This window comes from Hymenobacter baengnokdamensis, assembly GCF_008728635.1.
Classification (GTDB): Bacteria; Bacteroidota; Bacteroidia; order Cytophagales; family Hymenobacteraceae; genus Hymenobacter; species Hymenobacter baengnokdamensis.
The window spans coordinates 1,029,727-1,259,488 of sequence record NZ_CP044285.1 but is presented as its reverse complement, the minus strand read 5'-3'; the positions used below and the strand labels follow the sequence as shown (position 1 = coordinate 1,259,488).

Sequence of the window (229,762 nt, the reverse complement as noted above, 5' to 3'; positions counted from 1 at the left end):
CCCCATTTTAGGGCTGATAACGCTGCTCACGGCGCTACTATGGCTGGGGGCATCGGGGGCAGTACCGGCGCTGGGCGTGGTTACGGGCCCCTTAGGCCAGTTTTACGGCTTCGTGATTGGTAGCGTGTTTTCGGGTATCGTGGGAGTCGGTTTTTACCCCTTAATGGGCTCACGGGTGTGGTGCCGCTTCGGCTGCCCGATGGCCGCCTATCTCGGCCTGCTGCAAAAGCACTTCTCGCGCTTCCGCATCAGCACCAATGGCGGCCAGTGCATCTCGTGCGGCAATTGCTCAAATGCCTGCGAGATGGGCATTGATGTGAAGCAGTACGCCCAGCGCGGCGAACCCATTGTGCGGGCGGCCTGCGTGGGCTGCGGCCTCTGTGCCACCGCCTGCCCACGCGGCGTACTCAACCTGGAGAATGGCCCCCGCGCAGGTCGCCTGGCGGGCTCTACGTTCATCCACGCCGACTCGCTCCGCATTTTGTAGTGTACTCGGCGTGCTCCTTTCGCTTTAGTCTATCCTTTCATGCTTATTCTGGAAACCGGGCTGGTCGTCGTTTACGGCTTGTGTCTGGTGTTTATGCTGGGATTTAGCCTGACGCAGTGGCGACTCACCCGGCTAGCGCGCCGGGCACTGCTCCTCCCCCCGCCGCCTCCCCCTGCCGAGTGGCCCCTGGTGACGGTGCAGCTACCCCTCTACAATGAGCTACACGTAGTGGAACGCTTACTCGATGCAGCTGCCGCCCTAGATTACCCCGCTGGCCGGCTGCACATCCAAGTGCTCGACGACTCAACCGATGAGAGCGTGGCTCAAGCTGCCGCCCGCGTAGCGCATTACCAAGCGCGGGGCCACCGCATCACGCACGTGTGTCGTCCCAGCCGGCAAGGCTATAAGGCCGGCGCGCTAGCCCACGGCCTGACTGAAACCGACGGTGAGTTTATCGCCATCTTCGATGCTGACTTTCTGCCCGCGCCAGATTTTTTGCGGCGCGTTATTCCCTACTTCACGAGCCCCGCTATCGGGATGGTGCAAACCCGTTGGGGCCACCTCAACGAAGACACTTCCCTGCTCACCCGCCTCCAGGCGTTCGGGCTGGATGCGCATTTCCTGGTAGAGCAGGTGGGCCGGCAGGCGGGTGGGCACTTCCTTAACTTTAACGGCACTGGGGGCGTGTGGCGGCGCTCCTGCATTATGGATGCGGGCAACTGGCACGCCGACACGCTCACCGAAGACCTCGACCTGAGCTACCGCGCCCAGCTGCGCGGCTGGCACTTTCGCTACCTGCCGCAGGTGGTAGTCCCCGCCGAGTTGCCGGCTCACCTCGCCGCCCTGCGGTCGCAGCAGCACCGCTGGAACAAGGGAGCCGCCGAAACCGCCCGCAAGCACCTCAACCAAGTGTGGCGCACGCCCGCCCTCTCGCTGGCTACCAAAGTGCACGCTACCTTCCATTTGCTCAATAGCTCCGTGTTTGCCGTTATCCTGCTTATGGCTCTGCTGAGTGTGCCCCTTGTAGCCGTGCGCGCTCACCAGCCCGGCTTCAAGCTGGTGTTTCAGCTCGCCTCTGTTTTTGTCTTTACCCTGCTGCCGCTGACTACCTACTACTACACCGCTTGGCGGCGGGCGGGGCCGCGCACCGGCCAGTGGTTTGCGCCCACGTTCCTGCTCTTCCTGGCCATGTCGATGGGCCTGGCGCTGCATAACGCCCGCGCCGTGGTGCAGGGCTGGCTGCGCCGGGCCTCGCCCTTCGTGCGCACGCCTAAGCTGGGGACTGGCGGCACCGCTGGCCAAGTGGTTCACCCTACCGAAACACCTCCCTTGCCCTTGGCAGAGGGCGCGCTAACGCTCTATTTTTTGGCGGGCCTAGCGGCAGACTGTTACTACGACAGCTACGGCTTGCTGCCCTTTCACGTGCTGCTGATAGCGGGATTTGGTACGCTCACCAGCTACGCCTTGCGCCATCGGCTGACCTGGGGCAGCGGAAGCTAGCCAGCTAAGGATAGCTAACCGCTCGGCCTCCCGGCTACGTAGCTACTCGGCCAGGCCAGCCTAAGGCAGTCAGTATCCTCATTTCATCGGCAGTTTTATGACGCGCTTTTTTTCCTGGCTCGGGGTGCTGGCATTGCTGGGGTTTGTGTCTTGCCAGCACCGCCGGCCCGACACTCCCAGGACCACCAACCTCCTTTACTCGGCCATGCTCCACGGCCTACTCAAAGAGTCGGTGCCCTTCGTAAGCGTCGCCCAGCTACGGCAGCAGCCCGTGCCCATCTTACTCGATACCCGTGAGGCTCCGGAGTTTGCCGTCAGCCATTTGCGCGGGGCGCGGCTAGTGGGCTTCGATAAGTTTTCATTGGCGACCGTGGCGGACTTGCCCAAAAATGCGCCCCTAGTGGTGTACTGCTCAGTTGGGGCACGCAGCGAGAAAATCGGCGACCAGCTTCGGCGCGCTGGCTTCACCAACGTGCGCAACCTCTACGGCGGCATCTTCGAGTGGGTAAACGAGGGGCAGCCCGTCGTCACGGCAGCAAATCAGCCCACCAACCGGGTGCACGCCTATTCGCCCACCTGGGGCATCTGGCTTCGGCGCGGCCAGAAGGTATATTAACTCGTTATGAGTGGCCCGCTAAGCGTTCAAGCTACTCCGGCAGCAGACGGATGATGAAGTTCTTGAGTGGGTTCTTTTTGATAATCTTCACCAGTTGGCCATTGGCGTACTGGTACTCATCCTCGCGGCCGTCGCGCACGGCCTGCCAGCTACCCGCCTTGCCCCGGCTCAGCGCGAAATAATCACCAAAATATTCAGCAAACGCCCGCGCCTGACCCGCTGGTGGCTCGCCAAAAAATAGGTTGGTCACCGCGTAGCGGATGGGCTGCGTTTCAGTAGCCTTGTAATGGTGTTTATACTGGTCGGCTACGATGTCGTAGTGGTCACCCTTCCACTCGGCCCGCGAAGCAAAATCGCCTTGGTTGGTGTGGGCTTCCACCGTCGAGAGCAGCAACTGGCCGTTATGAAAACGGTTAATTACCTGGTAGTAAATCTTGAGGTGGTAAAGCAAAAAGTTAACCTTCACATCGCTTACCAGCGAGTAGGTTACGTCAGGTCCCACGGCGGCTTGCCGCGTGGCCGTCATGCTTCCGACCCGAATACCCGCCACCTCAATGCTATAATGGCGTACCTCGGCCGCAGCGAGCGGCGAAGCATCCCCAACCGAGGTACTCAACGGCAGGAAAGTTAGTAAAAGCAGATTGAGAGTAAGCATACTGGCCTGACCACCGAAATAGTAAAAAGGAACGTCATGCTGGACAAGGCGCAGCATGACGTTCCGAGAGGTATTCCAAGGACTACTTAGCAGCAGCCACCCCCATCGTAGTGGTAGGTTGAGGGCGAGATGAAGATGTCGTCGCGGCCTAAGCTAGCCAGTGCGCCGGCAGTTTTGTCGCATACAGCCAGGGGCTGGTTTTGCAGCAGCACGTGGCCTTTGTGGTCGTCAAAATACTCTTCGGCCCCGTAATAGATGGCGGTGCGGCCGGTGAAAATGCAAGGCCCATCGGCTGGCATGGGGTCCTTAATGGCGCACACCTCCACGCTCTCGATGAAAATCAGCTCATCGGTGGCGTAGTGCTGCGGCGAGAGCACCCGGTAGGCTCGCTTGGCGCGCACTTCCACCGTGCCGAAACCCACCTCAGTTATCATATTGAGGTACTCCTGCAAGGGCAGTGAGCCAGTAAGGCAAAGGGCACGCAGGCGCTCATCGGCCCGCAGTTCGTCACTCATAGGCTGCTCGCAGGTCGGGTCCGACATCACGAGGCGGCCGTGGGGCTTGAGCACCCGGTAGGTTTCCTGAAGGGCGCGGCGTAGGTCGTCGAGCTTGAAGATGTTGAATAAACAGTTTTGGGCCGCCACGTCTACGCTCTCGTCGGCTACCGGGAGGTGCAGGGCATCGCCAGCGCGCAGGTCCACAAATTCCGGCTGGAACCACTCGTTTTGTTCGGCGGCAGTTTGCATGTTTTCGCGCGAGGCGTCGAGCATTTCGTTCACCACGTCTACGCCAATCACAGCTCCCGGCCGACGGCTGAAGTAAGCAAATTGCAGCAACTCCATGCCGCCCCCTACGCCCACGTAGAGCACTGTGGGCGAGTTAGTCAAGTCGCGCGGGTTCACGGTGCTGCCGCAGCCGTAGTTCATACTCAGCATACGTTGCGGAATACTCAGACCGGGCAGCTGCCACACGGGGTTGGTAGTGCAGCAGAGGCCCACCTGGGGCTCCTGGGCCGCTTGGCGGTACACGTCGGCGGTGGTTTCGAGATAACTCATGAATAGGGAGAGAAGTAGCGTGGTGGACGAAGCTACGGCTGGGTTACTGCTTGTTCAGGTTCCAGTTATAGTCCAGGTAAGTAATCTTGGTGTTGTCGTCAATCTTGGTGGTCGAGTAGCGGTTGACCCACTTTACCACCGACTGGCCATTCTTCTGCCAATCGCCCTTGTACCAGTCAAAATATTTCGAGAGCTGCGCCTCCGACTTGCTGATTTTGTTCTTGGCCGGGTTGTTCAGAAAGTCGTGGCCCTGGTCATCGAGCTGCTTCTCCAGTTGCGCGGCCGTGTAAGCCTCGTTACGAAGACGCGGGCAGGAGATGGACGCGCATACCAACGTAAAGTGGATGCGCGGGTCGTCGTACTTCTTGCGCAAAATCCCGTGCTCGATGTTGTCGAGGCTCATCTGCTGGCCCCCAATGCTGAAGAACTTGGCCGCCCAGGGCGTGGTCACGAACGGAATCTTGATTTTCGAGCCAATATCCTTGATGCTCTGCACCGGGTAGTGATTGAGGATGAGGCGGATAGTGTAGGCGTTGTAGGCATTTATCCAATACGCCATCTGGTCGGCCTTACTCCAGTTGGCCGCTGGCGGGTTTTTGCTCAGCAGGGCCAGGTACTGATTAAAAGTCACCTCATCAGCCTTAAATCCTTGATAGTCAACTAGACCCTGAGCAGTTACGTGCTTTTTGAGCAGCTTGTCGTAGGCGCTGTGGTCAACCAACGCCCCGGTGGCGGCCACAGTGTAGGTGGGCTCCGATACAGGATTGAGGCCGGGCACCACTACGGCTAAGGCGGTAAGCGTGCCGGCCGCCAGCACCAGGGCGGCCAGAGTCGAGGTTTTCATGAGCTTATTCATTGAGGACTACATACGGAAAAGGGTCACCCTAAAGATTGCTGGGCGGCAATCTCCCCGCCACGGCAATTTCGTAGACGTTAGAAATTCTAATCTCTGCCGTGTTCCTGAACACCGTACTGCTGGCCCTAGCTGGGCTAACCCCCGCCGATACGGTGCACCCCAAGCGCCTGTCGCTAATTCCGGTGCCCCTGGTGTACTACACGCCCGAAACCCGGCTGGCATATGGCGTGGCCGCCACGGCTACTGTGCATTTCAGGCGCGACGATGGGTTTGCCGCAGCCCGCCCCTCGCAACTCACCCTAGCCCTAGCCTACACCCAAAATCACCAGCTGCTGCTCTACCTGCCCTTCCAGATTTTTTACGACCACAACCGCTACTACGCCTACGGCGAGGCCGGCTACTACCGCTACAACTACTACTTCTATGGCGTGGGCCAGCGCGAAGTGCCACGCGAGCTGTACGGCGTCAATTTTCCCCGCGTGCGGCTGAATGTCTTCCGGCGCGTGGGTGCGGGCACCGGCGCGGGCAAGCTCTACGCGGGCCTGCGCTTCCAGTACGAGGACTACAGTGTGAGCAGCGTCGAAGCCGGGGGCCTGCTAGCCAGCGGCACCGTGCCCGGTGGGCTGGGCAGCCGCCTCACCGGCGGCGGGCTGGGCCTGTTTTACGATTCGCGCGACAACGTTTTCTTTCCTAAAAAAGGCGTAGTAGCCGACCTCAGTGCCTTTGTGCGCAACCGGGCCGTGGGCGCGGGTCTAGCGGGTGAGACGACCTACTTCGACCGCTACGTGGCTGATGTGTCGGAGTACCATGCGCTAGGGCAACACACCGTATTGGCCGTTAATTACTATGGCAGCTTTATCGTGGGCACGGCCCCGTTTAATGCCCTGTCGCTGCTGGGCGGCTCGCGGCGGCTGCGGGGCTACTACGAGGGCCGCTACCGCGACCAGAACGCCGCCTTGGTGCAGTCGGAACTGCGGGTGGACGTGTACAAGCGCCTGGGCGCGGTGGTATTTGGGGGCGTGGGAGCCCTGGGTAGTGAGCAGGCGGTGCTGCGCCTAAGCGAGTTGAAAGGAGCCTACGGGGCGGGCCTGCGCTTCACCGCCAATCGGCGTGACCACCTCAATGTGCGCCTCGACTACGGCTTGGGGCAGCAATCAAGCGGCTTTTACCTCACAGTCGGGGAAGCCTTTTAACCTGACCAAACCTCGTCTTTACTAATTCATGCGGAAGTTGCGGCTCCGTAGCAGTTTTGCCTGTATGCTCAGCGTAATTATTCCGACTTATAACGAAGTTGCTAACATTGGTCGGCTGGTGGCTGACTTGCGCCGCTACGCTTCGCCGGGTTCCGTCGAAATTCTGGTAGTAGACGCCCGCAGTCCCGATGGCACGGCCGAGGCCGCCCGCGCCGCCGGCGCTACTGTGCTAGAAGCTCCCAAGCCGGGCCGCGCGGCCCAGTTGAATTACGGCGCCCAGCACGCGCGCGGTGACATCTTCTATTTTGTGCACGCCGATGTGGGTATTCACCCCGACTACGTGGCCACCGTGCAAGCGGCCGTGGCTCAGGGGCACGTAGCGGGCTGCTACCGCTTTCGTTTCGACTCGCCGCACCCGCTGCTGCGCCTCAACAGCTACGGCACTCGCTTTAAAGGTATAATGAGCCGGGGCGGCGACCAGACGTTGTTCATCACCCGCGAGCTATTTGAGCAGCTCGGTGGCTTCAACGAGCAGTTTGTCATCATGGAAGACTTCGAGATTATTCAGCGCATCCAGCGGGTGGCCAGCTTTTACATCGTGCCGCTCGACGTAATAGTATCGGCCCGTAAGTACGAGACTAATAGCTGGCTCCGCGTTCAACTAGCGAACCTAACGGCCTTTGCCATGTATTTGCTCAAGCAGCCCACCCCCCGCATTGCTCGCACTTACAAGCGGATGCTTAATTATCGTTAGCTGGTGTCGTTGCCCCTGCTCCCTCGTGTGCTCGTGACTGGTGCCAACGGCTTTTTGGGCCGCCACCTCGTAGCCGAACTGCTGCGCCGGGGCTATCCCGTGCGGGCTCTCGTGCGGCCGGGCAGCGTGACCCCGGCAGCCTTGCCTTCCTTAGAATCGATGCCCATTGAGGTGTGTGAACTAGACCTAGCACAGGTAGTGCGCAAAGCAGCCCTAGCCGAAGCTATTGGTGGTTGTGCGGCCATCATTCATGCCGCTGCGGTGGCTCAGGTAAATCCGGCCCGCAGCCGAGCCGTTCGGGACACCAATATTCATGGTACCGAGCAGGCCCTGCGATTGGCGCGTAAGGGAGGAGTTAGCCGCCTTGTGTACGTGGGTACAGCTAACGTCTTTGGCTTTGGCACCAAAGCCCGGCCCGGCGACGAAACCCGGCCCTACACCGGCCACCGCTACGGCCTCGACTACATGGACAGCAAGCGTGCCGCTACCGACCGCGTGCTAGCCGCCGTGGCCCGCGAGCAGTTGCCCGCCGTGCTTGTGCACCCCACCTTTATGCTGGGCCCCGGTGATGCCAAGCCTACTTCCGGCGCGCTGCTGCTTGAACTGCGGGAAGGCCGTCTACCCGGCTACCCGCTTGGTGGCAAAAACTACGTGCACGTACACGACGTGGCCGTGGCTACGGTCAATGCCCTCACGCAGGGCCGGGTGGGCGAATCCTACATTCTGGGCAATGAGAATCTGAGCTACCGCGAAGCCTTCGCCCTCATGGCCCGCGTGGCGGGCGTGGCGCCGCCGCGCTGGCCGGTGCTACCACTGCTGGCCAGCTTGTATGGGGCTGCTTGTGATTTAAAGGCCCGCCTCACAGGCCGCGCAACGCAGGTAAACTCCGCGATGGTGGCTGTGGCCAACGACGGCCACTACTTCACGCCGCAGAAAGCCCGCGCGGAATTGTCCCTACCCCAAACTTCTATTCACCAAGCGATTGGCGAAGCCTTCGACTGGTTTAAAACTCACGGCTATGTTTCGTAACCAGATGGCCCCCTTAGTTGGACGGGTTGCCTTGATTACGGGGTCCGAATCGGGCATTGGCCGCGAAACGGCCCGTGCCTTTTGCCGGCAGGGGGCCGCTGTGGTGCTTAACGGCCGCCAGTCTGAACGCCTTGAACACACCCGCCAAGTGCTGGCTGCCGAGGGTTACCAAGTGGCGGCCTGTGTGGCCGACATCACTGACTATGCCGCCTGCGAGCGCCTGGTAGCTACCGCAATTGCTCACTTCGGTCGGCTTGACATCTTAATTACTAACGCCAGCATTTCGCAAAGGGCTTACTTCGCCGACATGCAACCGGAGGTGTTTCGGCAGGTGCTCGACAGCAACGTGTACGGCTCGGTGTACCCACTCAAAGCGGCGCTGCCGCACCTCATCCGGGCTAGGGGCAGCGTCACGTTCATTTCCTCTATTTCCGCCCTCAACGGTATGCCGAGCGGCTCGGCCTACTGCGCGGGAAAGGCCGCGTTGGCTAATCTGGCCCACACACTACGCCTGGAACTGGCCGACACAGGCGTGCATTTCGGGGTGGTGCACATTGGCTTTACTCAGAACGACCCCGATAAGCGCGTGCTCGACGCGGCGGGCCAGCCCGTACCCATTGCGTACCGCCCTCCCCGTTGGCAAAAGTCGCAAGCCCAGGTAGCGGCTATCATCCTGAGCCACGTGCGAAGGCGGCGGCGACGTACGGTTATTTCGGCCCTGGGCCGCCTTATCTTGATGGTACATTCGCTGCTACCTCAGTTGGGCGATTGGGTAGTGCTAACTTCCCAGCGCCGGATGCGCAACCTCTACGAGTAGCTGACCGGCAATCTGGCCCCCTCCTTTTTTTCGTATTTTAATAAAACCTGCTTCATGGAAACATATTACAATCCCGCTGACCTCAAAAAATTTGGAAACATCGGTGAGTTTCAGAAAGAGTTTGCCGACAAGTTTTTCGCTTACTATGGGGCCGTTTTCGCGGAAGGCGCCCTCACGGCCCGCGAAAAATCGCTCATTGCCCTGGCCGTAGCCCACGCCGTGCAGTGCCCCTATTGCATCGACGCCTACTCGGCCGATACGCTTGAAAAAGGCTGCACCGAGCCTGAAATGATGGAGGCGGTGCACGTAGCCGCTGCCATTCGCGGCGGTGCGACCCTAGTGCACGGGGTGCAAATGATGAACAAGGTTAAAGAGTTATCCATGTAAAACACCTTGGCACGGGCTTACTAGGCTGCGCCACCGCGTTGTTACCTATTGTTCCTCGGGCGGGCTCAGTGAGTTCGCGCTACTTCTCTACATGACAAAATCTCTCAAAGCCACCGGCAGTCAACTTGCTGACTCGGCTTTTCAGCTCACCGTGCTACGCCAGGAAGTGGTAGACGTGCTACATCTCCCGCCTTTTCACCAGAAGATGCGGGAAACGGGCCTATTTCCGCTGCGGCCGGTGGCGCCGGCGGTGCTGCAAATCAACGTAGGCAAGATGTGCAACCAAGTGTGCAAGCACTGCCACGTCGATGCTGGCCCTGACCGCAAGGAAATCATGACCCGCGAAACGATGCAGCTTTGCCTCGATGCGCTAGCTCAGACTGACATTCCCACGGTGGACCTCACCGGCGGTGCCCCCGAGATGAACCCCGATTTCCGGTGGTTTGTGGAGCAGATTACGGCGCTGGGCCGCAAGGTGCTGGTACGATGCAACCTCACCATCATCGTGGCCAACAAGAAGTACCACGACCTGCCCGAGTTTTTCAAAAAGCACGGCGTGGAAGTGGTCAGCTCGCTGCCCTTCTATTCGGCCGACAAAACCGACCGCCAGCGCGGCGACGGCGTGTTCGACGATTCGATTAAAGCATTGAAAATGCTCAACGCCGTAGGCTATGGCCAGTCAGGTACAGGCCTGATATTGAACTTGGTGTACAACCCAGCTGGCGCCTTTATGCCCGGCCCGCAGACGGCACTAGAGCGGCAGTTCAAGCAAGCCTTGCTCAAAGACCACGGCATTGTATTTAACAGCCTGTTTGCCATCACCAACCTGCCTGTTAGTCGCTTTCTCGACTACTTGGTCGAATCGGGCAACTACGCGGGCTACATGGAGAAGCTGGTGAACGCTTTTAATCCCGCTGCGGCGGCGGGCGTGATGTGCCGCGACACTATCTCAGTGGGCTGGGACGGTAGCCTTTATGACTGTGACTTCAACCAGATGCTTGACCTACACGTGGCCAGTACCAGCCAGCACATCCGCGACTTCGACGCGGCAGCTTTGGCCCAGCGACCCATCGTGCTGAATCAGCACTGCTATGGCTGCACGGCCGGCGCGGGCTCCAGCTGCGGTGGCACGGTAGCGTAGGTAGCCTTTATCATTTCTTCTTCTAGGTCAGTCGCCCGCGCCCAGCGCGGGCGCTTATTTTTCAGGCCTTAAAACAGGGCAACTCTATGACGTTTACCCTCCGCCAATGCCTGCTTGCCGAAGTGCTCGGCACAGCCTTTTTGCTGACTTTCGGGACGGGCGCGGTGGTAGTGGACGAGCAGGCGCATAACCTGGGCCACGGCGGGGTGGCCGCTGCCTTCGGGCTCATCGTGCTTATCATTATTCAAGGCCTCGGGCACGTGAGTGGAGCGCACGTCAACCCGGCCGTGACCATCGGCTTCTGGGCCGCCGGGCGCTTTCCGGGCCGCCGGGTGCTACCCTACGTACTGGCGCAGTTGCTGGGGGCGCTCTTGGGCAGCGGGGCGGTGTGGCTGCTCGCCTCCCCCGGCTCGTCGCTGGGTGCTACGCTGCCCGCCCACAGCGCCACTCAGGCCTTTGGTGTAGAGGTGGGTCTAACCTTCTGGCTAATGCTCATCATCCTGCGCGTCACGTCAAGCTATTACGAGCAGGGACTGCTAGTAGGCCTTACCATCAGCGCCACTGTGGGGCTAGAGGCACTGGTAGGTGGACCGCTCAGCGGGGCATCCATGAACCCGGCTCGCTCGCTGGCCCCGGCCTTACTGAGCGGTCACCTAACCGCTGCTTGGGTATACATAGCCGCCCCGTTAGCTGGTGTATTTCTAGCCGTGCTGACCAATTATCTACTAGAGCCTAAGCCAAACCCTAGCGAAAATCTTGGTTGAAAATTAACCTCGCTAATAATTTACGCCTTTATTAAACAGCTAGTTAAGTGGATTTACTGGATAGTTTATCTTGTCCAACTAGAGACGATTCTAACCACTAACCCCCCATGACACTACTCCTGTGGGGTGATGCCAGGCGCATCTATTAGGTCGCGCAGGGGTACTTGCAATACCTGCGCCAGGGAAAGCAACACTTCCAGGGTGGGGGCAGCTTGGCCCTTTTCCATGCGCTGTACAGTGGGGCGGGAAATTTCTGCATAATCCGCCAACGCCTCCTGGGTGAGCTTTCGCGCCCTGCGCAGCCGTCGCAAATGGTGGCCAAAAGCCAAAATTCCGGCCGCGTGTTTCACGGCGGCAAGCTCCATCGCGACCCGACGGCAAAAAGCATCCCTGGTGATGCATTTCGGATTTGCCGCCTTATTTTTGGGCGTTACTCTGCCAGCTCATGAAAAAATACTTACTTACCCTACTCCTACTTCTAGTGCTTCGCTCGCAGGCTAGTCCGCCTGAAATTACCGAACCCATTGGTCAACGCTTCGGCCTGCCCTTACTCGAAGTGCTAGATAGTCTACACAAAGAGGGGGTCTACCAGTATGAAGGCTACTACCGCAAGCCAGGCACCCCTACCGATGAAGTACAGGTCCATTTTCAGGATGGCGACGGTAGCCGTTCCCTCACTTACTACTTTACCAAGGGCAAGTGTAGTCTAGCCACGCTGTCGTCACCGCTAACCGAATTGGATGCCGTCGTGCGTCTCTACAACCGGCAGTTTACCAGCATTGGCGAACAATTGTGGCGGACTCCTAGTGGGGAGCGCATCAGTGTGTCGGTTCTCATTGGGGCCGAGTCTGAGCGCCGTGACGGTAAAGCACATATACGGACCATTTTCAGCCCTCAGTAGTAGTACTATGCTTGACTCTCAATTGTCTTATCAGCTAAACCCAAACCTGAGGTTATTTCTGCATTGGTCGGCACGCACGCCAGCTTTTACGAAGGAGTGGCAACTCCGTCTCCAGACTGCCGAACAAGACAGTATAAAAGCGGAAGAGCACGTAGCTGAAGCCGCCTCGATGGTGCTAAGTACCATTGAGCAGTTGGATGACCGTACGGCTCAAGTCCTGACCGACCTCTATCGCCTTAGCGGCCAAGTGCCCGCACCAATGGACAAGTTCTTGGTGGGCCCCTTAGAATTGCGGGTGGAAGAGCGGCAGTTCGCAGTAAGCCATCAGGGGAGCAACGAGCAGGTTGTTATCACCTACTGCTTAGACATCGTGCGGTACCGCTATGAGGCGATGCGGTCCACTTCTGCAATCACTGACTTTTCAGTAGCGTCATGATTCGTACACAAGGCGACTATTTGCGTATCGCGCCCGACCTAGATGTGTGGGTCACTTGGAGCACACGCATGAGCGAGGCGGTGCACAAACGCTACCACAGCGTGATGCTTGGGCAGCTAGATGGCAGTGAACGCCTGAGCAAAGGCTACGCGCGCTGGTGCCGGGCACATGACGCGGCGCTCGACCAAATCCACCGCTTTTACAAACTAACCAACAGTTTACCCGTGGCTGGTGACCGTCTTACGCACGCCGATAGCCCGGGAGGCGAGGAGCTATATATTGAACAGCGGGAATTGTTTACAACTTCTGATTCGTCCCCCATGTTGCTTGTCTACCATTTGTGTGCCGCCTATATAGAGGATTTGGAAGAGTATCAGGAAGGGGATTACGTTGAGGAGGATAACGAATGAGTGAACTACGCCGAAGTAGGAACCGCTCTAAGAGTAGTTGCGTGCCATTAGTGGGGTACCACGCCCGCACGGGAGTATAGCCGCTAGTAGTGACGAGCAGTATGTCATGGGTTAAGCTCAGTGGAGATGCATGGCTAGGGCAAAATTTGTGTATCTAAATTATAACTGAGGATTAATCTCAACCGGGACTTCCCTTTGGTTTCTTGCGCTGGCATTGCGTTTTTCGCAGTGTATGTACCTACTGCTACCCGCCACACTCGATTTGGATAAGCATCTGCTGCTGCATCCTCCACACCAAGTCCCCGACTTTAAGCGGGCTGCGCTAGCCCACCTACTCAGCTTGGTAACTGAGTTGCCTGCCCACAACCGGAAGCTAGCTCGGCGGGTGCGGGAATGGAATGGATTCGTGCCTATGAGTGCGAAGCGGATGCAACGGACCGTCCGCGACTACCACCTGTACCTGAAATACGCCGTGAAGACGGGCTTGCTTGAAACCGATGACCACTACCGGCCTGCTTCGCCCAACCGCCGGGGTAAGTGCACTGGCTACCGTTTTCCAGCAGCTTATTGCGAGCAGTCGCTAGGAGGTGGGCCAACCGCCCGTAGCCACCCCCGCGTGCAACTGGTGGCCGTAGGAGATGATAAATTTGCGGCTAAGGTTCGACTAAGTCGCCAGCACCAGCAGCGCGACCTATCGGGCAAAGAGCGGATGCGCTACCGGGAGCACCGACACCTGTTGGGCTGGCTTGAGCCAGGTGCCACGCCCTTTCGCATTGACGAACGAGCAGCATTACAGGCCGCTGCTGAAGAGTTGGCTCGCCAGCAGGTCAACCCCAGCTTGCGGCGGCGCAAGAGCGCGGGCTGGAAGCGTCGGTGGGCGCACGCTCAGGATGTGGAGCAGTTCGTAGACCCCGTGGAACAGTACAACCAACGGGTGAATACTGTCGTCCGGCTGGCGGGGCAGGAATTGAACCCTTTGTTGGACCAAGCTGGAGGGCGACTGCACACCACACTCACCAACATGAGCAGCGTGTTGCGCCCCTACCTATACGCCGAAGGCCAAGGCCAACTCGTCTCGCTAGATTTGGCCAATAGCCAGCCATTTTTGCTCAACCTGCTACTGGACCCCATATTTTACAACCCAGCGTTGCAGAAGCACGCGGGCGTCCGCGGGCGCTTGAGGTGGAAGGAGGTGGGGAAGGAGATAAGGGAGAGGAATAAGGAGAGAGGAGGGGATATTGACATTATGTTAGTAAATACCCTACATGAAGCTGAGCAGCAAGAGCTTGATAAATTTCGCGAGTGGACAAGCTCCGGGCAGTTTTACCAGCGGCTGCGGGAGGCTATGGCTGAGTTGGGCGAAGAAGAGGCCAACCTGGCAGCAACGCTGGGCGCCGTGAAGGAACTCATCTTTCTGGTGCTCTTTAGTAAGAACAACTACTCCACGCCCGGAAAGCGAGCTTTCACCAAGATATTTCCAACCGTGGATAAAGTCGTGCGCCTCTTGAAAAAGGGAGACCATACCGCTTTGCCCCGCTTGCTGCAAACACTTGAGGCTAGGCTACTACTGCTACGGATTGGGCGCCAAGTCGCTAAGGCGCTGCCGCAGGTGCCGATGCTGACGGTTCACGACTCGTTGGTCGTACCCCTCCCCCACGCCGACCAGGTACAACGCCTGATGGAGACGGAGCTAGCTGCGCAAGTGGGGGTGGCACCCTGTATTAAGCGAGAGCTATGGGGCCAGTACGTGTCGGCACGTCAGTACGAGGAGGCCTAGTAAAATCAGGTAGTTCACCTCATCGGTAGGCCAAGCAAACGGCGTGTTACGGCAAGGGGCTATCACCCCAACCATAACACGCCGGTCGGCAGTCAAGGATTGAAAGAGGCTTTATTTTTCCTTACGGTTGCCCACTTTAACCCAAGCCAGTAAGTCGGCCCGATTAAAATACAGCTTATTGCCCCGTTTACTGTGCGGGATGCCTCGCTGCTGCACGAGAGCATAGATGCGCGACTTGCTAAGGCGCGTGATTTCTACTGCAAGGTCAATACCGCCAACCGCCTCCGTAGACGCAGCGTGGGGGGTTTGCAGAAGGGCGGCGAGTTCCTGCCGCACGATGTTGCGGAACTCATCCAGGATGTGGGCGAAGCCCACGTTGAGAGTAAGGGAGGGTGCGATAAGTAATTAGGGTTAGTTGGAAAACTCACTCGGCAGCTACTGATAGGTGCTACTAAGTATCCGTAAAATTGCAACGGAACCCACCGCATATTTTTATGACATTTACGGCTCGGTCAAAGTTTTTTTGGGCTTACGCAACAACCCTTCTAAGGCTAAATCGACCTGCGCGGAAGCGAAGTCATCAAGATAGGTAGCGGTCACGGCTGCCGTCTTATGACCCATCAATTGCGAAACTATTCCAATATTGTCAATTTCCTGATGCAGGTTGGTAGCGAAGGAGTGACGGGCCACGTAGGTCGTGAGAGAAATCGAGATGCCAACCTCCTCGGCCACCACCTTCAAGTCCTTGTTAACCATGCCCATCACTTTATGCAAGCGGTTATCAATCTGAGTTGGGCTCATATGGCGCCCCGAATCTAAAATAGGAAATACATAGCTTTTCGCGGAAGCCCGCGTCAACGGCTCGTAGGCCATCAGGATAGCAGCGGCAGGCTCCAACAGCCGGAAGGCGAACTTACCGCCAGTTTTCTGGCGCGCGTAATGGAGTCGCTCGGGCTGGCCGTTTGCGTTGAAGCTCACATCCTGCCAGCGTAGCTGAGCTAGGTCCACGAAGTTGATGCCCCCCACATAAAAGGAAAAAAGGAATACCTCCTTCGCCAGGCGCTGCCGGTCGGTAACTGGCTCGAAGTCCTCAATGCGCTCCACGGCCTCGCGAGGAAGCGCCCGCTTAGCAGTACTCACGTCGAACTTGCCGATGCTGAACTTGTGCTTCTCGGCCACAGTGCGGGCGAAGGGATAATGCTCAGGCTTAGCAGCGCCGGTCGCGATGGCTTTATTAAACACAGCTCGCAGGGTGCGGAAGCGATTGGAAAGCGTCGTATCAGCGGCCCCAGTGGCACGCAACGCATTTTCCCATTCTTGGCAAAAGGCTACGTTGATGCGCTCAAAGGGCAGGTCAGCTACCTCGTATTCCATTTTGATGAACTTCCGAAGCTGGCTAGCTAAATCACGATGCACGCTGGCGTTTTTCAATTTTTTCGCCAGCACCATACTCTGAGCTAACTCTTCGATATAGGCCAGCAATAGCACGCGGCGCGTAGCCTTGCGACTCTCCACTGCCTTAGCGGCAACGGCAGGCGCATCGTGTTGCTCGTCGGCCCTGGCAAGCTCCGTGGCCGCCTTGCTGTACTTCCGCTCCTCCTTCTCTAGGTCCGTCAGTAAGTCTTCGCGGTGGGGCTCGGGATAGCTCTTGCGGATGGCGTCGCGGTAGTTGCTCTTCTCGGCGTTCCAGTATTTAGGCAGCAGCGAGAGGCCGGTCGCTAGATACTTGCGTTTGCGGTCCTTGGTGATGCACACCATGAAAGGGTGACTGCCATCAGCCAGGGTTTTGCTTGTGTAATAGACAATACGGACCGTAGCCCGTCCCTCTTTGTACTCAGTGGTTTTGCTCATGGTGTAAACCGCGTTGGTTTACACGTCGGTTTACACAAATGTAGTGAAAATACCAGTAATAATCACTAGACCTAATTAACCAATATGCCCTTTAAGGCTGTTTTAAGCAATATTTAAGCTGCATCAGTTAACAACAACCACTACCATACCTCTGCCTTACAAGCAGAGGGTCACTGGTTCGAACCCAGTATCTCCCACGTTGATAAACACCCACTTAGCTGCAAAGCTGAGTGGGTGTTTTGCTTTTTAATTACACAAGTCTGTTGAAACTACCAGCTGGGTCTTACTTGTGGCCTCACCAAGGGCCGCAAGTTTAGGAGCAACCGAACGTTTTGGACGTTGAGACAAGGGGTTCGTGCATCTTGTCGTCGGCTGCGCTTATTTTTAGCGCTGCCGCTTGTGGCTTTATTTGGACCCATGTGCCAGCTTATGGCTGCTCCCGACGCCTCTACCGTTTTCCCGCTGGCGGGCTACGACCGGCTTTGCTTTCTACAAAACCTGGTGCAACACCCGCAAATTAGCGTGGGCGCTTATACCTATTACGATGATGCCGAGACGGTTGACAACTTTTTGCGGCAGGTACGCTACCTCTTCGACTTTACCGGCGACCGGCTGCGCATTGGCAAGTTTTGCATGGTAGCTTCGGGCGTCGAGTTTATTATGAACGGTGCCAACCACCTTACCCACGCGGTTACGGCCTACCCCTTCGCCGTGTTTGGCCACGACTGGCAGGGGGCGATGGCCGGCAAAGCCTACCCCCGCAAAGGCGACACGGTAATTGGCAACGACGTGTGGCTGGGCTACCGCGCCGCCATTTTGCCCGGCGTTCATATCGGCGACGGTGCAATCGTGGGGGCTTACTCGGTGGTAACGAAAGATGTGCCGCCGTACAGCATCGTGGGTGGCAACCCCGCCCAGCAGCTGCGCCCGCGTTTCGACGCAGCCACCGTGCAGCGCCTGCTGGCCCTGCGCTGGTGGGACTGGCCCATCGAAAAAATCACGCAGCACGTAGGGTTGCTGACCGGAGACGTGCAAGCGTTTCTGACCGTAGCGGAAGCTGCCGAATAGCGTAGCGCTGCTTAGCTGATTAAAGCGCCGGGCACTGTCACTGGCTTCGCTAGCTGCTTAAGCCAGCGGCGCCTGACAATCAGCCCAGCCAGCCGCTTAGCGGGCGGGCACGGCGGAGGCAGCCGGCAACGGGCTTTCGCGGCCCGCCAGGTACTGATGACGCCACAGCACCCAGGCCAGGCCAATGGCAGCCGTTACGAGTAGCAAGGTGTACACAATCCGGTTTTGGCGTGTCAGAATGTCGGAGCGTCTCATGCTAATTTCAGTAAAGAGAAGGCGTTTCCTCAACGCAGCGGGCGGGCCCAGGGTTTTGCCAGCAGCGCAGGGCCGCTACCTTTGCCCAATGCCTTTGCTTGAAGTTAATTCTGCTACCCGGCAGCGGCAGTTTTGCGCGCTGCCTCACCGCCTGCACCGCCACGAGCCCGCCTACATCGGCCCGCTCGATAATGAAGTAGAGGCCGTATTCGACCCCACTAAAAACCAGCTTTTCGCGGCGGGTGGCCAGGCGCAGCGCTGGCTGCTCACCAATGAGCGGGGCGAGGTTATCGGGCGCATCGCGGCCTTTGTTAATGCCCTTACGGCCACTGCTACCGATGCCACCCTGCCCACCGGAGGTATAGGTTTTTTTGAATGTATCAACGACCAGGCCGCCGCTAATCAGCTCTTTGAAGTGGCCTGCGCGTGGCTGCGCGGCCGGGGTATGCTGGCCGTGGATGGGCCTATTAATTTTGGCGACCGCGACCGGTTCTGGGGCGTGCTCATCGAGGGCTTCGACCGCGAGCCCAACTACGGCATGTTCTGGCACCCGGCCTACTACCAGAAGCTATTTGAGAACTACGGGTTTCAGCTCTACTTTAAGCAGTACACCTGCCACCGGCCGGTAGAAATGCCCCTGCACCCGAGCTTTCACCAGAAGCTGGCCGGCTTTGAGGCCACTGGCGAGTACCGCTTTACCCATGCCCGCCAGGCCGAGCCCGAAAAGCTGGCCCAGGATTTTCACCACGTGTATAACCTGGCCTGGGGCCGCCACGCCGGCGTAAAGCCCATGACGATGGCGCAGGCCCGCAACCTCGTACGCGAGATGAAGCCCGTGCTCGATGAGCGCCTGCTGGCCTTCGCTTACCACCACGACCAGCCGGTGGCATTCTTCCTGAGCCTGCCCGAGCTGAACCAGATTTTTAAGCACATCGGCCACCGCCTCAACCTGCCCGGCAAGCTGCGCTTTCTGTGGCAGCGCTGGCGCTACATGCAGCGGCGCGATAAGAAGCTGCTCGGCATTATCTACGGCGTAATACCTGACTATCAGGGCAAGGGCGTGGACCAGGCATTGCTTACCTGGGAGCAGCAGCGGTTCATCGAGGCCGGCTACCAGACTATCGAAATGAACTGGATTGGCGATTTTAACCCCCGCATGCTCGTTACCACGCGCAGCATCGGGGCCAAAATCGTAAAAACCCACGCCACCTACCGCAAGCTGTTCGTGGACCGCCCCTTTGAGCGCTACCCGATTATCCGATGACCTGGCAATAAGTAATGGGTAGTAGGTAATGTTGGTCAAGAATGTAGAACGACATTACCTACTACCCATTACTTATTGCCCATTCTAAAGCCGGCGTCCAGGGCCAGCACCTGGGGCAGCACCAGCTGCGAGTCGTCGTTATAGACTACGTAATCGGCCCGAGCCAGCTTTTCCTCTTCGCTGAGCTGCTTGCCCATGATGGCCTGTACGTCGGCGGCCGTGCGGTGGGCATCGCGGCGCAACACCCGGGCCGCCCGCACGTCGGCGGGTGCAAACACCGTAATAATTCCGTCGAGGGTGCGGTAGGCGCCCGACTCGTAGAGCAGGGCAGCTTCTTTGAGAATGTATGCATAGCCAGCGGCTTGCTGCGCGGCCGTCCAGGCCGCAAAGTCTGCTCCCACCCGCGGGTGCACCAGCGCATTGAGCCGCGCCAGCTGGGCTGCATCGTGGAAGGCTACTTTGGCCAGATAAGGCCGGTTTAGCTGCCCGTCGCCATCATAGGCCTCGACTCCAAAGGCGGCTTGCAGCTGCTCGCGCAGCACCAGGTCGGTAGCCATTACCCACTTGGCCCGGCTGTCAGAATCGTACACCGGCACGCCCAGCGTGGCAAACAGCCGCGCCACCACGCTCTTGCCCGAGCCTATTCCGCCAGTGATGCCGATGCGTAGCAATGCGTTTGAGTTAAAAGCTTAAGCGTGAAAATATAAGCGCTAGCGAAGGCTTCAGCCAGCTTTCACCTCTCACAACGAGTCGCCGCCCGGCACCAGGTAGTAAGTAGCCGAGTCGTTGGGCAGTGTCAGCAGCCGTACGGTGCCCAGGGCGCGGCGCAACGGGGGGCGCAGCGGCGAGCGAAAGGGCGGCGTGCCGGGCAAGCGCAGGCGCACATCGGCCGGCTGCATATGCAGGCCCATTGCCCGGCTCAGCAGGCGCCAGCCATTGCCTCGCACTTCGATGGGCACGGTGGCAGGCAGGGGCCGGGCCGGGTGATAGCGCTGCGGATTATAGTGCCAGCTCACCGGATAGTTGATGGGAGCTGTGTAGCTGTTGCTGAGCGCCCGCAGCATCCAGAGGGTACTGGCTATCAGAAAGCAGGCGATTACCGCCCGGTAAAAGCTGGGCTCTTTGCCAGCCAGCGGCCGCAGCAGGCGGCGCAGCACCTGGCTGGCCCGGCCGCCAGGTGCGGGGGGCAGCGCCGGCCTCATGCTAGCTGATGGCCGCCGTGGTACTCTCCGCAGCCGACGAGCCCGCTACCCGCGCCACGGCGCTACGGTCGAAGCGCAGGCGCTGGCCACGCTCTACTTCGAGCAGCACGGTTTCGGGGCCTACTTCTACCAGCAGGCCATGCAGGCCCCCAATGGTGACCACGCGCGTTCCTTTTACCAGCGACTCGCGGAAGGCTTTGGCATCGGCCGTTTTGCGCTGCTGCGGCCGAATCATAAAAAAATACAGCACCAGGCCAATAGCAACCGGAAAAACAAGCTGCATAATGCCGCTGCTCGCGGGAGCCTGAAGCAAAAGAGTAAGAAAAGTCATAGTCTAAAAATGGGGAAATGTGTTGAATGTGGAAATGTGGAAAAGAGGGGAGATGCGAAAAAGTGTTTTCAATGGGAACAGGTTTTTTACATCTGCATCCTGTCTTATTGCTAACCCATTTTTTACGTTTTCACATCTTTCACATTTCAATTCATTAGTTCGTCAGCACGTTACCTTTTATATATAAGGTAGTCATGTTGGGCTGCGTATTGGCCCGCACGTTTACCTGCTTGCTGATAAGGCCCTGCTTGCCGTGGCTATCGAACTGCACCTGCAGCTCGCCGGTAGCGCCGGGGGCAATGGCTTCCTTGGTCCAGCTGGGGGTGGTGCAGCCGCAGCTGGCCGTCGCATCGGCAATAAGCAGCGGCGTTTTGCCGGTGTTGGTGAACTTAAAGGTATGCTGCACCTTGCTATCGGGCCGGATATCGCCAAAATCAAACTGCTTTTCGGCAAAGGTCAGCACCGGTGCATCAGGGTTGGGAGCCTCCACATCGCTGGCTACGTTGGGGTTGTCGATGGTCGGGTTGGCTTTGGCATCGGTGGCGGCCTCTTCGGCAGCAGCATTCATGCCCTGGGTACCAGCCTCGGAGGCTTTGTCGCGATTGCAGCCCACTAACAAGGCGGCGGCAAGCAGAAAAGGGTAAGCGGCGTGGCGTAGCATAAAAGGAAGGGCAGGTAGCGCCACAACCGGACTTTCTGTTCTGGCGAAAGCGCGGTGCCGGTTCTACCTGCCCGTAAACTTACAGTTTTTCAATAACGAAGCGGGCAAACTCCTGGGTGGAAGCCCGGCCGCCCAGGTCGCCGGTGCACTGCTCTTTTAGCTTGAGCGTTTCATTGAGCGCGTGCTCGATGCGAGCAGCGTGCTCCTTTTCGCCGAGGTGCTCCAGCATGAGCAGCGCCGAGCGCAGCAGGGCAGTGGGGTTGGCCTTGCCCTGGCCGGCAATGTCGGGGGCGGAGCCGTGCACCGCCTCAAAAATGGCCATATCGTCGCCGATGTTGGCGCCGGCTACCACGCCCAGGCCGCCTACCAGCCCGGCACAGAGGTCGGAGAGAATATCGCCAAACAGGTTGGTGGTTACAATCACGTCGAACTGCTGGGGCTTGTTTACCAGCTGCATGCACATGTTGTCGATGATGCGGTCATCGTAGAATGTTACCGCCGGAAACTCGGCGGCAGCTTCTTTGCAGGCGTCGAGCATCAGCTTGCCAGCCATTTTCAGGATATTGCCCTTGTGGGCCAGCGTTACGTGCTTGCGCCCGTGCTTGGCCGCGTAGGCAAAGGCCGCGCGGCAGATTTTGCGGCAGCCCAGCACCGTGTTGCGGCTTACCGAATCGGCAATGCCCAGGCGCTCGTCCCACATTTCCAGGCCCGAATAGAGCCCTTCGGTATTTTCCCGAAACAGCACCAAATCAATTCCTTTGAAAGGGGTATTGATGCCTTCGGTGGTTTTGGCCGGGCGCAGGTTCTGATAGAGGTCGTACTTCTGGCGCAGCGTGATATTTACGCTACGAAATCCTTTGCCCACCGGCGTTGTGATGGGGCCTTTCAGGCCTACGCGGGTACGCTCCAGCGAGTCGAACAGGGCCTGGGGCAGCAGCGCGCCCTCGCTTTCGAGCGTAGTAATGCCGGCGTTGTGCTCTTCCCACCGAACCGGCACCTTGGCGGCGGCAAAAATGTCGAGAACGGCCCGGGTTATCTCCGGCCCGATACCGTCGCCAGGGGTTAACGTTACAAGATGCATAGTGCAGAAAAAAAGGTAATAAGTGCGAACCGGCTCCGGGCGGGTGCCCTTAGGTTGCTGTGCTCACAACGACACCCGCCTTAAAAAGCCGACAACTCAGAGCGCGCGCCGCGAGTTAATCTGATTGATGAGCTGGTCTACATCGCCGAGCAGCTGTTCCGCTTTGCTTTTGGCATCCTGAATCACGCGCTGGCCCTCGCTCTTGGCCGATGACGGGGCATTGTCGCGGCTCGTTACCAGGCTTTCGGTGAGGTCGGCCAGCACCGAGCGGTACTTCTCCAGCTGGTAGCTGAGCCAGGAGCGGGTTTCGCGCCCGGTTTCGGGCGCGTAGAGGAGGCCGATGGCGGCTCCTGCCAGAGCGCCGCCCGTGAAGCACAACAATCCGGTGGTGGTTTTGCTAGCCATGTTTTTTGAGTGGTTAATTGATTAATGGTTAATGGTTAGTCTTATCGTGGTCAGTTGCCAACGCCGCCCGAACTCTGAACGGTATTAACCATTGACCATTACTTGATTAACCATTGAGCTTACTGGTTATCCAGCAGGCCCCGGCCCGACTTGCGGATTTCGCCGCTGGCAGCTAAATCCTGGGCCAGCTTATCCAGAATGCCGTTTACGAATTGTTTGCTCTTTGGGGTGCTATAAATCTTGCTAATCTCGATGTACTCGTTGATGGTCACCTTCACGGGAATGCCGCGAAAAAGCTGCATCTCGCACAGGGCCATCTTCAGAATGATTTTGTCGAGCAAAGCTACCCGCTCCACGTCCCAGTTCTGCGTCGATTCGGCAATGAGCTTTTCCGACTTGGCATCGTCGGCCAGGGTCTGGTTATAGAGCGTTTCGGCAAAGTCGCGGTCGTCCTGCCAGTTGGCGCTCAGGTTCATCAGCTCCTGCTTCTCATCGGCGCCGTAGGGCAGCATTTTCAGGGTTTTAAGCACCAGGTTACGCACGATGGGCCGGTTTTCCTCCCAGTTCAGGTCGTTGCTTTCGAGGTAGCGGGGCAGCTCTTCGCCCTTGAATACGAAGTCTTTGTAGAGATGCCGCAGCAGCTCCATATCGGCTTCGTAGTCGGTTTCGACCAGGCCGGTATTCTTGCCGGCGAGGTACGCCTGCACCGCCTCGTCGGGCTTCATCTCCCGCTGCCAGGCCGCGCGCAGCGCTTCCAGCTCGTCGCTATCGGTCCATTGCAGCTTACGCTTAATGGTAGCTTGCACCAGCTGCTCGTTTTCGCGCAGCTTGGCAAAGGCCGCGTTCTCAAACAGCCGGGCCGTACCCTCCGCCTCGAAGCGCGGGCCGGTAAAGCGGCGGGCCTCGCGCTCGTTGTCTTCGGTAATCACCTGGAGCAGCGCCTGCGGCATATTCAGCAGGTGCAGGTATTGGTCGTGAATGCTCTCGGCCCCGTGCAGCAGCTGCCCGCCATAAAACGCGCCTTCCTTCTGCACCAGCTTCTGGTAATAGTCGATGGCGGCCTTCACGGCGGCGGCTACTTCCTTATCATCGGAGCCCGACTCGGGCACGTCGCCGGTGCGGTGCCATTCGCGCAGCTGCGCTTCGCCCAGCTTGCGCTGGCCTTCGAGCAGGCGGCGGTCGGGCGCTTCAGCGGCACTCAGGTCGGGCTCAAAAGCCGCCGCAATGCGGTCCTGGGCCAAGAGCAAATCGGCGGCAACCGCTTGCTGGTAGGCATAAAGGGCCTGCATGACTTTGATGCGGAGAAGACGGCGGTTTAGCATGGGTTAGTTGTCAGTTGTCAGTTGTTAGTTGTCAGTTGTCAGTTGCTTGTTGTTGGTCGTCAGTAGTTCTTTATGAGACTAACGACTGACAACGAGCAACTGACAACCAACCTTTTAGTACGTCGATTTTACGCGGCCCACGCGCTCGATGCGCTCCTGGGCCTGGCGGATGGCGGCCGCCTGGGGGTGGCTATTTTCCTGCTCGGCTTTGTCGAGCACTTGCAGGGTGTAGTCGTAGATTTTTTCGGTCTGGGCCAGCGCGCCCTGGCGGCTGCTGCCGCTTACTTCGGAATACACATTTATAAGGCCACCGGCATTTATCAGAAAATCGGGGGCGTACACGATGCCGCGGCGCACCAGCTCGGGGCCGTGCTCGTTTTCCTTTTCCAGCTGGTTATTAGCCGAACCGGCAATAACGCGGCACTTCAGGCGGCCGATGGTGTCGTCGTTGATGGTAGCGCCGAGCGCGCAGGGCGAGTAGATATCCACGTCCTGGTCGTAAATCTCGTCGAGCCCCACGGCCCGCGCCCCGAAGCGGCTGGCGGCCTCGTAGGCACGCTCCTCGTAATAGTCAGTAAGCACTATATTTGCTCCCTCCTTCTGCAGGTGCTCCAGCAGGTAAGTACCCACGTGGCCTACGCCCTGCACCGCAATGCGCTTGCCGGCGAGGCTATCCGAGCCGAAGGCTTTCTTGGCGGCGGCCTTCATGCCCATGTAGGTGCCGTAGGCCGTAACGGGCGAAGGGTCGCCCGAGCCGCCCATGCTCTCGGGCAGGCCGGCTACGTGCTTGGTTTCCATGCGGATATACTCCATGTCCTTGGTGGTCATGTTCACATCCTCGGCCGTGATATACTTGCCGTTCAGGTTATTTACGAAGCGGCCAAACTTGCGCAGCAGCGCCTCGTTTTTCAGCTGCTTGGCATCGCCGATAATCACGGCTTTGCCGCCACCCAGGTTCAGGCCCGAGATGGCAGCCTTGTAGGTCATGCCCCGGCTCAGGCGCAGCACGTCGTGCAGGGCTTCGGCCTCGGTGGCGTAGTGCCACATGCGGGTGCCCCCCAATGCGGGCCCCAGGACGGTGTTGTGGATGCCGATAATGGCCTTGAGGCCGGTTTCGTGGTCGTGGCAGTACACCACCTGCTCGTGCTGAAATTCGGCTACCTGCTCAAAAATAGGAGCGGGCACCTGGGTTGGCGCGTCGAGTACCATAGGGTTAAAAAGGAAAAATGGGTGGGATGGGGAGGGAAGAGTGGGGCGTAACTTTGTTTAGGCAGCTGTAGCTGGCCCAAACGCCGTTGCGGCCACAAAAGTACCCGTTTTTTTTCGGTTGAGGCCCGGTTTTTCAGCCTTAGCCCCTCCCTTCCCCATGCCCACCCGCGCTCTAGCCGCCGTCAATCCGCATATTTTTCGCTATAAATGGCATTTCCTCGGCGGGGTGCTCTTTGTAATTCTGAGTACGCTGCTGACTATTTTTCCAGCCCAGCTCGTGCGCTACTCCTTCGATTTGGTAAACGAGGGCATCGACCTCTACCACCTTTACGCCGGCACGCAGGCGCAGGCGGGCGTGTACCAGCTGTTTGGGCGCAACGTGCTGTTCTACGGCATGGTCATCATCGCGCTGGCCCTGCTGCGCGGTATCTTTTTGTTTTTTATGCGCCAGACGCTCATTGTGATGTCGCGCCGCATCGAAAACGACCAGAAAAACCAGATTTTCCAGCACTACCAGTCGCTGCCGCTGGCTTTTTACCGCCGCCACAGCACCGGCGACCTCATGTCGCGCATTTCCGAAGACGTGGGCCGGGTGCGCATGTACCTCGGGCCGGGCATCATGTACTTTTTGCAGCTCGTGCTGCTGTTTGTGCTCGTGGTGCCGCTCATGCTGCTCGTCAACGTGAAGCTAACGGTGCTCACGCTGCTGCCGCTGCCCATTCTGTCGGTCAGCATCTTTTACGTTAACAACCTGATTGAGAAGAAGTCGGACGACATTCAAAAAGCGCTGGCGGCCATGACTACCTTCACCCAGGAAGCATTTTCGGGTATCCGGGTGCTCAAGTCGTTTGTGCGCCAGCAAGACTCGTACGAGCAGTTTCAGGTATCGACCAACGAGTACAAAGACAAGTCCTTGAGCCTGAACTTCGTCAACTCGCTGTTCTTCCCGCTCATTATGTTTCTGGTGGGTATCAGCACCATTGTCACGGTCTGGATTGGCGGCCAGGAAGTTATTCGTGGCACCATCACCACCGGCAGCATCGCCGAGTTTATCATCTATGTGAATCTGCTGACGTGGCCCGTCACGGCGCTGGGCTGGACCTCGTCGCTGGTGCAGCGCGCTGAGGCCTCGCAGGCCCGCATCAACGAGTTTCTGGATGAGAAGACCGATATTATCTCGCGCCGGAACGTGGTGCGCGAGATTGCCGGCGATATTGTGTTCGACCACGTTACGTTTACTTATCCCGACACCGGCATCCGGGCGCTGCGCGACGTGAGCTTCCGCATCCGGCCGGGCCAGACGCTGGCCGTGATTGGCAACACGGGCTCGGGCAAAAGCACCATCGCGGCCCTGCTCTGCCGGCTGTATGACGTGACCAGCGGCGATATTCAGGTCGATGGCGTGGACGTGCGCGACTACGCGCTGACTTCGCTGCGCGAGCAAATTGGCTACGTGCCGCAGGACGTGTTTCTGTTTTCGGACAGCATTCGCCACAATATTAACTTCGGCCTCGACCAGCCCGACGAGGTACGCATGGCCCAGGCCGCCCGCGATGCCGACGTGTACGAAAACATCATTCGCTTTCCCGAGGGCTTCGATACCAAAGTAGGCGAGCGCGGCATTACGCTCTCGGGCGGCCAGAAGCAGCGCGTGAGCATGGCCCGCGCCCTGGTGAAGGAGCCCAAAATCCTGATTCTGGACGACTCGCTCTCGGCCGTCGATACCAAGACCGAGAACGCCATTCTCGATAGCCTCCAGCGAGTGATGAAGAACCGCACCAGTCTCATCATCTCGCACCGCGTAAGCTCGGTGAAGCTGGCCGACGAGATACTGGTGCTCGACGACGGGCAGATAGTGCAGCACGGCACCCACGCTGCCCTCATGGCCGATGCCGCCGGCCTCTACCGCGCCCTCTACGAGCGCCAGCTCCAGACGGAGGCAGCAACAACGTAGAATATTTACTATATATTAGAAATACAATACCCGGCCCCGGTGCGAATAATTTCGCATCGGGGCCGGGTATTGTCAGCTTTGGCGGGCGGCTGGCTAGTTGCCGAGCTGCACCAGGCGGGTACCTTTCTTCTCGCCGGCCGTGCACCGCACCACATAGGGCCCGGCCGGCAGCGACGCTACATTCAGCACGACCGGCGTAGTGCCAACCATCACCGTTTTGGTGAGTACCGGGTGCCCTTCCTTGTCGTTTATTTCGAATCGTGTGGGGCCGGGCGCGTCGCAGCGCACGGTGAGCGTGTGGGAAATGGGGTTTTGCTCCGCTTTGATTTTAAGCGCGTTGGGGTCGGGGGCCGGCGTTACCGGGGCCAGCGCAATGGGGGCCGGCGCAGCTGCCGCCGTGGCGCCAGTGGCCCCCGGTGGCGTGGTTTGGGCCAGCAGGCTAAGGGGGGCCAGCAACAAGCTTCCCGCTAAAGTGGAGATTGATTTCATAAAGCCAGGCAAAGTAAAGCGAATGAGCTGATTCCGTCAAGTTGCTCGGGTAAAGATAGTGCGGCGGGCAGCTTGCAGCTTCCTTCTGCCAGTTAACGATTTTTAGCCCCTGCCAATGATAGAGTTAGCTATTTTTTCCGGAGTAACGAGCAAAAATAGCCGCCTGATGTTGCGGAAACGAATTTTGTTTGCCTACCTTTGCAGCTCCAATTCCCTCGGGGTGTAGCGTAGCCTGGTATCGCGCCAGCATGGGGTGCTGGAGGTCGTAGGTTCGAATCCTGCCACTCCGACCGAGGGACAAGTTGCCCCCGAAAAAACCCCCGGCCTTCGGGCTGGGGGTTTTTTTAGGCATTCTTGACTTAGCATTGGAATTCCCGACGCGGAGCCGCCCCATCGGCCCGCCAAGTTTTCGGGGTGTAGCGCAGCCCGGTAGCGCGCGTCGTTCGGGACGACGAGGTCGTAGGTTCGAATCCTGCCACCCCGACTTTAAAAAAGCCCGGCCCTTCTTGAAGAAGGGCCGGGCTTTTTTGCATACTTAATAGAGAAATTAAAGAAAGGCAGCATACATTTGCTTGACCTTTCACTTCTCCTTCATTGTATGCAAAAGCATTTCCTGCTACTTATTATCTGCTGTGCCTCGGTGCAAGCAAGCCAGGCCCAAACTGCACTTAAAGCTGGTACCGTGGCCTTGAGTGGCAGTATCAATTTCACTCAAAATAAGGAGGATACAAGCAGCCCTTATTATAACGGCGGCAATACTTATACTTATACCGATAAAATTTTCAACTTCAACCCCGGCATTAGCTACTTTGTGGCAGACAACCTAGCTATTGGTGCCGACGCTACCTGGAGTATTGAGGAGATTTCTGCTAAGTCGAATAGCAGCTCGTCAACTCCCTATTACCGCACTACTACTAGCCTGCGCGTAGGGCCTTTTGCACGGCGTTACTATATGCTGACTGACCAATTTGGCTTTACAGGCACACTGGGGGCCGGCTATGAGCACGATTCGCAGCCCGCTGGCAATAATGGCTCGTCGAACCAGACAGCGAGCGGATTTTACGCGGGTCTGACACCAGGCATTATTTTTATGCCGATTCCGCGCATAGGCTTAGGAGCTTCGATTGGAGGACTGACCTATGACCGGCTTAATGTGAAGTCTGACAACAGCAGTTCCAACGTCTCCGACGATACAGTGTCGACTCTTGGCGCAAGCTTTGGCCTGGCCCAACTCACGTTCAGCGGCACGTATTTCTTTGGGCGATAAGTAACCCTAAAGCAGAAAGCCCGGCCTACCTGCTGTAAGGTAAGCCGGGCTTTCTGCTTTAGGGTTATTATGCTGGAAGCTTCGCTTTCTATTGAGTAAGCTATTGCTCATCAAACTACCGGGCTGAGCGGCTATGCTTCTTCGGAGCGCTTTTGCGGGAGAGCACGAACACGGCCGCCGTGGTGACGAGCGCCGCGGCGGCGATTTTCTCCAGCATGCCGACGCGGTCGTATTTCCATTGGGCTTTGTAGCCTTTCTCGGCCCAGATGTTGGGCACCTTGCCGTGCGCCAGGTCTTCCACAATGCCTTCGACTACGTTGACGCGGTCGGCGAAGAGCAGGGGCAGCCAGTGCAGGTAGCTGTTTTCGCTGTAGTTGAAAGCGAAGCGCCGAATTATGCCGCTGAGGCCGCTGGGAGGTGAAGAAGTGCCGAATACCGCCGATACGTTGGGCCGCTCGTTGGAGTGCAGCACCTCGACGGTAATGGGCTGCTGGGTGGGGCGCACCCAGCTATAGCCGTCGTGGTCTTCGGGAGTACGCTGCCGCATGGGGTACGTCGGGTCGTTGTCGGGGTCGGCATCGATACCCCAGCCGGGCAGCAGGTTCGGGTCTCTGGTTATGGTTTGCATGGTCGTGGGGCGTTAGATACCGGCAGAGGGCGAGATGAGTACCGGCTTGATACAATTGTCCAGCTTCGCAGAGAAAATACGGTAGCCATCGGCTACTTCTTCGAGCGGGATGCGGTGCGTAATCAACCCCTTCGGGTTAAGCACGCCGTTCTGCACGTGCTCGATAAGGCGGGGCAGCAGGCGTTTTACCGAAGCCTGGTTGGCCCGAATGGTCAGGCCCTTGTTCAGCACATTGCCGATGGGCACGAGGTTGTCGGTAGGGCCATACACGCCCACGATGGACACGACCCCACCCTTGCGCACGGCATTAATGGCCCAGTGCACGGCCGTAGCCGAGCCCGCCTGCAAGAGCAGCTTACGGCCGGTAATGGTTTGCATGGCATTGCCCGCGGCTTCGGCCCCTACGGCGTCGATGCACACGTCGGCCCCTATCCAGTCGGTGGTTTTCTTGATAAAGAGCACCGGGTCTTCCAGCTCGCGGAAGTTGTAGGCCTCGCAATTGGCGTAGTTGCGGGCAAACTCCAGGCGGTAGTCGATGTGGTCGATGATGATGACGCGGCCGGCCCCAAACAGCCAGGCGCAGCGGGCCGCCATGATACCCACCGGTCCGGCCCCGAATACCACTACCGTATCGCCTTTTTGAATACCCGCCATTTCGGCGGCCTGGTAGCCCGTGGGCACTACGTCGGTGAGCAGCACGGCATCGTCGGGGTCCATGCCGGGCGGAATAACCGTGGGGCCCACGTTGGCATAGGGTACGCGGGCGTATTCGGCCTGGCCACCGTTGTGACCGCCGGCGGTGTGCGAGTAGCCAAAAATGCCGCCTACGGCCGTGGCTTCGGGGTTCGACTCGTGGCAGTTGCCAAACAGGCCCTGCTTACAGAAGATGCACTTGCCGCAGGCAATATTGAAGGGCACCAGCACATGGTCGCCGACTTTCAGCTTGGTGACCTCCGAGCCGATTTCCTCCACAATACCCGTAAACTCGTGGCCGAAGGTCATGCCCACGCGGGTATCGGGCACGTTGCCGTTGTAGAGGTGCAGGTCGGAACCGCAGATGCACGTACGCGTGACCCGCACAATCGCATCCTCCGGATGCTTGATTTCGGGCATTGGTTTTTGGCTGGCGCGAACCCTTTTCGGCCCCCGGAAATCCATAGCTAGCATAAGAATCCTCCTTTACAGTTAGCGTGAAACAGCAGCGGCACCACCAGGCAGCGCGCCGCTAGGCTGTACTCGCTCTTTCTGCTGAAGGTTAACGAATACCGATTTAAATGAATAAATTACGTGCTAATACCCAGGTAGCAGGGTGCCTGCTACGTATAAACACTTACTTCCTGGGCTTTGCTGAGATGGGGGCTGGGCTGGTGCTCGGGGTGGGCTACTTCACTCCTACCCGCAGCTCGTCGGTTTCGTTGGGGCCAAACTGCTCGAGGTAAAAGGGCTGCTTGGTGAGCTGCCGGCTCTTGCTAAACTCTTCGGCTGCGGCGTAGAGCTTGCCCGGCGCCAGCAGGAAGCTCACCCCGCGCACGCGGGCCACTACCACGCGCTGCCCAGCGGGCACCACGCGGTAGCGCCAGCCGGCCGGCAGCCGGGCAGCGGTGTCGGGCACCAGCACGCCGATAAAAGCGCGCACCGAGTCGTGGGCCGACTCCGGGTTATTATAGTAAAGATTGGCCAGGGGCAGCGCCGGACTGGCATCCTGGCGCGATTTGGCGGCGCGAAACAGCTCCCCGAAACGCTCGTCCTGCACCTTGCCGTGGAAGGGCTGCCCGGCCAGCAGCACCGGCGCGGCCGTGGTTTCGAGGGCAACGGCGGGCGTGCGCAGCCCGCCCAGATAGGCATAGATACCCAGGCCGATGGCCGTAAAAAGCAGGACGAGGGGAAAGAAGAAACGCATTAGGTAGTGAGTACTGATTAGTGGTTAAGCAAGCGAAGAACCCGCCTGGCTGCTAGCCATTAACCATTGACCTCCGCGCCTTTATACTGCATGCGGTAGAGCTGAGCGTAGTAGCCGCCGAGGCGCAGCAGCTCGTCGTGGGTGCCGGTTTCCTTGATTTCGCCGCGGTCGAGCACGATGATGCGGTCGGCTTTCTGGATGGTGCTGAGGCGGTGGGCAATAACGAGCGAGGTGCGGCCTTCCATGAGCTTGTCGATGGCGTGCTGAATGAGCTCTTCCGTCTCCGAATCGACGGAGGAAGTGGCCTCGTCGAGCACAATCACGCGGGGCTGGTACACCAGCGCCCGCACGAAGCTGATGAGCTGGCGCTGGCCCACCGAGAGCGTAGCGCCGCGCTCCATCACGGGGTAGTCGAGGCCGCCGGGCAGGCGGCCGATAAAGCGCTCGGCCCCGACCAGCGCGGCGGCTTCCCAAATCTGCGTGTCGCTTATCTGGCGGTTGCCCAGGGTAATATTATCGCGGATAGAGCCGGCAAACAGAAAGACATCCTGCAGCACCACGCCAATCTGGCGGCGCAGCTGGCTCAGGTCGTACTCGCGCAGGTCGTGGCCATCGACCCGGATATGCCCCTGCTGAATATCGTAAAAACGCGATAAAAGATTGATGATGCTCGTTTTGCCCGCGCCGGTAGCGCCCACAAATGCCACCGTCTGGCCGGGCTGCACGTGGAAGCTGATATCCCTGAGCACCCATTCGGGCTCATCTGTTTCGCCTTCCTGCTGGTTGTAGGCAAACCAGACGTGGTCGAACTCTACCTCGCCTTGCAGCTGGGGCACCGGCGCGGTGCCGGAAGTGGCTACCAGGTCTTTACTGTCGAGCAGCTTGAGCAGGCGCTCGGTACTCACCAGGCCCAGCTGGAGGGTATTGAAGCGGTCGGCAATCTGGCGGATAGGCCGGAAAAACAGCGCATTATACATGATAAAGGCGATGAGTGCGCCCTTTGAGATACTCCCCTCAATCTGACCCTGGGCGGCGTACCACACCAGCAGGCCCACGCCGATGGCGCCCAGCACCTCAGCCACCGGGAAGTAGATGCTATAATATAGTACAGACTTAATATTTGCCCGCGTGTGCTCCTGGTTTATTGCCTCAAACTTGCGGTACTCGCGCTCCTCGTTGTTGAAGATTTGCACCACGTTCATGCCCGTAAGGTGCTCCTGCACGAACGAGTTGAGCTTGGCCACGGCGTTGCGCACTTCCTGAAAGCTGCCTTTTACCTTCTCCTTAAAAACGTAGGTGCTGAAAAGCAGCGGCGGAATAACCGAGAGGCTGATTAGCGCCAGCTGCCAGTTGGTCCAGAACATGAAAATCATGAGAAAGACAATCTGGAGCAGGTCGCCGACCATGGCGGCCAGGCCCTCGCTAAACACGTCGGCCAGGGTTTCGACGTCGGATATATTGCGCGTGACGAGCACGCCGATGGGCGTGCGGTCGAAGAAGCTGAGCTTGAGGCTGAGCAGGTGGCGGTAGAGGTCGGCCCGGATATCGCGCACAATGTACTGGCCTAGCCAGCCGCCGTAGTAGGTCTGGAGGTAGCTCACCAGCGTATGCACCAGCAGCAGCCCGAGCAGCCACAGCGTGGAGCGGTTGAGGCCGGCCCAGTCGTTGTTGGTAATGTCGACATCGACCATGCGCTGGATGAGGGCCGGGCGCACTGTACCGAGCACGGCCGTGGCCACCGTGAGGATAATAAGGCTGATGAACGTGCCCCGGTAGGGCGTCACGTAATTGAGCAGGCGGCGCAGCACCTGCCAGTCGAATACCTGACCGGTTTTGGTAGCGGAAGTTGGGTCCATAAAAGTAGCTTGCTAACAAAGGTCGGTCAGGTTCGTTGCGTGGCGGCGAAGAAAGGCGTTTGGCGCCGGCGCTCAGCCGCTTTGAGCCGACCTACTCCAAGCAGCTGATTTAGACTTTTTTGTACTGACTCCTTATGCACTGGAACCTAACAGGCTATTTTGTGCCCGAAATCAGGCTGGCTCTCGCACATCTGCGGCTGGCACTATTCCGGCCGGATACTCTACCCTGCTCAGATACAGCCCTTTGGCCGGGGCAGCTCCGCTGGCTGCTATGCGCTGCTGCCGGTGCAGCACCTGCTGAAACTCCAGCGGCGTGAGCTTGCCCCGACCCACGTCGAGCAGCGTACCTACCACGAGCCGCACCATGCCCCGCACAAAGCGGTTGGCCCGGATGCGAAATACCAGCCCCTCGGCTGTTTCGTGCCAGCCAGCCTCGTAGAGGCAGCAGATGTAGTGGGTTTCGGCCCCTTTCACCTTCGAGAAGGCCGTGAAGTCGAACTGGCCAACCAAATAGGAAGCGGCCACATTCATGGCGCCTACGTCGGGCCGGCCCCGGTCGAGGTACAGCGCCTGGTCGCGCCGGAAGGGGTCGGGCCGCAGGCGCACGAAATACTCGTAGGTGCGGGCCTCAGCTGAGAAGCGGGCGTTGGCGCGCTCATCGACCTCATGAATGCGAAACACCTGCACATCGGGCGGCAAGGCGCGGTTGAGGCGGTAGCGCAGCAGGTCGAGCGTCATCTCGGGCGGAAAGTCGGCTTCGAAATGAGCTACCTGGTGGCTGGCGTGCACCCCGGCATCGGTGCGCCCGCTGCCCTGGGTGCGTACGGACTGGCGCAGCACGTTGCTTAACGCGGTGTTGAGGGCTTCCTGCACGGTAGGTACGCCCGGCTGCACCTGCCAGCCACTGTAGGCCGTGCCGTCGTAGGCCAGATGAATGAAATAACGCATATTTCCTCAAAAGTACCGCCCCTGGCGCGCAAAAGCCCCCGCTGCCAGGTAGCAGCGGGGGCTTGAGGGGTAGAGCGAAGCTATTGGCTCGCTTTAGCGAGCGCGGCGCTGGCGCAGGCGCTTGAGGCCGTAGGCCACGCCCGAGGCCAGCAGCAGCGAGGCCCCGCCGTCGAGCGGCACGGACGTCACGGCCTGCGGCGTGGGGCCCGTCGAGCCTGGGGCCTGCGCCTGGGCCAGGCCAGTGAGCGCCAGCAGCAGGGCCATTGTTAGCAGTAGTTTCATAAGAGAGAAGTTAGCGCCGGCCCCACGGGCGAGGCCGGCTAAAGTTGGAAAAAAGCTATTGAATAACCACGCGCTTGGCCAGGACAGTGGCGCCCGCCGTCAGGCGCAGCGTGTACACCCCAGCGGCCAGGTTAGCCGTTTCGACCGTGAGCGTGGTGCCGGCCGCCGGCAGCGCGGCCGATTGGCGGCGCACTGCCTGGCCCAGCGTGTTAAGCAACTCCGCCTGAACCGAGGTGGCTTGCGCCACACCCGGCACCAGCACAGCAAACGAGCCGTGAGCCGGGTTGGGGTACACGCTCACCAGCTCGGCCGTGAGCACCGGCACCGTGGCCAGGGCCGTCTGTGGGCCGAAGCGCAAGCTAAAGCGGCCGGTCAGCAAGCTCGTGGCCTGGGCCGCCGTCACGCTGAAGCGGTAGCTCGTACCCGGGCTCAGCTGGGTAGTCTGGCCGGTCTGGGCATCAGTGAGGAAGCCCGCCAGACCCGCCGGCAGGTTGGCCATGGTAGTTGCCGACAAGCTATAGGTGCCGGCCGCCGGCACGCCTACCGCCAGGGGCAGCACCAGGCCCGCCGTGAAGGCGGGGCGCCCATCGATGGCCAGGTTATCGGTCGCCGTCGCGCTGGCCAGGTTCAGCCCCGTTGAGTTAGGCAGCTTGACTGCGTCGTACCTGGTATCAAAGCCCGCCGTGGCCCCGTCCTGGGCGTAGGCGGTAAAGGCATCAGCCAGGCCGTTGCCGGCCAGGTCAAGCTGCACCTGGGGGCGCAGGTCAGCCGTGGTGCGCTGAAAGGCCGTGGCATTCACTGCCGTCAGGCGCTGCGCGTTGTGAAAGGTGAGCGAGCCGCTGGTCTGGCCCGCGCTCACCCGTACAAAGAAGCCCTGCGCGGTCGGCAGCACCGGGTTGCCCCCGATGCCATTCACGTACGAGCGGTAGGAGCCCATATACTGCCCGCTGCTCTGCACCACGTAGACGGCTGCATCAAGGTTGGAGCGGTCAGCGTTAGCTACCAGGGAGTAGTCGAGCGGAGCCGGGTAAGGGTTGGCCAGCAGCGCCCAGCCCGCGTTGGCATCGGTGCCCCGGCTCAGGCTCTTGGTCAGGTCGCCCGTAAAAGCTGTGCCCGTGAAGCTCACCGTCTGCCCGGCGGCGATGTTGACGGCGTAGCCCTGGCCGTTGGCCAGGGTCGTGGTGGTAGCAGCGGGCACGACAAACCCTTTGTCAAAGGCGCTCAGGTTGTTGGTGGTCGTGGCCAGGCGTGTTTCATCGTACGCGAATACGTTGGGGAAGGGCGTGGTGGTGCCCGGTGTGGCGCTCGTGTTATAGGCCGGCGTGAGCACCGGCGTGAAGCCGCTGGTGGCCGTGCCCAGCGAGGCCACCGTGGCGCCGCTTACGGGCGCCCCGAAGTGGCGGTAGCCCAGCCCGGCGTTCAGGCTGCCGTCGATATAGCGCTGCGCCGTGGTTGCCCCGTTTATTACGCCCGTGCCGCTGTTCACAACCAGGGCCGTACCGGCGCTGCTGCTGAGCAGAGTCAGCGCCTTGCCGCCGGTGGTCAGGTTGCCAGCCCCGCTCAGGGTCAGCACCTGGGTCACAGCCAGCGGATTGGTGAGGCTGAGGTCGGTGCTGGTAGCCACTAAGAAGTTGCGTACCTGACCGGGCAGGCCATCGCCGGTGTCCTGGCTCTGGCCGCCGCTGTAGCTGTAGCTGGCGTCGCTGCTGTAGGTGCGGGCACCCAGCACGCGCACGGCCCCGATGTTGCCCAGGGCAGTGCCCGGCCCGCTCAGAATGCCCCGCGGCCGGCAGATATCGAGAGTGCCGCCCGCGTTCAGGGTAAAGCTGCCGCTGCCCGTAAACAGGTTACAGCCGTCGGCCAGCCGGCCGCCGCTGTTCACCACGATGGGGCCGCTCACCATCACGTCGCCGGCCAGCGTGCCGTTGCCCCCACTCTGCACCGTGAGGCTGCTGTAGCTGTCGGCCGGAATGCTCTGCGTCGTCGTCACCACCAGGTCGTTGACCAGCGTAAATACCGGCCCGGTGTAGGCCGTGAGCGTAGCCGAGGCCAAGCTCACCGGCCCCGTCGTTACATACTGCGGGGCCGTGAGAACGGCCGTCAGGTCGCTGCCAGGAGTAGTGAAGGGCGTTACGGCCGTGCCGTTGAAGGCAAAGCTGGTGGCATCCGTCAGGTTAGTGCCCGTTACAGTCACGCCCGTGCCCGACTTTCCACTCGTGGGCGAAATGCCCGTGATAGTGGGGAAGCTACGCACCCAGTTGCTGGTGGTGCCAGTCAGGGCAAAGTTGGTCAGCGTGCCAGTATGGCCGTTGCTGGTCTGGTCGGGGAGGCTGGTAAAGCCCGCGTTGTTGCCGCCGGCCGTGCCCTGGTCGAAATTATAATAAGCTACCTGGCTGCCGGGCACTGAAGCATTCGTGCTGAACATATCGGCCTGGATATTGGCCGCCGTCAGGGCCGCACTGTACACCCGTACCTCGTCGTAGCGCCCTGTGAAGAAGCGCTGCGGACTGCCGCTCAGCCACGCACCCAGACTATAGGTCTGGCTGGCTACAGCAATGCCGCCGGGGTAAGACAGGGTGCCTCCAGTCAGCGTGCCGTTGAGATAGAATTGCAGGGTTTGGCTCGTGGCAGAATATACCACTGCCACGTGCGACCAGCGGCCAAGCGGAACGGTGAAGGGACTGTCCATGTCAGTCATACCACTAATGGTAAACCGCAGCTGGCCGTTGTTAAGAAACTGGCAATGGACCGTGCCCGTTGGGAAGTTGTCGCCATTGAGCAGCACGTTAAAGCCGTTGTTGAGGGAAGTTGGGTTCACCCAGCCTTCCAGCGTAAACAGGCTGGTGGCCGGCAAGGCCGTGCTGACGTGTACGTAGGCACCTACCCCATCAAAGGCCAGCGCGTTGTTGGTGGGTGGGTTCACCGTGAAGGCCACTCCACTGCTGGTACCATTGGGCGTGGTCAGGGTTACGTTGCCGGTGGTGGCCCCCGTGGGCACGGTGGCCGTCACGGTCGTGGCGTTTACCACGGCAAAGGTGGTGGCAGCCGTGCCGTTAAAGCTCACGCCCGAGGTCCCCGTCAGGTTGCTGCCCGTGAGCGTGACACTAGTGCCCACCGGCCCGCTGCTGGGGCTGATGTTGGTAAGAGAGGGGGGAATGACCGTTGTAATAGCCAACGTGCCGTTGGCGAGGCCCCCACCAGGCTATAGGCGATATTGCTGCTACCCGTGGGCAGCACGAACGACGACCCGCCGCCGCCGCCATTAACGCCAACAGGGTATTGGCTGCCGTCATAGCCGCCGCCGCCGCCGCCGTAGTAGCCCCCGCCGCCTGCGGCGTTAAAGTTGTTGGGGTAGCCATTGCCCCCCGTGCCATTAGAGCCTGGGTAGCCGCCACCGAGCGCGGTGGTTGTGGCCCCCTGGCCAGCCGGGCCGCCCTGGCCACTTACGCCGTTGCCGCCATTAGGAGTGCCCCCGGCTCCGCCAGCAGCGGAGCCAAAGTCGCCGGCCCCGCCGCCACCGGCCACCAGCAGCGCGTTACGGCTGGTGAGGTAATCACCGGTGCTGCCGTTGGCGGTCAGTCGGCGCAGGTCGGTGGCTCCGCCGCCGCCGCCGCCCGTGTAGGCGCCGTTGCCCCCGCCGTTGTAGCCGCCCGCACCGCCGACACTACTGCTGCCGTTGCTGTTGCTGTCCGTGCCCTGGCCGCCTACCACCACGGTGAGTACCTCCCCAGGCACTACCGTTACCGTGGCCTGCACCTGTGCCCCCACGCCTCCTTTGTTATTGCCCCTATTGCCGCCACCGCCGCCGCCCGTGGCTACTACGTTAAGCTTGGTCACACCGGCCGGCACGGTGTAGGTCTGGGTACCTCCGGTATAGGTAAAATTAGTGGTTGTTTGGGCCTGAACTGCGCCGGCCGTGGCCAGCAGTCCCAGCGCCGCCAGGAGAAGGGTAGCGCCCCGCGCCAGGCGGGTTACGGAGGAGAATTCTGTCATACAGGAAAAAATTTGAGAGTAAAGAAGTTAAATCTTGACGTTTACTGACTATAGCCAGGGATTTCGCAGCATTCGCCACGCCACAAAGGACGGCGCTGACCTGCTGCACTGGTATCGCATAAAGGGCTGAAACTGCGAAACCAAGATGGCTGAACTGTTTTACTTAGTGGCTGGCCAGTCTGGGTGGGCGAGCGGCGTAGCAGCGGCCTGTACAAAAGCCCCGGCAGGCAACCAGCGAGGCGCCATGCCAGACGGCCAACAAAGACCAGGTAATAAGGCTGAGGCCAGCTTACAGCCCGGCGTTCGTAGTCGCGAGTCCGGCGTTTGTAGCGGGCGGCGCCCAAACCCATGCAGGGCGTAGGCAGACCTGCTTCTTCGTTACCGCTGGGCTGCCCCACTGCTACACCGAGTAACGTGGGGCTACTGTCCAAAGCAAGCAACCCCCATGTCTCAACCTCGTTCTCAGCACGAAAAAGCCCCCGCGGCCGGGTGGCCGCGGGGGCTTGAAGTATGGTGCGCCGGCTCTTAACGCTGGCGGCGCTTGCGCAGGCGCTTGAGGCCATAGGCCACACCCGAGGCCAGCAGCAAGGATGCGCCCCCATCGAGGGGCACGGACGTCACGGCCTGCGGCGTGGGGCCCGTCGAGCCCGGGGCCTGCGCCTGGGCCAGGCCGGTGAGCGCCAGCAGCAGGGCCATTGTTAGCAGTAGTTTCATAAAAGAGAAGTTAGCGCCGGCCCCGCGGGCGAGGCCGGCTGAAGTTGGAAAAAGCTATTGAATAACCACGCGTTTGGCCAGCGTGCTGGTGCCCGCCTGCAAACGCAGCGTGTACACCCCAGTAGCCAGACCGGTCGTCTCCACGGTGAGCGTGGTGCCGGCCGCCGGTAGCGCGGCCACCTGGTGCCCAACTACCTGGCCCAGCGTATTGAGTAATTCAACCTGCACCGAAGTAGCCTGGGCAATACCCGGCACCTCTACCGCAAAGCGGCCATGGGCCGGGTTCGGATACACATTTACGGCAGTGGCCGTGAGGGCGGGCAGCGTGGCCAGGGCCGTTTGCGAGCCGAAGCGCAGAGCAAAGCGGCCGGTCAGCAACGCCGTAGACTGAGCTGCGGAAACATCGAAGCTATATATAGTACCTACGCTCAGTTTCACTACCTGACCATTCTGGGTGTCGGTCAGGTAGGCATCGAGGCCGGCGGGCAGGTTGCTGAAAGCAGCGGCCGTCAGGGTGTAGGTGCCGGCGGCCGGCACCCCTACCGCCAGCGGCAGCACCAGGCCCGGCGCGAAGGCGGGGCGACCGTCGATGGCCAGACGCTCACCGGCGGCTGTTGCGCTGCTCAGGTTCAGCCCCGTCGAATTAGGCAGCTTGCCAGCGTCGAACTCGCGGTCGAAGCCCGCCGTGGCGACAGCTTCAGCATAGGTTACCCAGGCATCGGCCAGGCCGTGACCGGCCAGCTCCAGGCGCAGAGCAGGGCGCGGGTCGGCGCTGGTGCGCTGGAAAGTAGCCTGGCTGCTGTAGCTCGTGGCCCGCTGGGCATTGCGGAAGGTGAGCGAACCGGCGGTTTGCCCGCTGCTTACCCGCACAAAGAAGCCCTGGCTGCTGGCAATGAGCGGATTATTGCTGGCGCTGGTGCTCTGGCCATTCACGTAAGCGCGGTAGCCGCCGGCATAGGGGCCGGTGCTTTGCACTACATACACGGCCGCATCCAGGTTGGGGCGGTCGGCGGGAGCCACCTGCGAGTAGTCGAGCGGAGCCGGGTAGGGGTTGCCCACCAGTGCCCAGCCCGCATCGGCCGCCGTGGTGCCGCTGTTGCGACTCAGGTTTACGGTCAGGTTGCCATTACCGAGCGTGCCCACGAAGTCAACGAGCTGCGCCGCCCCGATTTCCACGGCGTAGCCCTGGCCAGGCGTAAGGGCCGTGCTCAGGCTGGCCGGCACAAAGAAGCCCTTATCAAAAGGCGCGTAGTTGTTGGTAAGCGTCAGGCGGCTCTGGTCGTAGCCAAAAACGTTGGGGAAAGGCGTGGTGGTACCCGGCGTGGCCGAGCTGTTATACACACTGGCCTGGCTCACTTCGGGCGTGAAGCCCGTGGTAGCTAAGTCGGCCACGGTGGTGTTGGTCACCGGGGCAGCGTAGTGGCGGTAGCCCGCACCGCTGTTCAGGCTGGGGTCGATGTAGCGCTGCACGATGGCGTTGCCCGTTACCACGCCCGTGCCGCTGTTCACTACCAGGGCCGTGCCGGCGGCACTGCTCAGCAATGTCAGGGGATGGGTAGGCCCGAAGAAGCCCAGGTCCAGGTTGCCGGCTGCGCCCACTGTCACTACCTGGGTCACGCTGGTGGCGGCGCTCAGGGTAACGGTATTGGCATTGGTAGTCGTGAGGTTGCGCACCTGCGCCGGCAGGCCGTTGCCGGTGCTCTGGGCAACCGTGCCGTTATACACGTAGCTGGCATCGGTCGAGAAAGAGCGGGCGCCCGTGTTCTGGATAGCGCCGCTGCCACCGCTGGCCGTGATGCCCTGAGCCGAGCAAATGCCCAGTGTGCCACCCGCCGCCAGTATAAAGCTGCCCGCACCGCTGAGCACGTTGCAGCCGTCGTTGAGGGTGCCGCCCGCATTCACCGTTGTGCTGCCGCTCACCGTGACGGGGCCGGCCAGGGTACCATTGCCGGGGCTGTTAACGGTAATGCTGCTGTACGAGCCCGCCGCAATGGGCATAGTTGTAGTTACCACCAGGTCGCCGGTAAAGGTGAAAGTCGGTCCCTTATACTGATTCAGCGTAGCTGAGCTAACGCTGACCGGGCCAGTGCTGGCCGTGGCCGGCACGGTGATAGTGGCCGAGTAATCGCTGCCAGGCGTTGTGAAGGGCGACACGGCCCCGCCGTTAAAGGCAAAGCCCGTCGCGTCGAGCAGGTTGGTACCCGTCACGGCTACGCTCGTGCCCTGTGCGCCGCTGCTGGGCGAAATGCCCGTAATGGTGGGGAAGCTGCGTACCCAGTTGCTGGTGGTGCCGGTCAGGGCGAAGTTATTCAGCGTACCGGTATTACCCCTGCCGGTTTGGTCGGTAAGACTGGTTACACCCGCGTTGTTGCCGCCGGCTACGCCCTGGTCAAAGTTGGCGTAGTAAACCTGGCTGCCGGGCAGGGCCGAGCTGGTGCTGAACATATCGGCCTGCACCTGGGCCTGGGTCAGGCCCGTGTTGTAGATGCGCACTTCGTCGAGGCTGCCGGGGAAATATTCGCCGTTATTTGTGGAGCCGATGCGTAAGTTGCTAGCATCGGGCACGTTGTGGCCGCTGGGCTTATCACTGGCCTTAAGCACTCCGTCGAGGTAAATGCTGCGCGTGGTGCCGTCGAAGGTGGCCGCCACGTGGTGCCACTTGCCACTAATATCGCCCACGTTAGCTGCCAGGTCGTTAGCCCACCAGTAATTATATATCACGCCAGACGGGTCCAGCCGCAGGGCGTTCACCTGACTGGTTGTACCGTAGTTGCCCCAGCCGACAATGCCGTAGACCCCCATGCTGGTAGGCTTTATCCACGCCTCAATGGTGTAGGCGCTGTTGCCCACGGGAACTGGGGTGCTGCTGGGCAGGGATACATAGTTGCTTGCTGAGTTGTTAAAAGCCAGCGCGTTGTTGGTCGTCACGGTAAAGGCAGTGCTCACCGACTGGCCGCAGGGCAGCGTCACCACCGCGTTGCCGGCGGGCGTAGCGCCCGCCGGCACCTTAAACGTGAGGGACGAAGCCGTAGCGCTGATAATGGTAGCGGCCACGCCATTGATAGTAAGGCCGGTGGCTCCGCTCAGGTTAGTGCCCGTCAGGGTGGCAGTCTGGCCTACCATGCCCGTACCCGAGCCGGTGAGGGTCGCAGTGGGCGGGGCTAGCACCGTTACCTGGGCAGTAGCGGTGCTGGTATTTGTACCGTCGCTGGCCGTTAGCAGTACATAATTGGGGCCAGCCACGTCGGCGCAGGTGTAGGGTTGCGTGGCGGCGTCGGCTGAGTAGGCCGCCTGCACCGCCAGGTTTTTGGGGGTGCCGTAGCAGGGGTCGCCAAACGTAGTATTGTTGACCGGGATACTACCCGTATTGTTGTTGAGCAGGGCGCCGCTCACTACCGACTTGCTGGTGGCTGCATTGCAAGTGTTGGTGTAGTTACCGTTGTTACCCGACGAGTTACCATAGCTGGCATAGGGTATCGCCGTAAAAAGCGCTCCGGTGGGCGTAGTAAGTGTAAGGGTACCGCCCTCCGCTACCTGGCCATATACAATTTTCTGAATAGTGTAGGTGAGAGTACCGCTTCCCCCGCTGCTGCCATTATTGACGCTGGTGGCGGCCAGCGTGGCCGTGCCGTTGGCCGCGAGCTGCACCGTCACGTTTTGGGCGTTGGCTGTCAGTATACTAATCAAAGGACTCGGGACTGATTTTAGTCGCGTCGCCCGCGCTGGGCGGGCAGCCTGGTTGTGGGCCCAGGTGGGGCTGGCCAGGGGCAGAGTAACCAGTACCCCTGCCACTAAGGGCAGCCAGCCTCGCCCCTGCCGCAGTACAGAGTGAAGAAGTTTAGTCATATAAAAGGGATAGGGTAAGTAACACGGAATCAGCGAGCCGCCTCCGTGTTGGTGATTACCACAAAGGAAGGCGAATTACTGATGCAATGGTATAGCATAAAGATGCTAGATGCCCCTTGGCTAGCTGAGTGGCTGGTTTTCCTTAGCGGATGGCTTATTCATGACAAAATCCTGCTAATTATCCTGCCGGGCACTAAAATTTATTGATTATATATAATTTTTAATATATTATAAATTACCGCCCGGTCAGGCGGCCTACGCATGCGCTAGCAGCTCCGGCACCCTGCTCGCAGCTGTAGGCTATTTTCCCTGGTCGCCCCTGTTGCGGGTAAGCCAACGGCCAGCAGGCAACCTTTGGCCAACAAAAAAGCGCCGGAACCCCAGGGTTCCGGCGCTTTCGCACGCAGTGGCATTTACCAGCGTTTAGCGGCTCGCCGCCAAGGCCTCGGCCCCACCCACGATTTCGAGAATCTCGGTGGTAATGGCCGCCTGGCGGGTACGGTTATAGGTTAGCTTCAAGGCTTTCAGCAATTCGCCGGCGTTGTCAGTAGCTTTATCCATCGCCGTCATCCGCGCGCCATGCTCTGAGGCATTGCTTTCCAGCACAGCCTTGTAAAGCTGGATTTTCAAGCTCTGCGGAATCAGCGTCTGAATGATATCCTCTTTGCTGGGCTCGAAAATATAGTCGATGCTGTTTTCCGGAGCGCTGGTACCGGGCGTACCGGCAGACACTTCGGCCGGCAGCAAGGGCAGTAGCTGCTCGGTCTGAATAACCTGGGTAGCCACGTTTTTGAATTCGTTGTACACCATTACTACCTGGTCGTAGCTGCCTTCGGCAAAGCCGCGCATAGCCGCTTCGGCGGCCACCCGCACCGTATCGAACGAGAGCTGGGCGAATACGTGGGTATAGTCGCCTACCCGGGCAAAGCTGCGCCGGCCATAGTAGTCGTGCGCCTTCTTGCCGATAGCCATCACCGAAATATTGCTTTGCGGCAGGGTAGCGTAGCGCTCCGCAATCAGGGCATTCACTCCCTTAAATACGTTGGCGTTGAACGCCCCCGCCAGGCCCCGGTCGGAGGTAATGGCAATAATGAGCACCCGGCGCACGTCGCGCACCTGGCCGTACTCGCTCACTACCTCATCGGTCGTCGTGCGGGTCAGGTTGGCCAGAATGCTGGTAAGCCGCTGGGCGTAGGGACGCATGCGAATGATGTTGTCCTGGGCCCGGCGCAGCTTAGCCGCCGCCACCATTTTCATAGCTTTGGTGATTTGCTGCGTGCTCGAAACCGACTGAATGCGCGAGCGAACTTCTTTTAAAGAGGCCATAACTTATACGAAAGGCTAAAGAATCATTTATTATAGTGAGCGCAACGAGGTGGTGCGCAGCAATCGCACCACCTCGTTGCGCTCACTATGACAAACGGCGCTTGTTATTTACTGCTTAAGCGGCGTAGCCGGCGGCCACATCTTTGGCGGTCTGGCGCAGGGCTCCCGTTACGGAATCATCGAGCTTGCCGGCTTTCAGTGCCTTGAGGGCGTCGGGGTGGCGGGCATTCATTACCTGCGTAAACTCCTTCTCAAACTCCCGCACACGGTTAACCGGGACGGTGTCGAGCAAGCCATTGGTAGCGGCGTAGATGATAGCCACCTGGTCTTCCACCTTCACGGGCGAGAACTGGGGCTGCTTCAGAATCTCCAGGTTGCGGCGGCCACGCTCAATAGTAAGCTTGGTCGAGGCATCGAGGTCGGAGCCGAACTTGGCAAAGGCTTCCAGCTCGCGGAACTGTGCCTGGTCGAGCTTCAGCGTGCCGGCTACCTTCTTCATGCTCTTAATCTGGGCGTTGCCACCCACCCGGCTTACTGAGATACCTACGTTGATGGCAGGACGCACACCGGAGTTGAAGAGGTTAGTTTCGAGGAAAATCTGACCATCCGTAATCGAGATTACGTTGGTCGGAATGTACGCCGATACGTCACCTGCCTGGGTTTCGATGAGCGGCAAAGCCGTTAGCGAGCCACCGCCTTTCACCAGCGGCTTCAGGCTTTCGGGCAGGTCGTTCATGTTGCGCGCAATCTCATCCGAGGCGTTGATTTTCGCGGCGCGCTCCAGCAGGCGGCTGTGCAGATAGAATACGTCGCCGGGATACGCCTCGCGGCCCGGAGGACGACGCAGCAGCAGCGACACCTCGCGGTAGGCTACGGCCTGCTTCGACAAGTCGTCGTATACTACCAGCGCCGGCCGGCCCGTATCGCGGAAGTATTCGCCGATAGCGGCCCCCGTAAAGGGCGCATAAAACTGCATCGGCGCGGGGTCCGAGGCCGAAGCCGATACCACCACGGTATAGTCCATGGCCCCGCCCTTGGTCAGGGCCTGCACCACTTGCGCTACCGTCGAAGCCTTCTGGCCGATGGCCACGTAGATGCAGAATACGGGCTCGCCGCGGTCGAAGAACTCGCGCTGGTTCAGGATGGCATCAAGCGCTACGGTCGACTTGCCGGTCTGGCGGTCGCCGATAATCAGCTCGCGCTGGCCACGGCCAATCGGAATCATGGCGTCGATAGCCTTGATGCCGGTTTGCAGCGGCTCGGTTACCGGCTGCCGGAAGATTACACCCGGCGCCTTCCGCTCCAGGGGCATCTCGTAGGTCTGGCCCTGAATGGGGCCCCGACCGTCGATGGGCTGACCCAGGGTGTTTACCACGCGGCCTACAATGCCCTCGCCTACCTGAATAGCGGCAATCTTGTTGGTGCGGCGTACGGTAGCGCCCTCTTTGATATCGCCGTAGTCACCGAGCATTACGGCCCCTACGTTGTCTTCTTCGAGGTTAAGCACCAACGCTTGCAGGCCGTTTTCGAACTCAATCAGCTCGCCCGACTGGGCGTGCGAGAGGCCGTAGATGCGCGCCACGCCGTCGCCGACCTGGAGCACGGTGCCGACTTCTTCCAGCTCGGCAGCCGATTTAAAATTGGACAGCTGCTGCCGCAGGATGGCGGATACTTCGTCCGGGCGTACTTCAGCCATGATAATAGTTAGTTTAAGCTATGTTGATAAGTATTGTCGGTCAGGGAAGTACGCAGACGGCGCAGGTTGCCTTTTACCGAGTCGTCAATCTGCCGGTCGCCGACGCGCAGCACGAAGCCGCCAATCAGCGAGGGGTCCACCTTCTCGGTGAGCGAAACATCGGGCAGGCCCGTCTGCTGCTTCACCAGCTTCTCTACTTCGGCGCGGGTGGCCGGCGTGAGCGGGGAGGCCGACGTTACCTCCGCCACCTGCACGCCCAGCAGGGCATTGTACTGCGAGCGGAACTCGGTGCCAATGTGCTCCAGCGCGGCCTCGCGGTTTTTGCTGGTCAGAATCTGAAAAAAGCGCATCAGCGTATCCGACACCTTACCCTGAAAAATGGCGGTGAGGATACTGAGCTTTTTGTCGTGCTTAACAATCGGGTTGCGCAGCAGCAGGCGCAGGTCACGGCTGCCAGCCATCGTGTTGGCCAGCAAGTCCATATCCTGCTTCATCGTTGCCAGGGTGCCCATTTCCTGCGCCAGGTCCAGCAAGGACTTGGCATAGCGGGCAGCTACTCGTTGGTCGGCCATTGGTAGGTTGGTTGTCGGTCGTTAGTTATCAGTTGTTTGATGATGCGGCCCCTTGCGAAAGCCTGGCAACTGACAACTGACACCTAGTTAAGCTTTACGTCTTTCAGGTACTCATCTACCAGCTTTTGCTGGGCAGCGGGGTCGGCCAGCTCGCGGCGCAGCACGCGCTCGGCAATATCGACACTCAGCTGAGCAGCGGTATTCTTTACTTCGGCCAGCGCCTGGTTTTTTTCCTGCTGAATAGCTTCGCGGGCCTGCTGCGAAATCCGATTGGCTTCTTCGACAGCCGTAGTTTTTGCTTGCTCGATGAGCTTGTTGGCAATCGTCTGGCCTTCTTTCAGCATCTGGTCGCGCTCGTGGCGCGCATCAGCCAGCAGCTTCTCGTTGCCGGCCTTCAGGCTCTGCATTTCCAGCTTCGCCTGCTGGGCCATTTTCAGGGCCTCGTCGATGCTGTCTTCGCGCTCCTTGAGCGAGCCCAGAATGGGCTTCCAGGCAAACTTGGCCAGCAAAGCCAGCAGAATAAGGAAAATCAGGGTTTGCCAGAACAGCAAACCAAACTCGGGGGTGATAAGCGACATAAGGACAGCAAGTATCGGGGTGGCGGTGAGCCGGCTAAGGCGCACCAATGAACATCCGGCAGCGGCAGGTAAGTTGCCAAAACCGTGGGCTTAGCCTGTTTTCCAGACCGTACCAGGTTTCAGCCGAACGAAAACCCGGCACGGCCGGCCTCCGCAGAAGGAAGCCAGCCGGCCGGGCTATACCGACGCGATTACTGCAATTTCAGGGCGATGAGCAGGCAGACTACTACTGCGAACAAAGCTGCACCTTCAACCAGGGCGGCCACGATGAGCATAGCCGTCTGGATTTTGCCCGAAGCCTCCGGCTGACGGCCGATGGCTTCCATAGCGCTACCGCCGATGCGGCCAATGCCCAGGCCAGCGCCCAGGATAGCCAGACCAGCGCCGATGCCGGCACCCATTACAGCCAGACCAACCGAATTAACAACTTGCAGCAACAACGAAAGAAGCATGGTAAAAAGAAAAATGTGTGTAGGGAAAAAACTTGGAGGAAATACGACCCGGCCGCCCGCTGGCAGGCAGCCCGGCTAACTTAGTGAGCCGCTACGTCGGGCCTGGTGAGGTGAGCAATGTCAGAGCCACCGTCACGCTCATCGGCGGTACCGAAATTTTCGTCGTGCCCGTGGCTTTCATCATGGTGGTGCTCCTCCAGCGCTCCGCCGATGTACATAGCGGTAAGCAGGGTGAAGATATAGGCTTGCAGTACCGATACCAATAGCTCCAGCACACTGATAAACAGACCGAAGGGAACCGACAGGAAGCCGGTAAGCGCCGAGCGGAAAATGAAAATGAGGCTGATGAAACTCAGGATAATGATGTGGCCGGCCGTAATGTTGGCAAACAGACGCACCATGAGCGAGAAAGGTTTGGTAATCACCCCAATCAGCTCGACCGGAATCATGATGATGCGCAGGGGCAGCGGCACACCCGGCGTCCAGAATATATGCTCCCAGTAATATTTGTTGCTGCTGAACAGGGTGACAATCAGCGTCAGCACGGCCAGCATCATGGTCACGGCAATGTTGCCGGTGAGGTTGGCGGCGCCGGGCGTGAGGCCCAGCAGGTTATTAAACCAGATAAAGAAAAACACCGTGAGCAGGTAGGGCATGTAGCGCTCGTACTTGGGGCCGATGCTTTTCTTGGCTACCTCATCGCGGATGAAAATAACAAACGGCTCCAGAAAGCCTTGCAGGCCCGACGGGGCCCGGCCAACCCGCTGCCGGTAGGACCGGGCCACCGACGTAAATACCAGGAACAGTAGCAGGCTGCTTACGGCCAGCGCGGCCACGTTTTTGGTGATGGAGAAGTCGTAGACCTTGCTGCCGTCGAGGGTCGTCAGCTTTTCTTCTTCCAGCTTGAAGTTCTGGTAGGTTTTTCCCTCGGCTACTTTCTCCGAGGAGAACACCGACAGGCCCTTCCCCGGCTGATACGCAATTATAGGAAAATAGCTGACAAAGCTGCCGTTATCGGTGCTGAACCAGTGCCACTCGTGCGAGTCGGCTACGTGATGCAAAATAACTTCGCCGGGATTGAAGGCTTCCCCCTTTTTGCCCGCTTCGGTGGGTTCGGCTGCAAAGCCGGCGAACGTGCACAAGCAAAGAAAGAGAGTGAGTAACCGCTTCATTAATATTGAGTAAAATCCAGACCCGAAGGTAAATTATTCGCTTTTCGGGAGTTGTTTCGCTGAAAACGGGCGCAAGTTACTAAAAATAGCCCATATTTCAAACCCGGCACATAGAAAATAGCCCAGGAAGAAGGCCCCGAGGAAGGTTAGCAAGCCGTGGTCGTCGTTGATTCCGCCGGTGTAGAAATAGGCTAGCACCATCCCGATTCCGAGCACCAGGCGCAGCCCTACCCCGCCGAAATAAGCCGCCAGAAAGTTGTCGGGCGAGCGGCGGGTAGTGCGCGCCGTAAACCAATAAGTAAGCAGGGTAAGGGCCAGCAGCGCGCCCAGCACGTAGGGCGCCAGCGGATGAACAACCGCCGCGCCGAACCCCGCCCGCAGGCCGAACAGTACGGCAAAGCTGACCAGTGCAAAAGCACTAAAATGGGTTAGAAAGCGAGTGCTCATAAATCAACCAGCCCGGGCCGGAGAACAAAGGTCGGCACAGACGAGCCAATATCCACGCTTTCTTCACTCATCAGGGTATTAGTCGGGCCGCATGGCAGAACGAATAACCTGGAACAGCGCCAGAAATATCCCACTGAGCGTGAGGCCAATGGTGTACCAGGGAGTTTTTGTCTGAAAATGGCCATCGAGCCATACGCCGGCCCAGGTGCTGAGACCGATAATGGCTACCATCTGCACGGCAATGCCGGAATATTTGGCCAGGGCCGAGTTGTTACGAGCCGATGCGTCGCTTTCGGGGGTGGGTGGCAGTGCACTCATAAGTAGGAGAGCATCAAAAAGTGTGGGGCAGTCGGGATGGACACTTAATCAGTAGCCAGCGTATAGTCTTTTCGTGACTCTCAGGGTGGACCCGCCTGCCAGCGGCTCAACCCAACTGCCCTACACTTTCTGATGCTCTCCGTTTTAGACATGAAAACGTTTAGCGCTCAATGCGGAGCTGCTGGCGGCCTATCACGGTGCCTTTGCGCACCAGGTGGACGAAATAGAGACCGGCCGGCAGCTGGCGGGTGCTCAGGCGCAGCACGGCCTCGCCGTGGCTGGTTTGCTCGGCCCTGGGTTGGCCGTAGGCATCGAAGAGGCGGGCCGTGAGGGGCGAGGCTGTGGCGCTGGTCGTGGTGGCGGCCGTCAGGTGTACCTCCACGGCGTCGGTAGCTGGGTTGGGATAGAGGGCGGCAAAGCTGGCCCCGTCGTTGAGGCACAAGCTCCCGTCGGGGCTGCGCGTGTAGTAGCTCTGGCTGAGCTGCTGGGTGAGGTCGGCGGCCCCGGCGCAGGTGGCCGGCGCGCTCACCTGCACTTGCAGGGTGTAGGCCTGGAAGGGCAGGCCCGAGACGGTAATCTGGCTCGTGCCCTGGCCAGAGTCGATGGAGCCCTGGCTTACCTGCCAGGTGTAGGGGCCCTGGGTGCCCTGGCTGGCGCTGATGCTGAATACGGCGCTGGTGGGGGCGCACGTAGCCGCCGGGGTACTGCCGTCGTTGATGGTGAGGTAGCCCTGGGTCAGGCACTGCTGGCAGGCCAGGCCGGTCAGGTGCAGGGCGGGGTTGGCAAAAAAGTTGGCCTGTTGGCTCAGGTTCAGCTGCCCGGTGGGGCCGGTTACGAGGTTGGCCGGGTTCTCGATGCACACGTAGCCGCCGGCATCTACCACCAGCAGGCCGTTCAGGTTCAGGGTCGTGCCGGCGCGCAGCACCAGGGTAGCCCCGGCCGCGATGCGCAGCATCGAGCCCGGCCCGATGTCGAGGCGGCTGCCGGCCTGCAGGTCGAGCAGGCTGTTGGCCGCCATGAGCAGAGTAGCTGAGTAGGTCGAACTGGTTCCTACCAGAACTTGCCCGCCAGTATTGACCTGTACCACTGTTGCGCAGTTGCAGGTGTACACATCAAATTTGCCTTGTGTTGGAGCAGACTGTGTAGCAGCAGTCCCACCGCTAGCTGGAAGTGTGCCGTTGTTGAGGTAAAGCTGACCACCCGCATTGACCTGCACGGAAGGTAGAAGGTGACGATAGGGACTGCCATAGTTATAAGCTCCGGTCAGGATTGGCGGCATATGGTGTGACGATTCGCGCAACTCGTTCTGAATCCAGTCACCATTATCGGTCGTGTATGAGGTATTGCCGTTGGGTGAGGCTTGCCCATTGGTTATCTGCACGTGTGGCTCGTTGACGTTATCGGCCGTAAAATAAGCGTCGAAGGCATATTTGGCTCGATTTGGGAGGTTATTCTTAGGAATCTGCTGTTGGACATTGTATGTAAAATCCGGTCGGTTAAACCCGCCGGCATCCTGAATATCGAGGGCGCTGATAGTGGACATGAAGGTGTTGGTTTTCCAGTCGGCGACCAGGGTGCTACTCTCATCATTAGCATCTTTAGCTGTGGTTTCGGAAGAGCCGGGGCTAGTATCGTAGTTGCTCCAGTTGGGGTCAGCGTAGCTGTAGTGCCAGCGGTTGAATAAAGAGATAGCGGTTCGGTACCGGAACACGACGTTGGTGTGGCCCCGCTCCGTCGAGCCGGGTAAGGCAAAGGCATAATTAGGACCTGTGAACAGCCCGGCCCCGGACGTGTGCAGCATCCGCATACCCGGAAACATCCCATCCTGCGGCACTGCTCGCCCGCTGCCGTTGGCGATGGCGACTTTACGAAGTAGGGAAGGGTAGCTACCTGACGACGTCTGCCAAGCCTGCCACTGGGTACGGAAGGGTATGGCACCATCGGCGAAGTGAAACAGGGTCATTTGCATGGAGGCCTCCCGCATCAATTTGTCGCGTACGACAGTTTGCGCACTATAAGAGCGAACCAACACGGCTTGCAGCCGGTCGAACATGTATTGGATACCCAATGGCACGTTAGCTCCCCGGTGCGGAGAGTCGAAGGAGACGTAGAGCTTACTATTGTGGCACAGGCCCTGCTGCTCCATCCACGCTAAGCCAAAGCGGGCTACCTGTCCGCCCATGCTGGCTGCTATCACCAACGTTTCTTCCGCGTCCGTGGTCCGGTTTGCGGGCTGATTTATCCACTGAAGCAACTCGGCGAATACCATTGCGTTCTGCTGAATCAGGGTAGCTCCATCAGAAAAGTCGAGGTATATAAGGTCGTAGTCCCCTCCACCTGCTCCATTCGGAAAACTCTGACTGGCTGGTGCCTGTAATTGGGCCCGCAGCGTAGGGAATTGTTCTAAGCTTTTATAGTCGCTATTGTAATCCACCATTTCGTTCCAGCCGGCGGAGCCATTGCGAAAGCCGCCGCGTTGGGCAATGCTGCCAGAGGTGAAATTAGCCAAGTCAATAGGCCCGGTATGATCCACACTGTAGTTGAAATAAGTGCCCGCGCCGGATTTGTCGTTTCCACCACGAGCATCTTCAAAATCAATGCCTTCTACAAATACCAAGGGACGGCGAAGTCTGCGAGTGCCATCGGGAAGTGGTTTATTATCATCCGCATACTTTATCCATGCGATAGCCGTGGCGTGCCCATTCGGCCCGTACACGCCTCGGGTGGGCGTGAAGCCTGGCCAGGCTCGGCTGGCGAGTACGCCCAGGGCGACATTGGGGGGAATGGTCGTCGGGGTAGTCGCGCCTAAAGTAGTGGCGCCCGTGAGGCCAGTAGTTGGGTTTGTTACCCGTAGCGTTCCGCCCCCCGCAATGCGGGGAGGAGGAATCATAAGAGGAGGGTCGACTTCCATAGCGGGTTTAGAGGTAGCGGGTTTTAGGGTGGCTTGCTCGGTCCCTGCCGTGGTTACCTGGACCTGAATCGTAGTGCCCATCGCGATAGTTCGGCCTCCCCAGCCATCCCCAAAATCAATTGTGACCGAGTTGGGAGCCGGGGTATTACCGAGCCAGAACTCCGGTCCTACATATACACTCAGTACGCTGCCTGTCGCCGTGACTGGCAGCACAACCGAGAAGAACTGGCCAGTAGTGTAGGGACTACGACTCATATCCGGCCCATCATAAACCCGCTCGTTGGTGGAGTCGAGGGTGACGAGTTGATCGCGAGCGGCCGTAACTGCCAACTCATTGTAGCTGTAGTGCAGCATAAGTAAAGGTACTACATCCTGCTGTACCCGTTCGGCAATACTGGCACGAAGCGTGGCAAGGGTGGTAAGCCGGGTGCTGTCGAGGGCTGCGTGATAAAACTCCCAGTATTGCTGCTCGAAACCTTTGTAGGAGACTGAAGTATCACCCAGACCAGCAAAGCGGTGGGGATTTGTGAGAAAGAGCATGCGGTCGAGTAGCACGCCTGTCGAGATGCGACCGGGGGCGAGGCTGCCAAAAGTCACCTGACGCTCTTTCAAAGGATTTCCGACGCCGTCCGATGGTGCGGCCTGGCCCCAGCCACTGTTGCTGGCCCCGGCCAGTAGTGCAAGCAGGAAGAGAAGATGGAGTAGCTGTTTTTTCATACGGAAAAGGAAAAGATGGCAGTGTGTAGAATCAGAAGGCAATGTGTACCGTAATCGTATCCAAAGCAGCTAATTTGATGTCCTGAGAGTATTGTCTTTCAGGACCATCTTTGGGTGTTATCACCCAAATAATTTTGGTCGGAAATCCAGCTTGACAAGGTCTGATGAGGGTAGTATCCCGTGGATAATTTAATTGATCGCCTGGTCCGTCATAGCCAGAGATATGTATTAGGACCTGGCTTTTTGGGGGTTCGTCGACAAGCTGAAGGCGAACCCAGGCCGGGGAGAGCAGGGGAATTACTAAGCCTTCGTTGCTGCGTCCCGCTGTTAAGTAAGGGGCAGCCGCCCAGTCGGTAAAGTAGCCGAGGGGCGCGCTCGCCCGCACTAAGTAACCGGTTTTGCTGTCGGCGTCGAAAGAAAATGAAAAGTGCCCTTGCTTGTCGGCCGCATAGCCAGTGCCGACCGGCACGTACCCTCCCCCACTGCTCGCATGATATACCTGTACCGTAGCCCCGCTAACGGGCTTGAGCGTTTGGCTTTCCACGACCTGCCCAGCAACTAGGGTGGTGCCGGTTGTTGGGTCGTTACTCCGACAACTGCTCAATGGACCGCTACTACCAACGACCAAGAGCCCGCATAGAACTATGAAGAAGGAGCGCATCGAAAAAGCTGAAAAAGAACAGCCGCTTTCTGCCCTAATATCAGGCAGTTGCGGAATAGTTGTAAACGTAAGCTTTTCAGACTCAGTAAGCAACTTCCTGTTCAACATACTCTGACGCTATAAAAAGAGCATTCTTATAGTAAATATCTGACTACAAATAGGTTATGTCTATAATAAACGGACTTTAGGATTGTTATTAAATGAAGTTATTTTTTTATACTGAGTTAATAGAAGTAAACGAGAGCATCAAAAAGTGTGAGGCAGTCGGGGTGGACACTTAATCAGCAGCCAGCGTATAGACTTTCTGTGACTCTCAGGGTGGACCCGCCTGCCAGCGGCTCAACCCAACTGCCCCACACTTTCTGATGCTCTCCATAAGTAGCTGGAGCCGCAGGATGCTAAGGGTTAGATGAAGGTTTCGGGTACGTTGGGCGTAATTTTACGGGTTGCCGGCCGTTAGAGCCGATAGGGCTGAACATTTTGGAAGGCTCCGGGCGTTGCGACTTACTTACCAGACCAGCTTTTAACGTTGAAAATCGCTATTTCCTTGAAATACTATCGGTTTTGGCTGCTGGCCTTGCTGGGCTTGAGCGTGGCGGCCTGCGCCTCGGATAAGTCGCTCGTGAGCCATGCGCTCAATAACGTGGCGGCTCGTGATAACGGCTTCTTTCTGGCTCGTGAGAAGCTGTGGGCCACCGAGGCTACCCTGTATAAAGGCCGGGGCGATGACTACAACCGGGTACTGCCCCTCTACCCTACCCTCGACAGCACGACGGTGCGGGCTACCCGGCCCGACCTCAACGATATTATTAAGAAGGCTTCGCTGCCCATTCAGCACCGCGCCGGCTCTGACTGGACCGATGATGCTTACCTGCTCGTGGGCTGGGCGCGGTTTTATAAGATGGAGTTCGACGACGCGGCCCTGACGTTTAAGTACGTAAACAGCACCAGCCACGACCCGTTTGCCAAGCACGAGGCCCTGATTGGGTTGATGCGCACCTTCCTGATAACCAAGCAGCTCGACAATGCCAAAGCGGTATCGGACCTGCTCGACAAGGAAGTAGGCCTGCCCAAGGATGCGCGCGAGCTGTTTTTGGCCCGTGCCGATTATTATTTGCAGAGTGAGGAGCCGCAGCAGGCCATTGCGCAGCTACAGCGGGCCGTGCCCTTCATTCCGGCCAAGAATGAGCGCTCACGCACGCGCTTTATACTGGCGCAGCTCTACCAGGCGCAGGGCCAGAATAAGGAAGCCACGGCGCAGCTCAACAATATTCTGAAGCATAACCCACCCTACGAGCTCGATTTTCAGGCCAAGCTGCTGCTGGGCCAGGTTTCTGACCTCGACAAGCAAAGCAAGGAGCGGCTCGATAAATACTTTGCGCAGCTGCTGAAAGACCCTAAAAACAAAGAGTACCGCGATAAGATTTATTATGAGATGGCCCGGCTGGCTTATCGGCAGCAGAAGTACGGCGATGCGCTGGCCTTGCTGCGCACGGCGGCCAAAGTGCCATCGCCCAGTAAATCGCAAAAAGGCTATACTTACCTGCTGGCCGGGCGTATCTACTACGAAAACCTGCAGAAGTATCGCCTGGCGGCCGCCTACTACGACAGCACGGTGCAGGCCATGCCCAAGACCAATCCGCTGTTTGCGGCCACGGAAGAACGGGCCGGTATTTTAAAAGAATTTGCCAGGCAGTATACTATCATTGAAACGCAGGACAGCCTGCAGGCGCTGGCTAAGCTGCCGGCCGCCGACCTCGACCAGCGCCTGAATACCTACGCTGCCGCCGAGCTGGAAGCCCGCCGCAAAGCCGAAGCTAAGGCGCTGGCGGCCCAGAAAGCGCTGGCTCAGAAGCAGCAGGCTGATGCCAGCCGCATTACCTCCTCGCCCAGCGCCCTGAGCGGCAGCCAGCGCGACATCAGCAACCCCAACGCCTTTGACCCGACTGCCACGGCGGCCACGGGCGCCCAGTGGTATTTTGATAACCCCAGTACCCTGGGAACGGCCCGAGGCGACTTTATTCGCAGCTGGGGCGACCGCAAGCTGCAGGATAACTGGCGTACCACCAACACGCCGAGCAACTCGCCCAATACTCCACAGAATGGCGGCACCCCGGTGAGCCTCACCGGCAACGACCAGACGCGCGTAAACGGCGGCGCGGCAGGCAGCGCCCCGGCTGCCAAGCCGGTAGTTGACCCGCAGGCCGAGCAGAGCGCGCTTGTGGCTAAGTATCGGCAAAGCATTCCGAGCACCCCGGCCATGCTGCAAGCATCGGACAAGCAGATAGAAGGGGCTATGTATGAGCTGGGCGGCATCTATAAAGAGCTGCTGAAGGAAAAGCAGCGCGGCTACGAAACCTACGCCGGCGAAGTAGCCCGCTACCCGCGCGGCGAGCACGCGCCCGATGCCGATTACCTGCTTTACCTCTATTACAAAGACCTGCCCGACCCGGTTAAGGCTGCGCAGTACGCCGCTGCCCTGCAGCGCGAGTTTCCTAGCTCAACGTACGCGAAGCTTATCGCTGACCCGCTGTACCGCGAGCACGAGCGCGCTCTGCACAATGCCGTGGCGACCCGCCTGGACTCGGCCTTTTCGCTCTATAAGGACCAGTATTTTACCAGGGCGAAAGCCGCCGTTGCCCGGCTCGAGCAGCAGTATCCGAAGAGTGACCTGACCGACCACGTGGCTTACCTGAAGCTGCTGCTGGCCATCCGGACGCAGCCGCCGGCGGCGGTGCGGGCTTCGGTGGCCCAATTCGCCAAGGACTATCCCGATAGCAAGCTGGTGCCCCAGGCCCAGGCCCTGGCTGGCGCGTTTCAGAAGGCAGAGGCCGGGCAGCTGACCGGAGCGCTGGCATCGACCGAAAAGCCGGTTATCTCTCAGTTCAGGCCCGGCGAGGTTGAAAACCGGATGCGTATTCTGTACGGCGACGATGAGTCGCCGGCCGCGCCAGCACCGGCCGAGGCTGTTCCGGTTGCTCCGCCAACGCCTTTAAAAGCCTCCGCGCTGCAGCTGGCTACTCCGGTTGCTAACCCCGATAAAGACTTGCCTGTTAAAGCAGCATTAACCAGTACCCCCAACGCTAAAGAAGCGCCGGGGCTGAAACCCGCGCCGGCCCCTACTCAGCCGACCGCAGCGCCGGGGCAGCCAGCTACCGCACCACCAGTAGCACCTACACCAGCACCAGCGGCACCGGTGGCAGCGCCAGAAGTAGCGTATGCCACACAGCTCAGCGCGGCCCATGCGATAGTGCTGGTGTACCCCAAGGGCAGTGCGCCTACCGCCGACCTGGCCGCCCAGCTTACCGCGTACAACGGCAAGTTTTTCCGGGCCAACAACCTCACGGTGCTGCCGGCCCAACCCCTGGGTGCCGACCAGGAGATGGTAGTGGTCCGGTCTTTGCCAGGCTCCAAAGTGGCCCAGAGCTACGCCACCAAGCTGCGGGGGCCGCAATCACCGCTGTCGCGCCTGCGTGGGCAGGGCTACCAGGCCATTGTCATCAGCCTGGCCAACCTGACGCTGCTGCAGCAGGCCGGTGGCGACCTGGCCGGCTACCAGCAGTTTTACCAGAAAGTTTACCAATAGCACGGACGAGGCATTAAGCGGGAAGAACCAGGACATGCCGCGTGCTTCCGGGTTGCTTATCCTTCCTTATTCCGCCCGCCCAACTCAACAAAATGCCTACATCTTACCCCTCCCCGGCCCGCCCCACCCCTCCAGTTCGCCGGGGTTCACCGCCGCCGGCCCGTAAGGGGCGCTTTCAGGCGTTTATACGCACGATGTGGATGCTGTTTGCGGGTGGTGTGCTGGGCGCGCTGCTCTACATAGGGGCAGTCAGCATCAATTTCATGAATCTGTTTGGGCGCATGCCCAATCTGCACACGCTCGAAAACCCCAAAAGTGAGCTGGCATCAGAGATATACTCGGCCGATGGCGTGCTGCTGGGCAAGTACTTCCGCGAAAACCGTACGCCCGTTGAGTATAAAGACCTGCCCCAGAATGTCATCGACGCGCTCATCGCCACCGAGGACGTGCGCTTCGAGCAGCATTCGGGTATCGACTTTAAGAGCATTATGCGGGCCGTGGCAGGGCTGGGCCGTAGCGGGGGCGGCTCTACCCTCAGCCAGCAGGTAGCCAAGGTGCTGTTTAAAACGCGCCCTGGTGAGGAAAGCAACCTCAACAATGGCACCCTTAATGGCCCCGGCAAGCTGGGCTTGCTCATCACCAAAACCAAGGAATGGCTGCTGGCCATCCGGCTCGAGCGCAACTACACCAAGCGCGAAATCATCCGGATGTACCTCAACACCGTCGATTACGGCTCCAATGCGTTCGGTATCAACACGGCGGCCAAAACGTTTTTCAACAAAAGCCCCAAGCAGCTCACTACGCCCGAGGCGGCCGTGCTGGTCGGCATCGTGAACGCGCCCTCGCGCTTCAGCCCGGCCCTACACCCGGTGCGCTCGAAGCGCCGCCGCAACTGGGTGTTGCGGCAGATGGTTAATGCCAACTACCTCAGCGCCGCTGAGATGGTGCGTGATACGGCCCAGCCCATCAAGCTGCACTACAGCGTGGAAAGCCCGGTGCAGGGCCTGGCGCCCTACTTCCGCACCGAGGTAGCCAAGTACCTGCAAGCCTGGGCCAAGGAAACCGACCACGACCTGTATGCTGACGGCCTGAAAATCTACACCACTCTCGACTCACGCATGCAGACCTACGCCGAGAAGGCCGTGGCCGAGCACCTGGCGTTGCAGCAGAAATGGTTTTCGGCGCACTGGCAGGGCCAGCTGCCCTGGCGCGACGAGAACGGCCAGGTTATCCCGAACTTCCTGGAAACCTCCATGCGCCGCACCCAGCGCTATAAGTCGCTGATGGAGCGCTTCGACGGCCGCAAAGACTCGGTGAACTACTACCTGCACAAGAAGTACAAGATGACGGTGTTTTCGTGGCAGGGTGAGAAGGAAATGCTGATGTCGCCGATGGACTCGCTGGCCTACTACAAGCGCTACCTGCAAGCTGGTTTCATGGCCGTCAATCCGCTCAACGGCTACATCAAAGCCTGGGTGGGCGGGCCCAACTACAAGTTCTTCAAGTTTGACCACGTGCGCCAGGGCAAGCGCCAGCCGGGCTCCACGTTCAAGCCCATCGTATACACGGCGGCCATCGACCAGGGCTACTCGCCGTGCTTCCCCCGGCCCGACGTGGCCACTACTTTCCCCGGCGCGGCGGGCCGCCCACCTTACACGCCCAAAAACTTCGAGGGCGGCTACTCGGGCCGCACCTTTACGCTACGCCAGGCGCTGGCCCGCTCCATGAACTCCATCACCGCCTGGCTGGTGTACAAGCTGGGGCCCGAAACGGTGGTGGCCTACGCCAAGCGCCTGGGCATTACGTCGCCCATCGACCCGGTGCCGGCCGTAGGCTTCGGGGCTTCCGATTGCAGCATCTACGAGCTGTGCGGGGCTTACGGTACGTTTGTGAATAAAGGCGTCTGGACCGGCCCCATTATGGTAACGCGCATCGAGGACAAGAACGGCAACGAGCTTCGCCGCTTCGTGGCTCCCACCAAGGAGGCGCTGAGCGAGGAAACCGCCTACGTGATGACCAACATGCTGCAAGCCAGCACGACCGAGCCCGGCGGCACCAGCACGATTTTGCACACGGGCTTCAATTTTCCGTACCAGATTGGGGCCAAAACCGGCACCACCTCCAACTATTCCGATGCCTGGTTTATGGGCATCACGCCCAATCTGGTGTGCGGCATGTGGGTGGGCGGCGAAGACCGCAGCATTCACTTCCGCACCGGGGCCTACGGCCAGGGCGCCCGCCTGGCGCTGCCGCTCTACGGCATTTTTATGAAGAAAGTGTACGCCGATAAGTCGCTCGATGTAGACCGGGGGCCCTTCCCCGCGCCCGCCGCCCCACTCACCATCGAGCTGGACTGCTCCAAATACTACGGGGGCCAGCGCGATACTATCCCGAGCGACCAGAAACTGGCCCCACCCGTCCTTGACCCACTCGACAAGAAGGACATTTAGCCGGGGCTAGCTACCAGCTTATAGAAATGGCCGGCGCTTTTCGTCGGCCATTTCTGTTAGGATAACTCCTGCGCGTACCTCCGCGTTTTCACTGCGTACCCCTGCGGCAACCTCCCGCCCAACCCGCCCGACTATGGCAGCCAAACCCGAACTACAAGAGCAAATCAACCACCTGCCGCACCAGCCCGGCGTGTACCGCTACTACGACGACGAGGGGATTATCTACGTGGGCAAGGCCGTAGACCTGCGCAAGCGCGTGAGCAGCTATTTTACCAAGCAGGACCATAACAAGAAAACCCAGCAGCTCGTCAAGAATATCAAGCGTATTGAATTTACGATAGTTAACTCCGAGTCAGATGCGTTTTTGCTGGAGAATAACCTCATCAAGCAGCACCAGCCCAAGTACAACATCCTGCTCAAGGACGGCAAAACGTACCCTTACCTGCTGCTAACCAACGAGCGCTTCCCGCGCCTCCTTCCTACGCGCAACAAGCAGCCCGGCGACGGCCAGTACTTCGGCCCCTACGCCAACCAGGGCGGCCTCAATGTGCTGCTTGAGCTTATCCGGGCCTTGTACCCGCTGCGCACCTGTACCTACAACCTGAGCCCCGAAAACGTAGCCGCCGGCAAGTTCAAGGTGTGCCTCGAATACCACATCGGCAACTGCAAAGGGCCGTGTGAGGCGAAGGAAGATGAAATATCTTATAATTTATATATTAATCAAATACGCCAGATTCTCAACGGCGACCTGCGCCTGCCCAAGCAGTACTTCCGCGAGAAGATGACTGCCGCGGCGCAGGAAATGCAGTACGAGCTGGCGCATCAGTTTAAGCAGAAGCTCGACAAGCTCGACGAGTTTCAGGCCAAAAGCACCATTGTCAATGCTTCCCTCACCAATATCGACGTCTTCAGTATCGCCTCCAATGAGAAGGCGGCGTTCGTCAACTATTTCAAGGTGATGAATGGCAGTATCATTCTGACCCAAAACCTGGAATTGACCAAAAAGCTCGACGAGACGGATGCCGAAATTCTGGCCCCCCTCATTATGCAGCTGCGCCAGGAATACGAGAGTGAGGCCAAGGAAATCCTTACCAACGTGCCCGTTGGCGAGCTGCCGCTGCCCGGCGTAGCCGTAGCGCAGCCCCAAATAGGTGACAAGCGCAAGCTGCTGGAGCTAAGTATTAAGAATGTACTATATCTCCGCAAGGAGAAGGAAAGCATGAACGAGAAGAGCAAGGATGTAAACGAGGTGCGCATTATGGAGCAAATCAAAAAAGACCTGCGCCTGACGGAGCTGCCCAAACATATCGAGTGCTTCGACAACTCTAACTTTCAGGGCGACAACCCGGTATCGGCCATGGTGTGCTTCCGCAATGCCCGGCCCAGCAAGAAAGACTACCGCCACTACCACGTCAAAACGGTGGTGGGCCCCAACGACTTCGATACCATGTACGAAGTCATTACGCGCCGCTACCGCCGCCTGGTTGACGAAGGCGCCAGCCTGCCCCAACTGGTGATAGTAGACGGCGGCAAAGGCCAGCTCAGCATGGCCGTGAAAGCCTTGAAAGACCTCAACCTCTGGGGGCAAATCCCGGTTATCGGCATCGCCAAGCGCCTCGAAGAAATCTACGTTCCCAACGACCCGCTGCCGCTCTACATCGATAAAAAGAGCGAAAGCCTGCGCCTCTTCCAGCGTATGCGCGACGAAGTGCACCGCTTCGGTATCACCTTTCACCGCGCCACCCGCGACGCGGCCACGCTCAAAACGGAGCTCACCGATGTTAAAGGCCTCGGCCCTGTCACGGCCGATAAGCTGCTCAGCAAGTTCAAGTCCGTCAAGAAAATCAAAGAGCTAACCGAAGCCGAGCTGGTAGCCGAAGTCGGGAAAGCCAAGGCCAAGGTGCTGCTCAACTACTTCGAGCAATCGGAAAAGCTTACCCCGCTTACTGAACAGTAAAAACCGAACACAAAAAAGGCCCGTGCTGGTAGCACGGGCCTTTTTGTATTCAGTTATGCAGGACAGTCAGCGCAGGCTGAGTTTCTAGAAGCTCCACAGGCTGTACTCGTACTCTACGAGGTCAGCAGCCGTTTGCTGTGAAGCCAGCAAGCCTTCGCGCTCGCTGCCGTACTGCGTAGCCAGGTCGTCGCCCGAGGGATTCGATACTTTTACGATGTACGAGTTGAACAGCCACAGCTCAAACGCATCGGCCAGGTTCTTGTGCTGCGCATCGTTTTGCGAGTTGAACCAAATGGCGCTCTGCGGATTGTTGCGGAATACCTTAACGAGGTCCGAATATTTAAACGTGGCAATGTTCTTTTCCAGGCCAGCCGCGTTGCCGGGCAGCGTAGAAGGCAGCTTCAGCGACACCGTCTTAATCTGGTGGTACATCCGCGAGCGCTTCTTATCAAATATCATCTCCTCGGTCAGCTCCATCTGGTAGAGGTCCTTGTAGCGATACTCAGCAGTGGTAGCAGGTGGGGGCGGCGGAGCAGCCGCTACGGTTGAAGTTTTCACGGTTTTGTACACGTACTTACCGTTCTTCTTCACCGGCTTGCCTTTGCTATCCAGCACCTTTACCTTTTTAGTGGTAGAAGCCGGCGTAGAAGAGGCTACCGGGGCTCCCCAGCCATCATTGGCCGGGGCAACTGCTTTCTTAGCGCCTTTGCCCTTGGCTGCCGGAGCGCCCCAGTCGCCGCCATCCGCATCGGGGCTGATGGGAGCTTCCAGCGCATACGACATGTTGCTCTTAACCTCGGCGGGCGAGAACGTCGACGTTACCGAGTCGTTCTTATAGGCTTGCAGCTCGCCGCGCTTTACGGCCTCCATGATGACCTTGCTGATTTCCTTGCCATCCGAAAACATCGGGCGGTTTTGCTTCTCGCGCAGGTCGATAGCCCGCCAGATGGTTTTGCGAAACATCTGGTCGGAAACCGGAATCTGCCGGATGGCCCCCGTCGTAGCGGTCGAGGTGGCCTGCTCCTGCGCCCGGCCCACCAGCGCGACCATCAGGGCCGCCGCGGTGAAAGGCAATGCTTTGAAATAGCGGGTCATAATAGAATTTTTAAGCTAACGAAATACCTAATTATCTTATTGCAGCGGAATGTTGAACGTACGGGTCATGTTCACATCTTCGGTCTGGTTCTGGAAGTTCATGCGCTGCACGCCCTGAACCTCGATAAACAGACGGTCGCCTTCTTTATAGGCGTTTACCATGTCGCTGAAATCACCCTGCGGACCGTTGATGGTCTTGGGGCCGATTACCGGGCGCTTGCCGCGGGCCAGCACGGCCTGGAAGCGCGATACCCGATAGCGGGCATCTTCGGGCAGGAAAGTGGCAAAGCCGGGGTCGGGAATAGCGCGTAGCGTTACAGACCGAATCTGGTTGCCGGGAGTTCCCTGCTTTTCATTGGCTTCGCTGCCGCCGGTGTAGCACTTAATTGTAGGGTTCGGAATTGGTCGAACCTTGAAGGTCTGCGAGCCAATGGCGTTGCCGCCGCTGCTTACGTTCAGCGTTACCTCGCGGGCATTGGGTACCAGCGTCACGTCACCTTTCTGGCCGTTGATAACCGAAGCACCCGAAGCCGAGAAGCTGGGCTGATACTGCGCTCCCAGGGCTGGCACCTGCACGCTCAGCTTGTTGCCGCACTTGTAATACAGTGCCTGCACCGAAGCCGACTGAATCTGCATTACCGGCTTGGTAATGGTATAAGGTACCGTGACGGCAAAGGTGGTATCGCGGCCGTTCTGGTTGATGCGAACCGTGCCTTTCCAGGAAGCCTTGGCATTACCGTCCTTGTCAAAATTACCGGGGCGGGCCGTAAACTCGACTTTGCCATGCTTGGTAACAGGGTCCAGGGGCAGCGGGCTGCCATTTAAGGTCATGGTCGGCGTCAGGTTGCTGGCCGAGGCGGTCAGGAAAAGCTCCGCCTTATACTTGGTGCCGGCAGCTACTGTGTTCGATTCAGCCGAAGCAAAAGCACCCAGCTTATCGAATACGAGAGTTTTAGCTCCTACTTTGGCAGCCTGAGCCTGTAGGGCATCTGCTTCATACTTCAGCACCTCCGTTTCCTTCTGGCTGAGTACGGCCAGCGCAGCAGCTAAAGGTGTGTTTTCAAAGTTAAGCTCAGCGAAGTCTTTTCCCTTCTGGCCGCTTATATGCTCGTCTTTCGAGTTTTTGATGCGCGCATCCTGGTCCGCATCCAGTGCTAGGGGAGCAGCGCCTGGCACATATTGCTTAATGTAATCCGAATACTTATTCAGCTCACTTTTCAGCGGGTAGGCAAGTCCATTTTTCTTGCCTCCAATCATTATTGGCATTACTTTATTGTTCGCGTCCAAATCCTTGTATTCGGTCGCGCCAGCTGGGTTGCCAGTTCCTACAATAAGCTTTTCCCGCACTCCCCGGAGGTATTCAATCATACTCTTGGTATGGGCACGAATATCTTCGCTTTCCTTAAGTACAGTCAGGTCCTGCGCCTGATTGCGGTTTTTAACCACCGCTGCCTGAATACCTTTTACCGTATTATCAGCTGCCGCGCTTGTTTTACTGCTCACATCAAGCAAGCTATCATCAATAAACTTAAATTTCAGCAGAATTGCTGAGTTAACCTGAAGCGCCAGCAGAGCGGTCAGCACGAGATACATCATGCCAATCATCTTCTGCCGCGGTGTTTCTTTTCCGCCTGCCATCTGCTAGAGATATTACGTAATTGTGGTAGAATAAGCGAATAGGATACTATAGCTCGCTTAGCTAGCGGCACCAGCCCGCATGGCGTTCAGCATATTGCCGTACACGCGGTTGAGCGACGACAGGTTGCCGGTCAGGTCGGCTACCTGGTGCTGGAGGCTTTCGGTGTCTTTGCCAGCCTGCATCATGTTCTCCATGGCTTTGCCCAGCGTACCGTAAAACTGGTTCATCGACTTGAGGTGGGTGTTGGCATCCTGTAGCTCCATCTCGTACACTGCGTTCAGGGCGCCCAGGTTCTTGGTTACGTTCTGCACCTGCAGGTGATACTCTTTGGCATCGCCGGTAGCGTTGGCTAGCGAAGTGATGGCATCTACCGTGTTAGAATAAGCCTTGTTAATACCGTCGAGCGACTGGGCCGCCGTGCGCACTTTCTGGGTGTACTCATCAGTAGCGTTGGTAGCCTCACCGAGCTGGCTCATCTGAGCAGTCGTAGCGCTGAGGCGGTTCAGGCCCTGGCCCAGGTTGGTAAGCGCCTCGGGCGTAACGTTTGCGTTCTTCAGCATATCGTCCAGCTTGCCGGTCAGGCCATTGGGCTGTAGCTGCTTGTTGCGGAAACCGTTCTCGTTGGTCGAGGGGTCGTAGCCTTCGCTTAGCTCAGGGTATACCAACGACCAGTCAGTTTCAGCTTGGTGCGGCTGGAAGGCACTGCAAAGAAAGATGAAGGCTTCAGTAGACAGACCAGCAATAAGCATGGTGTCGGCTCCCTGCCAGTGCTCAATCTTAAATAGTGCTCCGACAATTACAACTGCTGCACCAACGCCGTATATAAACGGCATTACTTTGTCGAAGAAGGGGTTACCTTTAGCTGCCATGATAATTCCTAAAGTAGGGAGTGTGAACTTGGTGAATTGAGGAAGTGGTGTTGAGATGGTTAGTTCAGACCGCGGTTGGTACCCATGCCAATCTGAATCATGGAGCAGCGGAAGCCGATGTAGGAGCGGGCCGAATCCTGGTACTCGAAGTTACGGGTGCCGGTTTCGAGGAAGTACTGAATGTCTTTCCATGAGCCGCCTCGCACTACTTTACGGGGCTCGTTATCATCGGGGTTGGTAGGGTTAAGGTCCCACACTACCGGCACCGAGGCTTCCATATACGCATCATCGCACCATTCCGAAACGTTGCCGGCCATATCATAGAGGCCGAAATCGTTGGGGAAGTAGGAGCCGACCTCCGAGGTATAGGCATAGCCATCGGAAGCATAGTCGCCCCGGCCCGGCTTAAAGTTGGCCAGCATGCAGCCCTTGGTATTGCGGATGTAAGGCCCGCCCCAGGGGAAGGTAGCCCCTTCGCGGCCACCGCGGGCGGCGTACTCCCACTCGGCCTCGGAAGGCAGGCGGAAGTTCGGGTACGGCGCGTCGCCGCGCTCCTCGTTGGTAGTGTTTTTATACTTGGTGCGCCAGTTGCAGAAATAGCGGGCCGCAAACCAATCAACGCCCACTACCGGATAATCGTCGAATGCCGGGTGCGAGTAGTAGTATTCCAGCAGAGGGTCACCCATGTGGTAGGTAAAGTCACGCACCCATACAGTAGTATCAGGATATAGCTCCGTTTTGATATAATCCTCCCCCAGCGCTTCTACCGAGTCTTGCATAATAGCGTTCACGAACTGCCGGTATTCGTTGTTCGTGATTTCGGTTTCGTCCATGTAGAAGCCGGCGATAGTCACCTGCTTATTCATGTTTACCATCGAAGCCGAGATATCCTGGTCGGTCTGGCCCATGTGAAAAGTTCCACCTGGGCAGGGTACCATTCCGAAGGGCACTTCCTGCGGGTTAAAGATGGGCCGGTCGTCAGTGCCCACCAAGTCGCCCTGGTAGTTCTTCGTAAAACAGCCACCTAGAAATACCCCCGATAAGGCTAATAGGGGTAATACCAGAAATTTTTTCATAATAGAGAGAAAGAACTAATTTATAATCAGGCTGCGATTGTGGCAAGTTGTGTAATTACTGGCAAATCTACGTTATTCCAAGTGGTTGCGCAATACGGCACAGACGCGTTCACGTTGTTATTCGTTCAGCGGCGTGAAAAAGGCGCTTAACGACCCTAAAATACAATTTAACAGCCCCAAAATTTTCTACTTATTACCGCCGGCTGCTAGCCGGTATCGCTTCTGACAAGCCTGACTAGAAGCTATAGCGGGGGGTTCGGATGGCAGGACGGGTAAAGAGCACGGCTTTGGGCAAACGAAGCGAAAGTAGTATTTCGTGTGAGCTGAAAGCGCGGGCCGCCTGGTCGAAGGCAATGAAGTCGAAAGCGTAGCCGATACGGTAGCGGTTGTCGGCGCCAAAAGCGTAGCCCAGCAGGCCCGATATTGACTCCTGCTGGCGGTAGTTAAGACCAGCCCAGAACTGGTCGTTGAGCGTAGCCCGCACCCCCGCTTCCACGGAGTAGTTGTGCTGGTTGTCGTACTTGGTGGCAGCATCGTAGTTGCCTGGCAATACGGCTTTTACTAATACCGTAGGGGTCACCGTAACGCTGGAGGAGGCCTCGATATTGTATCCGGCCGTCAGGTATGCGTGATTCTCGCCGAGTACCTGAGAGGTATTCTGGTACCCAATAATTTTACCGCTGGCATCGCGAATAGCACTTTGCAGGGTATACGTCTGCCGGAACAGGTTATTGGCGCTGAGACCCGCGTAAAATTTGGGCGACTCATACCAAAGCCCGGCGCCCGCATCAAACTTATGGTCGGAGCCGCTTTCGGGCACGAAGGGGTCGGTCGGGTCATTTGGCCGGTAGCTGCCCTTGCTTAAAAACGTAAAAATCCCCTGCACGCCAATACCCAGCTGCCCGGCTCCCAGCTTTACGTGCTGCGAGTAGGAAAGCGTAGCATTCGTCATCTTCGTAACGGCTATCTGGTCGTAGTATACTGCCAGGCCCACGCCGCCATTAAGCGCAAGCACCGGCACTGAAGCCGATACCATGCCCGTGCGCGGCGAGCCGTTTTCGTCGTTAAACGAGTTGCCCAGGTTCAGGTATTGGTAGCGCCCGATAACGTTTACTTCCGTCTGCCCTTTGATACCGGCGTAAGCCGGATTGAGGTACATGCCATTGAGGCCGTAGTGCGTAAACTGTGGCTGTTGCTGGGCCAGGGCGGGCACAGCTGCTGCGCTTAACAGCGTAGCAAGTAAGTATCCTTTCATGGGGCTACGAAGAAAGGGAGCTGGAAGGGAGATACAGGGAGGCAACAGGCATAACAACCTACGTTCAAATGTAACTACTAATTTAGCCCCTTACGCTACCTCCCGGCAAAAGAAATGACCGGCCACGGCGGGCAGTCGCTCCTTGCCAAACCGGTCTCCGGCGCTAGCTACCCGACCGGTCTGTGCCGGCAGTTATACCGGCCTCAACGGCGTGCTTTCGAATATACGCCTCAATAGCGCCCGTCATGGACGGGGCATTGGGCATAGGAGCCTCAATATCAAGGATAAGGTTGGCATCGCGCACCGCTTTGGCCGTAGTAGGGCCAAAGGCAGCAATACGCGTACCGCCCTGCACAAAGTCGGGAAAGTTTACAAACAGCGAGCTGATGCCGGAAGGACTAAAAAATGCCAGGCAATCGTACTTCACGTCCGACAGGTCGGATAAGTCGCTGGCCACCGTGCGGTAAATAACGGCCTCCGTAAACTTGAGGTTGTTGGCGCGCATAAACTCGGGCAGGTCGTCCTTGCGAATGTCGGAGCAGGGGTAAAGGAATTTCTCACCCTTGTGCTTTTTAATGACTTCGAAGAGGTCGGCGGCGGTGCGCAGGCCCACAAACAGCTTACGCTTACGCAGCACAATGTATTTCTGCAGGTAGTTGGCCGTCTGGTCTGAAATACAGAAATATTTCATTTCAGCCGGCATTTCCAGCTTCGCCTCCTGGCAGATGCGAAAGAAATGGTCTACGGCATTCCGGCTGGTAAAGATGACCGCCGTATGCTCGGCGATGTTGACCTTATCCTTACGAAACTCTTTGTAAGGAACCCCCTGCACATCGATAAACTCCCGAAAATCGACGCGAATGCCATACCGCTCGGCCAGCAAGGAATAGGGAGAAACGTCGTTGGCCGGTTTGGGCTGGGTAACCAGAATGCTGCGAATGGGCTGGGCGTGCCGGTCCAGACCCGGCTGTACTGCGCTCTCGGCCATAGAAAGAAGAAAAGGTAACGCTAGAACTATAGAAAAAAGAGGGCCTGGCCAGTACGGAACGCCGGTCAGGCAGGATACGTAAACACAATGACTTTCAATAATACTACCAGGGGCAGTACTTCGGTAGCACAAAGGTACGCGAACAAATGAAGATTAAGCAGCGAGGTATGCTGGTGCAGCGTACGCCCCACCCGCAGCACGGTTGCGCTGAGCAGCAGCAGCACGCAGCCATTGGCTACCCAAACAATAGCGGGCCAGCGGACGTTCAGTGCCAGGTACAGAAGCAGTACAAAGGGCACCAGCAGGCCCAGCAGCAGGGTTGTGCGCAAAAATTCGCGGTAGTGCAGCGTTACGAGGCCCCGCAGGTCAAAAATATAGCTAAGCAGCTCTACCAAAACATATTTACCTAACACAAAGGCGAGTATCAGCCCGGTGTAGAGGGAGATGCGGGCCGCCAGGGCCGACTCGGGTACCTTGAGTACCTGCTGGAGCAGGGGCAGGCTGGTAAGGTCGGTATGCAGGGCCGTGAGGAGCAGCGACAGGGAAAGCGCAAAGAGAAAAATCAGCCCCAGATTGAGCCAGGTAAAGGCTGGCCTTACCAGAAAGCTCTGCGAATCAATCGTGCTGCTAAAGAAATCTTCTACCTGCAGCAGCCTGGCCAGGCCGGCCGGATACGTGGCCCGCACGATTCCGTAGAGCAGCGCCACGGCCATTAATAGTAAAATCAGTATGTTCTGACTGGCCACCAGCGGCAGACGTAGCAGCACCTGGCCGGGGGCTACCAGCGCGGCAACCGGGGCAGCCGCAGGCGGGGCCGGGTCGGCCGTAAAAGTGCTCAGGGCCGGATAACCTTCGGGCTGCCATACGGCGAGTAGGTGCGGGCCGGGCCGGGCAGCCCGCGGCGCCTGCGCTAAATCAATGGTATAGCGCCCGGCGGAGGGCGCCGTAAAAATCAGCTGGTTATCGAGAAACAGGCTGAGGCCGGGCGCGGCGGCAAAAGACAGCGGGAAAGGCCGCCGGGGCGACAGCCGCAGCCACTGGTAGTAGGCATGAGCCGGCGCATGGTAGCCGGGCAGGTACAGGATGAGCCGGTTGCCGGCCGCATCGTAGAGCAGCCAGTTGTCGGCGGCTAGGCTGGTGGGGGCGGCCGGGGGCAAGGGCCGGTACTCGGCGGCCGCCAGGGGCCGCACGAAGTGCCCGACGAGCAGGAAGCTCATCAGTAGCAAGCCGGCCCGGTACCGGCAGCGGATAGAGAAGCCAGCAGCCACGGTAAAAGAAGGTCAGGTAGAAGCTACCTGCCGGCGGGCGGCCCGGCTTTGATATACGCCCAGGAAGACGCTCAGCACCACGGAAAAGGCGACCAGGATGCCAATAAGCGGCAAGTTGCCGAGGGTATAAAAATTAATTACAAATAGTATAACGGTTATATTAAGCAACCCTAGCAGAAGCACCGTGCTAATCTGCGAAAAGCCCATTGCCAGGATGCGGTGATGGATGTGGTTTTTATCGGGCGCAAAAGGGGAGCGGCCAGCGGCCATGCGCAGAATAAAGACGCGCAGGGTATCGAAAAGCGGCACAAACAGCACGCCAAACGTGACGGCCGGTGCTACATTGTCGAACGGCTGCCCGGTATGGCTGCCCAGCTCGATAAACTGAATGGCCAGAATGGAAACGATAAAGCCGCAGACCAGCGAGCCCGTATCGCCCATGAAAATACTGGCCCTGTGAAAGTTATACCGCAGAAAGCCCAGCATTCCACCAATGAGGCAAACCGATACAAAAGCGTAGTTGCTAAAGGCCGGGCCACCGTAGCGGTAGAAGTAATACCCAAAGGTGCCGCTGAGAATGAGCACAATAGTGCCCGCCAGGCCATCAAGGCCATCGATAAGGTTGATGGCGTTGGTGATACCCACAATCATGACGAAGGTAAAGGCATAGCTAACCCCCACCGGGAGCGTATAGATGCCCAGAATACCCTGAAAACTGGTTACGCGCACATCAGCCATTATCATCACAACCCCCGTAGCCAGGAGCTGGCCCACAAATTTTTTCGCCACCGAGATGGTAACCAGGTCGTCTTTCAGGCCAACGAAGAAGAGAATAACGCAGCCGGCCAGCAGCTCCTTCACCCCATTAGCAAGCGGCGCAAAAATGGTGAGGGCCGACATAAAGCCGGCAAACACCGCTACTCCGCCCAGGCGCGGGGTCAGGGATTGATGCACGGTACGGCCATTGGGCGTATCGAGCAGGTTTTTGAGGTGGGCAATGTGCACGATGGAAGGCACCGCGAACATGGCAACCAACAAGGCCCACAGGCCGGCCAGCCCCAGGTAAATACTAAAATGATTCATTGAGCGGATAAAGCGCAGCGTAAGCTGCCTGAGCGAGATAGAGTTAGCCGTGCAGCACGCCGCTGCGGCCGGGTAGCAAGTCGAGCCGGCTCAGGTTAGCTGCCATGATAGAATCGGGAACGAAGACAAATTTCTTATCAAAAATCCGGCTGCCCTGGTAATAGCTCAGCCAATACTGGTTGGTGAGGTGAAATACGGCGGGGTCAATCAGCTCGACCGGGGTAGCCGAATGGGGGCCAACGCAAGCAAAATGGTAGCGCAGCGTAGACGTGCGCACGGCCTCGCCGGTGGGCTGGGTGCCGTAGCCGTCTGAGCTGATGAGGACATTTTCGAGCGTAAAGCCATTGTTATTAAGCAGGTAGACCGTCCAGGTTGGCTCACCAGTCGTGCCAAAGGCCGCCTCATCGTCGGGCACAATGGCAATGGATACACCTTCTACGGGGTCAAAAGGAATATCTTGTTTCATAAGCTGAAGACGAGTAAGTAGATGGGCATCTGGGTGCTAAAGCGCTTCTACTGCCGCAAACTGCTGCAACAATCCGGCCAGCAGGCGCTCCTGCACCTCGGCCAACGGCACGGCGTAGCCCAGCTCGGCTTGCAGCGAGGTAACGGCTTTGTCGGTAATGCCGCAGGGCACAATGTAGCCGAAATAGCGCAGGTCAGTATTCACATTAAGGGCCAGGCCGTGGAGCGTAACCCAGCGGCTGCACCGCACGCCCATGGCGCAGATTTTGCGCGGGTTGGCGGCACCCGCTTCCCAGTCGAGCCACACGCCCGTGAGCCCGGCAATGCGGCCGGCGCGTAGCCCATAGGCTGCCAGCGTCTGGATTACCGCTTCTTCCAGTGCCCGCAGATACCAGTGGATATCGGGGCGGAAGTTTTCGAGGTCGAGCACAGGGTAGGCAACCAGCTGGCCCGGCCCATGAAAGGTAATGTCGCCCCCCCGGTTGATGCGGTGAAACGAGGCTCCGTGGGTTAGCAGGGCCGCCTCATCAAGCAGCAGATGCTCGGGCTTGCCGCTTTTACCCAGCGTATAAGTGGGCGGATGCTGGCAGAACAGCAGGTGATTGGGCGTAGGCTGAGGCAACTCGCCGCGCGCCTCGGCCTGGCGATTGGCTGCTTTAATGGCGAGGGTATCGGCTAGCAGCTGCTCCTGCAGCTCCCAGGTGGGCACGTAGGGCACCAGGCCCAGGCGCTGCACCCGAATGAGGCGCTGCCGGCCCGGCACCGGGCTGGGTGGGGCAGCGGCCGTCGGCGGCGAGTCGACTGGCGCAGTGTTTATACAATCCGAATATATATTCATAATTCAACGACGAATAAGCATCATTTAGCGGGGCAAAGTTACTTCGCGCCAACTAGTTTAACTTACGCACCAGATTGAACCGGGACTGTACTTAGTACCTGCACTCGCGCCTAGGACGCCTTCACTATATAGCTAATCAAGTGCTTATGTCGACTGCTGCGCAGGTGCTGGGGCAGGCCGGGGAGGCGGCGGCGGCCGAGTTTTACCGGGGGGCCGGCTACGAAGTAATTGCGCAAGGCTACCGGCATAGCCGGGCCGAAGTAGACCTGATAGTGCGCCAGGGCACGGCGCTCCTGGTATTTGTAGAGGTAAAAACCCGTTCGGGCGGGCAGTACGGCTCACCCGAAACCTTCGTATCGGCGCGCAAGAAAGAGCTGTTTCGCCTGGCGGCCACGCACTTGCAGGAAGAGCTGAGCTGGCCGGGAGATATTCGCTTCGATATTCTGGCCCTCACGCCGCTGCGCAGCGGCTTCCGAATCGAGCTGTTTGAGGACGCTTTTTACTAGCTTGCGCGGTGCGCATCAGGGCGTGGTTGTGCCGGCTGGGGCGGCCGAGCCGGGCGGCGTGGGCGAAACGGGCGGCGGCGTGGCCGCCGGGTGGTAGCCGGGGCGGCGGTCCTGGGTTTTGCGCACGGGCGGGCGGGGCGCGGGTACGCCGCGGCTGCCGGGGCGGCGGGGGTCTTTGGCAGGGGTAGCGTCGGGGTCGGCCTCGTTGCGCTTATCGATATTTTTTTCCTTGTCGTAGATAACCGAGCCGCCGTGGCTGTATTCCCGAATCAGCTCGGGCTCTTCTACTTCGGGCTCGTAGCCCGAATCCCCGTACTGGTACACGTAGTGCCGGTAGTTCTTGTAGTCCCAGTAATTGGTCCACTCCCCTACCCGGCGGCCATTCTCAAACTGGCCGGTCCACTCGCGCTGGCCGTCGTTGCGATATTTTACGTAATCACCTTCCAGCTTGCCATTTACGTAAGGCACTACCTCCTTGAGCATGGTATTGCCGGCGTCGTAGTAGCTGATGTTAGCATCGCGCGGAAAGCCCATCTCGTAGTGGGTTTTGGCCAGCAGATTGCCTTTGCTATCAAATTTTTCCCAGCGCAGGTGGCGGGTGCCGTTGGCAAAGTAGCCGGTTTCGAGCACCTTGTTGTTCTGCATTTTCTTGTATGGGCCGTGCAGCACTTTGTCGGTGGCGGGGTTCAGTTCGCCAACTGCTTTAAAGATGCGGTGCTTTTTGGCGCTATAGTAGTAGCGCGCCGGCGCCATCGGGTCGGGCTGCTTGAAGGTTTTGAGAAAGTAGAAAATCTCGATAATCTGGTTGCGCCCCTTTGGACCCGACTTCACATAGGCTTTCTTGATACGCTCGCCCAGGAATATTTTCTTCTTGATGGGCTTTTTGCGCTGAGTTGCTTTTTCGGCATCCTTGGCCGCTTTTTCTTCAGCTTTGGTCAGCACGGCTTTCTTACCCGCAATGCTCAGCTTGGGCGCTCCCTTGCGGGTGGTAGTAGTGAGGGTGTCGCCGGGGGCGATGAGCGCCCTCACGCTGTCATCGCCGGGCCGCGAGTTGAACGACACCGTTTTGCGGGTGCAGGCCACCACGAGCAGACCCAGCAGGCCGAGCAGCCAGAAGCGAGAAAAAAGCAAATACATGGAATACAAGTTTATCCGGCAGTCCAACGCAAAAGTATTGGTTTTTGGTGCCCTGGGGCAGGGCAGCACGCAACCCGAACGTATTCACCGGGCGGAGCCAGAGCCGGGCGGCCGCGAAAGGGGCAGTGACTTACTCTTCACTGGTTGCTATTCAGCGCAATAGTGTCGCCGGCAACCAGCAGGCTAACCTGAAAACCCTGGCCGCCAATGGGCTGGCCCGGTGGGCGGCCGTGATAGTTGGTGGCCGTGAGATGCCGCCCATCGACGAGCACTACTACCTCATCACCAAACACTTCGGGCGGCTGGCCGGGCCGGAAGATTATGCCGGTCTCCTCGCTCAGGCCCAGGCCCAGCAGCTGCGGGTGGGCCAGCACGGCGTGCAGCAGGCGCGGGTAGCGCGCCCGCTCAACAAAGTGCTGGTCAATCAGCAAACCGGGCAAAATAGCCAGGGCCGGAATCACTTCTATGCCCCCCGCCAGCAGGCTGCGCCAGCCCCGGCCGCCTACAATCATATGCGCCCCCAGCGCGGAGGCGCCCGCGCTGGTACCCGCCAGAATGAAGCCCGCCTCGTGCCGGCAGCGCTGGCGCAGCACCGCTAAAAACTCGGTGCCGAGCAGCAGCTCCGTCAGGCGCTCCTGGTCGCCGCCCGTCACAAATACAAGTGCCGCGGCGCGCAGACGAGCCAGGGTGGCCGGCGCATCGGCAGGATGGTCTTCGTCGACCTGCAGGTGGCCGGCCTGGGGGCAGCCCAGCTCGGCCAGCACCCTGGCATAGGCCGCGTGCGTGCGGGCCGGCTTTTCTACGGTAGCGGTGGTAAGGATTTCGATAGCCGCCGTGCGGGTGGGCAGCAGCCCGGCCAGCAGCGCCAGCGTGGGGTCGTCGTAGCCGCCACCCAGCACGACAATAGTGCCCTGGGGCGTAGTGGCAGGGGCAGGCAAGGGAGCAGCGGGAGTCAAAACAGCAAACAAAAGCAGATACAGCAGCGAAGTACGCCAAAAATGCCGGTCGGGCTGCCAGCACAGCGCCGGTTCGGGCGTAATTTTGCCCGGCCACCCCCTCTTGCCTAGCGAAACAACGACCCGCCCAGCCCTTCATTCGATTTTTCAGCCCTGCCTATGACTGCGCCCGAAACCGTGGACCACATCACGACACTGATTCAGGAGGGCGAGTTTTTTAAGCTAAAAAAGCTTTTACGCGACTTTCAGCCCAACGAGCTGGTCGAGCTGATTGAGAATGAGAAAGAACGGGAGCAGCTCATTATCTTCCGGCTGCTGCCCTTGGGGCTCGCCACTGAAGTATTTGAATATCTTGATTTAGAAGTACAGCGCCATTTTCTCGAAAACCTGGCTCAGGACAAGGTAACCGACATTCTCAATGAGATGTCGCCTGATGACCGCACGGCCCTGCTGGAATTTTTGCCGGCCAACTTTGTGGCCGAGCTGGTGCAGAACCTTTCGGAGCCCGAGCGCCGCGTTACGCTGCAGCTGCTGGGCTACCCCGAGTACTCGGTGGGCCGCCTGATGACGCCCGACTACATTGCCATTCGCGAAAACTGGACCGTGCAGCAGGTGCTCGACTTTGTGCGTCAGCACGGCGGGCAATCCGAGACGCTGAACATGCTGTACGTAACCGATGCGCGCGGCAAGCTCATCGACGATATTCGCATCCGGGAGGTGCTGCTGGCTGCGCCCACCACGCGGGTGCGCGACATTATGGACCACCGCTTCGTGCAGCTTACGGCGGCCCAGGACCAGGAGGAAGCCATTGACATTTTCCGGCGCAACGACCGCGTGGCCCTGCCCGTGGTGAGCCCCGACCAGGGCATCCTGCTCGGCATTGTAACGCTGGACGATATTCTCAATATTCGGGAAGAAGAAGACACCGAGGATATTCAGAAATTCGGGGGCTCGGAGGCGCTCGATGAGCCCTACCTTACCATTCCACTGCTGCGCCTGGTGCAGAAGCGGGCGGGCTGGCTGGTCGTGCTGTTTTTGGGCGAGCTGCTGACCGCCTCGGCGATGCAATACTTTGAAGGTGAGCTGCAGAAAGCGATTGTGCTGGTCCAGTTCATCCCCTTGATTATCAGCTCGGGCGGCAACTCGGGCTCGCAGGCTACCTCACTTATTATCCGGGCTATGGCCCTGGGCGAGTTTACCCTGGGCGAATGGTGGCGGGTGCTGCGCCGCGAGCTGGTATCGGGCCTGCTGCTGGGCGTAATACTAGGTATTGTGGGCTTTAGCCGCATCGCCATCTGGCAAAGCATTACTCCTATCTATGGCGAACACTGGCTGATTGTGGCCTGCACCGTGGGCGTGGCGCTGGTAGGTATCGTGCTCTGGGGCAGCATTGCGGGGTCTATGCTGCCGCTCATTTTGCGGCGGCTGGGCCTGGACCCGGCCACGTCGTCGGCGCCTTTCGTGGCTACGCTCGTGGACGTAACCGGGCTGATTATCTACTTTACCGTGGCGCTGGTGATGCTGCGCGGCACGCTGCTGTAGCGCGCCGCGCCGCTACGTAGAAATACCTGTTTTAAAAACCGCGTACTTATACGCTAAAGGACGCGCCGTGCAGGTAGTCTCTTTGCGGCTACAAACTGCGGCTTTTATTGGTAGAAGGCTATACGGAAAGCCCCTATGCAGCATGCGTAGGGGCTTTTTTAGCCTGCCAGCACCAAGCCCGCAGGAGCTTATGTACATTTCCGGCCAGTAGCTGACGGCTTTTCTATTCTTTTCCTACTCCCTTTTAGCTTTTCTCCATGAACCCGCAAAACCCACCTCCCGGCACCTTCATCACCCAGCAGGAATTTAATGCTTATTCGGCCGCCTGGAGCGAAGCCATCAGCAGTGGGCACAACCTACCCGAAATATTCCAGCGCACCGGCCAGGCCCGCCTGACTTATGTTAAGTTTTCGCTCCAGACTATTGTGTGGCTGCTGTCGACGGTCGGGGCACGGAGTGTTAAAGCGCAGTTCCTGCTCAAGCCCGACGCAGACCTGAAGCAGAGCCATTTTACTCTGGCCCTTTATGCCACCGATGCCCTGAATGGCCGTATTTCGGCTTATTATCTGGCTGATAACCAGACCGGCAGTGACCAGCCCCCGTTCAACGACCAGATTCCGCACGACCTGGTGAAGGCCTGGCTGCAAAACTGGACGGCTGCCAAGCAGGTAACGCCCGCCATGTTTGCCAGCAGCTACGGCCCCATGGAAGGCTACAGCTTCGACATTGCCGACTTTATGGACCCGCTGTTTGCGGCGCGGACCTATGACAACAAGGAAATGCACATCGGCTTTGGCCTGCACGAGCACTACCCGGCTTCGGGCACCGAGCTCAGGCAAACGTTCGGACTGGTAATCCGCATTTACAAAACCACGCAGACCGCGGCGCGGGTGCAGGACGACCCCAGCGACGAGCCTTTCTTTGACTTATCGCATCCTTTCCCGCCCGGCGGCTAAGCAGTTACCGCAGGCAGGCATCCAGCAGCCCCACTGATTTTTATGGCTGATATTCTAAGCGCCATTTCCTTGTCTCCGCTTTCGTCCGTGTCGATAGCAGCCATTCTGGTGGCCGGATTTAGTGGAATTGTGCGCTTTCAGCAGTTGCCCAATAGCCTGCGCTATCTGGCCGCGCTCACCATCTTCGAGCTGCCATTGGAGCTACTGGGCTTTTGGCTGATGCTGGTGCAGCACAACAACCTGTTTCTGATGCCCATCTATACGGTGGGCGAGCTGGTACTGCTGGCCCTGCTGTATATGCGCACGATACGGTCGGCTACCTTTTCGCGGGTTATGCCGGGGGTAGTAGGCGCGTTTATCGTCTACGTTGGCTTCGACAGCCTGCTGGGGCCCAGCCTGCATTGGTTTCGGCCAGGGCAGCAGGTAGTGCAGTCGCTGCTGGTGCTGGGCATGGTGGGCGGGTATTTCTGGAAGCTGATGAGCGAGCTGCGCGTGCGACACCTGGAGCAGGAGCCCATGTTCTGGGTGTCGACCGGACTGGTAATCTATTTTCTGGGTTACCTGCAAATTGCCTTGTTCAGTAACTACTTACTGCGTCATTACTCGGCCGCATTTAACCGAAACGTGTGGGCGGTAGAGATTTTGCTCACCATCGTACTCCACTCCTGCTACAGCCTGGCTCTATGGATACGCCCGCAGAAGTGAGCTTTGCTTCGCTGCTTTTTATCGGCATTGGGTTTATGCTGCTGGCGGGGGTGGCGCTGGTGGTATTTCTGGTGGTTTATCAAAAGCGCCTGCTGCAACAGCAGCTGCGCCTGCAACAGGCCGAAGCGGACTATCAGCAGGACCTGCTAGGGGCCGTTATTGCGGCCCAGGAACACGAGCGGGAGCGCATTGGCCGCGACCTGCACGATGGAATCGGCTCTACGCTGGCCACCGCCAAGCTGCTGCTGGGCCGGCTCGAAAGCACCGTGGCAGCCGAAGAGGCGACCAACCTGACGGGCATGGTGAAGGACATACTGGCCAACGCGGTCCACGACGTGCGGGGCCTTTCGCACAGTCTTTATCCGGCTGTGCTCGACCGCTTTGGCCTGGCCGAAGCGTTGCAGCACCTGGCCGACGTGTGCAACGAAACCAGCACCCTGGAGGTAGCATTGGTCATCGACTACCGGCAGCCGCTGGCGCTGGCTCAGGAACTGGCCCTGTACCGTATTTGCCAGGAGCTGCTTCACAATGCCCAGAAGCATGCCCAGGGCGCTACCCTGGTCCGGGTGCAGCTGCAGCAATGCGGCACCCGGGTTTCGCTTACGGTAGAAGACGATGGCTGTGGCTTCGATATAGGGGCGCTGGAAGCCAGCCGTCCGGCTTCCGGCGGAGCCGGCCTGCGTAGTATCGAAGTGCGGGTGCAGATGCTGCACGCCCGCTTAAAGCAGCATTCGGCCCCCGGCGAGGGTACCCGTACGCTGGTTGAAATAGAAAACACTTCCTTTGCCTGAACTATCCTTTTCCAACCCTGCTATGCCAACACCTACTTCTCCCGTCCACATTGCCCTGCTCGACGACCACCAGCTTTTTCGGCAGGGTATGCGCTATATTTTGCAGGCCTTGCCCTACGTAGCGTCGGTTACGGAAGCTTCGGAGCTTCCGGAGCTGCTGGCCACCTGCCGCCAGCGGCTGCCCGATGTGCTGCTGCTCGACCTGCAGATGCCCAACATTGATGGCCCCGAAGCGGCCCGCCAACTGCTGCAGGAGTTTCCCGACCTGAGAATAATCGTACTATCGATGTTTTCGGCCGACAAATACATTACCCAGATGATGAAGGTAGGAGCCCGCAGCTACCTGCCCAAAGACGTGGACCAGGAGCAGCTGCGGCTTACTATCGAGGAAGTGCTTACCACGGGCTTCCACTTTACGCCGCGCATCTCGCGCGCGCTTATCCGGGGCGTGCAGCACCCCGAGCGCACCCCTACTCCCAGGCTGCCCGACCTGGTGCAGCTTACCACCCGTGAGCACGAGGTGCTCCGCCTTATCTGCCAGGGCTGCACGGCCGCCGATATTGCCGAGCAGCTCTTTATCAGCCGGCGCACCGTGGAGGGCCACCGCCAGAAGCTGCTGGAGAAAACCAGCGCACCTAATTCGGCGGGGCTGGTAGTGTACGCCGCCCGCCACGGCCTGCTCGACTCATAGCTACCGGCCGCCACGTATAAATACGTGTTTTTCACAATTGGGCATTTCTACGTTTAAATTACATCTAATCGAGGGCGACCTTTGTAATCAAACGCACCCGGCTGACTTTCGGCCCCGTGCAGTCCGCTCTCTTTCTGACTGTGAAAACAACTTACTGCTACTCTGTACTCTTAGCTGCTCCCTAAAATTACAGCTATAAAATCGACCACCCGTAATCCTTGCCCTATCCTATATAGGGCAAGGATTATTTATTGGTAAATTTCTATACCAGGCGATAAAGTCCGGTTAGTCCAGCCGGCGCCGATTGGCTTTCTTTTCGCTTTGCACTTTTTTACCTTCCAGGCGCCGGCGCACGGCCCCGGCACTGGGCCGGGTAGCCCGCCGGGGCTTGGGCCGGTGCAAACTTTTTTCGAGCAGCTGGTGAAAGCGGGTCAAGACAATTTCCTTGTTGCGCAGCTGGCTGCGGTCGTCCTGAGCCACCAGCAGCAGGTAGCCATCGGCAGTCAGCTGCGCAGCCAGCTTTTCCAGGATGAGCTGCTTCTGGGCCTCGGTGAGCACCTGCGAGGCTTGGAGCTGCCAGCGCAGCTCTACGCGGCTCTCTACCTTATTCACATTCTGCCCGCCCGGCCCGCTGGCGCGACTGGTCTGAAACGTAATCTCCGGTAAGAAAGCAGCGGCAGGAGGAAGCATCAGGCACAAGTTTACGGCTATAAAAAGCAACCCTATATGCCTTAGGCTGTGGCGTGCTTTTCCAGCAGCATGGCTCCGTAAGAATAGCCACCGCCGAAAACGGTGATGATAAGCTTATTACCTTCCTGAATCTGGTCCCATATCTCGGCCAGGCCGATGGCGGCGCCGGCGCAGCCGGTATTGCCCAGGCGCTCGATATTATTAACTGCCCGGGCGGGGTCCAGACCAAGCTGCTTTACCACGTTGGCCGAGATTCGCAGATTGGCCTGGTGCGGAATGAGGTAGTCCAGCTCCCTCACGGTAAGGCCATTGCCATCCAGCAGCTGCTGGGTGATACGGGCCATATAGGTACAGGCCTGTTGAAACACGTCGCGGCCGTAGGGCATTACAATGCCTTTATCAATGGGCTTGAGGGTCACGGCTTCGTCGGCCTTGCCCATTGGCGCGGCCCCGCCGGTCACGACCTGCACCACGCGCAAATCGGTAGCAGCCAGCCGCTCCTTGCTGAAAAGCAGCGCCGCCGCGCCATCGCCCCAGAGGTGACCGGCCATCGTATCTTCCTCGTTGTTGTAAGCCGTATTGTGCTCACTCACTACTACCAGCGCCCGGCTGGCCTTGCCAAGCGCAAAATAGCCTTCTACTATCTCAACGGCATTGAGCAGCGAAGAGCAGGCGGATGAGACACTAACTACGGGTATCTCATTGATATTCAGAGCACGCTGCACGGCATGGGCAGCCGTATAAATGGTATCGTGGGGCGTATAGGTGCCCACCACAATAAGGTCGATGCTGTCGGCCGCAAAGGTCGGGACCTCCGCCAGCAGGGCCTGGGTGGCGGCAATAGCCATCGTATTGGCGTTTTCGCCGGGCGCTGCTTTACGCCGCTCCCGAATGCCTGTGCGCTCAATTATCCAGTCCGAAGCTAAGCCATTTAGCTTGGTGAAATGTTCGTTTGTAACGACAGCTGCCGGCAAGTAGGCCGCTACGTGGTGTAAATACACAGAGGGTAGGATGTGGGGGATGATTGAGAATCTACGGGCAAAGGTCCGGCTAACAGACGTTAGGGCCCGAGAAAAGGGTGCAAAAACCGGAATCTTGTACGCTCCAAAACCGCTGCCGGCTGCTTAGCGCAAGCACTATCTGCCGGGCAAAGGCGTTAAACAGGCGATTTTGCCGCTTTTGGCAGGGTCGTTGTTTAGGCGCTCGCATGGCAACTCGATTTTCACTTGGCAGCCTGTTGCTGCTCAGCTTTTTTGCCCGGCCGGCAGCCGCTCAGAAATACATTACGGCGGCGGGCCTGCGCCTGGGCGGTGGCAACTATGGCATCACGGTGCAGCAGTTGGTGGCCCCGCGCGTTACGCTGGAAGGCATTGCCGGCCTGGGCTCCAGGGAGGCAAGCGGCACGGTACTGGGCGAATACCACTTTGGCATCCTGGGTCCCAGCCTCAACTACTATTTTGGCGCGGGCGGACACGTGGGCCACAACAAGGATTCGAGCAATTTCGGCGGCCTCGATGGCCTGGTAGGCCTGGAGTACAAGGTGGCATTTTTACCGCTGGTGCTCAGCTTCGACTTTAAGCCAACTGTGGAGTTTAATAGCGACGATTACGCGCGCTTTCCTACCGCATTTTCCATCCGCTACGTGCTGATTAAGCGTAAAACCAACCTGCTTGACCAAATCAGAGGGCGATAAATAGTAAATACCCTATTTATCACCCTCTCTTCCTGCCTCACCGCTTATAGGCTAGGCAGGTCGGGCTTCAAATCGAGCGGAAAGAGCTTGCGCACCCTGGCTACCTTGTGCTCGGATACCGTGGCAATGTAGGGGTTGTCGGGGTGCAGGCGATAATAGCCCTGGTGATACTCTTCGGCGGGCCAGAACTGCTTAAAGGGCACTACCTGAGTCACGATTTTGCTATCGTACTCCTTGGAGGCATTTACCTGCGCCACCACGTCGTCGATAATTTTCTTTTCTTCCGGCGTGCGGTAAAACACGGCCGAGCGATACTCAGGGCCGGTGTCGGGCCCCTGGCGATTAAGCTGCGTGGGGTCGTGGCTGGCCTGGAAGAAAATCTGGGCCAGGGTTTTATAGCTGACTTCTTTGGGGTCGTAGTAAATATTCACGGTTTCGGTGTGGCCGGTAGCCTGGCCGGCCACCTGCTCGTAGCTGGGATGAGGCACCGTGCCGCCGGCATAGCCGCTCACCACCTGCTTCACGCCTTTTATCTCCTCAAACGCCTCTTCCTGCGCCCAGAAGCAGCCGCCCGCAAACGTAGCCTGCGCCAGGCCGGTCAGGTCTTTGGGAGCGAAGCCCGCTGTAGAGGCGGCGGGCTGGGACTGAGCCTGCGCCGGCTGCTGCGCGCCACAGGCTACCAGCGCCAGCAGCCCGGCACCGGAAATAATTTTCAGAAACACTTGCATAAGGAAAATAAAAAAGAAGATACGTAGTACCCTGCTTACCGGATGCCGGGGTTACTGGCCAGCCAATGCGAGGCATGAGGTTTCACCCGGCCCTCACGGGTAACTGATTAGTATTGAAACAGCAAACTGCCTGGTTTAACTCCTGGCAGAGCGGGTTTTTGGGAGCCAAAACCATACATAGCTACTTCATTGAGTATGTTCGCGTCTCTAAACTAACCAGCAATGGAATTACGTCGATATCTGCCTGCTTTTAGAAGCACTACTACCCGAATTTGGCTGCTGGCAGGCCTCGCGCTTAGCCTGGCTAGCTTTCGCCTGCTGCCACCCGACGACCTGGAGGTGCTTCGGCACATAGTGCTGAGCGTGCAGCAGTTTTATGACAAGGCCCGCCCCGAAACCGTTTACCTGCATCTCGACAAGGATACCTACACGGCCGGCGAAACCATCTGGCTGCGCGCCTACGTGGCCGACGCCGGGCAGCATCGCCTCGATACGCTGAGCAAGGTGTTGCACGTAGACCTCATCTCGTCCCGGCAGCAGCTGGTGAGCCGGCGCACGCTGGAGCTGGCCGGGGGACTCGGCCAGGGTGATTTGGCCCTGCCCGATACGCTGGCGCCCGGCACCTACCTGCTACGGGCCTACACCGGCTGGATGCGCAATGCCGGTCCTGATTTTTTTTATACCCGCCGCCTGCAAGTGTGGCCGGCAGCCGATGCCGAAGCAGCGCCCGGCAGCTCAAAATCGGAGCGCCGCCCGGCCAGGCACGCCCAGCAGCCCCCCGCCCCGAAAAGCCTGCCGCCCGATGTGCAGTTTTTTCCGGAAGGGGGCAATCTGGTAGCCGGCATCGGTAACGTAGTAGCTTTTAAGGCGGTGGACTATACCGGCCGGGGCCTGGCAGTGGCCGGCCAGGTGCTCGATAGCGACAACCACCCCGTGGCCGCCTTCCAGAGCCGCCACGGCGGCATGGGGACGCTGCGCTTTACGCCGGCCGAAGGCCAGCGCTACCGGGCCGCCTTTAGCACTCCGGCGCTGGCCGGGCTGAGCGTACCGCTGCCGGCTGTGCAAGCCAAAGGCTACGTGCTGCAGGTGGTGCCTACCGCCGACGCGTTTGAGATAAGCATCCGGCAGCATGGCAGCAGCGGCGGCCCTATTCTGCTGCTGGGGCAGGTAGGCAGCACGGTAGGCTACATCGGCCGCGGCCAGGTGCAGGGCCCGGAAGCCTTTATGGCACGGGTACCGAAGAGCAAGTTTGCCAGCGGCGTGGTACACTTTACGCTGTTCGATGGGCAGGGGCATCCGCTGGCCGAGCGGCTGGCTTTTGCCCGCAACGAGGCGGCGCTGCACATTACCCTTACGCCCGACCGGGCAGTGTACAGAGCCCACGAGCCCGTGCGGGTGCTGGTGGCCGTAACGGATGCCAGCGGCCGGCCGGCGGCCGCTCAGCTGTCGCTGGCAGTGGCCGATGCCAATGCCAATGCCACCGCCCCGGCTGCCGACAATATTGCGGCCCGGCTGCTGCTGACCGCCGACCTGGCCGGCTATGTAGAAGACCCCGGCTATTACTTTCAGAATCCTTCGCCCGAAACCGACCAGGCGCTCGACGACCTGCTGCTTACCCAGGGCTGGCGGCGCTTTGCCTGGGAGCCGGTGCTGGCCGGCCAGGCGCCCGTTCGTGACTTTGGCGTAGAGCGTAGCCTGGGTATTGGCGGCCAGATAACTCAGTCCAACGGCACGCCTTCGCCCCACAGCGTGCTGACTTACCTGCAAGCCAAGCCCAGCAAGCAGTTTCTGTCGGTTGAGACCGACGACGAGGGCCGGTTTTTACTCAATGGCCTGGGCGGCTGCGATACCCTGCGGGCCACCCTCCAGGCCCGCACGGCCAAGGGGCGGCGCAACCTCACTTTTCACCTCGACAATGGCCCCGCCCTGCCCACGCAGCCGCTACCTCCGCTGCCCGCTACTCCCGAGCCTTCGCTGGCCGCTGCTATTCAGCGCAGCCAGGCCCAGCAAGCCGACGAGCAGCGCTACCGCAGTGCCACTACCATCGCCCTGGGTACGGTACGCGTGCAAGGCACGCGCGAAGTAACTGCCGATGCCCGCCGCCTTTACTCGCCGGGCAACGCTACCGTCGTCGATTTTACGCAGATACCGGCGGCAAACGGCAGTACAGTGCTGCAGCTGCTGCAGGGGCGGGTAGCCGGGCTTACCATTACGGGAGCCGAGCCCAATATTCAGGTCCAGATACGGGGCACTACCTCTTTGTCGGGTAGCTCGCCGCTGGTGCTGCTCGATGGCGTGCCCGTCACGATAGATGCGCTGGCGTTCTACCCGGCCACCGATGTGGAGCGGGTAGAAGTGCTGAAAGGCGGACAGGCCGCCATTTTCGGCAGCCGGGGCTCGGGGGGCGTGCTGGCCGTGTATACGCGCCGGGGTAGCCCCACCTACGACCACCGCCAGGACCTGGTGCCCGGCGTACTTGCGCTGCGGCAGGCTGCTTTTAACTGCCCCCGGCAGTTTTACGCGCCCCGCTACGGGGCCGGTGCTCCACCCCTTACCCGGCCCGACAACCGCCGCTCTACCCTGTACTGGAACCCGAATATCAGCATTGATGCCAGCGGCCAGGCGCAGCTTACCTTCTATACGTCCGAAGCTACGGGCAGCTTCCGCCTCTCGGCCGAAGGTATTTCGCCCGCCGGCCAGCCCGCCCTGGGCAGCAATGCCCTGGAAATTAAATAGACGGGCGGGCCAGTTAATATACGATATTTAATATATTAACCGGCCCGCCCGTCTACTCCGGCTACGCCTTTCAGCTCCTGAAGCTTAAGCAGGGCCTCAATGGGCGTAAGGGTATTAATGTCAAGGCTTTTTAGTAATTCGCGCAGGTGCTCTAAAGCCGGGTCGCCGGGCTCAAACATGCTAAGCTGCACCGTAGGCCGGGTGGCCATGGCGGTGGTGGCGCGGGGCCGGGGCTGCGCCGGCTGGGGCTGGTCGGCGAGGCCCGCCAGCACGTCGTCAAACTCGGTAGGCGCGGCGGAGTCCGCCGCGCCGGGCTGGCCGGTTTGGGTGCGCTCCTGCTCCAGGTGGTGCATAATCTCATTAGCCCGCAGCACCACGGCGGGCGGCATGCCAGCCATGCGGGCCACATGAATGCCGAAGCTGTGCTCGGAGCCGCCGGGCCGCAGCTTACGCAAAAACAGCACCCGGCCATCGGCTTCCTGCACGGCCACGTGGTAGTTGCGCACCCGCGGGCAGTCGTCGGCCAGCTGGTTGAGCTCATGGTAGTGAGTGGCAAACAGGGTTTTGGCCCGCGCTTTAGGGTTGTTGTGCAGGTGCTCCACAATAGCCCAGGCAATGCTGATGCCGTCGTAGGTACTGGTGCCGCGCCCGATTTCGTCCATCAGCACGAGGCTGCGATTGGAGAGATTATTCAGGATGGAAGCCGTTTCGGTCATCTCCACCATAAACGTGCTTTCGCCCTTGCTCAGGTTATCGGATGCGCCGACGCGGGTAAAAATCTTGTCAATAATGCCAATCGTGGCCGCATCAGCGGGCACGAACGAGCCAATCTGGGCCAGCAGCACGATGAGGGCCGTCTGGCGCAGCAGCGCCGACTTGCCGGCCATGTTCGGGCCGGTTATCACCACTATCTGCTGGTCGTCCTGGCTCAGGCATATATCATTCGGGATATAGCTTTCGCCCGGCGGCAGGCCGCGCTCAATCACCGGATGCCGCCCGCCTTTGATGTCGAGCATCGGCCCATCGTTTACCACCGGCTGCGCGTAGCGGTGCTGCCGCGCCGTGGCCGCAAACGAGGTGAGGCAATCGAGCACGCCAATGGCCCGGGCATTTTGCTGCACCTGGCTCACGAAGTCGAGCGCCGCCAGCACTACCTCCTGGTAAATGCGACTTTCGATAACGAACAGCTGCTCCTCGGCATTGAGAATCTTCTCCTCATAGGTTTTCAGCTCTTCGGTAACGTAGCGCTCGGCGTTTACAAGGGTCTGCTTGCGAATCCACTCGGCCGGCACTTTGGCTTTGTGGGCGTTGCTGACTTCCAGGTAATAGCCAAACACCTTGTTATAAGCTACTTTCAGCGACGAGATACCCGTAGCGGCCTGCTCGCGCTGCTGCAGCTTCAGGAGGTAGTCTTTGCCCGAAAAAGCCAGCGCCCGCAGCTCATCGAGCTCCGCATCCACGCCATCCAGAATGACGTGGCCCTGGTTGGTGAGCAGCGGCGCATCGGGCCTGATTTTGGTCTGAATCTCCTGGCGCAGCGAGGCGCAGGGGTTGAGCTGGTCGGCCAGCTTTTCGAGGGCCCGCACGCCCGAAGCGGCCAGCTTTTCGCGCAGCGGGGCCATGCTTTCGAGCGCCCGCGCCAGCTGCAGCAGCTCGCGCGGATTTACGCGGCGCACCGCCACCTTCGAGATGAGCCGCTCCAGGTCGTTGATGGGCCGCAGGTGGGTTTGCACCTCTTCCAGCAGCTCGGGGGCCGCCACGAGAGCGGCTACCGTATCGAGGCGGCGCTGAATCTGGCTTACTTCCTTTAGCGGCAGCACCACCCACTTGCGCAGCAGCCGCGCGCCCATCGGCGTAATAGTCTGGTCCAGGATATCAATCAGCGGCACGCCGCCGGGGTGCTGGGCCTGCACCAGCTCGAGGTTGCGCACCGTAAAGCGGTCGAGCCACACGTACTTGTCCTCCTCAAGCCGACCCAGGCTGGCTATGTGCTGAATATCAGTATGCTTGGTTTCGGCCAGGTAGTGCAGGATGCAGCCGGCCGCAATCACGCCCTCCTTCAGGTTATCGACCCCAAAGCCTTTGAGCGAGGTAGTGCGGAAGTGCCGCGTGAGCGTGTCGTGGGCATAGTCGGTGCCGAATACCCACTCATCGAGCGCATAGGTGCAGAAGTCGGGGCCAAAATTGCCCTCAAACTCGGCGCGGCTGCGCTTGCAGAACAATACCTCGGCGGGCCGGAAATTCTGCAGCAGCTTGCCCAGGTACTCGAGCGTGCCCTGGGCGGCCAGAAACTCGCCGGTGCTGATATCCAGAAACGAGATACCGGCTTCCGTTTTGCCAAAATGCACGGCAGCCAGGTAGTTGTTCTGGCGACGCTCCAGGGTATTGTCGTGCAGGCTCACGCCGGGCGTCACCAGCTCGGTTATCCCCCTTTTCACCAACCCTTTAGCCTGCTTGGGGTCTTCGAGCTGGTCGCAGATGGCCACGCGCTGGCCGGCGCGCACCAGCTTGGGCAGGTAGTTGTCGAGGGCATGGTGCGGGAAGCCGGCCAGCGCCACCTCACTAGCCGTGCCCGCCCCGCGCTTGGTGAGCGTGATGTCGAGAATACGGGCGGCCGTAACGGCGTCTTCGCCAAAGGTTTCGTAAAAATCGCCCACCCGGAACAAGAGCACCGCGCCGGGGTGCTGCTGCTTGAGCTGGTAGTACTGCCGCATGAGCGGCGTATCGGCTACCGACTCGGGCTTGATGTGGTCGGGCCCCAGCGACTTAATGGCAAACTTGACGGGGGCGGCGGGAGCAGGCGTGGTAGACAAGGCAGAAGCACGAACTTTGAGGCTCGCGTTAGAAAGCAGAAAAGGTAAGCAGCGCGGCTAGTACAGCTTTTTTAAACCATCACCGCGAACTACAAAGTTCGCGCTTCTTCTATGCGCAAACTCACCATGCAGGAGCTGAACCGCCTGCCCGTGGCCGATTTCAAAGCTACTCCCAAAAGCCCGGTCGTACTGGTGCTCGACAACGTGCGCTCGCTGCACAACGTGGGAGCCGTTTTTCGGACGGCCGATGCCTTCGCCCTCGAAAAAATTTACCTCTGCGGCGTTACGGGCCAGCCCCCGCACCGCGAAATCACCAAAACTGCCTTGGGCAGTACCGAGTCGGTAGCCTGGGAGCATACTGCCACTACCCTGCAAGCCGTGCAGGAGCTGAAAGCCGCCGGCTACCAGCTGGTAGCGGTGGAGCAAACTACCGGCTCCGTAGTGCTGCCGCAGTTTCGGCCGCGGCCTGGCCAGCCGCTGGCCCTGGTGCTGGGCAATGAGGTTTTCGGAGTAGCTGATGAAATATTAGCCTTATGCGATATTTCGGTTGAAGTACCGCAGCTGGGTACCAAGCATTCGCTTAATGTGAGCGTGGCCGCGGGCGTGGTACTTTGGGATATATTAACCAAGCTAGACGTATTCGGACCGTACGGGCAGGAATAAAAGATGCGTTTTTGAATAATTTGTGAACATTCTGGTTTTTTTCCCTATCATTGGGGCTGAAAATTGCGATTACTTGGTTATTTTTGGTAAGTTTCACTGCTTTCTTTCCCTTTTTCCTCCCTTTATGACATTGTTCTCTACTCCTTCCGGGCGCCGGGCACTGGTCCTGGCAACGGCATTGGCCCTGCCGGGCCTGGCCGCTGCCCAGCAGCCGGCCCCTACCGCCGCGCTATCGGCTTTTGCTGCCAAAGGCAAAGCGCAGGGCCTGACAGCGGCTGATGTAGCCAGCCCCATCATCACCAGCTCATACTTTGACGCCAGCACCGGCCTCACCCACACCTACTTGCAGCAGCAGGTGAATGGCCTGGCCGTGTTTGGAGCCACGGGGGCCATTCACACCGATAATACGGGTAAGGTTGTGTTCTCGACGCAGGACTTTGTAAAGGGCGCGGCGGTAATTGCGCCCTCGGCCACGCCGGCGCTCACACCCGACCAAGCGGTAGCGGCGGCAGCCCTGGGCCTGGGCCTGCCCCGGCCGGTAGCCCTGCGCACCGTAACGGACGCCCGCGCCGCCGACGGAGTAGTATTTAACAATGGTGGTATTTCGGAGAACGATATTCCGGTACGCCTGATGTATACGCGAGTTGATGACAAGCTCGTGCTCGTGTGGAACGTAACCATCGCGCAGCTCGACCAGCAGCACCACTGGAATGCCCGGGTGGACGCCCAAACCGGCCGCCTGGTGGAGCAGAACGACTACACGGTCAGTGAGCAAACCACGTTTAACCAGTTTCGGCTGAATGCTCAGCGTAAGAAGCAGCAGGCGCTGGCCTTCGGCATGGCCCAGGCGCCCACCGCGCCCCTGAGCGTGAGCAGCACCAGTGCAGCCAGTAGCCTGACTGCTATTCCGTTTCCGCTGGAAAGCCCTAACCAGGGGGCCCGCACAGCCATTCCACTGGCGCCGGTAGGCTCTACCTACTCGCCCATTGGCTGGCACGTGGCGCAGGCACCAACCGGCACCTTTGCCGACTCCTACTCGTTTCTGTCGACTGGCCGGTACATCACGCGGGGCAACAACGTAGCGGCTTATGACGACAACAGCAACACAACCAGTGGCCCCGGCGCGGCCAACTACGCCCTGGCGACTTCGGCCCCCGATGGCGGCCCCACGCTGAGCTTCGACTTCCCGTTTGTGCAGTCGACAGGGGCCCGCCAAAACCTGGACGCCGCCACTACTAACCTGTTTTACGTGAACAACATGATGCACGACGTCATGATGGCTCACGGGTTTGACGAGGTATCGGGCAACTTTCAGTATAAGAACCTGACTGGCCAGGGCGCTGGCCTCGACCCCGTGCGAGCGGAGTCGCAGGACGGTAGCGGCCGCAACAACGCCAACTTCTCGACGCCGAACGATGGTAGCAGCGGCACCATGCAGATGTACCTCTGGGACAACCAGAAGAACGTACTTACCATCACTGGCACGGGTACCGGGGCCTCGGGAGTAGTAGGCACCTACCCATTCTCTACCGTTGCTTTCGGCCCTTCACTGACTAAAAAGCCGCTTAACGGCAAGCTGGTGCTCGTAAATGACGGCGTATCGGCCGACGGCGGCGACCACGGCTGCAAAACGTATGTTAACGCGGCTGCCGTCAGTGGCAACATTGCGTTCATTCAGCGGGGTGGCTGCCCGCAACTGCAGCTTACCCCCAAAATGACCAACGCCTTCGCCACCAAAGTGAAGCTGGCGCAGGCTAACGGGGCCACCGGCGTTATCGTATTCGACTCGCTGGCCACTACCAACCAGGTTAGCTTTGGCGGTACCGACACGGTTGGTATCCGCATTCCGGCTGTCTTCATTAGCGGCGCCGATGGCTTTAAGCTGCGGGCTGCCATGCTTGGGGGCGCTACCCTCAACGGCTCGGCCGTAACCGTAGTAAATGCTGACTGGGACGGCTCGTTTGATAATGGTATTATGTCGCACGAATACGGCCACGGTATCAGTAACCGCCTCACGGGCGGCCCGGCCAACTCCAGCTGTCTCATTGCCAACGTAGGTACTTCGGCGGCCCCCGTCTACACCCAGCAGATGGGCGAAGGCTGGAGCGACTTCTTTGCTCTCTGGATGACCACCAAGCCCGGCGATGATGGCAGCGCCAACCGCTACATGGGCACCTATGTAGAAGGACAGACCAGCGCCGTCGGCCCGGGCATTCGTACCCAGCCCTACACCACTAAGTTCAGCAGTTCGTCGCTTACCTACGGGCTGGTTTCAAGCACCGGCAAGTTTGGCACCAGCTACCAGGAGTCGCACAGCCTGGGCGAAATCTGGGCCGCCGTGCTCTGGGACCTCAACTGGCAGTTTATTTATAAGTATGGCTACAATACTGACATTTATGGCACTACGGGCGGCAACAACAAAGCGCTGAAGCTGGTGCTCGACGGCTGCAAAATTCAGGTCTGCAACCCAGGCTTCCTTGACGGCCGCGACGCTATTCTGCGGGCCGACTCGCTCACCAACCGTGCGGCCAACTCGGCCCTCATCTGGAACGTGTTTGCCCGCCGGGGTATGGGCTACAGCGCCGTAACCGGCGACCGGGTAAATGGAACGGTGCGCTTCACCAACGTGAAGGAAGCGTTTGACCTGCCGCCCAATGTGAAGCTGGTGGCGCTGGCCAGCAAGAACACCACGGGAGTAGGCCCGGCGCTGGAAGCCTATCCGAACCCGGCCCAGGACCGCCTCACTGTGCGTACGCAGCTCAACAGCGCTGCCCCAATTCAGGTAGCAGTAATTGACCTGCTCGGCAAAACGGTGCTGCAAGCCTCGGTAGCCGCGGCGCAGATGCAGCAGAGCGGCGTAGAGCTGAATACCAGCCGCCTGGCCACCGGCCTCTACGTAATTCGCGTTACGACCACTGAAGGCAACTTCACCACCAAAGTGACCATTCAGCACTAAGCGGCCCGAACAGTTACAAAAAAGCCCGGCTTCGGCCGGGCTTTTTTTATGCACGTAAACTACTTTTCCTATGTCTGCTTCTATTCCCTTCACGCGGCCCGATGCGGCGCTGCTGGCCCTGCGCCCCGCCATTGCCGGCCAGCCGGCCGCTATTCCTACCCCGGCCACGGTGGCCGATTTTCAGCAGCAGGTGCTGCGGCCCCTCCTAAAGCTTCAGCAGCCGGTGCTGCTGGCCGCCGTGGCCGATGTCGCCCTCGACTACCGCCTGCCCCTGGCCACGGCCGATGCCACCGAGGCCAACCGCCTGCTCGGCGAGCTGCTGGCCCGGCACACGCGCCTGCGGGCCAGTATCATTGGCCTGATAACGGGCCAGCTAACGCTGGCCGAGCTGGCGTTTTATCGCCGGCACCGCCGCGAGCTCAACCGCCGGCTGCTCGACCTGGCGCAGCAGCGCGTGCTCAGCAGCGTGCCCGAGCTGCTGCGCTGCCTTTCCGAATAAGGCAGCTGCCCTAGTCGTAGGGTGAATCGCGGAGCGACACCGGCTTGGCTTTACGGCGCAGCCGCATATTCAGCAGCTCCACCACGAAGGAAAAGGCCATAGCAAAATAGAGATAGCCTTTCTCCACTTCTTTGTGGGCCGCCTCCATTACCAGCATAAAGCCAATCATAATGAGAAAGGACAGCGCCAGCATCTTGATGGTCGGGTTGCGGTTGACAAAGTTGGCCACTGCCCCGCTAAAGGCCAGCATAATACCCATGGCGCAGATAACGGCGGCTATCATCACCAGCACATTATCTACCAGCCCCACGGCCGTCAGGATAGAGTCGAAGCTGAATACGATATCAATAATGATGATTTGCAGGATGATGGCCGGCAGCATGGCATGCGCGGCACCCGCACGCACCTCCTCTTCCTCGCCCTGAAGCTTGGTGTGTATTTCGGTGGTGCTTTTGTACATCAGAAATAAGCCCCCGGCCAGCAAAATCAGGTCGCGGCCGCTCACGCCAAAGTGCTCGACCAGCGGCGGCAGGTTGAGCGTGAACAGCGCCGAGCGCAGGCTCACAATCCAGGAGATGCTCATTAGCAGCCCGATGCGGAACACCAGCGCCAGCAGCAAGCCAATGGTGCGGCCCCGCGCCTGCTCAGCCGGTGCCAGACGATTAACGGTAATAGATATAAATATAATATTATCTATACCTAATACGATTTCCATCAGCGTGAGCGTGAGCAGGCTTACCCAGGTCTGCAACTGTGAGAAGGCGGCAAAGTGCTCGGAGGAAAAGGCAGCGAAAGGTGACAAATTTTCTAACCAGGGAAATAGGGCGAATGTAAGCTACATGAAACGGCAACGGGGCAAAAGTCAACTGCCCCGGCCCGGCTGTCAGCGTCTGCCGCTCGTTTGTTCAGGTCGGCTGCTTCAGCGCGGCAGCTGCCACTACGACTTCATATTAACAAATTGCAGCGGCTGGCCGTTGTCGGAGCGGCGCAGCAGGGCAATAACGGCCTGCAAGTCATCTATTTTCTTGGCCGTTACGCGAATCTGGTCGTCCTGCATCTGAGCTTCGACCTTTAGTTTGCTATCCTTGATAGTTTTGATAATCTTGCGGCCAGCATCTTTATCGACCCCGGCGCGCACCTTAATGGTTTTCTTAACGAGCGCGCCGCTGGGTTGCTCTTCGGCCGTGAAGTCGAGCGCCGTGCCGTCGATACCCTGCTTTACGATGCGGGTAAGCAGAATATCCTCCAGGGCCTTGATACGCATGGAGTTTTCGGAGCTGAGCTGAATGGTATTCCCTTTTTTGTCGAGTTCCAGGCCACCCTTGGTATCGCGCAGGTCGTAACGGGTGGCCAGCTCTTTCTTCGCGGTATTTACCGCGTTTTCCAGCGTTTGCGAATCTACTTTGCTGACGATGTCGAAGGAAGGCATGGTTATCTGAAATAGAAGGTGAAAACAGCCGCTCAGGAGGCTGGCAAACCAGGTAATACCAGCTACTGCCCGCCAATTTAAGCCCGGCAAAGGTAGCGGCCGACCGGCGGCGTTAGCTTGCAGGCAGGCGGCCGTTTACGTGAGGCTTACGGTTACGCTATATACTGGCCGCCTCCTGTACTCTTTACTTCCCACCAATGCCTTCCCAACCCACCGACTGGACTGACTTAGTAGCCCGTTACAATCAAATTAATCTATATGGCCGGGCCAATGGCATGGAGCTCACCGTGCCGGCCCCTGGCCAGGCCGAGTACCGGATGCGCATTCAGGAGGCGCATTTGTCATCGCCGGGCACGGCGCACGGCGGCGTGCTGGCCGGGCTTATGGATGCAGTGTTGGGCGCGGCGGCGCTTACGCAGGCCTTCACCGCCGGCGACCTCGTATCGACGGTGGAGTTTAAAATCAACTACCTGCGCCCGGTACACCTCGGCGACGAGCTGCGGGCCGTGGCGCAGGTGCAGCACGCCGGCAAGTCTATTGTGGTAGTAAGCGGCAGCATTTATCGCCAGGCCGACCCTGCCGATGCCCACCCCCTCGCCGTAGCGCAGGGCATGGGCACCTTCAACCGCTACCCCGCCACCAAGCGGCAGCTCTAACCGGGCGCTTTCCAAAAAGCAGCAAAGGAAATGGCCGCCGGGCGGCGGCCATTTCCTTTGCTGCTTTTTGGTACGTGGATGGCCTTACAGCTCTGCGCCTACCGACTGCGGTACGGCGCTGGGCTCGTAGTCACCCTCTTCGTCGCCGACCATATTGGGAGCGGCAACTTTGCGCACGTTGCGGGCGCAATCTTCATCGCGGTGGTTGCGCCCCACGGTAAATTCTACCCAATCGCCTTCGCGCAGGTCGTTGAAGTCGCCTTCCGATAAATCTGCGTAGCTGAAAAACAAGTTGTTAGGGGGCATTACGACAAATCCGAAGCCGTTTTTCAGATTCTTAATAGTGCTGATGCCGATGGTGCCAACCGGGCCGGCCGCCGTGGGGCCGGTGGGGCGCACGGCCCGGCTTGCGGCGGCTGCGGCAGCTGTAGTAGCAGCCGCTGCAAACCCATTGGCGCTGCCATTGGTGGCTGCGGGGGCCGGCAGGGTAGCAAACGCGGCCGGCTCGCTTTGCGTCACAAACATATTCTCCACCACTTCATCCTGCTCCTGCAAGCCGCGGTCGATAACGGCGTGCATAGCTACCGGGTAAGTGGCCTGCTCAAGCAGGTGCTGCGAGGCGCGGGTTACGCGGGTTTCCCCCTTGAAATCTTCGTATTTGAAATCCCAGTTGAGCAGCATCACGCGGGTACCCACGGTGTTGAGCTTGCGAATGAGGGGCACGTAATCGGAGTCCCCGGCAATGAGCACGACCACATCGAGGGTTTTGTGCAGCGCCATTTCGAGCGCTTCGAGGCTGAGCCACACGTCGATGCCTTTCTCTTGCAGGCGGCCGTCGCGGGTTTTGAGGGGCATGTAGTGCGTGCACACGCCCAGGTTCATCAGAATATCGTCGAGCAGGCGGTCGTGAAAGAGTCGGTCTTTGTCGCGGGCTTCGGTTGCCGATAGCCGGCCCCGGAAAAAATGGGAAGTAGTTATCTGCGCCAGACGTACGTCAACGTCTTCTTCCTCAGCTACCTGATGCCTAATAAATTCGTGCAGGCCTTCGAGACTGATACGGGCCTTACGCTCATGCTGAAAATAATAATAATCGCTTATTTTAAGGAAATAATTGCCGTCGTAGAAAACGCCGACCCGGATGAGCGGACTATTCATCTGGTTCATAAAAACTGGTAAGTTGGTGGGGGTAAAATTTTGAGAATGGGTAGCAGTTGGAATAAAGCCCGCCGAATAAAAGTCTGGCAGACTAACACATTAAAAAACAATGAATAACGGGGGGCATGGCGATAAATTCACCGCCCTGGTATGACTTAGGCAGGATACTTTTCCCGCCACCATGCCATTCGCTCCGACGCGAAGCTAAGACAGAACAGCAACATACACAAGTTATTCATTTCAAAACCCTACCCGCCCAATCACGAGGCCCAGCACCAGCAGTCCGTAGCCCAGGCAGATGGCCGCTTCCAACACATTGCCGGTCTTGGTGCCAGTGCTGAGCACGGGTATTTTGAAGCTGAAATCGGTCAGCGGCATCAGCCAGCGCACCCCCGATTTGGTCAGTGAGTCGGCCAGCAGGTGCGAGGCGTAGCCCGCCCCGGCGTAGTAGGCCACGCCGTGCCAACCCAGCGCCTGGTTGGCCAGGTAGCCGATATACGTCCAGAATGCCGTGGCCCAGAGCGTGTGCGTCCAGGTTCGGTGCGAGGTAAAGGGGGCCAGCGAGATGAACGTGCCCAGCAGACTCAGCCACAGAAACTGGGCGTAGAGGCCCGCCAGCACCGTGCCCAGGCCCGTAAACAGCAGCGCCAGCTTCCGGGCCGAGCCGCCCTGCAGGCCGATACCCAGCAGCCCGAAGGCCAGCGCGGCCACGTAGCTCAGGCGTTGGTCGGGGCCGGGCCGCAGCATAAAGTAGGCATAGGCCGCCAGGCCCAGCGCCGCCGCGCCAAAGGCCCAGCGCACGTAGCCCTGCACAAAGCCCAGGCGCTGGCTCAGCCGGCTTTCGGGGTGGTCGAGGTCGGGGGCGAGAGCCGAGAAGCCGGCCAGCGCAATGCCGGGCAGCGAAAACGGAATACCGCGCACGAGGCCGGCTACCGCCACGCCCGTGATGAGGCCAATGGCCAGGTGAGCAGAACCGCGCAAGGACTTAAACCGCAGGCTTTTCGAGAGTATTCAGACGGCCTTCGTGGCTTTTGATTTGGTCGTCGCGCTCGAGCAGGCGGTTGAGAAAAGGTTCCAGCGCCCGCATTACCGAAATGCCAAGCTGCTCCGGAATGGCCCGCATATCCTCGCGCAGGCCGCCTACTTCGGTGCGCATATCCTCACGTAGGCCACCTACTTCGGTGCGCATATCCTCGCGCAGGCCAGCCATTTCAGCGCGTATATCTCTCAGCTCCGAGCGCACCTCGTGCATTTCGATAATTAACTCGGCTACTACTTCGGGCAGGTCGCGCGGATTCATAAACTATCTTACTAAAATTATTGGGCTAAGTTACGGCGGAAACTTTCGGAGCTTTGCAGCGGTATTGTCTGAGCGCCTGGCCCGACCGGAATCACTCCCGGCCGGGCTGGCCGTTTTTAATAAATATGCAAATTTAAAAATGTGAAAACGTGGATAGGCTGGGATGAGCAAGGCCGTAGTAGCCACTTACTTATTTCCACATTCGCCACGCTGCACCCATTAACTTCCTGTGCAAGTAGCTGATTTTCTTCGCCTTTATCGCCTCGATGCCGAGCTGCAAACCCTGAGTGCCCGCCTGCACGGCGCGGCCAAGCCTGCCGACCCCACGCGCCCGGCCGATGATGCGGCGCGGGGCGGGGAGCTGCGGGTGCAGCTGCGTGGCCTGGTAGGCTCGCAGGATGCCGTTGTAGCGGCAGCCAGCGCGCATTATGCGCACCCCAATATATTCATTTTGCACGATAAAGACGAGGCGACGCTCTTCATGGCCGACCTGCGCCACCTGCTGCCCGACGGGCCGGAGGCGCTGCTTTTCCCCAGCTCGTATAAACGGCCGTACGAGTTTGACGAGACGGAAAACGCCAACGTGCTGATGCGCGCCGAGGTGCTTAACCAGCTCAATGCCAGCCGGCAGGCCAGCGTAGCAACCCTGGGTACGGCTCCGCTCATCGTCACTTACCCCGAGGCGCTGAGCGAGAAGGTGATTAACCGCCAAAGCCTGGTGCAGAACACATTTTCGGCTAAAGTGGGCGACAAGCTGGACGTAAATTTCCTGGGCGAGCTGCTGGGGCAGTACGACTTCGAGAAGAGCGATTTTGTGTACGAGGCCGGGCAATATGCGGTGCGCGGCGGTATCGTGGACGTGTTTAGCTACGCCAATGAGCTGCCGTATCGCCTGGAATTGTTTGGCGATGAGATTGAGAGCATTCGCACGTTCAACCCGGAAACGCAGCTTTCGGTAGAGCCGCGCACCAGCGTCAGCATTATCCCCAATGTGCAAACCAAGCTGCTGCAGGAGCGGCGCGAGTCGTTTCTGGAGTTTTTGCCGCGCACCAGCTGCCTGTGGGTGAAGGACCTGCGCCAGACGCTGGACGTGGTAACGGAGCTGTTTGACAAGGCCGAAAGCAACTTCAAAAAAGTGCTGGACGAGGCCGGCGGTATGCAGATTGTATCCAAGCCCGCCGACTTGTTTGAGAACGGCAAGAGCCTGAAAAAATGCCTCGATGAGTTTGCCATTGTGGAGTTCGGCAAGCGGTTTTATTTCAAAAACAGCCAGGAATTTCAGTTTACGGCCAAGCCGCAGCCGAGCTTTCACAAGGATTTTGACCGCCTGCTGAAGAACATTCGGGAGAATAAGGTGCGGGACTTTACCACCATCATCGCGGCCGACTCGGTGCGGCAGGCCGACCGGCTCCGCACTATTTTCGACGAGCTGGACCCCAACGTGCAGTTTCAGCACCTGCTCATTGCCCTGCGCGAAGGCTATATTGACGAACAACTCGGGCTGGCTGTATATACCGACCATCAGTTATTTGAGCGCTATTACCGGGCGCAGGAGACGCGCAAGTTTTCGAAGAAGAAAGCCCTGACGCTGCGCGAGCTAAAGACCTTGCAGCCCGGCGACTACGTGACGCACCAGGACTACGGCATTGCCCGTTTTGCGGGGCTGACGCAGGTCGAGATAAACGGGCACGTGCAGGAGGCTATCCGGCTGGTGTACCGCGACGACGACGTGCTGACGGTGAGCATTCACGCCCTGCACAAGATTGCGAAGTACAGCGGCGCGGAGGGCTCGCCGCCCACCATGAGCAAGCTTGGCTCGCCGGAGTGGGAGAATAAGAAAAAGTCAGTCAAGAAGAAAGTAAAGGATATCGCGGCCGACCTTATCCGGCTGTATGCTAAGCGCAAGAGTGCGCCGGGCTTTGCCTTTTCCAAGGATGGCTTTATGCAGGCCGAGCTGGAATCGTCGTTTATCTACGAAGACACGCCCGACCAGGCCAAGGCTACGGAAGACGTGAAAAACGACATGCAGCAGCCCCACCCCATGGACCGGCTCGTGTGCGGCGACGTGGGCTTTGGCAAGACGGAAGTGGCCATTCGGGCGGCCTTCAAGGCGGCCGCCGATGGCAAGCAGGTGGCGGTGCTGGTGCCGACAACCATCCTGGCCATGCAGCACTACAAAACCTTTCGGGACCGGCTGGCCAACCTGCCGGTGACGGTGGAATATATCAACCGGTTTAAGTCGCCGAAGCAGGTGAAGGAAACGATGGAGCGCGTGGCGGCCGGCCGCACCGATATTCTCATCGGCACGCACGCGCTGACCAACAAGAAGCTTCAATTCAAGGATTTAGGCCTGCTTATCATTGACGAAGAGCAAAAATTCGGCGTTAAAACCAAGGACAAGCTCAAGGAGATAAAGGTTAACGTGGATACGCTTACGCTGTCGGCCACCCCGATACCGCGCACCCTGCACTTTTCGCTGATGGGCGCCCGCGATTTGAGCGTGATTGCCACGCCGCCGCCCAACCGCCAGCCGGTACAGACCGAGCTGCACGTATTTGACGAAACCATCGTGCGCGACGCCATTGCGCGGGAGCTGAAGCGCGGCGGGCAGGCGTTTTTTGTGCACAACCGCGTGAGCGATATTGAGGAGATGGCGGCCATGATACTGCGCCTCGTGCCCAATGCCCGCGTCACGTTTGCCCACGGGCAGATGGACGGCGACCAGCTCGAAAAGCGCATGATGAAGTTTGTGGAGGGCGAGTATGACGTATTGGTTTCGACCAATATTATTGAGAGCGGCCTCGACATTCCGAATGCGAACACCATCATTATCAACCGGGCGCACCTCACCGGCCTGAGCGACCTGCACCAGATGCGCGGCCGGGTGGGCCGCTCGAACCGCAAGGCCTACTGCTACCTGCTGACGCCGCCGGTGGCCAACCTGCCCGCCGACGCCCGCAAGCGCCTGCACACGCTGGAGGAGTTTTCAGACCTCGGCGCGGGCTTTAACGTGGCCATGCGCGACCTCGACATTCGCGGGGCGGGCAATTTGCTGGGCGGCGAGCAGTCGGGCTTCATCAACGACCTGGGCTACGAGGCCTACCACCAGGTGCTCGACGAGGCAGTGCAGGAGTTGAAGGAAACCGAGTTTAAAGACCTGTTTCTGGGCGAAGGCAGCACCAGCCAGCAGCGCCTGCAGGTGGCTGCCGGGGCGCTGAATGGCGCCGGCGGCCCGCGCGACACCCAGATTGAAACCGACCTGCCGGTGCTCATCCCCGATACTTACGTGAACAACGTGTCGGAGCGCCTCCAGCTGTATGCCAAGCTCGACCGGGCCCAGAAGCCGGAGGAGCTGGCTAAGCTGGTGAGCAGCATGACCGACCGCTTTGGGCCGCTGCCCGAACAGGTGCAGCAGCTTGTTGATATTGTGAAGCTGCGCTGGCAGGCCGGCAAGCTGGGCTTCGAGAAGCTGACGTTGAAGCGCGAAACCCTGCGTGCCTACCTGCCCGCCGGGCCGGGACACGAGGCTTACTTTCAAGGGGAAGGCTTTGGGCGACTGCTCAACTTTGTGCAGACTCACCCGCGCACGGCCCGCATGAAAGACCAGAAAGACAAGCTTCAGCTAACCATCGATGGCATTCGCAACGTGGGCATGGCCCACCAGCTGCTGGTAGAGCTGGGGGCCGATGAAGCTGTGCTGGCTTAACAGCTATATATTCGCAAAAAACTTTGCCCTATGGATGTCAACAAACGCTTCGACCAATTAGAAAGCTTCCTCGTGGACTTAGCCCGCAAGCAGGACCAACTGCTTACTATAGTCAGTCAGCAGGGCGAGGCTATCCGTCAGCAGAGCGAGGCTATCCGTCAGCAGGGCGAGGCTATCCGTCAGCAGAGCGAGGCTATCCGTCAACAGGGCGAGGTTATCGGTCAGCAAGGTGTGGTTATCGGCCGCATTGAGCGGCGGCTGGATAACATTGATGAGCATATTGGTGATATCATCAACATCTTTAAAATTTCGGAGGCCCGCCATACGCAGACCGAGCAGCGGCAAGAAGCCATGCTAACCGAAATAAGGGAGCACGGCCGAGCCATTATTGAGCAGGGCGTGGCGCTGAAAGAACACGGGCGCCGGCTGGATGACACCCTGAATGTACAGCTGCAAATGCTTCAGCTTATGCGTGCCGGCAATGACAAAGCCGAGGACCTGGCCCGTCGCCTGGCTCCTTTGGAAGACCAGGAGCCGCGCCTCAAGCGTTTGGAAGACGAGGTTTTTCGAGCTGCCAGCTAGCGGCTGCAGTGCGCTCGGTAAATGCGAGGCCGGCTACCCTACTCCCTGCGAGTATAGTAGCCGGCCTTTTTCGCTGATTTGAACTCGCTTACCTGCCTTTAGGGGCTACGTAGATGGTGCTGGAGCCCCGGCTGGGGTCGCCATTCACGCTAATGCCTTCGACACTGATTTGGTAGTTGCCGCTGCCATCGGCCGTGAAGAACGTAAACTCGGTTTTGCCCAGGATGCTGGTCGTCATCTGCGGGTCCCAGTACAGGGTGAGGCGGCGTGGGTCGGAAGCGGGGGCATTCAGTACGGGCGCGCCGTAGCGCGGCTGATAAAACTCCCGGGCCTGATAAAAACCGGGGAGGCGCACCGTAATAATGCCGGGGCTGGGGGTATTAGCATCGTCCCCCTTATAGTTTTTGTCGCCGCGCTTGGTGTATACCGCAATCACGCCGCCCGAGCCCCCTCCAAAAATAGCCGCCTCGGGGCCTTTAAAGACTTCTACCGCCTCTACCTGGTTGGAGGGAATAGTATTGATTACGTCATCGTCTACCTTCATGCCATCGAGCAAAAACATGGGCGTGCCGCTGCCCCGAATCTGGACGGTTACATCGGGCGGATTACCCGTGACCGTGAGGCCGGCCACCCGGCCCTGAAGCAGCTGAAAAATAGAAAGGCCTGATTGCGCGGCGGGCATACTGGCAAAGTCTAGTATCGTATTGGCCACTACGCCAGGGTACAGGCGGCGGGGGTCGTCGGGCGGCACTAGGGCTTTTTTGCCGGTTACGGCTACGTTGCCCAGCTGCACATTGCGAATATCACCTTCAGGGCGGCCCTGGCGCTCCTGCACCTGCTGCTGGCGGCTACGGCGCAGGTAGTCGGCCACACCCGGCGGAGCTGCCGACACGGGCGGCAGCGGCGGCAAGGGTGCCCCAAAAGTAGGAGGGCCCAGGTCGGGCCGGATGATTACGTTGCTGCCGCCGCCGATGCGCCGCGCCTGCAACGTCACCACCGAAGTGTCTTTACCCGGAAAGCCCGTGAAGCGAAATCGGCCATCAGCATCGGTGCTGGCCGTAAGGACGTTACGAGTGGGTCGGGCCTGAATAAAGGTGAGCTGACTGTTTGCAATGCCTTTCTGGCCCATACCAGTAACCTGGCCGGCCAGGGTCAGACTCTGCTCTACGCCGTACGGCAGAGCGGGCGGGGTGCCACTCAGTACTTCCTTCCACACGTAGCGCCGCCAGCCCTGGGTAAGCAGCAGGTCGTCGAGGGCACGGGTAGTTTCGGGCGTAGCAGTCTGAAAGTAATAGCCAGGGTTTTCGACGTAGCCGGCCAGGTCGGAGGTCAGCAGCAGGTTGGTGGCTACTGTACCGGCGTCGGGGTCGAGGCTGGCCGCGCCGGCCTCGGCCACCGTCACCGACAAGTTGGTAGCTATCGGCTGGCCCGCGGCATCGCTCACCTGCACTTTCACGTGCACGGGGTCGTGCGGAGCGTACGAAGCCTTATCAGGCGTAAGCACCACGCGCAGCGCCGGCGGCCCGTTCAGGATAAACGCCAGCCGCTCGGCCTGCGCGGTGCGCTGGGCATCAAACAGGGTAATATGCAGAATGCCATTTGGGTAGCGCGCCTTGCCAAGCTTCCAGCTCACGGGCGTACCATCATCGGTAATAGACCGGGGCACCAGCCCTACCAGGTAGCCGCGTACTTCGGTAAGCAGCATCACCGGGCCGGGCACCGGGGCACCAGGCACTCCGCGGTAGCGGGCCTCCACGGTATAGCTATCGCCGGCGTCGAGCACGCGCAGGCTATAGCCGGTAGCCTGCACGGCTGGCAGCGGGTAATCGGCGCTACTGCCATCGGCCAGTTTCACGCGGGCATGGTAGTGCTGACCGGCGGCGGGCGTAAAGCTCAGGCGCCCCATGCCCGCGTGCTGGCTGCTGAAGGCAGCCACCACCGGCTTGTTCTGCTCATCGAGCACCTGCCCACTAATGGCCGCGCCCCGGCCGCCGGGTGCCTGGGCCTTAAAGCCGACCGTAGAGGGCAGGCCGGCTACCAGGCTCCCACCTTCGGGGAAAAACTGCACGTCGACCTTACCAGCGGCGGTAGCGGCGTGAGTAGAAGACTTGGCCGAGCTGGCCGCGCCGCCGGTTTCTTCGGGCTGATTGGGGGCAGCCGGCCACACCTGCAGGCGACGCTCGTAGATATACTCCGAGTGTCCGGCATTGCGCATCCAGTTGGTGTAAGCCCGCAGCAGGTAGGTGCCGGCCTGCAGCGTGTCGCTGATATCGAGGTCGCCGTAGGCGCGGCCACCCGCCAGCCGCAGGGTGCGGCGCACTACTACCCGGCGCTCGGGCGAGAGCAGGTCTACGTGTAGCACCCGGCTCAGGGTATCAGGGTGGTGGCGGAGGGCATCTACTACATAGGCACTAAACCAGATGGTTTCGCCGGTGCCATAGGCCGGGCGGTCAAGGTGCAGATATACCTTTTCGGGCCGCGTAAGGGCGTAATACTCACTTAGCTTTTCCGCAATCGCTTGAATAGGATTGCCATCGGCAGGGCTGCGAAAGGCCGCTACTGCCAACAGCCCGGCCACGGCGGGCAAGGCCAAAATACCTAAAGCCTTACTGGTGTAAGAGTTACCTTTCAAGTTATTCATCGGTTCGCAAGAGCCCTTGGCATACTTTAGTAATTTGGCCAGCCTCCTCTTTTACAAGCCTACGCCCGGCCGGGTGGCGAAAGTATGAAGAGAAAAAACAGGAATCCGGAAAGCAGAAGGCAAAACCAAGGCTGGTTAAGTGGACCTTTCGCTTTCCGGATTCGTGCGCGGCGTGTTCGCTCGGCTAGTCGCAGCCATCGGGGCCACAGGCGGGGCCATCGGCCAGTACCGCGGGCTGGGCTTTGGGGTGCGCTTCCTGCCACACGGTATTCAGCACCTGGGCAAATACCTCGCTGGGCTGTGCGCCCGATACGGCGTACTTATCATCGAATACGAAGAATGGCACGCCGCGTACCTGAATCTGCTGGGCTTCGTACTCGTCGCGGCGGACGGCTTCGGCGTAGGTGCCGGCCAGTAGCGCCTGGCGCGCCGCCTCGGCATCGAGGCCGATTTCGGCCGCCAGGTTGGTGAGCGTATCTACCGAGTTCAGGTCGCGGCCTTCGAGGTAATAGGCAGCAAACAGGCGCTCCTTAGTGGCATCCTGGCGGCCGTGCTGCGCCCCGAAGTGAATGAGCTGGTGGGCCAGGAAGGTGTTGGCCGGAATGGCTTTATCGAACTGATAGCTAAGGCCTACCTCTTTGGCAGCCTGCGTCATGTAGTCGTTCATGCGGCGGCCTTCGGCTTCCGGCACGCCTTTTTTCTTGGCCAGCGAGGCATGGATGCTTTCGCCGGGCACGGGTACAAAGTCGGGCGTCAGCTCGAAGCTTTTCCACTCAACTTGCACCTCGGCGCGGTGCGCAAACTCGCCCAGCGCCTTCTCAAACTTGCGCTTGCCAATATAGCAAAAAGGGCATACTACGTCGGACCAGATTTCAACTTTCATAGAATTAAAAAGCAAAGGCAATGGATAGGCACGAAGCCGCAAGCCTGGCGAAATGTTTGTTTTTCTTACCTGGCTAACGCACAGGGGGCGGCCCTCGTTCAGCCAGCCCCAGCCGGCCGGAGCGTAACCTTCGGCCAGGCCGCGGGGTTAAGGGTAGACGTTTTACGATATCTAGTTTACGTGCACTGGCACTACAGCCGTGTAGGTCACTAAATGCGGTAGACGTTTTACGATATCTAGTTTACGTAGCTTATGGAATATCAGAAAGTAGGCAGCTCCGACGTGCGCGTATCGCGCATCGCCTTCGGCAGCTGGGCGGCGGGCGGCTGGATGTGGGGCGGCACCGAGCAAAACGACGCGGTGGGGGCTATTCACGCGGCCTACGACCTGGGCGTCACGAGCATCGACACGGCACCCGTATACGGCATGGGCCTGAGCGAGCAGATTGTGGGCGAGGCCATCAAGAGCCTGCCGCGCGACAAAGTGCAGGTGCTCACCAAGTTTGGCATGCGCTGGGATTTGGCAGAAGGCGATTTCGCCATGAAAACCAAGGATAACAGCGGCCACGACCTCGACGTGTATAAGTATGCCAGCCGCGCTAGCATCATCAAGGAGTGTGAGGACAGCCTGCGGCGCTTGGGCACCGATTACATCGACCTTTACCAGCAGCACTGGCCCGACGTGACCACGCCTATCGCCGAAACGATGGAGGCCGTGCAGCGTCTTATCGAGCAGGGCAAGGTGCGGGCCGCGGGCGTCAGCAACTATTCGGTAGCCCAGATGCAGGAAGCCGAGCAGACGCTGGCGCTGGCGTCCAACCAAGTGCCTTACAGCATGTTGCGGCGCGACATTGAAAAAGACATTGTGCCGTACTGCCAGGAGCACAACAAAGCCATTTTGATATATAGTCCGCTCCAGCTGGGTTTGCTGACGGGCAAAATCAAGCCCGGTCAGCATTTTGATGCCAGCGACCTGCGCAGCACCAACCGCCTTTTCAAGCCCGAGGCGGTGACGAAAGTCAACGACTTTCTGCACAAAATCCGGCCGCTGGCCGAAACCAAAAACGCGACCCTCGGCCAGCTTGTGCTGCGCTGGACGCTGGCCCAGCCCGGCATCTCGGTGGCGCTGGTGGGCGCTCGCAACCCCGAGCAGGCCGTACAAAACGCCAAGGCAATCGACGTGCAGCTGAGCTTCGAGGAGATTGACTTTATCAACAAGCAGCTGGCGCAAGTGCAGCTGAGCTAAGCCGCGGCAGCTGATTGCCTGAGCTACTTTTGCCGGGATACCCATATTAGAGCGAATTCTGGGTCAGTATACGGGTTCTGTTCTTGCGTTCGCCTCACCCCCCGGCCCCCTCTCCGAAAAGGAGAGGGGGAGCCATTATGGCAAAAAACGTACACTGACCCAGAATCCGCTTTAACAGTCAGCTTATGCAGCCACTCGTTCGCTTTAGCGCCGTGCTCGAAGCTGGTGGGCCCAGCTTTATGCCAACGCAGCTGGTGGTGGTGCCGCAGCAGGCCTGGCAGGCGCTGGGTGGCAAGGCTGTTAAGCGAGTCGTTGCTACCCTCAACGGCCATACCGAGCGGCTGGGCCTGTTGCCGCTGGAAGGCGGCGGCCGCTACCTGCTGCTGCGCAAGGCGTTGTGCCAGCGGCTCGGGCTGCAAATTGGCCAGCACATAGCCTTAACACTATATCCTGACCCCAACCCCGACTACGTTGACCTGCCCGATGAGCTGGCCGACGCCCTGGCTGCCTGGCCCGAGGCCGAGCTGGCGTTTTTGGCGCATACCGGCGCGATGCGCCGCGCCATGGCCCGCAAAGTAGCTGATGCCCGGCGCCCCGAAACCCGCGCCCGCTACGCCGTAGAGCTGGCCGGGCGGCTGGCCCGCGGGGGGCACCCGTTTCGGACGAGCTAATACTTTACCACGCGCTGCACGCTGCGACCGGGCGCGGCAGCATTTATTTCGAGCAGGTAGCTACCCGCCGGCACCGCACGCAGGCTGAGCGGCTGCAGCTGGCCCCCCAGCAGGGTTTGGGTGAGCTGCACCTGGCCGGCCAGGCTCAGCAGGCGTACCGGGCAGGCAGTAGCGGGCAGCGAGCGCAGGTCAAGGGTCAGCAGCTCATCGGTAGGGTTAGGATACAGCTGCACGGGGGCCTGCTCGCGGCTCACGCTCACCACGGGCGAAAGCGTGCTGTTGCCATCAAGGTCGAACTGGCGCAGGCGGTAGTAGCTGCGGCCGGGCAGCGGCTGCGCATCGAGGAAGGCGTAGCTGCTGGCAGTGGGCACCGTGCCCTGCCCGGCCACCTCCCCAATGGCGGCAAAGTCTGCGCCGGTGGCGCTGCGCTCCAGCACAAACTTCTCATTGCCCAGCTCTGAGGCCGTAGTCCAGCGCAGCTGCACCTGGCCCTGGCGCAGCTGCGCCGTAAAGCTGGTGAGCGTAACCGGCAAAGGCCCGGCACTGCAAAAGATTACGTTGTTGCCGATAGTGCCTCCGCGCGAATCGAAGCCAGTGCTGGGCGCACCCGCATCGCAAAAGCTAAGGTAGCTGCCATCGGCCCCGAAGTTGCCGCTATTAACCGTATAGCTCCCGGCACGGATGATACCGCGGGGTAGCGCCGGTGGCCCCGTAATAGTGCCGCTGTTGGTAAAGTTATTCGAAATGGTAAGCGTGCCCTGCTGCATTACCGTGCCCTGGTTTACAAAGTCGCCCGTGAGCGCGAACGTGCTGCCCGCCCCATTTTGCAGGGTCGAGCCAGTTGGGATGGTGCTCATACCGCTGCCCAGATTCATGGAGCCATTATTAATGAGCAACACTTTGCCGGCCAGGCCCAGGTAGCCGGCAAGCGGGGCCGAAGCGCCCACGGCATTGGTAAAGGAATTAGCCGAGCCGCCCGGAAAATTGAAGCCCTGCGTCCAGGTAGTGTTATTACTGATAATCAAGGAGCCGGAGCCGCCGCCTACGCCACCGTTCCAGGTGCCGGTGTTGTTGATGGTAATGGTAGGGCTGTTGCCTCCCTCCTGCACCTGCGTGCTCCAGGTGCCGGCATTGTTGATGGTTAGGTTGGCATTCGTGTTGAGGTAGCTATTCCAGGTAGCCCCCCCCTTATTATTGATAGTGCCGCCCGGAATGGGCTGTAGCCCTGCCTGCCAGGTAGCGTAATTGTTGATGACCGGGGCTACGGTTATTCCCGTGCCAATATAGCCCGCCCAGGTAGCTGCGGCTACCACCGTGGCACCACCATCGCTACTCCCATTATTGAGGGTAGCCGCAGCGCTCAGGCTGATGGTATTGGTAGATATGGTGCCCAGGTTATTAATAATGGCGCCCCCTCCGCCACTATTAACCTTAATGGTACCGGTGATAGTGCCGCTGTTACAGATTACTACCCCGCTCTTGTTAATAGTAAGCTGCCCCGTATAGGTAGTGCCGGCCGCAATGCACACCGTTGAATTGGGGCCAGGCGTGAGGTTAGCTGCGCCACTCACTGTAGTGCTACAGGCGCACTGAGCCCAAACGCTTCTATTCCCTACGCTCAGCCCCACCAAGAGTAGTAGCCCAGCGCCCTGGGCCAGGCTTTTTTTCGTAAAAAAGTTCATGCAGAAAATAGAAAGAAATGAAGCCGGACACTAAACGAGATAATCAATTAGCTATCAGCGAAAAATCTCCATTTTAAATGTAATAAAAGTTTCCTGCTGCAGCAAGTTCTCACCTCACTCAACCACGGCTGTTTGGCTACCCGAAGATCTTTTTTCAGCTGAAAAAAGCCTCTCTGCTTATTGTATAAGGGTTTTTTAATTTTAATGCGTTTTTTTATTATTTATCCAACAAATCATTTTCTTATGCCGACTGACGGCGCCGGTCACTCCGCTCTAGCCGAAGGTCTGAAAACCAAACAAACAGCACGAATTTGCACTTTAGCAAGTTTAACCAAGCTATAAACCTAGTCAGTAAGTAAGGAGCAACGGGGCCGGGCAGGTAGCCTTATTTGCCTGTTGGCCGCTTTGACTAGCAACGTCGGTAGTGATAGTGCAGCCTCCTTTACCTTCACGGCGCTTAGCCTTTCACCTGCTATCACTTATGCAAGCTTACTTCCGGCATTTTCAGCGCATAGCCGAAGCTGGCACGTACCACGAGCTGGATACACTGCCCATTCCGCAGCCTGCTTTTTTCAACTGGACGGCCGACATCTTCGAAGGCCTGCACGTGGCCGCTCATCCCGACAAGCCCGCCCTGGTGCTCGCCGATGATGCTGGCCACCAGGAGATAACGTATGCCGAGCTGGCCACCCGTGCCAACCGCCTGCTCAATTTCTGGCGCGCCGCCGGTGTACAGGCCACCCAGGCCGTGCTGCTGATGATGCCCGTATGCGCCGAGCTGTGGGATACTTACATAGCCGGTATCAAAGGCGGGCAGCTGCTGATTCCGGCCGCCAGCGTGCTCACGGCCAAGGATTTGGAATATAGGTTTAGCAAGCTATTGCCCGCAGTGGTGGTGGCCGACCCCGAGAATGCCGCTAAAATTGACGCGGCCGAGCAGGCGCTGGGCCAGCCCATTCGGCTGAAGATGCTGGTGGGCGGGCCCAGCCGGCCGGGCTGGGTAGGCTTTGCGGGTACGGCCGCCCTGCCCAGCCTGGCGGAGGCCGCCCCAACCCGGCCCGACGACCCGCTGTTTCTATTCTTCACCTCGGGCACTACGGGCTTACCCAAAGTAGTGACGCACACGCATTTTTCGTATCCGGTGGGGCATCTCAGCACAGCTGCCTGGATTGGCCTGCGCCCCTCCGACCGGCACTGCAACATCTCGCAGTCGGGCTGGGCAAAGTTTGCCTGGAGCAGCTTTTTTGCGCCGCTCAGCGTAGGCGCGACGCTGGTAGCCTACCAGAGCAGCGGGCGCTTTGCGGCGGGGCCACTGCTGGCCGCGCTGGCCCGCGAGCAGGTAACTACGTTTTGCGCGCCGCCTACGGTACTGCGGCTGCTTATTCTGGAAGACCTGGCCGCCTATAAGTTTGCCTTTCGCGAGTGCGTGAGTGCGGGCGAGCCGCTAAACCCCGAAGTGATTGAGGCCTGGCAGCGCGGCACGGGCAGGTTGCTGCGCGACGGCTACGGCCAGACCGAAAGTACGGCCATGATTTATAACCTGCCCGGCAGCGCCGTGCGCCTGGGCAGCATGGGCAAGCCGTCGTTTATGTACCGCATTGCCATTGCCGACGAGGAGGGCAACATTCAACCCGACCTGGCCGAAGGCCACATCGTGGTGCGCACCAACACGGGCCAGCCCAATGGCTTGTTTAAGGAATATTATGGCGAGCCCGAGCGCCGGGCCAGCGTATTTCGGCACGGCCTGTACTATACCGGCGACAAGGCCTACCGCGATGCCGACGGCTACCTCTGGTTTGTGGGCCGCGACGATGATGTGATAAAGTCGAGCGATTACCGCGTGGGGCCGTTTGAGGTCGAGAGCGCGCTTATCGAGCACCCGGCCGTGGTAGAAGCCGCCGTGGTGGGCGTGCCGCACCCCATCAAGGGCCACGAAATCAAGGCTTTTGTACTGCTCAGGCCAGGTATCGACGGCACTGCCGCGCTGGCGCAGGAGCTATTTGCGTTCAGCCGCGCGCAGCTCTCGCCCTACAAGATGCCCCGCGTGCTGGAGTTTGTAGCCGAGCTGCCCAAGACCATCAGCGGTAAAATCAGGCGGGTGGAGCTGCGGGCCCGGGCCGCCCAGCCCCGGCACGAGGCAGCCGGGGCAACTGAGTTTTTTTACGTACCTGACCAAGCACGCTAACTACTGCATCAGCGACAATTGGTACCTGTTTAAGTCAGCTTCGCCCCCTTTCCATGTTTTTTTCGGAATACTTTCCGGCAGCCTGCCGGGCCAGGCTTGGGCCTGCTACCTGGCCGCTGCGCTGGCGCGTTAGCTTTGGCCTAGTGCTGGTAAGCCTGCTAAGCGTAGCCGACGGGGCCGCCCAGCCGCACCGCCCGGCGCAGCCCGCCGACTCAACCAAAGTCGGCGTGGGCCTGGATAGCTCAGAACGGCTGGAATCTGCGTACCTCACCCTCGATGCGCTCACCAGCCAGACCTACAACTTATTTGATACCAAGCCCATAGCTACCGAATTGCCCGAGCTTGCCGAAAACCTGCACGCAATCCGGCACAGCGTGGCCGAAACCGGCCGGGTGTTTGATGTGAAGCAGGTGCAGATGTGCCAGCTGATGCTCGACAATATTCAGGAACAGCTCACCGCCTGGCGCGCCGAGCTTAGCCTGGCGCGGCAGCAGTACAGCGCCGTGCAAAGCCGCCTGAAGGCGCTGACGCTGCTACCGGTGCTGTCTACTGCTACCGACTCCAGCGCCGCCCAAACGCTGGCCGAAGCCGATGCGGCGCTAAGCGATAAAAAACAGCGCACAACCCGCGTGTTGGCGCAGCGGCTGCAAGCAGTGGCCCGGCTCCAGTCGCAGGTATCGACCAGCTATATCCAAACGCTGGAATTGCAGGACCAGGTAAGCGGGCAGTTGCGCGGGTTTGGGCGGCGCACTTTTGCCGGCCAATACCCGTATTTGTGGACGCGGGCGGCCCGCGAGGTGGTAGTACCACCCGTGTCGCCGCACCTGCGGGAAGCCCGCCAGCGCATCATTGCTTTTTATTTTGGCACAAACTGGGACAACTGGGTTTACATGGCCCTGATGGGGCTGGTATTTTTTGGCTGGGTCACTTACAACTACCGCCGGGTACCGGCCCAGGGCGAGCACTTGGCTCTGGCGCAGCCCTTGCGCTACCTGCGGCCCTGGCCGCTGGCAGCCACCGGGGTCGTGATGTTTAGCCTGGCGCCGGCCCTGGAGCTGCGCCCGCCGCCGGTGTATCTCGATGTGCTGCAGGGGCTGCTGCTGCTAACCCTTACGGGCGTCTTTTGGCGCTCATGGCCCCGCTCGTCTTTTTGGTCGTGGCTGGCTTTGGTAGGCTTTTTCGCGGTACTGGCCGTTTCCAATGCCGGCGACGGGGCCAGCCTGGGCACCCGCGGCGGCTTGCTGCTGCTCAATGGGTTAGCGCCTTTCATGGGCATCTATTTTTTACTCCGCATCCGGCGGCGGGTTCAGCTGCCGCATTTTGTCGTTCCCATTACCTTCTTCTTCATTGGGCTGAATGTGGTGGCGGGCGGGGCTAATATTCTGGGCCGCTTGAGCCTGGCCAAACTGCTGAGCACGGCTGCTATTTTTGGCCTCACCCAAGGCATTGGGCTGGCGGTGCTTATTCAGCTGCTTACCGAAGCCTTTCACCTGCAAATGCTGGCCAGCCGCAGCGTGGCCAATGGCCCAGGCTTCGACTACGATAAAATCGGGGCCAGCCTGATGCGCCTGCTCTCCGTGGTGGTGGGAGGCATGTGGCTGCTGGTTTTCACGGCCAACCTCGCGCTGCAAGGCGTGCTTTATAAGGCCATTAGCAACCTGCTCACGGCCCCGCGGGTGCTGGGCAGCACGCAGTTTACGCTGGGCAACGTGGCGCTGTTCTTTTTTATTCTCTACGTTTCGGCGCGGCTCCAGCAGTACATCGGCTACTTTTTTGGCGAAATCGGTGAAGAGGCTGACACCAACGCGCGCCACCGGGGCTCGTGGCTGGTAGCCCTGCGGCTGTTTCTGGTGCTGGTCGGGGTGGGCCTGGCCGTCACGGCCTCGGGGCTACCCCTGAGCAAGATTGCCATCGTGTTCGGGGCCTTGAGCGTCGGTATCGGCCTGGGCTTGCAAAGCATTGTCAACAATCTGGTTTCGGGTATTATTCTCATTTTTGAGCGGCCGTTTCACGTGGGCGACTTTATTGAGGTGGCTGGCAAGTCGGGCCGGGTGCAGGATATCGGCATCCGCTCCAGCAAGCTTACCTCGCCCACGGGCTCCGAGATTATCGTGCCCAACGGCGACCTGCTGTCGAGCCACGTCATCAACTGGACGCGCACCAACGACCACATTCGCGTAGACCTGGTACTGAAGCTGGCCCCCGGCACCGACCTCGAAACCGACCTGCAAACCGCCCGCGAGCAAATTCAGGAAGAAATCAAAAGCAGCCCCTACACCATGCCTAACCTGCCGCCCGAGATATTGCTCAACGACATCAACGGCAAAGACTATGAGCTGAAAGTGCTGTTCTGGGTGATGAATATCCGGCAGGAGCAGCTCACCAAGAGCGAAATCCTGGCCGGCATCTACCGGCGCTTTATGGCCCACGGCCTGCAGCTGAGCAGCTGAGCCGGCCTGGACAGCCCTGAACGCAAACGCGTCGCCGGCCTTCGGGCCAGCGACGCGCCAAACATGTTGTTTTTTATATATTAAGACTTCTTATCGCCCGCCGGAAACTTATCCAGAATCTCCTTGGCTGCTTTGCTGAAGTCGCTGCCCAGGCGGGCGGGGTCATCGACCGGGTCGGCTATGGAGCCGCGCCACACGAGGTTATTGGTGCGGGCATCGATGAAATCGAGCACCAAAGTGCCTTCGCGGTACTGCTCGGTGTGGGCAGTCTGGTAATAGGCCGGCGTATACCACGCCCCGTAGTTGATGGGCAAAAACCGGCCCCGGTACGACATGGCATACGGATAAGCATAGCCGGCCGGCGGCAGGTTATCGGTCACGGTGCGCTCGGCCTGCTCCACGTAGGTATGGGTGGTGATGAGAAAGTCGGGATTGCTGTCGACCTGCCGCAGCCCGCGCTTAGCTAGTTCGCTGGCAATAGCCTGCTTGATATGGTCTTGGGCGATAGGGCTACGCAGCAGCGGGTTATGGTCGCCATTGGTTTTTACTTCCGTATCGGCAAAGTCAAAAGTGCGATACTTGCTGAAGTTAACATCGGCACGCTGCTCCACATTGACGGCAGACGTGCAGGCGCTTAGCCCGGCTCCGCAAGCCAGGGCCAGGCCCAGCAGTAGGTTTTTCATAAGAAACAGGAAAAGGAAAAGATGGTGAGCTAGCTGCATACCGTTTCCGGCGGCCCCGGGTTATGTCGAGCTTATTGGCCCGGCGCAGCCCAACGCGAAGCCGGGGCCGCGCGTATTGGCTGGCAATTACCGGGCGGTGAGCCGCCGCGTCCGCATCTTTGCTTAATCATGGAAGGACTCACCAAAATTGAAGACCTGGGCAAGCCCCGCGTTGTTATTGTGGGCGGCGGCTTTGGCGGACTGGCGCTGGCCAAGGCCCTGGCCGATGCGCCGGTGCAGGTAGTGCTTATCGATAAGCAGAACTATCACGCCTTTCAGCCCCTTCTCTACCAGGTGGCTACGGCCGGGCTCGATGCGGACAGCATCGTGTCGCCGTTTCGCAAGATTTTGAGTGAGCAGGAGAATTTTTACTTCCGGCTGGCCGAAGTAAAGTCGATAGACGCCACGGCGCAGGTGGTTGAAACCACCATCGGGCTGCTGCGCTTCGACTACCTGGTGCTGGCTACCGGCGCCACGTCCAATTACTTTGGCGATAAGGAGATGGAGCGCAACTCCATCAGCCTCAAGAGTGTCAGCGATGCCATTGAGCTGCGCAACACGCTGCTCTCCAACTTCGAGCAGGCGCTGCAAATAGGCGATGTGGAGCAGCTCAACAGCCTGCTCGACTTTGTGATTGTGGGCGGCGGCCCCACGGGCGTCGAAATGGCCGGGGCGCTGAGCGAGCTGCGGGCCCACGTATTTCCGCGCGATTACCGCGAGCTGGATTTCAAGGAGATGGACATCCACCTCATCCAGAGCGGGCCGGTGCTGCTGAAAGGCATGTCGGCCGAAGCTTCGGCCAAATCGCTCGAATACCTGAAGGATTTGGGGGTGCAGGTGTGGCTCGACAACCGGGTAACGTCTTACGACGGCTACACCGTAACGCTCAAAAGCGGCGACAAGCTCATCACGCGCACCCTCATCTGGGCGGCGGGTGTTACGGGCGCTCCGGTGGCGGGCCTCGACCCGGCCGCGCTGCTGCGCTCCAACCGCTATCAGGTAGACGAGTTTAACCGGGTGGCCGGGTATAGCAGTATATTCGCCATTGGCGATATTGCCCAGATGGCCACGCCCACCTATCCCGAAGGCCACCCGCAAGTAGCGCAGCCCGCCATTCAGCAAGGCGAGACGCTGGGGGCAAACATCAAGCGGGCCATTGCCGGGCAGCCGATGCAGCCTTTTGTCTACGACGACAAGGGGGCCATGGCCACCATTGGCCGGCACCGCGCCGTGGCCGACATTCAGCTATTTAACAAGCAGTATCACCTCACGGGCTGGCTCGGCTGGCTCACCTGGAGCTTTATTCACGTGCTGGCCCTGGTGAGCTTCCGCAACCGCCTGGCCGTGTTCCTGACCTGGGCCTGGAACTACGTAACCCAGGACAAAGGCATGCGCTACATCATCGGCAAAACGAAGTCGCGGCTCAAAGAGCGGGAAGTAGAGGAGAAAGCGATTGTGTAGGCCCGCCGGCACTGGCTGCCCAACGCCCCCACGTATTATTTCTGCTTTGCTGCTATGGCCAATCTTTCCGGCACGCTCTCGATTCTCTCGGCCATGTTTACGCCGGCCATCCTGGTGTCGGCGTGCGGCTCGCTTATTCTTACCACCTCGCAGCGCCTGAGCCGGAGCCTCGACCGGCAGCGCGAAGTGGCCCAGCAGCTGCGCCAGCACCAGCAGCAGGCAGCTACTTCTACGCCCGACCCGGCCGAGCGCGCGCACCTCACCCAGCAGCTTGTATTTGCCGCCCGGCGCGCCCGCCTGCTTCAGCAAGCCATGACTACCCTGCACCTGACGCTCAGCATATTCATTGCCAGCATTTTCAGCATCGGGGTCTTTGAGCTGGTCAACAGCTCGGCTACCTGGATAATCGCGCTGCTGAGCGTGCTGGGAGCCACGCTGCTCTTGTTTTCGAGCGTGCTGCTGATAAAGGAATCGGCCCTGGCCCGAGCCGACGTAGCCGAGGAAACCGCTTACCTTATCCGGCTTGCGCCCCCGGCGTAGCCCTGCCTCACAGCCGCACATTAAACGCCAGCGGCTGCACCACCCAGCCCTGCAAAATATTGCTGTACGCCACCCGCACGCCGGCTTCGATGGGCGTGCGCAGGTGAAAGACGTTGAACAGGGCCATCAAATCGGCGCCGCTGTTGCAGTAGTTTATGGTGGCCTGCTGCCGCAGCAGCTGGCCCTGCGCCACATCCACAAACGCCGTAGCCCGCAGGCGCTGCACGTACAATACCCGCCCCACCGACCAGTGCACGAAGGCCAGCGGCAGGTAATAATCGGCACTGCCCACGGCCAGGCGGTCGAAGCTGACGTAGCTGGTTTCGGCTCGCGGAAAGGAGATGGCCGCCGCAAAGCTGTACTGGTTCTGCTGCTGGTACTGGTAGCCGCCGCGCAGCCGCAGCGCCTGGTGCCGGGCCAGGCCCGGCAGGTACACCGCCGCCTGCACGCCCACCTGCGTTGCCTGCAGGTTGGTAGTGAAAGGCGTGGTGCGGTACGTAGCCAGCAGCGTAGCCCCGGCGCGCGGAGCCACGTCGCGGGCACTCTGCTTGAGCTGACTGGCATAGCTCAGGCTGGCTTGAATGGCGTGCAGCGGCGTAGTCGGGCCGGTTTCGCTGATACTGCGGAAGGTCGGCTCGTAGTTATACACCTGCTCGTGCAGGTAATACGCGCCCAGCGTAAGCGCCTGCAAATACTTGGAGCGCGTGAGCACCAGCGGAATGCGCACCCCGGCCAGCAGGCGGGCATACTGCCACCGGGTAGTGCGCAGGCTATCGAGCGGATTGCTGCGGCTCTGGTTGCGGTCGAAGTAGCGCGCGGCATTGCGCCCGCCGTAAGTCGCCTCCACATCCAGCACCGGAAAGCGCCCCTGATAGCTGAGCGCACCGGTCGCGGCCAGCGTGCGCTCGGTCTGGTCAAAGCTCAGCCCGGCAAATAGCTGGGTAGTGCTTAAAAAATCCTGCGAGCGCAGCCCTGCGCTCACCGTGTTGCCGGCCGGGCTCTGCACTACCCCATAGCTAAACACCCGGAAGGCGTGCGCCAGCGGGCGGTAGCGCCGCACCCCGTAGCGCGGCCCCGCCGAGTCGGGCGAAGCCAGCAGCTGGCGCATACGCGCCGCGCCGGGTTCGCCGGCCGTCAGGGCATCGGCGTAGGGCTCGGGCTCATCGGTGCGGGCCGGCGCGGTAAGGGCCGTCCAGGTAGCCGGGTCAAGGGGCATTTCGACCACGCGGGCCCCGGTGGCGCGGTAGTCGTGCAGGGCCAGGTGGCGGCCATCGGGAGATACTGCGGCGTGGTAGGCGCCCACCGGCCGGCTCGTTACCTGGTAGGTCTGGCCCGTACTGAGGCGCACGGCATAGATATTATCTACCCCCGACTGGGGCGAATTGTACAGCACGTAGTCGCCCCAGGGCTGCGGATTAGCCAGGTTGACATTGGCCACCGGCAGCAGGTTGGCCGACTGCCCGGTAGTAGTGTCGAGCAGCTTCAGGGTTTTGCCGGCGGCGCTGAGCGCTACCACCACCACGCGGCGGCCATCGGGCGTGAAGCGCGGCTGCTGGTAAAAATCATTATGCGGGTTGGGCAGCGTAGTGATAACAGCGCCGTTCGTGGCATCCAGAATTACCAGCGCGTGGTGATAGGCCTCATCGGTGCGCACGGCCACCAGGCGTGCCCCATCGGGTGAGAGGGCGGCCGCCGCGTAGCGCTGGCCCTTGCCCAGGCGCCTGAGGTGGCCGGTAGCCAGGTCGAATATCTTTAATTCTGAATATATTTGCTGCCCCCAGCGGGGATTTTGCCGAAATTCGGGCCACACGACCCTGCCGCCACCAACCGACAGCATCTCCGGAATATTGAGCGAGCCTACCGTAAACACCCGGCGCTCACGCCCGTGGCGGCCCAGCAGCACCAGGCGCTGAATGTCGCCGAGGCCACTTTTCAGGGCCAGCACCGTGCTGTCATTCACGTACTGCGGGTATTGATACTGCGTAAATACCCGCGTTACGGCCTGTCCGGCCAGCTCGTGCACCGGCGGGAAAGCCGGCTCCCTGGCAAGGCGCGCAGCCTGGGCCCCGCGCCAGGTCGAGTCCAGCTCGTGCATAGTGCGGGCGTAAAGGTCCTCGACGCGCAAGCCCGTAGTTCGCCGCAGGCTGTTGGAAAAGGAAAAAGGATAAAACGGAAACCGGTAGTACCGGTCCAGCACCTGGCTCCATACAGCGGGGCCGTAGTGTGCTTTGGCATAAGAAGTTAAGTAATAGCCCAGCACGTACCAGTCGGGCACGTTATCGCGCAGCGAGCCATTCACCGCCTTCTGGTAGCTGTAGAGCCGCCCATCGAGCAAGTTGGCCCGCAGGCCCAGGCCAAAATACGGAATGCGCCCGCGCCCGCTGCGCGTGAGCGCCGTTTCGGAACCCACCGCGTCGCCCTCAAAAAACCACTGCGGCACGCCCACCGCCGCCACGCCCAGCCCGCCATCGCCCAGCAGCGGCACCACCACCCGCCCAAAACCCTGCCGCGCCTTGTCGAACTGATTGACGTGCCGAAACTCGTGCACCACCAGCCCATCGAGCCAGTCGACGGTGCCCAGGCCCTGCCCCTGGTCGGGGGTTATAAAAAACTCGGCGTGGCGCGGCAAAAACGTCACGAACGCGTTGCTGACGGTCGTCTGGTTTTGCATCACCACCGCAATGGGCCGGGCCCGCACACCCAGCGTGGCCCCTTCCGGGTCGTGCGCGGCCTCCAGCCGGCTGGCCGTGCGCTGGGCCGCCGTATCGAGGCCGGCCGGGTACAGTACCCGGAAGTGCGGGCTCCGCAGCTCGCGCCAGTGCAGCGGCGGTGGGTTTTGGCTAAGGACAGGCAAACTCTGGGCAAAAGCCGAGGTGCTAATAGAAATCCAGCAAGCCAGCGCCGCAAGCAATTTTCGCATAGGAGCAAGTTACAGTAAGCACGTGAAATAAATAATTGATGTTGGTACATGATTTAAAAAAAAGGCGTATCTTTGGTCAACTTTTCACCCTTTTCCTTTTCAGCATGGCTACTACCAAATGGGTCCTGGACCCGATGCACTCCGAAGTGCAGTTTAAAATCAAGCACCTGGTAATTTCTACCGTTACCGGCTCGTTCAAAACGTTTCAGGGCACGGCCCAGACCGAGGGCGATGACTTCTCGAATGCCCGGATTGAGTTTACGCTCGATGTGAACAGCGTTGACACGAATCAGGAGCAGCGCGACCAGCACCTGAAAGGCGAAGACTTCTTCAATGCCGCGCAGTATCCGCAGATTAAGTTTGAGTCGACTTCGTTTACCAAAACGGGCGGCAATGAGTACAAGCTTGTGGGCAACCTCACCATGAAGGACGTCACCAAGCCGGTTACTCTCGACGTGGAATACGGCGGCACGGCCGTCGATTTCTACGGCAACACCAAGGCCGGCTTCGAAATCACGGGCAAAGTAAACCGCAAGGAATACGGCCTGACCTGGGGCGGCATCACCGAAGCCGGCGCCATCGTGCTCGGCGACGACGTGAAGCTGACCATCAACGTGCAGTTTGCCAAGCAGGCCGCGGCTTAATTTGCCCGCCTGCACCTTATAACAAAAGGCTGCCCCGTAAGAGGCAGCCTTTTGTTATATAGTATATTTACTATATTATATCCACTTTCTTACGCTAGCCCAATACTTTGGCGGCCTGCTGCGCATCGCGTAGCCACTGGCGGGCCTGGGTGCGGCTGCCGAAGATGCGCATTTGAAAGCTGGTGCCGATGCTGGTAAACATGGCTTCGGCCGAAAGGGCGGCAAACGACTCGGAGCTGACGACGTGCGCGAAGTGCGTGAGGCCCAGGGCAATGGCGCGGGGCGTCCAGTCTTCGGCAATCCAGGTTACGGCGTGGTCCCAGGGACCCATCAGGTTGGTATTGTCGTTGAGCAGGTAGGGGCACTTGTAGCGCACCAGCTCATCGAGGTAGGCATTGGCCCCGAGTATGATGCTTTCGAGCGTTTGGTACCCCTGCCAATCATTGTAAATGAGGTGGTTGGCGCGGTCATACTCAATAGACAGCGATACCTTGCCAAATATGTTGTGCAGGTCCTTTTTCATAGCGGCGCGGTTATCCATCGCCAAAGGTAGCGGACATGGCAATCATTAACTACTCGCTAACTGAGCTTGTTACGAAGTTCGTTTCAGTCCGATGATGCCAACCAGAATGCAGCCAATATAGAAGACGTGCGCCCACTGGAAAGCTTCTTTGAGTACCAGCGTATCCACGATTTTGATGCCTACCAGGGCGATGCCCATCCAGATAGCGAAGGCCGTGGAGGCGGGTATTACGTTGAGGGCCTTGGAGAAAAAGAATACGTTGGCTACACCAAAGCCCACGTAGCCGATAGCGGGCAGCAGAGTAGTAATACCAGCCGGAGCGGCGAAGAAATGCGACCAGTCGATGGCCTTAATCTTGGCCACACTCGTGTATTTGAGGCTGTAGTTCCAGCACACTTCCATCACGGAAGCCAGCAGCAGGTAAAGCCAGGCGGGGTTGAAGCTGAAAGTCAAGAGGCGGCAGTGGCAACGGGGCGAGAAGAATCGGCTAAGGCAGGAGCAACGGGCGCAGCCCCGGAAGGGTTGCCACCGGGGCGCGGGGCGGGCACAGTAGTATGCACCTCCTCGGGCACCTCCCAGCCCTGCAATACTTTGGCGGCGGGCATTCGGTTGCCCAGCCAGCCCAATACGCGCCAGCGCAGGCCGTGGTAATAGCGAAACAGCCTCGATTTTTCGGCCAGCGCGGCTTCATCGAAGCGAACTACGGAAAAGGCATGCTGGGCAAAATAGTCTTTCGGAAAAGCATAGGGCAGGCCCCAACGCTCGGGCTTGCGGTTCTGGGGCAAAAAAGCGGTACCAAACAGCCAGTCCCAGACCGCGAACTTGGTCGAGAAGTTGGCATAGTACACTTCCTCGTGGTCGGCGTGGTGCCAGAGGTGCATCTCGGGGCCATTGACAACATACTGCAGCTTACCCGATTTCACGTCGATGTTGGCATGAATGTACATGCCCCAGACTGCATCAATCAGCGCCTTAATGGGCACCACTATCGGGTTCGCACCCAGCAAAATAATGGGCGCAAACTCAATGGTCTGATTGATGACAATCTCCATGATGTGCGAGCGCGAGCCGGCCAGCCAGTCTACCTGCTTGCCCGAGTGGTGCGCCTCGTGGGTGCGCCAGAAAAATGCGCTGCTGTGCTGGAAGCGGTGAAACCAGTAGATGTAAAAGTCGTGGGTTATCACAAAAAAGCCCACCTGCGCCGCCACCGGCCAGCTGCTCAGCAGGTGAAACCGCGCCCCGAAGTGCGCGGCCAGCGGCGCGATGATGAAGCCAAAAATTACTATTTGCAGAAAGTAGCTCTGCACCAGCGTGTACCAGAACAAGTCGACGAACAAGCCCTCGCGGAAAAACGGCAGACCCTTGCGATACGGGATTTTGCGCTCCAGCACCAGCAGAACCGCCACCGCCAGCAGCAGAATGGGCGTGGTAATGAAGGTAGTGCGCCCTACGGCGTTGAGGCTGTGATAAAACTCGCTTATCGACGCTAACATAGCAACTAAACTACGTGATAACTATGGGCCTAACTGCCGGGCGCACTGGAATGTTCGCCTGGCGGCCAGGGAATAGGCTTTGCTGTAAAAATAAGAACGCTCTAAATAAGAACGTCATGCTGAGCTTGCCGAAGCATCTCGCTCGCGCCGTATAGAGTAGTAATTCTAACGGCGAGGTAGAGATGCTGCGGCAGGCTCAGCATGACGTTCTTTTTAACCTCAGGATTAAAGCACTCTACGCGGCCGACACCTCGCGGCGCAGGCGACGCAGGGGCTCTTTCTCGCTTTCGTACACCACTTTCACGCCGTCGCCGAGGCCGGCTTCGGTGTCGCGGATGTCGCGCACGAGCTTGGCCATGCCGCCGGGCTCTACGCTGGCCGCGTGGTCGGAACCCCACATGGCGCGGTCGAGGGTGAAGTGGCGCTCGACGAAGGTGGCACCCAGCGCCACGGCCGTTACGGTGGTGCTGAGGCCGGTTTCGTGGCCCGAGTAGCCGATGGGCGTGCCCGGAAACTGCGCCATCAGGGTCTGCACCATGCGCAGGTTCAGCTCCTGGGGCGGGCAGGGGTAAGCCGAGGTAGAGTGGGCAATCATCAGGTTATCAAGCCCCACGTAGGCCACGGCGTCGGTGATTTCCTGCTGGGTACTCATGCCGGTGCTCAGCATTAGCGGGCGGCCGGTGGCGCGCACGCGGTCGAGCAGGGGCTTGTCGGTGAGCGAAGCGGAGGCCATTTTGTAGAGCACCGGCTGAAACTGCTCCATAAAATCGACCGACGGCTCATCCCAGCACGAGGCAAACCAGTCGATGCCGCGCGCCTTGCAGTAATCGTCGATGGCCGTGTATTCCTGCTGGCCAAACTCGGTTTTGCGCTTGTAGTCGATGTAGCTCATGCGGCCCCAGGGGGTATCGCGCATTTTCTCCCACTGGTCTTTGGGGACGCACAGCTCGGGGGTGCGCTTCTGAAACTTCACCGCGTCGCAGCCGGCGGTTACGGCCGCGTCAATCAGCTGCTTGGCAATATCGAGCGAGCCGTTGTGGTTGATGCCGATTTCGGCAATGATGTAGCACGGCTGGCCGGGGCCGATAGCGCGGTTTTTCTTGATTTGAACGATACTCATTGGGTAGAATGAAGAGAAAATGAGTGGAAGAAATAGTCGGCGCGCCCACCGGTCAAAATTATTCAGAATGTTCGTCGTGGGTGGCAGGCTGCCCGCCGGTCTGGCAGCTGATAATCAGCTCGGCCAGCTCGCGGAAAGCGCCGTGCCCGCCGTGCGCCTGGCAGCGGTAGTCGGCGGCGCTACGGGCAAAAACCGTGGCATCGCCGGGGCAGGCCGCCAGACCCACCAGGCCCAGAATTTCCACGTCGTTGGTATCATCACCCAGGAAAGCCACCTGCTCGGCCGTGAGGCCAAGGCGGGCCAGAATCTCACCCAGCAAAGTAGCCTTGTCCTTGATGCCGAGGTGCAACTCACTGATTTTCAGCTTATCGGCCCGCTTCTGCACCGAAGGTGAGCGCTCGCCGGTCACGATACCCGTTTCGACGCCCACGGCCCGCAGGCGCTCCACACCCATTCCATCGCGAATATTAAATCTTTTTAATACTTCACCACTTTCGCCGTAATACACGCCTCCATCGGTCAGCACGCCGTCGCAATCAGTAAGTAGCAGCTTGATGCGGCGGGCTTTGGCAGCCAGGTCAGCGTGCTTCATATAAAATTCTGGTGAAATAATAGCCGAAATTAACACCTAAATGGCGGTCCAGCCGCCATCTACCACCAGGTTGGCGCCGGTCATGTAGGCCGAGGCATCGGACGCGAGGAATACCACCGCGCCCTGGTAGTCGGTGGGCAGGGCCATGCGGCCTAGGGGGGTTTTGGCGCTGTACTGCTTCACGAAGAAGGCATCCTGGCTGTTTTCGACGCCGCCCGGCGAGAGCGTATTCACGCGCACGCCCTTGGCGCCCCAATAGGCGGCCAGGTAGCGGGTAAAATTCACCACCGCGCCCTTGGTCATGGGATAAGATGGTGATTTATAAAAGGTTTGCTCGCCGGCTTCGTTGCGGTAGATGCTCTGGTCGGGGCCCACGATACCATAAGTACTGGCCACGTTGATGATAGAGCCGCTGCCTTGCTCGGCCATCGGCGTGCCGAATACCTGCGCGGCGAGGAAAATACCGGTCACGTTCACGTCCAGCACCTGCCGAAACGTAGCGAGTGGAAAATTCTCAAACTTGCTGAGGTCGGCAGCCAGGGCCGGGTTCTCAAACATGTCGTTGATGGCGGCATTATTCACCAGAATATCGAGGTGGCCGAAGCGCTCGATAATGGCGTCGCGGGCGGCGGCCAGCGACTCGGGCGAGGTTACGTCTACGGCCAGCGGCAAGTGAATCCCGCCGGGCAGACCGGCGGCTACTTCGCGGGCTTTGTCGAGGTGCAGGTCGGCCACGACCACGTTGGCGCCGGCCAGGGCCAGGGCTTCGCAGTGCTTCTGGCCAATAAGGCCGCACGCGCCCGTTACGATGGCCGTTTTATTGGTTAAGTCGAAGAAATTCATATGGTTGTCGTTTTTACGTGGTGCCTCACCCTTAGCCCATCTCCTTGTCGGATAGGGGCTAGGGGTGAGGCACCTGCGTTAACGGGCAGCAAAAGCCTACTTCGCCTTCACCGGCGCGGCATTGGTCACCTTGCGGAATACGGCCTCTACCGGCTCACCTTCGAGGCGGCTGGCTACGTCGCCTTTTTCGATGGCGTCCTTCAGCAGGGGCAGCACGGCTTCGTAGGCCGCCAGCGTCTTGGCCACGTCTTCGTCGGTGTGCGAGAAGCTCATGTTGTGGAAGCCGCCCCACAGAATGCCCTGCTTGAAAAGCTCCTGCTGCACGAAGGCTTTCACTTCCAGCGGGTTGCCGGCGCTGGCATCGAAGGTGACGATACTACGGCAGTCGTAGCCGTAGCACTTGGTGTATTGGCTCAGGCCGAGGTCGGCGGCAATTTTGTTGTAGCCTTCCTTCAGCTTATTGCCCTGGCTGGCCAGGAACGCGGGCACGTTTTTCTCGCGCATCTCGCTGATGGTAGCAATGGTAGCCGCCAGGCTCAGGGCTTCGCCGCCGAAGGTGGTGAAGAAAAATACGTCCTGCTCAAACAGCTGCATAACGTCTTTGGGGCCCGTCAGCAGCGCGATGGGCATGCCGTTGGCGCAGGCCTTGGAGTAAACTGCGAGGTCGGGCGTGATGCCGAAATACTCCTGCGCGCCGCCGATGGCGATGCGAAAGCCGGTCCACATCTCGTCGAAAATCAGCAGCGTGCCGTTCTCCTTGCAGAGGCGGGCTACTTCGTGCAGGAAGTTGTCTTTGGGCGCGTCGAAGATAAACGGCTCCAGGATAACGCAGGCCACGTCCGGGGTCAGCAGCTCCTTGAACGAGTCGAGGTTGTTGTACTCAAACGCGCTCACCAGGTCCTTGCTTTCCTGAGGAATGCCCTTGTCGCGGCTTGTGGTACCGATGTACCAGTCGTGCCAGCCGTGGTAGCCGCAGCACAGCACGTCCTTGCGGCCGGTGAAGGCCCGGCTCACGCGCACCGCCGCCGAGCACACGTCGGCCCCGGTTTTGGAGATGCGGATGCTTTCGGCATTCGGGATAATCTCGTGAATCAGCTCCGCCACCTCTACTTCCAGCTCGTGCATCATCGAGAAGGTAATACCATCCTCCAGCTGCGCCTTAATGGCTTCATCGACCCGCGGATAAGCATAGCCCAGGCTGAGCGGACCAATACCCATCTGGTAGTCAATATATTCGTTACCGTCCACATCCCACACGTGCGAGCCCTTGCCGCGCTTCACGTACTTGGGACTAGCCCCCTTGGTGTATTGGCCCGGCCCCTTGGCAAGGGTCTGGGTAACCGGGGTCATGATTTTCTGCGCCCGGGCGTAGAGGTCGTCGGATTTGGGGAAATTCATCTTTTAAAGGTGGAAATGTGCGGAATGTGGGAAATGTGAAAATGAATTAGTTGGCTATCGCTACCTGCTTCCTGTTAAAGAATATTTTCACATTCCCACATTCCACACATCTTCACATCTGAAAAATTACTCGGCAAATTCGTTTTCAACCACTTTGGTTTTGGCGCCAAAGGTATGCGCGCCGCCGCCCAGGCGCTCGCCGATGCGGCGGGCAATGTGCTGGCCGGTAAAGCCTTCGTATTCGAGCACTTCGCTCAGCAGGCCGGGCTTGTACCAGCGCTCCTTCAGGGCCAGCGGCAGCACCTTGGCGGTCAGTTCGTGTTCGAGCAGCAGCTCGGCCAGAATAGAGTAGAGGCCGCCGGTCTGGAAATGGTCTTCCAGGGTCACGACCAGGCTGCCGGCTTTCACTACGTTCAGTACGGCGGCCTCATCCAAGGGCTTGAGGCTGCGCAGGTTAACGAGACCCACCGAGTAGCCCGCCTGGGTGAGTAAGTCTTTGGCAATGAGCGCCTGCTCAAACAGCATCCCGTAGGTGAGGATGGTGATGTCCTTGCCTTCGCTCACAATCTCAGCCTTACCGATTTCAAACGGGGTGTGCTGGTAAGTAGCGGGCCGGGTATTGACGCGCAGGTAAGCGGGGTCGGGCGAGGCCCAGATAGCGGGCAGCATGGCCAGCATATCCTGCTCGTCGGCGGGGGCGAAAACCGTCATGCCCGGAATGCCGCGCATGAGCGAAACATCCTCAATGGCCTGGTGGGTCGGGCCGTTGCCGTCGGAGAGAAAGCCGGGTACGAACGCGCTGATTTTCACCGGTAAGTGCGGAATTCCCACATCGGTCCGGATAAACTCAAACGCCCGCAGCGTGAGGAACGTCGCCAGGGCGTGCACTACCGGCACGCGCCCGCGCAGGGCCAGGCCGGCCGCCGCGCCAATCATGGTTTGCTCGGTAATGCCGGTGTCGATGAAGCGCGGCCCCAGTGGGCCGGGCAGGTTGCGGATAAGGGCGCGGTTTTCGGCCGTCATCACCAGCAGGCGCTCGTCGGCCAGGGCGGTTTCGTGGATAAGCTGTTCGTAATTCATGACCGCAGATTTAACGGATTTAACGGATTGCGCGGATACGCTTGCTGCGCAAGCTGACTACGCTGACAATGGCAGGTAATGGGTAAGCGACTGGCTGAGCCACGCTCGCAGCTTAACGGGTAACGTCCGCGTAGTCAGCTTGGCGCAGCCAAGCGTATCTGCGCAATCCGTTAAATCCGTTAAATCTGCGATTATCGGACGGTCAGGGTTTCGCTCGTGAGCTTGGTGGCTTCCTGGCTGTGCAGCTCCTTGAGCAGCGACGTGATTTCCTCACTCGAGAAATTGCAGAACCAGCGGTCGGCCCGGCGCTCGATGCTGGGCAGGCCCCGGCCGCGCACCGTGTCGCAGATGATAACCGAGGGCTTGTCGGGGCTGAACGGCAGGGCCGTAAAGGCCTCTTCCAGGGCCGTAAAGTCGTGGCCGTCGATGCGCTTTACCACGGCGCCAAACGCCTCAAACTTGGGGGCCAGCGGCTCGAGCGGAATGAGGTCTTCGGTGGCGATGTTGGCCTGGAAGTGGTTGCGGTCCACCACGATAGTCAGGTTGTTCACCTTGTGGGCGCTGGCTACGAGCAGGGCTTCCCAGCAGGTGCCCTCGTTCAGCTCGCCGTCGCCGGTGATGACGATGACGTGCTGCTGCTGGCCGCGCAGGCGGGCATCCAGCGCCACGCCCAGCGCTACGCTCGGCAGGTGGCCCAGCGAGCCCGAGTGAAACTCGACGCCCGGCACATTCCGGTTGGGGTGCCAATAGATGGAGTCGTTCGACTTCAGGTGGTTTTGCAGCCGCTCCTTCGGCATGAAGCCCAGCTCGGCAAAGGTGCCATAAAGGGCCGGCACGTCGTGGCCCTTGCTCAGGAAAAGATAGTCGCGCTCGGGGTCCTGGAGGTTACCCGGATTTACATTGAGGAAGTCGGCGTAGAGATACACCAGCAGGTCGGCGCAGCTCAGCGAAGCCCCGGTAAAGCAGCCGCCATCGGTGCTGAGGCGAACGATGTGCTCGCGCACGCGCAGGGCGAGCTCGGAGAGCGCTTGTTTTTTTTCGGTAGTCATAAGGCAATTGTCATGCTGAGCCTGCGAAGCATCTTATCACGCTCACAGCACTCGGGGGCTAACTAATTCTGGCGAAGGCAGCCGTGATAAGATGCTTCCTTCGTCAGCATGACAGAATGGTTTATACTTGCTTTGTATTGCCCGCATCCACGGTTTTCAATTCGTCGAGGTGGTTGCGGTACCAGTTTACACCGGCCAAGTCGGCGTTTAAGGCGTAAATGTCCGGCCTTTGTTTTAATAAAGTCAGAATATCTTCCAGCCCAAAATGAGGATTTGCTGGATAAAGCGCTTCGTATACCGCTTTTATAAACTCATAGTCAGCCGGATAGTCAATGGTAAACCGGTGCGACATGGAATAATCCAGGCCGGTCTCCCACGTCACGTTGGCGAGGCGAAAGCGGTCGGGATTCTCCCAAAAAAACGGCGTGGTATGCTCGCGCTCCAGCGGGCGGCGCGCCTCGCGCCAGGCGGTTTCGAGAGCCGCGAAGGTCATTACCTCTACATCGTTGCCATCGGGATAGGTGGCGGGGTGCAGATTGCTCACGAAATCATACTGCCCAACAGTTTCCGTATATAGTGACAGCACTTTGTCAATAATAGCCGGGTCGATGAGCGGGCAGTCGCTCGGTATTTTTACTACCGCCTCAGTTTCGCCGAAGTGCCGGGCGGCCTGGTAGTGGCGGTCGAGCAGGTCGAGGGCATTGCCACGAAAAACGCTAATATCGTACTTATTGCATATTTCAACGAGTGCGTCATCGCCGGGCTCGTCGGTGGTGATGACGGCCACATGGCCCGCCAGCCGGGCCCGCTGCATGCGCTCGACCTGGCGCACCAGCAGCGGCCGGCCGCAGAGGTCGAGGCTGACTTTATCGGGGAGGCGCGAAGAGCCGCGCCGGGCCTGAATGAGCGTAAGCATAAAATACTAGCTACTAGCGGGAATGCCGGGCTTCGGTGAGCTCCGCCTGGCGCTCAGGTGCGGGCTGGGGTTTGTACTGCTTTAAAAACTGCGGGCCCGACCCCTCAAACCGCCCGAACTGCCGGCAGATGTCGGCAATGCGCCGGGCGCTGGTGCCGCCGTTCTGAATAGGCAGCTTACGCTTGAGGTCTTCGACATCGAAGTAGGAATGCACCGGAATACCCAGCGCCAGCCCAACGTAGGCCACGGTGCTGTATTGCGTTATCAGCTCCACAGAGTTGGCAATCATCTCCTCGGTGTTGCCTTCGGTGAAGATGAGGGTGCCGGGCGGCGCGTACTGGCGCACCTCGGCCGTGGCGCGGGCCATGTCTTCGTTGGGGTGAAACTTGAAAATCATGGGCCGGCCGGCCGCAATGCGCGTGGCGTGGCGGATAAACTTTTTGCGGTTGTCGCGCCGAAAGGTTTCGCGCATGTCGGTGGTGGCCACCAGCACGTAGCCGCGGTGCGGAAAGTTATTGTTGCGCAGCTTTTCTACGTCGTCGAAGTTGGGAATGCCCGTTACGACGAGCTTGTCCTTATCGACCCCGATTTTCTCGAAATGCTCGGCGTAGCCGGGCGAGGCCACGCAATAAATGTCGCAGCAGTTGTTCATGCCATTGAGCGCGGTGCCGATGGCCAGAATGGGAAAATTGGTGAAGCGTTTCACGAGCCGCGCCCACAGGTTGAGCGGGTCGGTCATTCCTTCCTGCACAAACACCGACTTGGTTTTCTTCAGCAGCGGCCAGGGCACCACAATGTCGGAGCAGCACACGATAAGGTCATAGGCATACCCCAGCTCGCGGTTTTCGAAGTCACGGCGCAGCTGGTGCTGGGCCACGTAGCGGTCGGCCTTCTCCTTTACCAGGCCCTGCACAATGGTCTTATCCAGGATGTTGTTGCGCAGCAGCCACTCGTAGAAGCCCCGCATCCAGCCATCGTAGTACAGCTGGCTGAAGTAAGGCTCGTACTCATCTTCCAGCAGCTGGGCCACGCGGTGCATCTGCGTGGTTTGGTTGGGCGAGCCGATGAGGTACAACGCTTTTTTCACAAGCACAGAAATTAGGTATGCCTACAAAATTACAACGCCAGGCCAATGCGTAGTCCTGTGCTCCTACTGCGCTCCTGGCAGCTTATGCAGTGGCTTTTCTACCTTGAGCCGTTATTCCGGCAATTTCTGGTTCTTTATGCGCTTTTTTTCGCTGCTTTTTACGCTGGCTGCTGCGAGCCTGGCGCTAACGGCCTTTGCCCAAACTCCTGCCAGCCCCGGGCCCTGGGTGCCCGACCTGGGCAACGGCCAGTATAAAAACCCGGTGCTGTACGCCGATTACTCTGACCCCGACGTGGTGCGGGTGGGCGACGACTATTATCTCACTTCGTCGAGCTTCAGCTCGGTGCCGGGCCTGCAGCTTCTGCATTCCAAAGACCTGGTTAACTGGACCATTATCGGCACCGCGCTGCCGGTGCAGCTGCCGCGCTCGCGCTACGACCAGGTGCAGCCCGGCAACGGCGTGTGGGCCCCCGCGCTGCGCTACCACAACAAAGAGTTTTATCTCTATTATCCCGACCCCGACCTTGGCATTTTTGTGACGCGGGCCCGCAACCCGGCCGGCCCGTGGTCGGCGCCGGTGTGCGTAAAGGCTGCCAAAGGCTGGATTGACCCCTGCCCGCTCTGGGACGACGACGGCCGTGCCTACCTCGTGCATGCCTTTGCGGGCAGCCGCGCGGGCATCAAGAGCGTTATTAACGTCAGTGAGATGGCCCCCGACGGGCTGAGCCTTATGGGCGACGACAAGCTGGTGTTTGACGGGCACCAGCACCACCCGACCATCGAGGGGCCCAAGTTTTACAAGCGCCACGGCTACTACTACATCTTCGCGCCGGGCGGCGGCGTGCCCACGGGCTGGCAGGTGGCGCTGCGCAGCAAGAGCGTATTCGGGCCTTATGAGGATAAAATCGTGCTGGCGCAGGGCAAAAGCCCTATCAACGGCCCGCACCAGGGCGCGTGGGTCGATACACCCGATGGCAAGGAAGACTGGTTTCTGCACTTCCAGGACCAGGACGCCTACGGCCGGGTGGTGCACCTGCAGCCCATGACCTGGAAAAACGACTGGCCCGTTATCGGCCTCGACCCCGACGGCGACGGCACCGGCGAGCCGGTGCTCACGTACCGCAAGCCCGCCGTGCAGGCCAGGGTAGCGGTGGCCGTGCCCGCCACGTCGGATGAGTTTGCCAGCCAAACGCTGGGCCTGCAATGGCAGTGGCAGGCCGACCCGCAGCCCGGCTGGCTCACCCTACCCTCTCCCACCGCCGGCGTGCTGACACTCAACGCGGTGCCCGCGCCCGCCGAGGCCAAGAACCTATGGCTGGTGCCCAATCTGCTGCTGCAAAAGTTGCCGGCGCCGCAGTTTACGGCAACGGCCAAGCTCAGCTTTCACCCCCAAAATGAGGGCGAGCAGGCGGGCCTCGTTGTGCTGGGCATGGACTACGCCAGCCTCGTGCTTACCCGCCAGGGCGGCCAGATTCAGCTAAGCCAGCGCACCTGCCTCCAGGCCGACAAAGGCAGCCCCGAAGTCAGCACAGCGCCCGTAACAGTGCCCGCCGGCCAGCCACTGTACCTGCGGGTGGCGGTGCAGCCGGGGGCCCGGTGCCAGTTCAGCTACAGCCTCGACGGCAACCGGTTTCAGCCGCTGGGCACCGAGTTTACTGCCCGCAAGGGCAAGTGGGTAGGCGCCAAGCTGGGCCTGTTTTGCCTGGGCACGGCGGGCGCCCCCAAGCCCGGCGCGGCGCTGGTCGACTGGTGGCACCTGGAGCCTTAACACCCGGCTTTATCCGATTGCAATCGATTGCATAGCCCGGTCCGCCAAAATTTCCCCTACTTTCGTTTTCCATTCGTTTTTTCCCGCCCTATGCACCAGCTGGCTACGCTAGACTACATAGTCTTTTTCGTTTATTTTCTGATAGTTGCCGGCTACGGCATCTGGATTTACAACCGCAAGACCGGCCACGACGGCACTATCGAAGGCGATTCCAAGGACTACTTTCTGGCGGAAGGGTCGCTGACGTGGTGGGCCATCGGCTCGTCGCTCATCGCCTCCAACATCTCGGCCGAGCAGTTTGTGGGCATGTCGGGCTCGGGCTTCAAGATGGGCCTGGCCATTGCCACCTACGAATGGATGGCCTCCATCACGCTCATTATCGTGGCGGTGTTTTTCATTCCGGTATATCTTAAAAACCGAATATTCACCATGCCGCAGTTTCTGCACCAGCGCTACAACGGCACGGTGGCCATGATTATGGCTATTTTTTGGCTGCTGCTGTATGTGGTGGTCAACCTGACTTCGATTCTTTACCTCGGGGCCATTGCCGTGAGCAGCATCGCGGGCCTGAACCTGAATTTCTGCATGTACGCGCTGGCCATCTTCGCCGTCATTATCACGCTGGGCGGCATGAAGGTAATTGGCTTCACCGACGTTATCCAGGTGTTTTTCCTTATTCTGGGCGGCCTGGCTACTACCTATCTGGCCCTGAATCTGGTGGCGAAGCACAACGGCACTACCGGCGTGCTCAACGGCTTCCACCTGCTCACCACGCAGGCCAACGACCACTTCCACATGATTTTCAAGCGGGATAATCCCAACTACATCGACCTGCCGGGCCTCACGGTGCTGCTCGGCGGCATGTGGATTGTGAACCTCAACTACTGGGGCTGCAACCAGTACATCACGCAGCGGGCGCTGGGGGCCGACCTGCCCACGGCCCGCGGCGGCTTGCTGTTCGCGGCTTTTCTGAAGCTGCTGATGCCGGTTATCGTGGTGCTGCCGGGCATTGCAGCCTACGTGCTGTACAAGCAAAACGTATTTGGCTCGGAGATGATGCAGGGCGGCGAGCTAAATCCCGACCGCGCTTACCCGGTGCTGCTCAATATTTTGCCTGTGGGCTTGAAAGGCCTTTCGTTCGCGGCGCTCACGGCGGCCGTGGTAGCCTCGCTGGCCGGCAAAGCCAACTCCATCGCCACCATCTTCACCCTCGACGTGTACAAGAAGGTGCTCAACGTGGATGCCTCGGAGAAGCGCATGGTGGCCGTGGGCAAAATCGCGGTAGTGGTGGCTATGATTCTGGGCGTACTCATCGCGCCCAACCTGGGCATCGACAAGAAAGGCGGCTTCCAGTACATTCAGGAATACACGGGCTTCGTGTCGCCGGGTATTTTCGCCATGTTCATCCTGGGCTTTTTCTGGAAGAAAGCCACGTCGAGCGCGGCGCTGTTTGCTACCATCGGCGGCTTCCTGCTGTCGGTGCTGCTCAAGTTTTTGCCGGGCATGATGGACCTCTCGTTTCTGGCGCCGTTTGGCTTTTCGGTGCCGGTGGCCGGCCGCTACGAGATTCCCTTCCTCGACCGCATGGGCTTTGTGTTCGTGTTCTGCATTATCGGCATGGTTCTCATCAGCCTGCTTGAAAACGCTCGCGGCGTAAAAACCAACGGCCTCGAAATCGAGCGCAGCATGTTCCGCCCCAACCCCACGTTCACGGCCGGCGCCACCCTGGTGGTGGGCCTTATTGTGGCGCTGTACTCGGTATTCTGGTAAGCCACGCGCATAGCCTTTTAGCAGGAACCCGTCTGCGCTGCGTTGCCGCAGCCAGGGCGGGTTCTTTGTTTTTCAACAGCACAGGCTGCTGAGCGGCTTATAGCATGGGGGCCCGGCGCAAGCCGGCCGGGGTAGGGTTTGCTCAGCGGTGCGCCCCAGCCGGCTTGTCCTCTTTTAGTCATAAATTACCTTTGATAAGTCGTTCATTCTGCCACCCTGGCTACCCTGTAGTTTGCGGGGCTACTTAAAGGCATCTGCATTTCTGGCGCAGCTTCGCCTGTCACGCAGTTTTTTGAAGAGGTATGAGCTTTGACGCAACGCCTTCAGATACCCAGCCGAGGCTCTACCGGGAAGCCGCCTTCTGGTTGAATAGCCAGGGTGAGTTCACGGTGCTCAACGAGGCCTTTACTCATCTTACTGGCTATACCACGGAGGCGCTTCGGGGGCGGGCCTTTACCGGGCTGCTCGGCCCCGCCGAGCGCACGTCGGCCGAAGCCTGGCTTGAAAAAGCGCAGCAGGGCACTGCGCTCACCCTGGAAGTAGACTGGCCGGGCCTTGGCAGCCGGGCACATAAGGTGCTGCTTACGTCGTTTCCGGTGCTCGGCCATGCACATGAGCTTACCGGCATCGGGGTGCAGGCCCGGCCCGCGCCAACGGCGCCCCCGGCAGCTCCGGCGCTTAAAGAGCCGGAGCAATCGCAGCTGGCCGTCATTTTCCAGAGCGTCTCCGACGTGCTTTTTGTACTGGACGTATCGCCCCGGCAGCAGTACCGGTTTTTAGTGGTCAACCAGGCTTTTGAGAAGGCAACCGGCTTGCCGGTTGCTCAAGTTGTTGGCCGACTGGTGCAGGAAATTATCCCTGAGCCATCGCTGAGCCTGGTGCTGCGCTATTACCACCAGGCTATTACTACCCGGCAGCGGGTGACCTGGCAGGAAACGACCGAGTATCCTACCGGCAGCCGGATAGGCGAAGTGTCGGTGACGCCGGTTTTTAACGAGGCTGGTGTCTGCATCCAGCTGGTTGGCAATGTGTACGACCTGACGGCGCAGAAAAAGATAGAAGAAGACCTGCGGGCCAGCAACGAGCGGTTTATGTACGTGCTGAAAGCTACGACCGATGCTATTTACGATTGGAATATAGCCGCCAACACTTTGCTTTGGGGCGAAGGCTTCGAAGCCCTGTTTGGCCATCACCTGGTCCGCAACCCCACCGAATTTCGGCAGTGGTCCGACTTTGTGCACCCCGACGATGTGGCCCACTCCGTTCATGACCTGCTGCGCATAGTCCATGAAACGCGCCGCACGCACTGGCAGAAGGAATACCGCTTTCAGCGAGCCAACGGCTCCTGGGCCAGTGTATTTGACCGGGGCCATATTATCCGCGATGCAGCGGGCCGGGCCGTGCGCATGATTGGCTCTATGCAGGATATTACCGAACGCAAGGAAGCGGAAGAAAGGCAACGCCAGATGGCGCAGGAGCTGTCTGAGCAAAATTCTGATTTGCAGCAATTCGGATACATTGTTTCGCACAACCTACGGGCTCCGCTGGCCAATGCCCGAGGCTTTGCCACCCTGCTTGCTCACGAAATAAAAGACTCAGCGGCCTTCGATACCTCCCTGCGGCATCTACAAACCAGCTTGCAGCAGCTCGACACCATTATTGCCGATGTTAATACCATTCTCTCCATTCGCAGCAAGGCGCGGATAAGTCGCCCCGAGCCCGTGCACCTGGCCGCCGTGTGCGAGCAAGTGCGCCAGACGCTGGCCCAGGCCCTGCTCGACTGCGGTGGCCGCATTACCTGCGCGATTTCCGATGAGCTGCGGCTGCCCGGCAACCGGGCTTATTTCCACAGCATTTTTTATAATCTACTGGCTAACTCCATCAAGTACCGCTCCGAGCAGCGTCCGCTACGCATAGAGGTCGCAGCTACCCACACACCCGGCCGGGGCACCCAGGTAACGGTGACTGACAACGGCTTAGGGTTCGACCTCGAAAAAGCCGGCAATAGTGTGTTTGAGCTATATAAGCGCTTTCATACTACTTCCGAAGGCCGGGGTATCGGCTTGTTTCTGGTTAAAGCGCACGTCGAAGCCATGGGTGGCTACGTAAAGGTGCATAGTCGAGTCGAGGAGGGAACGCGCTTTACCCTGAACTTTGGCTGAGCTACGTATGAAAACGTTCCTGATTGACGACGACCCGCTAGCCAACTACCTTACCAAAAGGCTTTTACGAATAGAGCAGTTTTCCACTACTATCTCCACCTTCGAGTCGGCGGAGGCAGCGCTGGCCGTGCTTTTGCAGCAGCCCCCGGCCGAGACGCCGGCCGTCATCTTTCTGGATTTGAATATGCCCCTTATGAATGGCTGGCAATTTCTGGATGCGTTGGCTCCGCACGAGAATCTATTGCGCGGCCATTGCCATATTTTTATTCTTACCTCTTCTTTGGCGCTGACCGACATGGAAAAGGCGAAAACCTATGCCTTGGTTACGCGCCTCATTCATAAGCCCATAGACCGTCTGGAAATACAGGCTATCTACTCGCAGCTGCAAGGCGAGCGCCCAGCTTAAGCGGCATTAGCGCAGCTCTTTGAGCTTGATGCTGCGAAACGATACCCGGTTGCCGTGGTCTTGCAGCAGCAAGTGGCCGGCTGGGGCCTCGCCGAAGTTGGGCCACACATGGTATTTGCTCTGGGCTACCAGACTGCGAAACTCGGCCGAGCCCCGCTCATACTCCAGCACTTTGGCCCCGTTGAGGTAGTGCTCGACGTGGTTATTCGGATACACTACCACGCGGCCCACGTTCCACTCCCCGATGGGGTGCACGAAGCGCGCCGGCTTGTCGGCCGTTTTCAAATCGTAGAGGGAGGCCAGGGTACGGTCGCCATCGCGGCCCAGCTTGGCATCGGGGTGCAGGGCATCGTCGAGCACCTGGTATTCCAGGCCAATGGCCGAGCCCTCGGTTTTCTCGGCCAGTGTCACAAAATACTTTACCCCGCTGTTGGCTCCCGGCGTCAGCTTAAACTCAAACGACAAGTCGAACGCCTTATATTCGTCGGTGGTCACGATATCGCCACCGTTGGCCGCCTCCTTCCCTTCCGAGGGCAGCACCGTCAGGGCGCCGTGGGCTATCTGCCAGCCCTGCGCCGGAAAGTTCTTTTCCCTGGCGCTGCGCCAGCCCCGGCTGGTTTTCCCATCAAATAAGAGCTTCCAACCGTGTTGCTGCTCGTAGGCAGTTAAGTAGTTGGGTACGAAGTTGGCCACATAGATGTCGGCCGGAAAGGCACTCGGTTGCAGGTTCGCCGTTTTGATGCGAATATTTTTGAAGTACACCTTCTTACCCGCCTGCGCCGCCTCGGTAATGCCGTGTACCTGTAAGCCAATAAAGCCTTTAGGGTCTACCGGGTCTACCACGTAGGCTAAGGGCACATTGTTCAGCCACGTTTTCGTCTCGTTGCCCAAGCATTCTATCTTGAGGTGGTTGTACTCGCCTGCCTTAAATGCCGTTTTGGCCTGCGGGTGCAAATCGAGTGGGTAGAGCCACTGGCGGCGTGCCTCGTCGTAGATACCGCCCGACCAGCCCCGCGCCGAGGGGTCAATTTCTACTTGCCGCCCGTACACTTTACCAGGCTGGGCCGATGAGTCGAAGTGACTGCGCGTCTGTATGCCCGAGTTGTTTTGTGAACCCTCAATTTTGACGTCCAATTCCAGGTCAAAATCACTGTACTCCCGCTCCATCACCAAAAACGTGTTGCCCGAATTCAGGACTGTCGTCCCGACGATAGCACCATTTTCAACGGTGTAGCTGGCGGTACCACCCAGTTTTTTCCAGCCAGCCAGCGTTTTCCCATCAAATAGACTATGCCAGCCACCATCAGTTGCGAGCCGGGGCCTGGGCAAAAAGGACAGCAACAGCAAGGAAACCGCGCAGGTAGTCAGCAAGCCAGTCTTCGAAAGGAAAGTCATGGGAAAAAGAAGGATACGCCGGTGGCAGGCGCTTCTCGCTTTAAAAGTAGCAGCCAGAAAGCTATCGCCTCCCGGAATTTTTCAACTAGTGCTTAGTCAGCCAAGTTGCTTACCTACTCGTTCTGGTGGGCGCCTCACGAGCCCCCTTTGAGGCTGGCCTCCTCTCCTCAACTGAGAGGGGGAGCCAGTCGGTCAAAAAGCGTACACCGACCCAGAATCCGCGCTAGCTACTTTCGCTTTTCACTTCACGACGAGTCTACAAGTTGAAAAAGTCGCTGAAAATGGCTGCTTGTACTCTGCGACCTTGCTACCAGGTGCAGCCCACCTCATAACGCCGCTTATTTTTGTAATTGAATTGCCGCCACTGGCGCGGCGTGAGCACTCCGGGGGCTCCCCCGCCGGGTCGCTACAGCCGCTGTTTGCTGCGCGCTACGCCCTGCTCGATGCTCCGGGTCCCAGGCCCAGCCGCGCACCACCAGCAAAGAATCAAGTGCCAGAGCCGGGCCGCCGGCTACTGGCAGTCGCACCGAGGCCAGCGTCCGCCCGTACGGGTCCACGCCGAAACCAGCCGCAATCATTAGCAACTGCCCACTGAAATACAGCGCTTTATATTTCATAACAACAGCGCTTTATATTTCATAACACGAACCTACAGCCGGCCTTTCGCAGTTGTAGGTTCGTCGGTCCAAATAGTCCCAATTCGCCCCCACATGCCCCAGGCTTGCCTCTATCCCAAAGACGTTGCCAACTCACTGGCACCGGCTACGACGTCGGCAAGCGCCTGCTACAGCGTATCCGCACCCAACTGCGCAAGCCTACCCACGTCTCCGTCGCCGAATTCTGCCAGTACACCAGCCTCTCCGAGGCCGAAGTAACCGCCGCCCTCAACGGAAAGTCGACGTCAGCCAACCGGGGCTGTAGGCAGAACGGAGGTAGCCTACAGGCACTTCCCGCACCCTTCCTGATAAGCGTTGGGGCCAGCCTCCCCGCATTTTTTAATTGCTCTTTAACTCGTGGCCAAAGTGCCGCTCCAACACCTGCTGCATCGCCTCCTGGGTCAGCGGCTTCTGCAGAAAATCGACCACTGATAGGTTTTCCAGGCGCGTCAGGTCGCGGTCCAGCCGCGATGTGGTCAGCATCACTACCACGGCCGCGTCGGTTGCCTTCGGCCGCCGCGCTAGGGCTTCGAGAAACTCGAAGCCGTTCATCACGGGCATGTTCACGTCCAGTAAAATCAAAGCCGGGCACCGGGCTGGCTCCGCCCCGCATTCTTCCAGCACCGCCAGCGCTTCCTGACCGTTGCCGGCCACCAGCACCTCCTGGCTGACCTGCATGCGGCGCAGCAGCCGTTGGTTAATGAAGTTGGTCGTGGAGTCATCATCAACCAATAAGATAGCGGGCAGCAAAGACATAGCAACGGGCGTGAGTTGGGCAGGTACCTAGGCAAAAACAAGGCCCTGAATAACTAATACGGCTCACGGGGGAAATAGACGCGAAACGTGGACCCCTCGCCCACCCGGCTTGCCACTTCAACGCGCCCGCCGGCGTTTTCCATGATTTTGCGCACCATGTACAAGCCCACGCCGGAGCCCTCCACGTGGTCGTGCAGGCGCTGAAACAGCCCAAACAGCTTGGCCTGCTGTCCCGCGTCCAGCCCCAGGCCATTGTCCTGCACTTCCAGCACGTGGCAGACATCGGCCGGGTAGCTTCGCAGCCACACGTGCGGCGCACGGTCAGGGTGGTGGTATTTGAGGGCGTTGCTGAGCAGGTTGTACACCACCGAGCGCAGGTTTTTGGGCGAGAACGACAGCGTGGGTGCCTGCGCCAGGTCCACGTCCAGCCGGGCCGCGGTGGCTTGCAACTGCGCCAGCAAATCCAGCCGCACGTCCTCCACCACGGCGGCTAGGTCCACGACGTCGGCGGGCTGCAGGTGCACTTTCTGCAGCTTGGTCAGGTCCGTCAGGTGGTCGATGGTGCGCTTAAACCGCTCCACCGCGCCCTGCATCAGCTCGAGCAGGGGCGGCACCTCGGTGGCGGCCGTCGCGGGCGCGGCCAGCTCTTCGCGCAGCGCCGTCAGCAGGCCCTCGATGTTGCTGATGGGCGCTTTGAGGTCGTGCGAGGCCGAATAAATAAAGTTGTCCAGGTCCGCATTAGCGCGTTGCAGGGCTTGCACGTCGGCCTGCGCCTGCTGCTGCGCCAGCACCGTGGCCGTGGTGTCGTTCAGCATCACCAGGTGGTACTCGCCCGTCACGGGCGTGTCAATGGCCGTCACCGACACTTCCAGGTACAACGTGCCCGCCGGCCAGGGTACGGCAAACAGCTGCTTGGGCGCCCCCAGGTAGCCGTCGTGCAGAAACGCCTCCAGCGCGGGGCGTACGGCCGCCGGAAACTGCTGGCTGAGGGCAGTGCCGAGCACCTGCGTTTCGGGGCGGCCAAACAGCTCCAGCGCGTAGCGGTTGATGCTGGCCACCGTGCCGGCCCCGGATACCAGCACGGCCCCCATCGGGGCCTCTTCCAGCACCTTGGTCGAAAAGTCGGCCCGCACCTTGGCCACCACCTGCGGCTCAAACTGCAGCCCCGAGAGCGAGATGCTTTTGAGCTTGGCAAAGCTGCGGCGCTGCACCGTGCGCTGCACGGCGTCTTCCACGATGGGCGCCAGCCTCGCGCCCACCGCCACCGACGCGCTCTGCACGGTAGGCCCCACAAACGGCGAAAACAGCAGCGCCTGCTTAAGTTTCTCGTGCAGGCTGGCTTCGGCCAGCAGCAGCACCGACAAGAGCTTGTCCACCGCATACGCTTCCTGCGCCACGCGAATGGGCATTTCCATTGCCGGGCCAAGCAGCAGCAGGTCGTATTGCCGCAGCAGCGGCCCGTCGCCCACCGACTGCCCGGGCGCCAGGGGCTCCAGCACCGCGTCGGCCAGCCGCTGTTGCAGCAGCGCCAGGGTGTCGTCGCGCAGGCCCGCGTACAGGATGCGTCCCGCCGGCATTACTCTTCCAGCAGGGGTTGGCCCAGCAGGGCCCGGCCCAGCCACGTGTACAGAATGTCGGTGGTGGGCGCCATTACGTGCGCGGCGCGCGAGTCGCGCAGCAGCACTTCCAGCCGCGAGCTTTGCCCGTAGGAGCTGCCCCCCATCAGGGTCATGGCCTCGTTCACCACCTCCACGCAGCAGTGCCCCATTTCCGCCTTGGCCGAGAGGATGGGCAGCACCGCCCCCGGATCGCCGGCATCGCCCAGGCGGGTGGCGTGGTAGAGCAGCTGGCGCGTGCGCTCGATGTTCGACCACATCATGCCCAGCCGGTGCTGCAGCAGCCCGTTCTGGCTCAGCGTGGCCCCACTGTGGCGGTAGGCGCGCTCCACCAAGTACTGCCGCGCCTCGTTGAATGCCGCCTGCGCAATGCCCAGGTAAGTACCGGCCATCGCCGTCAGGAAATACGGCGCCACCACCTGAAAAATGTACCAGAGTTGGTCGCCGTGCTCTCCCAGCAAGTACTGCGCCGGCACCGGCACGTCCTTGAGCAGCAACGAGCGCGACGAGTTGCCGCGCATACCAATACCCTTCCACTCCGGGCCCCACTCCAGCCCCGCCGTGGTGTTGGGCACCACCAGGCAGGAAAATCCATCACGGGCCGCCTCGGGGTCCACGCCCACCGTCGACAGCACGTAGGAATCGGCGCGTCCGCCGTTGGTCACAAAGCTTTTGCTGCCGTTCACCAGGTATTCGTCTTCCGACAACGCCAGCAGCTGCGTCTGCGGAAAATAAAAATGCGCGCCCGTGCCCGGCTCGCTCAGGGCCAGCGTGGTCAGGTGCTCGCCGGCCGCAATGGGCCGCAGAAACTCCTGCTGCTGCCGCGGCGTGGCCTTCGAGCCGATAACGGCCGTGCCCACGCAGTGCATGCCATAGCACAGCGCCGCCGAGGCCGACACCTCGCCCAGCAGCTCGCAGGCCCGCGTGAGGGCAAACAGGCCCTGCCCGTGCCCACCGAACTCCGGCGCCACCACCAGGCCGCCCAGCCCGGCGTGCTGCAGCGCCCGAATGCTGTGCTCGGGCCATTGCCCATTGCCATCAATACTCGGGGCTTCTTCGGTAACGGTGGTGGCCGCAATGTGCCCGACGGTGGCAAGCAGGTGTTCCAGGGGCATTGCAGGGTGTGAATAGGTAATGAGGGGGCTATACGAGTCCGGGAAAAAGAAAGCCAGCGCGGCACGATGATTTCGCTGCCAAGTGCTTTTCTCTAACGCGAACCTCGCCTTAAAAGTAGTCGATTGAAACGGAAAGCAGCAGGCTTCTGGCCAACCAAGCGGATGCGATGCTTGGTTCCCCTTGAGCCTTCCGCTGTGCCGTCCTACCGCGGCGGGTCGGCATCATACCACCCGCCCAGCTCCGCCTGTCGCATCTAGTATCGCCGGCGCCAGTAGCCGGGCCCTATCCTTCGTGTACCGGTCCGTTACGCTCTCATCGGCGTGCCCGAGCACAAGCTTAGCCAGCGCCTTACTTCCATTACTCACCTGCTTGAGCAGCGTGCCGGCCGTGTGCCGCGCCGTGTGGGTGCCAATGACCTGCCAGATGGGCCGCCAGTTGTGCACCACTTTGCCGCCCGTAATCAATCGGTCATCTCACTCTCGGGTTAGTCCTGTACCTTTCGCAATTTCCTTAATCCATTCGCCGCGCTGCTGCCAGTTGCGGGCCGAAAATTTCCAGCCCCACCGCTCCTCAATCTTCACCGAAATGGGTGGCAGCGGTACCGTCGCATCATTGCCCGTCTTTCCCTGCGCATGCAGTAGCGCCGACACTTGGCTGCTATCTTCCAGCGTCAGGCTGATTCGCTCGCGCTTGTCGAACTTCTCCAGGTCTTCGTACCGCCGCCCGCTGAATAACTGAAACAGCCACCGGTCCCGCTCCTCTGCCAGGCGCCCGGCTCATATGCTAAGCTATATGACATCGCCCTGGCTTTCGCCTCAGTTTCCGCCCTTGTTATGAACCAAAGATAACCGATAACACCCGACTAACCAACCCCGAAAAGGGCCCCTACAGCCTGGAAACGAAGAATGCCCACCGGTTAGGGCGGGCATTCAAGGTAGTAGCGCTCCCTCCTGGACTAACCGCTTTTCTGGTCCCTGCCGGAACCTGCCGCCACTTTTGACCATCGCTAGAAAGCACCTGCCTTGCTCAACCTATTGTCAGCACGTTCCGGCACATATTTACCGTCAAACGGGCACACCAGGCGGGCACACCGGACTAAGACTGCCGGTTACGCAGTGTCGTGAAGGCTCCGCGCGTGGTGGTGAGACGGTCCTTTTCGCGCGACTTCGTGTACTTGCGGGTGGTGTTGATATCAGCGTGCCCGACAGTATCCTGAATGCTCACGATATCAGCCCCGCCCTCGTGCTGGGTGGTAATGAACGTATAACGGCCGATGTGGGCGGATACGGTTTGCCAGAGCGGCTGGCGCTCCTCCAACCGTTTGGCGCCACTCCCCCGCAGCACCTTCACCGTGCGCGTTAGCCCGGCCTCCCGGCAGAGCTGCTTAATCGCCTCGTTGAATTTCCCCAAGCTCGGCACCGGCAGCTTCCCGTCGTAGCGCTGCCAGATGGCGTAGGCCAGCTCGTCGAGCGGCACGCGTACTTTTTCCTTGTTGCGCCGGTTCTTATAGGTATAGTACTCCAGCACCGGCACCTCGGCGCCGGCCAAGTGGTCGAACACTACGGCATCGGGTCCGACTTCGAGTAGCGAGCCGTAGCGCGGACCCGTTAGGCAGATGAAGACGAACACATCCCGGATACCGGCGCGCAGGCTGTGCTTGTTGCCGCCCTCCCGCCACTCTACCACCTCGTGCTGGGCCAGCTGCAGCACCTCTGAAAACGTGAGCGGCTCACGGTCGACATCCTCGCTGTACTCGTCCTCTATCCACTCGTAGTCGTAGCGGCCAAACTTGAGCAGCTTGCGCAGGCGCTTGAGGTAGGAGCTAATGGTATTGTTGAATAGGCCCACGTCACCGGTGCGCCCCTTTGCTTGCTCCATGCAGTACACGCAGAAGTCCTGTAGCACCTCGCAACGGCCCGAGGCGTCGGGCTTAAAGTCAAGTGGGGTCAGGCCAGGCCGGAAGCGCTCGAGCTGGTCAATCAGGCCCTGGGGCCCGCTAAGTGTTTTGGCCGCGCGGCGCCCACGGTAAGCGTGTTGCCATTGGGCGTAGAGGCTGGCCATGGTTACCGGACTAGGGACCGCGCCGGCGGTCGAGGGTCCCTGCGTAGGGAGCGCGGCAGCCTTACGGGCCACCGCGGCGGGCTTTAGCAGCGCTGTCAGCTGCTCGGGAGTTAGAGCAGCGGCATCAAGCTCAGCCCGTTCAATGTGATTACCTGCAGCGGCCTCCAGCTTCGCTAGCTCATTGTTGGCCTTCGCGTAGCCTGGCTCGGCCGATTTAATGCGCTCTTTATCGGAGTTCCAATTGGCTGGTTGGCAGCTCTGCCCGGTGCTGGTGCGCAGGCGCGCCTCCGCCTTGCCGTCGCTGGCTGCCCCACGGCCCCAGCGCGCATCAAGGTAGATGGGCCGCCGGCCATCGGAGTAGGTTTTGGTGTGCAGGTAGAAACGGACGGGCATGAGCTAGCAAAAGAGGTGTACCAGCTACAGCCGGCACGTTTGACACGGTAATAATGGTGTGGGCTAGCCTCGGTGCCCACCGGCCCAATGCAGGTCCCCGAAGACGGTAGCCCGGCCGGCTTTATCGGGGCGGTCGAGGCGCTGGCGGAAGATGAGTTCCATACTGTGCAAAACTTGTATACTTCGCTTTTATTTATCTGGCGGATAAGTATTGAAAGGTGATTTTTCTGCATAGCACCTAAACAACTCAATGACCAGCAGCTATTTATTATCACCTCCACTTAATGGTGGTGGCATGCCAGGTTCGCGTTTAAGTACTTTAAGTCTAGCAGAATCAGCTTCTAGCGTTGGTGTAAGCTCAATTATTAGGGGATGAATGATACTAAGCAATTTAAGGCCATATTCCTCCTCGTCATCGATTATACCAACCTCCGTTGAATAATACTGACGTACCTGTTCATCATCCTTGTAATCGTTGAAATCCTGACTCAACGTCTTCATAGAGGTGTTCCACGCCAGAATCAATTCTCGAATCCTATGCTTTAGTCGAATATATAAACTAGCACTTTTTTTAGCTTGTAGAAGCTGTTGTTCTAGCTGACTTGTTTTATAAACCAGCTCTTGAGCAGGATTCAGTGCCCGCTTAGACAAAAAGCTGTTGAATTCCCATATTTCCTTAACATAGTTAAGAGGGATATATTGACCGTGAAAAAATCTATTGTCTTTGAAGCATATAAGCGATTTTCCTGTCGCATCAATGCAGAATCGGCCAATCTCTATCGAGCGCCATTTCTCAGACCAGACTTCAACTACACATACTGGAAAAGTGTCTATTACGGCATGACTATCACTTTCCCTAGGAAATGTGGTCCAGTCAATATTTTGTAATTGAGTAGCGATAATCAGGTCTCCCTCACCGAAACTGGGTTCCATACTAGCGTCAGAAATTGGAAAGGCGCGAGATAACCCAGGCTTCAGCATGGAAGCAGGTAAGGACAATGACTCGTAGGCGTAGGGAGTATTAGACAACGCATAGGTCGCCTCTTCTTCCTTATTGGGCAATTCATCATCCCTTCGAGGCAGGTAGTCCCATTTAAGCCTATTATGCTGATTGCCCGCAATAATTGGCACTTCAGGATTATCGCGAGCTGATTTGACTGGAAACCTACCGATGTGGCCGATATAATCCTTTTCGCTATCGACCACTTTACGTAACATACGCCCGTGGCCGAACAATAACCAATCAGGTGATACAGTGGGATATGCTGTCAGCATTTTTTGCAGAAGCTCAAATCCCGGCTTACTACCCCTCTCGCCTACTATCCCAGCCAGAACGCCTGATTGTATATCTGCTGCCCTGCCAAAAGCGGTTTTATTGCCTTTGCAGAAGTAATCTACAAGCTTAACAATACGCTTGCTGATTGTATCTACTTCATTTATTTCAAGCATTTTCTTGCACGACCCTTGCTTTTACTTGGAGCAGAAGCAATTTCTGCTATCTTTGCAATCGATACGCAATGATAAGCACTTTTTAGCAATTGCTACTATGGAAAATGCAACTGGTCTAAGCGCTCTACTAGCGCCTGGCGATATTGGAGCTATAGCAAAAGAATTAAATCTTTCACATGGGGCTGCCAGCTCGGCTATTCGCCGAGGTCTTCCGGGACATCCAGCAGTGCGTTTGGCCCTGGCTCGCGCTGAAGCTTCAGGTGCATTAGCTGCCGCACAGCAACTGGCTAAACTCTTTCCTACAGCCCAAGTCGCCTAGCCAGATGCAGTCCCCTACCGCCCGCCGCCGAGTAGGTAATGCTGCGCCGCCTGCTACTACGGTGGCTGGGGCTGCATTAGCACTACCGCCAATACGCTTTACTATGGCTAATGGCTTATTGGAGATTCAGGACGCCGCTGTAGTTGTCGAACTACTTAAAAACCAACAGGCGGTAGAGGCACAGGCGCGAGCAGACGCTATTATGCAGAGTGTAGTGTATCGCGTTGATGGTGAAGGCAATCCCGACTTGCCTTTCAGCGGATTACTTACCGAGCGGCTTCAGCTTTCAGAGCGCTCAATCCGCGAACTCATTACCAGCGGCCGCCTAGGCTACTTCTGCGCTGCGAAGAAGGCCTATCGCAGTAGTGAGCGCGACGTTCGCCGCTTCGAGGCTGGTCTACCTCCTCTGCAAGCAAATCAATAACTGACCCAATTAGAGCCACACAGGGCTTTTGATACCCTACGCCAGCACCCTGGCCTTGCCACTGCTTTGCCCATTTTTCACCTCACTTAATTCCAGCACCATGATTCTACTAACCTGCATTCATTCCGAGCCAGCCGCTCTATCACCCTAGCATAGCCTAGTCACATTCAAAAAATGAGGCGAGCAGCCCTGGCCGGCCGCTCGCCTCGATAGGATTTTCAAAAACCCCACAATCTACTACAAAGAAAATGCACGCTTTTCAAATAATTACTGCGCCTAACATCCGCCCCGCTAATCCCTTCCAGGCGGCCCAGGCTTTAGCTACTACTCAGCCTGTACTACCCGTACAACGCGACTCTATCCGATTCATGATAGATAATTCCCGCCTCGATTGGCAGGATAAATCCAAATTCCGCAAAGCCCTCGATTCTCTGGTTACCATGAATGCTGCCAACCAGCTTCAGGAGCACCTATTGGAAGAAATAGCGCGCGCCGAGATTACTGAAAAAGCCGAGCTACGGCAGCTGATTACGAAGACCATTCGGGAAACCCCCGAGTTCTTTTCTGATACCTGGTATGGGCGGCAGGAGGTAGACTCCTGCTGGCACACCTCACGAGTGCGCAAACACCCTGGCTTCGCCTGCATGAAGACTATGTCCGCGTCAAGCAAGCGGTAGAGGTCTGGGTAAATACAAAGGGCTTGGTCGACCAGGCTTTAGTAGATGGTGAAAAACTGCAAGCGCAAATGCATAAGGCAACGCGTGACCCAGGGCTGCAGCTTGAGGAAGAGAAGGATATGGTTTGCCGGCTACTAGTACAGATTCTGGCGGAAGCCGAGGAACCAGGTGAGTATGCTATGCTTCGATCTATGCGTCAGCTGTATGAAGTGATACAGGATTCGGACAGCCCTAAGCAGCTCCTAGCCACTCTCTCTAAAACGCTGGCCGCCGTGGCTAGCTACTAGCTTCCAACAAGCCACGCAGGTCGATCGACCTGCGTGCTGTTTTCGCCTTCGCCCGCCCAGAAAGCCTGGGCTCCTACTGTCGCACCAGCCGGGATTTTATCACCTACTCGTCGAAGAACTACATGAGTATTTTGGTCTATTTCTCTCCGAAGGGCACGCCCATCACGGACTCGTTGCGCGTGGCCAAGGCTTTCAGCAAAAAGCATAAAAACGTACTCCAAGCTATTGACCGGTTGGAATGCGATGCTGAATTTTCGCGGCTGAATTTTGGGCCGTCAACTTACTTGGATGGGCGAGGCAAGCACCAACGAGCTGTTCTAATGACGCGGGTGGGCTTCACATTCTTGGCGATGGGCTTCACTGGCCGTCAAGCAGCAGAATTCAAGCAAGGATACATCGCGCAGTTCGACCGCATGGAAGCCCAGCTACGCGCGCCACAGCCAGCAGCTACGCTCCTCCCCGACTTCATAAAGGCGGAGGTGCAGGTGCAGCGAGTAAAGGCTACGGCCGCCCGGCTGCTACGCCTAAATAACGACCCCGGCGACATTATGCGTCACCACCGGGCAGTGATGAAGTGCCTTACTGCGCGCACGCCAGCTCAATACGTCCGTGATGCCGTGGCGCAGGGTCTGCGAGTAGGCTCTTGGTCAGGTCGGCAGGTGCTGCGCCGGCTGGAACCGGCCAAAGCGGCTACAGCAGCTTTTTTGGACCAACAGGTAGCTTATGGCCGCACACTAGAGCAACTCGTCGCAGCTGGGGTTCCACAGGCGCTGCCAGCGGCGTTCGAAGCGATGCTGCGGGCAGGTATTACACCCGCCGAACTGCCGCCAACTTGAAGCGAGTCAGCCCAATACCTTAAGGCAACTAGCCGGCCCTTCTCGATTTACTAATCTCAGGCTCAGGCAGCCGCCCAACTCCTTTTCCGCTGCCTAACGCATGCTTCCCATTCGCCAATTCATCAATGCGCTGCCTAGCCTCAAGCGTACCGAAAAAGTGGTACTTATTGAGGTATGCCAACTTGCTGAGAGCAGCGAGTTGGTAGGCTGGTGCACAGCTAAAAATGAGTACCTAGTGCAGGCCCTTGGCGGAACCGAGCGCACCATGTCGCGCACTATCACGTCGCTGGAGGCCCGCGGCCTGTTGCTGAGTAAGGGACAGGGCAAGGCCCGTAAGCTAAGAGCCAGCTCAGCACTTCGAGCCTGCTATGTCGGCACTGACGAAGCCACCCAGCGGGCGGCCGTAGCAGCGCTCAACTTAGACAAAAGTGGTCACGAACCTAGACAAATCGAGCCCGCGAACCTAGACAATTCGGGCGCCAACCTAGACAAAAACAGCCCTGAACCTAGCCAAAGTGTCCAGGTTGAGCCAGCCCAACCTAGACAAAATGGGTCTACCAACCTAGACAAAATGGGCGCTCAACCTAGACAAAATGGGTCGCGCGTATATGGAGACCAGCATTACCAGCAAATAACCAGTACTCCCCCTACCCCCGAGCAGTGGGTGTGTGCTCAAAAAAAAATAGCCGACCTCGAAACCGAGAACGCTTCGCTGAAAGCCGAACTTTTGAAGTTAGCGCCCCCCGTTGCGGCGCCCCCCCAAGAGCCCGCCGCCCAGCCGCGCCTCACTACCTACCGCGACTACGATGGGGCCTGGCCTGAGCAATTCGCGCCGCTTTTCGATTCACTCGTCTTCCGGGCGGCCTGGGCACAGTGGGGCAAGTACCTGGCTGAACTCGGCAAGCCTCACCGCGGCCATAGTCACGAGCAGACTGACCTGGCTGAGTTAGGCCGCAAGGCGGCTGGTAGTGAGTCCCGCGCTATCGAAATCATTAATGAATCCATCAGCGCTGGCTGGAAGCGCCTCATCGACCACAAGCCAGATACCGGCGGCCCAGGTAAACTCAAGTTTGGCCAGCCCGCCCCAATTCCTACCCGTGCTGGCGGCTCACCTAGCCAAGCCGCTACCTACCGTCCACGCTAAAGATTTCTCTTATGCAACCTTCTATTCATCCCCGAATCAAAGCCAGTGCCCAGCGTGCGGCCGCAACTGGTGTCGTCACACCGGGCACCCCAGCACACCTGCCACCCCAAAAGCTTGCCATCGAGGCCGCTGTACTCGGCGCCGCAATGCTCGAAGCGGATGCCGCCCGCATTCTGCTGAGCCTGATTCAGAATCCCAAGATTTTTTACAGTGAAAAGCATCAGGCGATTTTCACCGCTATTGCCCTACTCTCGGAAGAGCAGAGCCCCATTGACCAGCTCACGGTAGTAGACCGCCTGCGTACGGCTGGCACGCTGGAGCGCGCTGGCGGCGTGGGGTACGTGGCGGGACTGACTATGCACATCAATGGTGGTGGTCACATCGAGGGCCACTGCCGGCTCCTGCAGGAAGCATTTGGCCAGCGCACGGTAATTAACCTCGGCACTCGTGTAGCACAGCTAGGCTACGATGCCCAACGTGACCCACTGGAAATTGTCGCAGAAGCCGAACGCGAAATCCAAGCTTTCTACCGTGCTGTAGAGCAGCGCCCACCGCTTTCAGTGGCTGACGAATTTGGGGCAATGTTCGCCCAACTGCGGCTAGACGTGGAGAAGAAAGGCCTGACGGGAGTGCCCACTGGCCTCACCAAACTCAATGAGTTTACCGGCGGCTGGCAGGGCGGCGACTTGATTGTGCTGGCCGGCCGGCCAGCAATGGGCAAAACGGCCGTCATGCTGCATTTCGCTCGCGCCGCTAGCCTCGACCACCATAAGCGCACGGCCATCTTCTCGCTTGAAATGCCGCGCCGCCAACTCGTGCAGCGCCTAGTGGCTACTGAGGTGCCGCGCTATACCAACTCCGACCTACGCCAAGGCAAGGTGGCAGGCGGCGTGGAGGAGGTTCGGCAACTCGAGCAACAGGCTGAGCGCCTGCTGCGCCTGGGGGGGCGCCTGCTCATCGACGATACGGCAGGCATCAGTATTGCCCAGCTACGGGCCAAGTGCCACCGCCTGCATTCGGAAGAACCACTAGGCCTAGTACTGGTCGACTACATCCAACTGATGCAGGGCGAGCAAAAAGCTAGGGGCAACCGGGAGCAGGAAATCAGCAGTATTAGCCGAGGTCTTAAGGAGTTAGCCAAAGAGCTTCACGTACCCGTTATCGCCCTTTCGCAGCTTTCGCGCTCAGTAGAAACCCGCGGAGGGACCAAACGCCCACAGCTAAGCGACCTACGCGAGTCAGGTGCTATTGAGCAGGATGCCGATGCCATTGTGTTCCTCTGGCGCGGTGAATATTACAAAATTAACGAGTACGACGATGGTAGCCCGACAAAGGATACGGTGGTGCTTGACATCGCCAAGCATCGCAATGGCGACGTGGGCGAGGTGTTTGCCGGCTGCCAACTCAAGCACGGTCTCATCTATGATTTTGGCCAAGGTCCTGATGAGTTCCCCAAGTTAACGGCGGCAGATGATGCCTATCAGCCGAGACGCATTGGCACCAGCACCATCAGCGACTTCGAGCAGTCTCCCAGGCACCCCATCGCCAAACAAGACTTGCCTTTCTAATGCATGCCATGACGCTGCTCCAAACTCAATCTCCAACAGTCGTACTAGCGTTACTCCGCGCCCAGTACACCCGTAAGATGCGCCGCTGTGCAGATTGCCACTGCTGGCCTGAACTCATTGTGACACCCGACCCCTGCTACGGTAATATGTCCAATGCTGTGGCGGGCTGGATTGGCCCTTACGCCGGGCGCTGCCCCGAGTGCCAGGTTCATTTCCCCGGTGATATGTGGGCCAGTGCCAACGGAAGCCCAAAGCCGACTACGCTCGACGAGCACCGAGCCGCCCTGCAAAGCGCCGTTGATAGTTGGAACTCGGTCGTCGCAGCTTGAAGATGCAACCGCACCGCAAGCGAAGCTGGCAGGGTGCGGAGGTATTCGTCTCCGTACCCTGCGCTGGTGACTTCCAAATAGCGACTTAAGCCCGCTAGGGTGCGGAGACAAACGCCTCCGCACCCTCTCCGTTCCCTACTTTACCCCGTCATTCCGTGAATAGCCTAGCTACCGACCATCTGCGCCGCCTCGAAGCCTTACTGGCCGCCGCGCGCGCCGACTACGATACCCTCGCCTACGTGATTCTCGAAGGCCCGGCTCAAGTGACATTCCATTCGCTTAAGCGCAGCGTCACGGTGCCCATCGCTGGCGACGACGTGGGCCACATCAACGGCATGCTGGCGGATGCAGTCCTGAACCGTATCACCACGCTGGAGAAAGAAATTGTCGAGGCGCACGCCCAGGTGGTGAGTGAGGCTGATGACCAACAGCTCGACGAGGACCAGTTGGCCACCTACCGACAGGGGAAGCGGGCGCAGGTGCTGCAGGATGGTAATCCGCCGACTGAAGCGGCTCAGCCGTTGGTACCATCCACCCAACTGAACGCAGATGAACATTCCCCTTGACGAGGAGCTACGTGCCCTCTTTGTTGCCGCCGCCGATAAAGCAGCAGCTGCCTACTACGCGGCGCTGCCCAAGCCCGACGCCTGGCTTACCATCCCCGAGGCAGCGGCCTACACGAAGCTCACTCAGGGCCACATGCGCCTTCTGGTGCTGGGCCATCCTTACCGGGCCGCTAGCGCCGGCAAGGCCGAGCGGCCGGCAGTTCAGCCCCGCATCGAGCGTGGGGAGACTGGCTTTGCCAAAGGTGCACGGGTGCGGCAGTCGGCGGTAGATGCTTACCTGCTGCGCCACCATCACTGCTAGCACAGAGCCATTCATAATGTACGTAATTTACGACAATTTAATTTTTTAGCAATCAGGTTATGGCTTCTAAGAAAGCACCTCCCACTCCGACGCAAACCTTCGTTGAACACTTTGTTGACCAAGGCGATGCCCCCGCCGCGGCTGGGGCCGCCGGCGTGGCGCCCGAGCAAGCGGTAGAGCAGGCCGCTGCGTGGCTAGCTGACCCTGTCGTGCACCAGGCCTTGGACCAGCTGGCTACCCTGGAGGGCGTCTCGCAGGCCGAGGCCAAAGTGCGGCTCAGTCATTGGGCCCGCGGCTCCGTGGCCCCCTTCCTGCGCGTGGGGGAGGATGGCCAGGTACACGTGGACTTGAGCACCACTGAGGCAAAGCAGCACTATCACTTGCTACACCGCGTCGTCGAGCGGCGCTACACCATACAGACTGAGCAGGGCCCGGCCGAAGTCGTGGAAACGGAGATTGAGATGTACGACGCCATAGAGGCCACGCACCGCATTCTGCAGTTGCACGGCGCCTATCCGCCACTCCGGTACGACCTCACGACCAACGGCCATAATTTGCCTGGTCCCGTCACCTTACACGCTGGGGGTGGAGCGCCAGCATCAGAGCCACCCATAGACTCTAATACCTCAAGCAGTTATGGCACCCAAGAAGAAGCCGGAAAAGCCGCCAAAAGCGGCTGCTAGCCGCACACAACCGGACACGTCTGCGGGGGTGAAAAAGCCAGCGGCAAGAAAGGAGCGTCGGGCCACCAAAACGGTGGACTGGCGCCCTGCTTTTCTCAAGTCCATGAAGAAGCTGGGCAATGTGACCCGCGCCTGCACCGCGGCTAAAATTGGCCGCTCGACCGCCTACGACATGTACGAGGGGGATGCGGACTTTGCTAGGGACTGGGATGAAGCCCTAGAGGAGGCAACTGATCTGCTGGAGCTCGAAGCGCGCCGCCGGGCCGAGAAAGGTGTGCGCACGCCCATCTATCAGGGTGGGCTACTCGTGGGCCATAAGCAGATGTACAGTGACGGCCTGATGCAGGTGCTGCTCAAAGCCAATAGGCCCCAGAAATACAAGGAGTTCTCGGCGGTGGACCACACCACCCTGGGCCGCGAGATGGTGGGCTCCCAGATTTACTTGCCCGACAATGGCCGCGATGCCAGCATGACAGCCCGGGCCATGCCTGAAAGCGAGCTGCCCGCGCTAGTAGCAGCGCGCGCGGCCGAACAATTCTAAGACGACCCTTGAACAGCCCCAACTTATGCCTACTCTTCAACTCGCCAACCGTCGCACCATCACCGTATGCGCCTCGCTGCTGGACTTGCCCGTTGAACGCCTGCTGGCCTACCAGATGGCCATGAGCCCCGAAGCCGGCATTGAAGCTGCCGACGAGCTGCGATTTCAGCAGACTCGCTACCCCACTGCTACTGACGAGTTGAGCCAGTTGGCTTACGCGGCCAACCTGGAAGTATTCACTGCCTCGGCGCAGGCGCGGGCTTTCGTAGTTCTTGTAACCCATATCGAGCAGCAGCCCGTCACCGACTTTTCGCCCGAGGCCCTGCGCGAGCGCTTAGCCTGGCTGCAGGCTTGTGGCCTGTCGCAAGAGCAGATGCAGCCGCACCTTACCCGGCAGGCCTTGGCCCTCCTGCACGAGTTGCGTCCTTTCTACAACACAGCACCCCACACGGAAGAGCGTGTGGTGGAAGTATTTGAGCAGCACCGCCGGCGTACGCTCGCCCTACTCGACCACTTGCAGGAAGGGGCAGCGCCCCCGCTCACCACGCGGGCCGCCGTGACGCAGGCAGTCTTCGACCTGCTCCTGCTGGAGCCCTGCCACTCCTCTCCCGAATACGCGGCGCTTTGCCCCACTGTGCGGTACCGTGCCTTTGCGCAGCTCACCGAGTTGATGCTGCACAATCCTCATTCGTCCATGGTTTCTCGCAGCCGAGCCCCGGAGAAGCTGCCCCTGAGCACTTTCACCGCCTGCCTATTGCCTTTCACTTACCAACTGCCCTCCTAACCGGCCACCCATGCGCACGCTCACCCTTGACAACGGGCACACCGCCTCGTTTTACCTCAGCGCTCACGAAATCACGGCGGGCCGCTACACTGAGTTCCAGCACTACCAGATGCAAGACGCCGGCATCGGCTCCGACGAGGAAGCCGTCGACCGCCATTTTGCTAGCCTTGCTGCCCGACTGGCCGCAGCTCAGGCGGACTCCAAGCAGCTAGTTTACGCTGCGGATGAGCTGGCACTGCTGCACTACAATTTTCAATTCATGCGTGGGCGTGACCAACCTGGCCAGCTTGCCTTCGCGGTGTTGGTGGGCGCTGTGGATGGGATTCCCACTACCGATTTATCGGAGGAAGGCTTGAAGGCGCTGATTAGTCGCCTGAGCAGCTACGGTCTCACCCAGGGCCAAATTGAGGATGCCCGGGCTGAGTTTCTAAAAAAAAAGCTAAGGAACTAGCGCAGCTATTCCCGCACCGCTTTGGGGGCGCTGATAGCGAACTGCTGTTACACTGGCAGCAGCGTCAACAGCGGGATGTAGCCCTTGCTGACTACATGCTAACGCGCGAGCCTCGGCACCTGCAAAAAATACGGGAAGTCGATACGTGGCTACTGGAGCAAACCACTCCCGATATCTTCGATGATGGTGACCCACGGAATCTCCTTATCGTAGCCCGGCAGAATTTTATTAAGCTCTGCGCGGGCCTAACCGAGAACGGATTTGCAGCTCCGGAGCAGCTCACGTTGGTAGCCTTTCACGCGGCAGTAGATCACCTATCAGTCAAACACAACAAGGAGCAAGCCCACTAGCCAGGTGGGCAGTAAGGGAAATACTCTTCGCGTGCGAAGAGTATAATTATAATGTTCGTACTTTACGAACATTATGGCGGGACCAATCAAATACGAGGATTTATTCAGCTCCTTAGGGGCTGGCAGTGAAGAAGTAAAGCTTTTTACAGATAGCGTCACCGGCTTAAGTAAGAGCTACAAAGCATTCGCTAAGAACCTCGATAGCGATGGGCAAAAAGTGACGTCGGCCCTGGCTGCCGTCGCTACCCAGACCGCTGGCCTACGCCAGCAGTTGACTACCACCGCGCTACTCACCGACCAGGAGCGCGCCGGCTACGCGGCACTGAGCGCGCAACTGGGCCAGCTCTTCCAGGAGCAGCAGCGCCTGCAGGCGGCTGAGGCCGGCATCGCCACCACGCGCAAAGCCACCACGGAGGCTACCCGCGTGCTCACGTCGGAACTACGGCAGCAGCAGACCGCTCTCAAAGAGGCCTACGCCGCCGGCAATACCGAAGGCATCCGCAAGGCTGCTACCGAGATTCTGAACCTCAAAGCCAGTAGTGAGGACCTGAATCGCGCCCTGCGTGGGGCCAACAGCACCTACACGGCCGCGGCGGGCTCGTACCGGGCGATGGAGAATGAGGCGCGCGCCTTGAGTACCCAGCTCAAAGCCCTGGAGGGCGGCATGGGCAGCAACGCCGATGAGGTCCGCGACCTACAAAAGCGTTTGGGCGATGTAAACGAAGCGCTTATCAGCTTCGGACGAGGGGTAAACGATGGTCACGCCAACGTCGGCCGCTACGCCGAGTCCATCATTGAGGCAGTGGGCAGCCTCGAAAAGCAGCGCAGTACACTGCTTACTAACACTGAGGCCCTCCGTACACAATCGCAGGCTACAAACTTGAGCCGCGAGCAGCAGCAGCAGCTTCAAAATGAGCTGGAGCAGACAGAAGCTGAACTGCAAAAGGTAAATGGGGAGCTGCGCAACTACGGGGTAGGTGTTAAGCAATCGGGTGGCGCTACGGCTGCGCTCAGCGACAATGCGACCAGCCTGGCGCAATCATTCGCAGGTGCTTACTATGGAATTCAGGGCGTTGCGACGGCCTTGCAGCAAGTATTTGAGGAGAATATTAAGTATAGTGACTCTATTGCGGACGTAGCCAAAACGACCGGCCTTACGATTGAGCAGACGAACACGCTGGCCGATAGCCTTAAAAAGCTGAATACCCGCACCAGCTTGCAGGGCTTGCTAGATATTGCGGGCGTAGGTGGTCAATTGGGTGTAGCCGCTACCGACATTGAAAGCTTCACCAAGGCCATCGATATTTCGGTGCAGGCGCTCGGCAACGACTTTACAGGCGGGGCGGAGGAAATTGCGACTGCACTCGGTAAGATTAACACCGTTTTTGGCAAAGGGCTCGGCACTGACTTAAGCCAAAACCTGCTGCACATCGGCTCGGCACTTAATCAGCTTGGGGCTGTGGGTGCTGCCACCGCGCCCCAACTGGCTGACGTGGCATTACGTACCGGAGCAATCGCAGCTAATGCCGGTCTGGGACTAGACAAGGTGCTAGGCTATGCCACGGTATTGCAGGAAGTGGGCTTCTCAGCTGAAACCTCCGGCACGGCTCTGAACAAGCTCTTTTCTACTCTTTCGACCAGGACGCAGGCTTCATTCGATATTGCGAAGCTGGGAGATGCTAACCTGACGCTAAAGGAATTTAAGCGCTTGGTCAACACTGATTTTGAGGGGGCTATCCAGGCATTTTTAAAGGGCCTAAATGCGGGCGGCGATACTACCACTCGCATGAATGCGCTGCTGAAGACACTCAAGCTACAGTCGAGCGAAGCAAAGTCGGCCATCATTTCTCTCGCTGGAAACCTCGACACCTATACCCAACGGCAGGCAGTAGCGAACCAGGAACTGGCATCTGGAAATTCGGTAGCAGCTGAGGCGGCCATCAAGAATGATACGCTGGGCGGCTCGTACGAGAAGCTAAAAAACAGTATTAGTAATCTATTCACTAACAGCGGCCTTGGGGATTTTTTGAAGGAACAGATTGATGAAACCCGCGAGCGCCTACAATGGGTAGCAGATGGGCTTCATAAGATTGGTGACGCTGTCAGCTATATCGGTGAGAAAGTCGGCTTGGTTGACAAGCCATTGGTAGACTTCACCGCCAACATCGTGACTCATACCCAAGCGCTCACTAAGCAGGCTACCTCCCAACAGGGGTTGCTCGACAGCTATACCAAGCTGGCCGGCGCCACCACACGTAGCGGCGAGCAGGAACTCCAACTCGCCCAGGCGCGGGCCAAACTCGTCGAGCAGTTCGGCACGAGTGAGGCCGCCGCTATCCAGACCCGCATCGATGGGTTACGGCAGGAGGCAGACGCCAATAAAGATGAGTTGCGCACCAAGCTCAAGAATTACACGGACTACGTCGAGCAAACGGCTCAGGAAACAGCAAAACTGCAAGAAATAGCCAACAAGTCGGCAGAGGCTTTTTCGCACTTCGGCCTCAGCGCCGAGGGCGTGCAAAACTTGCAGGATGCCGCCGCCAGCAGCGGGTTAGCAAACCAGGTGATGGGGCGCTCTTTCCCCGCCGAGCAGGTGGCCAGCGCCAAAGAATTAAACAAGGCGCAGGATGCGCTGGCGGTTAGCACCGATAAGCTGACTAAGGGTAAGCAGGAACTGGCGCGCATTGCGGCAGCGCTGCAGCAGCTCGACAGCAGTGGGGCTACCAAGGCACAGACTCGCGCCACCGACGACGATGTGGAAGCCGACAAGAAAAAGAAGCAGTCGGTAGCCGACGTGGCCAAAGAGGAGTTCGAGTTGCAAAAGCAGCGCTTGCAGGCGCGGATTACCGACCTGGACCGCCAGGCGGATAACCCAGCCAACTCCGAGGCTATTCGTACGGCATCCGCGGCAAAGGCCGTGCAAGCTCGCATTCAGCTAGCTGCCCTGGAGCGAGACGAACTGATTCGGGAGGCTGACAAAACCAACAAGGACAAACTCAACGGGGATGCCGCCACGGCTGTAGCCCGCGTGCGACTCACCGAGGCATTTCAAGAGCAGCTGCTGAAAGCTACCCGCGACGGGGACAACAAGCAGCTGGCGCTCCGCAACGCGCTGCTCAACCAATTGGCTGAGCTAGATAAGCTCGGGCTGGAAAGTGAGATTACCGCCGCTGAAAAGGTCCGCGACAATGTCAACAAGACCTACGACGAGCGCCAGAAAGCTGCCCGCGACACGGCCCACGCGCAAATTGAGTTGGCAGCCCTGGTACGGGATACGGAGATTCGCAATGCGCAGGGCGCCCTCGACAAGATTGAGTTGGCCAACCAGAAATACGACCAGGCGCGTGCCAATGCCAGCGCATCGGTGAAGGTCTACGACTCGCAAAAAGACATTGACGAGCAGGACGCCCGCTACGCCCGGCTGCTACTCGGCACCGAGGATTTGCACGCCAAGCAGTTCACTTCTGAAAAAACCTACCTGCACGAGGTGCGCGACCTGGAAAACCAGCGCGAGGCGGAAGCTATTGCAGCGCTGGAGGCTGAATATGGGGAAACGGCCGATGTGCTGCGGCGTAAGGCGGCCCTGCGCAAGAAAATGAGTGGGGAAGAGCTGGCAGATGAGAAAGAAAAAGAGCAGCAGCGCGCCCATATTATCGAGACGGGGCTCCAAACCGTTCAGGGGCTTGTCAGCGGGTTTTTCGATTTTCAGACGGCACAACTAGCCGCCCAGGAGCAAAACGAGCAGGACTCGTACGATTCTTCTATCAAGGCGGCTGGTGATAACGTAGCTCTCAAAGCCAAGATTGAGGCTGACCATGCGAAGGCCTCCGCAAAAATCAAGCATGACCAAGCGGTGGTTGAGCGTAACCAGGCCCTGTTTTCCATTGCCATCAACACGGCGATGGCCGTGGGCAAAAGCTTAGGTGAATTCGGCCTGCCGGTGGCAATCCCTTTCATTGCGGCGGACATCATTTTAGGGGGCATACAGGCCGCTGCTGTTCTCTCGAAGCCCATCCCGCAGTACTTCAAAGGCCGCACGGGTGGGCCAGCCGAATTTGCGCAACTGGCCGAGAAAGGCCCGGAACTCGTCGGTAAGCCGGGGGCCTTCCGGCTGGTAACGCTGCCCACGGTAGGCTACCTGCAAGCCGGTGAGCAGGTACTTACGGCGGATAAAACACAGCAGCTCTTGCAGCAGGCCGACCTCGTGCAGGGCCGCCTTACTTACCGGCACGAGCAGGCAGATATGGAGCAGCAAACCGCGCGCCTGCGCGGCGGCGATGCCCACAGGCAGCAGGTGACGACGCAGCGAGCATTTGAGTTAGCCAATCACCCGGTAGTCTCCGAGTTGCAGCAGGTGCGCAAAGCCATCCACGAGATGGAATATGAGCGCATTAACAACGCGGGCGAGATAGAGCGGTGGATGAAGCGTGAGCAGAGCAAAACCCGCTTTATAAACAAGTACTACCGCTCCAAGCCCACTAACTAGTCCAGCCGTTTCCCATCATGGTTTCTCCCCAGAACAGCCCACTTTTCCGTTTTACGCTTAACTCCGAACTGCTTGGCCCTTGGCGTTTACGCTACGACCCCGTTGACTGGGACACGTTAGCTGTCACGCTTTCCCGCGCCCGCAATACGCATGGCATCGACGTGGAGTACAGCACGCACCTCGGCTTTGTCAAGGATGGCAAAGCGTACCTGCAACAGGCTTTCGACGCGGCTGACATTGAGGCCAACGTGACATTAACTGTAGAGCAGTGGGAGCCGAACAACTTCGTTTGGCAGCTCTATTACTACGGGCAGGTTGTATTTCTGGCGGCCGAATTCACACTCACCCAAATCAACGTCAACCTGGCAAAAGTGGGTTACCTCCAACGGTTCCTAAGCCGAGACAGCGTCAGTGTGGACTTGTTTGCGGGCACCTCCGTCAGTGGCTTTGCAGGCGCACCTGCTCCCCTTATGTCGGTAGAGTTGCACTCGCGGGCTATTATGTTGCGCTACGCGGCAAGTCAACAAAATGAGGTCGTAACAACTTCCGCCATGTACGGCGACAACGGGGACCCGAGTCACGAGCAGCTGTTGTATTTCGGTTTCGACACGCCTGAGTTGAACGAGCTAAACCTAGGCGCGGTGGGCGGCGGTTTCGTGCCTGGCGACGCGACCTCCGCCGTGGCCATCTACACAGCCCAAGGCAAAGAGTCCGTTACTATAACCCTGGCCCTGTTTGCCAGGGTCGAGGCCCATACCGAGAATGGGCTGTTTATTCGCCAGTTTACCAAAGTCGGCTGTAGCTGCTTTTTACGCGTTACAGGCCTGCAGGGAGGCACTACCCTACTACAGCCTGAGATAGCCGTGGGCCACCTCAACGGGGATTATGTGGGCCAGATAGCCGTGCCAGCCCAGCTTTTTAGGTATGAGTTGGAGGCCGGCGACGAGGTCTTCCTATTTGCCGACTGGTTTGTCCACGACTTAACTCGCAACGCGCCTGACCCCTACCAGGCGACCATTACGGCGGTCTTTCAACCAGGCTCGTTTTTACGCATCACAGCCGATACCCAGACTACGCCCACCCCCACTAATGGGGTGCTGGCCTATGAGGCACTAAACCGAGTCTGCCAGGCTCTTACCGATGAGGTTGATGTATTTCGCTCGGACTTCTTCGGGCGCACGGATTCGACGCTGGCTTACCCGGTTGATGGGCCAGGCAGCTTGACATTACTTACCGGTGGCTTTCAGGTACGTGGCTTTCCGCTTCTCACCGACCCCGGACCAACTGGTGTCCTGCCGGATTTACGCAAGTCGCTCTTCACTACATGGAGTGACTTGTTTGGCTCACTAGCAGCTGTGTACTGCTTGGGAAATCAATTTGAGTGGGTAATAGGCCAGCGGGGCCAGCCGGTGCAGGTCGTGCGAGTGGAGCCAGCCAGCTACTTCTACGACACAGAAATTGTGCTGGACTTGGGGCCGGTGACTGACGCACGCATCCACGTAGCAGAGGAAAACTATTACCAAGTGGTAGAGATGAATTACGAGCAGTGGCAAGCTGAGCAGGTCAACGGCTTGGTAGAATTCAACTCGAAACGTCAGTGGACTACGCCGCTCACCCAAGTGAGCAATACTTATATCCAAAGCAGCAAGTTTGCGGCGGCCGGCATCCTGCTCGAGACGACTCGCCGCCAGCGCTACCTGGCCACCTCTACCACGGACGACGCCCGCGATACAACCAACTTCCTAGTGTGTCTGGTGCGGCAGGGAGGCAGCTATACTACTGAGCGCGACCAGCAGCTGCTGACAAGTACCGGGCTATTCTCGCCAGAGACCGTTTATAATCTGCGTCTTTCACCCGCCCGGATGCTACGGCGGCACAGCGCCATCATTCGGGCCGGTCTAATGCCTATCCCGTTGAATCAGGTGCGCTTTACCAGTGGCGAAGGCAACACTACGCTTGTAAGCCAGCTGGCAGGAGAAGCGGCTCCGATTGCGGAAGGTGGGGATGTCGCCGTCACCGACCTGGACCAACCTCTTTGGCGGGGGCTCACCTATACGTTTACGGCCCCGGTCAGCCGCGCGCAGCACCAAGCACTGCTTACGAACCCTAAGGGCCGCGTGCGGCTTAGCACGGAGAAGGGCAAAGTGCTGATTGGGTGGGTATTGGAATATAAGCACACCGCCAGTAGCCAACTAGCCGATTTTACTTTACTGGCCTGCGCTTCCTAAAGTGGCCGGGGTATTGAGCAGGAAAGCTGTTTCTTTGCATTCATACGGCAACTTCAATCCTTAAACGGGCATTTGTACTTGCCTCTCTACTTTGTCGCATGCCGCACCCCTTTGACCAGGCTGCCGTTGACCACCGGTTCCTTGAGGAAGTGTACCGGCTACATGCAGCCCAGGCCTTCGCCACGTTCACTGAGTTGGCTACGGTACTCCAGACTCACCGAGGCATTGTTTCGGAAATTGAGGCTGGGCGTTACCACTGCAACCTGAAGCTGCTCTATCTGCTGCACGCGGCCTACCAAGTGGACGTGATGTACGTGCTCACTGGCCAGGGCGACCCAGCGCGCCCGCCGGCACCCACCCGCCCGGATGTAAGCGCTGGGCGACCTGGCCAGCTGAAAAACTAATATGTATCAGGTTCCATCCTTCGAAGAGTTCGAGGAGTTGCGCAATGAAGTGCGAGAATTACGGTCGGAGTTGGCCCAATACCGAGCAGCCCTGCCCGAGTGGGTGCGAGACGGGGAGGCGCAGCAGCTGACCGGCCTCTCACAGGCGACGCTGGCCAGAGAGCGCAAAAAGCCGGATACGCTGCTGGTCTGGAAGTCGGCCGGTGGCCTGCGCTACGAGCGCCGCAGCGTGCTGGCCTTCAATGAAGCCCGCACCATCCGCCGCCGGCGCTAGCCTGCTTCTTGCGCTTCGTCAACGGCTGGCTTACTTGATAGAGCCACCCTCCTCGCCGCAGCTTCTCTATGCTCTAGGCCGAACTCTATTTAGAACAGCAAGTTTCTGCTTCACCTCTTCGTAAATTTCTATCCCTGTATCCTCGTTCACCTCTAAAGTGACTGCTAGTCCATATCGAATAGTATCTGTGTTAACGAGACCAGGAGCATCTTTACGGCAATCAATTTTAATGATAAGGTTGCCACCATTCACGTAAGGGTCGGCTTGAGAGCCAACTAGGATATCATGCTGTACTGTGCCACGCCGAGTTGTTTTCCAGTCGATACCTTCTCGCTCCAGAGTTAGTTGTTCACTGCGCGGGATATAGTTATCGCGCTTGATGTTGTCTATGTAAAGCCTTGCTTGGCGGTATTGGCGCGATTGCCAATTGGTTGGGCTTATCCAGGCCAAGGTGACCGTAAGACGCTTCTCTACCGTTGCCCGCTCGAGCGCTTCAGGTAGCGGAAAAACGAATTCCTGGGCGTGCTCCGTTGCCAGTTCGCCCCACCCTAGCAACGTCACGCGGTTATCAGTGCAGTGCAAGACGCGCTGACCGTTTACTACGCCGTAGCCGAGGTAGGGCGTAATGTGCTTCTTTACAAACGTAGGTGGCACTCCCGGCTTGTTTTTGATTATATCGTGCAGAGTGCTACTGCTCTTGCCCCACCCGGCTCCATGTACAAGCAGAGCTTTGATAAGCACTGCGTAATAGGCATCGGGAATTTCAGTCGCTGTTTCCCGGTCCATATTGACGCTATCGAGCATCTCATGTAGCTGACATGCAAGTCGGGTGGCAAGCGCTGTAGCGCTGCTAGTACCCCACTGGTAGCCAATACTATTTAATGAACCAGCTTGCCCAGGAACAGCTACGCTAACCCCAGGTGGCTTGTAGCTAAATTTTAAATTCTCCAGTATCAGCAAGGTGCTGGTACCCGGAGTTGGTTGCTTCCAATGTTTTTTGTAGCATTTCCGGCCGCCAGCCATCAATATATCAGGTTTAATGGAGCCCCGATAGCCAAAGCCAATTCGGCTAATAGGACTCATTAAATATTCGTCAAGCACCAACGTGTAGCGGTCAGCTTCTGCAGCATTAGGGCCCGCATCGGCCTGTGCAGCGCCCACCGTGATAGCATTAATAGCCTCTGAGGGCGTAAGCACTTTCCGGTTGAGGTTGTCGGAAATAATGTGATTAAGCATCAGCACTTCACGCTCTTCGGGAGTAGCGCGGTCAAACTCTGCTACTGGCACAGGCAGTTCAATGTTGGTTAGAACATTACCCGCACTGATAATGAATAGTACGTCATACTTACAGGCTAGCCAGTCGAGTAGTCGTGCCCACGCACTCAAGCTCTGGTGGAACGGACGAGAGATATCGCCGATGGAAAGATTAATAATTTTTACACGCTCGGCGACAGCTGGCGTCTCTCCTTCGCCATCGAATAGCCGTCGGACGGCTCGGTGAATGATGTCAACGGGCAGTTTCTGAGAAGGCATTCGCTCCTCTGGACCAGTAAAGCCAGGCTCTAGCACCATGATTGGCCTCACGTAGAGCTTGTTATGAAGAGGCTGCGCCGAAGCATCACTTAGGTCGCCCCGCGTGATGAGTGTAGCCATGGCCGTGCCGTGATGTCGCTGGTCGGCTGGATATAGCGCTTCGTCTACGCCCTCACCGTCGATAGTCAGCCGTCCGGCCAGCACTCGGTGGTTTTGGATAGGCAAACCATCGAACAAGGCAGCAATTGCTTCCTCGTAAAGAGGAGGTGGTATAGTTACTGTCAATTCCTCTTCGACCTCTTCCTCGTAATCTTCTTCCTCCTCGTCCTCGTCGAGGTGGCCGGTCCAAGCGCTTTGCCCTAAAGAACGGAAGAACAGCACTTCTGGCGCTTTGAGTAGCTCCACATCCGTGTTGTTGCTTAAGTCGAGCAGCAGTTCAAGGGGTATTTCGGCAGCTACCGCGTGGTAGTGAATCTCAGGAATGAGCGTGTAGGACTCAGTAAGCACTCGGCCGCCGCTCTGCTCTACTACGCTCTTAAAACGCTGGTACACTGCTGCCGTTCGTTCTAAATCATCCTCCTCGCTGGTGCGGGGCTGTGTTGTACCACCATCTTTTTTTGGCTTGGCTGGCGGCGTGTTTTTCTTGGTAACAAACAGCAGCTCTACTTCCGCTAGCACGGGCGAATGCGTTATCTGCACCATTTCAGCTACGCGCTCCCGAAAGCCGGTGTCGCGTAGCCGGTCTTCTACGCTGTAGAGGCGCACCCCAGTTAGCAGTTTGAATAGCTGCTTAAACTGGCTAGTACCATTCTGAAAGGGCTGCTTATTAACGTAGGTGTCCCAAAGCGCAAGAATTCTTCGCAGACTATCCTCGTTGCGTAACGTTAGAAAAACACGGCTTGAGCTAGGATACTCGGGGTCGAGTGCATCCTCATCGTCACTAGCTGTATTTTCTACGAGCGTAGGAGTAAAATCAAATTCAGCAGCAAGAAATTGTAGCTCTTCAGTCTGTTTGACTGATTTGTAAAATTCGTCAACGGTGCTTCTAAGCTCGAGCACCAGCACCATTTCTGGTACACTATCACCCATTTCCTGGGCTACGTGTGTGTACTCAGTAGAAATTTTATCCCAGTCGTTCTGAAATTTTTTACCTTGCTTTTTGGGACTTACGTTGGTTCTATCTAGGGGTGGCGAGCCGCCTTTAGTATAGTCTGCTTCAGTAGCTTGCGGAAAGAATAGAACAGGTTTTCTAGGCATTGGTGAAATTCTTTTTATTTTCTACTTCTTGTAGCGAAAAACTAGTAATCTCACGTAAGTTGGGCCCAGGCTGAGCCAGAGCATACCTACGCCGGATGGACAGGCCAAACTCTTCTATCTCAGCGAAACTCAAACCCTGGAGCTGGCTAACCAAGCGGTCTCTTTTGGTAGGCAGTCGATGCCCAAAATCTAGTTCGAATTTGTCGAGCCACTCGTTAATCAATTCCTGGTCGGGCTTGTCAATGGTAAGCTTGACTTGGAAGCGTCGCCACACAGCTTTATCGAGTAGCTCCGAGTGGTTAGTAGCAGCTACTACAATCACGTAACTGGGCAGCTTATCGATTTGCAGTAGCAAAGAGCTGACCACGCGCTTGATTTCGCCGGTTTCGTGCTGGTCACCGCGCTCTTTACCGATAGCGTCGAACTCATCAAAAAACAGTACACACTGCTGCGTTTTGATGAAGTTGAACATTTTCTCCAGGCGGCTGGCCGTTTCGCCTAGGTAGCTGCCGATGATACCATCGTAGCGGATGACGAACATAGGCACCATCAACTCAGTAGCCAGAACTTCGGCGATAGAGGTTTTGCCGTTGCCAGGCTCGCCTACGAGCAGCACTCGGTTACGTGGCTCCAAGTTGTAGGAGCGCAACACATCGGCCCGCGAATACTCCATTACAAACTCCTGAAGGGAGCTACACACAAACTTGCTGAGCACAAGTTGGCTAAGGGGCTTATTCGGATTGACAGAATACAAAAAACTTTCTATTTTGTCATACAGAACGGGCGTAACGGAACGGGTAGGAGAAGTAGTAAGACTATGAGAAGTTTTAAGCGCGTCTTCTAGCTGATTAGCAATAACGTTATGTTGCTTAACTCGTTCTTCAGCAATAACGGCCTGAACGACTTTCTTAGTCAAGGCCGTATCGCCGGATAAACCAGCTTTGACGAGTTTTAATAAGAGGTCAGCACGTGCCATCTTGCGGGGGGAGGGACCGCCGAGGGAAGTCGACTAGCCCCTCATTGAGGTTCTTTACTAACATTTTAAGACAGCATTGGGTGCCAGCTTTTGAATAAGCTAACTGCTTTAGTAAAGATAATCAATTTGACCCGCTGTAACTAGCGCGTGTAAGAAGGGCGGTAACATTCATTTTATACGAGTCAAACCAATGCGATAAGCAATGGTCAGGCGAATATACTGTATTACACTAAGTTCGTTCCACGTACTCTATTATTGACGCTTGATTCCATAACCTTCCTTCATCTAAGTGAATTACTCTGACTTTGAAGCTCGCTGGCGACCAGCTGGCGGAGCTGAGCGCGCTAATTACAGCTTATTTTTAACTGAACTGTGTGACTTACTGAACGTAGCTCATCCTGACGCTACCACATACAATTCGGCTCAAGACGCTTATGTATTTGAGCGAACTGTTACTTTCGACAATGGCCCGAGTAACAAAGCCAGCACCGGTCGGATTGACCTCTATAAAAGAGGGTGCTTTGTGTTGGAAACGAAGCAGGGCGTAGGTAGTTTTGCGCCATTTTTAGTCGACGGCGACACGGATATTACACATAATAATATCGCGCACGACCCGCGCACGACCCGCGCACGACCCGCGCACGACCCGCGCACGACCCGCGCACGACCCGCGCACGACCCGCGCACGACTGGGCCTAATGCGGAACGCATAGAGTTAGGTTTATCTCCCGAAAAGTATCGCCAAGGCCACGCTACTCGGGGAACGGCCAAGTGGCGGCAGGTGATGGAAGCTGCCCGGCAGCAAGCGCTGGGTTACGTGCGAGCCCTACCGGCCAGCGAGCCGCGGCCGCCCTTCATCGTGGTAGTAGATGTAGGGTACTGCTTCGACCTCTACAGCAACTTTGCCGGGGTGGGCGACAACTACGTACCGTTTCCCGATTCGCAGACCTATCGCATTGCCCTGGCTGACCTGGCTGACGAGGCGGTACTGGCACGCCTGCGACTGCTCTTCACCGACCCGCAGCAGCTCGACCCTAGCCGCCGGGCGGCCCAGGTCACGCGGCAGCTCGCTGGCCAGTTGGCCGCCCTCTCTGCCCAGTTGGAACGAGCAGGCCACGCCTCGGAGGTGGTAGCGCAATTTTTAATGCGCTGCCTCTTCACCATGTTTGCTGAGGATGCAAGTCTGATTCCCAAAGCCTCGTTTTCCGGGCTACTGGCCAGCTACGCCGCTACCGAGGAGCTGCGACAGCTGCTACCTGATGCGCTCGAAAGCCTCTGGCACACAATGGATACTGGCGGTTTCGCGCCTGATTTGCGGGCACGGCTGCGGCGTTTTAATGGGCGCCTGTTTCATTCGGCTAAGGCCCTACCCCTCACGGCGGCCCAGCTCACCCTACTGCACGAGGCAGCCCAAGCCGATTGGACCGAGGTAGAGCCCGCCATATTCGGTACCTTACTGGAGCGGGCGCTCGACCCGCGCGAGCGCCATCGCCTCGGTGCCCACTACACCCCTCGCCGCTACGTCGAGCGCTTGGTCGTACCTACTGTACTCGACCCGCTACGTCAGGAATGGGTTGCGGCGCAGGCCGCCAGCGCCCGCCGCCTCGACGATGAGGATGCCAAAGGTGCCCGCGCCGAGCTGGTGAAGTTTCTGACCCGCCTCACCTCCGTTAAAATCCTCGACCCAGCCTGCGGAACAGGAAATTTTCTGTATGTGACCCTGGAGCACCTCAAGCGGCTGGAGGGCGAAGTGCTGACGGCCATCAACGGCTTCGGACAAACGGGCCTGCTCGACCTGGGCGCCGGCAGCACCGTGAGCCCTCGCCAACTACTGGGCCTAGAACTAAACCCGCGGGCGGCCGCCATCGCCGACGTGGTGCTGCGCATCGGCTATCTGCAGTGGCACCTACGCACCCACGGCCTGACGCAACTGGCCGAGCCGCTACTCGACAGCTATCAGAATATCCGCCAGCAGGATGCCATTCTCCAGCACGGCCCCCCAGTGCCACGTCTTGATGCGCAGGGCCGGCCGGTGACGCGCTGGGATGGGCTGACCACTAAACTGCATTCGGCCACTGGTAAGCCCGTGCCCGACGAAGCCGCCCAAGTGCCAGTATTCGACTACCCCGCCCCGCACCCCGCCGAGTGGCCAGCGGCTGATTTTCTGGTCGGCAACCCGCCTTTTTTGGGTGACAAGGCCATGCGCGGAGCCCTGGGCGACGGCTACGTAGAAGCGCTGCGCAAAGCTTACCGGGGCCGTGTACCCGAGTCGGCCGACCTGGTGATGTACTGGTGGGACCACGCGGCCCGGATGGTGCAGGCGGGCCAAGCCGAGCGATTTGGCTTCATCACCACCAATTCCATTACCCAGACATTCAACCGGCGGCTCATCCAGCAGCACCTGGCCAATACCGAGCAGCCGCTTTCGCTGGCCTTCGCTATCCCCGACCACCCGTGGGTGGAGGCCACTGATGGGGCGGCCGTGCGCGTAGCCATCACGGTGGGCGTAGCCGGCGCGGGCCAGCCGGGCACGCTGGCCGAGGTGATACGCGAAGTAACCGTTGCGGGTGAAGAGGCGCCGGCAGTTGAGCTAGGCGAACAGATGGGCGTGCTCAACGCCGACCTGACGGTAGGTGCCGACGTGTCATCAGCTCAGCAGTTGGGGGCCAACGCGGGCTTATCGAGTAACGGCATGATGCTGGCCGGCGCAGGTTTCATTGTCACAGCCGAGGAAGCAGCACAGCTTGGGCTGGGCACCACACTTGGCCTGGAAAGTCGTATTCGGCCCTATCGCAACGGCAAGGACCTGACTGCCCGACCGCGTGGGGTATACCTGCTGGATATGTTTGAACTAACGGAAGCGCAGATGCTCAGCAGCTACCCTCAACTCTACCAGTGGCTGGTGGAGCGCGTGAAGCCTGAACGTGACCACAATAACCGGAAGCGCCTAAAAGACATTTGGTGGCAGTTTGGGGAAACTCGCAAAGGGCTACGGGCAGCTGTGCAAGAACTGCCCCGCTACATTGCTACGCCTGAAACTGCCAAGCACCGAGTATTTCAGTTTCTAAAAAGTGAAGTGGCACCCGACCACAAACTAGTGTGCCTGGCACTAGATGATGCGTACCTACTGGGCATATTATCCAGTAGTGTGCATGTGGTCTGGGCTATGGCTTCGGGCAGTTGGTTAGGCGTGGGCAATGATTCCGTCTACGCAAGTTCACGTTGCTTCCAGACCTTTCCCTTCCCTACTGCTACAGTCGTACAACAAGACCGTATCCGGGAGTTAGCAGAACAACTCGATACCCTACGCAAACAACAGCAGGCCCAGCACTCGACACTTACAATAACAGACCTCTACAACGTCGTCGAAAAACTTCGGGCTGGCCAATCACTCACGCCAAAAGAGCAGGTGACTAATCAACTGGGGCTGGCCTCAGTGGTGCTCAACTTACATCAGCAGCTGGATAGGGAGGTGGCGGCGGCGTATGGCTGGGCGGCTGATTTATCCGAGACAGAATTACTCACCAAGCTTGTGCAACTCAATAAGCAACGGGTAGCGGAGGAGGCGGCTGGAGTAGTGCATTATTTGCGTCCGAGCTATCAGGCCCCCGGTCAACAACAGGCAGCTTTTACACTCTCGGCAACCCCAATTTCTACGACTGCTTTGGCTATTATTCAGCCCTGGCCTACTGCTTTAGCGGAACAAATGCAGGCGGTAAGGGCAGTGGTACAACAGGCGGTGACTCCTATGACGGTAGTACAGGTAGCAGCTTGCTTTCAACGTACTCGTCCGGAAAAAGTGAGGCCATTACTCGATACATTGACGGCGTTGGCATTGGTTCGACCCACGTTGGATGGGACATATGCTGGGTAGGCAGTGGGGAAGAGATTAGGACTAGAAAGCCCGTTTACTGAAGAGTAGCCGGGCTTTTAATTTAGGTAGTCGAGCGCGAAATAGTGATAAAAAGCGAGGTCGTCAAGTATATTGCTTAAGGCGTAGGGTTTTGCTCAAGGAGTAATCGTCGATTGCTTTTTTGCCCAGTTGAAACCTACCTCTTGACTACTTCCATTAACTCGCCAATGTGTAAACCCACTACGCTTTGGCCACCCGCCGACCCACCATGCCCTACGCTATTCTTCACACGGCCAAGCTTAAGACGCCGGGCATGGCCACCTGCGCTACCCAGCATAATTACCGGTTGGAGCTTACGCCCAATGCGGACCCCGACTGGGGCGGCCTCAACGAGGAGTACCTCAACCACGAGCAGCGCAACTACTGGCTCTTGGCCAGCGAGCGCATTGCCGAGTTGCAGCTCCCGCGCCTGCGTAGCGATGCCGTGCGCCTGGTAGAGGTGCTGCTGACGGCCAGTCCTGAGGCCTTCCCGCGCGACGCCGAGGGCCGGGCCCAGGACGTGCGCAAAACGTCCTGGGTACAGGAAAACCTCGACTTCGTGCAGAAGCGCTTCGGCAAAGAAAACGTGATTGGCTTCATGCTACACCAAGACGAAATAACGCCGCACATTCATGCCATGGTAGTCCCCATCACGGCCGACGGCCGGCTGAGTTGCCGCGATGTGTTCAGCCCGGCCACGCTACGCCAGCTCCAGACCGACTATGCGGCGGCCATGGAAAAGCACGGGCTCCAGCGGGGTATTCTCCACAGTACGGCCCAGCACGAAGACGTGCGCCGGCACTACGGGGCCCAGCAGATGAGCAAGGAGAAATTGGCTGAGGTGGCTGCACCGGTGAAGACCGCCGCCTTCCAGCTTGATGCACTCAAACCCTGGGAGCGGGTGCGCCCGCAGGAGTACGTGGTGCGCGAGCAAGGCCGCCTCGACACCCACCTAGCACAGTTCGTAACCCAGACCAACCAGAAGCTGGCGCAGGTCGCGGCGGTGGCCTCGGCCAATACGCTGGAGCGCGAGCGCGCCAAAGTGCTGGAGAAAAGGCTGGCCAGCAGTCAGGCGCTGCTCGTCGGCACCCGGCAGGAGTTGGGCGATACCAAAGCGCAGCTTCAAAAGCAGCAGGAGCTCACCACCAAGACGCAGCTTCATCACCGGCAGGCAGTCATTCGGCATCTGCAAAATGACCCAATACCCGAATCACTAGCCGCGCTGGGCAGGGGGGAGCGAGCCAAACATCTTGCGGTCGCCGAGAAGGTGCTAGCCAGGCACCTGCGTCCGCCCCTGTATCAGCTGACCGACCTGGCCGCCCCTTTACTCGAAAAGGGGTACGTGCTGAAAGTGACAGGCCCGCAAGAGTTGAGTATCACGCATAAGGGCGAGGGCTCACGCTTCAGCGCGGCCGAGCTTCGGCCCAACGGCCGTCCACTGCTAGAGCAGTTCAAGGAAATAGTAGCTCAGACCAACCAACAGGAGCGTAGCAGGGAGGCGACACCGCGTGGCCGTGACGCTGAAATGGAAATGTAATTACTGCCGCACCAACGCTTTACTGCCGCACCTCATACCGCCCAGCTAACTATACACCTCGCCCGGCGGAATCCAGCGCCGTACTTCTTCCGCCTATTGCGCCGCTGCGGGACCTGTCAGGTAGGCGCTAGTCAGGCCCAGGCTGCCGTCGGGCGTTACCCGCGTGTCGGGTGGCTCCAGGACAGACAAGGTATAGGCCGGCAAGGCCGGTAGGCGAACGAGCCAGCCGAACAGTCCCGACCAACTAGAGCAGAATGAAAACAGCTAATAAACCCGAAATAAACAAACGATAAAATATTACAAAAGCGGCTCGCAAACCAAAAACTATAACAGCCCGTTATATTTGTAACACAAACACAAAAACGGTTTAAAACCCGGTTTGCACAGTACCCTGCTCGCCCCGCTTTAGTCGCTGAGTCTCGCCCATCGCCCTAAAATGATGCCCTTCCTTGCTAGCGCTGGCTTCTTTGAGTTTTCCTCTACATCGCTTGTGGCGGTTGGTGGAACGCTTGTGGCTGCGCTAGTAGCCTTAGTGGGCGGAAGTATCCGGATTGTACGCAAAAATTGGGAATTTCACGCGCAGACCTCTGGCTTGCTGAATGTGAAGCGCAAGGATTCCGATAAGGTGGTTACATTGCCGGAGCACTATACGCCTCACGCAGCGCAGGAATTGCTCGACTTGCTGGCCTAAGGGCCTGAGTTACATGGCTGAGAGTACAGAAGTAGCCCAAGCAGAGAATATTACTGCCCCAGTTTTACCTCTAGAGCTTGTTTTTGCCAGCGCATTAGGCGCAGCAGCGGCGCTAATAAAAGATGTCAGCATACGCTCATTTGCTGTAATTTTCGCCGTACCTATTGGCTATCTATTAGCTAAGATGGGACGTTGGCTGGTCGTTTTCTGGGTGCCACGATGGTTGAACCCTGACCCTAATACACTTAGCGCGCTAGAAAAGCGCACAAGGGTTTATATAGCCGACCTTCGTAAAGAGTTAAAAAACCCGGCCCTTACTACTTCCGAGCGAAAGCTAAAGCTGCGTTTCATTCAGCAATTTGAGGAAGCTTTACAGCAAAGGCGTTTGGCTGAATTGCAAATCGTGCATACTAGCGCCCCTTCGCCGGATATGCAAGACCCTAAATAACTCAAAAAAACCTCACGCGCCACCGTGAGGTTTTTTTGTGCCCAGAAAAGCCGAATACCACCAAAATGGCCTAGCTTATAAAGCAACTTTGGGGGCTATGCCCAACACGTATTTTACTATAAAGCAGGTTTGCTATCTACGCCAACACTATGCGGACTTGCCGCCCGCCCACTTTGCGAAAGAATGGGGCGTGGGCATAGGGCAAGTGTATAACGTAGCCCGGCGCCATGGCATTAAACGCCGCGCTCCTAATGGACAGCTTATCTGGCGTGGGGGTGGCATCTCGGCGGTGGGGCGCTGAGTGACAATACCCCTCATTTATTGCCCTGAGCAGTCTGCCACTACCTAGCGCAAGCAAAGTCAGAACCCAAGAAATGAGGGGAGTAAAAGCTGCCCTCACGGTGCTCGATGCGCAGCTGGTAAGATTGGCCAACGTGAAAGCCGGCGGACTGCGTTACTTGCGCAGCACTTTACTAGTTCACAACGAAGCCCGCCTTATTCGCCACAGGTGCTGGTCAGTCACTTTGCTTCCATTTATGCCGCCAACTACTACTCATGCCCTCCAGCTGACGTTGGACACCGGTCAAATTTTAGAAGTAGCGCTTCGCTTGCAGACCGTCACCGAGCGCCAACTGCTGGTTGATATTGCGGCGGCTCAGGCTGAGGGAGCACGACGGGCCGAAGTAGAGAACCGCACCTACCACATGGGCACTAAGGCCACCGCAGGCCTCGACTACAACGACCGACTCACAGTGCGTATAGGGTGCTCCTCCTCGACAGCTTACCTCTATCTAAACTTGTCTGTGCACCGAGGAGGCCTGCGCCACCGGCGTATTGGTAAGAAGTACCACGTTACCGAACGCGCTGTCCGAGAATGGGAAGGAGAACCGATTAAGTAGTGGCGGGTCGGGGTAGCAGGCGCTGCACTGACATTGGAAAGAACAGGCCGAGCGTTAGGTGCGCCAGCCTCTCAATTGCCTCGGGTTCCCCACCAGATTACACCCATTATTAGCAGCACCACTATCACAAAGCCGCCTGTCACGAGCCGTCCTAACCATTTAGTTCTCTCAGATACTACACCCGCCCGCCGCTCTTCCTTCAAACGATACTGCCAGATGTTATAGCTATAGCTCAGCAGTATGGTACCCAAGCCTATTACAAAGAATGGCTTGCTACTCATTGTATGAGTGGCAGCAGTTAACAAGAATCCCTTCATATACCGAAGATAGCAGACCTTTTTGTGAGCCAGAGCGGCGCGTTTACTACGCGGCTAGAGGACTTGCTAATGGCAGATTAGGCCCTAAGCTACCTATAATTCTTCCTCCCGGCAAGAAACCTGTTTTGCGTGACTGGCTCGCTTGTAAATGCACCCATCGGCGGCAGAACGGTTATTCCTAGGCCCTACCTTTGGAACCTGTTCTGTCTCACAACCAAAATAAGTTTGTTGGTGATAGGCTCAACTCGAAAATCGAGTTCCTCACGGCCCTCACTCCCATGTAGCAGTTCAGCTACCTTAAAGCCCCTTTTATGCCCGCTATTGCTGATTTTCTACGTCGCAACGAAAGCCGCACGTTGGAATTTAAGCAGGATTTATCGTCGCCAGACCGAGTGTTGCGCGCCATTGTAGCCTTTGCGAACACAACAGGCGGGACGCTGGTAGTGGGCATTAGCGATGACAGGCAGCCCCTTGGATTAGTCGACGCGGCAATGGAGGAGGAGCGGCTAGCCAACCTGATTGCCAATGGCATTGAGCCGGCAATTTCGCCCGACTTCCAGGTAGTACCCGAAGCAGGTCAGAACTTTCTGGTGGTGCGGGTACCACGCTTCCCGGGGGTATTCTACGTAAAACGTGAGGGCGCTACCGAAGGTGTATACGTTCGGCACGGCTCGACTAACCGACGCGCCTCGCCCGACCAACTGACTGAACTACACCGGCAGGCACAGGTGGGCACCTTCGATAGCCAGATATGCGCCGGAGCCAGCTTGGCCGACTTTGACCAGTCCAGCGCACGGCAACTTTTTGCGGCGGCCGGCTTGGCGCTGACTCCAGCTAAGATGGAAACACTTGGCTTGCTGACGCGCTCCGACGACACATGGCTGCCCACCAACGGAGCCATTATTCTTTTTGGCACGCCCGCAGCCCGTGCCCGCTGCTTTCCTGATTCGAGGGTGCAGGCAGCTCGGTTCGCTGGCCCTACCAAGGCCGAATTCTTGGACCAGTTAGAACCCGACAACCAAGGCGTCTCCATCTTAGCAGCCCTAGAGGAAGTGCCACGCTTTGTGCGGCGGAACACCCGCACTGCCTCCCGCATCACGGGCGCAACGCTGCGCCGGCAGGATGTGCCTGAGTACTCAGCGGTGGCCTTGCGCGAGGTATTGGTGAATGCCCTCGCGCATGCTGACTACAGCCGCCACGGCATGACTATCAAAGTGGCCATCTTTAGCAACCGCATCGAAGTAGAAAACCCGGGCGGTTGGCCATTGGGGCTGAGCGAAGAAGATTTCCGCAACGGCGTGAGCCGAGCCCGCAATCCCGTTATCGCGGGAGTGCTGCATAAACTCACTATAATGGAAAACTGGGGCTCTGGCTTCGAGCGTATCGAAACCGATGCCCAAAAGCTTGGCTATTTACTGCCGACTTGGGAAGACAAGGGTAGCGTGCTGCGTGCTAAGCTTATGCCCCACCCCGACCCCCAAATCCCCACGGGTGACGAATTTACTCTGACATCCGATGTCATAGTAAATGTCAGAGTAAATGAACGTCAGCAGTGGTTTATGGACCGATTAGCCGATGGGTATCTAGCAAAGGCAGAGGATATTGCTCACAAATTTGACGTAACCGACCGAACTGCTCGGCGTGACATTAGCCAGCTCCAAGAAATGGACCTTATTGGTTTCATGGGGTCATTCAAGACAGGCCGCTATGTACTGCTAAAGAAGGGGTTTAGCTAAGCAAAATGGATTGTTCTGACATTTACTCTGACATCATGATGTCAGAGTAAATGTCAGAACAACTCCAATCATGCAATTTGGTGGTGGCTAGGGCAAGGCCTAACGCAGAACAATCTGGCGCGACATAATAACCTGGTAACTGGTCTGGGTGCATGAGCTTTTATTCCTTTCGGTTGCTTTCGCCCGTTATACAGCTCTAGTGGGTGCTCAAGCACGGCACGTACTTAGGGGCAGCGCTGGGAGGATGAGGGCGGCGTCAACCTCTACCACCTCACTGATGTGGGACGCGGCTTCTTTGTCGAGGTGGGGGTGGATGAGGGCCAGCAGCCGGTGGTGCTCAGGAGCTTTGTGAGTAGCATGCCGCTGGAGGATTACAGCCACGGGGTGCAGCTGCCGGAGGGATCGTACTAGCGATGGTAGTATGTCTGCTGGATGTAGTCGATATAGGTAGAGGAGCCGCCACTATTGCCTTGCTCTTCAAGCGTGAGCGAAGTAGCATCAAGCTTGCGAATGATGACATTCTTAAACGTGCCAATGTTGGCCGTTAGCTTCAGCGTGTCGCCCACGCGTCGGTACTCGAAGTGTACCATCACGCCTGTTTTATTTACGGGGTGCGTCGTGCGGTCGTAGCTGCTCTCTTTCATATCGAGCACGCTCTTGAATTGCTGGGTGGTCATCTGGCTCTGGATTTGGCCAGTGGAGGTTAGGTAAGTCTCCTGGATACTCTCTGCCTCCCAGTGGCCAAGTAGCGGGTCGCTATTTGCTGCGGGGTCGTTCTTTTTCGAGCAGCTGAGGACAAGGCTGGCTACCCCTAGCACGCAGACGATAGTAAGGTGTTTCATGCCAGCTAAGATAGGATGAGGGTGGCTGCCGGAGTGGGGAACCTAGCCCAGCGGCTACAAGCCTCGCCGACGCCGGCGTGCAGGCATATCCTCTTCGCGGGTCAAGGCCGGGTGTAGTTGGTACTCGTAGTAGCAATCCCAGTAGTCATCGTCGATGCGGTACACGGGCGCCTCGTGGGGCTGGCCGATGATATTAGGCACTACCTGTTTGCCGCGCCAAATGACGCGCTGCATGGGCGCGCCCTGGGCCAACTTCACGAAGCTGCCAATGACATACTTAAAGAAGGGTTGTGGACGACGCATGGGTGGGCATAAAAAAGCCCCGCTGTGAGCGAGGCTTTTTTATTTAAATCTTAACATTTTCCCCATGTATCAATGCTCGTTCGAGCATTTGATACATGGGGAAAGCTACATCTGGAGTTTGGTATTTGAATTCAAATACTTGTCCATTAGTCATACAGAGTACAACAAAGCCGAACATAACTCCACCATTGGGACCTGTTGCACCTTTTGAGTAAAGACTACTTACATGGTCAGTAGAAATGAGAAGAGTCCGCGCAGGCGGGTTATCTGCTTTTAGCGCTTCAATACGTATGAAAGGCATTTTTGAAAAGGGTAAGGTGAGAACTACAAGAATACTAAATTTCAGGCAGAAAGAACCCACGCTGTTGGGCGAGGAATAGGCATAAAAAAGCCTCGCCGGTGAGCGAGGCTTTTGGTTTAAAATTAATGGAATGAGACAAATTCCGTAATCAGTAGTAAGGCGAAAATGCTAAAAACGAGCCTGCGTCCCGGAATAGCTCCGGGTAATGTCCACTGACGTAAAGCAGGAATATAGCCAATGGTATACTCCATGGCTAGATACAGAAAACTGAACACTAGCCCGAACGAAGCAACCTGCGAAAGCCAATGATGCAAGGTATTCATGACTAAATAACAGTGATTTAGCGGCCGTCGGTTCCTAATATGGAGTCTATGGCTTCTTTGGAGTTGGATTAAGAGGAGTGCTGATTTTCGCCGCAGATTCATCTAAAGTAGCAGGGTCTGCGGCCTTAGCAAGCGAAGCAGTTGCTGCAGTAGCTGCCTTTGCTGAGCTTGCCGCAGTAATAGCAGAATCAGCTGATACAGCGGCAGCAGGTGCGAGTGCTGAGGTGTCAGTGGGAGCGGGTGATTGGCCTTCCAATATACGCAGTACGTCAGGGGTCAGTTTGGCATCGACCCCCGCTAGCTTGCCACTCAGGACGGCGTTTATATTTTGCTGCTTATGATACTCTTGATAAAACTGCAGCATCTCTGGAATTAGGCCTTTGGGGTGAAATGTGAGTCCTATTTTATTTACTCCATAATCTCCACCTTCAAGTCCGACCCACGTTGCACAGACGAGGAATATCCCCATCATTTTATTCTTAGTTATGAACTCCAGTAAACCTCTTGACTGGACATTTTGCCTGACGATAACTTCGCTGAAGGACTCATCGATGCCGGCTTGCTCACGAAACTCTTCCGTCAGAGTTAGCAAGATATTCCCCATCGGGAAATAGTCATTGCCATTAACGGAGCCTAATGCTTCGATATCTAAGCGAAAATGCGTTTTACCATCCTTTACGTAGATGGCGTACATCTCCCTGTCAATAAAGCTCGCATAGGGCTTCAGCGTTGAAAGGGCTTGAGGCGCACGAAAGGCTTGATAAAGCTTGGAATCTAGTTCCGCGAATTCTTTCTGAACAATCCACTCGACTGGCCGACGCTTACGGTAAATTTCCTCATCATCGAAGGAAGACGAGTCAGCTTCGAAAGGCTTGCCCTCAGTAACAACACCGAAAGCATATTTAGAAGAGCCGAAAGAAGGCATGACGACTACATCGCCAGCTTTCATATCCTCAAAGAAACGGTAAAAGAGCCCAGCTGGCTTCCCTATGTTTTTATTGTCAAAGTCATCCGGATACTTTTCTAGGATGACTTTAACTAACTCTCCATACGGGTTGGTGTCATGGCTTAGCGCCTTAGCGACCTGAGGCAAACTAACTAGATTATACCCAATGCCAACACAGTTATTATAGTAGAAATCATCGTAAAACTTGCCTCTATTAGTTCTGATGAACCAATACTGACGCTCAGAATCTATTTCGGGGACCCGGTCAGCAATTTCTTGTAAGTCGTCAAGTAGAGCCTGATTCATTGAGCTAGTAGGAGAGGATAAGAGCAGAAGTTTTACCGTAGGAAAGCCGTCAAAACGACATATAAAGGCACACCAGCGGGCACACCATGAAAAAGCCCGCTGTAAACTCTTGATTTACAGCGGGCTTTTAACATGTAGCGCTCCCTCCTGGGCTCGAACCAGGGACCCTCTGATTAACAGTCAGATGCTCTAACCGGCTGAGCTAAGGAAGCTTTATATTCCGAAACCGGCGCTTTCGGGCTGCAAAGATAGGGGAGGTGTTTTCCAAAAAACAAGCTTCTCGTAATAATTTGCGTGCTTTTCTCAAAAAAAGTCTTTTAGTTTGTGATTGTCAATAAACTACCATCGAGATTGGTTGTATACTGTCGTAGCGAGCGGGTGGCGGGGCCCGACGTCACCTGGCCTTGCAGACTGAAGTGCGAGGTACAGCAGCTATCCTGAAAGTAGAGGTGTGAGCTATGGTCGAGGCTAATGGTAGCGCAGGCACTTAGCGGTTGGTAAGGGCAATTGCGCTCAAAGGCCAGGTAGCTTGTAGCATTCTGCCGTACCACGTAGATGCCCTTTACGCCACCGTGCCCATTGGCGCTACCCGGCGGAATAGCTACCACGCCGTTATCGAAACGCAGGGCCTTATTTTGCTGGTCGAGCAGGTCAAGCTGCACGTTTACTGGCACATAAGGAATGGTAGAGGCTGCATCGGTATTGCTGTTGCAGGCGGCCAGCAGCCCGCTGGCCAGCAGGCAGAGAAGGAGAATGCGCATTACAGAGATAGCTAGTAACTGAGCTTTTCAACGCACAAAAGCGCCCGGTAGTCTACCGAACGCTTTTGGCGGGAGTATTTTTACAGAAAAGCTATTTTTTAAACAATGAATTGACAAACGTGTGGCGGTCAAATAGCTGCAAGTCAGTCATCTTTTCCCCAACTCCTATGTAGCGAACCGGAATACTAAACTGGTCAGAAATGCCAATAACTACCCCGCCCTTGGCGGTACCGTCGAGCTTGGTGATGGCCAGGGCCGATACCTCGGTGGCGCGGGTAAACTCCTTGGCCTGCAAAAAAGCGTTCTGACCGGTGCTGCCATCGAGCACGAGCAATACTTCATGCGGGGCTTCGGGGATAACCTTCTGCATGACGCGCTTGATTTTACTCAGCTCGTTCATCAGGTTCACTTTATTGTGCAGGCGGCCGGCAGTGTCGATGATGACCACGTCGGCGCCCATCTCCACGCCTTTTAGCACGGCGTCGTAGGCTACGGCGGCGGGGTCGGTGTTCATGCCGTGCGAGATAACGGGCACGCCCACTCGCTGGCCCCACACAATGAGCTGGTCGACGGCCGCGGCCCGGAAGGTATCGGCCGCACCGAGCACTACCTTCTTGCCCGCCGCATGAAAGCGGTGCGCCAGCTTGCCGATGGTCGTCGTCTTGCCCACGCCATTGACGCCCACTACCATGATGACGAACGGATGGCCCGGGCTATCGGGCCGGTCAAGAATAGCCCGCGAGCCGGTACGGTCGCCGTGTGCATCAAGCAGACCCACAATCTCTTCGCGCAAGATGCGGTCAAGCTCATTGGTACTCACGTACTTGTCGCGAGCTACCCGCTTCTCGATGCGGTCGATGACTTTCACGGTGGTATCGATGCCTACATCGGCGTGTACGAGCAACGTCTCCAAGTCGTCGAGCACTGCTTCGTCCACGGTGTTTTTACCCACCACGGCCTTGCTGAGCTGGTCGAAGAAGCTGGTTTTCGTCTTCTGCAAGCCTTCGTCGAGCGCCTGCTGCTGCTCTTTATTTTCCTTGTCTTTCTTAAAAAAGTCGAAGAGGCCCATATACTTAGCGTGTCGTCCTGAGCTTGCGAAGGACCTTATCACGCCCGCGCCGCAATGATGAGTAGTAACTCTGACGAACGCAGCCGTGATAAGATGCTTCGTTCTTCAGCTTGACAGAAATTGGTTTACACGAAAAAAGTCCCACGAAGGTGGGACTTTTTTGCTTCATCAGCGGCTGGGCAGCTTACTTATTGCTGGCCAGAACTTCCTGCACCTTGTCAACGGGTACCATTTCCTCTTTAAAGGTATAGGCACCGGTCTTCTCCGAGCGCACGGCACGAATTACTTTCGCCCAGTCTTTGCCGGTGGCAGTTTTCAGGGTTGCTACTACTTTCTTAGCCATGACTCAGGTTATTTAATTTCCTTGTGAACAGTCATTTTACGCAGAATCGGGTTGAATTTCTTCAGCTCGATGCGCTCGGGGGTGTTCTTGCGGTTCTTGGTGGTGATGTAGCGCGAGGTGCCCGGCATACCCGAGTTTTTATGCTCGGTGCACTCCATGATAACCTGCACCCGGTTTCCTTTCTTGGCCATCGCGACGGGAGGGGGGTTAATTTTTTAATTTAGGACTGCAAAGGTACGGTTTTTTTTCGAAAAACCGCAACGTATTGTCGGCCTGCTTTCTGCCCATCCAGCCCGGTGCGCCTGGCACAAGGGGCTTTTTAGCAACAAACCCGAAAAAGATATCCTTTACAGTACCGAAAGCGGATACTAATACACAATAAAGCCTTGCTCCTTGGCCTTCTTCAAGGTGGCCATGATGCCGTTCTTGTTGATGGTGCGGATGGTCGAAGCGGCTACTTTCAGCGTAACCCAGGCATCTTGCTCAGGAATGTAAAAGCGCTTTTTCTGCAAGTTGGGGTAGAACTTACGCTTGGTCTTGTTGTTGGCGTGCGACACGTTGTTACCTACGCGGGTACGCTTGCCGGTCAAATCACAAACTCGGGCCATGATATCGAAGGGTTAGATGATGCTATTCCGAAACGGGCCGCAAATATACGCAAAAAATGTGAAGATGTAAAAATTTGGAAATGTGCAAGATGCCCTACTACCCGGCAGCTTTTCGTTTTCACATTCTTAACATTTTCCTTATTTGCCACATTTTCCTCGCCACGGGCAATGGCGGCACCCGCTGCCGCAGCAGGTGCCCCGGCGCAGGTGATACTGGGCCGTAAAGACCAGGTAGCCTTCGGGCGTGTAGTAAAAGTCGCCGGGCTGCAGCGGCTGGGGCTGGGCGCTAGCGGGCATCGGGCAGGGCGGCGATGCACTCGATTTCAACCAGCGCGTCGAGGGGCAGGCGCGATACCTCGACGGTAGTGCGGGCCGGGCGATGCGCGCCGAAAACGTCGGCGTACACTGTGTTCATGCGGGCAAAATCGGCGAAATTTTTCAGAAACACCGTTGTTTTCACGATGTTGGCCAAGCTCAGGCCGCGGCTCGATAGTACGGTATGCAGGTTGGTGAGCGCCTGGCGGGTTTGCTCCTCTATCGTAGTGGCCTCGATGCGCATGGTGGCGGGCACCAGGGGCGTCTGGCCCGAGCAGAAGACAAAGCCGCCCGCTACAATGGCCTGGGCATAAGGGCCCACGGCCTGAGGGGCATCGGGATGGTGCAGGGTTTCCATAGGCCGCAAAGGTAGCGGCAGCCCGGCGGCGGGCCGAAAAAGCCGCTGCTTTGTTTGTAATTTTGAGCGACCCGACAGTGTTCTCTCCCACCCTTTTAGCCGCCTTTTCCCTATGCAGTCCACCACCGATAACACGCTGACCAGTTCGCGCGCCGAAGAGCTTATGCAGCTCGAAGACCAGTACGGGGCGCATAACTACCACCCGCTGCCCGTGGTGCTAAGCCGGGGCCGGGGCGTGCAGCTCTGGGATGTGGCCGGCAAGCAGTACTTCGACTTCCTTTCCGCGTATTCGGCCGTAAACCAGGGCCATTGCCACCCGCGCATTATTGGGGCGCTCACCGAGCAGGCGCAGAAGCTGACGCTGACTTCGCGAGCATTTTTCAACGACCGGCTGGGCGCGGCCGAAAAGCAGCTTTGCGAGCTGTTTGGCTACGAGAAGGCGTTGCTGATGAACTCGGGAGCGGAAGCCGTGGAAACGGCGCTTAAGCTGGCCCGCAAGTGGGGCTACCAGGAAAAAGGCATTGCGCCCAACCAGGCGCGCATTGTGGTGGCCGAGCACAACTTCCACGGCCGCACCACGGGCATTATTTCGTTCAGCACCGACGGCGACAGTACGGGCGGCTTCGGACCCTTCGTACCAGGCTACCAGGTAGTGCCGTACGACGACAGTGAGGCGCTGGCCGAGGCACTGAAAGACCCGCACGTCTGCGGCTTTTTGATTGAGCCCATTCAGGGTGAGGCGGGTGTAGTAGTGCCGCACGAGGGCTACCTGAAACGGGCCGCCGAGCTGTGCCGCGAGCACAACGTGCTACTTATCACCGACGAGATTCAGACCGGCCTGGGCCGTACCGGCAAGCTATTGGCTACGGACTACGAAGAAGTGCGCGGCGATATTCTTATTCTGGGCAAAGCCCTGAGCGGCGGCGTGCTGCCGGTATCGGCGGTGCTGGCCGATGATGCGATAATGCTCACCATTCAGCCGGGGCAGCACGGCTCCACGTTTGGCGGCAACCCACTGGCCTGCGCCGTGATGCAGGCCGCACTCGACGTGCTGCTCGACGAAAAGCTGGCCGACAATGCCTATCGGCTGGGCGAAATTTTCCGCCAGCAGATGCGGGCCGTGCAGCAGCGCCGGCCCGACGTGGTGGAGCTGGTGCGCGGCCGGGGCCTGCTCAACGCGGTAGTTATCCGGCCCGCCGCCGATGGCCGCACCGCCTGGGACGTGTGCGTCAGCCTCATGCAGCACGGCCTGCTGGCCAAGCCCACGCACGGCGATATTATCCGCTTTGCGCCGCCGCTAGTGATTACCGAAAGCGAATTGCGCGAGGCCTGTGGCATTATTGAGGAAGTACTGATGGCCTTCTAAGCGCAAGATTGCGCGAGGTCAACAGAGGTTTCGCGAGGCTTGAGAAGTTTGGACGACTATTACCTTGCGAAACCTCTTTTCACTTTGCGAAACCTTGCGCTTATGCTTTCTTACTGGGAGCACGAGTCTTTTTTTGGCCCGGCCGATGTGGTTATCATCGGGGCGGGGCTGGTGGGCCTCACGGCAGCGCTGTACCTGAAGCAGCAACGGCCCGGCTGGCGGGTGGTAGTGCTGGAGCGCGGGCCGCTACCCAGCGGAGCTTCGACCAAAAACGCCGGCTTTGCCTGCTTTGGGTCGGTTTCGGAGCTGATTGAGCAGGAAAAGCGCGGCGACCTGCAAGCCGTGGTAGCGGCCCGCTGGGCGGGGCTGGCCCGCCTGCGCGAGCTGCTGGGCGACGCCACCCTCGATTACCAGCCCGTGGGTGGCTACGAGCTGTTTCGCCACCAGGAAGCTGCCCTGGCTGCCGAGTGCCGGGCTAAAATCGGGTATTTCAACGAGCTGCTGCGGCCGGTAGTGGGCCACGCCCGCACCTTCCGCGATGCCAGCGACCAGGCGGGCCGCTTTGGCTTCGGCGGCGTGAGCACATTGCTGAAAAATGAGCACGAAGGCAGCCTCGACGCGGGCCGCATGATGCGCGCCCTGCTGGCCCGCGCCTGGGCCGCTGATGTGCCCGTGTTAACGGGCTGCGATGTGGCCGCCCTGGAGCCTTCGGGGGCGGGGCAGCTGGTGCACCTGGCCGCCGGCCCCGCCGTGCAGGCCAGCCGAGTGCTGCTGGCAACCAATGCGTTTGCCGCCGAGCTGCTGCCCGAGCTGGCCGTGACGCCCGGCCGCGGGCAGGTGCTCGTGACGGAGCCGCTGCCCGACGTGGCGCTGCCCGGCACCTTTCACTACGACCACGGCTATACCTACTTCCGCCAGCTGCCCGACCACCGTATTCTGCTCGGCGGCGGGCGCAACCTCGACTTTGCGGCCGAAGCCACTACTACACCGGGCCTTACGGCTCCCGTGCAGCAATATCTTGAGAATCTGCTGCATGAAGTCATCGTGCCGGGCCAGCAGCCCCGTATCGACTACCGCTGGAGTGGGGTCATGGGCTTTGGCCCCGCCTTGGCCCCGATTATCGACTGGGTGCGGCCGGGCGTGCTGGCCGCCGTGCGCTGCAATGGCATGGGCGTAGCCCTGGGCACGGGTATTGGCTATGCTGCCGCCGCGAAACTAGCCGGAGCGTAGCGGAAAGCGCCCGGTATCCGTAGAGTACACTCCGCGTTTTTCTTTTGACGTTCTTTTCTATGCCTTTTGCTACGCGCTTTCGCCTGGTTCGCTCCTATTCGCTTGCGCTCATGCTGGCAATTGCCGGCCTGGCCAGCAGCTGCCAGAGCAGCCGCCCCAGCTTCTCATTTCAGCCGGTGCCGAGCCAGCCGGTATTGGCCAGCCCCGTATCGGCTCCGGTAAGCCCGACCAGCGAGCCGGCGCCGGAAGCTGCGCCAGTGCTTACCACTACCGTTCCCCATATGCCTGAGCCGGCTCGCCCCCAGCACCGCGCCGCGCTGGTGGCCCCGCTCCGGCACCTGGCGGCAGTAGCCACCAGACAGCAGCTGGTGCATCGCCCTGGCCGCAAGCCTACCACTGAAGGAGCGGCCGAAAGCGGGCTGGGCCGCGTGGCGCTATTTTTTATCGGAGTAATAGCAGTGGTACTGGCCGGTCTGGCCGCGCTGGTCAATCTGATTTTCAGCGTCGGCTTCTTTACCGCGCTGGGCTACACGGCGGCGGGGCTGGTCGTACTGGCGCTGCTGTACTTGTTAGTAAGTGGCAAAAAGAAAAAGGCGTGATATAACATATATTTTAATTTATATTATATAAAGTAAAGCCCAAGTTTATCCTGGGAAGTCATTATTTTGCGGCTGGGTAGGCACACAAACAGCCCGGCCGCCTGTTGTCTTTGCTATGATTCCAACTCACCGCCCCCGCCGCAACCGTAAGTCGCAGGTTATCCGCGACATGGTGCAGGAAACCCGCCTTACTGCCCACGATTTTATTTACCCGGTTTTTATAGTTGAAGGCCAGAACCAGCGCCTCGAAGTAAAGTCGATGCCCGGCGTGTATCGCTACTCGGCCGACCGCATTATCGACGAGATTGGCGCGGCCGTGGCGCTGGGCATCAACGCATTTGCGCCGTTTCCGGGCCTCAACGACGCCCTAAAAGACCCGTTGGCCCGCGAATCGACCAACATGGACGGGCTGTACCTGAAAACGGTGGCCGACATCAAGCGCCAGTTTCCCGACGTGGTAGTTATGACCGACGTGGCCATGGACCCCTACTCGTCGGATGGCCACGATGGCGTGGTAAACCAGAAAACCGGCGAAATCCTGAACGATGCCTCACTCGAAGTGCTGGGGCAGATGGCGCTGGCCCAGGCCCGCGCCGGGGCCGATATCATCGGGCCATCGGACATGATGGACGGCCGCGTGGCCTGGATACGCGACGTACTCGACCGCAACGCATTTCAGCACGTGAGCATTATGAGCTACACTGCGAAGTACGCCTCGGCCTTCTACGGTCCGTTCCGCGATGCGCTCGACTCGGCGCCCAAAAAAGGCGACAAGAAAAGCTACCAGATGAACCCCGCCAACCGCCTCGAAGCCCTGCGCGAGCTACAGCTCGACGAAGCCGAAGGCGCTGACATGGTGATGATTAAGCCCGCCCTAAGCTACCTCGACATCATTCGGGAAGTGAAGAACAACACCAACCTGCCCGTGACGGCCTACAACGTGAGCGGCGAGTACGCCCTCATCAAGGCCGCTGCCCAGCAGGGCTGGGTCGATGGCGAAAAGACCATGATGGAAGTGCTGCTGAGCATCAAGCGCGCCGGGGCCGATGCCATCTTGACGTATTTTGCCAAGGAAGCGGCCGAGGTATTGCGGCGCGGCTAACCTGTAATATGACAACTGATTTGACCATTCGCCGCGCCACGGTGGCCGATTTGCCGGCCATCGTAGCGCTGGTGCGCGCCGTGGTGCCGCTGATGAATGCCAGCGGCAACTTTCAGTGGACCACCGACTACCCGAACGAAGGCGTTTTCCGGCAAGATATTGAAAAGCAGCACCTGTGGGTGGCCGAGCGCCTGGGCGAAATCGAAGGCGTGGCCGCCCTTACTCAGGACCAGGACCCCGAATATGCTGATGCCGACTGGGATGCGACCGAGCCGGCCCTCGTGACGCACCGGTTGGCCGTGGCCCCCGCGGCCCAGGGCCGGGGCGTGGCCGCCGCGCTGCTGCGCCAAGCCGAGCAGGAGGCTGTTTTGCAAAACTTGCGCACCCTGCGCGTCGATACCAACTCCCAAAACGCAGCTACCCAGCGGCTTTTTCCGAAGCTGGGGTATCGGTTTGCAGGCGAGATAAAGCTGGCGTTCCGGCCGGGACTGCGTTTTTTCTGCTACGAAAAGCGGCTGGGGTAATCAGGCTATCGGGAATAAAAAAAGAACGTCTTGGTTTCTTCGTCAACAGGACGTTCTTTTTTAGGGTTAGCTTACCGCGCATATGGCCACTTCCCAGCCTGCCGGCTCCATAGCAAAAAGGCTATACTCCCCAGCGCCATCATGCCCACGGCAGCCAGCTGAAAATACAGCTTGAAATGCACCCCGCCCCAGCTTACCTCGGCCGGCGCAATACCCACGAACACCGTCAGCCACACCAGGATAACGACGATGACGGGCAAGGGATAGAGCGGCATTTTGAAAGGCAGCGACGCCGTGCCACGCCGACGGCGCAGCAGCACCAGCCCCACCGCCTGCCCCACAAACTGCACCAGAATACGCATGGCCAGGATGGCCGAAATCACCTCGCCCAGCCGGAACAGCAGGCTGAATACGAAGCCCACGCCGCCCAGCAGTAGCAGCGACACGTAGGGAAACTGCTTGGTAGGATGCAGCTTACCAAAAACCGGCAGAAACTCGCCATCGGCCGCTGCTGCGTAGGGGATGCGCGAATAGCCCAGCAGCACCGCAAACAGTGAGGCAAACGCCACCAGCAGCACCAGCGCCGTGGCCGCCTGCGCCGCGGCCGGCCCGTAGAGCCGCTCCATAAACACGCTGATAATGAACTGTGACTTGTCGCCCGCCCCGGCCTGCCAGGTCTGTACTTCCTGCCACGGAATAACGGTACCCACGCTCCAGTTGAGCAGTAGATACAGCGCTGCGATGCCCAGAATACTCAGGAAAATACTGCGCGGGATGACCTTTTCGGGACCTTTAATTTCGGCCCCGAGGTGGCACACATTGTAGTAACCAAGGTACGAATACACGGTTTTAACGGCCGCCTGGCCCATTGCCACCGAAATAAGCAGCCCCGGCAGCTTGCCCACGCCGCCGGCCGGCAGCCAGGCCACCGGGTGGTTGGCGTGGGTGAGGCCGCCGAAAATTAGCCAGCCCATGAGGCCCAGCACGCCCACCCACAGCGCCACGCCCAGCTTGCCAATATCCTCAATACGGCGGTAGAGCAGCGCAATCAGCAACAACACGACCGAGCCGGCCACCAGCTTGGGCTGCCACCACAGCGGCAGCGGCACGAGGTAGCTGAAGTATTGGGCAAAGCCAATGGCCCCCGACGCCAGCACCAGTGGCGACTGAATAAGCGTTTGCCAGACGTAGAGAAACGACATGTAGCGCCCCCACTTCTGCTCGCCGTAGGCCAGCTTGAGGAAGCGGTACGAGCCGCCCGCCTCGGGGTAGGCCGCGCCCAGCTCGCTCCAGATGAGGCCATCGACGGCGGCCAGCGCCGCGCCTGCCAGCCAGGCCAGCAGGAAGTTGGGGCCCATGAAACCCATCACCAGCGGCAGGGTCACGAACGGCCCGATGCCCACCATATCAATCATATTGAGGGCCGTGGCTTGCACCAGACCCAAACGGCGCTGTAAAGAAGGTTGCGACATAGGCGGCGAAAGTAGTAGCTAAAGCGAAGGAGGGCGGACTTTGTAGTCTGTACAGAAGCAGGTCGAGCGCGGACTATAAAATCCGGGCTACAGGTCGTCCCAGAGTAATCCGCCACACGGCCCACATCAGCAGTGGCTGCAGTGGCAGGCGAGCCCACGCTACCCAGGCCGGAATATGCAATTTTTCGCATATTTGTAACATGTACACATTAGCCGGCAATACGGCTACCAGCAGCGCCAGCAGGCCCCACGCGGCCCAGCGACGGGTGGCGGGCAGCAGCAAGCCCAGACCGCCGGTTACCTCGGCCGCGCCGCTGAGCAGCACCAGCAGCCGGGGCGCGGGCAGGGCCGGCGGCATAATGCGCAGGTAGGTTTCGGGCCGGATGAAGTGCAGCAGGCCCGCACCCACAAACAATAGGGCCAAGCCGTAGCGCAGCCAGCGCCGGCCGGCGGGCTCCCTCACCGCTGCCATGCTAGTGATGGCCGGCGCGCAGGGCCGCGAGGCCGGCATCGAGGAAGCGCACGAAGTTGTCGGGGTCGTAGTTGGCGCCCTGCGGGGTAGCCAGCACGCGCTCGGTAGCGGGGTCAAGCTGCACGTAGAAGGGCTGCGAGTTGGCATTGTAGCGGCTGGCCTGGAACTCGCTCCACTTGTTGCCGATGGTGCGAATGGTTTTGCCACCCTGCACTTTCGACTCTACCTGCTCGTTGGCGGGCAGCTCGGTTTTGTCGTCTACGTAAAGCTGCACCAGCACGAAGTCGTTGCGTAGGCGCTGGAGCACGCGCGGGTCGGGCCACACGGTGGCTTCCATCTTGCGGCAGTTGACGCAGGCGTTGCCGGTGAAGTCGATGAGTATCGGCTTGTTAACTTTCTGAGCATAGGCGCGGGCCTCATCGTAGTCGAAGTACGCATCGAGGCCCAGCGGCGCGCGAAACAGGTTGCCGTACTTGTGCTGCGCGTGGGGCGCGGCGGCCGGACCTGCGCCACCGCCCAGGGTAGGCGTGTAGAGGTCAAAATCCTGGGTGTGCTGCGGGGGCAGGAAGCCCGACACGGCTTGCAGCGGTGCGCCCCACAGGCCCGGCACCAGGTAGGTGGTGAAGGCCAGCACGATAATGGCCAGAAACAGCCGGGGCAGCGACACATATTCCAGCGGGCTATCGTGCGAGAACCGGATTTTACCCAGCAGGTAGAAGCCCAGCAGTGTGAAGATGATAACCCAGAGCGAGAGAAAGACCTCACGGTCGAACCACTGCCAGTGGTAAGCCAGGTCCACGTTGGAAAGGAATTTCAGGGCCAGCGCCAGCTCCAGGAAGCCCAGCACCACCTTCACCGAGTTTAGCCAGCCGCCCGACTTGGGCAAAGATTTGAGCAGCGCCGGAAACGCGGCAAACACCGTGAAGGGCAGCGCCAGCGCCAGCGAGAAGCCAAACATACCTAGTGCCGGCGACAGCAAATGCCCCGTGCTGGCCGCCTGCACCAGCAAGGTGCCGATGATGGGCCCGGTGCACGAAAACGACACCAGCGCCAGCGTAGCCGCCATGAAGAAGATGCCCGCCAGGCCGCCCTTGTCGGCCTGGGTGTCGGTTTTGGCAATCCAGGAATTGGGCAAGGTCAGCTCGAACGCGCCTAGAAATGAAGCCGCGAACACCACCAGCAAGGCGAAAAACACCAGATTAAAAACCCCGTTGGTGGCCAGGTTGTTGAGCGCATCGGCCCCGAACACGACGGTTACCAGCAAGCCCAGCGCCACGTAGATAACGATGATACTCAGGCCATAAAACGCCGCCCGGCCTACCGAGCCGGCCTTCGAATACTCACCCTTGGTGAAGTAGCTGACCGTGAACGGCAGCAGCGGGAAGATGCACGGCATGAGTAGCGCGGCCAGCCCGCCCACAAAGCCCGCCAAAAAAATAGCCCACAGCGACTGCGCAGTCGCCGGTGCGGATACTGCCTGTGCCGTGGCCGCGGCCACGGCCGGCTTACTGGCCGCTACTGCCGAGTCGGCCGCCGCGGCGGGGGCTAGTGTCGGCGCCGGGCCAGCGTCGGGCCGGAAGGCGACCGTATCGGCTGGCTTCGTGGCGACAGGGGCAGGCGTAGCCAGGGGAGCAGAAGCCGCTTTTGGGGTCGTTTTGACGGCCGACGCGGGCGGCAGAGCGGGCTGGGCCGCAGCCGGCGCGGCGGCTCCTTTCACGGCCACGCTGAAGTCAAGGTCGTCGGGCGGCAGGCACTTCTCATCGTTGCACACCATGAAGGTGACGGTGCCCTTCACGGTTGTTTTGGCGGCTTTGAGGCGAATCTTCTGGCTGAACACGGCCCGCTTGGGGAAGTAGGCGATGTTCATGTTAAACGCCTTTTCAAATGCCTTCACCGGCTCGGGGCTTTCCGCTACCTTGCCCACCAGCTCGTAGTCGGCCGAAGGCGTAAACTTAAAGCTCGTGGGCTCGGGCCCACCTTCCTCGATAAACTGCGAGTAGATGTGCCAGTTACCGGCAATGGTAGCCGTGGCTGTAAAGGTGACTAAGCCGGTTTTATCGGCTGGCGAAGCGGCAAACTTCCAGGATACGGGCCGCTCAATCTGGGCCTGCGCCACCTGGGCGCACAGCAGCACCAGCGCCAGCAGCCAGCCCAGCCGCCCGGCCGCAGCGCGGCGAAAAACAAATTCTACCATAAACAGCAGCCGCCCGCGGGCCGGCAAGAAAGTACGAAGCCGCAAAGGTCGGGCGCGGTGGCCTCAGTAACAGCACCAACGGGCCGGCAGTTTGCGGCGTCGCGCTTCCGGCGGCCACGCCTAGCGGCCGAAGTCGTCCTGCACGCGCACAATGTCATCCTCATCCGACGGCCGGGTGGCGTCGGTGTGCTGCCAGATTTCGGCAATTACGCCCCAGCCCGCCAGGCCCACCAGGCGGTGGCGCTCGCCCTGCTTCAAAATAACGCGCTCGCCGGGCTGGTACGATTTCACTTCCGTCTGCTCGTCGGTATCGCTGATGGCCACGCCCACCGGCCCTTCCACCACCTGCCAGATTTCGGCGCGGCGGTGATGGTACTGCCAGCTCAGGCGCTGGTGCGGCGCCACGAGCAGCACCTTGGGGCTAAGCTGGCCCGAAATCCGCAGCTTCGCCACGTCCAGACCATTGAAATAGCTATCGGCAAACTGCTGCGCCTGGCTTTCATCGAGTACGAAGAAGCCCCCCAGGGACGGGTCGGGTCCAGGCGCGCCACACGCAAGCCCTGCGCCTGCAACCGCACCATGATTTCGTGAAAAAACTGTTGCTTCTGAGCGTCAGGGGTCATTATAGAGATTATTTCTACTGTTTTTAAGCGGGCGCGGGCTTTGCCGCTTATGCGGGAGCCCGACCCGCGCAAAGCTAGGAAGAGAGTGAGACTGAAAATGGAAGCCGGCCAGCCGGGCGGGTAACCTTGCCCGATAAGGGCAATTTTTACCTGCCCACGGCGCTAGTAGCCAAACCGCTGCCGGCTGGCCCCGGCCGTTTTACCTTTGTCCCAGCCTATGATTCTTCGCGCCGAGCACCTCGTCAAGCAATATAAAGCCCGCACTGTCGTCAATGACATGTCGCTCACCGTGGAGCAGGGCGAAATAGTGGGGCTGCTGGGCCCCAACGGCGCGGGCAAAACCACCTGCTTTTACATGATGGTGGGCATGGTAAAGCCCAATGGCGGCCGCATCTTTCTCGACGATGAGGAGGTAACCCGCCTGCCCATTTACCAGCGGGCCCGGCGCGGCATGGGCTACCTGGCCCAGGAAGCCAGCGTATTCCGCGACCTGAGCGTGGAGGAGAATATTCTCTCGGTGCTCGAAATGACGGATATGCCCAAGGCCGCCCAGCGCAACAAGGTGGAGCAGCTGCTCGAAGAGTTTAGCCTGAGCCACGTGCGCAAAAACCTGGGCAAGGTGCTGAGCGGCGGCGAGCGCCGCCGCACCGAGATAGCCCGCGCGCTGGCCGTGAGCCCCAAGTTTGTACTGCTCGACGAGCCCTTTGCGGGGGTAGACCCTATTGCCACCGAAGAAATTCAGGGCATCGTGGCCCGGCTTAAAAACCAGAATATCGGCGTACTCATTACCGACCACGATGTGCATAAGACCCTCGAAATCGTAGACCGCGCTTACCTGCTTTTCGAGGGCAAGCTGCTGAAAGCCGGTACCGCCGAGGAGCTGGCCGCCGACGAAACCGTGCGCCGCGTATACCTGGGCCGCGACTTTGAGCTGAAAAAGCGCAAGACATTTGAATAAGGGAGCAGGAAAGTGACGGGGGAAACTAAAGCGCTCGTTAGAATCACCGTTTTTTCCTTAATTATAATCTAGTAAGAAGTGCTCGACCAGCTACTTGCCCGCGCCGTTCAGCTTGGCAGCCTGCCCCGGCTGACGCGAGTGCAGCACGAGCCGCTGGCCCGGCAGGCGGCCGTGCTGCGCTACCTGCTGGGCCGGGCGCAGGGCACGGCCTGGGGCCAGCGCTACGGCTACGCGGCCAGCCTGAGTGCCAAGGACTTCGGCCAGCGCGTGCCGGTGAGCACCTACGAGCAGCTCTACCCCGAAATCGAGAAGGTGCTGCACGGCCAGCCCGATGTGCTGTGGCCGGGCCCGGCCCCCCGCTGGCAAGCCCGCAGCAGCGGCACTACCAACGCCCGCAGCAAGTACCTGCCCGTAACCAGCGAGGCGCTGCACCACAACCACTACCGCGCCGGGCGCGACATGCTGGCTCTTTCGACCCGGCTCTACCCCGCCCAGCGCCTGCTGCAAGGCAAAACGCTGAGTCTGGGCGGCAGCCTGGAGACCAGCCCGTTTGGGGGCGCCGCCCAGGCCGGCGACGTATCGGCCCTGGTGATGCAGAGCCTGCCTGGCTGGGCCCAAACCCTGCGCACGCCCCCTTTACCGCTGGCCCTGCTCGAGGAGTGGGAAGACAAGATTGAGCGCATTGCCCGGCATGTGCTGCGCCAGGATGTGCGCGTGCTGGCCGGCGTGCCCACCTGGATGCTTGTGCTGTTGCGCCGCGTGCTGGCCCTGGCCGGGGCTGCCGACCTGCGTGAGGTGTGGCCGCGCCTGAGCTTGTTTCTGCACGGCGCGGTGGCCTTTGGGCCCTACCGTGGGCTGTTTGAGCAGCTGGTGCCGGGCGGGCAGCTGCACTATCTCGAAATCTACAATGCGTCGGAAGGCTACTTTGCCTTGCAGGACGAGCCTGGCAGCCCCGACCTGCTGCTGCTGCTCGACCACGGCATTTACTACGAGTTTTTGCCGGCCGAGCAGTACGACAGCCCCGACCCGCGCCCGGTGCCCCTCGAAGACGTGACCATCGGACCAAGCTACGCACTGGTTATCAGCACTAACGCCGGGCTGTGGCGCTACCTGGTGGGCGATACCGTGCGCTTTACCTCGCTGCGGCCCTACCGGGTGCGCATTACGGGCCGTACCAAGCACTTTCTCAATGCGTTTGGGGAAGAAGTAGTGGTCGAGAATGCCGAGGCGGCCATTGCGGCGGCCGCGCACGCTACGGGGTGCGCCGTGCGCGACTTCACGGCCGCGCCGGTGTATTTTGAGGCTGGCCCCGGCACCTCGCGCGGGGGCCACGAGTGGGCAGTTGAGCTAAGCGGCCCGCCCCCCCCCGATGCCGCCCGCTTCGGGCAGCTGCTGGATGAGGAGCTGCGCCGCCTCAACTCCGACTATGATGCCAAGCGCCACCGCGATTTGGCGCTGGCGCCTCCCCGCGTACACTTTGTGCCGGCCGGCACCTTCGAAAGCTGGCTGCGCGGCCGGGGCCGCCTGGGTGGCCAGCGCAAAGTGCCGCGCCTGGCCAACTCGCGGCAGGTGCTGGAAGAAGTTCTCTCGCTCATGCCTGCCGGGGCGTCAGGGAGCGGCTTACAGCAGTAAAGGCAGTAAAGTCCGCTATCAGCCTGTTCTTCGGGCTACTGTGCCGTAGCTTGGCCAGCAAACCCCGGCGGCCGCAGATTGCCCACCCCGACGCCGAGATGTTTGCCGCTTTCAATGCCCACAACATCCCCAGGCTCATGGGCTCACGCCCGCCCTGGAATTTTATCACGACAAAGGCGGGCTATGCCCAAACGGAACAGGGTTCACCCAAATTAGTAGGCATTCGCCCGATATTCACCGCGAGCTGGTGCCAGGCAGCCTGGAGATGCACCCGACACTTGATTACGCATACATATGAATATATATATTCAATTTCTGCCACCAGGAAAACGGCCGGATTGCGGCAAGCCCAAGTTCACCATGCTCTGGTAGCATAAAGACGGAGCGTGGCGGGTGAGTCGCGTCGTCGGCTACGGGCATTAAGTGCCAGCTCAGAAGTGCACTTTGAGTTAGCTAGGATTCTTCGTATTCCTGTCTGCTAACTTCGTGGGAATGAAAGCACTCTTACTACCTGCTGCGCTACTTCTTACCCCAGTTATCACCTTTGCCCAAGGCGTGGGCATCGGCACTACCGCCCCCGATGCCTCGGCTGCCCTGGAAATAGCCAGCAGTAGCAAGGGTGTGCTGCTGCCGCGCGTGGCTTCAGCCAACAGCATCACCAGCCCCGCACCGGGTCTGCTGGTGTACCAGACCAACGCGCCGGCCGGCTTCTATTATAATGCCGGCACTAACGCGGCCCCCAACTGGCAACAGTTGGCCACCGTGGCCGCCCCCGGTACGGTGGCCAGTGTAACCGGCTTTGCTGGCCTCATTAATATCATCGCGGCCAATGCTAGTGCTTATGTATTCGCCGGACCAACTGCCCTTATTACCATTACTAGTGCTCAGTCAGAGGAATTAGTTACCCTAATTTTCTGGTAATGGCGGTCGAGTTTAACGCGGGCTTTTTCGAGGGTGAACTGCCAGTGGACGGTAACCTGGGCGGCATTGCGCTGGGCCACGCAGGCGGCGACGTGGGCGGTGAGTTCGTCGAGGGTGGGGATGCGCTGGTGCAGGCACTGGCGGGCGATGGCCGAGAGTTCAAGTTCGACCATGTTAAGCCAGGAGGCATTTTTAGGGGTGTAGTGCACCTCGAAGCGGGCAGCCAGCGCGCGGGCCTGGGCGGCGGGCAGGTGCTGGTAGAAGACGGCGTCGGTGTGGGTGTTGAGGTTGTCCTGCACGAGCACGATTTTCTCGGCCTGCGCATAGTGGGCGGCCAAGGCCTGCATAAAACGGCAGTAATCGGCCCCGGTCCGGCGGGCCGAGACCTCGACCAGGCGCTGGCCGGTGCCCGGCTCAAACGCCACCAGCAGGCAGGCCGTGCCCTGGCGCACGTAGGTGCTGCTTTCGCGGCGGGGGCGCCCGGCTCTAGCGGCCTGCTCGCCTACGGCGGGCTGGGCCGGCACCGGGGGCAGGGGTTCGACGGGCTGGCTGTGGAGCACACAAGGGCGCTCATCGAAGCAGACGACGGGGAAAAGCGGGTCGTGAGGCCGCTCGTAGACGGCCAGCACGTCCTCCATGCGGGCTACGAAGGCCGCATTCATCGCCCCGAGGCACCAGTGCTGCTGGCGGTGGGGGTGCAGCTCGTTTTTTTGAGCATCTGGCTCACCGTTTCGTGGGAAATAGTGTCCACCAGGCACAGTTCCACCGCCTTATCGGCCAGCAAGCGCAGGGTCCAGCGGCTATGGCCCACCGGGGCCGGTGTACAGGCTAGCGCCGTGACGGCGGCGCGTTGGGGACCATCAAAGCGGCGTGGCCCACCACTACGCGGGGCCTCGGCCAAGGCGACTTGCCACCCGGCCGCTTCGTACCGGCGGCGTATCTTGCTGACTGCCTGGCGGCTCAGGCCAACGGCTTGGCCGGCGGCCTGCTGGCCGATACCGGTCGCCAAGGCCAGCAGCGCCTGGGCGCGGCGCACGGCTCGTACGGGCCGACGACCGGTGCGCGTGAAATTTTCGAGGGCAGCTTGGTCAGCCGCCGGGAGGGCAAAGGGAGTAAGGGGACGAGACATAAGGCCCCTAACCCGGAGCACAGTGGTTTGTTAATTATTTCCTCTGACGCAGCACTAGTACTAGCCAAAAAGTTGTCGCGTCAGGCACTGCGCCACTTGGGTTGACTACTGGTGGGCCGCTACAAGCGCAGATTGGGATGTGCTATCAGCCAGCTGCTGGCGGTACAATCAGCAACTTTGCGGGCTTTAACTTTTCTATTATAAGGATTGCTGTTGGCCGGGTCGGGGTGCCTGCTGCGGCTACGGTCACCGGGCTGCCACCTGGTACTTATCGGGTAGGCGTAGGCGTGTTAAATAACTCGAACACCGCCATTAATGACAACGACTTTGTCAATGGCTACGTAATGGTTATCAATTAGCTTACTCAGCAGGGTCTTTTTCGTGGGTGGAATATCACCTATCTAAAAGCCGAAGTGCCTGCGCTTGGATCAGGCTTCGCGGCTAGCGAGCTAGGCGGGCATTGTTGCACAGCGCCCGAAGCGGCGCGGAAAAGCACCGTCAACTGTAGTGAGGTAGTCGGGTAAATCTGGACAGAATAGCGTCTTAACTTTCGCATGTCATGAAAGACAGTTCCCCACCTGCTACACGTCGGCGTTAGGATGCCGCTTTTCGCGCCGAGGCGCTACACCTGGACAGTGAAAGCCGCTCGACCCAGGCCGCGGCGCGCGCCCTCCATGTCAACCCCAAACGCATTTATAAGTGGCAGAAGGAAGCCATTACGCCGGTGGCCGCTGCGCGCAGCGGCGCAGAGCTCAAACCGGCCACGGCCGCCGAGTTGCGCCAGCTGCGGGCTTTAGCTCGACGGCAGGCGCAGGAGCTAGAAATTTTAAGAAAAGCCGTCGCCAGTTGCCTGCTATGAGCGCAGGCTCTCGCAGACACCGGGCCAATGAGTCGTTACCGCTTTATTGAAGCACAGCGGGACGCCTATCCCGTACGGCTACTCTGCCAGCTGGCACAGGTACCTGTTAGCGATTATTATGCGTGGCAACAGGCTCAGCAGCAGGCAGTAGACCAGGCAGAGCCGGCCTGGGAAACGGTGCTGGTTAAGGTGTTTGGGGGGCACAAACGCTGTTATAATACGCGCCGGCTCCGCGTCGAACTACGCCGTAAGGGCTACCGCGTCGGGCGGCGGCTACGCACCGCGATGCGTCGCTGGGGCTTGCACGCGCTACAGCCCAAAGCGTTTACGCCGCGCACGACGGACTCCACCCACGGGCTGCGTTGCGCACCTAATCGGCTGCTGGACCAGACTAAACCTACGCAAGCTAATCGGTTATGGGTCAGCGATATCACGTATTTACCGCTGGCCAACGGTGGCTGGGCTTACCTGTGTGCGTACCAAGATATGGTCAGCAAGCAGGTGGTGGGCTGGCACGTGATGGCCACGAATGCCCGAAGAGCTGATTACCATCGCCTTGCAGCGCGTCTTTTGGGCCCAGCCACCCACACCAGGTCTGCTCGTCCACTCGGACCGCGGCGGACAGTAATGCGGTAATGCCTACCACAACCTACTCCACGACTACGAGGCGCTACGCTCTATTTTTTAAGAGGTGGCCGAGCTCCGTAACCAGGCCTTGCTGGTATCCAGCGGAGCCGTGGAGGTACGGGCTTGCATAGGCAGCTCGACGAAGCCGTCGGCTATTCGCGCGTGACAATCCACCACTGCGTGCCGTCGCTTTGCACGGTGATGCCCTTGCCGCCGCTGCTGGTGCCGAGCGTGAAGCTGGTGAAGGTGCCGGTGGTGCCCGCGTCGCGCAGGGTGCCCGTGATGGTATTGCTGTTGGCGTTGCCGTTGAGCAGGTGGTAGAGGCGGCCGGTGTTGGTGGCGCTGGGGGTGGGCAGGGCCACGGCCCCGGTCACCAGCACGGTGTAGTCGGTGTCGGCGATGGTGCCACTGCCCAGCGTGCGGATGCTGGCGGCCACCGAGCCATTGACTTGCAAGGTGCTGTTGGGGGTGAGGGTATTCATGCCCACGTAGCCGGTGCTACGCTGCACTGTGAAGCGGTTCGTGTCGTTGCCCTCTACCACGAAGTCGCCGTTAGTGTTCTGACCGATGTCGAAGAAGGGGCTCGCGGTTGCGTTCTGGAAGCGCAGCTGCGGGTAGTTGACGCCGTTGGCCTGGAAGTAGCCCAGCAACACGGTGCTGAAGCCACCGCCGGGGCCATAGTCTGTGGTAAAGAAGCTGCCGTTGACCATCTGCGAGCGAATGGTGCCACTCACGTCCAGCTTGTTGGCGGGGGTCATGCCGATGCCCAGGTTGCCGCCCACATAGCCGTTGCCGCTCACGGTGGCGCTGCCCGTCACGTCGAGGGCCTGGGTGGGGGCTGTGGTGCCGATGCCCACGCGGGGCAGGCCGTTGTTGTTTTCCAGCGTCAGCACCTGCACGTTGCCGGTGCCGGCGGCGGTGCTGCCGGCACCGGTAGCGCTGTTGTTGAGGAAGAAGTCCAGGTCGTTGCCGCCCGAGCCGAGCGTGCCGTTGTGGCGCGAGCGCACGAAGTGGCGGAACCCACCGTCGTGCCACGAGAACGCCAGCGCCGACGGGTCGTTGGTGCCATTGCTGTCGGCCCCGCCCTGGATGTCGAGCTTGGCGGCGGGCGTGGCAGTGCCCAGGCCGGTACGCACGGCCACGTTGGCGGGGTCGCCCAGCACCACGGCGTCGTCCTGGTCTACGCGGGCGTTATAGCCCAGGGCGGTGGCCCGGTTGCGCTGGGTGCTGCTCAGGTTGGCCCCGCTGCCCAGTAGGGTGTTGAAGGCCCCCGTGGTGATGCTCACGCCCGCGGTGTTGCCCACGGCCACGTTGTCGTCGGCGGTGGAGTTGGCCAGGGCATTGTAGCCGATGCCGATGTTGCGGCTGCCGCTCACGTTGCTATAGCCGGGGTCGTGGCCCACAAACACGTTGTCGGTGCCAGTGGTTAGGCTGCCCCCGGCCTGCACGCCCAGCAACGCGTTGCTGGAGCCGCTGGTGAGCGCGTCGCCAGCCAGGTAGCCCAGCACGGCGTTGTTGATGCCCGAGGTGAGCGAGAGGCCCGCGTTGGTGCCCGCCAGGGTGTTTTGCGTGCCGCTGGGGGCCGTGGCGGGCAGGTTGCTGGTGCCCAGGTACAGGTTGTTGCCGTAGTAGTAGGCCACGGCGTTGCCGCCCACGCGCAGGCCGGTGCTGGCGTTGGCCACGCCCGCCACGTCGAGCGGGTAGGCAGGCGCGGCCACGCCAATGCCCACGTTGCCGCTGGCCTTCACGGCCAGTAGCGACGTGCCCACGCTGCTCTGGGCGCCCTTACTCACGTCGAGGGCGGTAGCGGTGGGGTCGGTGCCATTTATTTTGACGACCACGCCGTTGGCCCGCTGGTTGGTGCCGCCGTTGTAGAACATGCCCACGTAGCCGCTCTGGGTGGCGGCCCAGTTTAGCGAGTTGTTGCCACCGCCGTTGTTGTCGACCCCGAAGGTATTGATGCTGGTATTGGCTAACTGCGTGTTGGGGGTGGTGGTGCCGATGCCGATAAACCCGCTCCCCGTCAGGGCCAGGGTATAGCCGGCGTTGGCGATAGTGGTGGCCTGGGTAAGAGTGCCGCCCAGCCCGATGGCGCTGCCGGTTTTGGTGAGGCCGTTGGTGGCCGTGATGGCCGTGCCCGCCGCCGTGGCCAGCTGCTGCCAGCTGGGAGTTGCCGGGGTGCCGGCATTGTAGTAGAAGCCCGTCGTGCCCCCCGTCTGGTACACAATGAGGCCCGTGGCCGGGCTGGCCAGGGCCGTGGCGTCGGCCACACGGGGCAGCAGCACCCCCTTGCTGCTCACGATGTCGAGCGCCGCCGAGGCATCGGGGGCGGTGGTGCCGATGCCCACGCTGCCAGTCTGAGCCAGGGCAGTCAGCGGCGGCAGTAGTGCCAGTGCGGCGTTGCAGACCAAAGAGTATACTTGTTTCATAGTGTGCGAGCAGAGAAGGTCCCGGCACAGGATATGCCGTGGCTGTAAAGGTCGTGCATGCTCAGCATTAATGTGTTGCATCATTCATGCGACGAGCCCACTTTTTTTAGTTAGGTCCCCTTAAGCCAGGCGGTGGCCCTGGGGCGATGCTCTAAGCCTTGAGCAGCTTTGGCCCATAGCGCTCCAATGTGTCGTAGCCGTAGGCGCTGGCCGAGACGTGGCCTGAGGCAATCTCCTTTAGCGTTTGGTGACCCTCGCTACCCAGCACCAACAGCCCGGCGCCGGTGTGATTACTTTACTAACGGTAACACTAGCGTAGGGGGGGAACCGGCCGGAGTGGTAGCGGAGGGTAAAGAGAGGGGTTGTGTCGTTAAGTTGGCTTGAGCTGCTGCCCGACCTTGCGCTACACGTGCAGGTAGCGTGTATAGAAACTGTCCAAGCGCTTGGGCGAACTCTATGCTAGCACATAGCACTACTCCACCAGCAGGAGAAAGTACGGAATTAATAGCCTGAGTTATGTATTCCTTAGCGTAATGCTACAGACTTTCATCTACTTGAGACGGCCGCGGATAAATTTCGCCAGGAAATAAAGTTGTGCGGGCTGGCCCACCTGCTAGAATGGCACTACCGCACCTAGTGCACCTATAAACCTTCCATTGTCACGGAGTACTTCTTGCTTGGTCTAATGATTCGATTGTAGTAGCTGATGCTTCCTGATTCGGGCTGTCTATCTGGCAGTGTGGTCAGCGAGGAAGTGTCAAGTGTTGTAGTAGACTTGGCTTGGGAAGCTATCAAAAGTGTAATTACGATGGCAAACTAGGGGCATTAAGTTAAAATACCCCTCCAGCGCACCGCTAGAGGGGTATATGTGGGCAATATCGTGCCCAGCAGTTTGCCGAACACTGCCAGTACCTGCCGGCAAAAATGCCGTTCTGTAGCACTGGGTAGGATATACCACGGGGCTAGTAGCAGACTTCGGCAAGCATGTACTTAAAAACCGGGGGCAATTTCAGCTTTTGCCCCCGGTTGTAATTCTACCCCAACGCCACCTCCCAGGCATCGAGCAGCCGCGGGCCATAGCGCTCCAACGTATCATAGCCGTAAACGCTGGCTGATACGTGGCCCAGCGCAATCTCTTTCAGGGTTTGGTCGCCTTCGCTGCCCATGATGAGCAGCGCTGCACCGGTATGGCGGGCGGTGTGGGTGGTGAGCACCTGCCAGAGGGGCAACACTTGCTCCCGACGCTCCTTGCCCGCAAAGGCTACCTCCACAAACTCCCGCTCCAGCCCCACGGCCTGGCCCAGCAGCTTTAGCCGGCGGTTGCGCTCCTGCTGGCTGGGCAAGGGCAGGCGCCCCTCGTAGCGCTGCCAGATAGCCGCAGCAACCGGCGGCAACGGGATGAGCACCGGCTCACTGGTTTTCTGTTGGTAGAGCTCCACGCACAGCACCACCCCACGGCCTGGCAGCTCGTGGGCGCTGACGTGGTGCGGCTTGAGAGCCCGCAGGTCCACATCGCGTAGCAAGAGCTGCAGCTGCAACAAAAAGGCGTCGCGCTCTTCGGCCAGGTCGATCGGTAGCTCAGCGCTGGCCAGGGCCTGCACTTCGGCCCGGCGCAACGAAGGTGAACGGCCGTAGCGCACGGTGAGCTTACCCAGCCACTTCGGCACGGGCTTGCCAGCCAGGCGGTGAGCTTCGCGCAAAAAGACATAGTGGCGCTGCACCGTCGACTCCCGCTTGCCATCGGCGAACAGCCAGGCGGTGTACTGGGCCAGGCGCTCGCGCGTGAAGCCGGCCAAACGGAGCTTGGGGTCGTACTCGTCGAGACTACTCACCACCTGCTTATACATGCGGGTGTAGCTATCGGCCAGCAGCTGCGCATTCTCGGCCAGCCAGCGCGCGTAGAACGCGCTCCACGGGGCGGTAACGGGTAGGTACGTGCTGGCGGCCGCTACGGCTTCGGCCTGCTCTTGCCTGGTGCGGCGCTGCCGGCCGGCGGCCACGGCGGCTACGGCTGCCTCTAGCTCAGTCTGCGTTACGCTGGCTTCTGCCCGGCCCACTCCCTCAGCTGTGGTAAAGACGCCCTGCACCGCCGTGAGCAACCTGGTAAGCCGAAGGTTGAGCTGACTGCTGTTGTCGGCGCTGGTATGGATTTTCTTGGTCTTGGTGGGCTGCCAGTGAGCGGGTAGGCACTTGACACCAGTGGGCATTTTCCAGCGGTGGCCGCCGGCCCAGTGCAGGTCCCCGAAGACGGTAGCCCGGCCGGCTTTATCGGGGCGGTCCAGGCGCTGGCGGAAGATGAGTTCCATGGTAGGTTACTGCTGGCCTTCCTGCTCTCGCTCCTGGCGCTGGCGGGCCCACTCTGCTTGCTCAGCAGCACGGGCTTCAGCCTCCAATTCCTCATGCTGGGCCTCTGAAAGGTTATCCATTTCATCAGGGTCAATATCACGCTTCAAAGCTGAAGGAAGCAGTTGCTGGATTTTAGCAAGCTCTCCAGAAGAATCATTTTTGGCTAGATGCTCGACTAACGCCCGTAGTGCTGCCCTGTCTTTTTCACGCTGCTCAACTTCTTTATGATATTTTGTCCACTCCTCCTCACGGCGTCTGTAGTAATCGTCCATAGGTGGCAGGAACTGGCGTTTTTTCTCCTCATCCACCTTCGACGCACTTTCGAAGGGGTCCAACCCCGTTTCTGGCCGCAACATCTCTCCGCGCCCAAATAGCAGCCAGTCAGGATTAACAGTTGGGTAGCCAGTAAAAATCTTTTGCAATACCTCGAAACTGGGCTTGTTCTTTCTTCCACCAATTATGCCTGCAAGAACGCCAGATTGAATGTCAGCACCACGGCCAAAGGCAGTTTTATTGCCTTTGCAGAAGCGGTCTACCATCTGAGCAATACGGTCATGCACATTGCCAACCTCATTTATTTCTTGCATATGCGTAAATTTTTAGTGTATGCTTGTGATTTAAGTATTTGCAATTACATTTGCAATACCTAAAGCAAACATAAGCAAACGCAAGGAATTTTCGCATGACCCCCAACAATCTTAAGAGCTTGCTCCCTCACGGCGCTTTGGGGGAGATAGCTAAAAAATTAGGTTTAACCAGTTCTGCTGTAGGGCAAGCGCTCAAGCATGGTAAGCCTGGAAATAGGGTAGTACAAGAAGCTCTTCGCATGGCACAGGAATCTGGCGCCCTTGCTACTGCCCAGACACTGAGAACCCTCAAAGCCGCCTAGCCCATGACTAGCCCCACCACCCGCCGCCGAGTAGCTACTGCTACGCCCGCCGCTGCTGTGGGTGGGGCTGCCGTGCCTGCAATGCCAGAACTACACTTCACCATGGCCAACGGGCTGTTGGCAGTTCGGGATGCGGCTACCGTTGTAGCGTTGCTTCGGAATGAGCAGCAGGCCCGCCTGGCGGCCGAAGCTGAGCAGGCAGCGCTATCAGTATGCTACCGGGTTTCTGGTGAGGCCGACCCCACCCGGCCACACAACGGCTTACTCACTCAACGGCTGGCTTGCTCTGAGCGCACCGCGTATGAAATTCTGCGCACGGGAAAGCTCAGATACACCTGCGTAGGCAAGAAAAACCTAAGAGTAAGCGAATTGGCTGTGCGGGAGTTTCTAGGCGACGCCCCTACCTAATACACCTGATTTTCTGGGCATTTACACCTCGCTGGGCCACCCAGTATAGCTACTGCTTTACCCTTTTCTCACTCTCACTCACCCACAGACGTATGAAAAACTTTTTTAATGCCCCCACCAACCCAGCTATGGCTGGCACAGTAGCGGCCGTTGTGGCTGTGCTGCGCACCAAGCAGAAGCAGCGCCAGGCGGATGAGCTCGCCACCGGCCACACCGTTGAGGTTTTGCTGACTAATGCGGAAGGCAAAACAGAATATACCCTTTGTCCGGCCCGCGTAGCCGCGCGCATCCGGCGCATACTGGGCGAGCCTCAGCCCGGCGGCTCTGGCCTGCGCTGGGTCTTCGTGCACGAAGGCCAGAGCGAAGAAGCGGAGTACGGCCTGGTCGAGACGCTAGCGGCTAACTGTGCGCTGATGGCCTACCTCCATGCAAGCCACCGGCAGCTGCTACGGCGCATCGCCCGCAATAACGCACTCATTCGCCGCGAGCGGCTCAGCGTTGCCAACAGAGGGGAGGTGACACTGTGAGCCTCGACCACCCACTACCTGCCGTTTACTGGCTGCGCCGAAACCGCATGACGCCCGCTGGGCTAATACCGCTCAGCCTGCGCTTTACGATTGCTGGAGTACGGGGCGAATTAGCGCCCGGTATCAGTTGCCCCGAAAGCTACTGGTCGAAGCTCACGCATCAGCTCATTATGCCCGCCAGTAAAAAAGACTGGGTGCTGCCCGAGTTTTCTCCTGAGGCAGTGGAGCAATTCAACGATGAGCTCTATCAATTCAAACGCGAAATTCGGGAGCTCTACAAGCGCATGCGTCGGCCCGACCCGCGCGGCCCACTCGTGGAGGTAACGGCGGCCGACCTGCACTGTGCAGTACGTGGCGACGGCCCGGAAACTGCCAAGACGAAGGCGAAGGCAGCAGCTCTACGGCGGCCACTACTGGACATGGCCCGCCAGTTTGTGGATGCTCTGCAGGACGTGCCAAAAGCTGACCGGCTGGCAGATAGCACACTACAGAACTACGAGAGCCGCCTGAACACGCTTAAGCGCTACCTGGCTTGCCAGGGCACTAAAACGCTGCCCGCTGCGGAAGTAGATATCCCTTGGTGCCGCCGGTACGAGCGCTGGCTCCTTACTTCTGAGGGTGGGTTTGGGAGTACTGCCATGCGCAAGCAAGTGAATTTTGTGCAGCTCGCCCTCAGCTTTGCCGTGCATGAGGGCTGGTTGCCAGTAGACAAGCTGCGTGGCTATAAATACCAGACGCGCGCCACTACGCCGCCCGCCCTGTCGCTGACAGCTGCCGAGGTAGCCAAGTTAGTAGCGGTGCTGCCCGACCTCTATGAGGCAGAGCAGCGTGCCGTTACAGGGTGGCTGTTCTGTGCCTATACCGGGCTTTCGTGGGTGGACTACGGCCACTTCTGCCACGCTCCTGGCAACTACCTCTTCACCGAGCCTGCCCAGGCCTCAGGGGATCGGCCAACTTACTGGCTGCGTATGGTACGCCAGAAAATGAAGCGCCGCAAGCCGCAAGGCTTTTCGGTACCACTCTTCGACGAGGCAGCCGAATTGTTGGTGAAATGGCAAGGCCGGTTGCCCTTTTCGAATGATGTCAATGTCAATAAACTCTTGCATCGGGTAGAAGAAGAGCTGGGCCTGAGTCAATCGATGACGACCAAGCTGGCACGGGCCACCTTCTCACAGCTCAAGCGTGATGCGGGCTATTCTGATGAAGCCGTAGCGGCCATGATGGGCGACTCGGTGAGTGTGATGAACAGGCATTACAGCCGAATTTCTGAGCGCCGGATTGCGCTGGAAATGGGGCGCCTGGCTGGCGGGCATTCCATGCATCTTGCTGCGTAGCCATGGGTAGCTTCTCGCACTCCATTGGCCGGCGCCTGAACGGCTTACCGCCCCGCTCTACGACCGACGCCGGCCCCCGGGCCCAGCAGGTTGCCCTACCCGATGGGCGTAAACTCTGGGTTGAGCGGGTGCCCCGCGCCAAGTGGGCTCAGCTGCCAAAGGGCACCCAGCTTTTGCTAATACGCACCAAGCGCCGTCACGAGCCCTGGCAACAGGCCATGGAAATGGCTACGCTTGAGCAGAACGGCCTGAGTCACCCCGCCGCGCCCTGCCTGGCCCTGGCCTGGGGCTGGCTGCCCGATGGGGAGCCCGATATCCGCCCCGCCACCATCCTACGGCTGCAGGAGCTGCACCTGCTCCTGCGCTATGAGCTGCGCGAAACGAGCTGCCCGACCGTGGTGGCTACCATTCTTCCCCATCTGAATTAACCATGCTGGTTTCTTTCTATCCCAAGTCGATGAATCCAGAGGCCAGCCAGGCCCTGCAACTGCCCGGAGTACTGGCGGGTATCCGGGACGGACGCTGGCGGGAGCAGGTCCTGGCTGTACGGGGGCTCGACCCTGCCGGCAAGGCCTACAGCGCGGCTAAAAAGGCGCTGCCCGGCTTTACGGTATCGGGCACCTTTACCGGGCGCAAAGCCGAGCAGATGGCCGCGCACTCGGGCTTCTTATGTCTGGATATCGACGCCAAGCTAAACGCCGGGATAGACCTAGCAGCCGCCCGCCGGGCAGTGGAGGCCGACTCCTACACCTATGCCTGCTTCACGTCGGCCGGCGGCCTGGGCTGGGCCGTGGTGGTGCGGGTGCCAGGGCAGGACCACAAGGGCAGCTTTCGGGCCCTGGCGGCCTACTACCTGACCACCTACGGCCTGACCGTCGACCCTGCCTGCAAAGATGCCAGCCGCCTGCGCTTTGTGAGCTACGACCCAGGCCTCTACCTCAATGAGCAGGCTGCCACCTTTGAGGAAACGCTGCCCGACCCCACCGCTACCCGGCTGGCTACAGTAGGGGCACTGCCCGCCAGTACCTGGCGCGATTCGGCCCGCGGGGATGGCTATGGGCAGCGGGCACTGGAGCTGGCCTGCGACAAAGTGCGGGCCGCCCGGGATGGGGAGAAACGGACAGTGCTCAATAAAATGGCTTTTCTATGTGGGGGCTACATCGGGGCGGGTTTTCTGACAACTGCCGAGACACAACAGGCTCTCGAAGCCACCATTAGCAGCCGGGAGGTAGAAGATTTGCCGGCCGCCTTTAAAACAATAGCGGTAGCGCTGAAAGACGGCCAGCAAAAACCTGTGTTGCCGCCTGACCTGCACCAGCTGGCCTACGAGAAGCTGCGGGGCGGGGCCGGCGTTGATGCGGTAGTAGCCGGCATTGCCGCCAGCCAAGGGCTGCCCGTGGCCGTGCTGGAGGCGGCTGTGTGGGGAGTAGCCGAAGAGCAGGCGCGCGAAGTGCCGATACTGGCTTTTTGGCAATTGGTGCCCAGCACCAGCAAGCGCGATGCGCCGCCCAAGCTAATGCTGCAGCTGCATTTATTCCGGCGGTTTCTGACGCGCCACGGCTTTCGCAAGCATATGCCCGACCCCAAGGCGAAGGTGCGCGTGGTGCGCCTAGTGGAGCAGGTGGTGCACGAAAGCAGCCGGGCCCAGCTCAAGGATTTTGTGCTTGACTACCTGGCCAGCTTGCCGTTTGGCTTTGATGGCACCTACCGCACCCGTATTGAAGAGCTGGTGCAAGCCCAGCACCGGCTACTCTTCGACGAAGGCACCAGCGAGTTTCTGCCCAGTCTCTCCGGCGCGTTTCAGCGCGATACGGTTAGCCGCGCCTACTTATTTTACCGCAATGCCGTGGTGGTGGCCACCAAGGACGGGCCCGAGCTGCTGCCCTACCGGGAGCTTGCGGGCCTGGTGTGGGCGGAGCAGCTGATTGAGCGGGAGTTTTCGCTACTGAGCCGGGAAGACATAGAGAAAGGCGAATTTTTCCTCTTTCTCTTCAACCTGGCTGGAAAGGAGCAGGCGCGCTTCAAAGCCCTGCGGCTGTTTCTGGGCTACTACCTGCACGGCTACAAAGACCCGAGCAATCCAAAGGTGGGCGTGTTGCTCGATGAAGGGCTAGGGCCTGAGGGGCAAGCCAACGGCGGCACCGGGAAGAGCCTGCTCTTCGAAGCGCTGCGCCAGCTAGTGCCCATCGTGGCTATCGATGGCCGCGGCTACGACCCGCGTAACAGCAAGGAATTGCAGGAGGTGAAGGACAGTACCCGCGTCGTGTTCTTCGACGACTGGGCGCCTTCGTTGCCGTTTGAGCGGTTGTTCAGCATGGCCACGGGTACGCTGGTGGTTGACCGCCATTACCTGGGCAAGCAGAGCTACCCGTACGCTGTCAGCCCGAAGTTCGGCATCACCACCAACGGCGTGCTGACGGGCCAGGGCGGCAGCCATGACCGGCGGCGCTTCGAGGTGGAGATAGCGCCCTACTATGGGCCGCACCGCCAGCCGCGCGATGAGTTTGGCCACAACTTCTTTGATGGGTGGGACGCGCAAGAGTGGGCCCGCTTTGATGCGCTGATGGTGTTGGCCTGCTGTGAGTTTCTAGGCACCGGTGGGCGGCTGGCCTCCCCCGTTTCCGTGGGGCTGGAGCAGCGCCGGTTACTGGCTGCCACGAGTGCGGGCTTTGTCGAGTTTATGGATGCCCAGCCCCGAGGCGTAAGGCTCTACCGCACTGCTCTGCTGAGCGAGTTTCGGACTGCTGAGGGCTACGATGAGCGCGGCATGACACCCCACCGTTTCGGCAGCTGGCTCAATTTCTATAAAGAGTTGCGCACTGACTTTCAGAGCGGGCAGGACTGGGAAGTAGAAACCCGTGGGCAGCGCTGGATTCTGCTGGCTCAACCAGTAACGGAGAGTACCGGATAGGGCTTGCTACAGATGCTACAATTCGCGCCCTCTCTACCCCCTACCCTTCTGTTTTTGCTTTTTTCTAATATCGCCTATAAAGGAAAAGTATAAAAAAGAGGAATAGAGGCTACAAATACAACGAACTGTAGCATCTGTAGCAATCAATTTAACTAATTGACAATCTGACATAAGCACTAATTGTCTCCAAAACTAAACTGTTGCACCGATACCACGGCGCCTCCAACTACAGCTGCCTCTCTTGCTGCCCGCCCACATGAAACGTCCTGAAAACCCTGTCTTTAGCCAGCTCAGCGCCCACTTCCAACGGCTCGACCGCGCCGCCCACTTCACCAGTGGGGCCTGGCGCCTGTACTACCACCTGCTCCACTGCTTTCACGAAGCCGAATGGCCCACCACCCTACGGCTCAAGCAGCGGCACCTGGCCAGCGCCTTCGACGTGACTGATAGCACCCTGGCCGCCGCCCGCAAAGAACTGCAAGCCCGCGGCTTGCTTCGGTGGAAGCGCAGCAACCTGGGCAACCCCGCTAGCTGGGAGCTGGTGCTGCCTGATACGCCTATTCGCCGGCCCCGCGACCCGGATAAGCGCCCCGCCCAACGGGTATGCAGCCCCTAGAAAACTCCGAGAAACTACCCGCTTTTCAGGTCCAAAAACCCGGGAAATAACCTTGACAACTAACGCTTTACAACTTAAAATGAGCCCTTAAATCATGTAAAACCATGCATTTTCCCTTTTTCTCCTTTTTACCTCTTACAACCATGAAGCTTACCCCCGAACAAAACCAGGCCCAGCTCGCCCAAAACGCGGACCTGATTGCCCAGTGCACGGCCTACAAAGCCCTGCTGGCCGCCAATAAACTCCCGCTTTCGGTCGATATGACCGAGCTGACCACGGCCTACCGCCAGCAGCTCTTTGACCGCCTGCTCACGGTCGACCCTGGCCTCAAAGCCCGCTACGAGTTGCTGCGCACGGAGGAAGGTCGCCAGAAGCTGCTCTTCGATACCATTAACACCGACGGCCATGAGCTGCTCGACCAGGTGCGCGACGCCCTAGCCAAGCTCACCCGCCTCTACAGTCACGTCAGCTTCGGCATGGGCCACCAGTTGCACCAGCATCAGCCACTGGCCACCTTCGCCAAGCGCTACACCCTGGACCTGAACCAGGCACTAGCTGCTCATACTATCAGCTGGGAAGGCAAGGAGTACGTGCTGGCCTACTTCGAGGGCCTGCTGCCAGAGTTGGAGCGCGTGCGCGAAATCTTCCGGCCGCTCACCAATATCGGGGCTAGCATGGGAGAGGTGTTTATGGCCCTGAGCAACTTCTACCACGAAGACCGGACCCGCACCCCCATGCGCGTCGACGAGCACGCGTTGCATGAGCGGCTGCTGCCTGGCCTGGAGCAGCACGGCTTGCTGGGTAAGATTCCCCGGGCTAGCAAGTAGCCTGACCTCAACCGCTCGCCTGGCTCAGCTGCCGGCGGGCGGTTGACTTACTGGCCTTTCACAAATACCACCGAAGCTGCGCCAGTCCCTAGCGTAAAGGTGCTTAGGCTGCCTTAACTCGTCATATCTCGTTGCTTTTTCGCACGCCACATGCCAGCTAACACCTTGACCCGCAAGGCATATTGTCGAAGTGATTACGCCTATATCCGCGCTCATTACCAGGATATGACTGCGGCTGCTCTGGCTCAGCAGCTAGGCCGAACCACTGGCAGCCTCTACGAGTACATTTCGCGGCACCCAGAGCTGCGCAAATACGGCAAAACTTAACTATAAGTCCCTAGTAAATCGCCGGTTTGGTGCTCATTTTTACCGACTTACTTCTAACACCCTACCTACGATGGGCGCTGCACTGCTAAATGTTAAAATGACGCTGGAGGACCTGGTGAGTCCAGGCGTAGCCAAGATTCTCCGCAAAACCCAGGAGTTTGTTCAGCAGGTCGAAAAGCCGCACAAGCTGCACGTCGACACGGCCGGGGCACAGAGTGGCCTGCAGGGTATCAAGTCCCTTTTGGGCGGTATCGGCCTAGCCTTTGGCGCCTTCGAAGCCTTTAACTTCTTCAAAGAGTCGGTGAGCATGTTCAACGCCGCCGACCAGGCCGGGGCACAGTTTGATGCCACGTTGAAGTCAACCAAAAACTCTGTGGGGCTCACCCGTAAAGAGTTGCTCAAAATGAGTGATGACTTAATGGGCAAAAGCCTCTTCGACGACGATGCCATTACCGGGGCTCAGTCGATACTGCTGACATCTACCAACATTAAAGGTGCCATTTACAAGGATGCCTTACCTGCCATTCTGGATTTGGCTACCAAGATGGGCGGCGATTTGAAGGGAGCCACTATTCAGGTGAGCAAAGCTCTCAACGACCCACTAAAAGGTATCACAGCCTTACGTCGGGCCAATGTAGATTTCTCAGCCAGCCAGGAAAAGAGCATTAAGCATTTTGTTGAAACGGGCCAAATGGCCAAGGCGCAGGCTATTATCATCAAAGAACTAGGGGTAGAAGTTGGGGGCTCCGCCGAAGCAGCCAGCAAAGCCGGTACTGGTGGCTGGACCGTGCTTAAAAATCGCTTCGACAATATCCGGGAGAGTATCGGCGGGCTGCTTACCCAGGGCGCAGGCCAGGGCCTGCCAATACTCACTAACCTGGTTACTGATGGGCAAAAGGTGGTTGATTGGGTCAGCGAACATCTCGACGGCATCAAGGCCGCTTTTGCGCCGCTCAAAGACGCCATTCAGCCGCTGCTCGACACCTTTCAAAAGTTGTGGGCAGAGCAGTACGGCAACGGCGAAGTAGGTGACGTGCTGGCTACGGTCTTTAACCGGATTGGCACGGTGATACGGGTTATTTCGCCCTTTGTGAAAGTGGCCGCTACACTGCTGGGTACCGTCTGGGAGCAAGCACAGCGCGTGGTGAACGTGCTTACTAAGTTTTGGGAAACCAGCCCTAAGCTGCAAAAATTCTTCTCGGGCCTCTACACCGGGGCGCTGGCCACTTTCAAAGGAATTGCTGAGGCTGTAGGCAAGTACCTGGGAGGCACGGCCACATTCATTGAGGGCATCTTTACCGGCGATTTCCACAAAATCGGTGATGGCCTGAAGCAGACGCTTTCGGCGCTGGCAGATACCCAGGAGGTGGGCGCGAAAGCCGCCAACTCTTTTATGGATGGCTATAAGGCTAATATGCCTAAGAAGCTGGATTTGTTCGCGGCCCAGCCTGACTACTTCCCTGACTCTGCAAGTGCCCCGAGCAAATTCATGGCAGGAGGCAAGGCAACCGGGGCGAAGGCAGCAGCGATGACCGCCGACGCCAGCAAAGGCACCGTTACGGGGAGCGCAGGGGGCGCGAAGGTGGTCAATATCACGCTCAATGCCAATAACCCCTTCCGCGATTCCAAATTCTACGTCACCGACGTGACTGCAGGCGCAAAGTCTGTAGCCCAGCAATTTGAAGACTGGTTCACCAGCGAGCTCAACGACGTGAATACCATGGCCTCTAACTTTTAATAGTCCCTTAAATGCACATTGCAGAGTTGCAGGAGCTGTCGAAAGCCACTCCGCCCCAGCCAGACGGTACTACACTCCGCGTTATTGCTGTAGCGGCCAGCGACTGGCCTACGCTACCAGTGGACACTTGTGTCATATTGCGCCTACGTGGCAGTAAGGACTTATTCGCCGGTTTTATTGTAAATAACAGGCTGGCGAATTTTCTAGCGCCGGCCCTGGTGCTGAGACAGCTGGTCGGAAAAGAAGAGCACAGCTTTAAGCGGCGCACCATAGAGGAGCTGGGCCGCTATGAGTTGTCGGGAGCTGAATCCGTGAGTTTGCAACAGTCCTAATCAGCTCCTCATGCCCCTGCCCAAACCCCTGACCCACGTCCCGATTACCGGGCCCATTCCGCTGCCCAACGGCCAGCAGCTGCGCACCGAGCGCCTGCAGCGGGCCCAGTGGGCCGCACTCCCGGTGGGCTCCGTGGTGAGCGTGCGCACCAGAGACCGCGCGGGCTATATCGGGGGCACCATTGTCGAGAATAAGCTCGGGCTAGCCTGGCCCTATCTGGCCACGCTCACCCTGCAATGCTTGGTGTCCATGGCTCCCACCCAGACGGCTCCCATCAAGCTGGATAGTCATTTGGTGCTGGAGCTACTGCAATGCCGGCTCACCTCAGGTTAACTATAAGTTGCTTGCCAGCCCTTGCCCGCGGCCGCAGCTTTGCAGTGGGTTCAACAGCCCTTTTTGTTTTTCATAGTGTCCCAGAAAACCCCTATCTGCCTCAGATGGGGTTTTTTTGTGGCCCTACCCCGCCTGTTTATGACTACCCACGCGGCCGTGCGCCAAGCCAACCTCGACCAGCGTAACCAGCGGATTCGGGATGCCTTTTATAAGCGCTTCACCAATGTACCCCGGGCTCAACGGCCCGAGCGGGAGCTAGTGGTAGCGCAGCTGGCAGGGGAGTACTTTCTGAGTGCGAAGACCACAGAGAAAGTGCTGTGGGTGCCGGGGTAGGCAGAAGATTTTAGTAGTTATTACCCAAATACCGGGGGTAAAAGCGGGGGCAACTAAATGAAAAGTCCCCTCTGCACACTGCAAAGGGGGCTTTCGTGGGCAATATCGGACTCGAACCGATGACCTCTACCATGTCAAGGTAGCGCTCTAACCAGCTGAGCTAATTCCCCGGTTTTGAGCGGCGCGGCGGGCGCTTCAGGACAAAAGTACGGCAACCCGTGCGTTGCCGGGTACTTTTCGCGCAACTTTCGGCGGCGCCGGGCGTTGCTAAGCCTATGAAATACCTGCTTTTGCTACTCGTTTCGCTGGGGGCCACCGGGGCCGCTCATGCCCAGGTGCGCGGCTTGCCCTCAGCCGGCGATTATTCGGAAGGCCAGGGCACTACCTCGCGCAATACCGGCTTTGGCATTAAGGGCGGCCTGAGCTACAGCGACTTAAAAGGCAGCGGGGCCGATATTTTCACCAATCTTAACCAGCTTAAGACGTTTCACGCCGGGGTGTATGGGCAGTATGGCTTCACGCACTTTGCCTCGGTTCAGGTCGAGCTGCTGTACTCGCGCAAGGGTTTCCAGGCCGATTCCAACGGCTTGAAAAGCCAGCAGACAACGCAGCTTAATTATATAGAATTACCTATATTATTTGTAGGCAATATTACCGAAACCCTGAGTATTCACCTGGGACCGCAGGTGTCGATGCTTTCCAGCGCCCGCACCGGCAGCCAGGACCTCGATATCGGCCAGAGCGGCTACAACCGCTTCGACTTTGGCGGCATTGTGGGGGCCGAGGCCCGGCTGGGGCCGGCGCGCGTAGGGGTGCGCTACGACCTGAGCTTTGCCAACCTCTACAAGAGCGGCTCGGCCGTAACGTACAACGGCCACCCCATCAGCACCCTGATTACCGACAACAACATTCGCAATTCGGTGCTGCAAGTGTATCTGGGCATCGGTATCGCCCACTAGCCCGGCTGCGCCTTTCTTTGTGGCTATGCTGCTTTCTGTTTTGCCGGCCGCGCCGGCCTGGCTGGCTTCCTACCAACACCACGAGCTGCTGCTGGGCCGCGGCCTGGGCGTGCTGGGCGCCTGGGCGCTGCTCAACCTGGGCCTGAGCGGCTACCAGCTGCCGCGCACCGACCGGCGCACGTGGCTGCATCACTTTCACCTGATGAACTGCGCCTGGGCGTTTGTCAACTCCGTGCTCGCGGCGGTGGGCATTCTGCGCACGCATCCCGGCCGGCCGCCTCTGGGCTTCACGCCCGCGGCCGCGCTGGCCGACGAGCAGCTTACCGGGCACGTGTTTCTTTTTAATGCCGCTCTCGACGTGGGCTACCTGCTTATTGCCCTGTGGCTGCTCACCCGCGCGCAGACACCCGCGGCCACCCGCCCCGCGCGCCAGCTGGGCTACGGACGCTCGGTGCAGCTGCAAGGGGCGTTTCTGCTGGTGTTCGACCTGGTGATGTGGGCGTTACTGCGTTAGAAACATAGTTTATTAACCATATAAAAAAGGCGCTGCTCAGCAAAGAGCAGCGCCTTTTTTTAGTGGCTGACCAGGAGAGCTTACGACGCGCTGCCCGCCAGCAGCTTTTCCTCAATCTTTTTGTTAAAGGCGTCGAGGTCTTCGGGTTTGCGGCTGGTGATGAGGTTGCCATCAACCACAACTTCCGAATCCTGCCACTGCGCGCCGGCGTTGCGCAGGTCGGTTTTGAGGCTGGGCCAGCTGGTCATATGCTTGCCGCGCACCTGGTCGGCCTCGATGAGCGTCCAGGGGCCGTGGCAGATGGCCGCCACCACCTTGCCCGACTGCACAAAGTCGCGCACAAAGCTTACCACCTTCGGCTCCAGGCGCAGCTTGTCGGGGTTAATCTGGCCGCCGGGCAGTACCAGAGCGTCATATTGGCTTACGTGCACGTCGCCGATTACCTTATCCACGTCCACCTTGTCGCCCCAATCGGTTTCATCCCAGCCCTTTATAGAGCCGGCTTTGAGAGAGATAACATCCACCTCGGCCCCTTCGCCCTTCAGGTATTTCTGGGGTTCGGTAAGCTCCACCTGCTCAAAGCCATCGGTGGCCACAATGGCAATGCGCTTGCCTTTCAATTTATTACTGCTGAAAATAGACATCGTACTAGTGTGGGGGCTACTGAAAGCAGCAGCACTTGCTGCCGCAATGCCCGGCTCTACGCGGGGCTTTCGCCCTGGGTTGCTATGGCCGGGCTTACTTAGTCGGACTGGCCGGCGGCGCGGCGGGCCTTTTTCAGCTCCTGGCGCACGGCCTTTACCCGGTCGTCGAAGCCATCGGGGTCGTAGTCGATGCCCGGCACATCAAGCTCATCGAGCAACTCCATGAGGGCATCGGCGTGGTCGGTGCGGGTGCCGGCGGGCAGCTTCACAAACGTCATCTCCGACCACAGCAAAGCCAGCAGGCGGTGGCCATCGGAGGTGCGCATCTGCATCTCTACCACCAGATTAGAATTATCGAAATGAATAAGCTGGGTCAGGATGCGCACCACCGTGCCCTGCTGCGCTGGCTTCAGGTAGCTGATATGGTGCTTGGTAACTACCCAGGCGGCCTGCTGCTCACGGGCCAGGCCACCCATGTTCAGGGCGTAGTGCTCGGCCACCTGGTCTTCGCGGGCATTGAGAAAATAGTCGAGGTAGCGGGCATTATTGAGATGCCCCAGCATATCACAGTCCTGAAAATGAATGCGGTGCCGGGTTTCGGGAGTGCGGAGCAAAGTAGCCATGCCGCAAAGGTCGGGCTGCTATCGGCATAGCCTTCCAAATTACTCGGCACGCCTACTACTTACGGCAAAAGCTGCTTATCTTTTCCGCCGCATTCTCTGCCCGTAGCCTCGCTTATCCTGCCCGCCAATGTTTACGCTCACGCCTGCCCGCGCCGCCACGCTGCGCGCCGTAGCCGACACCTTTATTCCGGCCGGCCCTGGGGCCGACGGCCCGCCGCCCGGCTCGGCGCTGGTAGACCTCGCCAAGCTGACGGCCGCCATCGGGGCGCAGCCCCTGGGCGCGCAGGCTGAGTTTGGACAACTGCTTGATTTACTGGACCAGCCCGTGGCAGGCCTTACGTGGTGGGGACCGCTGCGGCCCTTCCGGACGCTGAGCCTGACGCAGCGCGAGCAGTTGCTGCAAAGCTGGGCCGCCTCACGCCTGCCGCTGCTGCGCAAAGGATTTCACGCGTTGCGCAAGCTCTGCACGTTTTTATACTACGGCGGTAGTCCGGCCGATGGCTCGCTCAACCCGGCCTGGGCGGCGCTGGGTTACCCCGGCCCGGCGCTGCCGCCCGACAGCGGCCCGCCCGTGCTGCCTGAGCGCCCGCTTAAGCCCCTGGGCCCTACCGTCGATACGACTTACGACTGCGATGTGCTGGTGATTGGGTCCGGGGCCGGGGGAGGCGTGGTGGCCGGCGAGTTGGCCCAGGCCGGCCACGAGGTACTGGTACTGGAAGCCGGCCCCTACTACCACGGGCGCGACTTTACGCAGCGCGAAGTGGATATGCTGGGCAGCCTCTACGACAGCCGGGGCGCCCTCACCACCCGCGATGGCAGCGTGGGTATTCTGGCCGGGGCCTGCCTGGGTGGCGGCACCACCGTAAACTGGGCCGGCGCGTTTCGCACCCCCGACTACGTGCTCGAAGAATGGGCCACTGAGCACACGGCCCCGCAGTTCGTCAGCTTTGAGTTTGCCCAAAGTCTTGATGCCGTGGCCCAGGCGCTGAGCGTGAATACCGACTACCCGCGCCACAATGCCCAGAATCAGGCGCTTCTCGATGGCTCGGCCCGGCTGGGGCAGACTACCAGACTTATTCCGCGCAATGAAAAGGGCGTCGATGACTCGGAGGCGCACTTCAAGGCCCTGGGCTACTCCACCCTGGGCGATGCCTACGGCCTCAAGCAAGGCACGCTGAACACCTACCTGCGCACGGCCGCCGAGCACGGCGCCCGCCTGCTGCCCGATACGCGGGTAGAGCGGGTAACCATCGTGGCAGGCCGGGCTACCGGCGCCGAAGCCATTCATACTGCGGCCGATGGCCGGCCAGTGCGCATTACGGTGCGGGCCCGGCGGGTAGTGGTGGCGGGCGGGGCCATTCAGACGCCCGCGCTGCTGCTGCGCTCGGGGCTGCGGCACCCCCACCTGGGGCAGCACTTGCACCTGCACCCTACGGTGGCGGTAGCCGCGCACTACGCGCAGGCCATGCACTCGTGGCACGGCCCGAGCATGAGCGTGGTCAACGATACCTTTACGCGGCTGCACGGCACCAACTTCGGCGTTAAGCTCGAAACGCCGCCCACGCATCCGGGCCTGCTGGCAATGGTGCTGCCCTGGCAGAGCGGCGCGCAGCACCGCCAGATGATGAGCGCTGCCGACCACCTGGGCTCCTTCATCGTGCTCACCCGCGACCGCGACGGCGGGCGGGTGCGCATCGACAAGCAGGGCAAGCCACTCATTGATTATCAACTATCGGCCTTCGACCGCAGCAATATGCTGACCGGGGTGCAAGCCGCTGCCGAAATCCACGTGGCCGCCGGGGCACACACTATTTATCTGCCCCACGGCACCCTGCCTACGCTGCACGCCACCGCGGGCCTGCTCCACAACCCGGAGCTGCTGGCCCAGCTGCCCAGGCTGAGCTGGCAGCCCAATAGGTTCGGACTATATAGCGCCCACCAGATGAGCACCTGCCGCCTCGGCGGGCAGGCAGCCACGCACCCGCTGCGGCCCACCGGCGAAACGGTTGAGGTGCAAGGCTTGTACGTGGCCGATGGCTCGGCCTTTCCGGCGTGCAGCGGGGTTAACCCAATGCTCACCATTATGGCGCTAGCGCACTACACCGCGCAGGGTCTGAAATAAGGCGCTATTTTGGGCTGAAACCGCCTTCCAGGCAATGTACGAAGCTTGTCGTATATATTACGAAACATTTCGTACATACTTCGCCTTTCTTTTTGCAGCTATTGAGGCGGTTTAGGAAGACTATTTGTGAGCGGACTGCCGGTTTTTCATGGGCCTCCTTAATAGTTTCATTATCAGATTGGTGTAACAGTAGCGAACTGCTGTCACCCCGCACTTTCTTCCTTATGAGAGCTTACACCTACTTTACTCAGGGCCAGCTGCTTTTGCCGACGCTCGTAGCCCTGCTGGTTTTTGGTAGTTGTGGTGGTGGGGTGCACGGTTTTCTACAAGGCATGGGCGAGCGTCGCCGGGCCCGGCTGCATAGCATATTGGTGCAGGAGCACATGCGCCGCGAAGCAGTCCGCAAGCTCGCCGGCCGGCCACGGCGTGAAGCCCTCCGGCAAGCCGAGCAGGCGAGTGAGGCGCGGCTCGACAGCCTGTTGCCTTCCAGCTATGAACAGCGCAAGCTGCAGCACCGCTTCGGCAAAATAAAGCGCCAGCTGCGGCATCACTGGTCACCGCCAGCCGCTGCCCGACCTTAAGCACTCGTTTTGCGTACTGAAGGCCATGCCCCATCTGCCGGCAGGCTTTCGCACTATGTATTCTTTTTCCGCGCTGCGGCCGTTGCTGGCCATTATCCTGCTGGCCACCGCCAGCTGCGCTATCTTTCACCGCCACCACGATACCCCGGCCGCCGTAACCGAGCCCGTACGCACGACCGACTCGCCCACGCCGCCCACGGCCGCCCGCGACCTTGCCGACGCCATGACGACCGTGCTGCACCTGCGCCCCGATCAGACTACCAAAGTGCGCCAGGTATTGGCCGCCACCGTGGAGCAGGTGAATGCCGCCCGCAAGCAGTACCCGGCCCAGTCGCCCCAGCTTAATGCTGCCCTGGCTCACATCAATGCGTCGTCCGACAAGCAGCTGCGCCAGATTCTCGGCCCGGCGACATATCAGCAGCTTAAAGCCAAGCAGCCGCAGATTCAGGCTGAGATGCTGCATCATTAGGTAGTTGTCTACTACTCTTCTTTACGCAGATAGTCTCCTTTCATCAACCACAGGCCGGCGTAGCTATTTACCTGGCGTGTAGCTGAGCCAGGACCAGGGTTGAGAGTAAAAATTAGTCGGGCTGTCGCGCGTTTCAATTGTAGAATACTTGGCGGCAACGCACGGATACGTAAGCTATCGCAATTGAACATCTGCCAATAAAGCTGTCGGCCCACCACACCTATGCGCTCTACCTCCCAGCGCCCCGAATCGGCGGGAGCACTTAGGTAGTACCAGCCCCGGTAGCGACGCAGGTGAACGGCTTTAGCCCCGCTCAGCTGCACTAACGTATCGTGTGCTGTCCAGCGCAGGTGGCAAGAGTCAGAAGTCAGGGCCAGTATTTGAAAATGCTCGCCGTTATGCCCAATGGCTAGGCCCTCCCGCCGGGGCAGCCCCAGCGAATCCAGCCTGGCAGCCGGTATTCCAACTGTCATTGAGGCATGTCTGATTATCTGTTTATTAGATATAAAAATTGCATAGGCCGTATCTTCGGCTAACACGTAGCGCCCTTGGTGGCGAGGCAAAAAACCTGCCGCGTCGGCCTCGTTGGCCGGAAAAGGCCGGGCGAAATTCACTTCCACGGGGTTCTCATCGCAGCCAGTGAGCAGGGCTAGCAGGAGCAAGCAGTAAATGGGTTTAAGTAGCGCTTCCATACGCTTTCATACCACCTGCTTCCTTATGTAACCCACCCTCCCTACCGCACCCGCGCCCTGGGCAGCAGCTTCTCAAAAGCGCTTGGCAGCCAGCGCTTTATCACCACTCCGTAGGTTTCGCGGCCGCCGATATTGATTTCGCTTACACCTTGCCTGATGGCTCGCACGGCGCGACGGGCAAACTCAGCCGGGGCCATGCCGCCGGCCGTAGCCGCGTCCATGGTACCCAGGGGCTCGCCGTTGCCGGCCAGCGCATTTACCGACACGCTGGTATGGATAAAGCCGGGGCAGATAATGGTAATCGTGATGCCCGTGCCGGCCAGTTCGGCGCGCAGTGAGTCGAAAAAGCCATGCAGCGCGTGCTTGGAAGCCGCGTAGGCACTCCGGTAAGGCGTACCAAATTTGCCCACCAGGCTACTGATAACCACCACTTGCCCAGAATTTTGTGTCAGTAGCCGGGGCAAGGCCGCTTTGGTAAGGCCCACGGTGCCAAAATAGTTAACTTCCATCAGGCGGCGGTCTACGGCCAGGGTAGTTTCCAGGGCCAGCGCCCGCTGGCTAATGCCCCCCGCGTGCACCAGCACATCGAGCCGGCCGTAATGAGCCCACACCGTTGCCACCGCAGCTTCAAAAACCGCGGGCTCACTAAGGTCGAGGGGTAGCACCAGCACTTCGGCCGGGGCACAGGCGGCCTGCACGCGGCGTAGCTCCGCCTCCTTGCGGGCCGAAAGCACCAGCCGGGCACCCTGCCCCGCCAGGTCCATGGCTATGGCCTCACCGATACCCGATGAAGCGCCCGTTATCCAAACTACCTGCTTAGCAAAACTCATAAGGCAAGATACCGGCGGCCCGCGCAAGTAACGCCGGCAGGCCGCAGCTGCCTCGGCGTAGTCGATTTATAAATACCTGAGCAGCAGTCCCAACAATTGCCGCACCCGCGAAGTATAGGGCGGGTAAAACTGCTTGATGCCCGTGAAGCCCACGCGCTGCCGCAATACGGCTTTTTCGTTGCTGAACGCCAGAAACCCTGCGTGCCCGTGCGCTTTACCCAGGCCACTGTTGCCGACGCCGCCAAACGGCAAATCGGGGTGGGCGAGCTGGATAATTGTCTCATTTACTGCTGCTCCCCCGGCCGCGATGCTATCAAGCAGGTAGCGGCGGTTGGGGCCGCTGGTCGTGAATACGTACTGCGCCAGTGGCGGCAGCCGGGCGTTGACATACGCAGCCGCTTCGGCCAGGCTACGAAAGGTGAGCATGGGCAGCAGCGGCCCAAATATCTCCTCTTCCAGAATGGCCGCGCCGGCTGGCACATCGGTAAGAATAGTAGGCTCGATGTAGCACTCGCGTTCGTCTACGCTGCCGCCCTGGGCCACGGTGGCCCCGCGGGTTTCGGCATCTTCGAGCAGCGCGGCCAGGCGGGCAAAATGATGGGCATTGACGATGCGGGCAAACGACTTCGAGGCTTTCACAGCTTCGTTATCAGGGCCATAGTAGCGCCTGATAACCTGCTGCATCTCATACAATAACTTAGCCTGCACATTTTCCTGCACCAGCAGGTAGTCGGGGGCCACGCAGGTCTGGCCGGCATTGAGAAACTTCCCCCAGACTATTTTTTCGGCCGCATCACGCAGGTTGGCGGTTTCATCCACAATGGCCGGGCTTTTGCCGCCCAGCTCCAGCGTTACGCCGCTCAGATGCTCGGCGGCGGCGCGCATCACAATCTTCCCAATCTGCGGCGAGCCGGTAAAGAAAATATGATTCCAGGGCAGGCGCAGCAGCTCGGTAGCTACTTCCTTGCCGCCTTCCAGCACCAGCACCTCGTTGGGCGGAAACAACTCTTCGCACAGCCGGCGCAGCAGCGCCGAGGTGGCGGGCGTTTGCTCGGCAGGCTTGATTACTACCGCGTTGCCGGCCGCGATGGCCGACACCAGCGGGTCGATAGCCAGGTAAAACGGATAGTTCCAAGGCGCAATAATGAGCACTACGCCCTTGGGCTCGACCTGCACCCAGCCCCGCGTACCCAACAAGGCCATGGGCGTGCCCACGGCCTGCGGAGCCAGCCATTTTTTCAGCTGCTGGCTGGTATGCCGGGCCTCCGTCAGCGAAGGCCAGATTTCGGTAAGGTCGGCTTCCTCCGGCGGCTTTTTAAAGTCCGAATATAAGGAATTCTGAATATCCTGACGATGAGTCAGCAGCCAGTCGGCCAGCCGGCCCAGGCGCTGGCGGCGAGCGCTTACATCGGCGGCCCGCAAAGCAGGGGCCTGCGCCCGCAAGGCGGCAAACTCCGCGGCAAACCGATTGGGTGCCGACTCAGCCTGCTCAGAAGCAAACGCGTTGGTAGTCAGGGTGCCAGCAGACATCATACCCAAGCCGGCTACGGGCCCTGGCCCGGCAGTGGGCCCGGCCGGCCGGAAAGCTGAAAGGTACGTACCCAGGCTGTCCGCCGCAAGCCACGCGCATACAAAAGCCCGCCTCCGTCAGGAAGCGGGCTTTTACATAGCAAAGCGTTTAGCTTACAGAATGCTTTTCTTCACCGTGCGGTGACCATTCTTGTCGATGATAATCTTGGTGCCATTGGCTTCCTTGATTTTCACCGAGCCATCGCCGTGGCGCTTGATTTTGGCGCCGTTCTCGTACTTCACCTTGTGGCTATCGTCTTTGTTCTCCACCTTTTTCACTCCCGAGCCCTGGCCCACGCTGGTATGCACCACGGGGCGGGCAGTAGTGGTTGTGGTGGTAGTAGTGGTGGCGGTAGTAGTGTAAGGACCAGCGTAATAGTTGCCCTGGTTGTCGGTGTACGTGCGGTAGGCAGTGGGGTCGGTTACCACGGTTTTTACCTCGGTAGTGGTACGGTCGTTGGCAGCTTTCACGGCGGCATAGCGGCCCGTGGTGTCGGCAGTGTAGCGGCTGTCAATGTCGCGCAGGGCACGGCCCCGGTTGTAATAAATCTGCTGCAAGCGGGCTTTGGCGGCCGCATCGCTCGTGCGCAGGTCGGCCGCTACCCGGTCGGCCAGCTGGTCGGCGCTGGCGCGGTAGGCAGTGGTGTCAACGGTAGTTGTCGTGGTGGTCGTGGTTTGGGTGGCGCTACCAGGCACGGCCGTGGTGTCGGTGGTTTCGGTTTTCTTTTCCTGCGTGCAGGAAGCAAAGGCGAAAGAAGCGGCCGCAGCCAGTAAAAGAAGGTTGGAGTTCATTAGTTTAGCACGAAATACAGTGCGGTTTTTTCAGCACCTGGCACCTCATACGCGCTCCTGGGAAACGATGTTGCCAGCTCTTATACAAAGCGCTGGCAATCAAACATCGGGCAGTTCCAGGCTGCTTACCCGTTTACCACTGAGCCACCGTTGGGGTGCAGCGTCTGGCCCGAAAAGTAAGAGGCATCTTCCGACGCCAGAAATACATAGGCGGGGGCTACTTCGGAAGGCTGGCCGGCGCGCCCCATCGGCACGTCGTGGCCAAACATCGGCAGCTTGAGCAGCCCCGCACCCGTTACGAACGGCGTCCAGATAGGCCCCGGCGCGACCGAGTTTACCCGTATGCCCTTCTTGATGAGCTGCAGCGACAAGGCCCGCGTGAAGCCTTCGATAGCGCCCTTGGTGGAGGTATAGTCCAGAAGCTGCTCGTTGCCTTTGTAGGCATTCACCGAAGTAGTATTGATGATGGCCGCGCCCTCCTTCAGATGCTTGAGCGCGGCCCGCGTAGTGCGGAACATGGCAATGATGTTGAGGTTGAAAATGCTGTCCAGCTCATCATCCGTAATTTCTTCGAGCGAGTCGTGCCAGTTTTGCTCGGCGGCATTATTGACCAATATATCCAATTTGCCATATTCGGTTACGGTCCGCGTCACTACTTCGTCGCAAAAAGCGGGCTGCTTGAGATTGCCGGGCAGCAGCAGGCAGCGGCGGCCTTCGGCCTGCACCAGCTGCTGGGTTTTTTCAGCATCCTGCTGCTCGCCAGGCGTGTACACGATAGCCACGTCGGCTCCTTCGCGAGCAAAATGCACCGCCACGGCCCGCCCGATACCCGAGTCGCCCCCCGTGATGAGCGCCGCTTTGCCCAGTAGCTTGTCGGCGCCCTTATAACCAGCCCGAATATGCTCGGGCTCGGGCGTCATCTTGTATTCGAGGCCGGGATGACCAGCCCCGGCATCCTGGTGCTGGGGCGGAAATAGTGAGGGCTTGTCAGACATGCTATACCTAAGCGCTTTAGTGAAAATTGGCTTAACGGCCGGGCGCTACGCGGGTTACCGGCCAGCCGGACTGTTGGCTAAAAAGCCGGTTCTTTGCGGCGGCCTTTTCCTGCTTACCCGTGTCCGAACTACTGCTGCCTTGCGCTGCCGAGCTGCCCCACCGCCACTTTTTACTGCACAAGCCCTACGGCTACCTCAGCCAGTTTACCAGCGAGTTTGCCAAGGAAGTAAAAAAGAAGCACTTTTTGGGCGAGCTGGGCGACTTTCCGCCCGGCACCATGGCCATCGGCCGGCTCGACGAAGACAGCGAGGGGCTGCTGCTGCTCACCACCGACGGCCGCGTGAGCGAGCAGGTGCGCAGCCGCCACATCGAGAAAGAATACTACGCTCAAGTTGATGGCCAGCTCACGCCCGAAGCCCTGGAGCAACTGCGCAACGGCGTCGATATCAGCCTTCACGGGCAGCCTTACCGCACGCTGCCGGGGCAGGCGCGCCTGCTGGCAGCCAGCCCCGACCTGCCGCCGCGTGCCCGGCGCATCCGCGACGACCGCCACGGCCCCACCAGCTGGGTGAGTATTGTTCTTACCGAAGGCAAGTACCGGCAGGTACGCAAAATGACCGCCGCCGTAGGCTTCCCAACGCTGCGGCTGGTGCGCGTGCGGGTAGGCGAAACCCTGCTCGGCGACCTTGCGCCGGGCGCCAGCCGGGAGGTTGCGGGTTTTTTCAAAAATTAACGAGTAATTTCGGGACTTATTCCGGTGCGAGGTGGTTCTAACATAGTCTGTTGCTCCCTATATTGGCAGTAGTTTCATGCCGCCCAGCAACCGAAATCCTCATTACCCCCCTATGGCCAGAGCGCAAGAAAGTTTCAGTAAGAAAGAAAACGAGAAGAAGCGGCAGAAAAAGCAGCAGGAAAAGGCTGAGCGCCGCGAAGAGCGCCAGGCCAACAAGAAGGACTCGAGCCTCGAAGAGATGTTTGCCTACGTGGACGAAAACGGCAATATTACCTCGACCCCGCCCGACCCGACCCGTAAAAAGAAGGAAATCAACGTGGAGGACATTCTGGTGAATGTGCCCAAGCAGGAAGACCGCGAGCCGGAAGACGTTGTCCGCACCGGCACCGTCACGTTCTTCAACAACTCGAAGGGCTACGGCTTTATCAAGGACGCAGCGAGCCAGGAAAGCATTTTTGTGCACGCCAACGCCCTCAACGGCTTGCAGCTGCTGGAAGGCAACAAAGTAACGTTTGAGGTGGAGCCCGGCCAGAAAGGCCCGACCGCCGTGCGCGTAAAAATGAGCGCCTAAACACTCCTGCGCCTAGACTACCTACTAAAAAGCGGCCCCGATTCTTAAGAATCGGGGCCGCTTTTTAGTAGGTGGCAACTCGTTAACGGAGTTACTAGCCCGGCGAGGCAAATACGAGTCAATACATATGATATTCCATATGTTATAAGCGCGCCTGGCCGGTATCAGCAACGCTTTAGCCTGCTTCCGCCTCTTCGCCCAGCGAAGTCAGGTTGTGCTCGGCTACTTCCACATCATCGGCCGTAACAGCGGCTTTGCCTTTACTCAGCTGCTTCACCAGGTAGCTGATGCCCAGTGCCCCGAGGGCGACTCCGGTCACAATTTTTTGGGTAATAGACCAGGGTATTCGCCAGGCAAGCCCAGAAGGTTGCCGGCCGGGCTTATTCTTAACATGGACTAGGGCGTACGGACAATAGTCCACACCAGCAAAGGGCGGCAAAGAAATGCACGAAGCCGAGGAAGCTAACGGCAGTCTTTTCATACCGGGTGGCCAAGCGTGGGAAGTTCTTGAGGCGGCCGAAAAAACGTTCTACCCGATTGCGCTGCCGGTAGCGCACCCGGTCGATGAGGCGGCAGCACAAGCGGCTTTTCTGGCTGGGAATCACGACCTCGGCCCCCAGTTGTTCGACCTGCGCGACCACCGCATTCGTGTCGTAGCCTTTGTCAGCCAGCACGTAGCGCGGCTTAGGCACGGCCGCCAGCAACTCCGCCGCCCGTTTACAGTCGGCCTGCTGGCCGCCGCCCTACAGCAGGGCGTGCGGCCGGCCGTGCTCGTCCACGGCCGCGTGCAACTTGGGGCTCAGCCCGCCGCGACTGCGGCCGAGCGCCTCGTCGCCGGTGCGCTTTTTTTTACCTGACCAGCCGCGCGTTGGTGCGCGCGTACGATGGTCGAGTCCAGCAGCACGGCTTCGAGTTCTGTACCGCGCACGGCCGCAAACAAGCGCTGCCAGGCACCTTTCTGCGCCCAACGCAACGCACGTTTACGCACCGAGTCGTGCTTGCCGAAGCGCTCGGGCAGCACTGGCCAGGTGCCGCCATGGCGCATGACCCAGAGCACCGCGTTCAGAAACAGTCGGTTATCGTGCGCCGTGCAGCCCACGTCGCCGGCTTTGGCCGGCAAATGAGGGGCAAACTTCTTCCACGCGGTGTCACTTAATTCGGCTCCAGTTAATCCCATTCCTTAAAGATAATTGTCCGTAGGTCCTAGTAAAACAAACGTGGCCGATAGAGCCCTTCTACCAGGCAAAACCGACTAAAATGGGTTGTTGAATAAATGTCTTTTTTTTTGTCCCATTTGGCGTTGAGGCTATCCCGCTCGGCCGTAGTCAATCGCCAAGATGCCAGCGAATCTGGACCAGTGCGGTACATCACTTTCTGCATAGGCAGACCAGTTTTTTCGGGCGGCGCGTCGGACACTGCTGCCTGCGCTGGCGCAACAGCAGTAGCTTTTGTCGCCGGCCTGTCGGCTGGACGACTAGCCTTAGCTGCCGCAACGACTTGCTCTACTTAATATAGGCCGGGTGCGTTCGCAAGCCAACAGCGAAAGTAATACGGCCGCCCCCACAAGGAAGCGGCCGTATCGAGCAGAGTCAGGAAGCCACATAATGCTTCTAAGCCATTACATGTGAATCGCCCGGTTTTCCGTAGCGGCCAGGCACGCTTCTTTCATGGCCTCGGCGTAGGTGGGGTGCGAGTGGCTCATGCGGGCCACGTCCTCGGCGGAGGCGCGGAACTCCATGGCGGTCACGGCTTCGGCGATGAGGTCGGCGATGCGCGGGCCAATCATGTGGACGCCCAGGATTTCGTCGGTGGTTTTGTCGGCCAGCACCTTCACGAAGCCGTCGGTGTCGCCGCTGGCGCGGGCCCGGCCGCTGGCTTTGAAGGGGAAAGAGCCCACTTTGTAGGCCTTACCCTGCTCCTTAAGCTGCTCTTCGGTGTAGCCTACGCCGGCCACCTCGGGCCAGGTGTATACCACGCCGGGGATGAGAAGGTAGTTGATGTGCGGCTTCTGGCCCACGATGGTTTCGGCCACGAATACGCCTTCTTCCTCGGCCTTGTGAGCCAGCATAGCCCCGCGCACTACATCGCCAATAGCATATATTCCGGGCACATTGGTCTGTAAATGCTCATCGACCTTGATGCGGCCGCGCTCTTCCATCTGCACGCCGGCAGCTTCGAGGTTGAGGCCGGCAGTGTAGGGCACGCGGCCCACGGCCACCAGGCAATAGTCGCCCTCAAACTTTACCTCCTCCCCTTTCGGATTGAGGGCCGTCACGGTCACGCTGTCGCCGTCGCGGGTGGCGCCGGTTACCTTGTGGCTCAGGAAAAACTCGATGCCGATTTTGCCCAGCACGCGCTTCAGCTCCTTGCCCAGGCCGCGGTCCATGGTCGGGATGAGCGAATCCATGAACTCGACTACCGAGACTTTCGCGCCGAGGCGGGCGTAGACGGAAGCCATTTCCAGGCCGATTACGCCGCCGCCAATCACTATCATATGCCGGGGCACTTCGCGAATGTTCAGCGCCTCAGTGCTGGTGATGATGCGCTGCTTGTCTTGCTGGATGAACGGCAGCACCGTGGGCTTGGAGCCGGTGGCGATGATAACGTTCTTGGTCTCTATCTGCTGCGCCTCCCCGCCCTGGGTGGGCACGATGCTAAGGTGATTTTTATCGACAAACGAGCCGACGCCCTGTAACACGTCGATTTTGTTCTTCTTCATCAGGTAGGCAATGCCATCGACGTTGGCTTTCACCACGCTGGCCTTGCGGTCAATCATGCGGTTCATGTCCACCGTCAGGTTTTCCAGCCCGATGCCGTGCTCGGCAAACACCGAGTGGGCGTTGTGGTAGTGCTCGCTGGAGTCGAGCAGTGCCTTGCTCGGGATGCAGCCCACGTTGAGGCAGGTGCCGCCCAGCGTGGGGTACTTTTCAATGAGGGCGGTTTTCAGGCCCAGCTGGGCGCAGCGAATGGCGGCCACATACCCGCCCGGCCCCGAGCCGATGACGGTAACGTCGTACTGATTCATACTCACAAAAAAACAGGTAAAATCCGGCCCTGCGGCCAGCCCCGTAAAGATACGCGGGGTAAGAATCGTTCTTACCCAAAGCAGGCTAAACGCCCCCTGCCAGACTGGTATTTATGCCTTTGGCAGCGGGCTCAGCGCTACGCCGCCGGCCAGCACCAGCGCATCTTCTCCCGCCCCGATGGTCGAAGTAGCGATACCGGTTTTCTCACTGAGCCCTTTGCGCAGGTAAAATGTCAGAAAGGTAGCGGCCACGGCACCCAGGCTACCTACCAAGGCACCTTTGAGGGCGCTACCGCCCTGCGCCTTGTACCAGGTAGCTCCTACCAGCGCACCCGAGGCAGCCCGCACCGAAAGCTGCTGCGGCACGATGCGATTTTCGGTAGCAGGCAGCTTATCGCCTACCAGCTCGCCGGCGGTGAGCAGCTTGAGGACGCTGGCTACCCCTGGCTTGGCCAGCAAGCGCAGCGGCGAGCCGGCCAGACCGGGCGCGAGGGCGCGGCGCGACAGGTAATCGGCCAGAAAGGTAGGGCCGCTGGTAGCGCGCGAGCCGGTGATGGCGGCAAAGCCCAGCGCGGGCCAGAATTTGGCCGAACGCGGTGCAGCCGTCGGAGTGGGGCTTTTGGATTTCATAAAAGACTGAATCGGTCAATGGATTTGGTTTTTAACGCAAAGCCACCCGAAAAGGCTGATGCAGGAGCCATAAAAAAGGCGGCGGCCTCCGGGTAGAGACCGCCGCCTTTTGCAGCAACTATGCGGGAGCTTACACGCCCAGCAGCAGGCGGGTCGGGTCTTCGAGCAGCTCTTTTACACGCACCAGGAACGACACCGACTCGCGGCCGTCAATTACGCGGTGGTCGTAGCTCAGGGCCAGATACATCATGGGGCGGATGACGACCTGGCCGTTCTCGGCCACCGGGCGCTGAATGATGTTGTGCATGCCCAGAATGGCCGACTGCGGCGCGTTGATAATCGGGGTACTCAGCATCGAGCCGAAGATGCCGCCGTTGGTGATGGTGAACGTACCACCCGTCATCTGCTCGATGGTGAGCTTGTTGTCGCGGGCCAGGCCGGCCAGGCGCACCACTTCCTTCTCGATGCCCTCAAACGACAATTGCTCGGCGTTGCGAATCACCGGCACCACAAGGCCTTTGGGCGCCGATACGGCAATGCTGATGTCGCAGAAGTCGGAATACACGATGTCGCCGCCGTCTATGTAGGCGTTCACGGCCGGCCACTCCTGCAAGGCTACGCACACCGCCTTGGTGAAGAACGACATAAAGCCCAGGCCCACGCCGTTTTTCTCCTTGAACTTGTCTTTGAACTTGGTGCGCAGGTCCATAATGGGCTGCATGTTCACCTCGTTGAAGGTGGTAAGCATGGCCGTCTCGTTTTTCACCGATACCAGGCGGCGGGCTACCGTCTTGCGCAGGTTGCTCATGCGTTCGCGGCGCTGGCCGCGCTCACCGGCCGGGGTAACCGGCACCGACTGGCTGGCAGCCGGGGCGGGCGTAGCCGCCGGAGCCGGTGCGGCAGCCGGCTTAGCCTGGGCATTCTGGGCGTCTTCCTTCGTGATACGTCCGTCGCGGCCCGAGCCGGCTACGTCGGCCGGGCTGATACCTTTCTCGCCCAGGATTTTGCCGGCAGCCGGCGAGGGCACGCCCGTGGCGTAGGTGCTGGCTCCGCCGCCAGTAGCCAGCGCGGCAGCCGGGGCTGGAGCGGCCGGGGCACTGGCCGCCGGAGCCGGCGTAGCGCTGGCCGCGCCGCTACCGCCTTCAATGCGGGCAATGATGGTGCCGATGCCGATAGTCTCGCCTTCCTTCACGGCGTGGCGCAGCGTGCCGGTGCCTTCGGCGGGCAGCTCGAA

At 59.2% G+C, this 229,762-nt stretch carries 209 protein-coding genes, 4 tRNA genes and 1 pseudogene (2 of these 214 running past the window's edge); 96 read left to right on the top strand and 118 right to left on the bottom strand.

Annotated features, from left to right (window positions below; all coding sequences use genetic code 11):
- The 3 genes from F6X24_RS05395 to F6X24_RS05385 all read left to right on the top strand — a co-directional run.
- Window positions 1-487, top strand: the 3' end of a protein-coding gene (locus F6X24_RS05395; RefSeq protein ID WP_229725365.1) for a 4Fe-4S binding protein. 866 nt of this gene lie to the left of the window's left edge; 487 of the gene's 1,353 nt are visible here — the last part of the coding sequence; its start codon lies beyond the left edge, outside the window; it ends in the stop codon at window positions 485-487.
- Window positions 488-526: 39 nt separating this feature from the next.
- Window positions 527-1,987, top strand: coding sequence for a cellulose synthase family protein (locus tag F6X24_RS05390; RefSeq protein ID WP_151087040.1), 1,461 nt, complete (start codon window positions 527-529; stop codon window positions 1,985-1,987).
- Window positions 1,988-2,084: 97 nt separating this feature from the next.
- Window positions 2,085-2,603 (top strand): rhodanese-like domain-containing protein, encoded by a 519-nt coding sequence (locus F6X24_RS05385; protein ID WP_151087039.1) that lies wholly within the window; start codon window positions 2,085-2,087, stop codon window positions 2,601-2,603.
- A gap of 31 nt (window positions 2,604-2,634) precedes the next feature.
- On the opposite strand, the gene F6X24_RS05380 is transcribed toward F6X24_RS05385, so the two are convergent.
- The 3 genes from F6X24_RS05380 to F6X24_RS05370 all read right to left on the bottom strand — a co-directional run bounded on the left by F6X24_RS05380 (window position 2,635) and on the right by F6X24_RS05370 (window position 5,157).
- Complete coding sequence (locus tag F6X24_RS05380) at window positions 2,635-3,258, bottom strand: DUF6134 family protein (protein WP_151087038.1); 624 nt, start codon at window positions 3,256-3,258, stop codon at window positions 2,635-2,637.
- An 86-nt stretch (window positions 3,259-3,344) separates the two neighbouring features.
- On the bottom strand, window positions 3,345-4,313 hold the full coding sequence (arsM, locus tag F6X24_RS05375; RefSeq protein ID WP_151087037.1) for an arsenosugar biosynthesis arsenite methyltransferase ArsM: 969 nt from the start codon (window positions 4,311-4,313) through the stop codon (window positions 3,345-3,347).
- Window positions 4,314-4,356: 43 nt separating this feature from the next.
- On the bottom strand, window positions 4,357-5,157 hold the full coding sequence (locus F6X24_RS05370; protein ID WP_151087036.1) for a DUF547 domain-containing protein: 801 nt from the start codon (window positions 5,155-5,157) through the stop codon (window positions 4,357-4,359).
- Between the two features lie 110 nt (window positions 5,158-5,267).
- Between F6X24_RS05370 and F6X24_RS05365 the strand changes: the two genes are divergently transcribed.
- From F6X24_RS05365 to F6X24_RS05335, 7 genes are all read left to right on the top strand, one after another.
- A complete protein-coding gene (locus F6X24_RS05365) occupies window positions 5,268-6,362 on the top strand; it encodes a BamA/TamA family outer membrane protein (RefSeq protein ID WP_151087035.1) in 1,095 nt (364 codons plus the stop codon).
- A gap of 64 nt (window positions 6,363-6,426) precedes the next feature.
- Entirely contained in the window at window positions 6,427-7,116 is a 690-nt protein-coding gene (locus F6X24_RS05360) for a TIGR04283 family arsenosugar biosynthesis glycosyltransferase (RefSeq protein ID WP_151087034.1), read from the top strand.
- A gap of 9 nt (window positions 7,117-7,125) precedes the next feature.
- Window positions 7,126-8,145 (top strand): NAD-dependent epimerase/dehydratase family protein, encoded by a 1,020-nt coding sequence (locus F6X24_RS05355; RefSeq protein WP_317132520.1) that lies wholly within the window; start codon window positions 7,126-7,128, stop codon window positions 8,143-8,145.
- 4 nt (window positions 8,146-8,149) lie between these two features.
- On the top strand, window positions 8,150-8,962 hold the full coding sequence (locus tag F6X24_RS05350) for an SDR family oxidoreductase (RefSeq protein WP_229725363.1): 813 nt from the start codon (window positions 8,150-8,152) through the stop codon (window positions 8,960-8,962).
- A 54-nt stretch (window positions 8,963-9,016) separates the two neighbouring features.
- Window positions 9,017-9,349: an arsenosugar biosynthesis-associated peroxidase-like protein gene (locus tag F6X24_RS05345; protein WP_068229436.1), complete on the top strand. Its 333-nt coding sequence runs from the start codon at window positions 9,017-9,019 to the stop codon at window positions 9,347-9,349.
- Window positions 9,350-9,440: 91 nt separating this feature from the next.
- Entirely contained in the window at window positions 9,441-10,490 is a 1,050-nt protein-coding gene (gene arsS, locus F6X24_RS05340) for an arsenosugar biosynthesis radical SAM (seleno)protein ArsS (RefSeq protein ID WP_151087032.1), read from the top strand.
- An 86-nt stretch (window positions 10,491-10,576) separates the two neighbouring features.
- Complete coding sequence (locus F6X24_RS05335) at window positions 10,577-11,254, top strand: MIP/aquaporin family protein (protein ID WP_151087031.1); 678 nt, start codon at window positions 10,577-10,579, stop codon at window positions 11,252-11,254.
- Between the two features lie 113 nt (window positions 11,255-11,367).
- Here the strand turns inward: F6X24_RS05335 and F6X24_RS05330 are convergent, their stop codons facing one another.
- The gene (locus tag F6X24_RS05330) at window positions 11,368-11,619 is read right to left on the bottom strand and encodes a helix-turn-helix domain-containing protein (protein WP_151087030.1); all 252 of its coding nucleotides are present in this window, start codon (window positions 11,617-11,619) and stop codon (window positions 11,368-11,370) included.
- A gap of 80 nt (window positions 11,620-11,699) precedes the next feature.
- Between F6X24_RS05330 and F6X24_RS05325 the strand changes: the two genes are divergently transcribed.
- The 4 genes from F6X24_RS05325 to F6X24_RS05310 all read left to right on the top strand — a co-directional run bounded on the left by F6X24_RS05325 (window position 11,700) and on the right by F6X24_RS05310 (window position 14,778).
- A complete protein-coding gene (locus F6X24_RS05325) occupies window positions 11,700-12,155 on the top strand; it encodes a hypothetical protein (protein WP_151087029.1) in 456 nt (151 codons plus the stop codon).
- Between the two features lie 7 nt (window positions 12,156-12,162).
- Window positions 12,163-12,591 (top strand): hypothetical protein, encoded by a 429-nt coding sequence (locus tag F6X24_RS05320; RefSeq protein ID WP_151087028.1) that lies wholly within the window; start codon window positions 12,163-12,165, stop codon window positions 12,589-12,591.
- Window positions 12,588-13,001: a hypothetical protein gene (locus F6X24_RS05315; RefSeq protein WP_151087027.1), complete on the top strand. Its 414-nt coding sequence runs from the start codon at window positions 12,588-12,590 to the stop codon at window positions 12,999-13,001. Before F6X24_RS05320 ends, F6X24_RS05315 begins: the two co-directional genes overlap by 4 nt.
- A gap of 427 nt (window positions 13,002-13,428) precedes the next feature.
- Window positions 13,429-14,778 (top strand): hypothetical protein, encoded by a 1,350-nt coding sequence (locus tag F6X24_RS05310; RefSeq protein ID WP_151087026.1) that lies wholly within the window; start codon window positions 13,429-13,431, stop codon window positions 14,776-14,778.
- A 111-nt stretch (window positions 14,779-14,889) separates the two neighbouring features.
- Here F6X24_RS05310 and F6X24_RS05305 read toward each other — a convergent pair whose 3' ends face one another.
- Both F6X24_RS05305 and F6X24_RS05300 read right to left on the bottom strand, forming a co-directional pair.
- The gene (locus F6X24_RS05305) at window positions 14,890-15,153 is read right to left on the bottom strand and encodes a helix-turn-helix domain-containing protein (protein WP_191906470.1); all 264 of its coding nucleotides are present in this window, start codon (window positions 15,151-15,153) and stop codon (window positions 14,890-14,892) included.
- Between the two features lie 126 nt (window positions 15,154-15,279).
- Complete coding sequence (locus tag F6X24_RS05300) at window positions 15,280-16,629, bottom strand: site-specific integrase (protein WP_151087024.1); 1,350 nt, start codon at window positions 16,627-16,629, stop codon at window positions 15,280-15,282.
- A 429-nt stretch (window positions 16,630-17,058) separates the two neighbouring features.
- On the opposite strand from F6X24_RS05300, the gene F6X24_RS05295 reads away from it, so the two are divergent.
- A complete protein-coding gene (locus F6X24_RS05295) occupies window positions 17,059-17,697 on the top strand; it encodes a CatB-related O-acetyltransferase (protein WP_151087023.1) in 639 nt (212 codons plus the stop codon).
- A 96-nt stretch (window positions 17,698-17,793) separates the two neighbouring features.
- Here F6X24_RS05295 and F6X24_RS18895 read toward each other — a convergent pair whose 3' ends face one another.
- Window positions 17,794-17,952 (bottom strand): hypothetical protein, encoded by a 159-nt coding sequence (locus F6X24_RS18895; protein WP_191906469.1) that lies wholly within the window; start codon window positions 17,950-17,952, stop codon window positions 17,794-17,796.
- Between the two features lie 88 nt (window positions 17,953-18,040).
- Here F6X24_RS18895 and F6X24_RS05290 point away from each other — a divergent pair, with 88 nt between their 5' ends.
- Window positions 18,041-19,216, top strand: coding sequence for a hypothetical protein (locus F6X24_RS05290; RefSeq protein ID WP_151087022.1), 1,176 nt, complete (start codon window positions 18,041-18,043; stop codon window positions 19,214-19,216).
- A 68-nt stretch (window positions 19,217-19,284) separates the two neighbouring features.
- On the opposite strand, the gene coaE is transcribed toward F6X24_RS05290, so the two are convergent.
- The 8 genes from coaE to F6X24_RS05250 all read right to left on the bottom strand — a co-directional run bounded on the left by coaE (window position 19,285) and on the right by F6X24_RS05250 (window position 25,427).
- A complete protein-coding gene (gene coaE, locus F6X24_RS05285; protein ID WP_151087021.1) occupies window positions 19,285-19,887 on the bottom strand; it encodes a dephospho-CoA kinase in 603 nt (200 codons plus the stop codon).
- A 69-nt stretch (window positions 19,888-19,956) separates the two neighbouring features.
- Window positions 19,957-20,418 (bottom strand): hypothetical protein, encoded by a 462-nt coding sequence (locus F6X24_RS05280; protein ID WP_151087020.1) that lies wholly within the window; start codon window positions 20,416-20,418, stop codon window positions 19,957-19,959.
- Between the two features lies 1 nt (window position 20,419).
- Window positions 20,420-20,749, bottom strand: coding sequence for a preprotein translocase subunit YajC (yajC, locus tag F6X24_RS05275; RefSeq protein WP_151087019.1), 330 nt, complete (start codon window positions 20,747-20,749; stop codon window positions 20,420-20,422).
- Window positions 20,750-20,903: 154 nt separating this feature from the next.
- Complete coding sequence (locus F6X24_RS05270; RefSeq protein ID WP_151087018.1) at window positions 20,904-21,410, bottom strand: DUF1573 domain-containing protein; 507 nt, start codon at window positions 21,408-21,410, stop codon at window positions 20,904-20,906.
- A gap of 79 nt (window positions 21,411-21,489) precedes the next feature.
- On the bottom strand, window positions 21,490-22,491 hold the full coding sequence (locus F6X24_RS05265) for an isocitrate/isopropylmalate dehydrogenase family protein (RefSeq protein ID WP_151087016.1): 1,002 nt from the start codon (window positions 22,489-22,491) through the stop codon (window positions 21,490-21,492).
- A 96-nt stretch (window positions 22,492-22,587) separates the two neighbouring features.
- On the bottom strand, window positions 22,588-22,896 hold the full coding sequence (locus F6X24_RS05260; protein ID WP_151087014.1) for a YtxH domain-containing protein: 309 nt from the start codon (window positions 22,894-22,896) through the stop codon (window positions 22,588-22,590).
- 119 nt (window positions 22,897-23,015) lie between these two features.
- Window positions 23,016-24,218 (bottom strand): transcription antitermination factor NusB, encoded by a 1,203-nt coding sequence (gene nusB, locus F6X24_RS05255; protein WP_151087012.1) that lies wholly within the window; start codon window positions 24,216-24,218, stop codon window positions 23,016-23,018.
- A gap of 114 nt (window positions 24,219-24,332) precedes the next feature.
- Window positions 24,333-25,427: a Glu/Leu/Phe/Val dehydrogenase dimerization domain-containing protein gene (locus F6X24_RS05250; RefSeq protein ID WP_151087010.1), complete on the bottom strand. Its 1,095-nt coding sequence runs from the start codon at window positions 25,425-25,427 to the stop codon at window positions 24,333-24,335.
- Window positions 25,428-25,584: 157 nt separating this feature from the next.
- On the opposite strand from F6X24_RS05250, the gene F6X24_RS05245 reads away from it, so the two are divergent.
- A complete protein-coding gene (locus F6X24_RS05245) occupies window positions 25,585-27,381 on the top strand; it encodes an ABC transporter ATP-binding protein (RefSeq protein WP_151087008.1) in 1,797 nt (598 codons plus the stop codon).
- Window positions 27,382-27,474: 93 nt separating this feature from the next.
- Here F6X24_RS05245 and F6X24_RS05240 read toward each other — a convergent pair whose 3' ends face one another.
- On the bottom strand, window positions 27,475-27,870 hold the full coding sequence (locus F6X24_RS05240) for a T9SS type A sorting domain-containing protein (protein ID WP_151087006.1): 396 nt from the start codon (window positions 27,868-27,870) through the stop codon (window positions 27,475-27,477).
- A 216-nt stretch (window positions 27,871-28,086) separates the two neighbouring features.
- On the opposite strand from F6X24_RS05240, the gene F6X24_RS05235 reads away from it, so the two are divergent.
- The 3 genes from F6X24_RS05235 (at window position 28,087) to F6X24_RS05225 (ending at window position 29,137) form a co-directional block, all read left to right on the top strand.
- A tRNA-Pro gene (locus tag F6X24_RS05235) sits at window positions 28,087-28,160 on the top strand.
- Window positions 28,161-28,280: 120 nt separating this feature from the next.
- Window positions 28,281-28,354: transfer RNA gene (locus F6X24_RS05230), tRNA-Pro, on the top strand.
- A gap of 114 nt (window positions 28,355-28,468) precedes the next feature.
- Window positions 28,469-29,137 (top strand): outer membrane beta-barrel protein, encoded by a 669-nt coding sequence (locus F6X24_RS05225; protein WP_151087004.1) that lies wholly within the window; start codon window positions 28,469-28,471, stop codon window positions 29,135-29,137.
- A gap of 115 nt (window positions 29,138-29,252) precedes the next feature.
- Here the strand turns inward: F6X24_RS05225 and F6X24_RS05220 are convergent, their stop codons facing one another.
- The 20 genes from F6X24_RS05220 to F6X24_RS05125 form a co-directional block, all read right to left on the bottom strand.
- Window positions 29,253-29,765: a hypothetical protein gene (locus tag F6X24_RS05220; protein WP_151087002.1), complete on the bottom strand. Its 513-nt coding sequence runs from the start codon at window positions 29,763-29,765 to the stop codon at window positions 29,253-29,255.
- A 12-nt stretch (window positions 29,766-29,777) separates the two neighbouring features.
- On the bottom strand, window positions 29,778-30,932 hold the full coding sequence (locus tag F6X24_RS05215; RefSeq protein WP_151087000.1) for a zinc-dependent alcohol dehydrogenase: 1,155 nt from the start codon (window positions 30,930-30,932) through the stop codon (window positions 29,778-29,780).
- 214 nt (window positions 30,933-31,146) lie between these two features.
- Complete coding sequence (locus tag F6X24_RS05210; RefSeq protein WP_151086998.1) at window positions 31,147-31,665, bottom strand: hypothetical protein; 519 nt, start codon at window positions 31,663-31,665, stop codon at window positions 31,147-31,149.
- A gap of 59 nt (window positions 31,666-31,724) precedes the next feature.
- Window positions 31,725-33,521, bottom strand: coding sequence for an ABC transporter ATP-binding protein (locus tag F6X24_RS05205; RefSeq protein WP_151086996.1), 1,797 nt, complete (start codon window positions 33,519-33,521; stop codon window positions 31,725-31,727).
- 171 nt (window positions 33,522-33,692) lie between these two features.
- Window positions 33,693-34,469 carry a tRNA pseudouridine(38-40) synthase TruA gene (truA, locus tag F6X24_RS05200; RefSeq protein ID WP_151086994.1) on the bottom strand — a complete coding sequence of 259 codons (777 nt, stop codon included), beginning with the start codon at window positions 34,467-34,469 and terminating at the stop codon, window positions 33,693-33,695.
- A 93-nt stretch (window positions 34,470-34,562) separates the two neighbouring features.
- Window positions 34,563-34,751 (bottom strand): PID-CTERM protein-sorting domain-containing protein, encoded by a 189-nt coding sequence (locus F6X24_RS05195; RefSeq protein ID WP_151086992.1) that lies wholly within the window; start codon window positions 34,749-34,751, stop codon window positions 34,563-34,565.
- Between the two features lie 55 nt (window positions 34,752-34,806).
- Window positions 34,807-37,926 (bottom strand): LamG-like jellyroll fold domain-containing protein, encoded by a 3,120-nt coding sequence (locus F6X24_RS05190; RefSeq protein ID WP_151086990.1) that lies wholly within the window; start codon window positions 37,924-37,926, stop codon window positions 34,807-34,809.
- Window positions 37,830-38,744: a glycine-rich protein gene (locus F6X24_RS05185; RefSeq protein ID WP_151086988.1), complete on the bottom strand. Its 915-nt coding sequence runs from the start codon at window positions 38,742-38,744 to the stop codon at window positions 37,830-37,832. The genes F6X24_RS05190 and F6X24_RS05185 overlap by 97 nt, the downstream gene beginning before the upstream one ends.
- Window positions 38,745-39,269: 525 nt before the next feature.
- Window positions 39,270-39,458 (bottom strand): PID-CTERM protein-sorting domain-containing protein, encoded by a 189-nt coding sequence (locus F6X24_RS05180; RefSeq protein WP_151086986.1) that lies wholly within the window; start codon window positions 39,456-39,458, stop codon window positions 39,270-39,272.
- Between the two features lie 54 nt (window positions 39,459-39,512).
- Window positions 39,513-43,145, bottom strand: a complete 3,633-nt coding sequence (locus F6X24_RS05175) for a LamG-like jellyroll fold domain-containing protein (protein ID WP_191906468.1) — start codon at window positions 43,143-43,145, stop codon at window positions 39,513-39,515.
- Window positions 43,146-43,727: 582 nt separating this feature from the next.
- The gene (gene atpG / locus F6X24_RS05170; RefSeq protein WP_151086982.1) at window positions 43,728-44,630 is read right to left on the bottom strand and encodes an ATP synthase F1 subunit gamma; all 903 of its coding nucleotides are present in this window, start codon (window positions 44,628-44,630) and stop codon (window positions 43,728-43,730) included.
- 115 nt (window positions 44,631-44,745) lie between these two features.
- Entirely contained in the window at window positions 44,746-46,326 is a 1,581-nt protein-coding gene (atpA, locus tag F6X24_RS05165) for a F0F1 ATP synthase subunit alpha (protein ID WP_151086980.1), read from the bottom strand.
- 8 nt (window positions 46,327-46,334) lie between these two features.
- Complete coding sequence (atpH, locus tag F6X24_RS05160) at window positions 46,335-46,898, bottom strand: ATP synthase F1 subunit delta (RefSeq protein ID WP_151086978.1); 564 nt, start codon at window positions 46,896-46,898, stop codon at window positions 46,335-46,337.
- Between the two features lie 83 nt (window positions 46,899-46,981).
- Entirely contained in the window at window positions 46,982-47,476 is a 495-nt protein-coding gene (locus F6X24_RS05155) for a F0F1 ATP synthase subunit B (RefSeq protein WP_151086977.1), read from the bottom strand.
- Between the two features lie 191 nt (window positions 47,477-47,667).
- The gene (atpE, locus tag F6X24_RS05150) at window positions 47,668-47,928 is read right to left on the bottom strand and encodes an ATP synthase F0 subunit C (RefSeq protein ID WP_151086975.1); all 261 of its coding nucleotides are present in this window, start codon (window positions 47,926-47,928) and stop codon (window positions 47,668-47,670) included.
- 80 nt (window positions 47,929-48,008) lie between these two features.
- Window positions 48,009-49,070 carry a F0F1 ATP synthase subunit A gene (gene atpB / locus F6X24_RS05145; RefSeq protein ID WP_229725361.1) on the bottom strand — a complete coding sequence of 354 codons (1,062 nt, stop codon included), beginning with the start codon at window positions 49,068-49,070 and terminating at the stop codon, window positions 48,009-48,011.
- Window positions 49,071-49,133: 63 nt separating this feature from the next.
- Complete coding sequence (locus tag F6X24_RS05140; RefSeq protein ID WP_151086971.1) at window positions 49,134-49,547, bottom strand: hypothetical protein; 414 nt, start codon at window positions 49,545-49,547, stop codon at window positions 49,134-49,136.
- Window positions 49,548-49,625: 78 nt separating this feature from the next.
- Complete coding sequence (locus F6X24_RS05135; protein ID WP_151086970.1) at window positions 49,626-49,865, bottom strand: AtpZ/AtpI family protein; 240 nt, start codon at window positions 49,863-49,865, stop codon at window positions 49,626-49,628.
- Window positions 49,866-50,025: 160 nt separating this feature from the next.
- Window positions 50,026-53,493, bottom strand: coding sequence for a T9SS type A sorting domain-containing protein (locus tag F6X24_RS05130; RefSeq protein ID WP_151086968.1), 3,468 nt, complete (start codon window positions 53,491-53,493; stop codon window positions 50,026-50,028).
- Window positions 53,494-53,524: 31 nt separating this feature from the next.
- The gene (locus tag F6X24_RS05125; RefSeq protein ID WP_151086966.1) at window positions 53,525-54,262 is read right to left on the bottom strand and encodes a hypothetical protein; all 738 of its coding nucleotides are present in this window, start codon (window positions 54,260-54,262) and stop codon (window positions 53,525-53,527) included.
- 421 nt (window positions 54,263-54,683) lie between these two features.
- Here F6X24_RS05125 and porW point away from each other — a divergent pair, with 421 nt between their 5' ends.
- The 3 genes from porW to uvrC all read left to right on the top strand — a co-directional run bounded on the left by porW (window position 54,684) and on the right by uvrC (window position 62,147).
- On the top strand, window positions 54,684-57,740 hold the full coding sequence (gene porW / locus F6X24_RS05120) for a type IX secretion system periplasmic lipoprotein PorW/SprE (RefSeq protein WP_151086964.1): 3,057 nt from the start codon (window positions 54,684-54,686) through the stop codon (window positions 57,738-57,740).
- Window positions 57,741-57,832: 92 nt separating this feature from the next.
- Window positions 57,833-60,190, top strand: a complete 2,358-nt coding sequence (locus tag F6X24_RS05115; protein WP_317132519.1) for a penicillin-binding protein 1A — start codon at window positions 57,833-57,835, stop codon at window positions 60,188-60,190.
- A gap of 133 nt (window positions 60,191-60,323) precedes the next feature.
- On the top strand, window positions 60,324-62,147 hold the full coding sequence (uvrC, locus tag F6X24_RS05110) for an excinuclease ABC subunit UvrC (protein ID WP_151086962.1): 1,824 nt from the start codon (window positions 60,324-60,326) through the stop codon (window positions 62,145-62,147).
- A gap of 84 nt (window positions 62,148-62,231) precedes the next feature.
- On the opposite strand, the gene porN is transcribed toward uvrC, so the two are convergent.
- The 10 genes from porN to lipB form a co-directional block, all read right to left on the bottom strand.
- Window positions 62,232-63,242, bottom strand: a complete 1,011-nt coding sequence (porN, locus tag F6X24_RS05105) for a type IX secretion system ring subunit PorN/GldN (RefSeq protein ID WP_151086960.1) — start codon at window positions 63,240-63,242, stop codon at window positions 62,232-62,234.
- Window positions 63,243-63,278: 36 nt separating this feature from the next.
- Window positions 63,279-64,880 carry a type IX secretion system motor protein PorM/GldM gene (porM, locus tag F6X24_RS05100; protein ID WP_151086958.1) on the bottom strand — a complete coding sequence of 534 codons (1,602 nt, stop codon included), beginning with the start codon at window positions 64,878-64,880 and terminating at the stop codon, window positions 63,279-63,281.
- Between the two features lie 57 nt (window positions 64,881-64,937).
- Entirely contained in the window at window positions 64,938-65,750 is an 813-nt protein-coding gene (porL, locus tag F6X24_RS05095) for a type IX secretion system motor protein PorL/GldL (RefSeq protein ID WP_151086956.1), read from the bottom strand.
- Between the two features lie 59 nt (window positions 65,751-65,809).
- Window positions 65,810-66,826 (bottom strand): T9SS ring complex lipoprotein PorK/GldK, encoded by a 1,017-nt coding sequence (gene porK, locus F6X24_RS05090; RefSeq protein ID WP_151086954.1) that lies wholly within the window; start codon window positions 66,824-66,826, stop codon window positions 65,810-65,812.
- 235 nt (window positions 66,827-67,061) lie between these two features.
- Window positions 67,062-68,081 (bottom strand): PorP/SprF family type IX secretion system membrane protein, encoded by a 1,020-nt coding sequence (locus tag F6X24_RS05085; protein WP_151086952.1) that lies wholly within the window; start codon window positions 68,079-68,081, stop codon window positions 67,062-67,064.
- Between the two features lie 163 nt (window positions 68,082-68,244).
- Entirely contained in the window at window positions 68,245-69,069 is an 825-nt protein-coding gene (locus F6X24_RS05080) for a uroporphyrinogen-III synthase (protein WP_151086950.1), read from the bottom strand.
- 65 nt (window positions 69,070-69,134) lie between these two features.
- Window positions 69,135-70,337, bottom strand: a complete 1,203-nt coding sequence (locus tag F6X24_RS05075; protein WP_151086948.1) for a DUF4271 domain-containing protein — start codon at window positions 70,335-70,337, stop codon at window positions 69,135-69,137.
- 12 nt (window positions 70,338-70,349) lie between these two features.
- A complete protein-coding gene (locus F6X24_RS05070; protein WP_229725359.1) occupies window positions 70,350-71,420 on the bottom strand; it encodes an MraY family glycosyltransferase in 1,071 nt (356 codons plus the stop codon).
- A 43-nt stretch (window positions 71,421-71,463) separates the two neighbouring features.
- Complete coding sequence (locus F6X24_RS05065; RefSeq protein WP_151086946.1) at window positions 71,464-71,886, bottom strand: hypothetical protein; 423 nt, start codon at window positions 71,884-71,886, stop codon at window positions 71,464-71,466.
- 36 nt (window positions 71,887-71,922) lie between these two features.
- Window positions 71,923-72,726: a lipoyl(octanoyl) transferase LipB gene (gene lipB, locus F6X24_RS05060; protein ID WP_394349944.1), complete on the bottom strand. Its 804-nt coding sequence runs from the start codon at window positions 72,724-72,726 to the stop codon at window positions 71,923-71,925.
- A 143-nt stretch (window positions 72,727-72,869) separates the two neighbouring features.
- Between lipB and F6X24_RS05055 the strand changes: the two genes are divergently transcribed.
- On the top strand, window positions 72,870-73,229 hold the full coding sequence (locus F6X24_RS05055; RefSeq protein WP_151086942.1) for a YraN family protein: 360 nt from the start codon (window positions 72,870-72,872) through the stop codon (window positions 73,227-73,229).
- 15 nt (window positions 73,230-73,244) lie between these two features.
- Here the strand turns inward: F6X24_RS05055 and F6X24_RS18890 are convergent, their stop codons facing one another.
- Together F6X24_RS18890 and F6X24_RS05045 are read right to left on the bottom strand one after the other, a co-directional pair.
- A complete protein-coding gene (locus F6X24_RS18890; RefSeq protein WP_191906467.1) occupies window positions 73,245-74,360 on the bottom strand; it encodes a toxin-antitoxin system YwqK family antitoxin in 1,116 nt (371 codons plus the stop codon).
- A 143-nt stretch (window positions 74,361-74,503) separates the two neighbouring features.
- The gene (locus F6X24_RS05045) at window positions 74,504-75,322 is read right to left on the bottom strand and encodes a cyanophycinase (protein WP_191906466.1); all 819 of its coding nucleotides are present in this window, start codon (window positions 75,320-75,322) and stop codon (window positions 74,504-74,506) included.
- Between the two features lie 159 nt (window positions 75,323-75,481).
- Between F6X24_RS05045 and mgtE the strand changes: the two genes are divergently transcribed.
- The 5 genes from mgtE (at window position 75,482) to F6X24_RS05020 (ending at window position 80,007) form a co-directional block, all read left to right on the top strand.
- Window positions 75,482-76,864 (top strand): magnesium transporter, encoded by a 1,383-nt coding sequence (gene mgtE, locus F6X24_RS05040; RefSeq protein ID WP_151086938.1) that lies wholly within the window; start codon window positions 75,482-75,484, stop codon window positions 76,862-76,864.
- 257 nt (window positions 76,865-77,121) lie between these two features.
- Entirely contained in the window at window positions 77,122-77,820 is a 699-nt protein-coding gene (locus tag F6X24_RS05035) for a hypothetical protein (RefSeq protein ID WP_151086937.1), read from the top strand.
- Between the two features lie 42 nt (window positions 77,821-77,862).
- Window positions 77,863-78,525, top strand: a complete 663-nt coding sequence (locus F6X24_RS05030; protein ID WP_151086935.1) for a hypothetical protein — start codon at window positions 77,863-77,865, stop codon at window positions 78,523-78,525.
- Window positions 78,504-79,316: a sensor histidine kinase gene (locus F6X24_RS05025; RefSeq protein ID WP_151086933.1), complete on the top strand. Its 813-nt coding sequence runs from the start codon at window positions 78,504-78,506 to the stop codon at window positions 79,314-79,316. Before F6X24_RS05030 ends, F6X24_RS05025 begins: the two co-directional genes overlap by 22 nt.
- 22 nt (window positions 79,317-79,338) lie before the next feature.
- Window positions 79,339-80,007, top strand: a complete 669-nt coding sequence (locus tag F6X24_RS05020) for a response regulator (RefSeq protein ID WP_151086931.1) — start codon at window positions 79,339-79,341, stop codon at window positions 80,005-80,007.
- A 285-nt stretch (window positions 80,008-80,292) separates the two neighbouring features.
- On the opposite strand, the gene arfB is transcribed toward F6X24_RS05020, so the two are convergent.
- Together arfB and F6X24_RS05010 are read right to left on the bottom strand one after the other, a co-directional pair.
- Window positions 80,293-80,697: an alternative ribosome rescue aminoacyl-tRNA hydrolase ArfB gene (gene arfB, locus F6X24_RS05015; protein ID WP_151086929.1), complete on the bottom strand. Its 405-nt coding sequence runs from the start codon at window positions 80,695-80,697 to the stop codon at window positions 80,293-80,295.
- A gap of 41 nt (window positions 80,698-80,738) precedes the next feature.
- The gene (locus tag F6X24_RS05010; protein WP_151086928.1) at window positions 80,739-81,698 is read right to left on the bottom strand and encodes a 3-oxoacyl-ACP synthase III family protein; all 960 of its coding nucleotides are present in this window, start codon (window positions 81,696-81,698) and stop codon (window positions 80,739-80,741) included.
- Between the two features lie 206 nt (window positions 81,699-81,904).
- Here F6X24_RS05010 and F6X24_RS05005 point away from each other — a divergent pair, with 206 nt between their 5' ends.
- The gene (locus F6X24_RS05005; RefSeq protein WP_191906465.1) at window positions 81,905-82,390 is read left to right on the top strand and encodes a hypothetical protein; all 486 of its coding nucleotides are present in this window, start codon (window positions 81,905-81,907) and stop codon (window positions 82,388-82,390) included.
- A 44-nt stretch (window positions 82,391-82,434) separates the two neighbouring features.
- Here F6X24_RS05005 and msrA read toward each other — a convergent pair whose 3' ends face one another.
- Window positions 82,435-83,118, bottom strand: a complete 684-nt coding sequence (msrA, locus tag F6X24_RS05000) for a peptide-methionine (S)-S-oxide reductase MsrA (RefSeq protein WP_151086926.1) — start codon at window positions 83,116-83,118, stop codon at window positions 82,435-82,437.
- Between the two features lie 222 nt (window positions 83,119-83,340).
- Here msrA and F6X24_RS04995 point away from each other — a divergent pair, with 222 nt between their 5' ends.
- Window positions 83,341-85,854 (top strand): TonB-dependent receptor plug domain-containing protein, encoded by a 2,514-nt coding sequence (locus tag F6X24_RS04995; RefSeq protein ID WP_151086924.1) that lies wholly within the window; start codon window positions 83,341-83,343, stop codon window positions 85,852-85,854.
- Between the two features lie 35 nt (window positions 85,855-85,889).
- Here the strand turns inward: F6X24_RS04995 and mutS are convergent, their stop codons facing one another.
- The gene (gene mutS, locus F6X24_RS04990) at window positions 85,890-88,568 is read right to left on the bottom strand and encodes a DNA mismatch repair protein MutS (RefSeq protein WP_151089519.1); all 2,679 of its coding nucleotides are present in this window, start codon (window positions 88,566-88,568) and stop codon (window positions 85,890-85,892) included.
- Window positions 88,569-88,778: 210 nt separating this feature from the next.
- Between mutS and F6X24_RS04985 the strand changes: the two genes are divergently transcribed.
- The 3 genes from F6X24_RS04985 to F6X24_RS04975 all read left to right on the top strand — a co-directional run bounded on the left by F6X24_RS04985 (window position 88,779) and on the right by F6X24_RS04975 (window position 92,785).
- Complete coding sequence (locus F6X24_RS04985; RefSeq protein ID WP_151086923.1) at window positions 88,779-89,330, top strand: RNA methyltransferase; 552 nt, start codon at window positions 88,779-88,781, stop codon at window positions 89,328-89,330.
- Between the two features lie 124 nt (window positions 89,331-89,454).
- Window positions 89,455-92,286, top strand: coding sequence for a M36 family metallopeptidase (locus F6X24_RS04980; RefSeq protein ID WP_151086921.1), 2,832 nt, complete (start codon window positions 89,455-89,457; stop codon window positions 92,284-92,286).
- A gap of 70 nt (window positions 92,287-92,356) precedes the next feature.
- The gene (locus F6X24_RS04975; protein WP_151086919.1) at window positions 92,357-92,785 is read left to right on the top strand and encodes a hypothetical protein; all 429 of its coding nucleotides are present in this window, start codon (window positions 92,357-92,359) and stop codon (window positions 92,783-92,785) included.
- Between the two features lie 10 nt (window positions 92,786-92,795).
- On the opposite strand, the gene F6X24_RS04970 is transcribed toward F6X24_RS04975, so the two are convergent.
- Window positions 92,796-93,500 (bottom strand): TerC family protein, encoded by a 705-nt coding sequence (locus F6X24_RS04970; protein ID WP_151089518.1) that lies wholly within the window; start codon window positions 93,498-93,500, stop codon window positions 92,796-92,798.
- Window positions 93,501-93,722: 222 nt separating this feature from the next.
- Entirely contained in the window at window positions 93,723-94,214 is a 492-nt protein-coding gene (locus F6X24_RS04965) for a YajQ family cyclic di-GMP-binding protein (protein WP_151086918.1), read from the bottom strand.
- A gap of 197 nt (window positions 94,215-94,411) precedes the next feature.
- On the opposite strand from F6X24_RS04965, the gene F6X24_RS04960 reads away from it, so the two are divergent.
- Window positions 94,412-94,870 (top strand): PaaI family thioesterase, encoded by a 459-nt coding sequence (locus tag F6X24_RS04960; protein WP_151086916.1) that lies wholly within the window; start codon window positions 94,412-94,414, stop codon window positions 94,868-94,870.
- Window positions 94,871-94,954: 84 nt separating this feature from the next.
- Here the strand turns inward: F6X24_RS04960 and F6X24_RS04955 are convergent, their stop codons facing one another.
- The 3 genes from F6X24_RS04955 to F6X24_RS04945 form a co-directional block, all read right to left on the bottom strand.
- On the bottom strand, window positions 94,955-96,034 hold the full coding sequence (locus F6X24_RS04955) for an NYN domain-containing protein (RefSeq protein ID WP_151086915.1): 1,080 nt from the start codon (window positions 96,032-96,034) through the stop codon (window positions 94,955-94,957).
- A 231-nt stretch (window positions 96,035-96,265) separates the two neighbouring features.
- A complete protein-coding gene (locus F6X24_RS04950) occupies window positions 96,266-97,006 on the bottom strand; it encodes a metal-dependent hydrolase (RefSeq protein WP_191906464.1) in 741 nt (246 codons plus the stop codon).
- Window positions 97,007-97,010: 4 nt separating this feature from the next.
- Window positions 97,011-97,325, bottom strand: coding sequence for a hypothetical protein (locus tag F6X24_RS04945; protein WP_151086911.1), 315 nt, complete (start codon window positions 97,323-97,325; stop codon window positions 97,011-97,013).
- Between the two features lie 229 nt (window positions 97,326-97,554).
- On the opposite strand from F6X24_RS04945, the gene mfd reads away from it, so the two are divergent.
- Window positions 97,555-101,031 (top strand): transcription-repair coupling factor, encoded by a 3,477-nt coding sequence (gene mfd / locus F6X24_RS04940; RefSeq protein WP_151086910.1) that lies wholly within the window; start codon window positions 97,555-97,557, stop codon window positions 101,029-101,031.
- A gap of 30 nt (window positions 101,032-101,061) precedes the next feature.
- Complete coding sequence (locus F6X24_RS04935; protein ID WP_151086908.1) at window positions 101,062-101,613, top strand: hypothetical protein; 552 nt, start codon at window positions 101,062-101,064, stop codon at window positions 101,611-101,613.
- Between the two features lie 88 nt (window positions 101,614-101,701).
- On the opposite strand, the gene F6X24_RS04930 is transcribed toward F6X24_RS04935, so the two are convergent.
- Together F6X24_RS04930 and F6X24_RS04925 are read right to left on the bottom strand one after the other, a co-directional pair.
- Complete coding sequence (locus tag F6X24_RS04930) at window positions 101,702-104,254, bottom strand: TonB-dependent receptor plug domain-containing protein (protein ID WP_151086906.1); 2,553 nt, start codon at window positions 104,252-104,254, stop codon at window positions 101,702-101,704.
- A gap of 184 nt (window positions 104,255-104,438) precedes the next feature.
- Entirely contained in the window at window positions 104,439-105,137 is a 699-nt protein-coding gene (locus F6X24_RS04925) for a DsbA family oxidoreductase (RefSeq protein ID WP_151086905.1), read from the bottom strand.
- A 252-nt stretch (window positions 105,138-105,389) separates the two neighbouring features.
- On the opposite strand from F6X24_RS04925, the gene F6X24_RS04920 reads away from it, so the two are divergent.
- Both F6X24_RS04920 and F6X24_RS04915 read left to right on the top strand, forming a co-directional pair.
- Window positions 105,390-106,382, top strand: coding sequence for an aldo/keto reductase (locus F6X24_RS04920; protein ID WP_151086904.1), 993 nt, complete (start codon window positions 105,390-105,392; stop codon window positions 106,380-106,382).
- Window positions 106,383-106,567: 185 nt separating this feature from the next.
- Window positions 106,568-107,053, top strand: coding sequence for a YdeI/OmpD-associated family protein (locus F6X24_RS04915; protein ID WP_151086902.1), 486 nt, complete (start codon window positions 106,568-106,570; stop codon window positions 107,051-107,053).
- Here F6X24_RS04915 and F6X24_RS04910 read toward each other — a convergent pair.
- Window positions 107,050-108,735 carry a T9SS type A sorting domain-containing protein gene (locus F6X24_RS04910; protein ID WP_151086901.1) on the bottom strand — a complete coding sequence of 562 codons (1,686 nt, stop codon included), beginning with the start codon at window positions 108,733-108,735 and terminating at the stop codon, window positions 107,050-107,052. The two genes, F6X24_RS04915 and F6X24_RS04910, sit on opposite strands and share 4 nt — an antisense overlap.
- A gap of 481 nt (window positions 108,736-109,216) precedes the next feature.
- Between F6X24_RS04910 and F6X24_RS04905 the strand changes: the two genes are divergently transcribed.
- Window positions 109,217-110,920 (top strand): acyl-CoA synthetase, encoded by a 1,704-nt coding sequence (locus F6X24_RS04905; RefSeq protein ID WP_151086899.1) that lies wholly within the window; start codon window positions 109,217-109,219, stop codon window positions 110,918-110,920.
- Between the two features lie 53 nt (window positions 110,921-110,973).
- Window positions 110,974-113,370, top strand: coding sequence for a mechanosensitive ion channel domain-containing protein (locus tag F6X24_RS04900; protein WP_151086898.1), 2,397 nt, complete (start codon window positions 110,974-110,976; stop codon window positions 113,368-113,370).
- 80 nt (window positions 113,371-113,450) lie between these two features.
- Here the strand turns inward: F6X24_RS04900 and F6X24_RS04895 are convergent, their stop codons facing one another.
- Entirely contained in the window at window positions 113,451-114,053 is a 603-nt protein-coding gene (locus tag F6X24_RS04895) for a DUF4136 domain-containing protein (RefSeq protein ID WP_191906463.1), read from the bottom strand.
- Between the two features lie 168 nt (window positions 114,054-114,221).
- Here F6X24_RS04895 and F6X24_RS04890 point away from each other — a divergent pair, with 168 nt between their 5' ends.
- A complete protein-coding gene (locus F6X24_RS04890; RefSeq protein WP_151086894.1) occupies window positions 114,222-115,553 on the top strand; it encodes an NAD(P)/FAD-dependent oxidoreductase in 1,332 nt (443 codons plus the stop codon).
- Window positions 115,554-115,607: 54 nt separating this feature from the next.
- Window positions 115,608-116,093 (top strand): DUF2721 domain-containing protein, encoded by a 486-nt coding sequence (locus F6X24_RS04885; RefSeq protein ID WP_151086893.1) that lies wholly within the window; start codon window positions 115,608-115,610, stop codon window positions 116,091-116,093.
- Between the two features lie 7 nt (window positions 116,094-116,100).
- On the opposite strand, the gene F6X24_RS04880 is transcribed toward F6X24_RS04885, so the two are convergent.
- Window positions 116,101-119,013, bottom strand: a complete 2,913-nt coding sequence (locus tag F6X24_RS04880; RefSeq protein WP_151086891.1) for a hypothetical protein — start codon at window positions 119,011-119,013, stop codon at window positions 116,101-116,103.
- 104 nt (window positions 119,014-119,117) lie between these two features.
- On the opposite strand from F6X24_RS04880, the gene F6X24_RS04875 reads away from it, so the two are divergent.
- Window positions 119,118-119,657, top strand: coding sequence for a YceI family protein (locus tag F6X24_RS04875; RefSeq protein WP_151086889.1), 540 nt, complete (start codon window positions 119,118-119,120; stop codon window positions 119,655-119,657).
- A 94-nt stretch (window positions 119,658-119,751) separates the two neighbouring features.
- Here F6X24_RS04875 and F6X24_RS04870 read toward each other — a convergent pair whose 3' ends face one another.
- The 11 genes from F6X24_RS04870 to F6X24_RS04820 all read right to left on the bottom strand — a co-directional run bounded on the left by F6X24_RS04870 (window position 119,752) and on the right by F6X24_RS04820 (window position 129,758).
- Window positions 119,752-120,198, bottom strand: coding sequence for an STAS/SEC14 domain-containing protein (locus F6X24_RS04870; protein WP_151086887.1), 447 nt, complete (start codon window positions 120,196-120,198; stop codon window positions 119,752-119,754).
- Window positions 120,199-120,249: 51 nt separating this feature from the next.
- Window positions 120,250-120,633, bottom strand: a complete 384-nt coding sequence (locus F6X24_RS04865; protein ID WP_151086885.1) for a DMT family transporter — start codon at window positions 120,631-120,633, stop codon at window positions 120,250-120,252.
- Window positions 120,630-121,673 (bottom strand): sterol desaturase family protein, encoded by a 1,044-nt coding sequence (locus F6X24_RS04860; RefSeq protein ID WP_151086884.1) that lies wholly within the window; start codon window positions 121,671-121,673, stop codon window positions 120,630-120,632. The genes F6X24_RS04865 and F6X24_RS04860 overlap by 4 nt, the downstream gene beginning before the upstream one ends.
- 235 nt (window positions 121,674-121,908) lie before the next feature.
- Window positions 121,909-122,793, bottom strand: a complete 885-nt coding sequence (locus tag F6X24_RS04855) for an N-acetylneuraminate synthase family protein (RefSeq protein ID WP_151086883.1) — start codon at window positions 122,791-122,793, stop codon at window positions 121,909-121,911.
- A gap of 58 nt (window positions 122,794-122,851) precedes the next feature.
- Window positions 122,852-123,385 carry a KdsC family phosphatase gene (locus F6X24_RS04850; protein WP_151086882.1) on the bottom strand — a complete coding sequence of 178 codons (534 nt, stop codon included), beginning with the start codon at window positions 123,383-123,385 and terminating at the stop codon, window positions 122,852-122,854.
- A gap of 36 nt (window positions 123,386-123,421) precedes the next feature.
- Window positions 123,422-124,228, bottom strand: coding sequence for an SDR family oxidoreductase (locus F6X24_RS04845; RefSeq protein WP_151086881.1), 807 nt, complete (start codon window positions 124,226-124,228; stop codon window positions 123,422-123,424).
- Between the two features lie 96 nt (window positions 124,229-124,324).
- Window positions 124,325-125,626: an aminotransferase class III-fold pyridoxal phosphate-dependent enzyme gene (locus F6X24_RS04840; protein WP_151086880.1), complete on the bottom strand. Its 1,302-nt coding sequence runs from the start codon at window positions 125,624-125,626 to the stop codon at window positions 124,325-124,327.
- Between the two features lie 126 nt (window positions 125,627-125,752).
- Entirely contained in the window at window positions 125,753-126,706 is a 954-nt protein-coding gene (locus F6X24_RS04835) for a transketolase family protein (RefSeq protein WP_151086879.1), read from the bottom strand.
- Window positions 126,707-126,897: 191 nt separating this feature from the next.
- Window positions 126,898-127,755: a transketolase gene (locus tag F6X24_RS04830; protein WP_151086878.1), complete on the bottom strand. Its 858-nt coding sequence runs from the start codon at window positions 127,753-127,755 to the stop codon at window positions 126,898-126,900.
- Window positions 127,756-127,876: 121 nt separating this feature from the next.
- Window positions 127,877-128,671, bottom strand: a complete 795-nt coding sequence (locus F6X24_RS04825; RefSeq protein ID WP_151086877.1) for a cytidylyltransferase domain-containing protein — start codon at window positions 128,669-128,671, stop codon at window positions 127,877-127,879.
- A 13-nt stretch (window positions 128,672-128,684) separates the two neighbouring features.
- Window positions 128,685-129,758, bottom strand: coding sequence for a hypothetical protein (locus F6X24_RS04820; RefSeq protein ID WP_229725357.1), 1,074 nt, complete (start codon window positions 129,756-129,758; stop codon window positions 128,685-128,687).
- A 136-nt stretch (window positions 129,759-129,894) separates the two neighbouring features.
- On the opposite strand from F6X24_RS04820, the gene F6X24_RS04815 reads away from it, so the two are divergent.
- The 4 genes from F6X24_RS04815 to F6X24_RS04800 all read left to right on the top strand — a co-directional run bounded on the left by F6X24_RS04815 (window position 129,895) and on the right by F6X24_RS04800 (window position 135,864).
- Window positions 129,895-131,526, top strand: a complete 1,632-nt coding sequence (locus tag F6X24_RS04815; RefSeq protein WP_151086876.1) for a glycoside hydrolase family 43 protein — start codon at window positions 129,895-129,897, stop codon at window positions 131,524-131,526.
- A gap of 90 nt (window positions 131,527-131,616) precedes the next feature.
- A complete protein-coding gene (locus F6X24_RS04810; protein WP_151086875.1) occupies window positions 131,617-133,296 on the top strand; it encodes a sodium/sugar symporter in 1,680 nt (559 codons plus the stop codon).
- A gap of 302 nt (window positions 133,297-133,598) precedes the next feature.
- Window positions 133,599-135,458, top strand: a complete 1,860-nt coding sequence (locus F6X24_RS04805; RefSeq protein ID WP_151086874.1) for a PAS domain-containing sensor histidine kinase — start codon at window positions 133,599-133,601, stop codon at window positions 135,456-135,458.
- 7 nt (window positions 135,459-135,465) lie between these two features.
- Entirely contained in the window at window positions 135,466-135,864 is a 399-nt protein-coding gene (locus tag F6X24_RS04800; RefSeq protein ID WP_151086873.1) for a response regulator, read from the top strand.
- A gap of 6 nt (window positions 135,865-135,870) precedes the next feature.
- Here F6X24_RS04800 and F6X24_RS04795 read toward each other — a convergent pair whose 3' ends face one another.
- The 7 genes from F6X24_RS04795 to F6X24_RS04765 all read right to left on the bottom strand — a co-directional run bounded on the left by F6X24_RS04795 (window position 135,871) and on the right by F6X24_RS04765 (window position 145,306).
- The gene (locus F6X24_RS04795) at window positions 135,871-137,259 is read right to left on the bottom strand and encodes a 3-keto-disaccharide hydrolase (RefSeq protein ID WP_151086872.1); all 1,389 of its coding nucleotides are present in this window, start codon (window positions 137,257-137,259) and stop codon (window positions 135,871-135,873) included.
- A gap of 995 nt (window positions 137,260-138,254) precedes the next feature.
- Window positions 138,255-138,671: a response regulator gene (locus F6X24_RS04790; protein ID WP_191906462.1), complete on the bottom strand. Its 417-nt coding sequence runs from the start codon at window positions 138,669-138,671 to the stop codon at window positions 138,255-138,257.
- 53 nt (window positions 138,672-138,724) lie between these two features.
- Window positions 138,725-140,248: a sensor histidine kinase gene (locus tag F6X24_RS04785; RefSeq protein ID WP_151086871.1), complete on the bottom strand. Its 1,524-nt coding sequence runs from the start codon at window positions 140,246-140,248 to the stop codon at window positions 138,725-138,727.
- On the bottom strand, window positions 140,248-141,402 hold the full coding sequence (locus tag F6X24_RS04780) for an acyl-CoA dehydrogenase family protein (protein WP_151086870.1): 1,155 nt from the start codon (window positions 141,400-141,402) through the stop codon (window positions 140,248-140,250). Before F6X24_RS04780 ends, F6X24_RS04785 begins: the two co-directional genes overlap by 1 nt.
- Window positions 141,403-141,624: 222 nt before the next feature.
- The gene (locus F6X24_RS04775; protein ID WP_151086869.1) at window positions 141,625-141,849 is read right to left on the bottom strand and encodes a site-specific integrase; all 225 of its coding nucleotides are present in this window, start codon (window positions 141,847-141,849) and stop codon (window positions 141,625-141,627) included.
- Between the two features lie 649 nt (window positions 141,850-142,498).
- Window positions 142,499-143,857, bottom strand: coding sequence for a tyrosine-type recombinase/integrase (locus F6X24_RS04770; protein ID WP_151086868.1), 1,359 nt, complete (start codon window positions 143,855-143,857; stop codon window positions 142,499-142,501).
- Window positions 143,858-144,118: 261 nt separating this feature from the next.
- Window positions 144,119-145,306, bottom strand: coding sequence for a hypothetical protein (locus F6X24_RS04765; protein ID WP_151086867.1), 1,188 nt, complete (start codon window positions 145,304-145,306; stop codon window positions 144,119-144,121).
- On the opposite strand from F6X24_RS04765, the gene F6X24_RS04760 reads away from it, so the two are divergent.
- The 17 genes from F6X24_RS04760 to F6X24_RS04680 all read left to right on the top strand — a co-directional run bounded on the left by F6X24_RS04760 (window position 145,272) and on the right by F6X24_RS04680 (window position 161,958).
- A complete protein-coding gene (locus tag F6X24_RS04760) occupies window positions 145,272-145,625 on the top strand; it encodes a hypothetical protein (protein ID WP_151086866.1) in 354 nt (117 codons plus the stop codon). The two genes, F6X24_RS04765 and F6X24_RS04760, sit on opposite strands and share 35 nt — an antisense overlap.
- Before the next feature lie 103 nt (window positions 145,626-145,728).
- Complete coding sequence (locus tag F6X24_RS04755) at window positions 145,729-146,049, top strand: hypothetical protein (RefSeq protein WP_151086865.1); 321 nt, start codon at window positions 145,729-145,731, stop codon at window positions 146,047-146,049.
- A gap of 368 nt (window positions 146,050-146,417) precedes the next feature.
- Window positions 146,418-146,726 carry a hypothetical protein gene (locus tag F6X24_RS04750; protein ID WP_151086864.1) on the top strand — a complete coding sequence of 103 codons (309 nt, stop codon included), beginning with the start codon at window positions 146,418-146,420 and terminating at the stop codon, window positions 146,724-146,726.
- Window positions 146,727-147,135: 409 nt separating this feature from the next.
- The gene (locus tag F6X24_RS04745; protein ID WP_151086863.1) at window positions 147,136-147,849 is read left to right on the top strand and encodes a Rha family transcriptional regulator; all 714 of its coding nucleotides are present in this window, start codon (window positions 147,136-147,138) and stop codon (window positions 147,847-147,849) included.
- A 727-nt stretch (window positions 147,850-148,576) separates the two neighbouring features.
- Window positions 148,577-148,993, top strand: a complete 417-nt coding sequence (locus F6X24_RS04740) for a hypothetical protein (protein WP_151086862.1) — start codon at window positions 148,577-148,579, stop codon at window positions 148,991-148,993.
- An 11-nt stretch (window positions 148,994-149,004) separates the two neighbouring features.
- Complete coding sequence (gene dnaB / locus F6X24_RS04735; protein WP_151086861.1) at window positions 149,005-150,561, top strand: replicative DNA helicase; 1,557 nt, start codon at window positions 149,005-149,007, stop codon at window positions 150,559-150,561.
- A 146-nt stretch (window positions 150,562-150,707) separates the two neighbouring features.
- Complete coding sequence (locus tag F6X24_RS04730; protein ID WP_151086860.1) at window positions 150,708-150,890, top strand: hypothetical protein; 183 nt, start codon at window positions 150,708-150,710, stop codon at window positions 150,888-150,890.
- A 155-nt stretch (window positions 150,891-151,045) separates the two neighbouring features.
- Complete coding sequence (locus tag F6X24_RS04725) at window positions 151,046-151,456, top strand: hypothetical protein (protein ID WP_151086859.1); 411 nt, start codon at window positions 151,046-151,048, stop codon at window positions 151,454-151,456.
- The gene (locus tag F6X24_RS04720; protein ID WP_151086858.1) at window positions 151,440-151,757 is read left to right on the top strand and encodes a hypothetical protein; all 318 of its coding nucleotides are present in this window, start codon (window positions 151,440-151,442) and stop codon (window positions 151,755-151,757) included. The genes F6X24_RS04725 and F6X24_RS04720 overlap by 17 nt, the downstream gene beginning before the upstream one ends.
- A 59-nt stretch (window positions 151,758-151,816) precedes the next feature.
- A complete protein-coding gene (locus tag F6X24_RS04715; RefSeq protein ID WP_151086857.1) occupies window positions 151,817-152,440 on the top strand; it encodes a hypothetical protein in 624 nt (207 codons plus the stop codon).
- A gap of 28 nt (window positions 152,441-152,468) precedes the next feature.
- Window positions 152,469-152,981 carry a hypothetical protein gene (locus F6X24_RS04710; RefSeq protein ID WP_151086856.1) on the top strand — a complete coding sequence of 171 codons (513 nt, stop codon included), beginning with the start codon at window positions 152,469-152,471 and terminating at the stop codon, window positions 152,979-152,981.
- A gap of 25 nt (window positions 152,982-153,006) precedes the next feature.
- Window positions 153,007-153,765 (top strand): hypothetical protein, encoded by a 759-nt coding sequence (locus F6X24_RS04705; RefSeq protein WP_151086855.1) that lies wholly within the window; start codon window positions 153,007-153,009, stop codon window positions 153,763-153,765.
- A gap of 10 nt (window positions 153,766-153,775) precedes the next feature.
- Window positions 153,776-154,216 carry a hypothetical protein gene (locus tag F6X24_RS04700; protein ID WP_151086854.1) on the top strand — a complete coding sequence of 147 codons (441 nt, stop codon included), beginning with the start codon at window positions 153,776-153,778 and terminating at the stop codon, window positions 154,214-154,216.
- 423 nt (window positions 154,217-154,639) lie between these two features.
- Window positions 154,640-159,052 (top strand): phage tail tape measure protein, encoded by a 4,413-nt coding sequence (locus F6X24_RS04695; protein ID WP_151086853.1) that lies wholly within the window; start codon window positions 154,640-154,642, stop codon window positions 159,050-159,052.
- Between the two features lie 17 nt (window positions 159,053-159,069).
- Window positions 159,070-161,280, top strand: coding sequence for a hypothetical protein (locus F6X24_RS04690; protein ID WP_151086852.1), 2,211 nt, complete (start codon window positions 159,070-159,072; stop codon window positions 161,278-161,280).
- Between the two features lie 98 nt (window positions 161,281-161,378).
- On the top strand, window positions 161,379-161,684 hold the full coding sequence (locus F6X24_RS04685) for a hypothetical protein (protein WP_151086851.1): 306 nt from the start codon (window positions 161,379-161,381) through the stop codon (window positions 161,682-161,684).
- Window positions 161,685-161,754: 70 nt separating this feature from the next.
- The gene (locus tag F6X24_RS04680) at window positions 161,755-161,958 is read left to right on the top strand and encodes a hypothetical protein (RefSeq protein WP_151086850.1); all 204 of its coding nucleotides are present in this window, start codon (window positions 161,755-161,757) and stop codon (window positions 161,956-161,958) included.
- Window positions 161,959-162,024: 66 nt separating this feature from the next.
- Here F6X24_RS04680 and F6X24_RS04675 read toward each other — a convergent pair whose 3' ends face one another.
- Window positions 162,025-164,748: a S8 family peptidase gene (locus tag F6X24_RS04675; protein ID WP_151086849.1), complete on the bottom strand. Its 2,724-nt coding sequence runs from the start codon at window positions 164,746-164,748 to the stop codon at window positions 162,025-162,027.
- A complete protein-coding gene (locus F6X24_RS04670; RefSeq protein WP_229725355.1) occupies window positions 164,741-165,448 on the bottom strand; it encodes an AAA family ATPase in 708 nt (235 codons plus the stop codon). Before F6X24_RS04670 ends, F6X24_RS04675 begins: the two co-directional genes overlap by 8 nt.
- A gap of 565 nt (window positions 165,449-166,013) precedes the next feature.
- Here F6X24_RS04670 and F6X24_RS18885 point away from each other — a divergent pair.
- The 5 genes from F6X24_RS18885 to F6X24_RS04645 all read left to right on the top strand — a co-directional run bounded on the left by F6X24_RS18885 (window position 166,014) and on the right by F6X24_RS04645 (window position 175,244).
- Entirely contained in the window at window positions 166,014-169,598 is a 3,585-nt protein-coding gene (locus F6X24_RS18885; protein ID WP_317132518.1) for a class I SAM-dependent DNA methyltransferase, read from the top strand.
- Between the two features lie 226 nt (window positions 169,599-169,824).
- Entirely contained in the window at window positions 169,825-171,153 is a 1,329-nt protein-coding gene (gene mobV, locus F6X24_RS04660) for a MobV family relaxase (protein ID WP_151086847.1), read from the top strand.
- 436 nt (window positions 171,154-171,589) lie between these two features.
- Window positions 171,590-171,844: a hypothetical protein gene (locus tag F6X24_RS04655; protein ID WP_151086846.1), complete on the top strand. Its 255-nt coding sequence runs from the start codon at window positions 171,590-171,592 to the stop codon at window positions 171,842-171,844.
- A 13-nt stretch (window positions 171,845-171,857) separates the two neighbouring features.
- Entirely contained in the window at window positions 171,858-172,292 is a 435-nt protein-coding gene (locus F6X24_RS04650; protein ID WP_151086845.1) for a hypothetical protein, read from the top strand.
- Window positions 172,293-173,819: 1,527 nt separating this feature from the next.
- A complete protein-coding gene (locus tag F6X24_RS04645; protein ID WP_151086844.1) occupies window positions 173,820-175,244 on the top strand; it encodes an RNA-binding domain-containing protein in 1,425 nt (474 codons plus the stop codon).
- Window positions 175,245-175,451: 207 nt separating this feature from the next.
- Here F6X24_RS04645 and F6X24_RS18880 read toward each other — a convergent pair whose 3' ends face one another.
- From F6X24_RS18880 to F6X24_RS04590, 13 genes are all read right to left on the bottom strand, one after another.
- The gene (locus F6X24_RS18880; protein ID WP_191906460.1) at window positions 175,452-175,625 is read right to left on the bottom strand and encodes a hypothetical protein; all 174 of its coding nucleotides are present in this window, start codon (window positions 175,623-175,625) and stop codon (window positions 175,452-175,454) included.
- A gap of 26 nt (window positions 175,626-175,651) precedes the next feature.
- On the bottom strand, window positions 175,652-176,086 hold the full coding sequence (locus tag F6X24_RS04640) for a hypothetical protein (RefSeq protein WP_151086843.1): 435 nt from the start codon (window positions 176,084-176,086) through the stop codon (window positions 175,652-175,654).
- A gap of 54 nt (window positions 176,087-176,140) precedes the next feature.
- Window positions 176,141-176,389 carry a hypothetical protein gene (locus tag F6X24_RS04635; protein ID WP_151086842.1) on the bottom strand — a complete coding sequence of 83 codons (249 nt, stop codon included), beginning with the start codon at window positions 176,387-176,389 and terminating at the stop codon, window positions 176,141-176,143.
- Between the two features lie 43 nt (window positions 176,390-176,432).
- Window positions 176,433-176,690, bottom strand: coding sequence for a hypothetical protein (locus tag F6X24_RS04630; RefSeq protein ID WP_151086841.1), 258 nt, complete (start codon window positions 176,688-176,690; stop codon window positions 176,433-176,435).
- Between the two features lie 369 nt (window positions 176,691-177,059).
- Window positions 177,060-178,265, bottom strand: a complete 1,206-nt coding sequence (locus F6X24_RS04625) for a hypothetical protein (RefSeq protein ID WP_151086840.1) — start codon at window positions 178,263-178,265, stop codon at window positions 177,060-177,062.
- A gap of 138 nt (window positions 178,266-178,403) precedes the next feature.
- Window positions 178,404-178,477: transfer RNA gene (locus tag F6X24_RS04620), tRNA-Asn, on the bottom strand.
- Window positions 178,478-178,582: 105 nt separating this feature from the next.
- On the bottom strand, window positions 178,583-179,026 hold the full coding sequence (locus F6X24_RS04615) for a Rieske (2Fe-2S) protein (RefSeq protein ID WP_151086839.1): 444 nt from the start codon (window positions 179,024-179,026) through the stop codon (window positions 178,583-178,585).
- 91 nt (window positions 179,027-179,117) lie between these two features.
- Window positions 179,118-180,095, bottom strand: coding sequence for a signal recognition particle-docking protein FtsY (ftsY, locus tag F6X24_RS04610; RefSeq protein WP_151086838.1), 978 nt, complete (start codon window positions 180,093-180,095; stop codon window positions 179,118-179,120).
- 184 nt (window positions 180,096-180,279) lie between these two features.
- Window positions 180,280-180,438 carry a DUF4295 domain-containing protein gene (locus tag F6X24_RS04605; RefSeq protein WP_151086837.1) on the bottom strand — a complete coding sequence of 53 codons (159 nt, stop codon included), beginning with the start codon at window positions 180,436-180,438 and terminating at the stop codon, window positions 180,280-180,282.
- Window positions 180,439-180,446: 8 nt separating this feature from the next.
- Window positions 180,447-180,629: a 50S ribosomal protein L33 gene (rpmG, locus tag F6X24_RS04600; RefSeq protein WP_133659579.1), complete on the bottom strand. Its 183-nt coding sequence runs from the start codon at window positions 180,627-180,629 to the stop codon at window positions 180,447-180,449.
- Window positions 180,630-180,806: 177 nt separating this feature from the next.
- Window positions 180,807-181,046 carry a 50S ribosomal protein L28 gene (rpmB, locus tag F6X24_RS04595; protein ID WP_068339669.1) on the bottom strand — a complete coding sequence of 80 codons (240 nt, stop codon included), beginning with the start codon at window positions 181,044-181,046 and terminating at the stop codon, window positions 180,807-180,809.
- A 138-nt stretch (window positions 181,047-181,184) separates the two neighbouring features.
- Window positions 181,185-181,343 carry a DUF5522 domain-containing protein gene (locus F6X24_RS18875; RefSeq protein WP_191906459.1) on the bottom strand — a complete coding sequence of 53 codons (159 nt, stop codon included), beginning with the start codon at window positions 181,341-181,343 and terminating at the stop codon, window positions 181,185-181,187.
- A complete protein-coding gene (locus F6X24_RS04590) occupies window positions 181,333-181,719 on the bottom strand; it encodes a RidA family protein (RefSeq protein WP_151086836.1) in 387 nt (128 codons plus the stop codon). Before F6X24_RS04590 ends, F6X24_RS18875 begins: the two co-directional genes overlap by 11 nt.
- 112 nt (window positions 181,720-181,831) lie before the next feature.
- On the opposite strand from F6X24_RS04590, the gene rocD reads away from it, so the two are divergent.
- The 5 genes from rocD to F6X24_RS04565 all read left to right on the top strand — a co-directional run bounded on the left by rocD (window position 181,832) and on the right by F6X24_RS04565 (window position 186,540).
- Window positions 181,832-183,085 (top strand): ornithine--oxo-acid transaminase, encoded by a 1,254-nt coding sequence (gene rocD, locus F6X24_RS04585; protein WP_151086835.1) that lies wholly within the window; start codon window positions 181,832-181,834, stop codon window positions 183,083-183,085.
- Between the two features lie 102 nt (window positions 183,086-183,187).
- A complete protein-coding gene (locus F6X24_RS04580; protein ID WP_151086834.1) occupies window positions 183,188-184,315 on the top strand; it encodes an NAD(P)/FAD-dependent oxidoreductase in 1,128 nt (375 codons plus the stop codon).
- A 59-nt stretch (window positions 184,316-184,374) separates the two neighbouring features.
- The gene (locus tag F6X24_RS04575) at window positions 184,375-184,914 is read left to right on the top strand and encodes a hypothetical protein (protein ID WP_151086833.1); all 540 of its coding nucleotides are present in this window, start codon (window positions 184,375-184,377) and stop codon (window positions 184,912-184,914) included.
- Between the two features lie 115 nt (window positions 184,915-185,029).
- A complete protein-coding gene (gene hemB, locus F6X24_RS04570) occupies window positions 185,030-186,016 on the top strand; it encodes a porphobilinogen synthase (RefSeq protein WP_151086832.1) in 987 nt (328 codons plus the stop codon).
- A gap of 8 nt (window positions 186,017-186,024) precedes the next feature.
- Window positions 186,025-186,540, top strand: coding sequence for a GNAT family N-acetyltransferase (locus tag F6X24_RS04565; protein WP_229725353.1), 516 nt, complete (start codon window positions 186,025-186,027; stop codon window positions 186,538-186,540).
- A 71-nt stretch (window positions 186,541-186,611) separates the two neighbouring features.
- On the opposite strand, the gene F6X24_RS04560 is transcribed toward F6X24_RS04565, so the two are convergent.
- From F6X24_RS04560 to F6X24_RS04545, 4 genes and pseudogenes are all read right to left on the bottom strand, one after another.
- Window positions 186,612-188,012 carry an APC family permease gene (locus tag F6X24_RS04560; RefSeq protein WP_151086831.1) on the bottom strand — a complete coding sequence of 467 codons (1,401 nt, stop codon included), beginning with the start codon at window positions 188,010-188,012 and terminating at the stop codon, window positions 186,612-186,614.
- A 73-nt stretch (window positions 188,013-188,085) separates the two neighbouring features.
- The gene (locus tag F6X24_RS04555; RefSeq protein ID WP_229725351.1) at window positions 188,086-188,475 is read right to left on the bottom strand and encodes a DoxX family protein; all 390 of its coding nucleotides are present in this window, start codon (window positions 188,473-188,475) and stop codon (window positions 188,086-188,088) included.
- A gap of 10 nt (window positions 188,476-188,485) precedes the next feature.
- A complete protein-coding gene (locus F6X24_RS04550) occupies window positions 188,486-190,678 on the bottom strand; it encodes a protein-disulfide reductase DsbD family protein (RefSeq protein ID WP_151086829.1) in 2,193 nt (730 codons plus the stop codon).
- 120 nt (window positions 190,679-190,798) lie between these two features.
- Window positions 190,799-191,301: pseudogene (locus F6X24_RS04545) on the bottom strand (phosphoheptose isomerase).
- Between the two features lie 217 nt (window positions 191,302-191,518).
- On the opposite strand from F6X24_RS04545, the gene lptB reads away from it, so the two are divergent.
- The 3 genes from lptB to F6X24_RS04530 all read left to right on the top strand — a co-directional run bounded on the left by lptB (window position 191,519) and on the right by F6X24_RS04530 (window position 194,812).
- Entirely contained in the window at window positions 191,519-192,259 is a 741-nt protein-coding gene (gene lptB / locus F6X24_RS04540) for an LPS export ABC transporter ATP-binding protein (RefSeq protein ID WP_151086828.1), read from the top strand.
- A gap of 78 nt (window positions 192,260-192,337) precedes the next feature.
- Window positions 192,338-193,891, top strand: a complete 1,554-nt coding sequence (locus F6X24_RS04535) for a GH3 auxin-responsive promoter family protein (protein WP_151086827.1) — start codon at window positions 192,338-192,340, stop codon at window positions 193,889-193,891.
- Window positions 193,892-194,383: 492 nt separating this feature from the next.
- Window positions 194,384-194,812: a hypothetical protein gene (locus F6X24_RS04530; protein WP_151086826.1), complete on the top strand. Its 429-nt coding sequence runs from the start codon at window positions 194,384-194,386 to the stop codon at window positions 194,810-194,812.
- On the opposite strand, the gene F6X24_RS04525 is transcribed toward F6X24_RS04530, so the two are convergent.
- Entirely contained in the window at window positions 194,776-195,474 is a 699-nt protein-coding gene (locus F6X24_RS04525) for an IS630 family transposase (protein ID WP_229725176.1), read from the bottom strand. The two genes, F6X24_RS04530 and F6X24_RS04525, sit on opposite strands and share 37 nt — an antisense overlap.
- A complete protein-coding gene (locus F6X24_RS04520) occupies window positions 195,471-195,941 on the bottom strand; it encodes a helix-turn-helix domain-containing protein (RefSeq protein ID WP_151086744.1) in 471 nt (156 codons plus the stop codon). Before F6X24_RS04520 ends, F6X24_RS04525 begins: the two co-directional genes overlap by 4 nt.
- A gap of 628 nt (window positions 195,942-196,569) precedes the next feature.
- On the opposite strand from F6X24_RS04520, the gene F6X24_RS19400 reads away from it, so the two are divergent.
- On the top strand, window positions 196,570-196,800 hold the full coding sequence (locus F6X24_RS19400) for a transposase (RefSeq protein ID WP_394349943.1): 231 nt from the start codon (window positions 196,570-196,572) through the stop codon (window positions 196,798-196,800).
- 779 nt (window positions 196,801-197,579) lie between these two features.
- Here the strand turns inward: F6X24_RS19400 and F6X24_RS04515 are convergent.
- From F6X24_RS04515 to F6X24_RS04505, 3 genes are all read right to left on the bottom strand, one after another.
- Complete coding sequence (locus F6X24_RS04515; protein ID WP_151086825.1) at window positions 197,580-199,856, bottom strand: beta strand repeat-containing protein; 2,277 nt, start codon at window positions 199,854-199,856, stop codon at window positions 197,580-197,582.
- 1,034 nt (window positions 199,857-200,890) lie between these two features.
- The gene (locus F6X24_RS04510) at window positions 200,891-202,162 is read right to left on the bottom strand and encodes a site-specific integrase (RefSeq protein ID WP_151086824.1); all 1,272 of its coding nucleotides are present in this window, start codon (window positions 202,160-202,162) and stop codon (window positions 200,891-200,893) included.
- 6 nt (window positions 202,163-202,168) lie between these two features.
- Window positions 202,169-202,789, bottom strand: coding sequence for a hypothetical protein (locus tag F6X24_RS04505; RefSeq protein ID WP_151086823.1), 621 nt, complete (start codon window positions 202,787-202,789; stop codon window positions 202,169-202,171).
- Between the two features lie 305 nt (window positions 202,790-203,094).
- Between F6X24_RS04505 and F6X24_RS04500 the strand changes: the two genes are divergently transcribed.
- The 10 genes from F6X24_RS04500 to F6X24_RS04455 all read left to right on the top strand — a co-directional run bounded on the left by F6X24_RS04500 (window position 203,095) and on the right by F6X24_RS04455 (window position 212,778).
- Window positions 203,095-203,499: a hypothetical protein gene (locus F6X24_RS04500; protein ID WP_151086822.1), complete on the top strand. Its 405-nt coding sequence runs from the start codon at window positions 203,095-203,097 to the stop codon at window positions 203,497-203,499.
- 92 nt (window positions 203,500-203,591) lie between these two features.
- Entirely contained in the window at window positions 203,592-204,026 is a 435-nt protein-coding gene (locus F6X24_RS04495; RefSeq protein ID WP_151086821.1) for a hypothetical protein, read from the top strand.
- Between the two features lie 47 nt (window positions 204,027-204,073).
- Window positions 204,074-205,360 (top strand): tyrosine-type recombinase/integrase, encoded by a 1,287-nt coding sequence (locus F6X24_RS04490; protein WP_151086820.1) that lies wholly within the window; start codon window positions 204,074-204,076, stop codon window positions 205,358-205,360.
- Between the two features lie 2 nt (window positions 205,361-205,362).
- A complete protein-coding gene (locus F6X24_RS04485) occupies window positions 205,363-205,788 on the top strand; it encodes a hypothetical protein (RefSeq protein WP_151086819.1) in 426 nt (141 codons plus the stop codon).
- 2 nt (window positions 205,789-205,790) lie between these two features.
- The gene (locus tag F6X24_RS04480; RefSeq protein ID WP_151086818.1) at window positions 205,791-208,271 is read left to right on the top strand and encodes a BT4734/BF3469 family protein; all 2,481 of its coding nucleotides are present in this window, start codon (window positions 205,791-205,793) and stop codon (window positions 208,269-208,271) included.
- Window positions 208,272-208,527: 256 nt separating this feature from the next.
- A complete protein-coding gene (locus tag F6X24_RS04475) occupies window positions 208,528-208,887 on the top strand; it encodes a cyclic nucleotide-binding domain-containing protein (protein WP_151086817.1) in 360 nt (119 codons plus the stop codon).
- Between the two features lie 143 nt (window positions 208,888-209,030).
- Window positions 209,031-209,714: a hypothetical protein gene (locus tag F6X24_RS04470; RefSeq protein WP_151086816.1), complete on the top strand. Its 684-nt coding sequence runs from the start codon at window positions 209,031-209,033 to the stop codon at window positions 209,712-209,714.
- A 424-nt stretch (window positions 209,715-210,138) separates the two neighbouring features.
- Window positions 210,139-211,779, top strand: a complete 1,641-nt coding sequence (locus tag F6X24_RS04465; protein ID WP_191906458.1) for a hypothetical protein — start codon at window positions 210,139-210,141, stop codon at window positions 211,777-211,779.
- A gap of 342 nt (window positions 211,780-212,121) precedes the next feature.
- On the top strand, window positions 212,122-212,445 hold the full coding sequence (locus tag F6X24_RS04460) for a hypothetical protein (protein ID WP_151086814.1): 324 nt from the start codon (window positions 212,122-212,124) through the stop codon (window positions 212,443-212,445).
- 117 nt (window positions 212,446-212,562) lie between these two features.
- Window positions 212,563-212,778: a hypothetical protein gene (locus F6X24_RS04455; RefSeq protein WP_151086813.1), complete on the top strand. Its 216-nt coding sequence runs from the start codon at window positions 212,563-212,565 to the stop codon at window positions 212,776-212,778.
- A gap of 96 nt (window positions 212,779-212,874) precedes the next feature.
- Here the strand turns inward: F6X24_RS04455 and F6X24_RS04450 are convergent.
- A tRNA-Val gene (locus F6X24_RS04450) sits at window positions 212,875-212,948 on the bottom strand.
- Between the two features lie 105 nt (window positions 212,949-213,053).
- Between F6X24_RS04450 and F6X24_RS04445 the strand changes: the two genes are divergently transcribed.
- Together F6X24_RS04445 and F6X24_RS04440 are read left to right on the top strand one after the other, a co-directional pair.
- A complete protein-coding gene (locus F6X24_RS04445; protein WP_151086812.1) occupies window positions 213,054-213,737 on the top strand; it encodes a porin family protein in 684 nt (227 codons plus the stop codon).
- A 25-nt stretch (window positions 213,738-213,762) separates the two neighbouring features.
- The gene (locus F6X24_RS04440; RefSeq protein ID WP_151086811.1) at window positions 213,763-214,251 is read left to right on the top strand and encodes a DUF6992 family protein; all 489 of its coding nucleotides are present in this window, start codon (window positions 213,763-213,765) and stop codon (window positions 214,249-214,251) included.
- Between the two features lie 80 nt (window positions 214,252-214,331).
- On the opposite strand, the gene F6X24_RS04435 is transcribed toward F6X24_RS04440, so the two are convergent.
- The gene (locus tag F6X24_RS04435) at window positions 214,332-214,895 is read right to left on the bottom strand and encodes a type 1 glutamine amidotransferase domain-containing protein (RefSeq protein ID WP_151086810.1); all 564 of its coding nucleotides are present in this window, start codon (window positions 214,893-214,895) and stop codon (window positions 214,332-214,334) included.
- A gap of 98 nt (window positions 214,896-214,993) precedes the next feature.
- Complete coding sequence (locus tag F6X24_RS04430) at window positions 214,994-215,518, bottom strand: acyl-CoA thioesterase (RefSeq protein WP_151086809.1); 525 nt, start codon at window positions 215,516-215,518, stop codon at window positions 214,994-214,996.
- A gap of 127 nt (window positions 215,519-215,645) precedes the next feature.
- Here F6X24_RS04430 and F6X24_RS04425 point away from each other — a divergent pair, with 127 nt between their 5' ends.
- From F6X24_RS04425 to F6X24_RS04415, 3 genes are all read left to right on the top strand, one after another.
- A complete protein-coding gene (locus F6X24_RS04425; RefSeq protein ID WP_151086808.1) occupies window positions 215,646-217,640 on the top strand; it encodes a GMC family oxidoreductase in 1,995 nt (664 codons plus the stop codon).
- Between the two features lie 224 nt (window positions 217,641-217,864).
- The gene (locus tag F6X24_RS04420) at window positions 217,865-218,221 is read left to right on the top strand and encodes a hypothetical protein (RefSeq protein WP_151086807.1); all 357 of its coding nucleotides are present in this window, start codon (window positions 217,865-217,867) and stop codon (window positions 218,219-218,221) included.
- 55 nt (window positions 218,222-218,276) lie between these two features.
- On the top strand, window positions 218,277-218,690 hold the full coding sequence (locus F6X24_RS04415; RefSeq protein WP_151086806.1) for a hypothetical protein: 414 nt from the start codon (window positions 218,277-218,279) through the stop codon (window positions 218,688-218,690).
- Window positions 218,691-218,701: 11 nt separating this feature from the next.
- Here the strand turns inward: F6X24_RS04415 and F6X24_RS04410 are convergent, their stop codons facing one another.
- The 5 genes from F6X24_RS04410 to F6X24_RS04390 all read right to left on the bottom strand — a co-directional run bounded on the left by F6X24_RS04410 (window position 218,702) and on the right by F6X24_RS04390 (window position 223,568).
- The gene (locus F6X24_RS04410) at window positions 218,702-219,382 is read right to left on the bottom strand and encodes a hypothetical protein (protein ID WP_151086805.1); all 681 of its coding nucleotides are present in this window, start codon (window positions 219,380-219,382) and stop codon (window positions 218,702-218,704) included.
- 41 nt (window positions 219,383-219,423) lie between these two features.
- Window positions 219,424-220,212: an SDR family oxidoreductase gene (locus F6X24_RS04405; RefSeq protein WP_151086804.1), complete on the bottom strand. Its 789-nt coding sequence runs from the start codon at window positions 220,210-220,212 to the stop codon at window positions 219,424-219,426.
- A gap of 66 nt (window positions 220,213-220,278) precedes the next feature.
- Window positions 220,279-221,745: an aldehyde dehydrogenase family protein gene (locus tag F6X24_RS04400; protein WP_151086803.1), complete on the bottom strand. Its 1,467-nt coding sequence runs from the start codon at window positions 221,743-221,745 to the stop codon at window positions 220,279-220,281.
- A gap of 150 nt (window positions 221,746-221,895) precedes the next feature.
- On the bottom strand, window positions 221,896-222,573 hold the full coding sequence (locus tag F6X24_RS04395) for a hypothetical protein (RefSeq protein WP_151086802.1): 678 nt from the start codon (window positions 222,571-222,573) through the stop codon (window positions 221,896-221,898).
- A gap of 125 nt (window positions 222,574-222,698) precedes the next feature.
- Window positions 222,699-223,568 (bottom strand): SDR family oxidoreductase, encoded by an 870-nt coding sequence (locus tag F6X24_RS04390; RefSeq protein WP_151086801.1) that lies wholly within the window; start codon window positions 223,566-223,568, stop codon window positions 222,699-222,701.
- 119 nt (window positions 223,569-223,687) lie between these two features.
- Here F6X24_RS04390 and F6X24_RS04385 point away from each other — a divergent pair, with 119 nt between their 5' ends.
- The gene (locus F6X24_RS04385; RefSeq protein WP_229725350.1) at window positions 223,688-224,302 is read left to right on the top strand and encodes a pseudouridine synthase; all 615 of its coding nucleotides are present in this window, start codon (window positions 223,688-223,690) and stop codon (window positions 224,300-224,302) included.
- 112 nt (window positions 224,303-224,414) lie between these two features.
- Window positions 224,415-224,873 carry a cold-shock protein gene (locus tag F6X24_RS04380; protein WP_151086800.1) on the top strand — a complete coding sequence of 153 codons (459 nt, stop codon included), beginning with the start codon at window positions 224,415-224,417 and terminating at the stop codon, window positions 224,871-224,873.
- 175 nt (window positions 224,874-225,048) lie between these two features.
- Here F6X24_RS04380 and F6X24_RS18870 read toward each other — a convergent pair whose 3' ends face one another.
- The 6 genes from F6X24_RS18870 to odhB form a co-directional block, all read right to left on the bottom strand.
- Window positions 225,049-225,192: a hypothetical protein gene (locus F6X24_RS18870; protein ID WP_191906457.1), complete on the bottom strand. Its 144-nt coding sequence runs from the start codon at window positions 225,190-225,192 to the stop codon at window positions 225,049-225,051.
- Window positions 225,193-225,259: 67 nt separating this feature from the next.
- On the bottom strand, window positions 225,260-225,565 hold the full coding sequence (locus F6X24_RS19395) for a transposase (RefSeq protein WP_394349936.1): 306 nt from the start codon (window positions 225,563-225,565) through the stop codon (window positions 225,260-225,262).
- Window positions 225,566-225,672: 107 nt separating this feature from the next.
- Complete coding sequence (locus tag F6X24_RS19075) at window positions 225,673-226,050, bottom strand: transposase (RefSeq protein WP_229725348.1); 378 nt, start codon at window positions 226,048-226,050, stop codon at window positions 225,673-225,675.
- Between the two features lie 441 nt (window positions 226,051-226,491).
- Complete coding sequence (gene lpdA / locus F6X24_RS04370) at window positions 226,492-227,898, bottom strand: dihydrolipoyl dehydrogenase (protein ID WP_151086799.1); 1,407 nt, start codon at window positions 227,896-227,898, stop codon at window positions 226,492-226,494.
- A 111-nt stretch (window positions 227,899-228,009) separates the two neighbouring features.
- On the bottom strand, window positions 228,010-228,528 hold the full coding sequence (locus F6X24_RS04365) for a DUF4126 family protein (protein ID WP_151086798.1): 519 nt from the start codon (window positions 228,526-228,528) through the stop codon (window positions 228,010-228,012).
- Between the two features lie 130 nt (window positions 228,529-228,658).
- Window positions 228,659-229,762: the 3' portion of a 2-oxoglutarate dehydrogenase complex dihydrolipoyllysine-residue succinyltransferase gene (odhB, locus tag F6X24_RS04360; protein WP_151086797.1), read on the bottom strand. Its footprint extends 555 nt past the window's final position; only the last 1,104 of its 1,659 coding nucleotides appear in the window; its start codon lies beyond the right edge, outside the window; it ends in the stop codon at window positions 228,659-228,661.

Bases quoted from the DNA above. Each gene is read 5' to 3' on its own strand.
- F6X24_RS04410 (WP_151086805.1), bottom strand. From the start codon at position 219,382: ATGGAAGCGCTACTTAAACCCATTTACTGCTTGCTCCTGCTAGCCCTG.
- F6X24_RS05295 (WP_151087023.1), top strand. From the start codon at position 17,059: ATGGCTGCTCCCGACGCCTCTACCGTTTTCCCGCTGGCGGGCTACGAC.
- F6X24_RS05385 (WP_151087039.1), top strand. From the start codon at position 2,085: ATGACGCGCTTTTTTTCCTGGCTCGGGGTGCTGGCATTGCTGGGGTTT.
- F6X24_RS05260 (WP_151087014.1), bottom strand. From the start codon at position 22,896: ATGGCTAGCAAAACCACCACCGGATTGTTGTGCTTCACGGGCGGCGCT.
- F6X24_RS05195 (WP_151086992.1), bottom strand. From the start codon at position 34,751: ATGAAACTACTGCTAACAATGGCCCTGCTGCTGGCGCTCACTGGCCTG.
- F6X24_RS05155 (WP_151086977.1), bottom strand. From the start codon at position 47,476: ATGTCGCTTATCACCCCCGAGTTTGGTTTGCTGTTCTGGCAAACCCTG.
- F6X24_RS04770 (WP_151086868.1), bottom strand. From the start codon at position 143,857: ATGCCCGTCCGTTTCTACCTGCACACCAAAACCTACTCCGATGGCCGG.
- F6X24_RS05290 (WP_151087022.1), top strand. From the start codon at position 18,041: ATGCCTTTGCTTGAAGTTAATTCTGCTACCCGGCAGCGGCAGTTTTGC.
- porK (WP_151086954.1), bottom strand. From the start codon at position 66,826: ATGAAAAAATTTCTGGTATTACCCCTATTAGCCTTATCGGGGGTATTT.
- F6X24_RS05005 (WP_191906465.1), top strand. From the start codon at position 81,905: ATGGCAACTCGATTTTCACTTGGCAGCCTGTTGCTGCTCAGCTTTTTT.
- F6X24_RS04640 (WP_151086843.1), bottom strand. From the start codon at position 176,086: ATGAAACACCTTACTATCGTCTGCGTGCTAGGGGTAGCCAGCCTTGTC.
- F6X24_RS04470 (WP_151086816.1), top strand. From the start codon at position 209,031: ATGAAGCTTACCCCCGAACAAAACCAGGCCCAGCTCGCCCAAAACGCG.
- F6X24_RS04905 (WP_151086899.1), top strand. From the start codon at position 109,217: ATGCAAGCTTACTTCCGGCATTTTCAGCGCATAGCCGAAGCTGGCACG.
- F6X24_RS05035 (WP_151086937.1), top strand. From the start codon at position 77,122: ATGAACCCGCAAAACCCACCTCCCGGCACCTTCATCACCCAGCAGGAA.
- F6X24_RS04830 (WP_151086878.1), bottom strand. From the start codon at position 127,755: ATGACTACCGAAAAAAAACAAGCGCTCTCCGAGCTCGCCCTGCGCGTG.
- F6X24_RS04425 (WP_151086808.1), top strand. From the start codon at position 215,646: ATGTTTACGCTCACGCCTGCCCGCGCCGCCACGCTGCGCGCCGTAGCC.
- F6X24_RS04800 (WP_151086873.1), top strand. From the start codon at position 135,466: ATGAAAACGTTCCTGATTGACGACGACCCGCTAGCCAACTACCTTACC.
- F6X24_RS04755 (WP_151086865.1), top strand. From the start codon at position 145,729: ATGGCTAATGGCTTATTGGAGATTCAGGACGCCGCTGTAGTTGTCGAA.
- F6X24_RS05220 (WP_151087002.1), bottom strand. From the start codon at position 29,765: ATGCAAACCATAACCAGAGACCCGAACCTGCTGCCCGGCTGGGGTATC.
- F6X24_RS05335 (WP_151087031.1), top strand. From the start codon at position 10,577: ATGACGTTTACCCTCCGCCAATGCCTGCTTGCCGAAGTGCTCGGCACA.
- F6X24_RS04860 (WP_151086884.1), bottom strand. From the start codon at position 121,673: ATGTTAGCGTCGATAAGCGAGTTTTATCACAGCCTCAACGCCGTAGGG.
- F6X24_RS04745 (WP_151086863.1), top strand. From the start codon at position 147,136: ATGAGTATTTTGGTCTATTTCTCTCCGAAGGGCACGCCCATCACGGAC.
- F6X24_RS04985 (WP_151086923.1), top strand. From the start codon at position 88,779: ATGCGCAAACTCACCATGCAGGAGCTGAACCGCCTGCCCGTGGCCGAT.
- F6X24_RS04765 (WP_151086867.1), bottom strand. From the start codon at position 145,306: ATGCTTGAAATAAATGAAGTAGATACAATCAGCAAGCGTATTGTTAAG.
- porN (WP_151086960.1), bottom strand. From the start codon at position 63,242: ATGACCCGCTATTTCAAAGCATTGCCTTTCACCGCGGCGGCCCTGATG.
- yajC (WP_151087019.1), bottom strand. From the start codon at position 20,749: ATGACTTTTCTTACTCTTTTGCTTCAGGCTCCCGCGAGCAGCGGCATT.
- F6X24_RS04530 (WP_151086826.1), top strand. From the start codon at position 194,384: ATGAAAGCACTCTTACTACCTGCTGCGCTACTTCTTACCCCAGTTATC.
- F6X24_RS04855 (WP_151086883.1), bottom strand. From the start codon at position 122,793: ATGAGTATCGTTCAAATCAAGAAAAACCGCGCTATCGGCCCCGGCCAG.
- F6X24_RS04900 (WP_151086898.1), top strand. From the start codon at position 110,974: ATGTTTTTTTCGGAATACTTTCCGGCAGCCTGCCGGGCCAGGCTTGGG.
- msrA (WP_151086926.1), bottom strand. From the start codon at position 83,118: ATGCAAGTGTTTCTGAAAATTATTTCCGGTGCCGGGCTGCTGGCGCTG.
- F6X24_RS04430 (WP_151086809.1), bottom strand. From the start codon at position 215,518: ATGGCTACTTTGCTCCGCACTCCCGAAACCCGGCACCGCATTCATTTT.
- F6X24_RS04835 (WP_151086879.1), bottom strand. From the start codon at position 126,706: ATGAATTACGAACAGCTTATCCACGAAACCGCCCTGGCCGACGAGCGC.
- F6X24_RS04445 (WP_151086812.1), top strand. From the start codon at position 213,054: ATGAAATACCTGCTTTTGCTACTCGTTTCGCTGGGGGCCACCGGGGCC.
- nusB (WP_151087012.1), bottom strand. From the start codon at position 24,218: ATGCTAAACCGCCGTCTTCTCCGCATCAAAGTCATGCAGGCCCTTTAT.
- F6X24_RS05020 (WP_151086931.1), top strand. From the start codon at position 79,339: ATGCCAACACCTACTTCTCCCGTCCACATTGCCCTGCTCGACGACCAC.
- hemB (WP_151086832.1), top strand. From the start codon at position 185,030: ATGATTCCAACTCACCGCCCCCGCCGCAACCGTAAGTCGCAGGTTATC.
- F6X24_RS04485 (WP_151086819.1), top strand. From the start codon at position 205,363: ATGGGTAGCTTCTCGCACTCCATTGGCCGGCGCCTGAACGGCTTACCG.
- F6X24_RS05080 (WP_151086950.1), bottom strand. From the start codon at position 69,069: ATGGCCGAGAGCGCAGTACAGCCGGGTCTGGACCGGCACGCCCAGCCC.
- uvrC (WP_151086962.1), top strand. From the start codon at position 60,324: ATGGCAGCCAAACCCGAACTACAAGAGCAAATCAACCACCTGCCGCAC.
- F6X24_RS04840 (WP_151086880.1), bottom strand. From the start codon at position 125,626: ATGAATTTCCCCAAATCCGACGACCTCTACGCCCGGGCGCAGAAAATC.
- F6X24_RS04925 (WP_151086905.1), bottom strand. From the start codon at position 105,137: ATGAAAGTTGAAATCTGGTCCGACGTAGTATGCCCTTTTTGCTATATT.
- F6X24_RS04785 (WP_151086871.1), bottom strand. From the start codon at position 140,248: ATGCCGGCGGGACGCATCCTGTACGCGGGCCTGCGCGACGACACCCTG.
- dnaB (WP_151086861.1), top strand. From the start codon at position 149,005: ATGCAACCTTCTATTCATCCCCGAATCAAAGCCAGTGCCCAGCGTGCG.
- F6X24_RS04380 (WP_151086800.1), top strand. From the start codon at position 224,415: ATGGCCAGAGCGCAAGAAAGTTTCAGTAAGAAAGAAAACGAGAAGAAG.
- F6X24_RS05245 (WP_151087008.1), top strand. From the start codon at position 25,585: ATGCCCACCCGCGCTCTAGCCGCCGTCAATCCGCATATTTTTCGCTAT.
- F6X24_RS04805 (WP_151086874.1), top strand. From the start codon at position 133,599: ATGAGCTTTGACGCAACGCCTTCAGATACCCAGCCGAGGCTCTACCGG.
- F6X24_RS05350 (WP_229725363.1), top strand. From the start codon at position 8,150: ATGGCCCCCTTAGTTGGACGGGTTGCCTTGATTACGGGGTCCGAATCG.
- F6X24_RS04850 (WP_151086882.1), bottom strand. From the start codon at position 123,385: ATGAAGCACGCTGACCTGGCTGCCAAAGCCCGCCGCATCAAGCTGCTA.
- F6X24_RS04890 (WP_151086894.1), top strand. From the start codon at position 114,222: ATGGAAGGACTCACCAAAATTGAAGACCTGGGCAAGCCCCGCGTTGTT.
- F6X24_RS04970 (WP_151089518.1), bottom strand. From the start codon at position 93,500: ATGGAAATCGTATTAGGTATAGATAATATTATATTTATATCTATTACC.
- F6X24_RS05135 (WP_151086970.1), bottom strand. From the start codon at position 49,865: ATGAGTGCACTGCCACCCACCCCCGAAAGCGACGCATCGGCTCGTAAC.
- F6X24_RS04615 (WP_151086839.1), bottom strand. From the start codon at position 179,026: ATGCGCATTCTCCTTCTCTGCCTGCTGGCCAGCGGGCTGCTGGCCGCC.
- F6X24_RS05325 (WP_151087029.1), top strand. From the start codon at position 11,700: ATGAAAAAATACTTACTTACCCTACTCCTACTTCTAGTGCTTCGCTCG.
- F6X24_RS19075 (WP_229725348.1), bottom strand. From the start codon at position 226,050: ATGGGATTAACTGGAGCCGAATTAAGTGACACCGCGTGGAAGAAGTTT.
- F6X24_RS04880 (WP_151086891.1), bottom strand. From the start codon at position 119,013: ATGCGAAAATTGCTTGCGGCGCTGGCTTGCTGGATTTCTATTAGCACC.
- F6X24_RS04955 (WP_151086915.1), bottom strand. From the start codon at position 96,034: ATGAACCAGATGAATAGTCCGCTCATCCGGGTCGGCGTTTTCTACGAC.
- F6X24_RS04780 (WP_151086870.1), bottom strand. From the start codon at position 141,402: ATGCCCCTGGAACACCTGCTTGCCACCGTCGGGCACATTGCGGCCACC.
- F6X24_RS04720 (WP_151086858.1), top strand. From the start codon at position 151,440: ATGAACATTCCCCTTGACGAGGAGCTACGTGCCCTCTTTGTTGCCGCC.
- F6X24_RS05215 (WP_151087000.1), bottom strand. From the start codon at position 30,932: ATGCTAGCTATGGATTTCCGGGGGCCGAAAAGGGTTCGCGCCAGCCAA.
- F6X24_RS04700 (WP_151086854.1), top strand. From the start codon at position 153,776: ATGCGCACGCTCACCCTTGACAACGGGCACACCGCCTCGTTTTACCTC.
- F6X24_RS04630 (WP_151086841.1), bottom strand. From the start codon at position 176,690: ATGCCTTTCATACGTATTGAAGCGCTAAAAGCAGATAACCCGCCTGCG.
- truA (WP_151086994.1), bottom strand. From the start codon at position 34,469: ATGCGTTATTTCATTCATCTGGCCTACGACGGCACGGCCTACAGTGGC.
- F6X24_RS05055 (WP_151086942.1), top strand. From the start codon at position 72,870: ATGTCGACTGCTGCGCAGGTGCTGGGGCAGGCCGGGGAGGCGGCGGCG.
- F6X24_RS04625 (WP_151086840.1), bottom strand. From the start codon at position 178,265: ATGAATCAGGCTCTACTTGACGACTTACAAGAAATTGCTGACCGGGTC.
- F6X24_RS05065 (WP_151086946.1), bottom strand. From the start codon at position 71,886: ATGAAACAAGATATTCCTTTTGACCCCGTAGAAGGTGTATCCATTGCC.
- F6X24_RS05330 (WP_151087030.1), bottom strand. From the start codon at position 11,619: ATGGAGCTTGCCGCCGTGAAACACGCGGCCGGAATTTTGGCTTTTGGC.
- F6X24_RS05345 (WP_068229436.1), top strand. From the start codon at position 9,017: ATGGAAACATATTACAATCCCGCTGACCTCAAAAAATTTGGAAACATC.
- porM (WP_151086958.1), bottom strand. From the start codon at position 64,880: ATGGCAGGCGGAAAAGAAACACCGCGGCAGAAGATGATTGGCATGATG.
- F6X24_RS04575 (WP_151086833.1), top strand. From the start codon at position 184,375: ATGCCTTTTGCTACGCGCTTTCGCCTGGTTCGCTCCTATTCGCTTGCG.
- F6X24_RS05300 (WP_151087024.1), bottom strand. From the start codon at position 16,629: ATGAGCAAAACCACTGAGTACAAAGAGGGACGGGCTACGGTCCGTATT.
- arsM (WP_151087037.1), bottom strand. From the start codon at position 4,313: ATGAGTTATCTCGAAACCACCGCCGACGTGTACCGCCAAGCGGCCCAG.
- F6X24_RS04395 (WP_151086802.1), bottom strand. From the start codon at position 222,573: ATGAACTCCAACCTTCTTTTACTGGCTGCGGCCGCTTCTTTCGCCTTT.
- F6X24_RS04565 (WP_229725353.1), top strand. From the start codon at position 186,025: ATGACAACTGATTTGACCATTCGCCGCGCCACGGTGGCCGATTTGCCG.
- arfB (WP_151086929.1), bottom strand. From the start codon at position 80,697: ATGCTTCCTCCTGCCGCTGCTTTCTTACCGGAGATTACGTTTCAGACC.
- F6X24_RS04715 (WP_151086857.1), top strand. From the start codon at position 151,817: ATGGCTTCTAAGAAAGCACCTCCCACTCCGACGCAAACCTTCGTTGAA.
- F6X24_RS04415 (WP_151086806.1), top strand. From the start codon at position 218,277: ATGTATTCTTTTTCCGCGCTGCGGCCGTTGCTGGCCATTATCCTGCTG.
- F6X24_RS04910 (WP_151086901.1), bottom strand. From the start codon at position 108,735: ATGAACTTTTTTACGAAAAAAAGCCTGGCCCAGGGCGCTGGGCTACTA.
- F6X24_RS04975 (WP_151086919.1), top strand. From the start codon at position 92,357: ATGTCTGCTTCTATTCCCTTCACGCGGCCCGATGCGGCGCTGCTGGCC.
- F6X24_RS04490 (WP_151086820.1), top strand. From the start codon at position 204,074: ATGACGCCCGCTGGGCTAATACCGCTCAGCCTGCGCTTTACGATTGCT.
- F6X24_RS04795 (WP_151086872.1), bottom strand. From the start codon at position 137,259: ATGACTTTCCTTTCGAAGACTGGCTTGCTGACTACCTGCGCGGTTTCC.
- F6X24_RS05115 (WP_317132519.1), top strand. From the start codon at position 57,833: ATGCCTACATCTTACCCCTCCCCGGCCCGCCCCACCCCTCCAGTTCGC.
- F6X24_RS04590 (WP_151086836.1), bottom strand. From the start codon at position 181,719: ATGGAAACCCTGCACCATCCCGATGCCCCTCAGGCCGTGGGCCCTTAT.
- F6X24_RS04895 (WP_191906463.1), bottom strand. From the start codon at position 114,053: ATGAAAAACCTACTGCTGGGCCTGGCCCTGGCTTGCGGAGCCGGGCTA.
- F6X24_RS04440 (WP_151086811.1), top strand. From the start codon at position 213,763: ATGCTGCTTTCTGTTTTGCCGGCCGCGCCGGCCTGGCTGGCTTCCTAC.
- atpA (WP_151086980.1), bottom strand. From the start codon at position 46,326: ATGGCTGAAGTACGCCCGGACGAAGTATCCGCCATCCTGCGGCAGCAG.
- atpG (WP_151086982.1), bottom strand. From the start codon at position 44,630: ATGGCCTCTTTAAAAGAAGTTCGCTCGCGCATTCAGTCGGTTTCGAGC.
- F6X24_RS04400 (WP_151086803.1), bottom strand. From the start codon at position 221,745: ATGATGTCTGCTGGCACCCTGACTACCAACGCGTTTGCTTCTGAGCAG.
- F6X24_RS05025 (WP_151086933.1), top strand. From the start codon at position 78,504: ATGGATACGCCCGCAGAAGTGAGCTTTGCTTCGCTGCTTTTTATCGGC.
- F6X24_RS04390 (WP_151086801.1), bottom strand. From the start codon at position 223,568: ATGTCTGACAAGCCCTCACTATTTCCGCCCCAGCACCAGGATGCCGGG.
- F6X24_RS05320 (WP_151087028.1), top strand. From the start codon at position 12,163: ATGCTTGACTCTCAATTGTCTTATCAGCTAAACCCAAACCTGAGGTTA.
- F6X24_RS04420 (WP_151086807.1), top strand. From the start codon at position 217,865: ATGAGAGCTTACACCTACTTTACTCAGGGCCAGCTGCTTTTGCCGACG.
- lptB (WP_151086828.1), top strand. From the start codon at position 191,519: ATGATTCTTCGCGCCGAGCACCTCGTCAAGCAATATAAAGCCCGCACT.
- F6X24_RS04605 (WP_151086837.1), bottom strand. From the start codon at position 180,438: ATGGCTAAGAAAGTAGTAGCAACCCTGAAAACTGCCACCGGCAAAGAC.
- F6X24_RS05315 (WP_151087027.1), top strand. From the start codon at position 12,588: ATGATTCGTACACAAGGCGACTATTTGCGTATCGCGCCCGACCTAGAT.
- F6X24_RS05225 (WP_151087004.1), top strand. From the start codon at position 28,469: ATGCAAAAGCATTTCCTGCTACTTATTATCTGCTGTGCCTCGGTGCAA.
- F6X24_RS04705 (WP_151086855.1), top strand. From the start codon at position 153,007: ATGCCTACTCTTCAACTCGCCAACCGTCGCACCATCACCGTATGCGCC.
- F6X24_RS04635 (WP_151086842.1), bottom strand. From the start codon at position 176,389: ATGCGTCGTCCACAACCCTTCTTTAAGTATGTCATTGGCAGCTTCGTG.
- F6X24_RS04915 (WP_151086902.1), top strand. From the start codon at position 106,568: ATGCAGCCACTCGTTCGCTTTAGCGCCGTGCTCGAAGCTGGTGGGCCC.
- porL (WP_151086956.1), bottom strand. From the start codon at position 65,750: ATGGCAGCTAAAGGTAACCCCTTCTTCGACAAAGTAATGCCGTTTATA.
- F6X24_RS05240 (WP_151087006.1), bottom strand. From the start codon at position 27,870: ATGAAATCAATCTCCACTTTAGCGGGAAGCTTGTTGCTGGCCCCCCTT.
- F6X24_RS04945 (WP_151086911.1), bottom strand. From the start codon at position 97,325: ATGAATCCGCGCGACCTGCCCGAAGTAGTAGCCGAGTTAATTATCGAA.
- rpmB (WP_068339669.1), bottom strand. From the start codon at position 181,046: ATGGCCCGAGTTTGTGATTTGACCGGCAAGCGTACCCGCGTAGGTAAC.
- F6X24_RS04505 (WP_151086823.1), bottom strand. From the start codon at position 202,789: ATGCAAGAAATAAATGAGGTTGGCAATGTGCATGACCGTATTGCTCAG.
- F6X24_RS04870 (WP_151086887.1), bottom strand. From the start codon at position 120,198: ATGGATAACCGCGCCGCTATGAAAAAGGACCTGCACAACATATTTGGC.
- F6X24_RS04365 (WP_151086798.1), bottom strand. From the start codon at position 228,528: ATGAAATCCAAAAGCCCCACTCCGACGGCTGCACCGCGTTCGGCCAAA.
- F6X24_RS04580 (WP_151086834.1), top strand. From the start codon at position 183,188: ATGCTTTCTTACTGGGAGCACGAGTCTTTTTTTGGCCCGGCCGATGTG.
- F6X24_RS05210 (WP_151086998.1), bottom strand. From the start codon at position 31,665: ATGCGTTTCTTCTTTCCCCTCGTCCTGCTTTTTACGGCCATCGGCCTG.
- F6X24_RS04815 (WP_151086876.1), top strand. From the start codon at position 129,895: ATGCGCTTTTTTTCGCTGCTTTTTACGCTGGCTGCTGCGAGCCTGGCG.
- F6X24_RS04460 (WP_151086814.1), top strand. From the start codon at position 212,122: ATGCCCCTGCCCAAACCCCTGACCCACGTCCCGATTACCGGGCCCATT.
- F6X24_RS05390 (WP_151087040.1), top strand. From the start codon at position 527: ATGCTTATTCTGGAAACCGGGCTGGTCGTCGTTTACGGCTTGTGTCTG.
- F6X24_RS04560 (WP_151086831.1), bottom strand. From the start codon at position 188,012: ATGTCGCAACCTTCTTTACAGCGCCGTTTGGGTCTGGTGCAAGCCACG.
- F6X24_RS04645 (WP_151086844.1), top strand. From the start codon at position 173,820: ATGCCCGCTATTGCTGATTTTCTACGTCGCAACGAAAGCCGCACGTTG.
- mutS (WP_151089519.1), bottom strand. From the start codon at position 88,568: ATGCGGCAGTACTACCAGCTCAAGCAGCAGCACCCCGGCGCGGTGCTC.
- F6X24_RS04405 (WP_151086804.1), bottom strand. From the start codon at position 220,212: ATGAGTTTTGCTAAGCAGGTAGTTTGGATAACGGGCGCTTCATCGGGT.
- F6X24_RS04650 (WP_151086845.1), top strand. From the start codon at position 171,858: ATGGCTGAGAGTACAGAAGTAGCCCAAGCAGAGAATATTACTGCCCCA.
- F6X24_RS04750 (WP_151086864.1), top strand. From the start codon at position 146,418: ATGATAGATAATTCCCGCCTCGATTGGCAGGATAAATCCAAATTCCGC.
- lpdA (WP_151086799.1), bottom strand. From the start codon at position 227,898: ATGAATCAGTACGACGTTACCGTCATCGGCTCGGGGCCGGGCGGGTAT.
- F6X24_RS04495 (WP_151086821.1), top strand. From the start codon at position 203,592: ATGAAAAACTTTTTTAATGCCCCCACCAACCCAGCTATGGCTGGCACA.
- atpE (WP_151086975.1), bottom strand. From the start codon at position 47,928: ATGCTTCTTTCGTTGTTGCTGCAAGTTGTTAATTCGGTTGGTCTGGCT.
- rocD (WP_151086835.1), top strand. From the start codon at position 181,832: ATGCAGTCCACCACCGATAACACGCTGACCAGTTCGCGCGCCGAAGAG.
- F6X24_RS18875 (WP_191906459.1), bottom strand. From the start codon at position 181,343: ATGCCCGCTAGCGCCCAGCCCCAGCCGCTGCAGCCCGGCGACTTTTAC.
- F6X24_RS05310 (WP_151087026.1), top strand. From the start codon at position 13,429: ATGCAACGGACCGTCCGCGACTACCACCTGTACCTGAAATACGCCGTG.
- F6X24_RS05180 (WP_151086986.1), bottom strand. From the start codon at position 39,458: ATGAAACTACTGCTAACAATGGCCCTGCTGCTGGCGCTCACCGGCCTG.
- F6X24_RS05360 (WP_151087034.1), top strand. From the start codon at position 6,427: ATGCTCAGCGTAATTATTCCGACTTATAACGAAGTTGCTAACATTGGT.
- F6X24_RS04500 (WP_151086822.1), top strand. From the start codon at position 203,095: ATGACTAGCCCCACCACCCGCCGCCGAGTAGCTACTGCTACGCCCGCC.
- ftsY (WP_151086838.1), bottom strand. From the start codon at position 180,095: ATGGGCCTCTTCGACTTTTTTAAGAAAGACAAGGAAAATAAAGAGCAG.
- F6X24_RS04520 (WP_151086744.1), bottom strand. From the start codon at position 195,941: ATGTCTCGTCCCCTTACTCCCTTTGCCCTCCCGGCGGCTGACCAAGCT.
- F6X24_RS04690 (WP_151086852.1), top strand. From the start codon at position 159,070: ATGGTTTCTCCCCAGAACAGCCCACTTTTCCGTTTTACGCTTAACTCC.
- F6X24_RS04810 (WP_151086875.1), top strand. From the start codon at position 131,617: ATGCACCAGCTGGCTACGCTAGACTACATAGTCTTTTTCGTTTATTTT.
- F6X24_RS05205 (WP_151086996.1), bottom strand. From the start codon at position 33,521: ATGGACCCAACTTCCGCTACCAAAACCGGTCAGGTATTCGACTGGCAG.
- F6X24_RS04885 (WP_151086893.1), top strand. From the start codon at position 115,608: ATGGCCAATCTTTCCGGCACGCTCTCGATTCTCTCGGCCATGTTTACG.
- F6X24_RS04980 (WP_151086921.1), top strand. From the start codon at position 89,455: ATGACATTGTTCTCTACTCCTTCCGGGCGCCGGGCACTGGTCCTGGCA.
- F6X24_RS05070 (WP_229725359.1), bottom strand. From the start codon at position 71,420: ATGAATCATTTTAGTATTTACCTGGGGCTGGCCGGCCTGTGGGCCTTG.
- F6X24_RS04920 (WP_151086904.1), top strand. From the start codon at position 105,390: ATGGAATATCAGAAAGTAGGCAGCTCCGACGTGCGCGTATCGCGCATC.
- F6X24_RS04685 (WP_151086851.1), top strand. From the start codon at position 161,379: ATGCCGCACCCCTTTGACCAGGCTGCCGTTGACCACCGGTTCCTTGAG.
- mgtE (WP_151086938.1), top strand. From the start codon at position 75,482: ATGACTGCGCCCGAAACCGTGGACCACATCACGACACTGATTCAGGAG.
- F6X24_RS04965 (WP_151086918.1), bottom strand. From the start codon at position 94,214: ATGCCTTCCTTCGACATCGTCAGCAAAGTAGATTCGCAAACGCTGGAA.
- F6X24_RS04550 (WP_151086829.1), bottom strand. From the start codon at position 190,678: ATGGTAGAATTTGTTTTTCGCCGCGCTGCGGCCGGGCGGCTGGGCTGG.
- F6X24_RS04790 (WP_191906462.1), bottom strand. From the start codon at position 138,671: ATGTCTTTGCTGCCCGCTATCTTATTGGTTGATGATGACTCCACGACC.
- F6X24_RS04480 (WP_151086818.1), top strand. From the start codon at position 205,791: ATGCTGGTTTCTTTCTATCCCAAGTCGATGAATCCAGAGGCCAGCCAG.
- F6X24_RS04475 (WP_151086817.1), top strand. From the start codon at position 208,528: ATGAAACGTCCTGAAAACCCTGTCTTTAGCCAGCTCAGCGCCCACTTC.
- F6X24_RS04510 (WP_151086824.1), bottom strand. From the start codon at position 202,162: ATGGAACTCATCTTCCGCCAGCGCCTGGACCGCCCCGATAAAGCCGGC.
- F6X24_RS04655 (WP_151086846.1), top strand. From the start codon at position 171,590: ATGATGCCCTTCCTTGCTAGCGCTGGCTTCTTTGAGTTTTCCTCTACA.
- F6X24_RS05130 (WP_151086968.1), bottom strand. From the start codon at position 53,493: ATGAAAAAACAGCTACTCCATCTTCTCTTCCTGCTTGCACTACTGGCC.
- F6X24_RS04935 (WP_151086908.1), top strand. From the start codon at position 101,062: ATGGATGTCAACAAACGCTTCGACCAATTAGAAAGCTTCCTCGTGGAC.
- F6X24_RS04825 (WP_151086877.1), bottom strand. From the start codon at position 128,671: ATGCTTACGCTCATTCAGGCCCGGCGCGGCTCTTCGCGCCTCCCCGAT.
- F6X24_RS18895 (WP_191906469.1), bottom strand. From the start codon at position 17,952: ATGAGACGCTCCGACATTCTGACACGCCAAAACCGGATTGTGTACACC.
- F6X24_RS04695 (WP_151086853.1), top strand. From the start codon at position 154,640: ATGGCGGGACCAATCAAATACGAGGATTTATTCAGCTCCTTAGGGGCT.
- F6X24_RS04465 (WP_191906458.1), top strand. From the start codon at position 210,139: ATGACGCTGGAGGACCTGGTGAGTCCAGGCGTAGCCAAGATTCTCCGC.
- F6X24_RS04995 (WP_151086924.1), top strand. From the start codon at position 83,341: ATGGAATTACGTCGATATCTGCCTGCTTTTAGAAGCACTACTACCCGA.
- F6X24_RS05370 (WP_151087036.1), bottom strand. From the start codon at position 5,157: ATGAAAACCTCGACTCTGGCCGCCCTGGTGCTGGCGGCCGGCACGCTT.
- F6X24_RS05280 (WP_151087020.1), bottom strand. From the start codon at position 20,418: ATGAGGCCGGCGCTGCCCCCCGCACCTGGCGGCCGGGCCAGCCAGGTG.
- F6X24_RS05380 (WP_151087038.1), bottom strand. From the start codon at position 3,258: ATGCTTACTCTCAATCTGCTTTTACTAACTTTCCTGCCGTTGAGTACC.
- F6X24_RS04875 (WP_151086889.1), top strand. From the start codon at position 119,118: ATGGCTACTACCAAATGGGTCCTGGACCCGATGCACTCCGAAGTGCAG.
- F6X24_RS05140 (WP_151086971.1), bottom strand. From the start codon at position 49,547: ATGAGCACTCGCTTTCTAACCCATTTTAGTGCTTTTGCACTGGTCAGC.
- F6X24_RS05030 (WP_151086935.1), top strand. From the start codon at position 77,863: ATGGCTGATATTCTAAGCGCCATTTCCTTGTCTCCGCTTTCGTCCGTG.
- F6X24_RS04960 (WP_151086916.1), top strand. From the start codon at position 94,412: ATGCCTTCCCAACCCACCGACTGGACTGACTTAGTAGCCCGTTACAAT.
- F6X24_RS04930 (WP_151086906.1), bottom strand. From the start codon at position 104,254: ATGAATAACTTGAAAGGTAACTCTTACACCAGTAAGGCTTTAGGTATT.
- F6X24_RS05270 (WP_151087018.1), bottom strand. From the start codon at position 21,410: ATGCTACGCCACGCCGCTTACCCTTTTCTGCTTGCCGCCGCCTTGTTA.
- F6X24_RS04845 (WP_151086881.1), bottom strand. From the start codon at position 124,228: ATGAATTTCTTCGACTTAACCAATAAAACGGCCATCGTAACGGGCGCG.
- atpH (WP_151086978.1), bottom strand. From the start codon at position 46,898: ATGGCCGACCAACGAGTAGCTGCCCGCTATGCCAAGTCCTTGCTGGAC.
- F6X24_RS05250 (WP_151087010.1), bottom strand. From the start codon at position 25,427: ATGGTACTCGACGCGCCAACCCAGGTGCCCGCTCCTATTTTTGAGCAG.
- F6X24_RS05265 (WP_151087016.1), bottom strand. From the start codon at position 22,491: ATGCATCTTGTAACGTTAACCCCTGGCGACGGTATCGGGCCGGAGATA.
- F6X24_RS05185 (WP_151086988.1), bottom strand. From the start codon at position 38,744: ATGACAGAATTCTCCTCCGTAACCCGCCTGGCGCGGGGCGCTACCCTT.
- F6X24_RS04435 (WP_151086810.1), bottom strand. From the start codon at position 214,895: ATGTCTATTTTCAGCAGTAATAAATTGAAAGGCAAGCGCATTGCCATT.
- F6X24_RS05125 (WP_151086966.1), bottom strand. From the start codon at position 54,262: ATGTTGAACAGGAAGTTGCTTACTGAGTCTGAAAAGCTTACGTTTACA.
- F6X24_RS05085 (WP_151086952.1), bottom strand. From the start codon at position 68,081: ATGAAAGGATACTTACTTGCTACGCTGTTAAGCGCAGCAGCTGTGCCC.
- rpmG (WP_133659579.1), bottom strand. From the start codon at position 180,629: ATGGCCAAGAAAGGAAACCGGGTGCAGGTTATCATGGAGTGCACCGAG.
- F6X24_RS04515 (WP_151086825.1), bottom strand. From the start codon at position 199,856: ATGAAACAAGTATACTCTTTGGTCTGCAACGCCGCACTGGCACTACTG.
- F6X24_RS04730 (WP_151086860.1), top strand. From the start codon at position 150,708: ATGTCCAATGCTGTGGCGGGCTGGATTGGCCCTTACGCCGGGCGCTGC.
- F6X24_RS04525 (WP_229725176.1), bottom strand. From the start codon at position 195,474: ATGAATGCGGCCTTCGTAGCCCGCATGGAGGACGTGCTGGCCGTCTAC.
- F6X24_RS04675 (WP_151086849.1), bottom strand. From the start codon at position 164,748: ATGCCTAGAAAACCTGTTCTATTCTTTCCGCAAGCTACTGAAGCAGAC.
- arsS (WP_151087032.1), top strand. From the start codon at position 9,441: ATGACAAAATCTCTCAAAGCCACCGGCAGTCAACTTGCTGACTCGGCT.